A 189,498-nucleotide genomic window follows, 5' to 3' on the forward strand; every position below is an offset into this window, starting at 1 on the left:
CAAAATAAAAACACAAGTCTTTTGACTTGTGTTTTTTCGTGTTTCTTTTTACAATTCATAGTAATTTAAAAAATCTTTACTTAAAGAATCGTCCTTTTGATTAAAGACAGGGAAATGTGGCTAGGATAGTGAATAAGCAAAAGAGTTGCAAATTTTTTTAATACGTATATAATTAAAGTCAAAGATAGTCAAAGTCAATAAAGGTGGCGGATAAATGAGAAATATATCTGATATCATTGAGAAATATCTAAAGCAAGTTATTGACTTAAGCAATAATAATGCGATTGAAATCAAGAGGAATGAGGTCGCTGATCGATTCGATTGTGTGCCGTCTCAAATCAACTATGTAATCAATACCCGTTTTACGTTAGAAAGAGGATTCGTAGTAGAAAGTAAACGAGGTGGAGGAGGTTACATTCGCATTATAAAAGTCAAACTGCATGATGATATAGACATTATTGATCAAATGCTTCATATGATTGATCATAGCGTTGCACAAGGAAATGCAGAAAGCATGATTATACGTTTAATAGAAGAGGGTATTATAACAAATCGTGAAGCTAAACTTATGTTAAGCGTACTAGATCGTTCTGTATTATTAATGGATGTTCCTTCTCGAGATGAACTTAGGGCTCGAATATTATGCGCAATGTTAAGAACACTGAAATATAAATAAATATAACTTTTGTTAAGAATGATAGCTAAGATAATGCAGTTTAATATTGTAGGGATTTTGAAAGATGACATGTGCTTTTACTAAATGGATTAAGGAAAGAGAACAATCTAGTAATGTATGAAAAGTATCATGAGATAGATCGTTCCTGTTGTAAAGGTGGGGGATAGCGATGACTTGTCAAAACTGTAATATAAGACCAGCAACTTTACATTATACAAAAGTAATCAACGGAAAAAAGGCGGAAGTTCATCTTTGCGAGCAATGTGCAGAACAAAGTGGCTATACGTCTTTCTTTCAATCACCGCAGTCTAATTTTTCATTCCATGACCTATTAGCCGGATTATTGCATAGTGAACCGGCAATGTTTGAAGAAGGGCAAGATGCATTTTCAAATACAAATATATCAAGATGTCCGAATTGTAAGATGACATATGAACAATTTACAAAAGTGGGACGCTTTGGATGTGCTTCTTGTTACGATACATTTAAGGGGCATTTAAAACCGTTGTTAAAACGTCTTCACGGTGGGCATACGGATCATTGTGGAAAAATTCCTGAACTTATAGAAGGAAATATCTACTTAAAGAAAGAATTAGATGAACTAAAACTCAATCTGAAACAATATGTACAGAAAGAGGAATTTGAGAAAGCGGCTGAAGTACGAGATAAAATTCGAGGTCTTGTAAATCAGCTTAGTGAGCATAGAGAGGGGGAATAGTTCTATGTCACTGGACAGAATCATGAATGAAGCGATTAGTCCATGGATGAAGGGAGATGGCCCTGATTCTGATATTGTTTTAAGTAGTCGAATTCGTTTGGCTCGTAATTTTAAAAAATATCAATTCTCTACTATGCAAAACGAGGAAGAAGCTAAGCAGATTCATGAGTTATTTAAGAAGAAGTTTATAAAAAAAACTGTAGAACCTTTTGGGGAGTTTGAACTATTAAAAATGAATGAATTAAATCCTCTTCAAAGGAGAGTTTTAGTTGAGAAGCATTTAATTAGTCCAAATCTTGCAGGAACAGAATACGGAGCATGCCTACTATCAGAAAGTGAACATATAAGTATCATGCTTAATGAAGAGGATCATGTTAGGATTCAGTGCCTATTTTCAGGTTTACAGTTATCAGAGGCGCTTCAAAGTGCCAATCAAATAGATAATTGGATCGAGGAGCAGGTTGAATATGCTTTTGATGAATCGCTTGGATATATTACGAGTTGCCCCACTAACGTCGGTACAGGATTAAGGGCTTCGGTAATGATTCATTTGCCGGGACTGGTTTTAACGAAAAGAATTAACCGTATTATACAAGTAATTCAAAAATTAGGGTTAGTAGTAAGAGGAATATACGGTGAAGGTAGCGAAGCGTTAGGTAATATATTTCAAGTGTCAAATCAAATGACACTAGGGAAATCAGAAGAAGATATTATTGCAGATTTAAAGAGTGTCATTCAACAAATCATCCATCAAGAAAAAACGGCTAGAGAATTAATTGTACAAAATTCAAGCATTGAGCTTGAAGATAAAGTATATCGTTCTTACGGAATACTAGCTAACAGTCGTTTAATTCAATCTGCAGAAGCAGCCACTTGCTTATCAGATGTACGGCTTGGTATTGACTTAGGATATATACAAGGTATATCGAGAAATATTTTAACTGAGTTAATGGTTCTTACTCAGCCAGGCATTTTGCAACAATATGCAGGAGGACCTTTAGGACCAGAAGAAAGAGATTATCGAAGAGCAACCTTAATCCGTGAGCGATTACGAATTGAACAAAATTAAGCGCAAGTAGGAGGCGATTTCTATGATGTTTGGAAGATTTACAGAACGAGCACAGAAAGTATTAGCTTTATCTCAAGAGGAAGCAATTCGCATTGGGCATAATAATATTGGAACAGAACATATTTTACTTGGGCTTGTACGCGAAGGTGAAGGAATTGCAGCAAAAGCGTTAATTGCTCTTGGATTAAGTCCAGAGAAAGTTCAAAAAGAGGTAGAAGCATTAATTGGACGTGGAACAGAAGCTTCTCAAACAGTACATTACACACCTCGTGCTAAAAAAGTTATTGAGTTGTCTATGGACGAAGCTCGTAAGCTAGGCCATTCCTACGTTGGAACAGAACATATTTTACTTGGTTTAATCCGTGAAGGTGAAGGTGTAGCAGCACGCGTTTTAAATAATTTAGGTGTAAGCCTAAATAAAGCAAGACAACAAGTGTTACAACTCCTTGGAAGTAATGAAGCTAGTTCAGGTCACCAGGGTGGTTCATCAACAAATGCGAATACACCTACACTTGACAGTCTAGCACGTGATTTAACAGTTGTTGCACGTGAAAATCGTTTAGATCCTGTTATTGGACGTAGTAAAGAAATTCAACGTGTAATTGAAGTGTTAAGCCGTAGAACAAAAAACAATCCAGTATTAATTGGAGAACCTGGTGTAGGTAAGACAGCAATTGCGGAAGGATTAGCACAGCAAATTGTAAATAATGAAGTTCCTGAAACTTTAAGAGATAAGCGTGTTATGACATTAGATATGGGTACAGTTGTTGCTGGAACAAAATATCGTGGTGAATTTGAGGATCGTTTAAAGAAAGTGATGGATGAGATTCGCCAAGCTGGTAACATCATTCTATTTATTGATGAGCTTCATACGTTAATTGGTGCAGGCGGGGCGGAAGGTGCAATTGATGCATCGAATATTTTAAAACCATCTTTAGCACGTGGTGAATTACAATGTATTGGTGCAACAACTTTAGACGAATATCGTAAATATATTGAAAAGGATGCGGCATTAGAAAGACGTTTCCAACCAATTCATGTTGATGAACCAAACTTAGAAGAATCAGTTCAAATTTTAAAAGGTTTACGTGACCGTTATGAGGCGCATCACCGCGTATCTATTACAGATGATGCAATCGATGCGGCTGTAAAACTTTCAGATCGTTACATTACAGACCGTTTTTTACCTGATAAAGCAATCGATTTAATTGATGAGGCTGCATCAAAAGTGCGCTTACGTTCTTATACAACACCGCCAAACTTAAAAGAGCTTGAAGTGAAGCTTGAGGAAATTAGAAAAGAAAAAGATGCAGCTGTACAAAGCCAAGAATTTGAAAAAGCTGCTTCCTTACGTGATATGGAACAACGTTTACGTGAAAAGTTAGAAGATACAAAGCGTCAGTGGAAAGAGAAACAAGGACAAGAAAACTCAGAAGTAACAGTAGAAGATATTGCAAATGTCGTTTCCACATGGACACGTATTCCAGTTTCTAAACTTGCACAAACAGAGACAGATAAATTATTAAACTTGGAATCAATTTTACATGATCGTTTAATTGGGCAGGATGAAGCAGTTGTAGCTGTGGCAAAAGCTGTTCGTCGTGCGAGAGCGGGATTAAAAGATCCGAAACGTCCAATTGGCTCATTTATTTTCCTAGGACCTACTGGTGTAGGTAAAACAGAACTAGCAAGGGCATTAGCAGAATCTATGTTCGGTGATGAGGATGCAATGATTCGCATCGATATGTCTGAGTACATGGAAAAGCATTCTACTTCTCGTTTAGTTGGATCTCCTCCAGGATATGTTGGATATGAAGAAGGTGGACAATTAACAGAGAAAGTTCGTCGTAAGCCATATTCAGTTGTCTTATTAGATGAAGTAGAGAAAGCTCATCCTGATGTGTTTAATATTTTACTACAAGTATTAGAAGATGGCCGTTTAACAGATTCTAAAGGACGTACAGTTGATTTCCGTAATACAATTGTTATTATGACGTCTAATGTTGGTGCAGACGCATTAAAACGTAATAAACATCTTGGATTTAACGTACAAGATGAGAGCCGTGATTATTCAGATATGAAAGGTAAAGTAATGGATGAATTGAAAAAAGCATTTCGTCCAGAATTCTTAAACCGTATTGATGAAATTATCGTGTTCCATATGCTTGAGAAAAAACATATTCAAGAAATTGTAACTCTTATGGTGAATCAGTTAGTGAAACGCTTAAAAGAACAAGAGATTGAATTGCACTTAACAGAAGGAGCAATTTCAGCAATTGCTGATAAAGGATTTGATCGAGAGTACGGTGCTCGTCCGCTTCGTAGAGCAATTCAAAAACATGTAGAAGATAGACTATCAGAAGAACTGTTAAAAGGTGCTATTGAGAAAGGACAAAAAGTTATCTTTGATATAGAAGGAGAATCATTTGTCATTCATAGTGCGGAAAAGGTAAAATAAGTATAGACAAACAAAGAGGGCTACGCGATAGCCCTCTTTCTTGTACGAGAAGGATAAACGTTTGTAGATGAAAGTGAAGTGAACTATAAAAGATATGGCTAAAAAGAAAACAAAATTTACATGTCAAGAATGTGGTTATCAGTCGCCAAAATATATGGGGAAATGTCCTGGATGTGGTCAATGGAATACGCTTGTTGAAGAGATGGAACCAGTTGTATCATCAAGACGCCTTAATTATGCCAATGCAATTCAATCAGAAGTAACAAAACCAAGACGCTTAACAGAGGTAGAAACAAAGTCTGAGGCGCGTATTGAAACGAAATTTCAAGAGTTTAACCGTGTACTTGGTGGCGGGATTGTAGATGGATCTTTAGTACTTATTGGTGGAGACCCTGGGATTGGGAAATCAACATTGTTATTACAAATTTCATCGCAATTAGCAGATTCTTTATATGATGTACTATACATATCAGGTGAGGAGTCAGCAAAGCAGATCAAACTGCGTGCAGATCGTTTGCATGTAAAGGGTAGTAATCTATTTGTTGTAGCAGAGACTGATTTACAGAGAATTGCAGCGCACATTGAAGAGATGAATCCAGCTTTTGTTGTTATTGACTCCATTCAGACGATACATTTACCTGAAGTGACGTCAGCCCCAGGGAGTGTAACGCAAGTACGTGAATGTACAGCGGAATTAATGAAACTTGCAAAGACGAAAGGGATTCCTATTTTTATCGTCGGACATGTGACAAAAGAAGGGGCAATTGCAGGACCACGTATGCTAGAACATATGGTTGATGCAGTTCTTTACTTTGAAGGAGATCGTCACCATACATATCGTATTTTGCGAGCTGTGAAGAACCGTTTTGGTTCCACAAATGAAATGGGTATCTTTGAAATGAAGGAACTAGGTCTTGCAGAAGTACTAAATCCTTCTGAAATTTTCCTTGAGGAACGTCCGGTTGGAGTTGCAGGATCCACAGTGGTTGCTTCAATGGAAGGAACAAGGCCGGTTTTAGTAGAAATACAAGCATTAATCTCCCCTACTAGTTTTGGAAATCCTCGAAGAATGGCGACGGGAATTGATCATAACCGCGTTTCACTTATTATGGCAGTGCTAGAAAAAAGAACAGGTTTATTGTTGCAAAATCAAGACGCATATTTAAAAGTTGCGGGTGGCTTGAAATTAGATGAACCAGCAATCGATTTAGCTGTCGCCTTAAGTATTGCTTCAAGTTTCAGAGATAAAGCTACTGCACCAGCCGATGCGGTAATAGGAGAAGTAGGCCTAACTGGAGAAATAAGAAGAGTATCAAGAATTGAACAACGTGTACAAGAAGCAGCGAAATTAGGATTTCAACGTGCTATTATTCCTAGAAAAAATTTGGGAGGATGGACAATTCCAGATGGGATTGAGGTAGTAGGTGTTTCTAATTTAGGAGAAGCGCTTCGTTTGACATTAGGAGGCTAGGCTATGGAGGAAAACAAGCAACGTGTCAAAAGTATGATTAATATTCTACAGCTTGTTGCCCCAGGAACACCACTACGCGAAGGGATAGATAACGTACTTCGTGCGCAAACTGGAGGGCTAATTGTTCTTGGGTATAATGAGCAGATTAAAAGTATTGTTGATGGAGGATTTCACATTAATTGTGCATTCTCACCGGCTAGTTTATATGAATTAGCAAAAATGGATGGGGCACTTATTTTAAATGAAACTGGGAGCAAAATTTTAATTGCAAATGCACAATTAGTTCCAGATCCATCCATTGATTCTATTGAAACAGGTATGCGTCACCGAACGGCAGAGCGTGTAGCAAAGCAGACGGCTAGCCTTGTTGTGGCTATTTCACAAAGACGTAACGTAATTACACTATATCAAGGGAACTTACGTTATACACTAAAAGATATAGGTGTAATTTTAACAAAGGCAAACCAAGCTATTCAAACGTTAGAAAAATATAAAGCTGTATGGAATGATGGGATTACGAATTTGGGCATTCTAGAATTTGAAGAGGTCGTTACAATGTCCGAGGTAGTTCACGTTTTACATAGTGTTGAAATGGTACTGCGTATTAAAAATGAAATAGTGAGCTACATTCATGAGTTAGGAACGGAAGGAAGGTTAATTCGTTTACAACTTACAGAATTACTAGCCGACTTAGAAGCAGAGGCAGCGTTATTAATTAAGGATTATTATCAAGAAAAAACGCAGGATCACCATCAAATTTTGAAAAAGTTACAAGATCTTGCAAATACACAGCTTTTAGAGGATAGCGATTTAGTTAAATTGCTCGGCTATCCAGGGCAAATGAGCTTAGAAGAAAGCGTGACACCGAGGGGATACCGAATCGCAAGCAAAATTTCTCGTGTTCCACCACTTATCATTGAAAATTTAATTAATCGATTTAAAACATTGCAAGGTGTTTGTCGTGCAACTATTAATGAATTGGATGATGTGGAAGGAATTGGGGAAGTTAGGGCGAAGAAAATACGAGAGGGCCTAAAAAGAATTCAAGAGCATCTCTATATGAGTAGACACAATTAAGAATATTACATTGATTCCATAATATAACGACACTAGAACATTTTTGTTATATGATATGGTATATTGGTAAATAAAACTATTTACAAAAAAACACGTCCGCTTTTGCATTCGGCGTTTTGATTAGCAAAACAATGGTTAATAATGAGTAGGAGGTGGTTGGATGTTAAAAAGGATCGTACAGCTCTTCTTTTTAGTGATCGGGGGAGCGTTAGGGATTTTTCTAATCCCAAAAGTTATTAATGTATTGGACGTTGGTGCTGTTCCTTTGCTTGAGGGATCGTACGTTCGTGCAATTATTGGTGCAATTATTTTATTTTTAACAACATTTTGGCTTGTGGATTATATTGTTCAACTTATTAAACATATCGAAGAAGCCCTTGTAAAGGCACCGGTAGCGGATGTTTTATTTGGTACATTAGGGTTGATCTCTGGTCTTATTGTTGCATATTTAATTTTGATACCAATTCGTGAATTCACGATTCCAGTCATTAGTACAGTATTACAAGTGTTCTTTACTCTTTTACTTGGTTATTTAGGATTCCAAGTAGGATTTAAAAAGAGAAATGAATTGCTAGGATTATTTACATTACCCCAGCGTGGAGGTAAGAAGAAAAACAATAGCGAGAACGAAGAGGTAGAGGTAGAAAAATCTACAACTCATTGGAAAATTCTCGATACAAGCGTAATTATTGATGGACGTATTGCGGATATTTGCCAAACGAAGTTTTTAGAAGGAACAATTGTGATTCCACAATTCGTATTAGAAGAGCTTCAGCATATTGCCGATTCTTCTGATGCTTTAAAGCGTAATCGTGGTCGCAGAGGATTAGATATTTTAAATCGTATTCAAAAAGAGCTACCAATTCCGGTGGAAATTTATGAAGGCGATTTTGAGGATATCCAAGAGGTGGATAGCAAGCTTGTAAAGTTAGCTAAAATCACTGGTGGAACTGTTGTAACAAATGATTTCAACTTAAACAAAGTTTCTGAATTACAAGGAGTAACAGTATTAAACATTAACGATTTAGCAAATGCAATTAAACCAGTCGTACTCCCTGGCGAAGAATTAAGTGTTTATGTTGTGAAAGATGGTAAAGAACAAAATCAAGGTGTGGCATATTTAGATGATGGCACGATGATTGTAGTAGAAGACGGTAGAGAATATGTCGGTTCGCAACTTAATGTACTAGTTACAAGTGTGTTGCAAACATCGGCTGGTCGTATGATTTTCGCAAAACGTAAATTATTAGAAAAAGCATTATAAGTAGAGGATTATTAATATGTATACGTTAATTATTCCAGCAGCGGGTCAAGGGAAACGGATGGGTGCTGGCAAAAACAAGTTGTTCTTACTTATAAATGGAGTACCTATCATTGTGCATACATTACGTGCTTTTGAAAAAGATAAAGCATGTAAACGTATTATCATGGCAATTAACGAAGAGGAACGCCCTTATTTTGAGGAGTTAATGCAGAAGTACCCGGTTGAAAAGCAGGTGCAATTTATTCAAGGCGGGGCCGAAAGACAAGATAGTGTGTATAATGCGCTTCAGTATGTGAGTGGTGTTGAATATGTTCTCGTACACGATGGTGCGCGCCCGTTCGTAACGAATAAGATGATGCAAGATGTATTAACTGCAGCAGAGAAATATGGTGCTTCCATTTGTGCGGTGCCAGTGAAGGATACCATTAAGAAAGTAGAACAGGGTGTTGTTGTTGAAACGGTAGAACGTTCTCAGCTTAAAGCGGTTCAAACACCGCAAGGATTTTCTGTTCCTCTTTTATTAGAAGCTCATAGAAGTGCAAAGCAAAGTTATTTTCTTGGTACAGATGACGCAAGTCTCGTAGAACGTGTAGGGAAGAAAGTAGGCGTAGTAGAGGGGAGTTACTATAATATTAAAGTGACGACTCCAGAGGACTTACTAATTGCTGAAAGTTTCCTTCATGTTCAGAAGAAATAGAAGTGATGGTATTATAGTAAAGAAAAGCTCGGCAGTTGCCGGGCTTTTCTTTATAGAGATAGCAATATAATATAGAATTCATAAAGTAGTTTAGATTGAGGAGGATGTAAAGAATGTTTCGAATTGGACAAGGTTTTGATGTACATGAATTTGCGGAAGGTAGACCGTTAATTATCGGTGGAATTACAATTCCTCATGAAAAAGGATTAATCGGTCACTCGGATGCAGATGTATTGTTACATACGATTGCTGACGCATGTCTAGGAGCAATTGCAGCAGGAGATATTGGAAAACATTTTCCCGATACAGATCCTGCCTTCAAAGATGCGGATTCAGCTGTATTGTTACAAAAGGTTTGGGAATTTGTGCGTGAACAAGGTTATGAGCTAGGGAACCTAGATTGTACAATTATTGCCCAAAAGCCAAAAATGGCACCGCATATTGAAAGCATGCGTAAACGCATTAGTGAACTATTAGAAACGTCTATTGATAATATTAATGTAAAGGCAACAACAACAGAAAAATTAGGATTTACAGGTAGAGAAGAAGGGATTGCTTCTCAAGCGGTTGTTTTATTACAGAAAAAATAGTGGTTTTTAATTCGTAAGATGGATAATCACGTTTTTTTGGTGTACAATTATAGAATGTGTTGACATTAAGATTGGAAGGTGTACCAACTATGGAAAAGCAAGTGAGAGTGCGCTATGCGCCAAGTCCAACAGGACACTTACATATCGGAAATGCGCGTACGGCATTATTTAATTATTTATTTGCTCGTCATCAAGATGGTAAGTTTATTATTCGTATTGAAGATACTGATGTGAAACGTAATGTTGCTGGTGGAGAAGAAAGCCAATTAAAATACTTGAAATGGCTCGGTATGGACTGGGATGAAGGTGTTGATGTTGGTGGTGAATTTGGACCATATCGTCAAACAGAGCGTTTAGATATTTATAAAAAATTATATAAAGATTTATTAGAGCGTGATTTAGCTTACAAATGTTATATGACAGAAGAAGAGCTAGAAGCAGAGCGTGAAGGTCAAATCGCTCGTGGTGAAACACCGCGTTATGCAGGAAACCACCGTGATTTAACTGAGGAGCAAATTAAAGGATTTGAGGCTGAAGGCCGTATTCCAAGTATTCGCTTCCGTGTGCCGGCTGATAGCGACTACACGTTTAAAGATCTCGTAAAAGATGAAGTTGCATTCCATTCAAATGATTTTGGTGATTTCGTTATCGTGAAAAAAGATGGAATTCCAACTTATAACTTTGCGGTAGCGGTAGATGATCATTTAATGGAGATTACACACGTACTTCGTGGTGATGATCATATTTCAAACACGCCAAAACAAATGATGATTTACGAAGCTTTCGGTTGGGATATCCCGAAGTTCGGTCATATGACTTTAATTGTAAACGAAAGCCGTAAAAAGCTAAGTAAGCGTGACGAATCTATTATTCAATTTATTGAGCAATATAAAGAGCTTGGATATCTTCCAGAAGCAATCTTTAACTTTATTGCATTACTAGGCTGGTCACCAGTAGGTGAAGAAGAAGTCTTCTCTCAAGATGAGTTCATCAAAATGTTTGATGCAGCTCGTTTATCAAAATCACCTGCATTATTTGATTCCCAAAAACTAAAATGGATGAACAACCAATATATGAAAAAACAAGATTTAGATACGGTTGTTGAACTAAGCTTACCGCATTTAGTGAAAGCGGGTCGCGTAGGTGAAAACTTAAGTGAACAAGAACAAGCGTGGGTTCGTGATGTAATTGCTTTATATCATGACCAAATGAGCTTTGGAGCTGAAATTGTAGAGCTTTCTGAAATGTTCTTTAAAGATCATGTTGATCATGAAGAAGAGGGACAAGAAGTATTGAAAGGTGAACAAGTACCTGAAGTACTTCGTGCATTTGCCGATCAATTAGAAGCTTTAGAAGCAATGGAGCCAGCGGCAGTTAAGGCGGCTATTAAAGCAGTTCAAAAAGAAACAGGACATAAAGGTAAAAACCTATTTATGCCAATCCGTGTTGCTACTACTGGACAAACACATGGTCCAGAGCTTCCTAACGCTATTGCTCTTCTTGGAAAAGAAAAAGTTTTAAATCGTATTCAAAAAGTAATTGGTTAACATTTTCTAGGTTTAGCAATATAATAAGTATATCTAAAATCTAATAAGGAAAAGCGACGAGAAGGAGAAGTAGAAAATCAGGCTTTTTACAGAGAGAACCACCCTTAGGCTGGAAGTGGTTTATAAGCGGATTTTTGAAATGCCCCTTCGAGTCTTCTGTTGAACAGCGAAGTATTTCGTGGAACGTCTTAGGGCGCAAAGTAAACAGAAGCGGTGTAAACCGTTATCATGGATGAGTTTGAGGCTTCTTTAGCCTAAACAGAGTGGAACCGCGCTTATAAGGCGTCTCTGTCTATATGACAGAGGCGTCTTTTTTTTATACCATGTAAATGGTGTGAGTATAAGTTTTATCCCCTTGTATAAAGATTTAGGGGGAAGTGGGGAGTTAGTTCACTCGAAAAAAGCAGCCCATAAAGGGGAGGGAACATCGATGTTTAAGAGGCTTCGGGAAGATATTGAAGTCGTTTTTGAACAGGATCCAGCGGCAAGAAGTTATTTCGAAGTCATTTTAACTTACTCTGGATTACATGCAGTTTGGGCCCATCGAATTGCACATGCTTTTTATAAAAGGAATTTTTTCTTTATGGCACGTTGGATTTCGCAAGTTAGCCGTTTTTTTACTGGCATTGAGATTCATCCAGGAGCAACTATTGGTCGTCGTTTTTTCATTGATCATGGAATGGGGGTTGTAATTGGAGAAACGTGTGAAATTGGCGAAAACGTAACAATTTATCAAGGTGTCACATTAGGTGGTACAGGTAAAGAAAAAGGAAAGAGGCACCCTACAATTCAGGATAATGTATTAATTGCAACAGGTGCTAAAGTACTAGGTTCTATTACTATTGGAGAGAATTCTAAAATTGGAGCAGGATCTGTCGTGTTAAAGGAAGTTCCTGCGCATTCTACAGTTGTAGGTATACCTGGCCGAGTCGTTATTCAAAATGGAGTAAAAATTGGTCAAGAATTAAATCATTCTGATCTTCCGGATCCGATTTTTGATAAATTAAAGGTTATGGAAGTAGAACTTGATAAATTGAGAAAGCAACTTGAAGTAAAGGTAGGAAGGAAGGATAAAAATGACTATTCACATTTATAATACGTTAACGCGTCAAAAAGAAGAGTTTATGCCATTAGAAGAAAATAAGGTAAAGATGTATGTGTGCGGACCTACAGTGTATAACTACATTCACATTGGGAATGCAAGACCACCTATGGTGTTTGATACAGTACGTCGTTACTTAGAATATAAAGGATATGATGTGCAGTATGTATCTAACTTTACTGACGTGGATGATAAATTAATTAAGGCGGCAAACGAATTAGGTGAAGATGTGCCAACAATTGCAGATCGTTTTGTTGAAGCTTACTTTGAAGATGTAACGGCACTAGGTTGCAAACATGCAACGGTTCATCCACGTGTAACGGAAAATATGGATATCATTATTGAATTTATTCAAGAACTTGTGAATAAAGGGTATGCATATGAATCAGAAGGTGATGTGTACTTTAAAACGAAAGAATTCGAAGGTTACGGTAAATTATCACATCAACCGATTGCAGACTTACGTCACGGTGCACGTATTGAAGTAGGAGAAAAGAAACAAGACCCTCTTGATTTTGCTTTATGGAAAGCTGCGAAAGAAGGAGAAATCTTCTGGGAAAGCCCTTGGGGGAAAGGACGCCCAGGGTGGCATATTGAATGCTCAGCAATGGCGCGTAAATATTTAGGGGATACAATTGATATTCATGCTGGTGGTCAAGATTTAGCATTTCCTCATCATGAAAATGAAATTGCGCAGTCTGAGGCGTTGACAGGAAAAACATTTGCACGTTATTGGATGCATAACGGATATATTAATATTAATAACGAGAAGATGTCTAAGTCGCTTGGAAACTTCATTTTAGTTCACGATATCATTAAACAATATGATCCACAGTTAATCAGGTTCTTTATGCTATCGGTACATTACCGTCACCCAATTAACTTTAGCGAGGATTTATTGCAAAGTACTAATAATGGACTAGAAAGAATTAAAACAGCTTACGGTAACTTAAAGCATCGTATGGAAAGTAGTACGGATTTAACGGACCATAATGAAAAATGGTTAGCTGAAATGGAAAAGTTCCAGGTTGCATTCGAAGAAGCGATGGATGATGATTTCAATACGGCTAATGCGATTACTGAATTATATAACGTAGCAAATCACGCAAATCAATATTTGTTAGAAGAACATACTTCTAAAGTTGTAATTGAAGCGTATGTAAAACAACTTGAAACATTATTTAGTATTTTAGGATTAGAATTAGCACAAGAAGAGTTGCTTGATGAAGAAATTGAAGCACTAATCCAAAAGCGTATTGAAGCTCGTCAAAATCGTGACTTCGCACTATCTGATCAAATTCGTGATGATTTAAAAGGACGTAATATTATTTTAGAAGATACCGCTCAAGGTACAAGATGGAAAAGAGGATAAGAATGATTGATGCAAAGCAATTGAACAGCTTAGCTTTAGCATATATGGGTGATGCGGTATATGAGCAATATATCCGCTATCACCTCCTTCAAAAGGGGACAGTTCGCCCTAATCAATTACATCGCTTAGGGACGGGCTTTGTTTCGGCAAAAGCACAGGCGAAAGTTGTTTATCATTTATTAGAAACGGCATTTTTGACAGAAGAGGAAGAGGCGGTATTAAGAAGAGGGCGTAATGCGAATTCGGGTACTGTTCCAAAAAATACAGATGTACAAACATATCGACACAGTACAGCCTTTGAAGCACTAATCGGTTATCATCACTTGTTGAATAATCGTGAAAGATTGGACGAGATTGTATATAAGGCGATTGACGTTTTGGAAGAAAAGGAAGGGAGCACATCATCATGAGTAGTGAATATATTATCGGACGTAACCCTGTAATTGAAGCTTTAAGAGCGGGGAGAGATATTAATAAAATTTTGGTAGCGGAAGGTGCTGCCAAAGGACAAGTGCAAATTGTACTAGCATTAGCAAAAGAGAATAAGGTTATTTTGCAACACGCACCAAAGAAGAAATTAGATCAATTGGTTGAGGGTAATCATCAAGGTGTAATTGCTCAAGTAGCTGCATATCAATATGCTGAGTTAGAGGATTTGTTTAAATTAGCAGAAAAACGCAATGAAGATCCGTTCTTCTTGATTTTAGATGAAATTGAAGACCCGCATAACTTAGGCTCTATTATGCGTACTGCGGATGCAACAGGGGCTCATGGGGTTATTATTCCAAAAAGAAGAGCTGTGGGGCTTACAGCGTCAGTTGCGAAAGCGTCGACTGGGGCAATTGAATATATTCCTGTTGCACGTGTAACAAATTTATCGCGTACAATTGATGAATTAAAAGAACGTGGACTTTGGATTGCTGGTACAGATGCCAAAGGGAAAACAGATTACCGTAATTTAGATGGTAATATGCCAATCGGACTAGTAATTGGTAGTGAAGGAAAAGGTATGAGTCGTATTATTGGTGAAAAGTGTGATTTCCTAATTACTTTACCGATGGTCGGTAAAGTTACATCCTTAAATGCTTCAGTAGCCGCAAGTTTGTTAATGTATGAGGTATATCGTAAACGTCACGAAATTGGTAAATAAAAAATGAACGATATTTTAATCGTTGACGGTTACAACATTATCGGGGCTTGGGGAGACTTGAAGAAACTGCGGGATGTAGATTTACAGTCATCAAGAGACGCACTTATTGATAAGATGGCGGATTATCAAGGGTATACAGGCACAAAGGTAATGATTGTCTTTGATGCCTATACAGTCTATGGTATTGAAAAAAAGATGAAACAATCACGGGTGGAAGTAATATTCACGAGAAAAAATCAAACTGCAGATGAAAAGATAGAACAACTTGCGATTGAGCTTAGAAATATAAATACACAAATATACGTTGCAACTTCGGATTATACGGAGCAATGGATTATATTTGCGCAAGGTGCACTTCGAAAATCTGCGCGTGAATTAGAGTTAGAAGTGCAAGCGATGGAACAACAAGTAAGAAGGTGTACAAAAGACACGAAAGAAAAGCAACCCGCCATGCGAAAGATATTTAGTGAAGATATTACAGAAAAATTAGAAAAATTAAGAAGAGGAGAGCGTTGAAGCATTGACGCTCTTTATCTTTTTACTGTATAATATTGCTAAATATATAGCGGTCGGAGGGATCAGGGTGGAAGCAGGCTTCGTAAGTGTAGGCGACGTTACATTTCGTGATTTAGAGGATGAGGCAATCGTTGAGTTAGTTCGAAAAGGTAATACTGACGCTCTAGAATATTTAATTCACAAATATAAGAACTTTGTTCGCGCGAAATCAAGATCTTATTTCTTAGTTGGTGCCGATCGAGAAGATATTGTTCAAGAAGGCATGATTGGATTGTTTAAAGCTATTCGTGATTATAAAGGGGACAAGCTGTCTTCGTTCAAAGCATTTGCTGAACTGTGTATCACTCGACAAATTATTACCGCTATTAAAACAGCAACAAGGCAAAAACATATTCCGTTAAATTCGTATGTGTCTTTAGATAAGCCAATTTACGATGAGGAATCTGATCGAACATTATTAGATGTTATTTCGGAATCGAAAGTAACTGATCCAGAAGAGATGATTATAAGTCAGGAAGAATATACAGACATAGAATCTAAAATATCTGAATTATTAAGCGATTTAGAAAGAAAAGTGCTCTCTTTATACTTAGATGGTCGTTCCTATCAAGAAATTTCAGAACAGTTAAACAGGCACGTGAAATCTATTGATAACGCATTGCAGCGTGTAAAAAGGAAATTAGAAAGATATATGGAGATGAGAGAGAGCACAACTTTAAATTCATAGCAAGTGCCGCAGGTGTAAAATAATTCACCTGTTTTCTTTTTGTTAAGAGAGTGAAAGTCATGACATTGACATTGTCTTTTGTTGTATGATACATTTTTAGGGACAATGTTACAAGGTTGGTGTAACTAATGAGGAAAAAAGTTGTACTCTCATGTGAAGAGTGTAAAAATCGAAACTACTCTACGATGAAAGATACGAGCTCAGTAGAGCGACTTGAGATAAAGAAGTTTTGTAAAACATGCAATAAGCATACAGTTCACAAAGAAACAAAATAAATAATTGAAATAATAAACTGGAGGTCCCGTAGATGCGTTTAACGAACTTTTTCGGCGATGTAGGTCGCGAAATGAAAAAAGTAAGTTGGCCTAAAAAAGATGAATTACTCCGATCAACAACGACTGTTATCGCGACAGTTGTGTTCTTTGCGATTTTCTTCGCAGTGGTTGATATGGGCATTTCTTCTTTAATTCGGTTAATTCTTGGTTAATTCTTGAATAAGAAGCACTTATCCATGATATAATGTTATTTATAAGAACTGTGTAAAAGCCCGGTGAACGGGTTTTTTCATTTGCGCAAAAAAATGTACGTCAGGGAGGGAAGGACGCTCGTCCTAAATGAATGGAAAAAAGTTGGTATGTTGTCCATACTTATTCTGGATATGAAAATAAAGTAAAAGCAAACCTAGAGAAACGTGTAGAATCAATGGGTATGCAAGATAAAATTTTCCGTGTTGTTGTCCCGGAAGAAGTAGAAGTAGAAATGAAAAATGGTAAAGAAAAAATAACGAAAAGAAAAGTGTTCCCAGGTTACGTATTAGTAGAACTAATCATGACTGATGATTCTTGGTATGTTGTTCGTAATACGCCAGGTGTAACAGGCTTTGTCGGTTCTTCTGGTTCAGGATCTAAACCATCGCCTCTATTAGAAGAGGAAGTTGTTACCATCATGAAGCATATGGGAATGGACAATGAAGTGGTTGATTTCGAATTTGAACTTCATGAAACAGTGCGTGTAAATGAGGGGCCATTCGCGGATTATACAGGTGCGATTGAAGAAATTGATGTGGAAAAGAAAAAAGTTAGCGTGCTTGTAGACATGTTCGGTCGCGAGACTCCGGTTGAACTTGATTTCCATCAAATTGAAAAATTATAAAATGAAACTTGAAATGAATTGTAAAAAGTGATAATATCTTTTAAGTCAGTACGTCTTCGGTAACGGAGACGTTTTTTGAAAAAGATTTTATCATTATGATAAAATATGAAGTGGGAGGGCAAATCACTGCCCAATTGACCACATCACGGACTTAAGGAGGTGTGTCTCGTGGCTAAAAAGGTAATTAAAATGGTAAAACTTCAGATTCCTGCAGGTAAAGCTAATCCAGCTCCGCCGGTTGGTCCAGCATTAGGACAAGCAGGTGTTAACATCATGGGCTTCTGTAAAGAGTTTAACGCTCGTACAGCTGATCAAGCTGGTCTTATCATCCCTGTTGAAATTACGGTATTTGAGGACCGTTCATTCACTTTCATTACTAAAACTCCTCCTGCTGCTGTTCTTCTTAAGAAAGTAGCTGGTATTGAGTCTGGTTCTGGTGAACCAAACCGTAATAAAGTGGCAACTGTTAAGCGTGATAAAGTACGCGAAATCGCTGAAACTAAAATGCCTGACCTAAACGCTGCTAGCGTAGAAGCTGCAATGCGTATGGTTGAAGGTACTGCGCGCAGTATGGGCATCGTTATCGAAGACTAATTCGATTTGTTTTTTGTAAAAAAGGTTGCGGGTCTGGAATTCCAATTCGCAACCTTTATTATCGTAAATGATCATCATTTTTAAATAAATGGATGGGCGCACATCCTCGGGGGTTCCCGGAATGAAGGCGTAAACGTGGGAGGTTATTCCGCTAAAACCACATTCAAGGAGGAAACAAACATGGCTAAAAGAGGTAAAAAGTACGTTGAAGCTGCGAAGCTTGTTGATCGTGCATCTGCTTACTCTGCAACAGAAGCAGTAGAATTAGTAAAGAAAACAAACACAGCTAAATTTGATGCAACTGTAGAAGCTGCATTCCGTTTAGGTGTTGACCCTAAGAAAGCTGACCAACAAATTCGTGGTGCAGTTGTTCTTCCACACGGTACTGGTAAAGTGCAACGTGTATTAGTATTTGCTAAAGGCGAAAAAGCAAAAGAAGCTGAAGCTGCTGGCGCTGAATTCGTAGGCGATGCTGATTACATCGGTAAAATCCAAAAAGGTTGGTTTGATTTCGATGTAGTAGTAGCAACTCCTGACATGATGGGTGAAGTTGGTAAACTTGGTCGTGTATTAGGACCTAAAGGTTTAATGCCAAACCCTAAAACTGGAACAGTTACTTTCGATGTAACTAAAGCTGTTAACGAAATCAAAGCTGGTAAAGTTGAATACCGCGTTGATAAAGCTGGTAACATCCACGTTCCAATCGGTAAAGTATCTTTCGAAGATGCTAAATTAGTAGAAAACTTCAAAACAATTGCTGACACGCTACAAAAAGCTAAGCCAGCTGCTGCAAAAGGTACTTACATGAAGAACGCAACTGTTGCTTCTACAATGGGACCTGGCGTACGCGTAGACGTTTCTACACTTGCGTAAAAATTGGAAGTTGACTTCATAAAGAAGTTTTAATATAATCATTTATGTTGTGAATTTTAATAGTGTACCGTAGACAGTAGGAGTCGATTCGACTTAATTTCCTACCTAGGTGTTAATATACGAAGCGGAATCTTTTTTCTGTGACTATATGCCTCCATGTCTACAAGTTGGGCATGGAGGTTTTTAGTGCACTTTCGGTACATCTTCTATATAATCTACAGGAGGTGTAATAACATGAGCAAAGTAATCGAAACTAAACAACAAGTTGTAACTGAAATCGCTGAAAAACTTCGCGCGAGTAAATCTACAATTGTTGTTGACTACCGTGGTTTAACAGTTTCTGAAGCAACAGAATTACGTAAAAACTTACGTGAAGCTGGCGTTGAGTTCAAAGTTTACAAAAACTCTTTAACTCGTCGTGCTGCAGAGTCTGCTGAAATGGCTGAGTTAAACGAATTCTTAACAGGACCAAACGCAATCGCGTTCAGTAACGAGGATGTAGTTGCTCCTGCGAAAGTATTAAACGACTTCGCTAAAAATCATGAAGCTTTAGAAATTAAAGCGGGCGTAATCGAAGGTAAACTTGTAACACTTGATGAGGTTAAAGCTATCGCTACTCTTCCATCACGTGAAGGCTTACTTTCTATGCTTCTTAGCGTTCTTCAAGCTCCAATCCGTAACCTTGCACTTGCTACTAAAGCAGTTGCAGATCAAAAGGAAGAGCAAGGCGCTTAATTTTTTAAAAGATAATTACTTGTTATCTATAAAACAATACAAACCTATTTAAGGGAGGATATTTACAATGACTAAAGAACAAATCATTGAAGCAGTTAAATCTATGACTGTATTAGAACTTAACGACTTAGTAAAAGCTATCGAGGAAGAATTCGGCGTAACTGCTGCTGCTCCTGTAGCTGTAGCTGGTGGCGCTGGTGAAGCTGCTGCTGAGCAAACTGAATTTGACGTAGTACTTGCAAGTGCTGGCGCTCAAAAAATCAAAGTTATCAAAGCTGTACGTGAAATCACTGGTCTTGGCTTAAAAGAAGCTAAAGAATTAGTTGACAACACTCCAAAAGCAATCAAAGAAGGCGTTACTAAAGAGGAAGCTGAAGAAATGAAAGCTAAACTTGAAGAAGTTGGCGCTGCTGTAGAAGTTAAGTAATTAACTTTTGGTGCTTTAAAAAAAGCTCGCTCTTATGCGAGCTTTTTTTTTAACTGTAAAGAAAAGAGGTGGCCATATGGCAGACCATTATTTTTCTAACGACCCTTCTAGTAAAAGTGATCGAAAACGATGGGAAGTTACACTTCGTGAATCTCGATTTACTTTTTTATCTGACCATGGGGTGTTCTCGAAAAACGAAGTGGACTTTGGTTCTCGTCTTTTAATTGAAGCGTTTCAAATGCCAGATGTTAAAGGTAATGTGTTAGACGTAGGATGTGGGTACGGTCCAATCGGTTTGTCGTTAGCGAAAGAGTTTCAAAAACGTGAAATTCACATGGTGGATGTGAATGAAAGGGCCTTGGGACTTGCAAAAGAAAATGCCGCTAATAACAGAATTGAAAATATACGTATTTTGCAAAGTAGTGTCTATGAAAATGTAGATGGCAAGTATGCTGTTATTCTATCTAATCCTCCAATTCGTGCTGGTAAAGATATCGTGCATGAGATTTTAGAAAAGGCTGTGGAGTATTTAGTTTCAGGTGGAGAATTGTGGATTGTTATTCAAAAGAAACAAGGTGCGCCATCTGCGATGAAAAAACTAGAAGAAGTATTTTCTGAAGTTGAAGTTGTAGAAAAGAAAAAAGGATATTATATCATAAAATCAAAAAAGCGTTGACGGTTATTTTTGGCTATGTTAACATTATACAATGCCAATATATGATTTTCTGCGTTGAGAAAGATGTATATTTTTGCTTCTCTTGGAAAAGATAGTAAAATCAGCAGATTATGAAACAGAATGATGGTTTTCTTATAGAAGCCATTTTTCTTTTTTGAGCAGGTAGAAAGACTCAACGTATCTATCTTTAAGAGAAAAAAACTACGCTAATAGCAGTAGTTGTATTTATTTGTGATTTTGCACAAATTTTTTTGTGCATTTATAATACTCATGATTTGAGGGGTGAAGCAGTTGACAGGTCAACTAGTTCAATACGGACGCCACCGCCAACGAAGAAGTTATGCCCGTATTAGTGAAGTATTAGAGTTACCAAATCTTATCGAAATTCAAACCTCTTCTTATCAGTGGTTTCTTGATGAGGGTTTGCGAGAAATGTTCCAAGACATTTCTCCGATCGAAGACTTTACGGGAAATCTATCGCTTGAATTTATCGACTACAGCTTGGGTGAACCTAAATACTCTGTAGAAGAATGCAAAGAGCGTGATGTGACGTATGCAGCACCACTTCGTGTAAAAGTGCGTCTAATCAACAAGGAAACTGGTGAAGTAAAAGAACAAGATGTGTTCATGGGAGATTTCCCACTCATGACAGAGACTGGAACATTCGTAATTAACGGTGCAGAACGTGTTATCGTTTCCCAGTTAGTTCGCTCTCCAAGCGTATACTATAGTGGCAAAGTGGATAAAAACGGAAAACGTGGTTTTACTGCTACTGTAATTCCAAACCGCGGAGCTTGGTTAGAGTATGAAACAGATGCTAAGGATGTTGTATATGTGCGTATTGACCGTACGCGTAAACTTCCTGTAACTGTTTTGTTACGCGCATTAGGGTTTGGCTCTGATCAAGAAATCACCGAGCTTTTAGGTGATAACGAATACTTAAGCAATACGTTAGAAAAAGACAACACAGATAGCACAGAGAAAGCATTGCTTGAAATTTATGAGCGTCTACGCCCTGGTGAACCACCAACAGTAGAAAATGCAAAGAGCTTACTTGTGTCTCGTTTCTTTGATCCGAAGCGCTACGATTTAGCAAATGTAGGTCGCTATAAGATCAACAAAAAGCTACACATTAAAAACAGATTGTTTAACCAACGTTTAGCTGAAACACTGGTGGATCCAGAAACTGGTGAAATTTTAGCGGCAGAAGGAACAGTCTTAGATCGTCGTACACTGGATCGCATTCTACCTTACTTAGAGAAAAACATTGGATTCAAAACAGCGAAACCAATGGGTGGAGTGGTAGCAGGCGATGTTGAGCTGCAATCTATTAAGATTTATGCTCCAGAATCAGAAGGCGAACGATCTATAAACGTAATTGGGAATGCAAATATTACTCGTGATATAAAACACATCACACCAGGTGATATTCTTGCTTCTATTAGCTACTTCTTTAACTTGCTATATAAAGTAGGGGATACAGATGATATTGACCACTTAGGGAATCGTCGTCTGCGTTCTGTAGGAGAGTTACTACAAAACCAATTCCGTATCGGTCTTTCTCGTATGGAACGTGTTGTTCGTGAGAGAATGTCGATTCAAGATACAAATGCAATTACACCACAAGCGTTAATTAACATTCGCCCGGTTATTGCATCTATTAAAGAGTTCTTCGGAAGTTCTCAGTTATCTCAGTTCATGGATCAAACAAACCCATTAGCAGAGTTAACTCACAAACGAAGACTATCTGCATTAGGACCCGGTGGTTTAACGCGTGAGCGCGCAGGCTTTGAAGTACGTGACGTTCACTACTCTCACTATGGTCGTATGTGTCCAATTGAAACGCCAGAGGGACCAAACATCGGTTTGATTAACTCATTATCTTCGTTTGCGAAAGTAAATGAGTTTGGTTTCATTGAAACGCCATACCGTCGTGTTGACCCAGAAACTGGTCTTGTAACAGGGCAGGTTGATTATTTAACAGCAGATGAAGAAGATAACTATGTTGTAGCCCAAGCGAATATGAAATTATCTGAAGTAGGGGAATTCCTTGATGAAGATATCGTAGCTCGTTTCCGTGGTGAAAACATTGTCACAAATAAAGAACGCATCGACTACATGGATGTATCTCCAAAACAAGTAGTGTCGGCAGCGACAGCTTGTATTCCGTTCTTAGAAAACGATGACTCTAACCGCGCACTTATGGGAGCGAACATGCAACGTCAGGCGGTTCCGTTAATAAATCCGGAATCTCCGATTGTAGGTACAGGTATGGAGTACGTATCAGCAAAAGACTCAGGTGCTGCAGTAATCTGTAAACAGCCTGGTGTTGTTGAGCGCGTAGAAGCACGTGAAGTTTGGGTACGTCGCTATGTAGACGTTGATGGTCAAACAGTAAAAGGCGACTTAGATCGCTACAAAATGCAAAAATTCATTCGTTCTAACCAAGGAACTTGCTACAACCAACGTCCAATCGTAAGTGTTGGAGACCAAGTTGTAAAAGGTGAAATCCTTGCGGATGGTCCTTCTATGGAACTAGGTGAACTGGCGCTTGGACGTAACGTGCTTGTTGGCTTTATGACATGGGACGGTTATAACTATGAGGATGCGATCATCATGAGTGAGCGCCTTGTAAAAGATGATGTGTACACTTCTATCCATATTGAAGAATATGAATCAGAAGCTCGTGATACGAAGCTTGGACCAGAAGAAATTACACGTGATATCCCGAATGTTGGAGAAGATGCACTTCGTAATCTTGACGAGCGCGGTATTATTCGCGTCGGTGCTGAAGTAAAAGATGGAGATCTACTTGTTGGTAAAGTAACGCCAAAAGGTGTAACAGAATTAACGGCAGAAGAACGTCTATTACATGCAATCTTCGGTGAAAAAGCACGTGAAGTACGTGATACATCACTACGTGTACCACACGGTGGTGGCGGTATTATCTTAGACGTAAAAGTGTTTAACCGTGAAGATGGCGATGAATTGCCACCAGGCGTGAATCAACTTGTACGTGCATATATCGTTCAAAAGCGTAAAATTTCTGAAGGTGACAAAATGGCCGGTCGTCATGGTAACAAAGGTGTTATCTCCCGTATTTTACCGGAAGAAGATATGCCTTACTTACCAGATGGTACGCCAATCGATATCATGTTAAACCCATTAGGGGTACCATCTCGTATGAATATCGGTCAGGTATTAGAGCTTCATCTTGGTATGGCAGCAAGATACCTTGGTATTCACATTGCAACACCGGTATTCGATGGTGCTCGTGAGGAAGATGTATGGGGCACAATTGAAGAAGCTGGTATGGCAAATGACGCGAAAACAATCCTGTATGACGGACGTACTGGTGAGCCATTCGATAACCGTGTATCTGTTGGTGTCATGTATATGATCAAACTTGCGCACATGGTTGACGATAAACTTCATGCTCGTTCTACTGGACCATACTCACTTGTAACGCAGCAACCTCTTGGAGGTAAAGCTCAGTTCGGTGGACAGCGTTTCGGTGAGATGGAGGTTTGGGCACTTGAAGCTTATGGTGCTGCTTATACTCTTCAAGAAATCTTAACAGTGAAGTCTGATGATGTTATTGGACGTGTTAAGACGTATGAAGCAATTGTTAAAGGTGAAAATGTTCCAGAACCAGGCGTTCCTGAATCATTCAAAGTATTGATTAAAGAACTGCAAAGTTTAGGTATGGACGTTAAAATGATGTCTATCAACGATACAGAAATTGAAATGCGTGATACGGAAGATGACGATGATCATCAATCAGCAGATAAATTGAATGTTGAAGTTGAGACAACTAAGGAATAATTGGGATAACCTGTAGACTAAAAGGGAGGTAGGCCCCTTGATAGATGTAAATAACTTTGAATATATGAAGATTGGACTTGCTTCACCTGACAAGATTCGTTCTTGGTCATACGGTGAAGTTAAGAAACCAGAAACAATTAACTATCGTACGTTAAAGCCTGAAAAAGATGGCTTGTTCTGTGAGCGTATTTTCGGACCACAAAAGGACTGGGAATGTCATTGCGGGAAATATAAACGTGTACGTTATAAAGGTGTAGTTTGTGATCGATGTGGCGTTGAAGTAACGCGTGCAAAAGTTCGTCGTGAACGTATGGGTCATATCGAATTAGCTGCTCCTGTATCTCATATTTGGTATTTCAAAGGTATCCCGAGCCGCATGGGACTTGTCTTAGACATGTCCCCTCGCGCGCTTGAAGAAGTAATTTATTTCGCTTCTTATGTTGTAACAGAAAGTGGAGATACACCACTTGATAAGAAGCAATTACTTTCTGAAAAAGAATACCGTGCATATCGTGATCGATATGGCAGTACATTCCATGCTGCTATGGGTGCAGAAGCGATTAAAAAATTACTGCAAGACATCGATTTAGATAAAGAAGTAGACTTCTTAAAAGAAGAATTAAAAACAGCACAAGGACAACGCCGTACTCGTGCTATTAAACGTCTAGAAGTATTAGAAGCATTCCGTAACTCTGGAAATCACCCATCTTGGATGATCTTAGAGGTTCTTCCAGTTATCCCACCAGAACTACGCCCGATGGTACAGTTAGATGGTGGACGTTTTGCTACTTCTGACTTAAACGACTTATATCGTCGTGTAATTAACCGTAACAACCGTTTAAAACGTCTATTGGACTTAGGTGCACCAAGCATCATCGTTCAAAACGAAAAACGTATGTTACAAGAAGCTGTAGACGCATTAATCGATAATGGTCGCCGTGGCCGTCCAGTTACTGGACCAGGTAACCGTCCATTAAAATCACTATCTCACATGCTTAAAGGTAAACAAGGACGTTTCCGTCAAAACTTATTAGGTAAACGTGTTGACTACTCTGGCCGTTCTGTAATCGTTGTAGGACCGAACTTAAAGATGTACCAATGTGGATTACCGAAAGAAATGGCACTGGAATTGTTTAAACCTTTCGTTATGAAAGAGTTAGTTGGAAAAGGATTAGCACACAACATTAAGAGTGCTAAACGTAAAATCGAGCGTGTACACCCTGAAGTTTGGGACGTTTTAGAATCTGTGATCAAAGAGCATCCAGTACTTCTAAACCGCGCACCAACACTTCACCGTCTTGGTATCCAGGCGTTTGAACCTACACTAGTAGAAGGTCGTGCAATCCGTCTTCACCCACTTGTATGTACTGCATACAACGCGGACTTTGACGGTGACCAAATGGCGGTTCACGTTCCGTTATCATCAGAGGCACAAGCAGAAGCTCGTATTCTTATGTTAGCGGCACAAAACATCTTGAATCCAAAAGACGGAAAACCAGTTGTTACTCCATCTCAGGATATGGTATTAGGTAACTATTACTTAACACTTGAGCGCGAGGGTGCAATCGGTGAAGGTATGGTCTTCAAAGATGCAAACGAAGCAATACTTGCATACCAAAATGGATATGTACATCTGCACACACGTGTTGCAGTTGCTGCGAGTTCGGTAAATAATGTAACATTTACTGAAGAGCAAAAGAGTAAGCTTCTATTAACAACAGTTGGTAAATTAATATTTAACGAAATCTTACCAGAGTCGTTCCCTTATATTAATGAACCAACAAACTCAAACCTTGAAAAAGAAACACCAGCGGAATATTTCGTTGAAAAAGGTGCGAACATTAAAGAAATTATTGCTAGTCGCGAAGAAGTGGCGCCATTTAGCAAGAAAATCCTTGGTAACATTATTGCGGAAGTATTCAAACGTTTCCAAATTACGGAAACATCTCGCATGCTTGACCGTATGAAAAACTTAGGATTTAAATACTCTACAAAAGCTGGTATTACAGTTGGGGTATCAGACATTCTTGTATTAGGCGAAAAAAATGAAATTCTCCATGAAGCACAAGCAAAAGTAGATAATGTAATTAAACAATTCCGTCGCGGTTTAATCACGGAAGAAGAACGTTACGATCGCGTTATCTCTATTTGGAGTAATGCAAAAGATGTTATCCAAGGAAAACTGATGAAATCCTTGAATAAACGCAACCCAATCTTCATGATGAGTGATTCCGGTGCCCGTGGTAATGCATCGAACTTTACTCAGCTTGCTGGTATGCGTGGTCTGATGGCCAATCCATCTGGTCGTATCATTGAGCTTCCGATCAAATCAAGTTTCCGTGAAGGTTTAACAGTACTTGAATACTTCATCTCTACGCATGGTGCGCGTAAAGGTCTTGCCGATACAGCACTTAAAACTGCCGATTCTGGTTACTTAACACGTCGTCTTGTAGACGTTGCACAAGATGTAATTGTTCGTCAAGATGATTGTGGAACAGATCGTGGTTTACTAATTGGTGCGATTAAAGAGGGTAATGAAGTTATTGAGTCACTATATGATCGTCTTGTTGGACGTTTTGCGAGAAAAACTGTAAAACATCCTGAAACAGGTGAAGTATTAATTGCTGAAAATCAATTAATTACTGAAGACATTGCTCATATCGTTGAAAAGTCGGGTGTTGAAACTGTAAACATTCGTTCAGCGTTTACGTGTAATACTCGCCATGGTGTATGTAAGAAGTGTTACGGTCGTAACTTAGCAACTGGTACAGACGTAGAAGTAGGAGAAGCGGTAGGTATTATCGCAGCTCAATCTATCGGTGAGCCAGGTACACAGTTAACGATGCGTACGTTCCATACAGGTGGGGTTGCCGGAGATGACATCACACAAGGTTTACCTCGTATCCAAGAGATCTTCGAAGCTCGTAATCCGAAGGGTCAGGCAGTTATCAGTGAAATTGACGGTGTTATCGCAGCGATCAACGATGTTAAAGATCGCCAAGAAGTAGTTGTACAGGGTGAAGTTGAAGCTCGTACGTATGCTATTCCTTACGGTGCTCGTCTGAAAGTAACTCTAGGACAGCCAATTAGCCACGGTAAAGAGTTAACAGAAGGTTCTATTGATCCGAAGGAATTACTAAAAGTAACGGACATTACAGCAGTTCAAGAATACTTATTACGTGAAGTTCAAAAAGTATACCGTATGCAAGGGGTAGAAATTGGTGACAAACACGTAGAAGTAATGGTACGTCAAATGCTACGTAAAGTTCGTGTAAGTGATGCGGGTGAAACAGATGTATTGCCAGGAACGTTACTAGATATCCATCAGTTTACTGATGCGAATGCGAAGGTGTTACTGAAAGGTAAACAACCAGCAACGGCTAGACCGGTTCTACTTGGTATTACAAAAGCTTCACTTGAGACAGATTCGTTCTTATCTGCGGCGTCATTCCAAGAAACAACTCGTGTTCTAACAGATGCAGCAATTAAGGGTAAACGCGATGAGCTTCTAGGATTGAAAGAGAATGTTATTATCGGTAAGCTTGTTCCTGCTGGAACAGGTATGAATCGTTATCGCAAAGTGGATCTTGTAAAAACAACACAAGATAACATGAATGTAGAAAACGATGAAGTTTATGTGGAACAGTAAAATTTTCCGTCGTAAATTTTGTATAAAAACAGCTAATCCTAGTTGACATTGTATGAGACAAAATGTTACTATAATCAAGGTTGCTCCTGAACGATGCTTTGGAGGATATTTATATGTCTTATCAAAAAGTGTCAAATGCTGAAAATGTAGTTGTTGGTCATAAACGAACATTGGAAGCAATCAAAAATGGTATAGTTAAAGAAGTTGTTATTGCGGAAGATGCTGATGTGCGGTTAACCCATGTTATCATTCGTACTGCCTTGCAACATAACATACCCATAACAAAAGTTGAATCAGTTCGTAAGCTTGGAAAAGTTTCGGGGATTCAAGTGGGAGCTTCAGCAATAGGAATAATAAGTTAAAACTGTTTTTGTGAGGAGAGAGCATTTGCTCTTCCTTGCAAAAACTTTGTTTTCAACTAATAATGAACCACCTGGATATGTGGTCATACAAACATGCGAAGGGAGGATAATCAAATGCCTACTATTAACCAATTAGTGAGAAATGGTCGTACTGATAAAGTATGGAAGTCTAAATCACCTGCGTTAAACAAAGGTTTTAATTCTTTAAAGAAAAAATCAACTGATATCTCTGCACCTCAAAAACGTGGTGTGTGTACTCGTGTTGGTACAATGACTCCGAAGAAACCTAACTCAGCGTTACGTAAATACGCTCGTGTACGTTTAACAAATGGTATTGAAGTTACAGCTTACATCCCAGGTATCGGTCATAACCTACAAGAGCATAGCGTAGTATTAATTCGCGGTGGTCGAGTAAAGGATTTACCAGGGGTACGTTACCACATCGTTCGTGGTGCGCTTGATACAGCTGGTGTTGACAAACGTATGCAAGGACGTTCTAAATATGGTACTAAGCGACCAAAACCTGCTAAAAAATAATAAATTTATAATGAAAGGAGGAACTCAATATGCCTCGTAAAGGACCTGTTGCGAAACGTGACGTGTTACCAGATCCAATGTACAATTCTAAGCTTGTAACACGCCTAATCAACAAAATGATGGTTGACGGTAAAAAAGGTAAATCTCAAACAATTCTTTATAACGCTTTCGAGATCGTTCGTGAACGTTCAGATAAAGAACCAATGGAAGTATTCGAGCAAGCTCTTAAGAACATCATGCCTGTTCTTGAAGTACGCGCTCGTCGTGTTGGTGGTGCTAACTACCAAGTTCCAGTTGAGGTTCGTCCAGAACGCCGTACAACTTTAGGTCTTCGCTGGTTAGTAAACTATGCTCGTCTTCGTGGTGAAAAAACTATGGAAGAGCGTCTAGCTTACGAAATCTTAGATGCATCTAACAACGCTGGTGCAGCTGTTAAGAAACGTGAAGATACTCATAAAATGGCAGAAGCTAACAAAGCATTTGCTCATTACCGTTGGTAGGATTCAACGTAAAATAAATGTAAGCATAAACCGCTTTATTTGTCGCTTATGGAAGTGTGGAGAGGGAGAATGCCTCTCCCTTTCGTTGGGCGCTCGTTTTACATAATGAGGGTACTGGACACTGGCATATGTAACAATATAAAGTGGCTTTTTTGCTACTTAAAATAAAATAATCCAATCCATATATGGAAGGAGCAAGACACCAAATGACTAGAGAGTTCTCTTTAGAAAACACTCGTAATATTGGTATCATGGCTCACATCGATGCTGGTAAAACAACAGCAACTGAGCGTATTCTGTATTATACAGGACGTATTCATAAAATCGGTGAAACTCATGAAGGTGCATCTCAGATGGACTGGATGGAGCAAGAGCAAGAACGTGGTATCACAATTACTTCTGCTGCAACTACAGCACAATGGAAAGGTCACCGTGTAAATATCATTGACACTCCAGGACACGTAGATTTCACAGTAGAAGTAGAACGTTCTTTACGCGTACTTGATGGCGCAGTAGCAGTACTTGATGCACAATCTGGTGTAGAACCACAAACAGAAACTGTTTGGCGTCAGGCTACTACTTATGGTGTACCTCGTATCGTATTCGTTAACAAAATGGATAAGATTGGTGCAGATTTCTTATACTCTGTAGGAACAATCCACGATCGTTTACAAGCAAACGCACATCCAATTCAGTTACCAATCGGTGCTGAAGACGAGTTCAATGGTATTATTGACCTTGTTGAAGAGTGTGCTTACATGTACAGTAACGATTTAGGAACAGACATCGAGCGTGTTGAAATTCCTGAAGAGCACAAAGAATTAGCTGAAGAATACCGTGGGAAACTTATTGAAGCGGTAGCTGAGCTTGATGAAGAAATGATGATGAAGTACCTAGAAGGTGAAGAAATCACTGTAGAAGAGCTTAAAGCTGGTATCCGTAAGGCTACAACTTCTGTTGAATTCTTCCCAGTAATCTGTGGTTCTGCATTCAAAAATAAAGGTGTTCAAATTCTGTTAGACGCAGTTATTGACTACCTACCATCTCCATTAGATGTACCCGCTATTAAAGGTACTCTTCCGGATACGGAGGAAGCTATCGAGCGTAAGTCTAGCGATGAAGAACCATTCGCAGCTCTAGCATTCAAAATCATGACTGACCCTTATGTTGGTAAGTTAACGTTCTTCCGTGTGTACTCTGGTGTGTTAAACTCTGGATCATATGTGAAAAACTCAACTAAAGGTAAGCGTGAGCGTGTAGGTCGTATCCTACAAATGCACGCTAACAGCCGTGAAGAGATTTCAACAGTTTACGCTGGTGATATCGCTGCTGCTGTAGGTTTAAAAGATACTACTACTGGTGATACTCTTTGTGATGAGAAGAGTCTTGTTATCCTTGAGTCTATGGAATTCCCAGAACCAGTTATCTCTGTAGCTATCGAACCAAAATCTAAAGCTGACCAAGATAAAATGGGTACAGCATTATCTAAGCTTTCTGAAGAAGATCCAACATTCCGTGCTCACACTGACCAAGAAACTGGCCAAACAATCATCGCTGGTATGGGTGAACTTCACCTTGATATCATTGTTGACCGTATGCGCCGTGAATTCAAAGTGGAAGCAAACGTTGGTGCTCCTCAGGTAGCATACCGTGAGACTTTCCGCGCTGCTGCGAAAGTTGAAGGTAAGTTCGCTCGTCAATCTGGTGGTCGTGGACAATTCGGTCACGTTTGGATTGAGTTTGAACCTAATGAAGAAGGTAAAGGATTCGAATTCCAAAACAAGGTTGTCGGTGGTGTAGTTCCACGTGAATACATCCCAGCTGTTGGAGCGGGTCTTGAAGACGCACTTAAAAATGGTGTACTAGCTGGTTATCCACTAGTTGATATTAAAGCTGCGTTAGTTGACGGATCTTACCATGATGTCGATTCATCTGAGATGGCGTTCAAAATCGCTGCATCTATGGCGCTTAAAGCTGCGGTTTCTAAATGTAGCCCAGTAATTCTTGAGCCAATGATGAAAGTTGAAGTTGTAATTCCTGAAGAGTACATGGGTGACATTATGGGCGACGTAACATCTCGTCGTGGACGTGTAGAAGGTATGGAAGCTCGCGGTAACGCACAAGTTGTTCGCGCTATGGTTCCACTTTCTGAAATGTTCGGTTATGCAACAGCATTACGTTCTAACACTCAAGGACGCGGAACATTCTCAATGACATTTGATCATTATGAAGAAGTACCGAAGTCTGTTTCTGAAGAAATTATTAAAAAAAATAAAGGTGAATAATTGATTTTTATCGATTGTTCAAGTATAACTACTTATGTAAGCTTAGAAAGTGAGACGCAAGTTTCACTTTCTAGTCTAAATATAAAATAACCTATATAAACTAAGGAGGAATTTAGAATGGCTAAAGCTAAATTCGAACGTTCTAAACCCCATGTTAACATCGGTACAATCGGCCACGTTGACCATGGTAAAACTACATTAACTGCTGCGATCACTACAGTTCTTGCAAAAGCTGGTGGTGCTGAAGCACGCGGATACGATCAAATCGACGCTGCTCCAGAAGAAAGAGAGCGCGGAATCACAATCTCAACTGCACACGTTGAGTACGAAACTGAAACTCGTCACTATGCACACGTTGACTGCCCAGGTCATGCTGACTATGTTAAAAACATGATCACTGGTGCTGCTCAAATGGACGGCGGTATCTTAGTAGTATCTGCTGCTGATGGTCCAATGCCTCAAACACGTGAGCACATCCTTCTTTCTCGTCAAGTAGGTGTTCCTTACATCGTTGTATTCTTAAACAAATGCGACATGGTAGATGACGAAGAATTATTAGAATTAGTAGAAATGGAAGTTCGCGACCTATTATCTGAATACGGATTCCCAGGCGACGATATTCCTGTAATTAAAGGTTCTGCTCTTAAAGCTCTTCAAGGAGAAGCTGAGTGGGAAGAAAAAATCATCGAATTAATGACTGAAGTTGATGCTTACATCCCAACTCCAGAACGTGAAACTGACAAACCATTCTTAATGCCTATCGAGGATGTATTCTCTATCACAGGTCGTGGTACAGTTGCAACTGGTCGTGTTGAGCGTGGAATCGTTAAAGTTGGTGACGTAGTAGAAATCATCGGTCTTGCTGAAGAGAATGCTACTACAACTGTAACTGGTGTAGAAATGTTCCGTAAGCTTCTTGACCAAGCTCAAGCTGGAGACAACATCGGTGCTCTACTTCGTGGGGTTGCTCGTGAAGACATCCAACGTGGACAAGTTCTTGCTAAAACTGGCTCTGTAAAAGCACACGCTAAATTCAAAGCTGAGGTTTTCGTATTATCTAAAGAAGAAGGTGGACGTCATACTCCATTCTTCGCTAACTACCGTCCGCAGTTCTACTTCCGTACAACTGACGTAACTGGTATCATCCAATTACCAGAAGGTACTGAAATGGTAATGCCTGGTGACAACATCGAAATGACTATCGAACTTATCGCTCCAATCGCTATCGAAGAGGGAACTAAATTCTCTATTCGTGAAGGTGGACGTACAGTAGGTTACGGTGTAGTTGCTACAATCGTTGCTGAGTAGTCTTTAATTAGATTATTAAAAACTCAAGGGATTCTCCCTTGAGTTTTTTTATTGCTTATTACTATAGAAGAAAGAGATGTATTTTCTATTTTTGGATGAGTTTCTTCTATAGTATATAAAACGAAAACAACACCCAAAAACTGTAAGGTGAATAAGAGTAGATGAAAACTTGATATTCTTTAAAGTGCCATGTATAATAGCAAAAGTAGAGAAAAGCAGATGCGAACAAAAAGATGCTTGCATCTAGACGAATAACATTGTATAATAGACAATGTTGGTCTTTGACTGCGATGAAGTGGAAGGTTGCTGACACACCCGGCCGCTTTGCCATGGCATGGTGTGGGGAAATTTCCATGGAGAAGGTCTATTTTAGAAATAGGCGAACGAAGGAGGGAAAATAATGGCAAAAGAAAAAATTCGTATCCGTTTAAAAGCTTATGATCACCGTATTCTTGATCAATCAGCTGAGAAAATTGTAGAAACAGCTAAGCGTTCTGGGGCAACAGTTTCTGGTCCGATCCCATTACCAACTGAGAAGACTATTTACACAATTCTTCGTGCTGTTCATAAGTACAAAGATTCTCGTGAACAATTCGAAATGCGCACACACAAACGTCTAATCGACATCGTGAGTCCTACTCCGCAAACAGTAGATTCATTAATGCGTTTAGATTTACCATCTGGTGTAGATATCGAAATCAAACTATAATTCATATAACTTAAAAATGTAGGAGGTGTAACTCATGACCAAAGGAATCTTAGGAAGAAAGATCGGTATGACTCAAGTATTTGCTGAGAACGGTGAGTTAATCCCAGTAACGGTAATCGCTGCTAATCCAAACGTTGTTCTTCAAAAGAAAACAACTGAAACTGATGGCTACAACGCAATTCAGTTAGGATTTGAAGATAAACGTGAAAAGTTAACTAACAAACCTGAACAAGGCCACACTGCTAAAGCATCTACAACTCCTAAGCGCTTCATTCGCGAAATCCGCGATGCAGACGTGGACGGATTAGAGGTTGGTCAAGAGGTAAAAGTTGAAGTTTTCGCTGCAGGTGAAATCGTTGACGTAACAGGAATTTCTAAAGGTAAAGGTTTCCAAGGTGTTATTAAACGCCACGGACAATCTCGCGGACCTATGTCTCATGGTTCTCGCTATCACCGTCGTCCAGGTTCAATGGGGCCAGTTGCTCCGAACCGTGTATTCAAAGGCAAAAAACTTGCTGGACGTATGGGTGGAGACCAAGTTACTATCCAAAACTTAGAAATCGTTCAAGTTGACACTGAGCGCAACTTATTACTAGTAAAAGGTAACGTTCCAGGTGCTAAGAAATCTCTTGTAGTTGTTCAAGGCGCTGTGAAGGTTAGCAAATAATTCACAATAGGAAGGAGGAATTCCAATGCCAAAAGTTACTGTATATAACCAAACTGGTTCACAGGTTGGTGAAATCGAATTAGCTGAAGCTATTTTCGGTATCGAACCAAATGAAGCTGTACTATTTGAAGCTGTAATGATGCAACGTGCATCTTTACGTCAAGGTACACATAAAGTAAAAACTCGCTCTGAAGTTCGTGGTGGTGGTCGTAAACCATGGCGTCAAAAAGGAACTGGACGTGCTCGTCAAGGTTCTATCCGCTCTCCTCAATGGCGTGGTGGTGGTACGGTATTCGGACCTACACCAAGAAGCTATGCGTACAAACTTCCTAAGAAAGTTCGTCGTTTAGCAATCAAATCTGCATTAGCTACTAAAGTAGTTGAGAACAACATTGTAGTTCTTGAGGACCTAGTGTTAAATGCACCAAAAACAAAAGACATGGTAGCAGTACTTAAAGGATTAACTGTTGAGAAGAAAGCTCTTATCGTAACTGCTGATGCAAACGAATCTGTAGAGTTATCTGCTCGCAATATCCCTGGAGTAACAGTAATCACTGCTGATGGCGTAAACGTGCTTGATGTGCTTCATCATGATAAGCTAATCATGACAAAAGCGGCAGTGGAAAAAGTAGAGGAGGTGCTTGCATAATGAGAGATCCTCGTGATATCATTAAGCGCCCAGTTATCACTGAACGTTCTATGGAAATGATGGCTGAAAAAAAATACACGTTCGACGTGGACGTTAAATCTAATAAAACAGAGGTTAAAGACGCTATAGAAGCGATCTTTGGTGTTAATGTAGACAAAGTAAATATCATGAACTACAAGCCGAAAGCAAAACGTGTTGGTCGTCACGCTGGTTTTACTAGCCGTCGTCGTAAAGCAATCGTTAAGCTAACTGCTGACAGCAAAGAAATCGAAATCTTCCAAGGCGTTTAATTCTTACTAAAGAAGGAGGGAAATTGAGATGGGAATTAAAAAGTATAATCCAACTACTAACGGTCGTCGTAACATGACTACGAATGATTTCGCTGAAATCACGACCGACAGACCGGAAAAGTCTTTACTTGCTCCTTTAAGCAAAAAGGCTGGTCGTAATAACCAAGGTAAAATTACTGTACGTCATCAAGGTGGCGGACATAAGCGTCAATACCGTATCATCGACTTTAAGCGTAACAAAGATGGAATTCCAGGACGCGTTGCTACGATCGAATATGATCCAAACCGCTCTGCGAATATCGCATTAATTAACTACGTTGACGGTGAAAAACGTTACATTCTTGCTCCTAAAACTTTAGAAGTGGGTATGGAAGTTATGTCTGGTCCTGAATCTGACATTAAAATCGGTAACGCATTACCATTAATCAACATTCCAGTAGGTACTGTTGTTCATAACATCGAGCTTAAGCCTGGTCGTGGCGGACAATTAGTTCGTTCTGCTGGTACATCTGCTCAAGTACTTGGTAAAGAAGGAAAATACGTACTTGTACGTTTAACTTCTGGTGAAGTACGTTTAGTATTATCTGCTTGTCGCGCTTCAATCGGTCAAGTTGGTAACGAACAACACGAACTTATCAAAATCGGTAAAGCAGGTCGCTCTCGCTGGTTAGGTAAGCGCCCAACAGTTCGTGGTTCTGTAATGAACCCGGTTGATCACCCACACGGTGGTGGTGAAGGTCGCTCTCCAATCGGACGTAAGTCTCCAATGTCTCCATGGGGTAAACCAACTCTTGGATTCAAGACTCGTAAGAAAAACAAAGCGTCTGATAAATTTATCGTTCGTCGTCGTAAAAAATAATGGGATTGTAGTACGGTTCGCTTCAAGAACCGTACGCCAATCACGAAGGGAGGCACCAAAATGGCTCGTAGCTTAAAAAAAGGACCATTTGTCGATGATCACTTAATGAACAAAATGGAAAAATTAGTTGCATCTGAGCAAAAACAAGTTGTTAAAACTTGGTCTCGCCGTTCAACAATCTTCCCTCAGTTCATCGGACATACAATTGCTGTATATGATGGTCGTAAACACGTACCTGTGTACATCACTGAGGATATGGTTGGCCATAAGTTAGGTGAATTCGCACCAACTCGTACGTATAAAGGTCACCTTGCTGACGATAAGAAAACTAGAAGATAATGAGAGGAGGCACTTCAATGCAAGCTAAAGCAGTAGTGAGAACAGTTCGTATTGCTCCTCGTAAGGTTCGTTTAGTAGTAGACTTAATCCGAGGTAAGCAAGTGGGTGAAGCGATTGCTATCCTTAACCACACACCAAAAACTGCTTCTCCAGTTGTAGAAAAAGTTTTAAAATCTGCAATCGCAAATGCAGAGCACAATTATGAGATGGATATTAACAACCTAGTTGTTGAAAAAGTCTTCGTTGACGAAGGTCCAACGTTGAAACGTTTCCGTCCACGTGCAATGGGTCGTGCAAGCCAAATTAACAAACGCACAAGCCACATCACAGTTGTGGTATCAGAAAAGAAGGAGGGATAATCGATGGGTCAGAAGGTTAATCCAATTGGTCTTCGTGTCGGTATTATCCGCGACTGGGAATCTCGTTGGTTCGCTGAGAAAGATTATGCTACGTTATTACATGAAGACATCAAAATCCGTGAGTACATTACTGTACGCTTAAAAGATTCTGCTGTTGCTAAAGTAGAAATCGAACGTGCAGCAAATCGTGTAAATGTTACAATTCACACTGCAAAACCTGGTATGGTAATTGGTAAAGGTGGTACTGAAGTTGAAGCACTTCGTAAAGCTCTTAACCAATTAACAGGCAAGCGTGTACACATTAACATTTTAGAAGTTAAGAGAGCTGATCTTAACGCTAAATTAGTAGGCGAAAACATCGCTCGTCAATTAGAAAACCGTGTATCATTCCGTCGTGCACAAAAGCAAGTTATTCAACGTGCTATGCGTGCAGGAGCAAAAGGTATTAAAACACAGGTTTCTGGTCGTCTTGGCGGAGCTGATATCGCTCGTGCAGAATCTTACAGTGAAGGAACTGTTCCACTTCATACACTTCGCGCTGATATTGACTATGCAGCAGTTGAAGCTGATACAACATACGGTAAATTAGGCGTAAAAGTATGGATCTACCGTGGAGAAGTCCTTCCTACAAAAAAGAAAGCTTCTGAGGAAGGAGGAAAATAATATGTTAATGCCTAAACGCGTAAAATATCGTAGAGAGCATCGTGGTAAAATGCGTGGTCGTGCAAAAGGTGGAACTGAAATCGCTTTTGGTGAATTTGGTTTACAAGCACTAGCTGCTTCATGGATTACAAACCGTCAAATCGAAGCTGCTCGTCGTGCAATGACTCGTCACATGAAACGTGGCGGTAAAGTATGGATTAAAATTTTCCCTTCTAAACCTTACACTGCAAAACCTCTAGAAGTACGTATGGGTTCCGGTAAAGGGGCACCAGAAGGCTGGGTAGCAGTAGTAAAACCTGGGAAAATTATGTTTGAAATTGCGGGTGTATCTGAAGAGGTAGCACGCGAAGCATTACGTCTTGCAGCTCACAAGTTACCTGTGAAATGTAAATTCGTAAAACGTGAAGAAAATGGTGGTGAATCTAATGAAAACTAATGATATTCGTGAATTAACCACTGCCGAAATCGAAACAAAAGTTAAAGCTTTAAAGGAAGAGTTGTTTAATCTTCGCTTCCAACTTGCTACAGGACAATTAGAGAACCCAACTCGCATCCGTGAAGTACGTAAAGCGATTGCTCGTATGAAAACTGTAGTTTGTGAAAGAGAGATCGGAATTAATCGATAAATTGAGGGGAGGTTTGCATAGTGAGCGAACGTAACCAACGCAAAGTTTATACTGGTCGTGTTGTTTCTGACAAAATGGACAAAACGATTACAGTTTTAGTTGAAACTTACAAAACTCATTCCTTATACGGAAAACGTGTTAAGTATTCTAAAAAGTATAAAGCCCATGATGAGCAAAACCAAGCGAAACTTGGCGATATCGTTAAAATCATGGAAACTCGCCCGCTTTCTGCTACTAAGCGTTTCCGTTTAGTTGAAATCGTTGAAGAAGCGGTTGTTATCTAAATAGACGAATCGGAATTTTTAGTCCGAAGGGAGGTTTCATAACATGATCCAACAAGAATCTCGTTTGAAAGTTGCTGACAACTCTGGTGCACGTGAACTTTTAACAATTAAAGTATTAGGCGGCTCTGGTCGTAAATATGCTTATATTGGTGATATTATCGTTGCTACGGTAAAACAAGCAACACCAGGTGGCGTTGTTAAAAAAGGTGACGTTGTTAAGGCAGTAGTGGTACGTACGAAGAGCGGAGCTCGTCGTCCGGACGGTTCTTACATTAAATTTGATGAAAACGCAGCGGTTATCATCAAAGACGATAAGAGCCCACGTGGTACTCGTATCTTCGGACCAGTAGCTCGTGAATTACGTGATAGCAACTTCATGAAGATCGTTTCTTTAGCTCCAGAAGTTCTATAATTTAAGGTATTGCCTTGCTAAGGAGGTGCAGAATTAAGATGCATGTAAAAAAAGGTGATAAAGTTCAGGTAATCACTGGTAAAGACAAAGGAAAACAAGGTGTTATCCTTGTGGCTTTCCCAAAGCAAAACCGTGTTATCGTTGAGGGTGTTAACATCGTTAAAAAACACTCTAAGCCATCTCAATTAAATCCACAAGGTGGAATTATTACGAAAGAAGCACCTATTCACGTTTCTAATGTTATGGTATTAGATCCGAAAACAGGCGAACCTACTCGCGTAGGCTTCAAAGTAGAAGATGGTAAAAAAGTGCGTATTGCAAAAAAATCTGGTGAATTATTAGATAAATAATTTTCTTAAGAAAGGAGGTCACTTCATTGAATCGCCTTAAAGAGAAGTTCCAAAAGGAAATTACTCCTGCTCTAATGAGCAAGTTTAACTATAAATCTGTGATGGAAGTACCGAAAATCGAAAAGATCGTAATCAACACTGGTGTTGGTGACGCGGTATCTAACTCAAAAGCTTTAGACAATGCAGTAGAAGAATTAACTCAAATCGCAGGTCAAAAACCTGTTGTAACTCGCGCTAAAAAATCAATCGCTGGTTTCCGTCTTCGTGAAGGTATGCCAATCGGTGCGAAAGTAACTTTACGCGGTCAGCAAATGTATGAGTTCTTCGACAAATTAGTATCAGTTTCTTTACCACGTGTACGTGATTTCCGTGGTGTTTCTAAGAAATCATTTGATGGTCGTGGGAACTACACATTAGGTGTTAAAGAGCAACTAATTTTCCCTGAGATTGATTATGATAAAGTAAGCAAAGTCCGAGGTATGGACATCGTAATCGTTACTACAGCGAAAACTGATGAAGAAGCTCGTGAACTTTTAACACAATTCGGTATGCCATTCCAAAAATAATGGAAGCCAACGCTAAGTAGAGGAGGCGAAAACGTGGCTAAAAAATCTATGATCGCGAAACAAAAGCGTACTCCTAAGTTTAAAGTACAAGAGTATACACGTTGCGAACGCTGCGGTCGTCCGCATTCTGTATACCGCAAATTTAAGCTTTGCCGTATTTGTTTCCGTGAACTTGCATATAAAGGTCAAATTCCTGGTGTTAAAAAAGCTAGTTGGTAAAACCCACAAATGGGAAGGAGGTAAAACACATGGTGATGACAGATCCAATTGCAGACATGCTTACTCGCATCCGTAATGCGAATATGGTACGTCATGAGAAATTAGAGGTTCCTGCTTCTAAAATCAAAAAAGAGATCGCTGATCTTTTAAAGCGTGAAGGTTTCATTCGTGATGTAGAATACATCGGGGATAACAAACAAGGTATCCTTCGTATTTTCCTGAAATATGGTGCAAACAATGAACGTGTAATCACTGGATTAAAGCGTATCAGTAAACCTGGCTTACGCGTTTACGCAAAAGCTGATGAAGTACCTCGTGTACTTAACGGATTAGGTATCGCTCTTGTTTCTACATCTAAGGGAGTAATGACAGACAAAGATGCTCGTCAATTACAAACTGGTGGAGAAGTAGTAGCATACGTTTGGTAATATATATTTAAAACGAACGGAGGTGTGACCACATGTCTCGTATTGGTAAAAAGATTCTTGAAATCCCTGCAGGTGTTACTATTACAGTTGCAGAAGACAATACTGTAACAGTAAAAGGCCCTAAAGGTGAATTAACTCGTACTTTCAAAACTGATATGTCTATCAAAATTGAAGAAAATACACTAACAGTTGAGCGTCCATCTGAACAGAAGGAACACCGTGCATTACACGGTACAACTCGTGCTTTAATCGGAAACATGGTTGAAGGTGTAACTACAGGTTTTGCACGCGGACTTGAATTAGTCGGTGTTGGTTACCGTGCTCAAAAACAAGGTGATAAACTTGTTTTAAGCGTAGGTTATTCTCATCCAGTAGAAATGACTCCAGAAGCAGGACTTGAAGTTGAAGTACCTGTACCAACTAAAATCGTAATTAAAGGTATCGACAAGCAACGTGTTGGCGAATTTGCTGCTAACATCCGTGCTGTACGTGCTCCTGAGCCATATAAAGGTAAAGGTATTCGTTACGAAGGCGAAGTTGTTCGTCGTAAAGAAGGTAAAACTGCTAAGTAAACCCGTTAGGTGAAAGAAAGGAGTGACAAGAATGATCACTAAAGCTGCTAAAAATGCGACTCGTAAGAAAAGACATGCACGTGTACGTGCTAAACTTACTGGTACTGCAGAACGTCCACGTTTAAACGTGTACCGTTCTAACCAACATATTTACGCTCAAGTTATTGATGATGTAAATGGTGTAACATTAGTAAGTGCATCTACTCTTGATAAAGACCTTGCTCTTAACGGTACTAGCAATACTGAAGCTGCTACGAAAGTTGGAGAATCAGTTGCTAAGCGTGCTGTAGAGAAAGGCGTTAAAGAAGTAGTATTTGATCGCGGTGGTTACTTATACCATGGCCGTGTTAAAGCTCTAGCTGAAGCTGCTCGTGAGGCTGGATTACAATTTTAATGGTCAAAGGAGGGAAAATTGATGCAACGCATTGACCCAAGTAAATTAGAACTTGAAGAACGTGTAGTTACGATAAATCGTGTCGCGAAAGTTGTTAAGGGTGGTCGTCGTTTCCGCTTTGCTGCACTAGTTGTAGTTGGCGATAAAAACGGTCATGTTGGATTCGGTACTGGTAAAGCACAAGAGGTACCAGACGCAATCCGTAAAGCTATCGAAGACGCTAAGAAAAACCTAATCGCTGTACCATTAGTTGGTACAACAATTCCACATACAATCAACGGTCATTTTGGAGCTGGTGAAGTATTCTTAAAACCTGCTGCTGAGGGTACTGGTGTTATTGCTGGTGGACCTGTTCGTGCGGTACTAGAATTAGCTGGTGTACAAGATATTCTTTCGAAATCTCTTGGTACTAACACACCAATCAACATGATTCGCGCTACTGTGAACGGATTAAGCGAACTTAAGCGCGCTGAAGATGTTGCAAAATTACGCGGTAAATCTGTAGAAGAGCTACTAGGTTAAGGAGGGAAAACAAATGGCGAAAAAGTTAGAAATTACCCTCACTCGTAGTGTAATTGGTCGTCCACAAGATCAACGTGCGACGGTAGAAGCTTTAGGTCTTAAAAAGTTGAATTCAACTGTAGTTAAGGAAGAAACTCCTGCTATTCTTGGTATGATCAACAAAGTTTCTCACCTTATCTCTGTAAAAGAAGCTTAAGGATAACTCATTAATATAAGGAGGTGCCTGGGAATGAAACTTCATGAATTAAAACCTGCAGAAGGTTCTCGTAAAGTACGTAACCGTGTCGGTCGTGGTATCGGTTCTGGTAACGGTAAAACTGCTGGTAGAGGTCATAAAGGACAAAACGCACGTTCTGGCGGCGGTGTTCGTCTTGGCTTCGAAGGTGGTCAAACTCCACTATTCCGTCGTTTACCAAAACGCGGCTTCACAAACATTAACCGTAAAGAGTTTACTATTGTAAACTTATCAACGTTAAATCGTTTTGAAGATGGTACAGAAGTAACACCTGAATTATTGCTGGAAACTGGCGTTATCAGCAAGTTAAACGACGGTGTTAAAATTCTTGCAAGCGGAGCAGTAGAGAAAAAATTAACTGTTAAAGCGCACAAGTTCTCTTCAAGTGCTAAAGAAGCAATTGAAGCAGCTGGCGGATCAGTTGAGGTGATCTAATGTTTCGTACAATCTCCAACTTTATGCGCGTTGCTGAGATAAGACGTAAAATATTATTCACTTTAGCGATGTTAGTCGTATTCAGGATTGGCACGTTTATCCCAGTGCCATTTACAAATGGAGACGTACTGAAAGCACAAGATCAATTAAATGCCTTAGGTATCCTAAATACATTTGGCGGTGGCGCCTTGAAGAACTTCTCCATCTTCGCGATGGGAATCATGCCGTATATTACAGCATCCATCATCGTGCAATTATTGCAGATGGATGTTGTTCCTAAATTTTCGGAATGGTCGAAGCAAGGCGAAATGGGCCGTCGTAAACTAACGCAATTCACGCGTTACTTTACAATTGTTCTTGCGTTTATTCAGGGGTTTGGTATGTCAATCGGTTTTAACGGTATGGTAGGTGGGCAATTAATTTTGAATCCAGGTTGGAGCACTTATTTATACATTGCTACGGTACTGACTGCTGGTACTGCATTTTTAATGTGGTTAGGTGAACAGATTACATCTAAAGGTGTAGGTAATGGTATTTCCATTCTTATCTTTGGTGGTATTGCCGCAGCGATCCCAAGTGTTATATCTCAAGTGTATCAACAACAGTTTCAAAATATCGGAGATCAATTGTTCATGAGTATCGTTAAAGTTGCATTGATTTTACTAGCTGTGCTAGCAGTTATTGTTGGTGTTATTTTCATTCAACAGGCTGTTAGAAAGATCCCAATTCAATACGCGAAGCGTGTAACAGGAGGGAATGGGAATCATGCTGGAGCACAAAACACTCATTTACCACTTAAGGTAAATAGTGCGGGTGTTATTCCAGTCATTTTTGCTGTTTCATTCTTAATTACGCCTCCAACTATTGCACAGTTCTTCCCGAAACATGATGTATCGCAGTGGATTATTGCAAACTTTAACTATTCTCACCCAGTGGGAATGATCATATATGTTGCGCTCATTGTAGCCTTCACATACTTCTATGCATTTGTTCAGGTTAATCCAGAGCAAATGTCAGAGAATCTAAACAAGCAAGGTGGATATGTTCCAGGTATTCGTCCGGGTAAGAATACAGAACAATATCTAACAAAAATCTTGTATCGTTTGACCTTTGTGGGATCAATTTTCCTAGCAGCGATTGCAATCTTACCAGTTATCTTTACGAAATTGGGAAATCTTCCTCCATCTGCACAGATTGGTGGAACGAGTATGTTAATCGTTGTCGGCGTTGCTTTAGAAACAATGAAGCAGCTAGAAAGCCAATTGGTAAAACGCCATTACAAAGGGTTTATCAAGCAGTGAGTAAGTGGGAAGAACTGTCTTCCCTACATGCTCATGTACTGAGGGGGAACAAGGATGAACTTGATTTTAATGGGGCTTCCTGGTGCTGGTAAAGGTACACAAGCCGAACAGATTGTTGCCAAGTATAACATCCCTCACATCTCAACAGGAGATATGTTCCGTGCAGCTATGAAGGCTGAAACTGAACTTGGTTTACAAGCAAAATCTTTTATTGATAAAGGTGCGCTTGTTCCAGATGAAGTTACAATTGGAATTGTTCGTGAACGTTTAAGCCAAGAAGACTGTATTAAAGGCTTCTTATTAGATGGTTTCCCACGAACTGTTGCACAAGCATCAGCTCTTGAAGAGATTATGAAAGATCTTGGCAAAAAAATCGACTATGTTTTAAACATTAATGTGGATTCAGGATTGTTATTAACACGCCTTACAGGCCGTCGCATTTGTAAAGAATGCGGTGCAACTTACCACTTAGAATTCAATCCGCCAGCAAAAGCTGATGTGTGCGATAAATGTGGTGGCGAATTATATCAACGCTCTGATGACAATGAAGAAACTGTAGCAAATCGTTTAGATGTAAATATTAAGCAAACAAAACCTTTGCTTGATTTCTACGAGGAGCTTGGCTACTTACAAAGCATTAATGGTGAGCAAGATATCAATAAAGTATTTGCTGATATCGATGTTCTCATCGGAGGCTTAGCGTAATGATCATCTGCAAAACTCCTCGCGAGATAGAAATCATGCGAGAAGCTGGCAGGATCGTTGCTTTAACTCATCAAGAGTTGAAACAACATATTACTCCAGGAATTACAACGAAAGAGCTCGATCAAATAGCGGAAAAGACGATTCGAAAATATGGTGCTACGCCATCTTTTAAAGGATACAACGGATTTCCGGGGAGCATTTGTGCTTCTGTAAATGAAGAGCTTGTACACGGGATTCCAGGGAAGCGTAAGCTCGAAGAGGGCGATATCATCAGTATCGATATTGGTGCGAAATACAATGGGTACCATGGAGATTCTGCATGGACGTATCCAGTTGGAAACATTTCTGAATCTGTTCAAAAGCTACTTGATGTCACAGAAAAATCGTTGTATCTTGGTCTAGAACAAGTAAAACCAGACGAAAGATTATCAAATATCTCGCATGCGGTTCAAACACATGCTGAAGAGAATGGGTTCTCGATCGTTAGGGAGTATGTTGGTCACGGAATCGGGCAAGACTTACATGAGGACCCTCAAATCCCGCACTATGGTCCACCAAATAGAGGCCCTAGATTAAAGCCGGGAATGGTCATCTGTGTTGAGCCGATGGTGAATCAAGGAAGACGATATGTAAAAACACTATCTGATGACTGGACAGTGGTAACGGTAGATGGTAAATGGTGTGCCCATTTTGAGCACACGATTGCTCTTACAGAAGCAGGATACGAAATCCTTACCACTTTATAAGTAGCTGGCTCTCCGGGATTTCAGAGCAGTGTAAAATGTTACTGATTTGAAGAAGGGAGAACTATTGAATGGCTAAAGATGATGTAATTGAAGTCGAAGGTACCGTTCTTGAAACGTTGCCAAATGCTATGTTCAAAGTAGAATTAGAGAATGGGCATGTCGTATTGGCTCACGTTTCTGGTAAAATCCGTATGAACTTCATTCGTATTTTACCAGGAGACAAAGTTACGGTAGAATTATCTCCGTACGATTTAAATCGTGGTCGTATTACGTACCGTTTTAAATAATATAGCACTCCGTAATCTTTAAGGAGGTTCGAGACATGAAAGTAAGACCGTCAGTTAAACCAATCTGCGAAAAATGTAAAGTTATTCGTAGACGTGGAAAAGTAATGGTTATTTGTGAAAACCCTAAACATAAACAAAAACAAGGTTAATCAGAAGGAGGTGCATTCAGAATGGCACGTATCGCAGGTGTAGATATTCCTCGTGACAAGCGCGTTGTTATTTCTTTAACTTACGTATTCGGCATTGGTCGCACAACTGCTGAAAAAATTATTACAGAAGCTGGTATTTCTTCGGAAACACGAGTTCGTGATTTATCGGAAGATGAATTAGGACGTATCCGTGATATCATCGATCGTATTAAAGTTGAGGGAGACCTTCGTCGTGAAGTATCTCTTAACATTAAACGTCTAATGGAGATCGGTTCTTACCGTGGTCTTCGTCACCGTCGTGGTTTACCAGTTCGTGGTCAAAACTCTAAAAACAATGCTCGTACACGTAAAGGTCCACGTCGTACAGTAGCAAATAAAAAGAAATAATAAGTAAAGGAGGTTGAACTAACAATGGCACGTAAAACAAACACTCGTAAAAAACGTGTGAAAAAGAATATTGAAGCTGGTATAGCTCATATTCGTTCTACTTTCAACAACACAATCGTAACACTTACAGATACTCATGGTAACGCACTTTCTTGGTCTAGTGCTGGTGCACTTGGTTTCCGTGGATCTCGTAAATCTACTCCATTCGCTGCGCAAATGGCTGCTGAAGCTGCTTCTAAAGTTGCAATGGAGCATGGTTTAAAAACTTTAGAGGTTACTGTTAAAGGTCCTGGTGCTGGTCGTGAAGCTGCAATTCGTGCTCTTCAAGCGGCAGGTCTAGAAGTAACAGCAATTAGAGATGTTACTCCAGTTCCTCATAATGGATGTCGTCCACCAAAACGTCGTCGTGTGTAATTTTTCTGTATAGAATTTTCCCTTTTGTCTATAATGGATATGATGCATTATCGAGAAATTTCGTACAGAAACATCGCTTGTTGTGCACAATCGGGAACTGCCTAAGGGGGACTTTCGGTTAAACAGAGGTTCTTCCTTTGTTTAACCGGGGTTTCGACGTTTTGAAGGAGGGTTTAGTTAATGATTGAAATCGAAAAACCGAAAATCGAAACGGTTGAACTTAACGAAGATGCTAAGTATGGCAAATTCGTGATTGAACCGCTTGAGCGTGGATATGGTACTACTTTGGGTAACTCCTTACGTCGTATTCTTTTATCCTCACTCCCTGGTGCCGCTGTAACTGCTATCCAAATCGATGGCGTTTTACACGAATTTTCAACAGTTGAGGGCGTAGTAGAAGACGTTACGACGATGATCTTAAACTTGAAAAAGTTAGCTCTTAAAATCTACTCTGAAGAAGAGAAGACGTTGGAAATCGATGTACAGGGCGAAGGTATTGTCACAGCTGCTGATATTACTCACGATAGTGATGTTGAAATCTTAAATCCAGATTTACACATTGCGACGTTAGCAAAAAATGCGCATTTCCGCATGCGTTTAACTGCAAAGCGTGGCCGTGGGTATACGCCAGCTGATGCAAATAAAAGCGAAGATCAACCAATAGGAGTAATTCCTATTGATTCTATTTATACTCCAGTATCACGTGTGACTTACCAAGTGGAAAAGACACGTGTCGGACAAGTGGCTAATTATGATAAGCTTACGCTTGATGTATGGACGGATGGAAGCATCGGGCCAAAAGAAGCTATCTCTTTAGGTGCCAAAATCTTAACTGAGCATTTAAATATCTTTGTTGGTTTAACTGACGAAGCACAAAATGCTGAGATTATGGTCGAGAAGGAAGAAGATCAAAAAGAAAAAGTTCTTGAGATGACTATCGAAGAACTAGATCTTTCTGTTCGTTCTTATAATTGCCTAAAACGTGCAGGAATTAATACTGTACAAGAGCTTGCGAACAAAACAGAAGAAGATATGATGAAAGTTCGTAACTTAGGACGTAAATCCTTAGAAGAAGTTAAACATAAACTTGAGGAATTAGGTTTAGGTTTACGTAAAGACGACTGAGGATTTAAACCCATCAACAAAGGAGGGAACTACGAATGGCATACAGAAAATTAGGCCGTACAAGTGCGCAACGTAAAGCTATGTTACGTGATTTAGCTACTGATTTAATTATCAACGAGCGCATCCAAACGACAGAAACTCGTGCAAAAGAACTTCGTTCTGTAGTGGAAAAAATGATCACTTTAGGTAAACGCGGAGATCTTCATGCTCGTCGTCAAGCAGCAGCTTTCATCCGTAATGAGGTTGCTAACGCTGAGACTGGTCAAGATGCACTTCAAAAATTATTCGCTGATGTAGCTCCACGCTATGCTGAGCGCCAAGGCGGATACACTCGTATTGCAAAAATTGGTCCACGTCGCGGAGACGCAGCACCAATGGTAATTATCGAGTTAGTATAATGATGATTAAAAGGGCAGGACAGTTCTTTTCAAGTAACTGGTCATGGCCCTTTTTTTTTAAGTATAAAAATAGGCTAACTTGACGAAAGAAAGGGTGCCTTGTATTGAAAAAAGAGAAACTTCGGACAGAAAATATATCATTTCAATATCCTGGGGCAGCCTCTTATGCATTAAAAGATGTTTCGTTTTCCTTATATGAAGGAGAATGGGTATCTGTTATTGGACAAAATGGTTCAGGGAAGTCTACACTTGCAAAATTATTGAATGGCTTATTTTTACCGGAATCAGGGAAAATTACTTTAAATGATACAATGATTTTATCAGAGGAAACAGTATGGGATGTTCGAAAGCAAATTGGCATGGTATTTCAAAATCCAGATAATCAATTTGTTGGAACGACAGTACAAGATGACGTTGTATTCGGCCTAGAGAACATCGGAATGCCAAGGGAGCAGATGATAGAAAGACTAGAACAAGCTCTGCAACTTGTCCGTATGGAAGATTTTTTAAATGAAGAACCCCATTCATTATCTGGTGGACAAAAGCAGCGAGTCGCAATAGCAGGTGTTCTAGCACTTCAACCATCTATTTTAATACTAGATGAAGCAACTTCAATGTTAGACCCTCAGGGGAGACGTGAAGTAGTAGAAACGGTCAGACAACTTGTTGATCAAAAGGGTATTACGGTATTATCGATTACGCACGATTTAGAAGAAGCGGCACAGTCAGACCGTATTATTATTTTGAACAAGGGAGAAATATTAGAGGAAGGTACTCCAGAGCAAATTTTCAAATCCTCTCATATGCTCCAAGAGATTGGATTAGATGTACCTTTTTCGGTGAAAATAGCAGAATTATTAAAAAGAAATGAAATTCACTTGCAAAATACGCATCTTACAATGGAAAGCTTGGTGAACGAACTTTGGAGATTACATTCCAAAAAGTAGAACATCGTTATCAATATAAAACTCCATTTGAAAGACGCGCACTTTATGATGTAGACGTGTCGTTTCCAAGTGGGGGCTATTATGCCATTATCGGTCATACTGGTTCAGGTAAGTCGACGATGATTCAACATTTAAATGGTTTATTGCAGCCGACAAATGGTACGGTTCAAATTGGTGAACATTTAATTTCAGCAGGGAAGAAAGAGAAAAAGCTTAAGCCGCTACGAAAAAAAGTAGGGGTTGTCTTTCAGTTTCCAGAACATCAACTATTTGAAGAAACAGTTGAAAAGGACATTTGTTTTGGACCGACTAATTTTGGTGTATCTGAAGAAGAGGCAAAACAAAAGGCGAAAGATGCGATCCAGCTTGTTGGATTGGACATAGAGTTATTAGCACGTTCTCCGTTTGAATTAAGCGGTGGGCAAATGAGGCGTGTTGCAATAGCAGGCGTACTTGCGATGGAACCCGAAGTGCTTGTATTAGATGAACCTACAGCAGGGCTTGATCCAAAAGGACAGCACGAGCTCATGGAGATGTTTTACAATTTGCATAAGGAACAGGGGCTTACAGTCATTCTTGTTACCCATAATATGGAGGATGCCGCTAAGTATGCAGATCAAATAGTGGTCATGCATAAAGGAACGGTCTTTTTGCAAGGAAGAGCAGAGGAAGTATTTTCATATGCTGATGAATTAGAACAAATCGGTGTGGATCTTCCAATGTCTTTAAAGTATAAACGTGCAATTGAAGAGAAGTTTGGTATTTCAATTTCGAAGGCTACCTTATCTTTAGAGGATCTTACTCATGAAGTTGTACAGGTGTTACGAAAAGGTGGTCATGAATCATGCAGCAGTTGATTATTGGGAGATATATTCCAGGTCAGTCACTCATTCATCAACTTGATCCTCGTACGAAGCTGTTGATTGTCTTTTTATATGTATTTGTTGTTTTCTTAGCAAATAATGCGATTTCATATGGATTTTTATTTTTATATGCACTCATTGCTTTATTTTTTGCAAAAGTGCCGATTCGTTATATACTTTCGGGCTTAAAACCAATTCTGTGGATTTTTCTTTTTACATTTTTCCTGCATATTTTTACAAATAAAGAAGGGGAAGTACTATTCCAGCTTGGTTGGTTTTCGATACATGAAAAAGGATTAGAGCAAGGGATATACATTTCTATACGATTCTTCGTTATTATTTTGATGACGACATTATTAACGTTAACGACGACACCTATTGAAATTACAGATGGGTTGGAGACGTTATTAAAGCCGTTCAAGCGTATAAAAGTTCCTGTTCATGAAATCGCATTAATGATGTCAATTTCACTACGTTTTATCCCGACATTAATGGATGAAACGAGTAAAATTATGAAAGCACAAGCGTCACGTGGCATTGATTTCGCCGGGGGACCGATAAAAGATAGGATGAAAGCTATTATCTCACTACTCGTTCCATTATTTATCAGTGCTTTTAAGCGTGCAGAGGACTTGGCGATTGCGATGGAATCTCGTGGATATAAAAGTGGCGAAGGACGTACTAAATTTAGGCAACTACGCTGGAAAATAAGTGATACAGTAACAATTGTAAGCTTACTTTGTTTAGCTTGTATTTTGGCATGGGTGCGGTCGTAATGGAGAATAGAGAAATGGAAAGAATAAAATGTACAGTTGCATATGATGGCATTCATTTTTGTGGTTACCAAATTCAACCACAGCATCGGACTGTTCAACAAGAAATAGAGAAAGCATTGCAGAAGTTGCATAAAGGAGAACTTGTTCGTGTGCAGGCATCAGGCAGAACGGATTCTACCGTTCACGCCAAAGGACAAGTGATACACTTTGATACACCTTTGTCTCTTGAAGAGTGGCAATGGAGTAATGCTTTAAATACAATGTTGCCGGATGATATTATTATCAGGCAGGTAGAGAAGAAAACAGAAGAATTTCATGCACGTTACGGTGTCGAGAAAAAAGAATATCGCTATCGTGTATTATTATCAAAGACTGCGGATGTATTCCGTAGAAATTACGTATATCAATATCCATATCCGCTCGAAATAAACTCTATAAGAAAAGCGATTCCTTATTTTATTGGAACGCATGACTTTACTTCTTTTTGTTCGGCAAAAACTGACAAAAAAGATAAAGTGCGAACAATTTATGAAATTGAATTAATTGAGCAAGACGATGAATTAATTTTTCGCTTTGTAGGTAATGGATTTTTATATAATATGGTCAGAATTATTGTTGGTACGTTACTTAGCGTAGGTCAAGGAAAGCTTGATCCGGATAGTATTCCAGAGATTTTAGCGAAACAAAATCGCCAGTTTGCTGGAAAGATGGCTCCAGGTCATGGACTTTACTTATGGCAGGTAAACTATAACAACTAATCCTGGTGTAACATTTGCTTGACATTAGAAACTCAAAAGTATATCATAACATATGGTATTGTTTCTAAAACCACGATTAGCCCCGGAAGGAAATCGTGTTTAAGATAAACAATAGATTTTTTCTATGGAAAAGATAACGAGGAGGGAAACACATGCGTACGACTTTTATGGCAAAAGCTAACGAAGTTGAGCGTAAATGGTATGTGGTTGATGCTGAAGGTCAAACTTTAGGTCGCCTATCTACTGAAGTAGCATCCATTTTACGTGGTAAACACAAACCAACATTTACACCACACGTTGACACGGGTGATCATGTAATTATTATTAACGCTGAGAAAATTCATTTAACAGGTAATAAATTAAACGATAAAATTTACTACCGTCACACTAACCACCCAGGTGGACTTAAGCAAAGAACAGCTCTAGAAATGCGTACAAACTACCCTGTACAAATGTTAGAGCTTGCAATTAAAGGCATGCTTCCAAAAGGACGTTTAGGACGTCAAGTGTCTAAGAAATTAAACGTGTATGCTGGAGCAGAGCATCCACACCAAGCACAACAACCAGAAGTTTACGAACTTCGCGGATAATTAATTAAAGGAGGGCTTACTTTGGCACAGGTTCAATACTATGGCACTGGACGTCGTAAGAGTTCAGTAGCGCGCGTACGCCTAGTTCCAGGCGAAGGACGCGTTATTATTAACGGTCGTGATTTTGAAAACTATATCCCATTTGCTGCATTACGTGAAGTAGTGAAACAACCTCTAGTTGCAACAGAAACTTTAGGTAACTACAATGTACTTGTAAACGTAAATGGTGGTGGATACACTGGTCAAGCTGGTGCTATTCGTCACGGTATTTCTCGCGCTTTATTAAAAGCTGATCCAGAATACCGTCTAACATTAAAACGTGCGGGTCTATTAACTCGTGACGCACGTATGAAAGAGCGTAAAAAATACGGTCTTAAAGGCGCACGTCGTGCACCTCAGTTCTCAAAACGTTAATTTTTGCGAACTACAAACCCCAACCATTTTGGTTGGGGTTTTTTTATGTTTAATTCTTCTTTTGTAATTTTTTTAGCTTGGAATATTTTAGTGCTACCGTCCTACGTATGCTTCTTCTTTAGAAGTTTAGACTAATACGTATTAGGGAGGTTTATAAGTACTATGAATGTCATTATCAGCTTACAAGAAAAACAAAAAGAAAAGCAGTTAAAATACGAGCGGAAGATGCTGCGAGAATTATCATTAAAAACATTGCGTTTAAATATTCGTGATGCCTTTCAGATGCAAGAACTTCATCGTCAGTATGAAGATTATTGCATTGAACTAGGGATAGAATCTTATTTATTAGGAGCGAGATACAGTAAATTTGGTTATCATGGCGAATCATTCTTTGATGTGAAATATAGGGCTTTAGAAGAAGAACAACAATTAACTGAAACGTTATTTCAATTTTTAACGAGTATGACTATACGTGAAATTAAGTTGCAAGACGAGGAATTGCTTTTTGAATCTTGCCAGCAGTTTATCGGTTTGTGGTGGCAGGAAGGCTATGAAAAAGGCGAAAGAAGATATCGATTAAAGCTACACTAAGACAAGCATAAACTTTCCTCTTGTCCCATATAAGTAATTAGAGGGACTAGCTGGAGGAGGAAAGGTATGAAGAGAATTCGAATTATCTCTTTTGCGCTCGCTGCGGTTATTTTGTTTTTTTTAGTTAAACAAGAATTTCAAATTACAAAATCGTGGCGAGCTTGGAATTTACCCTTATCAGGGAAAGTGATTGTACTAGATGCTGGGCATGGTGGGCCAGACGGAGGGGCTGTTGGTGGAAAGGATATTGTAGAAAAAGATATTACACTTGAGATTACAAAAAAGGTACAAGATTATTTACAAGAACAAGGTGCTTTAGTTATTTTAACGCGTGAAGGAGATTATGATTTAGCTAATAAAGATACAAAGTCATATAGTAGACGTAAAGCAGAGGATTTAAAAAAGCGTGTTGAGATCATTAATAAGCCTGATGTAGACTTTTTTGCGAGTATTCATTTAAATGCCCTAACTAGTAGTGGATCTAAGGGCGCACAAACGTTCTACTATCGTTCTTCGATTGAAAATGAACGGGCTGCGAAATTTATACAAGCTGAATTGAGAACAAGCTTAGAAAATACGAATCGTTCTGCTAAAACAATTCCTCACGTGTATTTATTGAAGTATGCCAAAACACCAGGTGCTTTAATTGAGGCTGGCTTTTTATCGAATGTGAATGAAAGATATATGTTAAATTCGGAGAAATACCAACAAAAAGTAGCTGCTGCAATATATCGTGGTATATTAAGGTATTTTACAGAAAAAGGAAATCCTCCAGAATAAGGAGGATTTTTTCAAGTTTCTCTCGTTAACGAAGTTTTCCGAAAATATGTTATACTGGAAATGTAAACGCATTTATTTCAAAAATAAAGAGAGATAAATTTAATTAACAATACGTTATTTTTCATACAGGGGGCTGGGCTAATTATGGTAACAAAAGAGCAGGTAGTGGAAGCATTGGAAGGGATTGTAGATCCGTTTATACATAAAACGTTAAAAGAAACAAATGCAATTAAAGAGGTGACAGTCAAGCCTGAGAAGGAACATGTAAGTGTTAAAATTGCAATTGTAAAGACGGGTACAGCGGAACAAATGCAGTTGCAGTCTGGAATTGTAAAGTTAGTAAAAGAACTTGGAGCAACAACAGTTGGACTTCGTTTTGCAGAATTTACAGAAGAGGAATTAGCTCAGTTTGCACCACCGCAAGAGGAAGAGAAAAGTGAATCCTTATTATCACCGAACTCAAATACAACATTTTTAGCAGTGGCAAGTGGAAAAGGTGGAGTAGGGAAATCAACTGTTTCTGTTAACCTTGCAATTGCTTTAGCTCGTTTAGGCAAAAAGGTTGGTATCATCGACGCGGATATTTACGGTTTTAGTGTACCGGATATGATGGGTATAGAAAAACGTCCAATCGTAAGAGGTGATAAGATAATACCAGTGGAGCGTCTAGGCGTGAAAGTAATCTCAATGGGATTCTTTGTAGAAGATAACGCACCTGTTATTTGGAGAGGACCAATGCTTGGGAAAATGTTAAATCACTTTTTCACAGAAGTAGAGTGGGGTGATTTAGATTACTTAGTATTGGACCTACCACCAGGTACGGGTGATGTTGCTTTAGATGTACATTCGATGTTGCCGGCTTGTAAAGAGATTATTGTAACAACGCCGCATCCAACAGCGGCATTTGTAGCAGCGCGCGCTGGAGCCATGGCTTTACGTACAGAACATAGTATTCTTGGTGTTGTTGAAAATATGGCGTATTTTGAAAGTAAAGCAACTGGTGAAAAAGAGTATGTGTTTGGAAGAGGTGGAGGAGATAAATTGGCTACGGAACTCCAAACGGATATACTTGGCCGAATTCCACTTCAACAACCTGATTGGAATAAAGAGGACTTTGCGCCTTCAGTATATGAAGATACACATACAACTGGTCTCATTTATCGTACGATAGCTGAGACAGTTATTGATAAAACAGCTGTCGCGCAAAACTAAAGTAGTAATGAGTGGACAATATATACATTGTCCACTCATTGCTATAATTTTTATTATTGTTCTTTGTTCCCATCTTGAGAACCGCCTTCACCACCTGCGCCTTTCTTATCAGACCCACCTTTTTCGGCTTTTTGTACACCTTTACTAATGATGTCAATCATCTTAGCTTGGAAGAGAGGACTTTCGGCAGTTTCAGTTAGTACTTGCTGTAAATATTGACGATATTCTTTACTCTTCATTGTTTGTAACATAATTTTCTCTACTTCAGGATTTTTCATAATCTCTATAACACCTGATTGGTATTCAGGATCTTTTAGTAAAGTTTTCATTAAGTTTGTTTGTTCTTTTCCCATACTTTTAGCAAATTTCGATGAGAACTCAGGGTCTTTAAAGAGCTTTTCCCAGAATTGTTGCCCTTTTTCAGATACCAGTGCATCTTCAATCGTTTTCTTTACTACTGTTTCATCTAGTATGAGTGCTTGTTTCATTTTTTCATCAGTTAATACATCTTGGATTGCTTTTTTTCCTTGATCGGTTTTTAAAATATCAACAATCATTTTTTTTGTTTGATCATAATCAAGTTCGGATTTTGCTTCTTTTTCTTGTGCACATGCCGCTAGTGCTATAAATAGAAAAGAAGAAATCAAAACGAGCAGCATCCGTTTCATAAGTTGGAGCTCCTTTCAGCAAAGTTCTCTTTTTTTAATATAAATCTCTTTAAGGAATTTATACATTAACATGGCTAGCTTTTTGAAATTGTCATTGTTACAATTTAATTAGAAATATAAGAATAATGGGGGATGTGTTGTGAATAGCCGCAAGTGGGTACGACTATTTTTTACGACGTTGTTTCTTGGTGGGATTAGCACAGTCTTTATTGGTTTTGTTTTAGAGTGGGACAAGTACGCTGAATTTTTTCAAAATTTCGACGGAAAAGAGATTTTAGCAATTTCCTTTTGGTTGATGGGCGTAGGATTTATTTTTAGTGTTATAAGTCAAATGGGGTTCTTTGCGTATTTAACGATCCATCGTTTTGGATTAGGGATGTTTCGGTCATCTTCTTTATGGAATACAGTGCAACTGTTCTTTATTGCGTTCGTATTATTTGATTTCGTTTATTTAAGGTCAGTACTTGTTGCAAATGGGGAAGTTTCATTAGGGAATAACATACTTGTTGCTGGGATGTTATTTGTGTTTGGGGCAATTGTCGCTTATATAAAGAGTAAAGAAACGAATAAAAAAGCATTTGTTCCCGCTCTGTTCTTTATGGTTGTTGTAACAATTCTTGAATGGGTACCAGCGCTCCGGATTAATGATACAGATTGGTTATATTTAATGGTGATACCACTTTTATTATGTAATTCATATCAGTTACTTGTATTGCATCGCTTAATTGGACAAAAGAGTAAGTCAGCTTAATGAGGAGAGTGGATTTTTAATTATCCAGATTCTTATCGTCTGTAAATGCTAGGATAAAAAAGCTCTGCTATCTTAACAAAAGATAGCAGAGCTTTTTATGTGTGAAGAACCGTGTAGAAAGGAACTACTTAATATCTTCACTTTTTGTACTTGTGTTGGAAATAAGTTGTGATACAGATGTTTGTTCATATCCGTCGCTCTTTAATTTTTGTAAGAGTAATGGTAAAGCCTTATTTGTTTGAAGGGCAGAATCAGAAGCATGTAATAAGACGATATCTCCACCCTTTAAATTGCTAGAGACTGTGGAAATGATTTTATTTACGCCGGGATTTTTCCAGTCATTTGAATTGTTACTCCAATGAACGATGGTGTATCCGAGTGATTCCGCTATTTTAAGAGTTGTTTTGTTAAAATCGCCACTAGGTGGACGTAATAGCTTGACTTGTTTTACGCCAAGTTTCGTAAAAACATCTTGTGCCCGCAAAAGATCTCGTCGTATTTCATTTGCTTCTAGTGAAGTGTAGGATGTGTAATTATAGCCCATACTACCAATCTCATGTCCATCTTTCATGATGCGTTCGACAATATCAGGGTGTCTTTCAGCCCATGCAGCAGAGAGAAAGAAGGTTGCATTCTTAATTTCTCTTTCTTTGAGTGTATTAAGGATTGGAATAGCTTTTTTGTCCCCCCAACTAATGTCAAACGTGAATGCAACTTGTTTTTTTGCAGTGTCCCCTTTGTAAATCACTTTAGGGCCAGTAGCAGTTGAAAAAGCAGATTCATGTGAATATGTTTTTAAAAAGAGTAGCCATGCTGTAAATAAGGAAAGTACGATTATTAAGCTAATGTGTTTAAATGTTCTTTTACTCGTAATAAAAAAGAAAAACATAATATTACGCCCCTTTGTCCAATCCTTTTCAGTTACATATATGCTTTAAATTAAAAAAAGAGAACAAGGGATTAATATCGTAAGTGGTGGATATAATGAGTGATAGAATTTTGTTTTTTGATGATACATTATTGATAATTGAAAATGAGTGGGGCGTTTATCGGTACACGTAAGGAGTTATTGGGGTGATAATTTGCTTGGGATTATGTTGACGAAGGAAGAGAAAAAAGAAATGGAATACATACTGAAGAGAGAGTTAGAGGAACTTTTATTTGATTTTGAAGATGAGCGTATACATAGCGTTGTAAAAAAGGCGATGGAAGAAAGGTATAAAATCATTTTTTGTTTATTTCGGAGAGTTGCTAATAGGGAAGAATGTATTCGTTATGTAAGAAAAAGAATTTTTTATTAAAAAGTATTGACGTTAATAATGAGTATATGATAAATTAATAAACGTCGCTGATGCAGAAACGCAGAAAACGGCGAAAAAGAAATTGAAAAACTTAGTTGACATCGAAAAATGAAGATGTTAATATAAGGAAGTCGCAAATGAGCGACCAAGTAGTTCTTTGAAAACTGAACGAAACAAACAACGTGAACGTCAATTTTTATTTTTAGATGCTAGACAAACTAACTTTATTGGAGAGTTTGATCCTGGCTCAGGATGAACGCTGGCGGCGTGCCTAATACATGCAAGTCGAGCGAATGGATTAAGAGCTTGCTCTTATGAAGTTAGCGGCGGACGGGTGAGTAACACGTGGGTAACCTACCCATAAGACTGGGATAACTCCGGGAAACCGGGGCTAATACCGGATAATATTTTGAACTGCATAGTTCAAAATTGAAAGGCGGCTTCGGCTGTCACTTATGGATGGACCCGCGTCGCATTAGCTAGTTGGTGAGGTAACGGCTCACCAAGGCGACGATGCGTAGCCGACCTGAGAGGGTGATCGGCCACACTGGGACTGAGACACGGCCCAGACTCCTACGGGAGGCAGCAGTAGGGAATCTTCCGCAATGGACGAAAGTCTGACGGAGCAACGCCGCGTGAGTGATGAAGGCTTTCGGGTCGTAAAACTCTGTTGTTAGGGAAGAACAAGTGCTAGTTGAATAAGCTGGCACCTTGACGGTACCTAACCAGAAAGCCACGGCTAACTACGTGCCAGCAGCCGCGGTAATACGTAGGTGGCAAGCGTTATCCGGAATTATTGGGCGTAAAGCGCGCGCAGGTGGTTTCTTAAGTCTGATGTGAAAGCCCACGGCTCAACCGTGGAGGGTCATTGGAAACTGGGAGACTTGAGTGCAGAAGAGGAAAGTGGAATTCCATGTGTAGCGGTGAAATGCGTAGAGATATGGAGGAACACCAGTGGCGAAGGCGACTTTCTGGTCTGTAACTGACACTGAGGCGCGAAAGCGTGGGGAGCAAACAGGATTAGATACCCTGGTAGTCCACGCCGTAAACGATGAGTGCTAAGTGTTAGAGGGTTTCCGCCCTTTAGTGCTGAAGTTAACGCATTAAGCACTCCGCCTGGGGAGTACGGCCGCAAGGCTGAAACTCAAAGGAATTGACGGGGGCCCGCACAAGCGGTGGAGCATGTGGTTTAATTCGAAGCAACGCGAAGAACCTTACCAGGTCTTGACATCCTCTGAAAACTCTAGAGATAGAGCTTCTCCTTCGGGAGCAGAGTGACAGGTGGTGCATGGTTGTCGTCAGCTCGTGTCGTGAGATGTTGGGTTAAGTCCCGCAACGAGCGCAACCCTTGATCTTAGTTGCCATCATTAAGTTGGGCACTCTAAGGTGACTGCCGGTGACAAACCGGAGGAAGGTGGGGATGACGTCAAATCATCATGCCCCTTATGACCTGGGCTACACACGTGCTACAATGGACGGTACAAAGAGCTGCAAGACCGCGAGGTGGAGCTAATCTCATAAAACCGTTCTCAGTTCGGATTGTAGGCTGCAACTCGCCTACATGAAGCTGGAATCGCTAGTAATCGCGGATCAGCATGCCGCGGTGAATACGTTCCCGGGCCTTGTACACACCGCCCGTCACACCACGAGAGTTTGTAACACCCGAAGTCGGTGGGGTAACCTTTATGGAGCCAGCCGCCTAAGGTGGGACAGATGATTGGGGTGAAGTCGTAACAAGGTAGCCGTATCGGAAGGTGCGGCTGGATCACCTCCTTTCTATGGAGAATTGATGAACGCAGTTCATCAATAAACGTTGACTTGTTTTGTTTCGTTCAGTTTTGAGAGAACTATCTCTCAAGTTTAAATGTATGTTCTTTGAAAACTAGATAACAGTGTAGCTCATATTTTTTTAATTTTAGTTTGGTTAAGTTAGAAAGGGCGCACGGTGGATGCCTTGACACTAGGAGTCGATGAAGGACGGGACTAACGCCGATATGCTTCGGGGAGCTGTAAGTAAGCTTTGATCCGAAGATTTCCGAATGGGGAAACCCACTATACGTAATGGTATGGTATCCTTACCTGAATACATAGGGTATGGAAGACAGACCCAGGGAACTGAAACATCTAAGTACCTGGAGGAAGAGAAAGCAAATGCGATTTCCTGAGTAGCGGCGAGCGAAACGGAATCTAGCCCAAACCAAGAGGCTTGCCTCTTGGGGTTGTAGGACATTCTATACGGAGTTACAAAGGAACGAGGTAGACGAAGCGACCTGGAAAGGTCCGTCACAGAGGGTAATAACCCCGTAGTCGAAACTTCGTTCTCTCTTGAATGTATCCTGAGTACGGCGGAACACGTGAAATTCCGTCGGAATCTGGGAGGACCATCTCCCAAGGCTAAATACTCCCTAGTGATCGATAGTGAACCAGTACCGTGAGGGAAAGGTGAAAAGCACCCCGGAAGGGGAGTGAAAGAGATCCTGAAACCGTGTGCCTACAAATAGTCAGAGCCCGTTAATGGGTGATGGCGTGCCTTTTGTAGAATGAACCGGCGAGTTACGATCCCGTGCGAGGTTAAGCTGAAGAGGCGGAGCCGCAGCGAAAGCGAGTCTGAATAGGGCGTTTAGTACGTGGTCGTAGACCCGAAACCAGGTGATCTACCCATGTCCAGGGTGAAGTTCAGGTAACACTGAATGGAGGCCCGAACCCACGCACGTTGAAAAGTGCGGGGATGAGGTGTGGGTAGCGGAGAAATTCCAATCGAACCTGGAGATAGCTGGTTCTCCCCGAAATAGCTTTAGGGCTAGCCTTAAGTGTAAGAGTCTTGGAGGTAGAGCACTGATTGAACTAGGGGTCCTCATCGGATTACCGAATTCAGTCAAACTCCGAATGCCAATGACTTATCCTTAGGAGTCAGACTGCGAGTGATAAGATCCGTAGTCAAGAGGGAAACAGCCCAGATCGCCAGCTAAGGTCCCAAAGTGTGTATTAAGTGGAAAAGGATGTGGAGTTGCTTAGACAACTAGGATGTTGGCTCAGAAGCAGCCACCATTTAAAGAGTGCGTAATAGCTCACTAGTCGAGTGACTCTGCGCCGAAAATGTACCGGGGCTAAATACACCACCGAAGCTGCGAATTGATACCAATGGTATCAGTGGTAGGGGAGCGTTCTAAGTGCAGTGAAGTCAGACCGGAAGGACTGGTGGAGCGCTTAGAAGTGAGAATGCCGGTATGAGTAGCGAAAGACGGGTGAGAATCCCGTCCACCGAATGCCTAAGGTTTCCTGAGGAAGGCTCGTCCGCTCAGGGTTAGTCAGGACCTAAGCCGAGGCCGACAGGCGTAGGCGATGGACAACAGGTTGATATTCCTGTACCACCTCTTTATCGTTTGAGCAATGGAGGGACGCAGAAGGATAGAAGAAGCGTGCGATTGGTTGTGCACGTCCAAGCAGTTAGGCTGATAAGTAGGCAAATCCGCTTATCGTGAAGGCTGAGCTGTGATGGGGAAGCTCCTTATGGAGCGAAGTCTTTGATTCCCCGCTGCCAAGAAAAGCTTCTAGCGAGATAAAAGGTGCCTGTACCGCAAACCGACACAGGTAGGCGAGGAGAGAATCCTAAGGTGTGCGAGAGAACTCTGGTTAAGGAACTCGGCAAAATGACCCCGTAACTTCGGGAGAAGGGGTGCTTTCTTAACGGAAAGCCGCAGTGAATAGGCCCAAGCGACTGTTTAGCAAAAACACAGGTCTCTGCGAAGCCGTAAGGCGAAGTATAGGGGCTGACACCTGCCCGGTGCTGGAAGGTTAAGGAGAGGGGTTAGCGTAAGCGAAGCTCTGAACTGAAGCCCCAGTAAACGGCGGCCGTAACTATAACGGTCCTAAGGTAGCGAAATTCCTTGTCGGGTAAGTTCCGACCCGCACGAAAGGTGTAACGATTTGGGCACTGTCTCAACCAGAGACTCGGTGAAATTATAGTACCTGTGAAGATGCAGGTTACCCGCGACAGGACGGAAAGACCCCGTGGAGCTTTACTGTAGCCTGATATTGAATTTTGGTACAGTTTGTACAGGATAGGCGGGAGCCATTGAAACCGGAGCGCTAGCTTCGGTGGAGGCGCTGGTGGGATACCGCCCTGACTGTATTGAAATTCTAACCTACGGGTCTTATCGACCCGGGAGACAGTGTCAGGTGGGCAGTTTGACTGGGGCGGTCGCCTCCTAAAGTGTAACGGAGGCGCCCAAAGGTTCCCTCAGAATGGTTGGAAATCATTCGTAGAGTGCAAAGGCATAAGGGAGCTTGACTGCGAGACCTACAAGTCGAGCAGGGACGAAAGTCGGGCTTAGTGATCCGGTGGTTCCGCATGGAAGGGCCATCGCTCAACGGATAAAAGCTACCCCGGGGATAACAGGCTTATCTCCCCCAAGAGTCCACATCGACGGGGAGGTTTGGCACCTCGATGTCGGCTCATCGCATCCTGGGGCTGTAGTCGGTCCCAAGGGTTGGGCTGTTCGCCCATTAAAGCGGTACGCGAGCTGGGTTCAGAACGTCGTGAGACAGTTCGGTCCCTATCCGTCGTGGGCGCAGGAAATTTGAGAGGAGCTGTCCTTAGTACGAGAGGACCGGGATGGACGCACCGCTGGTGTACCAGTTGTTCTGCCAAGGGCATAGCTGGGTAGCTATGTGCGGAAGGGATAAGTGCTGAAAGCATCTAAGCATGAAGCCCCCCTCAAGATGAGATTTCCCATAGCGTCAGCTAGTAAGATCCCTGAAAGATGATCAGGTTGATAGGTTCGAGGTGGAAGCATGGTGACATGTGGAGCTGACGAATACTAATAGATCGAGGACTTAACCATATAATATGAAGCTAATGTTATCTAGTTTTGAAGGAATATATATTTAAAATTCCTTTTGACATTCTCAAAAGAATGTGTATAATGATAAAAGTCTGGTAATGATGGCAGAGAGGTCACACCCGTTCCCATACCGAACACGGAAGTTAAGCTCTCTAGCGCCGATGGTAGTTGGGACCTTGTCCCTGTGAGAGTAGGACGTTGCCAGGCTTATATTATTCCGCAGTAGCTCAGCGGTAGAGCTATCGGCTGTTAACCGATCGGTCGTAGGTTCGATTCCTACCTGCGGAGCCATTATGCTTCCATAGCTCAGCTGGTAGAGTACTTCCATGGTAAGGAAGAGGTCACCGGTTCAAGCCCGGTTGGAAGCTTGGGAAAAGTTTTGTTTTTTTTTTGGCCCGTTGGTCAAGTGGTTAAGACACCGCCCTTTCACGGCGGTAACACGGGTTCGAATCCCGTACGGGTCACCACTTTTGGAGGATTAGCTCAGCTGGGAGAGCACCTGCCTTACAAGCAGGGGGTCGGCGGTTCGATCCCGTCATCCTCCACCATATATTTTTAAATGTCGGAGGGGTAGCGAAGTGGCTAAACGCGGCGGACTGTAAATCCGCTCCTTTGGGTTCGGCAGTTCGAATCTGCCCCCCTCCACCATTTTCTTTAAAATAACCTGAGAGGGTTTATTTTTTTGAAAAGATAACCATACTAGTAAATATTAATGGGCTATAGCCAAGCGGTAAGGCAACGGACTTTGACTCCGTCATGCGCTGGTTCGAATCCAGCTAGCCCAGCCATTTACGAGCCATTAGCTCAGTTGGTAGAGCATCTGACTTTTAATCAGAGGGTCGAAGGTTCGAATCCTTCATGGCTCACCATTTTCGCGGAAGTAGTTCAGTGGTAGAATACAACCTTGCCAAGGTTGGGGTCGCGGGTTCGAATCCCGTCTTCCGCTTAATTACTAAGGGGCCTTAGCTCAGCTGGGAGAGCGCCTGCCTTGCACGCAGGAGGTCAGCGGTTCGATCCCGCTAGGCTCCATATAAATAGGAAAAGCTTACATCAAATGATGTAAGCTTTTTTTGTGTTTAAATTCCACTCAAAAAGGAAACTTTTCCGTATATCGTTTAAAATGAAAAAAAGGGATTGAATAAGGGGGGATAATTATGAAAGTTGTCATTGCATCGGATTCATATAAAGAAAGCCTGAAAGCTATAGAGGTATGTGAAGCTATTGAAAGGGGCTTTGCAGCAGTTTTTCCTAAAGCAGAGTACGTTAAAGTACCAATTGGAGATGGAGGCGAAGGAACGGTTGAATCTCTTGTTGGTGCTACAATGGGGGAAATTATATCACTTAATGTGACAGGGCCGCTTGGGGAGAGTGTGCAAGCCTATTATGGTATGTCTAAGGATAAGGAGACAGCATTTATTGAAATGGCGGCAGCATCAGGATTACAACACGTTCCAATTGAAAAGAGAAACCCACTTATTACAACGACAAAAGGGACAGGTGAACTGATATTACATGCATTAGATCAAGGAGCTAAACACATTATTTTAGGGCTTGGAGGAAGTGCTACAAATGATGGTGGGGCAGGTATGTTGTCTGCTTTAGGCGTAGAGTTTATTAATAGGAAAGGTGAAGTAATTGAGCCCTCTGGAGGAACATTACATTTGATTACTGCTCTTAACCTTTCTCGTATGGATACACGTTTGAAGGATATAAAGCTAGAAGCAGCATGTGATGTCGACAATCCATTAGTTGGACCAAAGGGAGCGTCTTTTGTATTTGGGAGACAAAAGGGTGCGAATGTAGAGATGATGAAAGAGCTAGACGGGAATTTAAAACATTATGCTAATATACTTAAACAGTACGTATCTTTTGATGTGTCCCTAATACCTGGTGCAGGGGCAGCTGGAGGAATGGGAGCCGCTGTCGTTGCAGTACTAAAGGGACAGCTAAGAAAAGGGATTGAAATTGTATTAGATTATACAAATTTTGATAAGTGTATAGAGGGTGCAGATCTTATTGTAACTGGTGAGGGAAGGATAGATGAACAAACAGCTTATGGAAAAGCTCCTGTTGGTGTCGCGAAGCGGGCGAAATGCCGTCATATTCCTGTAATTGCTATTGGTGGATCTGTATCTCCGAACTATACAATTGTTTATGAAAAGGGAATTGATGCAGTATTTAGTATTACAGCAAGTCCAATGACATTAGAAGAGGCATATAAAAGGGCAGAAGAGAATATAGAAATGACAGCGAGAAATATTGCAGCAGTGTGGAAACTAGCATCAAAAAATCGCTTCCAAATGTAGAAGTGTTTTTTTATCCAGTTATTTGAGGGTATCTTGTGTAATCCTAGGTGGTGATGGAGAAAGGCACGGATAAAAATATTAGCTGATAGAAAAGTTAGTTGGTTCATTAAGTTAACTTTATACATAGAATAGTTTAAAAATCGGGAGTCCAACGTAAATATAAGTGAATAAAATGTATATCCATGCAGAAAAATGTCGAGTTGAGTCAGACTATATAAAAGATTTAAAATATTTAGTGAAGGCATAAAAGGGGGATACTATCTATGAAAAAAGAAATCTCAGTTATTGGAGTTCCAATGGATTTAGGACAGATGCGTCGCGGGGTTGATATGGGACCAAGCGCGATCCGTTATGCAGGGGTAGTTGAAAGAATTGAACAAATTGGATATGACGTAAAAGATATGGGAGATATATGTATAGAGAGAGAAAAAGAAGTAGATGAAAATACAAAGTTACGAAACCTTACTCAAGTTGCAACTGTATGTAATGAACTAGCGACTAAGGTTGATCATATTATAGAAGAAGGTCGTTTTCCACTTGTATTAGGCGGTGATCATAGTATTGCTATCGGTACGCTAGCTGGTGTGGCGAAACATTATAAAAATTTAGGTGTTATTTGGTATGATGCACACGGTGATTTAAATACAGAAGAAACATCACCATCTGGAAATATTCACGGTATGTCACTTGCTGCAAGTTTAGGTTATGGACATTCTTCACTTGTAGATTTATACGGGGCATACCCGAAAGTAAAAAAAGAGAACGTTGTAATTATAGGTGCACGTGCATTAGATGAAGGAGAAAAGGACTTTATTCGTGAAGAAGGCATTAAAGTATTCTCAATGCATGAAATTGATCGTATGGGTATGACGGCTGTTATGGAAGAAACAATTGCATATTTATCTCATACTGACGGTGTTCATTTATCATTAGATTTAGATGGGCTTGATCCTCATGACGCACCAGGAGTTGGAACACCTGTAATTGGTGGTCTATCTTATCGTGAAAGCCACTTAGCGATGGAGATGTTAGCAGAAGCTGATATTGTTACATCTGCTGAATTTGTTGAAGTAAATACGATTTTAGATGAGAGAAACAGAACAGCAACAACAGCGGTTGCTTTAATGGGTTCTTTGTTCGGTGAAAAACTAAAATAAATGTAAGAAAAGCAACTGAGAAGTTGCTTTTTTTATTTGAAAATAGGCGTATAATAATGACTTATATTATACTGTAGGATAAGAAAGTTTGACATCTTACCAATTTAAGCTAAAGGGGGGCGTTTGTAATTGTCGTTTGGTTCATGTATGGTATAATTAACTAGTTGTTGGAAATACATACAGATAGAGCATAAAATAATATTTCAATATATGGATAGAATTGCTCGTAAGTAGGAGGAAGGGTTAGCATGCCTTTTGAAGATACGACCATTTTGAAATATCTTAGTACGGCATTAGATATTGCTGTTGTATGGTTTATTATATATAAGCTAATTCTTATAATTCGGGGCACGAAGGCTGTGCAACTTTTAAAAGGTATTACAGTTATTATTGTCGTCCGGATGATTAGTATTTTACTTGAATTGCATACGCTATATTGGCTAACGGAACAAGTATTAACGTGGGGATTTTTAGCCGTTATTATTATCTTCCAGCCAGAATTGAGAAGAGCACTTGAGCAGCTAGGACGGGGTAGCTTATTTTCGCGTGTGGGAAATCAGGGGGAAGATGAACCTGAAATTGTTGCAACAGCGATAGCTAAAGCAACGGAATATATGGGAAAACGTAGAATTGGTGCACTAATTACTTTGTCAAAAGAGACTGGGATGGATGATTATGTAGAAACGGGTATTCCGCTAAATGCAAATGTATCATCGGAATTACTCATTAATATTTTTATCCCTAATACCCCTCTTCATGATGGAGCAGTAATTATGCAGGGAAGTACAATTAAAGCAGCAGCATGTTACCTTCCGTTATCAGAAAGCCCATTTATTTCTAAGGAGTTAGGAACTAGGCATCGCGCTGCAATGGGAGTTAGTGAAGTCACTGATAGTATTACAGTAGTTGTGTCGGAAGAAACAGGCCAAATTTCTTTAACGAAAAACGGTGAGTTACATCGTGATTTGAAGACAGAACAGCTGAAGGACATGTTGTTAGCAGAATTTAGTGGGAATGAAAAAACGACTTCTTCGTCTTTATGGAATTGGAGGAGAAAGCGTCATGGATAAGTTAATGGAGAATCATTGGTTTTTAAAAGGAATCTCATTACTATTGGCGTGTATGCTTTTCATGTCAGCAACTTTAACTGAAAAAAATACGACATCGAGTATATTACCTTTCGTAAATGAAACGAAAGAAACATTAACTGATTATCCTATTACCCTGAAGTATGATGAAGAGAAATATATTGTAAGTGGTATTCCATCAGGTGGAGTTAAGGTGAAGTTGGAAGGTCCAAAATCAGCAGTTGCTACAGCAAAAGCAAAAAAACAATTTGATATATCAGTTGATTTGCGAGATAGTCAAAAAGGAACCTATGAAGTTTCTTTAAAAGCGAACGGGCTTCCAGATGATGTGAAGGGGACAGTTCAGCCAGCAACAATTAAAGTCACTCTTCATGAAAAAGCGAAAAAGTATGTTCATGTAGATTTAAAATTATCAAATGAAGACCAGATGCCACCAGGTGCTACCATTGAGAAATCAAGTATTAAGCCTGACACTGTTGAAGTAGTTGGAACAAAAGAAGAAATAGAAAGTATTTCATCTGCTAAGGCATATATAGATTTAAAAGGTGTTAATAAAACAGTTACAAAAACAGCAGACGTTACATTATACAATAAAGAAGGAAAACGTTTAAATGTAAAAACAAGTCCATCTAAAATAAGTGTAACGGTGAATGTAGCGACACAAGCTACAGCAAATAATGTCGAAAAAACAGTTCCTTTAACATATTCGAAAAAAGGGAATTTACCAGAAGGTTTAGCTGTTACAAATATTAGTGTTGAACCAAAAGAAGTAACGATAGCAGGTCCAAAAGACATTTTGGATAATATACAATCTATAGAGGGGGTCGAGGTAGATTTTAGTCAATTGACGGATTCTACAACATTCGATGCCTCTGTTTTATTGCCAAAAGGTGTAACAAGTGCAAAACCAAATCAAGTGAAGGTTTCCGTAGGGGTACAAAAGGTAAAACAAACGAAAAGTAAAACTATTGATGGTATCCCGATTCAAAAAAGTGGAATTCCGAATGATGTTACTGCGCAGCTACTTTCGCCACAAGATGGAAAGATAAGCGTTGATATTTCAGGAGAAGCAAGTATAGTAGATAAAATAACAGCTGCTCAAATAACAGCGGCGATTAATCTGCAAAATGTATCTCCGGGGACGAAAGATGTTTCTATTCAAGTGAGTGGTCCTGGTAATATTTCGATAGAAGCAAAACAAAAAAGTGCTAAAGTCACAATTGTGAAGAAAGAAAAGCCGGATAAAGAAGTACAGGGTAATATTGAACAACCAGATTCAAAAAACAATCAAGAAAATCAAACTGAAAAACCAAAAAATCCTGAGCCAGATCCAGAAAAGGATCAGGAAAAAGATAAAGACAAAGACAAAGAAAAAGACAAAGAAAATGGCCAAGAAACGAGCCAAGAACCAACAGTAGATAATCAAAAAGAGCACGAAAAAGGAGCGAATAATAATGGGTAAATATTTTGGTACAGACGGAGTACGCGGGGTTGCAAATAAGGAATTAACACCTGAATTAGCTTTTAAAATAGGACGTTTTGGCGGCTATGTATTAACAAAAGATACAGATCGTCCAAAAGTAATTATTGGCCGTGATACACGTGTATCTGGACATATGCTAGAAGGAGCTTTGGTAGCAGGCCTATTATCAACTGGAGCGGAAGTAATGCGCCTTGGTGTTATTTCTACACCAGGTGTGGCTTATTTAACAAAAGCTTTAGGGGCGCAAGCAGGTGTTATGATCTCTGCATCTCATAACCCAGTACAAGATAATGGAATTAAGTTCTTCGGTTCAGATGGATTTAAATTAACAGATGAGCAAGAAGCAGAAATTGAAGCGTTATTAGACAAAGAAGTTGATGAGCTACCACGTCCAACAGGTACTAACCTTGGACAAGTGAGTGATTACTTTGAAGGTGGACAAAAATATTTACAATACATTAAACAAACTGTAGAGGAAGATTTCTCTGGTTTACATATTGCTTTAGATTGTGCACATGGTGCTACATCTTCTTTAGCTCCATATTTATTTGCAGATTTAGAAGCTGATATTTCAACAATGGGAACTTCACCGAACGGTATGAATATTAACGCTGGAGTAGGTTCTACGCATCCAGAAGTGTTAGCTGAATTAGTAAAAGAAAAAGGTGCTGACATTGGTCTTGCTTTTGATGGTGACGGAGACCGTTTAATCGCAGTAGACGAAAAAGGAAACATCGTTGATGGCGATCAAATTATGTTTATTTGCGCGAAGTATATGAAAGAAACTGGTCAATTGAAACATAATACAGTTGTTTCAACAGTTATGAGTAACTTAGGTTTCTACAAAGCGCTTGAAGCAAACAATATTACAAGTGATAAAACAGCAGTTGGTGATCGCTACGTAATGGAAGAGATGAAACGTGGTGGATATAACCTGGGCGGAGAACAATCGGGTCATATTATCTTACTTGATTACATTACAACTGGTGATGGAATGTTAAGTGCACTTCAACTTGTAAATATCATGAAAATGACGAAAAAACCATTATCTGAGCTTGCAGGCGAGATGACAAAATTCCCACAATTACTAGTAAATGTCCGTGTAACAGATAAGAAACTAGCACTAGAAAATGAGAAAATTAAAGAAATTATTCGTGTTGTAGAGGAAGAAATGAACGGAGACGGTCGTATTCTTGTTCGTCCATCTGGAACAGAACCACTTATTCGTGTAATGGCAGAAGCACCGACACAAGAAATTTGTGATGGGTATGTACATCGTATTGTAGAAGTTGTGAAAGCTGAAGTTGGCGTTGAATAATTAGCCGATTTTATTTAAAAGGAGCACAAAAAGTGCTCCTTTTTCATATGTTTTATAGACAATGAAAAAAATTTCATTGACGATTTATATTGTTTGTTATACGATGGTCTTGTTCTTTTTCTCACAGGAAATATTGTAAATTATAAAAGCGCCAGAACTACAAGTAGTGTAGTTGACGAGGTGGAGTTTATCGAGATTTCGGCGGATGACTCCCGGTTGTTCATCACAACCGCAATCTTTTACTTAAAACATTAAGGTGACTTAGTGGACAAAGGTGAAAGTGTGATGAGAGAAGAGGAACGGATGAATACTAGCTGTATAAGTATATACGGACTTTAACCCAATCGAGAGGAAGGTGAAAGCCGTTACAAGCTTACAGGGCTAGCAATATGTAATCCGTTTTTTAGTATAAATAAAAATGGTATCGGACTATGTCGTTACATGTTCGCAGAGCAGTGTAAGCATTTGTAACGGCGACTAAACATGTGTGGAATCGTAGGATTTATTGGAGAGCAAGATGCAAAGGGAATTTTATTAAAAGGTTTAGAAAAGCTAGAATATCGCGGATATGATTCAGCAGGTATTGCAGTACAAGCAGAGAACGGTGTTATTGTATACAAAGAAAAAGGCCGTATTGCAAAACTTCGCGAAGTCGTAGAAGAGAATGTAGCAGCAAGTGTTGGAATCGGTCATACACGCTGGGCTACACACGGTGTTCCAAGCAAATTAAACGCGCATCCGCATCAAAGTACATCAAAACGCTTTACACTAGTTCATAACGGTGTAATTGAAAACTATGAATTAGTGAAAAAAGAATATTTACAAGATGTAACGTTCGTAAGTGAAACAGATACAGAAATTATCGTGCAGCTTATGGAACAGCAAGTAAGTACAGGACTAAGTGTAGAAGATGCGTTCCGAAAAACGTTATCTCTTTTACATGGTTCTTACGCAATCGGACTACTTGATGCTGAAAATCCAAACATGATTTATGTTGCTAAAAACAAAAGCCCGCTATTAGTAGGTGCTGGTGATAACTTTAATGTTATTGCAAGCGACGCTATGGCGATGTTACAAGTTACAGATCAATTTATCGAGTTAATGGATAAAGAAATGGTAATCGTAACAAAAGAAAGCATTACAATTAAAAACTTACAAGGTGAAACGATTGAACGTGCACCGTTTACAGCGGAATTAGACGCAAGTGATATTGAAAAAGGAACGTATCCTCATTTCATGCTAAAAGAAATCGACGAGCAACCACTTGTAATCCGTAATATTATTCAAAAGTACCAAGATGAAAATGGCGAAATTGAATTAGATCAAGATATCCGTAACGCAATTTTAGATAGCGATCGCATTTACATCATTGCATGTGGAACAAGTTACCATGCAGGTCTTGTTGGAAAACAATTTATTGAGAAGTTTGCGAAAGTACCAGTTGAAGTACATGTAGCAAGTGAATTCTCTTACAACATGCCATTATTAACAGAAAGACCATTCTTCATTTACATTTCACAAAGTGGTGAAACAGCTGATAGCCGTGCAGTACTTGTGCAAACAAATGAAATGGGTCATAAAGCATTAACGATTACAAATGTACCTGGTTCTACGCTTTCTCGTGAAGCTGATTATACACTTCCGTTATATGCGGGACCAGAAATCGCAGTTGCATCGACGAAAGCATACACAGCACAGCTTGCAGTACTTTCAATCTTAGCGGCTGACATTGCAAAAGCAAAAGGTGAAGTTCTTGATTTCGATTTAACACACGAATTAGGACTTGTAGCAAATGCAATGGTAGTACTTTGTGATCAAAAAGAAGAAATGGACGCATTAGCAAAACAATTTTTAGCAACAACGCGTAACTGCTTCTTCATCGGACGTAGCGTAGACTTCTTCGTAGGTTTAGAAGGTGCGTTAAAACTAAAAGAAATCTCTTACATCCAAGCAGAAGGATTTGCTGGAGGAGAATTAAAACACGGTACAATTGCCTTAATCGAAAACGGTACACCAGTTATCGCACTTGCTACACAAGAGCACGTAAACCTTGGAATTCGTGGTAACGTGAAAGAAGTAGTAGCACGCGGGGCTAACCCATGTATCATCTCAATGAAAGGCTTAGAAATGGAAGGAGACAGCTTCGTATTACCAGCTGTACACGAGGCACTAGCACCGCTAGTAGCAGTTATTCCATTCCAACTTATCTCATACTACGCAGCGCTTCACCGCGAATGTGACGTTGATAAGCCACGTAACTTAGCTAAATCTGTTACTGTTGAGTAGAGGTTGGTAGATTTGAAACAAATTTGTGAAGCTTCACCCCTTTGGATATTTTTATCTAAAGGGGTGTTTTTGTGTCCAAAAGAAAAAGAACATCTAAAATCGATAAGTGGATTAAAGAGGGGCGAGGAACTAGCTGTGGGGATGGACAGAATCCCCACTGATTAAAGTTTCACTTTATCGGATTTGGAACGGAACTACTTTTGATTATCTGAATTTTCTGTCGTTTTTTGTATTGGGTTTGTTCGTAGAGAATAACATTTTTAATATAGGAGCATCTATGCCTACCTTTATCTCCATGATTATATGGTTATTTGATCCTGTGATCGCTCTCCTTATAAATCAAACAGTGTAAACTGATAGTTTTGTAAATGTAATTATTTGCTAGTATATTGTAAATATTCTCTAAAAATAATTTATTTATAGTAAGATATTATTGAGCTAAAAAATACCGGTATTTTTAGCTTAAATATACAATAGAATGGGTGGGAGTAATTTGAAAAAGAAAAGAAAGAATGCCGTAATAGGGGGAGTTTTATCAGTTACTATATTGTCTTCAGCGCTTTTACCAAGCACGTCAGCATTTGCAGCAACTGAAACAGCACCAAATCTTAACAAAACAACAGTTCCAGTAACACAGGCAGCTACAACTGTTGATGGGGATGTTTCTGCACAAGGATGGAAAACAAAATTAGCTGCACAAGCCATTCGAAAAGGTGGTTGGTTAGTATCAAAACTTGCTGGTAAGATTTCACCTAAGGCTGAACAAGTATTATCAAAAAACATAAATAAAATTGCTGATTGGATTGAAACAGCAGGTGACGTTCAGGAGTGGACCTTAGCTACATTTTTAGTATCTTTAGGAATCCCTCCAGCAGATGCAGCAGCAATTGCATATTGGATTGTATTATTCTTTGATCTTTAATAAAATATAAATGCAAAAAAAGGTTCAGTATTTACTGAACCTTTTTTATAAAAATATATAGAAAATAGGGTGATATCATGAAAATTTTTTAGCAACACTATTAATATTATTAATAGTGTTAGCGATAATGTATTTAATTCTTGATAGGAGTCGTTCAAAACAACCTGAGAATAAGGAAAATTATTTCTTGACTATACTGTCTGCTTTTATAGGAGCATCGATATTTGTATGTATTACTATTATTCCATCTGTTGCACTTTTTTTTATTTGTTTAGGTATAGAAAACTTCTTTCCCCATTTACTGAAATCTGATAGTTTTTATGATCTTATGCTGTTAGCTATTTTATCTATGGGAATAACCTTTATTTTTGAAGTCTTTTTTAAGGGCTTTTTTACTGGATTTTCTAGATATTTTAAATTACCTAAAATTATAAATGTTTTAGGAGCTATATTTATATATACGATTATTTTTTATTTTGTAACTGAAAAGTTCATTGAAAGCTTACATTTAACGATTGTGGGTGCTCTAATACTATCAATCATTATGGTGTTAATAGATTCATTATTAAACAAATTTATAAAAATGAAAAAAAGTTTAGGGGTTTAATTTATGAAAAAATTTTTTTGTACTTTACTTATCCTTATTTTTGTAATTCTTTCTCCTTTACATAGCTTAGCGGCCAATAGTAAAGAAGTTAATTATCTAATAACATTTAATAACAAAATACATAAAGAACTCATACAAAAATATGGAGGAACTATCGAAGAAACATATTTAGATATTATAGCCAATGTAAGGATTCCTCAAAATAAAGTAAACGAACTAAAACAACACCCAGAAGTACAAAGTATAGAAAAAAATCAAGATGTCAAAGCATTAGAACAAAAAAAGATTGGGGGATCGATTTTTTAAATATCCCGATGGTTAAAAAACAAAACAATAATTTAACTGGAAAAAATATATCTATTGCAATATTAGATACTGGGGTAGACATGAACCATGAAGATTTAAATCTTAGAAGAAGTTTCACCTTTATTAAAGGAACAAATGGATATAGTGATGAAAGTGGACATGGAACACATATTGCAGGGATTATAGGAGCAAGAGATAATCAAATTGGTGTGTTGGGAGTTGCTCCCGCTGCTCAAATATATTCATTAAAGGTATTAGACTCAAAAGAGAATGGAAAATACAGTAGTATCATTCAAGCGATTGAGTGGTGTATACAAAACAATATAAGAATCATTAATATGAGTTTTGGAGGATATCAAAAATCAGATGCTTTGGAGATTGCTATAAATAAAGCACATGAAAAAAATATTATTTTAGTTTCCTCGGCGGGTAATACTGGATTCTTTGATGAAGATACTATTACTTATCCAGCAAAATATAATAATGTGATTTCCGTAGGAGCAATAAATAGTCAACAGGAAAGGTGGTTTGCATCTAGCTTAGGAAAGAAGCTAGATATAATGGCACCAGGTGAAAATATTTTAAGTACTGCTCCAGGACAAAAATATGAAATGAAAAGTGGGACATCTATGGCAGCGGCCTATGTTACAGGGTGTATAGCTTTATTGTTAGAAAAAAAACCTACAATGACAAATACAGAACTTGAGACTATTTTAAAGAAGACCGCTAATCCAATTGGTATTCCCTTTGAATATGGAAATGGTATTTTAAATTTAGAGAAAGCAATGAATTAAAGTTATAACAAATCCTTCATATTATAGGACAAAAGCCTGATTGGTTTAACTAATAATCAGTGGGGGATGGACAGAACCCACTGATTAAATTTTTGCTTTATCGGATTTCGAATAGAACCACTTTTATTTATCTGAATTTTTCGTTATTATTTTGAGTATCCGTGAACAATTTCCTTTATTACGACAAGAGGAGACGATAGATTAATGGACATTACGAGGGGGTATATGGATGAAAGTGAATGAAAAAACATATCTAAGTATAGAAGAGATTATGTCATTACCAACCTTATCAGGCACAAACATAAGTGATGATGGCAAAAACGTAGCATTTGTAAAGAAGACGGCTGATTGGAAAGACAATACATATAGGAATCATGTATGGATATATGAAAAAGATAAGAAGCAGAGTTACCTATTAACAACTGGGGATATAGATAGTATACACCCATTATGGTCCCCAGATTCTAGGGATATCGCATACCTTAGCCCAGTTGGTGACGGAGATAATAAGAAAAATCAAATCTTTGTTAAGTCAATAGATGGTTATAGTGAGTTACAAATTACTGATGAGAAAGAAGGGGTCAGTACATTCAAATGGGAGCCTACTGGTAAAGGTTTTTATTATGTTGCACAGTCAAAAGAATGTGAGGAAATAAAGAAACGTAAGGAACTATATGGGGATTTCCAACATATAGGTAAGGAACATCAGAATAATTGTTTATATTACATTGAAATAGAAAAAGTGATACAAAATGATAAAGAGGAACGCGAGATTAGCGGTGTTTATCAATTAACTGATGGTAAGGATTTTCATATCCATGAATTTGATATTTCAAATGATGGGAAAAAGGCTGTATTTATGGCTACACCAAGCTCAAATATGGGAGATTATACGAATGGTGATCTATACATATTAGATGTTGAAGCTGGGGAACTACAAAAAATGAATATGGATAAGTTGTTAGGAGGGAGCGTCTGCTTTTCCCCTGAGGGCAGCAAAATATGTTACTCGGTAAGCATAAGAGAGAAGGATTACTATAGAAATCATATACAAGAAAGTACATTAGAGATATATGATATGAATACTGGAGAGGTAATTCAGCCTCTAACAAACTTTGATAGTACGGTTATGCCATTACAGTGGACAGATAAGGGGATTTTAATTAAATGGCAGGATAAAACTAACTATCGTATTGGATTGCTATGTGAGGATGGCACTGTGGAAATGTTAAGTGACAAAGTAGATGGCTTTATAATGGATGCTTCTATAACAAGGGATGGAAATCATATATCCTATAGTAAGGCTATAACAAATGAAACCTTTGAAATCTATTTAGACGATAAAAAAATAACGGATGAAAATAGCTTTTTTAAAGGGAAGCTGAAAAGTAACAGGGAAATAATCTCATGGCAAAGTAGTGATGGTCTTGAAATAGAGGGTGTTTTATCAACCCCAGTAGATTTTGATGCCAACAAGAAATATCCTTTATTAGTAGTAATCCATGGTGGACCAGCTTGGGCATCTTTTCCGATATTCTCAGACTGTTTTAATGAGAAATATCCGATTGAGCAGTTTATCGAAAAAGGCTTTATAGTTTTAGAGCCAAACTATAGAGGAAGTTCTGGCTATGGTAATGAGTTCTTAAAAGCCAACTATAGAAAACAGGGAATTGCTGACTACGAGGATGTTATATCTGGAGTGGATGAACTAGTTGAGCAAGGGATTGTAGATAAAGATAGAGTAGGAGTTATGGGATGGAGTAACGGAGGATATATATCAGCCTTCTGTTCTACGTTTAGTAATAGATTTAAAGCTATTTCAGTTGGGGGCGGAATTACTAACTGGAGTACCCATTATGTAAATACAGATATCCCTTACTTTATTAGAATGCATTTAGGAAATACTCCATGGAATGATCCAGAGATATATACGAAAACATCACCAATGACGTATATTAAATCAGCCTGTACGCCTACCTTAATCCAACATGGCGAAAAGGATGCAAGGATTCCAACTTCCAATGCATATGAGCTATATCAAGGGTTAAGGGATATGGAAGTGGATGCAGAATTAATTATATTTAAAGGAATGGCATATAGTTCTGATCAGCCAGGAATTAATGTGGCTATTATGAAGCAGAATTTGATGTGGTTTTCACACTATATTCTTGGAGAAAGTATGAAAGGTTTTAGGGTTTTATAATGGCTTGTTTTAGTCTTTAAGCTTTTTAGCTGTCTGAAATAAAGTCGTACACATTTATCCGGTTATATATGATTGAGTTTAACATTTCGGATAAGGCAAACTGTGAAATATTTTGGTGTAAATGAGAAAAGAGCCTGAATGTAGGCTCTTTCCTTATTTATATTTAAAAGATGAACTATTCTTATGCAGTTTTACTTAATTTATATGCTTCATGGTTATTTTTTTTGAAAAGTTTTGGGAAAACATAACCATCTAATCCAATACGTCCAGCATTATGTCCTGCAACTAAAATGAACATAGTTAAAATAAGCAGGTTTGGGTTTACACTAACAGTTCCGCTTAATAAAAATGAAAGGTTCATTATGATGCCGAAAAATGCAGCTGTTTTTGTTAATCCACCTAAAATCAAACCTAGCCCTACTAAAATTTCTCCCCATTGAACTAAAAAGCTAAATAGGTCTGCGTTTGGAAGAACAAAATGTTGAAGAAAATCTGCCCACCAACCTTGTACTGCAGGGTGGTCACCTGATGCTTGAGCGATAGCTCCTTTTAGAAAACCACTTGCATCAAAAGACTGTCCAAAAACTTTTCCTATTCCAGCAGCGAGCCATGCATATCCTATGTAAAGTCGTAAAAATAATAATATGAAAGTAGCGCGTTTATCAGTTCTTAAAAAATTGATAACCATTGAAATCCCTCCAATGTATTGTATTTACATGTTTATTATATATCCATTGTGAATAAATTCACAATGGAGGAAATGTGAACAAAGATAGGTTAGGAGTAATTGTTTTATTTTTTGTAACATTTCATCTATTTTGGTAGACTAATAATGGAGATATATCAAAAGGAGGCAAAGAATAGATATGTGGATGAACTTGTAATGATTAGAAATTAGATAGATGAATTTTTCTCTCGTAAGTGAGGGTTTATTTAGCTACCTATAAATCATTCAAGGAATGCATATTTGTTTTGTACATCCCTTTTGTAAGGGTAGATGCCTATGTGGGGAAATTTATATCTCTTATATAAAATATGCGTCCTTTAACTTTGGAGGAGTATATGATGAATCAATTAAAAAATAAAGTAGCAGTTGTTACAGGTGTAAGTCGTCTAGACGGTATAGGAGCAGCTATTTGCACGGAGTTAGCAGAGGCTGGATACGATATATTTTTTACGTATTGGACAGAATACGATAAAGAGATGCCTTGGGACGTTGATAAAAATGAACAAATACAATTAAAAGAAAAGTTGATACAAAACGGTGTCAAAGTATCGAGCATGGAGTTAGATCTAACTCAGAATGATGCATCAAATCAGCTTATAAATAAAGTTACTGAACAATTAGGGTACCCTCATATATTAATTAATAATGCAGCATATTCTACAAATAATAATTTCTCTAATTTGACTGCTGAAGAACTAGATAAGCACTACATGGTAAATGTTCGTGCGACTACATTGTTAAGCAGTCAATTTGCCCAAGGTTTTGATAAGAAATCTGGTGGTAGAATTGTGAATATGACGTCGGGACAATTTAAAGGACCTATGGCAGGAGAATTAGCGTATGCAACAACGAAGGGAGCAATTGACGCTCTTACTAGTACGTTGTCAGCGGAAGTGGCCCATTTAGGGATAACAGTGAATGCAATTAATCCAGGTCCAACTAGTACAGGATGGATGACTGAGGAGATAAAGCAAGGATTAAGACCGATGTTTCCTTTCGGCAGAATTGGTGAGCCAAAGGATGCAGCAAGACTTATTAAGTTTTTAGTGAGCGAAGAAGCCGAATGGATTACAGGGCAAGTTATTCATTCAGAAGGTGGATTTAAGAGATAATTTTATAATTAAAAAGAAGGTATCTCATTTCAATGAGATACCTTCTTTTTAATCTTTCTTCAATCTTCGTGCAACACCATTCCCTAAAGACTGTAATCCTTGAACGAGGATAATCAAAATAAAGACTGTTGCATACATTACTTCAGGTTCGTAGCGTAAATGTCCGAATCGATATGCTAAATCACCAAGACCACCAGCACCTACAAGTCCAGCCATTGCTGTTGCACCGATTAAGCCGATCGTTGCGATTGTTAATCCAAGTACGAGAGACGGGCGAGCTTCTTTAACCATAACGTGCCAAATGATTTTTAAAGTAGAGACTCCCATTGCTTGATATGCTTCAATGACACCGCGATCCACTTCTAATAAAGCAGTTTCCATTAAACGGGCAATGTAAGGGGCTGTGAAGACCACCAGTGGTACGATAACACCTTGCACGCCAATGGACGTTCCCATTAGAAACTTTGTAAAAGGTAAAATGAAGAATAATAGAATGATAAACGGAAGAGAACGAATGATATTAATAACTGTATTAAGAATAGGATAGATAATTTTATTTTCTCGCTGTCCACCAGGTCTCGTTAAAACAAGTGTGACACCGAGTGGTAATGCAATAAGAATAGAGATAAGTAGTGAAATAGATGTCATTTGAAATGTTTGAATTGTTGCTTCCCATATTACGTTACCCCATTCATCCAAAAAGGACTTGTTTCCCATAATCTGTTCTACCTCCTTCTACGATGATCCCTTGTTCTTGTAAAAATGATAAGGCACGGTGTACTTCACTTTTTTCACCTTGCATATGAACGATCAGTTTTCCATATGCCTCATGTTTTAACTGCGTAATATTGCCTGATAAAATATTCGGATATACGTGGAAACGTTTTGTAGCGATAGCTAACGCTGGTTCTCCTGAAGCGGTTCCTATAAATGAAAGTGTTACGATTTCCCCGGTGCTTTGTAGTTCTTTCTGTACATCTTCTGGAATTTTAGCTGCAAACGCGCTATTTACAAATTTCTTCGTTGTTACATGTTGTGGGTTTGTGAAAATATCTTTTACGGTTCCACTTTCGACTACCGCCCCATGTTCCATTACAGCAACTTGGTCACAAATACGCTGGATGACATTCATTTCGTGTGTAATTAGCAAAATCGTAATTCCGATTTCTTCGTTGATCTTTAATAATAAATCAAGAATAGAATCGGTCGTTTCCGGATCTAATGCGCTCGTTGCTTCATCACTTAATAAAACTTCAGGCTCATGAGATAGTGCGCGAGCGATCGCTACACGTTGTTTTTGACCACCAGATAATTCACTTGGATAGGCATCTTTTTTATTTAAGAGATCAACAATGCGTAAATACTTTTCTACCCTTTTTTCAATTTCATTTTTGGGAAGACCAGATAGACGTAAGGGTAGTGCGATATTTTCATAAACGGTAACGGTTTTAAGTAAATTGAATCCTTGAAAAATCATGCCGATCTTTTTTCTCGCCTTTGCGAGTTCTTTTGTCGATAAGGTTGTTAACTCTTGTTCATTTACAATGATATCTCCTGTCGTTGGTTTTTCTAATAAATTTACACAACGAATTAATGTACTTTTACCAGCGCCACTATATCCGATGATTCCAAATACTTCGCCCTTTTTTACTTTAAGGGAAGTTGATTTAAGAGCCTCAACATTCCCTTTTTTTGTTGTAAATACTTTGGAGACGTTTTTTAATTCAATCATTATAGTCAGCTCCTACCAAGACGGTAAAACAGAACCATCGAATTTTTTCTCAATGAAATCTTTTACTTCTTTAGATTGATAAGCTTTCTTTAATTTATTAACAACAGCATCATCTTTATTTTCAGTACGAACAACGACCCAATTCACATATGGTGAATCTTTTCCTTCGCGGAAAATAGAATCTTTCGCTGGGCTTAATTTTGCACCTAATGCAAAGTTTGTATTAATTGCAGCTGCCTTTACTTCACTTAGTTGTGTTGGTAATTGAGATGCCTCTAATTCAACAATCTTTAAATTTTTCGGGTTTTCAATTACATCTTTTGCAGTCGCTTTTTCTGTAGCTTTTGGATCAACCTTTAAAACACCTGCTTTTTCAAATAGCTTTAAAGCACGAAGCTCATTTGTTGGATCATTTGGGACAGCGATTGCATCGCCCTCTTTTAATTCTTTTACATCTTTTAAGCTTTTAGAATATACACCCATAGGGAATGTTACTGTGGAAAATACTTCAGTTAATTTCATGTTGCGTTCAGCTTTAAATACGTCTAAGTAAGATTTAGTTTGATAGCTATTTACATCGAGGCTTTTTTCATCTAAAGATACGTTTGGCGCTACATAATCATTAAATACCTTTACATCAATTTCGAGACCATCTTTTGCTGCCACTTCTTTTACCTTTTCAAAAATTTGTTCATGCGGTCCGCCTGTTACGCCGACAGTAATCTTTTTCTTATCTAATGCTTTTACCTCTTTATCAGAATTAGCACCACATGCACCTAACAATAATACCGCTCCACTTACAATACTTAATAACACCTTTTTCATCTATAATTCCCCCTTAATATACGTTCCAAAATAAAAAGCACCTCTCAAAAATAAGAGAGGTGCCGAATAGACGAAATAGGTTCCTCTCTTATCTTCCAAAACGAAAATCGTTCTGCAGGAATTAGCACCTTAGCTTATACGTTATAAGCTCGGTTGCCGGGCATCATCGGGCCAGTCCCTCCGCCACTCTTGATAAGAGTATGTGTATGTAGTTTTTTAATATGGTACTAATAGTAAATCTTACAAAAAGAATTGTCAATATTATTTTCAGAATATATTTTATTTTAAGGTAATCGAAACGTTCCCTTTTTTATGTCCCTTTTCCACATACATATGAGCTTCAGCAATTTCTTCTAATCGGTAAGTTCTATCAATAACGGGCTTTAGTTTTTCCGTTTCGACTAGTTTTTTTAATAGAATCATATCCTCTTTACTTACCTTGGCCATCATTCCATTAACAGATACATATTTTCCATTGGGTGTTAATGTATTTGTACAAAGGGATTTTTTATACTTCCCAACTGCATCAAATATAATATCGTAGCATTTGCCTTGCTTAGTAAAATCTTCTTTCGTATAATCAATTACTTTATCAGCTCCTAAAGATTGCACGAGTTCAAAATTTGAATTACTACAAACAGCCGTAACGGTCGTGCCGAAATATTTAGCAAGTTGTACAGCAGCTGTTCCTACTGATCCGGAGGCACCATATATGAGCACTTGTTGCCCTTTTTTTATACGGCCCTTTCTCAGGAAATGTAATGCTGAAGTTCCACCAAAAGGAATAACTGCCGCTTCTTCATACGTCACATTGGTAGGTTTTAATGTTATTAATCCACTTTCATGTACGCATGTGTACTCGGCATAATCACCGAGGTTTAGTTCTGTTAATGCAAAAATTGGATCACCTTTTTAAAATTGAGTTACATCTGTTCCTACTTCCTCGATTTCACCGGATAACTCTACGCCGAGTACAGGTTTTCTCGGTTTTCTGAAACCTAATATGATCCGCATAGGAATCCAAAATAAGAGGGGGCTATTAAAGCCGCGTATTCTACAATCTCCAGTCGTTACACTTGTTGCGTGAATTTTAATTAATACTTCGTTCTTTTTAGGTGTAGGTTTCTCTATATTTTGAAGATGAAGAACGTTAGGTGGTCCATACTGTGTGCAAATGATCGCCTTCATAATGACCTCCTGAAATGAGTTGTTGTTATTTACATCATATTTAAAACTCTCATCAAACATGTCGCTATATAGCGAATAAAGATTAAAAATTATATAGATTTCGTAGGAAAAGAGGTGATATTATTTTGAGAAAGGGGGCGACATTATGAAAAAAACTATTTTTATTTCAAGTTTAGTGCTTGCAATCAGTCTGGGGGTAGGGTGTAGCAATGAGAAAACAACAAAGACTGATGAACCGAAAAAAGAAGCCATGCAAAAAGAAAAGGAATTAGCAGCGAAGGATGTTTTCAAGAAAACGAACGAAGCTTTTAAAAATGAAGAAAATGTAACGATGACATATGATGTAGGGATAAAAGCTGAGGGAACAGAGATGGATATATTAAAGGCTAAGATGCAATTAGAGCCAAAGACAAAGAATTCTCGTTCTGAAATGAATATTTCTGGTACAGATGTTGTAGTGTATACAGTGGATGGTAAAGTTGCTGGTGAGGTGAAAAACCCTAATACAGGAGAAGTTATAACCGTACCAGAGGAGCAATTAAACGCTGGTGGAATGAAAGCGACTCAAGATATTATAGATAAGTTAGAAGTACCAGCAGTAGTTTTAGATAAAATGAAGATGGAGAAAAGCGGAGATAAATATAAACTGAAATTTACATTAAAAGGGCAAGAAACAGAAAGTATGTTAACTAGCATGGATGAAACGCAGAAGAAAATGCTACAAGCACAAAACGCAAAGATAGAAGAAGTGGATGCAGAATATATCATTACAAAAGATTTTAAATATGAATCAGCGAAGATAGATATGATTATGAGTAGTAATGGTAAGGATAAGGCACACATTATTACGAATGCAAAATATACATCGTACGAAAAGTTTGACCCAATACAATTGCCGGCAGCAAAGTAACAGTTTTGATCAGGGGGGGCCTAAAATAAGGTGCCCTCTCTTTTTTATACTTTCTTCTTGGGAAAATAGGTACAATATGAAGAGGGAAAACTGTGGAAGAGGAGAGTGTCATTTGAAAAAAAGAAAGATAGTGGTGGTCATTGTAGCTTATACAGTGTTGCTTGCGACATCTATAAATACATATAAAGAGCAACTAGAGCATCCTATTATGAGCGATGTAGGAAAGTTGCTTCCAACGAAAATTAAACGTGTTGAAAATGCTGAGGATGAACGTTCATTAAAACAGTTAGTGCAAGATGCAAATGTTTCTGGAGAGAAAATTTCTATTGCAGGTATGCAACATAGCCAAGGCGGACAGACGTATTATCCGAACGGTACGATGCTTGATATGAAAGGATATAATGAAATATTAGAATTCGATCCGGAGAAGAAGAGGATTAGGGTGCAAAGCGGTGTCACATGGAATGACATTCAAAAGAAAATCAATCCATATGGTCTTGCAGTTCAAGTGATGCAATCTCAAAATATTTTTACTGTTGGTGGTTCATTAAGTGTAAATGTACATGGGCGTGATATTCGTCATGAAGCATTGATTGATACAGTAGAGTCGTTCAGATTGTTAATGGCAGATGGTACGGTGCGTAATGTAAATAGAGAAGAAAATGCTGACTTGTTTCCATATGTAATTGGGGGATATGGATTGTTTGGTGTAATTTTAGATGTGACGCTACAGTTAACAAACGATGAATTGTATGAAACGCACACGAAGGTACTAGATTATAAAGAATACTCTTCATACTTTAAGAATAAAGTGCGAAGGGACGAGAATATACGTATGCATTTAGCACGTATTTCTGTTGCCCCAAATTCATTTTTAAAAGAAATGTATGTGACAGATTATGTACTGGCAGAAGATCAACAGAAGCTGGGAGAGTACAGCAAATTAAAAGAAGAAAATATTATAGCTGCGCCGAAATTCTTACTTGGGTTATCACGTTATAGTGACTGGGGAAAGGGCGCATTTTGGGATATACAAAGAAGTTATTTTGAACGTACAGATGGTAAGTACGAAACTCGAAATAACGTAATGAGATCTGATAGTGCTTTTATGGAATACGATAATCCAAACTTGACCGAAGTTTTACAAGAGTACTTTGTACCGATAGATGGTTTTGCAGAGTATATAGATGATTTGCGAAGCGTTTTAAATGAAGAGGAATTAAACCTTCTTAACATTACAATCCGCTATGTAGAAAAGAATGAGAATGCGGTGCTATCTTATGCGAAAGATGATATGTTTGCGCTTGTGCTTCTAATTAATCAAGGGCGTTCTGAAGATGAAATAAAGAAAACAAAAGTGGTCATTCAAAAGATGATTGATGTTACGTTAAAGCATAATGGAAGTTATTATTTACCGTATTATTCTTATCCGGAAAAGGAGCAACTAAAGAAAGCGTATCCTCGCATAGAAGAATTCCTTCAGAAGAAGAAGGAAGTAGACCCAGAGGAAAGGTTTGTGAATTTATTTTATAAGGAGTATAGCAAATGACATATAGAAGATTTGTAGCCTCACAAAGCATTATTATGATGGCAGGTAGTATGGTATTTCCTTTTTATATACTATTGCTTCGAAATGTAGGAAATAGTTTCTCGCAATTTGGCTGGGCGTACGGCTTATTTGCCTTAACTTCAGCTCTAGTATATCCGTTAGTTGGAAGAATCTCTGATAGGGTAGGTGATAGAAAGTTATTAATTATATACGCATGGTCCATGGCTATATTAATGCTTTTTTTCCCTATTGCAACAGAAGTTTGGCATGTATACATTCTCCAAATTTTAATGGGTATTTTAGGTGCTGTGCAGCGTAATACGGAGAAGACATCGTTAGCACGAAAGGTAGCGCATAAGGAAGCTGGTTACGAAATTGGAAAATACCATGTATGGACATCAATTGGGGGCGGAGTAGCTATAATTGCAACTGGTTACCTAGTGGATTTCTTTACGATAGGGACTATTTTTTACATTGCTTCGGTTTTATATGTAGTTAGTGGATTTGTATTAAGCCGCGGTGATAAGTAATTAAAAGTATTTCCATTCCCATTTTTACCTGATTACCCTTTATTTGTTATACTTATGGAGAAGACAAAAGAAAAGGGGACATTGCCTTTGATGAAATTTATAGTTTTAGCTATTCTCACTTTGTTTTTGATTCCATGGACTAGAAGCGGTAATAAAATTCGCGCGGTGGATAAAGGAGGAAATGAGAAAGTTGTAAAGGGTAAGAAATCATCTATTTTAGTTATTCCTGTTTTATTTTGGATAGGTATTGTAATCTATGAATATTTCTGGCTAATTGATGATCGAGCAGATTCTATTCTTACTCATTATTCTGTTGCAGTAGCGATTTTAATTGGTCTTGTTTTATTCTCACAAGAGCAGGTAGGGAAATTAGAAGGTACGCTAAAAGGACTTCTAATGTTCGTTTTACTCGCAAGTTACGGCTATTTTGGTTATTTGCACGATATAGTAATCTCGCAAAAGAAATATGATTCGGTCGTGAAGGTAGAGAAAGATATTTCAGAGCCATTTACTGAAAATGACCAACCGTTTACAGTTCCGCCTAAAACAGCGGAGAATAAAATGAAAAAGGTATTTGGTGATATTCCGAAAGTGGCTTATTTTGAGCTAGGGGAATTAACGCCACAAATGGTAAATGGTGAAGCCTTGTATGTAGCACCGATAGAAGTTTCGGGATTTTTTAAAGCACGTAAAGCGGAAACAATTCCAGGTTACGTAACAATGTCAGGTACAAATCCTGATGCGGAAGCGAAATTACATCTTGGATATAAAATGAAGTATGTACCAAGCATGTTTTTCGGTAATAAATTAGAACGTGTCGTTCGAAAAGCAGAGCCAGATTTAGTTTTTAAAGGGAAACCAAAATTTGAAGTTGATGATAAAGGAAAACCGTATTATACAATGACATACGGTGAGTTTATTTCAGGAAGATCAGGGTTTGAAGTAGAAGGCGTTGTCGTTGTTGATGCACAAACAGGTGATGTGAAACGATATGATAAAGGGAATGCACCTAAATTCGTTGATGGTGTATTAAATCATGAAACAGCATCTACGTTAAATACGTACTTCGGAAAATATATTCACGGATTTTGGAATACGAAATTCTCACAAACTGACATGAAGATGCCGACTGAGTGGGGGACGAAGGAAGGCGTTACGCCAATCTTCGGGAAGGATGGTAAATTGTATTACTTTACAGACTTTACCTCTCCGAAAGAAGGAGTAGATTCTGCTCTCGGTTACTCATTAGTTGATGCACGTACAGGAAAGTTGTATTACTATAACGGAAAAGAAGTGAAGGGAATTATGGACGGTTCGGCTGCTACAGAAGTAGTGGATAATTCCTTTAAGCGAGAGAAATGGCATGGAACAATGCCGGTTATTTATAACGTATACGGTAAACCTTCGTGGATTGTACCGGTTATTGATGACGGGGGATTAGTACGTGCTCATACTGTTATATATGCTTCTAATGCAAAAATATTTGCGACAGGTTCGACGCAAAAAGAAGCACTTGAGAATTATAAAAATGCGCTGAGCGGAAGTGGTGACTCATTTAGACCGACTTCAAATGGGAAAGAAGCGCAAAAAGAAGGTATTGTACAACGTGTGTATAAAGAAAAATCAGGTGAAAATACGATTGTATACGTACTATTAGAAAATGAGCAAAAAGTATTTATGGTACCTGCGAAGAAATTCCCATATGCAATGTTTACAGAAGTAGGGGATCCAATTCAAATCACATATTTAGACACAGGAGAAATGATGGCATCTGTATCTAAATTTACAAATAGTAATTTGAAAAAGTAAAGCGATAGAGATTCTATCGCTTTTTTTACATTATTAAACAGGAAAATACGGTATACTTGACGTATATTTATGTTGTAACTATAATTGTTACGATTGAGTATTTATATGAAAGGGTGAATGGAAAAAGTGAATGGAGTTAATCACGAAGTATATAAACCTGTAAAGACAAACAGGTTATGGATGATTCTTGTATTAGGGACACTTACGGCAATTGGGCCATTATCTATTGATATGTATTTGCCTTCTTTACCAAAGTTAACGGATGATTTACAAACGGGTGCATCCCTCGCACAGCTTACATTAACTGCTTGTCTGCTTGGGCTTTCAGTAGGGCAGTTATTTATTGGTTCAATTAGTGACATTTACGGAAGACGCAAACCTCTTATTATCGCTCTTATTATTTATGTTGCTTCTTCTTTACTTTGTGCTGTTGCACCATCTATTTGGAGTTTAGTGCTTTTACGTTTCTTACAAGGTGCTTCAGGATCTGCTGGTATCGTTATATCACGTGCAATGGTACGTGATATGTATTCAGGTTCTGAAATGACGAAGTTTTTCTCATTACTTATGTTAGTAAACGGGGCAGCACCTATTTTGGCACCGATTATTGGAGGGCAATTATTACAGTTTACATCATGGCGCGGCGTTTTTATCGTTCTTGGAGTAATTAGTGTATTCATGCTAATATCATCTACTTTCGTATTACGTGAAACATTACCTCCTGAAGAAAGAGAGACAGGTGGATTATCAGGAACGCTGGCAACATACGGAAAGCTTTTGAAAGATCGTTTATTTATGGGATATGCATTGTCGCAAGGATTAGTAACAGCTGCAATGTTTGCTTATATTTCTGGTTCACCGTTCGTGTTGCAAAATATATACGGGGCATCACCACAACAGTTTAGTTTGTTCTTTGCAATTAACGGTATTGGTATTATTATTGCTAGCCAAGTTACTGGCCGCTTAGCAGGGAAAGTTAATGAGAAAACTTTATTTGTTGCTGGTATTATTATTGCAGCTATTGGTGGTCTATCTTTATTACTGACAATCTTACTAGGAATAGGTTTAATTGGCGTTTTATGCTCGTTATTCCTTGTTGTATCAAGTGTTGGGGTTGTATCAACAACCGGCTTCTCGTTAGCGATGAGAAATCAAAAACAAGCAGCAGGAACGGCATCGGCTTTATTAGGTTTATTACAGTTCATTTCAGGAGCACTTGTTGCACCATTAGTAGGTATTGGCGGAAGCAATACCGCATTACCGATGGGGGTTGTGATAGCGCTTTGTGAAATTGGTGCTGTATTATGTTATCTATTTATGGCCAGAAGAAGTGAGAAGCAGTTTGAACTGCAACAAAATAAAAAGTTAGAAGCTTAATAAAAAAGAGCTGATTCAAACATTTCTTTGAATCAGCTCTTTTTTTCGTTTCTTTGAAATAACTCATACATATTATTCATGATCGCATCATATAAGAAAGCAAGTTTATCCCATACCCAGCGGTTACTGTCGACCTCTTTCTCCCCGCAATCAATAATATCAGTATGATCTGTAATTCTATATGCCCTCTCAACGATAATAGGAGCAATCTTCGGTATGCGTGGAATTTCTTTTAAGACATCTGCAAAATTTCCAATGTAGACATGACCGATAATCTCGATTGTTAAAGATTTATCGGATATATTTAGCACAGTATGAAATTGATTTATATGTTGTTTCTTTAAATATTGGGCCAGCTTAAATGGAGCATGCTTCTTCTTTAATACGCGGCGAAGGCTCTCTGTATTTTCAATATGAAGTGACTTTTCGCGAATAAGGACGCGAATATCTTCGCCCATAAAGGGTATTGTATTGTACATTGATGATTCTCCTTACAAACTGAACTACGCTTACTTTATGCATATGTAAGTCTAGCATGGTTTGTTCTCTATGTGTGCTTACAGTTTTGTAAGGTGATGTAGTAAAGTGATGCAAAAGTTATTTGCATAAAGTGACGATACTGTGACAAAAATGTTGGTATGTATATTAAGATATCGTCTTAAGTGTAAAAAGTGGGGCGTTCTCGGTATAATAACAAGTGGAGATAAAAGAAACTATAATTAGTAGTAGCTGTAGATAAAAGGAGAATTCGAGATGAAGAAGGTTTTGGGTATTGCTGTAATGGGAAGTATGATCCTTCTAGCAGGATGTAATGGAAATAAAGAACCGAAAGAACCGAAAGAAAAGGTAGAGCAATCCACTGAGCAAACAGAAGAAATGAAAGAATACAGCGCAGTACATGAAAAATATGATGCGAAAATAAATAAAGAAATTAATAAGGCGTTACAGTTATTTGAAGTGGCAAAAGAAAAGGGCGGTAAGGAAATAACGAATGCTACATATAAAGAAGATGTGCAAAAGGTAACAACGAGCATGTTAGAAGATATTGATAATATACGTAAAGAAATTCGTGTTCCAAAGTCGAAAGAGCAAGAACATGAGGTATATGTTGGTTTCTTGAATGAATCGGAACAAGCGATGAAAAAATTACAGAAGTTAGCTAAAGAAGAAGATTCATCATTAATTCGTGATATAGAAATTAATTTTGCAACAGCATCGACATACTATAAACGTTTTCAAACAGAAGCGAAAAAATAACCTTGCGTGTGCAAGGTTATTTTTTCTTTTTACCATCTCCGTCTTCATCCTCGGATACTAATATCTTCTGTTCTTCGTGAAATTCTGAAATTGTTTGTCCAGTAATATTATCGAATGGAGTGTAAAAAGAAGTGATGCTTTTCTTTTTAATGAAGAGTTTATCCCGCATTAACGGGCAGTAAGACCCCCACCTCAAAGTTCAGTGAAAGCAAAGAAGTTAGGTAGGGGATCAACTGCCCGTAAAAGCCCGATTGGTGAGGGCTGATAATCAGTGGGGGATGAACAAAACACCCACTGATTAAAGTTTCACTTTATAGAAGCCGATGATGACAAGTACAAGTATTACGATTGTTAATGGTAATCCTATAGTAGCAAGAAGTAAGGGATCTATCTTATAACGCCTTTAATACAATTTCTTTTTATTATAAGCGAAAGATTGTAATTTCAATAACTAATATAACAGAAAACTGATTTTTCTAAATATATCCAAATTGATTGACTTTTCATTTTTTCAGAATTATAATTCGAAATATACAATTTGAACCAAATAATAATATAGCAATTTACTTATCCAGAGAGGTAGAGGGACTGGCCCTATGACACCTCAGCAGCGGGTTCTGTAACAGGAACACCGTGCTAATTCCAGCAAGCAAGTCTTGAAAGATAAGTGATGGGCCTTCGTTTATTAAGCCTTGATCTTATTTTTTAAGATCAAGGCTTTTTGTGTTTTAAGAAGTAGAGAAGGAGTAATGGCAACAAATATGTCAATAAAACAAAGTAAATTCATTTGTTTAGGGGGTTATTGAAGTGTATGTTATTAAAAAACTATCGGTTATGGTATTCATGCTATGGGTCATTACGACAGTAACATTTTTAATTATGCATATTATTCCAGGTGATCCGTTTTCATCAGATGCGAAAATCTTTCCTGAAGAAGTAATACAAAACATGAGAGCGAAGTATCACCTTGATGAACCGTTATGGAATCAGTATGTTGCTTATTTGGATGGGGTAGTTCATTTTGATTTTGGCGAATCTGTTCAATCGACAGGTCAAGGTGTATCGGAAATTATAACAACTGGTTTTGGACCATCGGCAATTATTGGTTTACAAGCACTTGTTATTTCATTGTTAGTCGGAATTGCCGCAGGTACATTTGCCGCGCTATATCATGGGAAAGTGATTGATTATAGTGTGAGCTTGCTTGCGATTCTCGGTATTTCTATTCCTAGTTTTATTTTAGCACCACTATTTATACAAGTATTCGCCATACAATTTGAATTACTACCAGTGGCGTCTTGGGGAACATTTGAGCATACTGTATTACCCTCCTTCGCATTAGCGTTAGGACCAATCGCAGTTATTACAAGATTTGTTCGCTCTAATATGATTGAAGTGTTGCAGAGTGATTATATTAAGCTAGCGAGAGCGAAAGGTATACCAATTAAGAAAATCATTATAAGACATGCTCTTCGAAATGCGATTGTTCCGGTACTTACATTTGTTGGCCCATTAATGGCTGGACTTTTAACAGGGACTTTCGTTATTGAAAAAATCTTTTCAATTCCTGGTTTAGGAAAATATTTTGTAGACAGTATTTTCAACCGAGATTATCCGGTGATTATGGGAACAACCATTTTCTATAGTGCGCTATTAATTGTATGTATTTTTATTACAGATATCATTCATCGTATTGTTGATCCGCGCATTCGTTCTATTACGTAAGGAGGGTGATGTTTAAATGGGGGCTTATGAAATTAATGACCAGTTATTAACGAATGAAGAGAAAAAAGAATTAACGATAAATAAAGATCAGCAAACGATTAGCCGGAAAAAGGAAGTGTTTCGCAAGTTTATATCAAACCCTATAGCAGTTTTAGGGGCAGTGACGTTATTACTAATTATTGTTTTCTCGCTTATTGGCGAAAGTTTAACGCCATTTACTGCGAGTGAACAAGTAAAAGAAGCAACTAATTTACCGCCTAGTAGTGAGCATTGGTTCGGAACAGACGATTTAGGGAGAGATATTTGGGCGCGTACTTGGGCTGGTGGGAAAATTTCATTAACAGTTGGATTGGTAGCAGCAGCTCTTGATATAGGGCTTGGTGTACTTATCGGTGGCTTTAGTGGATATGTGAGAGGACGTAATCGTCTTGGAACGTTAATTGATGAGTGGATTATAAGAGGGATTGAAGTATTATACGGTATCCCATATTTACTGATTGTTATTTTACTATTAATCATTATGAAACCAGGACTTTTTACAATTATTATAGCTCTTGCGTTAACGGGATGGATTGGCATGGCACGTCTCATTCGGGCGCAAGTACTTTCATTGAAACAAAGAGAATTTGTTATTGCAGCAGAGCGATTAGGTACACCTCATATGAAAATTATATACGGACATTTAATTCCAAACTTAACAGGGATTATTATCGTAAATTTATCATTTACAATTCCAGCAGCTATTTTCTCAGAATCATTTTTAAGTTTTATCGGACTTGGAGTACAATCACCAGCAGCGAGCTGGGGCACGATGACAAACGATGCACTCGGGACATTACTAAGCGGAGAGTGGTGGCAACTTTTCTTCCCGGCAATCATGATTGCACTCATCATGTTCGCATTTAATGCGATTGGTGATGGTTTGCAAGATGCGATTGATCCGAAAATCGTAAAACGTAATCGAAAGGAGAAAAAACATGGCACGAATCTTATCTTTAGAAGACGTAACGTTGGCCGTTGAAAAAGAGAATAGTAAGCAAGCAATTGTGAAGCATGTTTCCTTTTCTATTAACGAAGGTGAAATAGTTGCACTTGTCGGAGAAAGTGGTTCAGGGAAAAGTGTTACAGCACAATCAATTATCGGCTTAAATCAAGAATCGATTCATATTGATGATGGAAATATATCTTTCCAATCAAAGGAATTAACGGATTTACAAGAATCAGAATGGAATCAAATTCGCGGGAAAGATATTTCCTTTATCTTTCAAGACCCGCTTTCATCTTTAAATCCGACGATGAAGGTTGGAAGACAAATTACAGAAGTAATTGTGCAGCATGAAAAGAAATCGAAAAAAGAGGCAAAAGAAATTGCAATTAACTTACTAAATGATTTAGGGATACATGAAGCAGAGAAACGCTTTGAACAATACCCGTATCAGTTGAGCGGAGGTATGAGGCAGCGTATTTGTTTAGCAATTGCATTTGCTTGTCACCCGAAGCTCGTTATTGCAGATGAACCTACAACAGCATTAGATGTAACGATTCAAAAGCAAATTATGGAGTTGTTAAAAGAAAGAAAGGAAAAACAAAATACGAGTATTTTATTAATTACACATGATTTGGCACTTGTACGTGAAGTAGCTGACCGAGTAGTAGTTATGTACGGGGGACGTGTTGTTGAAAAAGGAACGATTCAAGAAGTAATTGGCTCACCTAAGCACCCTTACACAAAAAGTTTATTGCAAGCAATTCCGAATATGGATGATTCAGAAAAGGTACTTAGAGCAATTGAGGGAACAACACCTTCAATTGAAACGTTAAATAGTTTTGGATGCCCGTTTGTGAATCGTTGTCCTGTAGCGATAAAAGAATGTATTCATCGCTTCCCAGAGAGAACAACATATTCTGAGGAGCATAGTTCACATTGCTGGCAGCATATTCTGGAGCATAATAAAGCGAAATCAAAAGAGAGGGTGAATGCCTCATGACGACAGATTTAATTACTGTAAAGCAAGTAACGAAAACGTATGGAAGTAAAAATAAAGAAATCGCAGCGTTAAAAGGTATATCACTTTCTATCCCAAAAGGAACAACGCTTGGCATTATTGGAGAAAGTGGTTCTGGAAAGACAACACTTGGTAAGCTCATAGCTGGGATCGAGCGTCCAACGTCTGGTGAAATTGATTATAACGGTCAAGTTGTTCACAAGCTGAAGTCAGCTCATAAGCGGGATTTCTTACAGAAAGTACAGTTCATTTTTCAAGATTCCACAGCTGCATTAAATCCGCGCTGGAAAGTACGCGATATTGTAACAGAAGGCTATATTTCATTCGGTTTAGGCGATAAAGGATTGAAAGATAAGGTCGCAGGTGATGCACTAGAGCGTGTTGGATTAGATAGACGATATATTGATCGCTATCCACACGAATTTAGCGGAGGACAACGTCAACGTATTGCCATTGCAAGAGCGCTATTATGTGAGCCAGAAGTATTAATCCTTGATGAACCAATTTCAGCATTAGATGTTTCACTGCAAATCCAAATTGTACATTTACTGCAAAAGATTCAAAAGGAACAAGGCTATACATATTTATTTATCGCACATGATTTACCGATGGTTCACTATTTATGTGAAAAAGTGGCTGTCTTATACAAAGGAGAACTTGTTGAATTTGGATATACGGACGAAGTATTCCGTAATCCACAACATTCTTATACAAAAACATTATTAGCATCAACACCAAAAATTTCAGGTTAAAGGAGAATGTAGGATGAAGAAGTTTTTATTATTTGTCATTATGACTGTTTTAGCAATAACTTCTGTTGCTTGTGGTAAGAAAGAGACGCAAAAGGCGAGTGCTGGTAAGGGAGAAGGGGATCGATTAGTAACGAATATTAGCAGTGATCCGTATACGCTTGATTCTGCCATTGCGACAGATAGCACGTCAGGTTATGTAATTGGACATTTATTCTCAAGCTTATATACGCAAGATAGTGATGGGAAATATCAAAATGAATTGGCAGAGAAAGAAGAAGTAAATGCAGATGGAACTGAATATACAATCCATTTAAAGAAAGATATTAAATGGTCAGATGGTTCTCCTATTACAGCAAATGATTTTGAATTTGCATGGAAGCGATTATTAAATCCGAAAACGGGTTCTATGAATGGGACAGAAATGTACTTTATTAAAGGAGCAGAGGCATATAATACTGGAAAAGGTGAAGAAGGACAAGTTGGTATTCAAGTCGTTGATCCTCAAACATTAAAGGTAACACTTGAGCACCCAGTTGCTTCTATTAAACAAAAATTAGCAAGTTCATTATTTATTCCATTATCTAAAAAATCAATTGATGATAATAATAAATTAAAAACAGATCCAAAAGAGTTAATTACGAACGGACCATTCACGTTAAAGGAATGGAAGCATAACCAAGCTATTACAGTACAAAAAAATAAAGAATACTATGATAAAAAGGTAACATTAAAAGAAATTGAGTTTCGTATTATTCCAGATTCTAAAACAGCGTACCAATTGTACAAGTCAAAAGAATTAGATTTGCTAAGTAGCTTACCACAAGAGATGATTGAAAAAGAAAAAGGAAACAAAGAATATAAGCGTGTTGCAGGATTCTCATCTTATATTTATTCGTTTAACGTAGAAAAAGAGCCGTTTACAAATGCAAAGGTACGTAAAGCATTTTCATTAGCGGTTGATCGTAAGTTTATCGTTGAAAAACTGTATAAAAATAATGCACAAGAAGCATATGCTTTTGTTCCAGAAGGAGCAAAAACACAAGGTGGTCGTGATTTCCGTAAAGAAAAAGGTGATTACGTAAAATTCGATTCAGCAGAAGCGAAAAAATTATTAGAAGAGGGCATGAAAGAGCAAGGTTGGTCTACATTACCTGAAGTAACATTAAAATTCACTACAGATACACAACATAAAAAAGTAGCAGAAGCAATGCAAGAAATGTTTAAGAAAAATCTTGGTGTAGATATTAAATTAGAAAATAAAGAGTGGAAGAGTTACATCGACACATATAAGCAAAGTGATTTCCAATTAGCTTATATGGGATGGGGCGGCTCTCTATTGGATCCGATTACTAAACTAGATTTATATGCAGGTGATGGTCCAAACAACTATGCAAAATGGCATAATAAAGAATTTGATGCTTTAGTAAAAGAAGCAGAAGTTGAACAAAACGAAGATAAGCGTTTTGACTTATTGCATAAAGCAGAAGATATTATGTTTGATGATACACCATTAATCCCAATTATTTTCCCAAGCTCTTCGTATTTACAAAAATCATCAGTATCTGGCGTTCAATTCATTATTGGTTCTAGTCCAGAACTAAGATACGTAAAAATTAAAAAATAAAGAAGTAGGCAATCGCCTACTTCTTTATTTTATTTCTCTTTTATATTCTTTTTTCGTTCCATCAGAGAATATAACTTCTAAAGCGAATTTTTGGTAATCTTTATCAAGTTTGAACACGTTTACTACTTGATCAATTACTTCTTGGTCAGGAGTATCTTTATCAAATTTTAATTCTTGTAGAAGTGGGCTTAATTTTGTAATAGCCTCGTCGCCTGTTAATTTTACATCTGCTTTATGGTCTTCAACTTTTGCTTCCATTTTTTTATCGGCTGCTACATTTTTATAATCAGCTTCGTAGTCTTTCTTCGTATCTTGATAGTCTGCTTTTAAATCAAATTCATTAAAGTTTAGTTTTAAATCTGCAGGAGCCTCATTTTTTGCTTCTTCAGTCGTTTTCTTATTAGAAGTTGTATCTTCTTTTGCAGGAGCTTTACATCCTGTTAATGCAGGTACTAGCATAAGAGCTAATAAAATTGATAGTAAAATTCTCATTATAAATTCCTCCTTATGTAAATTTGTTCTATACAAGTTTTTCCCAAAATCATGTAATTATGTATGTGTTGAAAATAAATTATTTTCTCGCAGCTTCAAGGGTAAACGCGCAATTTAAATCAAAAATGATTTGTATGTATATGGTAAATTGAAGTTATAAGGAGGTACTGAAATGCATGAAGAATATAAAGAGATGATAAAAAAAGCAATCGAATATATAGAGAATCATTTACATGAAGAGCTTACAACAGAAAGAGTGGCATTTCATGGTGCAGTATCGATGTACCATTTTCATCGTATTTTTCAAAGTTATATTGGGATGAGTGTAACGGATTATGTTCGTAAGAGAAGATTAACTCATGCTGCACAGGCTTTAGTATCGACTGAAAGAGCTGTTATTGATATTGCAGTGCAATATGGCTTTTCCTCACAAGAAGCATTTACTAGAGCTTTTAAAAGAATGTTTCAATTACCACCAAAAAAATATCGAAAGTATTTCCAGTCATTTTATATAGAAAGAGAGGGCGTTTCAATGGAAAAAGGTATACCGAAAGGATGGATATTAAGTGGAAGTCATCCTGCTGAATATGAGATGGGTTTAGATTACGAAGTTGTTCATCAAGGAAAAGTATCTGCATATATAAAAGGAAAAGAGAACGTTACACACGGAGGGTTTTCAACATTAATGCAAATGTTCCGAGCAGATAAATATGTAGGTAAGAGATTACGTTTAACCGCATTTATTAAGAGTGAGAATGTAAGAGACTGGGCGGGATTATGGATGCGAGTAGATGGAAAAGATACAGAGCCTATTGCTATGGATAACATGCAAAATCGTCCAATTAAAAATACGAATAACTGGCAATCATACTCGGTTGTACTAGATATAAAAGAAGAAGCGCTTGGTATTGCATTTGGTGTTTTATTATCAGGAGAAGGCTGTGTCTGGCTAGATAGTATTCGTTTTGATGAAGTTGATGAAAAAATTCCATCAACAGATCTAGCAGAAAACTTTTATGAGACACTTTTAGAAGAGCCGGTGAATCTGCAATTTGAAGAGATAGAACAGTAAAAAGTAAGGAGAAAAGGTATGCTCAAATATGTAAAACTAATAAGTATTAGTTTAGTAGTATCGTCTTGTATTATGGGAATTAACTATTTAATTAGCTATCTTTGGTCAGGGCATATACCTTCTTTGACGTGGAGAACATATTTGATGTTTGTGTTTATATTTATGATGAGTTTTGGTTCAATACAAAAAGAGAGCTATGAAGAGAGTTGATAATCGTCCTTTTATTCTTCTTAGTATTAATACATATGTATTTATCACTGCATTGGAAAAACAGGTTTGCCGTTTGGGATTATTTCCCGCAACATATGCAGCAAATGGTTATTATACAATAATATTCGGCGGAGTTAGTTTGGAGAAAAACATTATTTCATTATTACTTGTTATACTAGTTACACAATTGGTAGCGGGAATCACTATAGGTATAAAAGGGATAGTAAAGAGGAGAAGTTCTGTAGTTAAAGAAGCATAAAGTAAAAAAAGGTATCCTTCGTGGGATACCTTTTTTACTAGTGTTTATTATTTTGCAACTTCTGTCCACTTGTAGTTAAATTCACCGCCGAAGTCAGTTGTTACAAGTCCTTTAATGAAAGAGCGTTGTAAGTAAGAGCGACCTTGTTGGTATAAAGGAGCGACAGCACCATCTTGTAATAAGATTTTTTCAGCTTGCTTCATTGCTTCCCAGCGACCTTTTTCATCACCAGCTAAATCAGTTTTTACTTTACGAATAAGCTCGTCGTACTCTTTGTTAGAGTATTTATCGAAGTTATAAGCACTATCTGTTGTGAATAGATCTAAGAATGTAATAGGATCCGCGAAGTCAGGGCCCCAGCCATCGATTCCAATTTCGTAATCACCACTTAATAGTAGTTTTAACTGTTGTTTACGTGGTTGAGGTTTTAAATTCACTGTTAATCCATCTAGATTCTTTTCTAATTCACCTTTTAAATATTCACCAGTTTTCTTAGCTAAAGCATTATCACTTGTTAATAGTTCAATTGTTACTTTGTCAGTACCAAGTTCTTGTTTCGCTTTTTTCCAGTTTTCTTTTGCAGATTTCACATCATCTTTGACTAGATTTCCATTCTCTTTACGGAAGTCATTACCGTCTGGACTTTTTGCGAATTTCGCAGGAACCATTCCTTCTGCTGGGATTGCACCGTTATTTAAAATTGTTTCTACGTACGCTTTTTTATTCATTGCTTCGTTAATAGCGAGGCGTGCATGTTGATTTTTTAATACTGCATTTTTCTGATTTAGTCGTAAGAATTGGATACCGACTTCAGCGCGTTCCTTGAAGTTGGAATCGTTCTTATACTTATCAACAAACTCCGCAGTTAAAGCAACACGATCAATTTGTCCTGAATCATATAAGTTAACTTCTGTAGATTTATCTTTAACGACATTGAAGTTGATTTCTTCTAGTTTTACAGTTTTAGCATCCCAATAGTTAGGGTTCTTCTTCAATTGGAAGCTTTGTTCATGTTTCCAGTTATCTAATGTGAAAGCCCCGTTGTAAATTAAATGATTCGTTTCTAAACCATATTTATCACCTTGAGATTTTAAATACTCTTCATTAATTGGTAAGAATGTTGAAAATGTTGTTAAGCTTAAGAAGTAGGGAACAGGTCGGTCCAGTTGTACTTCTAAAGTTTTATCATCAAGAGCTTTAACACCTAATTGATCGATTGCTGCTTCTTTTTGGTTTATTTGTTTCGCATTTTTTATATCAAAGAATAAGAATGCATATTCAGCAGCTGTTTCAGGGTTTACGGCACGTTGCCAAGCGAAGACAAAGTCTTTTGCTGTAACAGGAGTACCGTTTGACCATTTCGAATCACGAAGATGGAATGTATATTTTGTTTTGTCTGGACTAATGTCAACTGACTCAGCGACACCAGGGATTGGTTTATTATCTTCTCCCATTGCATACAAACCTTCAAAAACATTTCTCATTACATTCATGGATTCTCCATCCGTCGCTTTTGCAACATCCATTGTTGGAATTTCTGAAGCAAATGATAAGTTAATCGCTTGTTTATCAGGTGCTTTATCGTTCGCTTTTGCTCCGCCTGCATTATCTTTATTTCCCCCGCAAGCAGTTAGTAGTAGACTTGCCCCTAAAACAGATGCAACAACAGGTACAACTTTTTTCTTCATTGTTCTTTCCTCCCTAAATGTGTTGTTCGTAACGTCATAATGTCCATGTCTTGAAGTGTAGCTATAGAAGAAGAGAAAACCTATTATAAATATGTGTATATAGGTAATCGGGTGTTCTATATGTATATACATGTTGAACTATAATCTATCGTTATATGTTTCAACTTAGTAGACATTACATTTTGATGGTAAAATATTTTGTTTCTTTGATTATTTAGAATATTAACACTGAAAAGAACTATATGTCAATAATAAAAAGTGGAGTGTTAATTTCTTGGAATAATATATTAAAAAAGCAGATTTCCTCATATTAGGGAATCTGCTTTTAATATATTTTGCTAAAAAAACAATGGGTGTGGGTGGGAACACAATGATCTAAGTTGCATTTTATCCCGCATTAACGGGCAGTAAGATCCTCACCTCAAAATTCAGTGAAAGCAAAGAATTTAGGGGGGATCAACTGCCCGTAAAAGCCCGATTGGTGAGGGCTGATTAAAGTTTCACTTTATTTTTCAATTTTTGCCCATTTGAAGTTTAATTGACCAGCAAAGTCTACTTGCACAATGCCTTTTACAAAGGATCGCTCTAAATAAGATTCGCCTTTTTGGTAAAGAGGAGCGATAACAGAGTCTTTAAACAATATTTTTTCTGATGCTAGTAACGCTTCCCAGCGAGCTTTTTCATCACCAGCCAAGGTAGTTTTAACTTTTTCAATTGTGTCATCAAACTCTTTATTAGAGTAATGATCTAAATTGTAAGGGTTATTCGTCGTAAATAGTTCAAGGAATGTAATTGGATCAGCAAAGTCAGGGCTCCAACCGTCAATTCCAATCTCGTAGTCACCTTTTAATAAGAGTGAAACTTGTTGTTTACGTGGTTGCGGTTTTATATTTACCGTTAAGCCATCTAAATTCTTTTCTAGTTGTCCTTTTAGGAACTCACCAGTTTTCTTCTCAAGGTCACCATCACTTGTTAATAATTCTAATGTTATCTTTTCAGAACCAAGTTCTTTTTTTGCTTTCTTCCATAATTCTTGTGCAGATGTTGTATCAACTTTTGTTAAATCGCCGTTTGCAGTACGGAAGTCTTTTCCATCAGGCCCTTTTGCAAAGTTTTTCGGCACGAGACTAAAGGTTGGTGTAGAGCCATCATTTAATAACGTATTTACAAAAGATTTTCGATCAATTGTTTGATCGATTGCTTGGCGTGCAGAAACGTTTTGAAGTACTTTGTTTTGCTGATTCATACGTAAAAACTGTACCCCTACGTTCGGACGTTCTTTAAAGTTAGCATCCTTTTTATATTTATCAACGAAGTCAGATGTTAGTTTTATACGGTCTAATTGTTTGGATTCGAATAAATTTACTTCTGTTGATTTCTCTTTCACAACGTTGAAATTGATTTCTTCGAGTTTGACATTATCTTTATCCCAATAGGTAGGGTTTTTCTTAAATTTAAAGCTTTGTTCATGCTTCCAATCACTTAGTGTAAAAGCTCCGTTGTACAAGATTTTGTTATCTTCTAAAGCGTACTTATCACCTTGTGCTTTAAAGAATTCCTCGTTGATTGGTAGAAATGTTGGGAACGCCGTTAAGCTAATAAAATACGGAACAGGGCGCTCTAATTCTACTTCAAACGTATGGTCATCAACTGCTTTTATACCAAGTTGATCGGATGGGAGTTCTTTGCTATTAATTTTTTTAGCGTTTTTAATATCCAGGAATAAAAAAGCATATTCAGAAGCTGTTGCTGGATCGACAGCTCTTTGCCAAGCAAAGACAAAATCTTTCGCTGTTACAGGTGTGCCGTTCGACCATTTTGAATCTCGTAAATGGAATGTGTATTTCGTTTTATCAGCACTTACTTCATGAGATTTCGCAACGCCAGGAACAGGTTTATTACCTTCACCAAGATTGTATAAACCTTCAAATACGTTTCTCATTACTTGACCAGAATCAGTATCTGTAGCACGAGCCGTATCCATTGTTCGAATCTCAGTAGGTGAAGATAAGTTTAAAACTTGCTTACTAGGTGCCTCATCTTTTGCATTTGCTCCGCTCGCTTCGTTTTTATAACTACCGCAACCAGATAATAAAATACTTACTCCTACAACTGATGCAATACCGGGTACAAACTTCTTTTTCATTTGATTTTCCTTCTAAATAGTTAATAAGATTGGATGATGATGAGGGAAATGAAAAACAAAAAATCCCTCTTTTCGTATTGAGAAAGAGGGATTTTTACGTACAAGTTATGCACCCGTATATAAACGAAGTCCCTCATTCTATCTTTCAAGCACAAAGCTTGCAGGAAGTGGCACAGTATTCAAAATGAACCTGCTGCCGAGGTTTCAAAGGGCCAGTCCCTCCACCTCTCTTGATACAATGAGTAAACAAATAAATTTTATTGATTTTTGCGTTTCTTTGATAATTCAAAATCTTACACCTTAGATAATGAAGTGTCAATCAAATGGAATGTAGTTTAAATTTTCAGTTTTATTAAAAATAAAAAAACCACTGCATATGGCAGTGGTTTCCCTACTAGAAGTTAAAGTTATCTGGATCTGGACCAACGCGATGATTTTCATTTAAAGCTTGAATTGCTTTCATATCATCCGAGCTTAATTCAAAGTCAAAGATGTTTGCATTTTCAATAATGCGGTGCTCTTTAATAGACTTAGGGATTGTTACAACTTCATTTTGTAGATCCCAACGTAAAATAACTTGTGCAGTCGATTTATTATATTTCGTAGCGATTTCTTGTAATGTTGGGTGATTAAGTAGCTGCCCCTGCATTAATGGTGACCAAGCTTCAAGCTGGATGTTATGTTCTTTACAGAAGGCATGTAATTCTTCTTGTGCTAAACGTGGGTGGTATTCCACTTGGTTAACCATTGGTTTAATTTCTGCAATTTCAAATACGTCTTGCAAATGGTGAATATGGAAATTACTCACACCGATAGCACGAACACGACCATCTTTATAAAGCTGCTCTAAAGCTTTCCATGATTCAGTGTATTTTCCTTTTACAGGCCAATGTACTAAATATAGATCTAAATATTCTAGACCTAATTTTTCTAATGTAGTTTCAAATGCTTGTAGTGTTGACTCGTAACCTTGATCACTATTCCACACTTTTGAAGTGATGAATAACTCTTCACGAGGAATACCAGATTCTTGAATTGCCTGTCCAACGCCTTCTTCGTTTTTATATATCGCAGCAGTATCGATACTACGGTATCCATTTTTTATAGCTGCTTTTACAGAATCAATTACTTCTGTACCATCTTCAACTTTAAAAACACCCAAGCCGAACCAAGGCATTTTCACGCCGTTATGTAATGTTGTATAGTCGTTTAAACTTGTTAAAGTCATATTAATTCCCCCTAGCTTTTTTATTGGTCGCTTCAACTGCTTGTTGAATGACTTCTGAAAAATTATTTTCATATAGAACTTTTAAGCCTTCAGCCGTTGAACCTCCTGGTGTTGTTACTTGTTCGCGGAGCATAGCTGGATCCTGATTTTGCTGGAGCATAGCGGCAGAGCCAGCAATCATTTGAATGACAAGGTGTTTTGCTGTTTCCTCATCAATACCATAGCTTTTCGTTGCTTCAATTAAACCTTCAGCAAAGTGATAGAGAAAAGCGGGTGCACTACCAGTAACTGCGGTAAGTTGGTGAACTTCCTCTTCGGTACAAAACTGTGAGGTACCGATACCTTTTAAAAGAAGTTGTAACGTTTCTTGATGTGTTTCATCTACAGAATGTCCCGTCGTATATAAGGAGATAGACTTGCCAATTCCAGCAGCTGTATTTGGCATAATCCAAGCAACAGGTGTCCCTTGGGGAAGTCTTTCTTCTAGATAAGATGGTCCGATTCCGGCAGCAACTGTCACGACAAATTGATTAGTTAGAAGAGGGGATAGATCCGCTAATAGCTGTTCATGTGCGACAGGCGGCATTGCTAAAACGATTGTATCTACAGATTTAATATGCTGTTTCCAATCTGTTGTAATCGATAGATCATATTGAGTTTGTAATTGCGTTAGTTTTTCTATGTTACTTCGGTTGGAAACAATAATTTCTTCGATGTATTCTTTACTTGTTGTAAGTAGTCCAGCAAATATAGCTTCTGCCATACGACCGGCACCAATAAATAAAATTCGATGTTTATTAGGCATATCCTTTATTCCTTTCTGATGAGAATATGTTATAAAAAACGATACCATTTTTAAGAGAATTTTGTAAAAAGAAACGGCTTATCGTAAGTGGAATAGATGAGTGGCGAGTTTTACAGGAGAAAATTTATAGTAAGTATAAGAGTTATTTCTTATACTGTTGATAGGGAGTTTATTACATATCTGGGGAGAGATAAATATGGTTAGAAGTCCACTTTTTTTACTCATTTCTAGTATTATTTGCATATTAGTTGGATTCTATATCCGATCAAGTTATATTGAAATTTTCGCATCGGTTATGGGGATTATTAATGTTTGGTTACTTGCAAGGGAAAAGGTATCAAACTTTTTATTTGGGATGATTACAGTTGCGGTATTTTTGTATATTTTCACTACACAAGGCTTATACGCAATGGCAGTATTAGCAGCCTTCCAATTTATATTTAATGTGTACGGTTGGTATTACTGGATTGCGCGTAGTGGGGAGGAGAAGGTAAAACCGACAGTTCGCTTAGATTTGAAAGGATGGATTATTTATATACTTTTTATTTTAGTTGCTTGGATTGGTTGGGGATATTATCAAGTCCGTTATTTAGAATCGACAAGTCCATATTTAGATGCTTTAAACGCTGTATTAGGATTAGTAGCTCAATTTATGCTGAGCCGAAAAATCTTAGAAAATTGGCATTTATGGATTTTGTATAACATATTTAGCATTGTGATTTATATTTCAACGGGCTTATACGTCATGTTAGTATTAGCTATTATTAATCTATTTTTATGTATCGATGGCTTGCTAGAATGGAAGAAAAACCATAAAGAGCGAGAATGTGTAAATAATTATATTTAGAAAATAATTGTAATCAAAAACCCCCCTGAAGCATATACGTTTCAGGGGGGTTAAATATAGTGTGAATTTATGCTTTTGTCATACCAAGCAATACAGCGCCGCCGATAATTAAAACACTACCTAGAGCAATAAAGATTAATTGACGTTTTGTTTTCTTTTCACCTAAGAAGACAATCGCACCGAATGTTGAGATAACGATTCCAGTTTGAGATAATGGGAAGCTTGTCGCTACTCCGACACGTGGTAATGAAAGAAGTAAGAATAAGTTTCCTGTTCCCCAAAGTAAACCAGATACAGCATTACGAATTGCATATTTGTTAAATGGTTTATGTTTAGACGTCAGTACAACCGCACCAACGAACATACCAACTGCCTGTGGTAAAATAGCAGACCAACCATCGATATTATACCAACGAATAATAATTACATATACAAGATAGCCGAAAGTAGAAACAATTAAAGTAAGAAGTCCCTTTTTCAATTGTCCTGGTGGCTGTGCATTTTCTTTATCATCTAGTGATGTGAATACTACACCAATTACGATTAATAGGATTGCAATCGTTCCCAGAACAATCGTTGTAGTAGTAGTCCACTCACGAAAAGCGATAACTCCAAAGATAGAAGTTGCAACAAGTTGCATACCAGTAGAAATAGTTACAGTAGTTGAAACACCTAGTTTTTCAACTGTTTTTAATTGGTTTACTTGTCCTAAAGCCCAGAATAAACCTGAAATAAAGCCAACAATCAAGACTGTCATTGTTAAAGTTGGTTGAGTAAATACATACATAGTTGTTGCGAAGAATAGAGCACCGATTGTCATACCTACCGTTTGGCTATATGCACCACCGCCCATTTTTACGCTTACTAATAAGATGTTTCCCCATGCGATTGCAGGAAGAAGCGCTAATAAAATGTCCATTACAAGACTCCCTTCGGTTTTCTATACCAATATAATTACATATCGTTCTAACGATCGGTAATGCCCCACTAATAGAGTAGAAGATTACCGATCGCTAAAACAGGATGAAGAATTTACGATATAAATGCGTTTTCATTTCTTCATTTTTTGAAACACTTTCATATAATAACAGGAAATTACCTATTTTAGAAAGTGAATTCAAATAAAATGTATATTTAAATAAGAGTAAAAATTCAGTTATAAATCAAATCATTTTATTTTCCGGGAAATAAAAAGCAACTTTTGTCGAAAGTTGCTTTAAGAAGTAGTAATTCTTCTATTAATGAGTTGAATGCATAGTAAGAATAGAAGGGACATACTAATCGTTATGATTACAAGTGTCCAAGCTAGTTGCATATTACTCGCATCAATAGCCATATAAATCGCCGTTGGAATCGTCTGAGTTTTGCCAGGTATATTTCCTGCAAACATTAAAGTTGCACCAAATTCACCGAGTGCGCGAACAAAGCTTAAAATCATACCGCTAAGTAGTGCGGGGAATGCAAGTGGGAGTGTAACATGTAGAAAAACTTGATATTCACTTGCACCAAGATCGCGCGCGCCATCTTCAATTTGTATATTTGCGATAGAAAATCCTGTTTTTGCTGATTGGTACATGAGCGGAAATGCAACGACTGTAGAAGCAATGATAGCAGCAGTAGATGTAAACATAATGGACTGCTGAAATAATGATTCAATCCACTTTCCAATGGGACTGTTATTTCCAAAAATGATAATTAGAAAAAAGCCGATAACAGTTGGTGGAAGCACCATTGGTAATAAGAAAATAGTTTCTAGTAGTACTTTATATCGCCACGAGGAGCGCGCTAATGCTCGTCCAATAATCGTTCCTAAGATCGTAACGATTATTGTGGCGCACGCAGCTACCCGCAAGGATAGAAAGACAGGTGACAAAATTGCATCAAAGCTCATAGCGATTATGGCAGGATTGTAAATCCATATTTCTTAAAGATAGATTGTGCATCTTTTGATTGTAAATACTCATAGAATGAAGTCGCCTCTTTCTTATGCTTAGATTCCTTTATAACACCTAAAGGATAGTGGATTGGCTCATGAGAATTAGCTGCTACCGCTTCTACAATTTTTACCTTGTCTGAAACGAGAGCGTCTGTTTTATATACAATACCAGCATCAACATTACCTGTTTCTACATATGTTAACACTTGGCGAACATCTTTTGTAAATACGATTTTATTTTGAACGTCATTCCAAAGATTTTCATATGTGAGAGAAGCTTTTGCATATTTTCCTGCAGGTACAGATTCGGGTGTACCAAGTGCGATCTTCTTGATTTTCTCATCCTTTAAATCTTGAAGTTTTGTAAGAGCACTATCTTTTGGAACGACTAGAACCAGTTCATTTCCAAGAAGGTTTTTCCCTTCTTTTTCATTAATAAATCCTTTTTTAACAAGAGTTTGGAATTTATCCTCTGCTGCAGAGAAGAATAAATCAGCAGGCGCACCTTGTTCGATTTGTTGTTGAAGTGCACCAGAAGCACCGAAGTTAAAAGAAAGTTGAATAGTTGGTTCTTTCTCTTTATATTGCTTTTCAATTTCTTTTAATGCATCTTGTAAACTTGCAGCAGCTGATATAGTCAGCTCCACTGATTCTCCCTCTTTAGCAGCTGACTTTTCTTCACTTGAACAAGCTACACTGAATATAAGAAGAAAAGAAAGTATAAGTACCCCAATGGATCGTAAAGTAAATTTGTTCATAAAAAATCTCCCTTCGTTTACTAAGTTAATTATAACTAAATATAAATAATTATAACTAGTTATAATTGAATATAATTTGAACGATATAGTTGTTTTTAAAAACTAGGAGAAATATTCTTTTCTTTGTTACAATGAAGGAAGAAAGTGAGGAATCGTCTATGGATCATCATTCCTACACAACGGAAGAAGTAGCAAAGCAATTAAAAGTATCAAAATTAACTGTATATGACCTAATTAAAAAAGGAGAACTTCCATCTTATAGGGTTGGTAGACAAATGCGCATTGATGCAGCTGATTTAGAACAATATATAAAGCAAATGAAAACAGGGAAGGTACAATTTACTCCTGTAAAGAAGGACGAAATTAGTAGTTCGAATACACGCATCATTAGTGGTCAAGAACTAACGTTAGATATGTTGGCAAAGCATATAGAAAATCGATTGCCAAATTCTAATATATTGAGAGCGTATCAAGGTAGTTTAACGAGTTTAGTGAAGATGTACCAAGGAGAAGGAAGCGTCGTTAGTTTACACTTATTTGATGGTGAAACGGGTACATATAATGTTCCTTACGTAAAACGTATTTTAGTCGGACAACCATATATTATGATGAATTTATTAGCAAGAAATGTTGGGTTTTATGTGCAAAAAGGGAATCCACAAAATATAAAAACATGGGCTGATTTAGCTCAGTCATCTATACGATTTGTAAATCGAGAAAAAGGTTCTGGTATTAGGGTGTTAGTGGATGAGCAATTGCGAATTCGAAAATTAAGTAAAGAAGATATTAACGGGTATGAATGGGAAGAATCGAATCACCTTGGTGTTGCCTCGCAAGTCGCGAATGGAAAAGCTGATGTTGGGGTAGGATCAGAAAAGGTTTCGCAAATTGTGAACGTAGACTTTATTCCAATAATGAAAGAACAGTATGATTTAGTACTTCTGAAGAATAAAGAAAATGATGAACTTATTGAGGTTATAAAAGGAATTTTGCAATCTGAAGAGTTTCACAATGAATTAAAAGCAATTGGTGGATATGATATAAGTAAAACAGGCCAAATTATATATGAAACAAACTAAAAAGCTGCTTGTCTATAAGACGAGCAGCCTTTTCTATATAAAGGGGGTTGGGAAAACCAATTGTTAAACGAGACTTTGAGCAAGTGCATAAATGAATGCAGTAAGAAGAGTAGCTCCACTTGCAAGTCCGATAAAGTGAAACTTTAATCAGTGAGGGCGGGGTATCCCTCGCTGATTATTAGCCCTCACCAATCGGGCTTTTACGGGCAGTTGATCCCAAACCTAACTTCTTTGATTTCGCTGAATTTTGAAGTGGGAGTCTTACTGCCCGTTAATGCGGGATAAAGTCTGATTTGTTGAAAGTAATGTTGTTCATTATAATCTCTCCTTATTTGTTTAATGTAGTTGCAACAGCTTTTGCATCGACAAGTGCGGATAGCACCATGCCCATTGTATTGGAAAATTTGTTTGATTTCATTTTGTTCATCATGCGTATCCGCTCCTTTTCGAATTGTTGTTGCCCTGCTTTCTGTCTTAATTATATGAAATATGGCTGCCTGCAACTATCGAATTAGCTTACGGGAGGATTACACTTTTGTAAGAAAAAAAGACATTCATGTAAGAATGTCCTTCAAAGCATATTGATATGATGGTGCTCTTTAATTGTTTTTAAAAAGCTGCGCATCGAATTGGTCATGTAACTATCTTTACGGCGTATGAAAACAGTTGAAATACTGCCGTATTTCTCCGGAATTGGATGGCAGTGGACTTTACCTGCTGTAGAAAGGTGCTGCACCGCAGACTGGGGGACGAGTGTAATCCCAAGACCGAGCGCTACGCTATTTAATATAGTTTCTAATATGTTAAACTCCATAATTCTTTTTGGTAGCAAACCTTCATCTTTAAGCCATCGTTCAAGCTTGGAACGGTATCCACATCCTTGATTAAAAACGAGTAGGGGCGTCGTAGTAAATTCTTCTATATGAAAAGCTTTATTTTGTGTAACAAGCATTAATTTCTCAGTACTAACATCGTATTGTTCAATTAGTGGATGTTTAATAGGACCTGATATAAAAGCGCCATCTAATTGATGATCAAGTACTTCTCTAATAAGTTCTTCCGTTAGACCGGCTTTTAATGATAAATCGACATTTGGATAGCTTTTATAGTAAGAAGACAAGATGGTAGGTAATGTACTGACTGTTTCGACTGTACCAATTTTTAATATGCCAGATGGTGTTTCACTATCTAAAAACACTTGTTTTAGCTCTTCAACATCTTGCAAAATTTTATGAACGTAAACGAGCATCTTTCTTCCTTCAGCTGTTAAAGTCATGCCTCGCTTATGACGGTAAAAGAGAGGTGTTTTCAGCTCGTTTTCTAATTGTTTAATACGTGCGGTTACATTTGATTGTACGTAATTTAATTCCTTTGCTGCGCCGCTTACACTACCGCGGTCGGCAACGCTCTGGAAGATTTGTAAGTCTCGTAATTCCATTTTATGCTCCTCCTTGATGTTAACTATCATTATAAATGATAGTTAACATCATTTTGAATCATTTTACGTGATATATTTTTTCTTTTACAATTCTCTTTGTGCAAATAGAAAGAAGCGGGGGATTGTGGTGAGAAAAGGTCAAATGATAATAGGTGCTTTGGCATGTTTAATTGCAAGTATGTCATGGGGAGCGATGTTTCCGGTTGCTGATCATGCTCTAGAATACATAGATCCATTTTATTTTTCGTTTATTCGTTATGGAGCGGTAGCAATTGTATTGATTGCATTATTGCTAATGAAAGAAGGAAAGAAGGCATTTCGCTTAGAAGGAAGAGGAAAGTTACTCGTCTTTTTTGGAACAATGGCGTTTACTGTATATAATGTATTAATTTTTCTAGGACAAATGTTAATGGGAAAATCAGGTGTGATGGTAGCTTCTATTATGGAGGCGCTTATGCCGATGATTTCAATTTGTATTTTATGGGGATATAAAAATATAAAGCCGAAGAAGTATATGATAACGAGCATGATTATCGCGTTTGTAGGGGCTATATTTGTTATTACGAAAGGTGATATGAGTTTCTTTTTAACATTGAAAGATAACATGTTTTCGCTAGCATTTATATTTGTTGGTGTTGTAGGATGGGTAATTTATACGATGGGTGGTCAAACGTGTAGCGATTGGTCAACATTACGCTATTCTACTTTGACGTGTGTATTGGGTACAACTGTCACAGGGATTATAACTGTAGTCATTACAGTGCTTGGATATGTGTCTGTTCCAAGTATGGAAACGATTTCTATTGTGAAGTATGATTTGTTATTTATGATGACATTACCAGGTATCGTAGCACTACTTGCTTGGAACTACGGTGTGAAAATCTTATCATCCATTAATGGTATTTTATTTATTAACTTTGTGCCAATTACTACGTTAGTTATTATGATGATACAAGGGTATAAAATAACGACATTTGATATTGTAGGAACATTATTTGTTATTGCAGCGCTTATTCGTAATAATGTTTGTCAGAGAAAAGAAGAAAATATAAATAAACAAATTTTGCAAGAAAAGCAATTGCGTCAAGCTGTTTAATAGGCAACTGGAGGATTTTATATGTTAGAAAGTTTATTGTTTTTCTTTGCTGCTGGAGTTGCCTGCGAGCTTGCAGCAATTAATCGAAACGGTCGTAAAAATATTAAACAACAAGCTGAACTGATACAACTTTTAAAAGACTTGAAGGAAAGAAAAAATTTAAAAGACGACCGGGCATAGACGGTCGTCTTTTCTATTATTATTTATATAAAGGGGAAAGGGGACACAAAGTTATATAAGCGTAGCAGCGTAAATGAAAGCAGTAAGAAGAATCGAGCCGCTAGCTAGTCCTAAAAAATCTAATTTATTAAAAGTCATGTTATTCATTATAAATTCTCCTTACTTGTTTAATGTAGAAGCAACAGCTTTTGCATCGATAAGAGCGGAAAATACTATGCACATTGTATTTAAGAAATTGTTCGTTTTCATTTTGTTCATCATATAGATCCGCTCCTTTTCAAATGGTTGTTGTTACTTTCTGACTTAATTGTATAAGATAGTGGAGGGAGCCACTATCGAATTAGCTTACAAGAAAATTACACTTTTGTAAGAATTGAAATTTAACAATAAATACTTATTTTTATTACCAACTCCTAAAACTTAGTGTTATAATCGTTGTAAGAAAATGATTATACTTCGGATATTCAGAAAGGAACGAAACAAATGTATAAACCAATTACATTTTCGTTGAAATATATATTTAAAATGGCTGGGAAGGTAGAAGTACAAGGGAGAGAGAAATTACCGGAAGATGGCCCTTACGTTGTTGCGTGTACACATACAAGTTTTATGGATGTTTTAATGTTAGCGGCAGGAATGTACCCAACCCAAATTCATTACATGGCAAAAAAAGAATTGTTTGAAGGGAAATTTAAAAATTGGTTTTTTAAAAATGTAAATGCATTCCCTGTAGACCGTGCGAATCCAGGGCCAAGCACATTAAAAATTCCATCACGTTTATTAAAAGAAGGAAAAGTAGTAGGGATTTTCCCGAGTGGGACGAGGTCATCAGAAGACGTTTCACTAAAAGCTGGGGCTGTTACGATTGCAATGCGTTCTAACGTTCCGTTAATACCGGCAGCTTATGTTGGTCCATCAAGTATAAAAGAATTGATAAAAGGAAAAAAAGCGCGATTAGTTTTTGGAGACCCAATTCAAATCGATGCTGAAGAACAAATAGATCGAAAAACGGCTATGAAAATGATGACAGATGAATTAAATGCAAAGTTTGAAGAACTAAAGGAAGTTTTGCAGCCAAATCAAAAATAAGAAAAGACGATCGTGCATAGACGGTCGTCTTTTCTATTATTAGTTGAACCAATCGGGATTTTACAGGCAGTTGATCTCCCGCCTAACTTCCTCGCATTCGCCGAATTCTGAGGTGGGAGTCTTACTGCCCGTTAAAGCGGGATAAAGGGGAAAGGGGACACGAAGTTATAGTGTAGCAGCGTAAATGAAAGTAGTAAGAAGAACCGTGCCGCTAGCTAGTCCTAAAAAATCTAATTTATTAAAAGTGATGTTGTTCATAATGCATTCTCCTTACTTGTTTAATGTAGAAGCAACAGCTTTTGCATCGATAAGAGCGGAAAATATCAAGCTCATTGTATTTAAGAAATTGTTCGTTTTCATTTTGTTCATCATATAGATCCGCTCCTTTTCAAATGGTTGTTGCCCTGTTTCTGACTTAATTATATGAAATGTTGCGGAGAGTCACTATCGAATTAGCTTACAGGAAAATTACACTTTTGTAAGAAAAACGAATGAAAGTGTCATGATGAGAAGATTTGACATATGTTCATGTGATTCATTAAGTTAAAAGTAGAGGTGAGTGTATGGCTAATATTAAAGATATTGCAAAGATGGCTGGGGTTTCAGTTACGACTGTTTCGAGGGTATTAAATGATCATCCATATGTAAGTGAAGAAAAAAGGAAAGTTGTTTTAGAAATAGTTGAGAAATTGAATTACTCGCAAAATGCAAATGCTGTTCATTTATCAAAAGGGAAGACGAATATTGTTGGCGTGATTTTACCTTATATTAATCATCCGTCTTTTGATGCGATGGTGGGTGGAATGATGGAAGTTGCGTTAGCTCATAATTACAGGGTGCTTCTTTGTCAAACGAACTACAATAAAAAAGAAGAAATGAAAAGTTTACATATGTTGAAAACAAAGCAACTAGACGGTCTTATCATTTGTTCTCGTGCTAATGAGTGGGAAACTATAGAGCCTTATGCAGCGTATGGGGCGGTTATTGCTTGTGAGGATAATGATATTGAAAGCATATCGAGTGTATATACAGATCATTTTAATGCCTTTCAATTAGGGATGAGTTACCTTATTGAAAAAGGTTATAAGAAGATTGGATATTGTACGGGAAGAAAGTTAGGGCCAAGTAGTAAGAAACGTTTTGATGCTTATAAACAACAGCTACAATTAATAGATGAAGAAGTGATGGAAGATCGGATTTTCACAGAATGCTTTACGTTAGAAGATGGTGTAAGAGTTGCACATCAATTCAAGGAGATGGAGAATCCTCCTGAAGCATTAATAGTGGCAGGAGATGAGGTCGCTATTGGGATCATGACAGAAGTTGAAAAATTAGGTATTAAAGTTCCGGAGGATTTAGCGATTATTGGTTTTGATAACCAACCGATTTCTCAAGTTTTACAACTGACAACCATTGACCAAAATTTAAAGGGAATAGGTAAGACGGCTTTTGAAATGTTTTATAGGCAAGTAAGTGATGAGAGTTCTAAACAAGAAAAGATGGAAATTCCGTATAAACTTGTAGAACGCTCGACGGTTTAGTATTTATCCGTTATGTGTATAATCACATAACGGATTATTTTTTGAAATGTCTTTGACAGGAAACGCGTTTCATACTTTATAAAAGAGTTACACCGGTCTGTAATAATCCATGGATTCTTTTCAAGTGTTAAAACAATGAATAGAATTTGGAGGAATATGCATGAATGAACTTTTATTAAGTATGAAAAAATATGTAGAGGATGACGAAAAGATTTTAGCGTTTGTCGTAGGGATATTTGAAAAGGATGACTTTACTTTATGTTATCAACATGGGATTTTTGTTGCCACTACTAGACGTCTTCTATTTTACGGGAAATTTTCGTGCTATCCTGCGATATTTGAAGAGTATTCGTATTTGCATATAGATGACATAGATTTCCGTCCATATTTCGAATGTACTTGTAATCGTGAAACCATTAGAGCTAAGTATATTCAGAGTGGGAATGTGGAGCGCTTTGTCCGTACAGTTAGAGCGAATATGAATAATTAATCACCCCTTTGTTTAAACATAATATCTTGGTCTTTGTGAGGGGAAATGCGGAATAAAAACAACTTCTAAACCTCTAGGAGATAGTGATACAATGTCAAATGGGGGGAGGTATGAACTATGGTTAATCAACGTATAAAGGAAATAACACTAATTACAATTGGTTCATTATTATTCGCAATTGGTATTAATTACTTTGCAATTCCAAACCGTTTATCAGAGGGTGGAATTATTGGTTTAACGGTTGTTACGTACTATTTATTTGATTGGTCACCAGGAATTGTGAATTTTGGTTTGAATGCAATTTTATTAGCTGTAGGTTATAAATTTTTTGATAAGAAAACGATGGTTTACACAATTATAGGTATTGTGGAAACCTCTTTGTTTTTATATGTTACAGAACATATCGAATATCAAGTAAATAGTGATACGTTACTAGCAGCTTTATTTGCTGGTGTATTTGTAGGTATCGGATTAGGCTGTATGTTCAAAGCTGGAGGTACATCAGGAGGATCGGCAATTTTAGCTCGACTAGCAAATCAATATTTAGGTTGGAGCGTTGGTAAAGGCGTACTTATTATTGATATCGTTGTAATTGCGGGTTCTGTATTTATAATAGGACAAGAAAAGGCAATGTATACACTTGTAGCTGTATTTGTCGGAGCGAAAGTAATTGATTTCATCGTGGAAGGTATGGATACAAAAACAGCTGTTACAATCATTTCAAATCAACCGGATTTAATACGTGAAACTATTACAAAAAACATGACACGCGGTGTCACTGTATTAGAAGGACGCGGCGGATATACTGGTAAAAATAAAGAAGTTTTATATATCGTTATTAATAAACAAGAGCTTGTTAAGTTAAAGCAAGTTATTAGTAGAGTGGATGAAGATGCCTTCGTTGTCATTCACGATGTGCGTGATGTACTTGGCGGTGGCTTTAAAGCAAGCTAAAAGGTGAACGAGAAAATTCGTTCATCTTTTTTTTTATTCTTACAAAAATGTAAGGGTAATGTAATGGGATTGAATGGTAGATTAAATTCCTGCTCTTTAGAATGGATGTATAAGTATCCTGCAGAGGAGGAAGATCAGTATTATGAAGAAAAAAATAATTACTACTGTAATAGCTATGGTAGTGATAGTAGTAGTATTACTACCTACGAAACTTGGACCAGTTATTGATAAATATAATCCGCTTTATACGACGAAAGAATACTATACAATTGTGGATGCGATTGGTCAGCATGTCGGTGATGAATGGTATGAATATGAATTTATTGCATTTGATGAACGTGGAAGAGAACAAAAAATAAAGAAGACTGTTAAGCATATGTTAAAGAGAGATGAAGCATTAAAGGTGTACGCAAAAGGACGCTACGGCGAGGCAATTGAAGAAATTGAAGCTGTAAATATTCCTATTAAGGCGAAGAGTAAACTTTTAACGATGAGATAGCGAATTATACCCCCGCCTATTTTTTGTCGAAAATAAAAATACTAGGTAGGGGTATTTTAGGTTCGTGAAAAAGCCTTAGTCCATATGGACTAAGGCTTTTCTTATTATATAAAGGGAAAGGGGGTACATTGTAGTAGCATGAGTGAAAGGTATAAGAAGAGTCGGCTACTAGCAATGTAATTTGGTTATGTGAGTGTTCTTCTTATTTGGCTTACTTTCTAACTTTATTGTACGAAATATAGGTAAGGGAAACTATCGAATTACATTACACATAGCTTACAAACATGTAAGCCTTCTGTAATGTAATTCGATGGTTAAAATATAGTAAATTTCATATAGTGTAACTAGAAAGTCTCACTGTATCACTTTCTGTTTGTAATGTTAATGAAGAATGAAAAACCAACTAATTTTTAATAGCCCTCATCTCTATTTAGATGAGGCTCTTTTTCAAACCTTACAACATTGTAAGGTTTACGTAAGTTAATTCGATAGTAATTTTGTCATATTTTTTGCATAATAGATACAAATAGATAAAAAATAATTAGGGATATATTAAGAAGGGAGAAAACTGGGATGCGTAAAGAAGAAGTAGTGAAGTTTCCAATTAAAGATTTCTGTAGCTACTTTACTGTTGCCGTAGTATGTATTGGATTATTTGATATAATAACAAATTTAATTGTTAACTAATATAGATGATAAAACAAGAAGGAAGACCCTTTCTTGTTTTTTTTATGGGGGCATAAAGATGAAATGGATTGATAGTCATATACATGTTGATCAATATGAGAATGAAGAGAAAAGTAGATTATTTATAGATGTGGAAAACAGTAAAGAGATACAAGGTCTTATTGCAGTATCTATGAATTATCAATCATGTCTAGAAACTTTATCTTTAGCAAAGCGATATCCTTTTGTACATCCAGCAATAGGTTTTCATCCGGAGCAGCCGATTCATAAAGAGGAATGTGAGCAAATTTATAAATTAATTGAAGATCATGTAGATGAAATTGTTGCGATTGGTGAAGTGGGACTCCCATATTATTTAAGGAAAGAAGATGAAAATATTGCTATTGATCCATACATAGCGGTGTTAAAAAAGTTTGTGGAACTAGCTAGTAAATACGATTTACCAATTATATTGCATGCGGTTTATGAAGATACTGACACTGTATGTGATTTACTTGAAGAATATAAAGTTTCGCGTGCACACTTTCATTGGTTTAAAGGAAGTGAAGAGACAATGAAACGGATGATGAGGAACGGTTATTATATTTCTATCACACCGGATGTTTTACATAAGGAGAAAATTAGAAAAATCGTTTCGTATTATCCGCTTGAATATATGATGGTAGAAACAGATGGGCCGTGGGAATTTCAGAAGGATACGATGACACATCCTTATATGATAAAAGATGTATTACAAGAAATTAGTATAATAAAAAAAATATCAGTAGAGACAGTTACTGAGCAAATATATGCGAATACGGTGCGATTTTATGACTCTAATTTTTTCGCACGTCTTAATAATAAAAGAAAGACAATTATAATGAACCCAATTATAAGGAAGAACCCATATTGTTTTATATAATCAATTATGTCATTCGCACTTGTTGGTTTTTCAACGTGAATGCCGTCTTTATTAGTAGTAATATGAATATCTTTCATTTTTACTTCATTCGTTTCTTTTTGTAAATCAATCCACTCTATGTTTGGAATACTTTCTAGTTCTTTTAATACTTCTTTTAATGGTTCAACGCCCAAGTAAGGATGATAAAATGCACCGATAATTCCATCAGATAGTTTAGTGATAGATAAAGCACGTTCTTTCATTTTTGCTATAGCTTGTGGCTTACCTTCTTCAATAAAGCCAACAGTTTCAGGAATTAATTTCATCCCATGTAAAAATGACGGTGTACTTATATAAGCCGGTGAGTGCATTGATTTCCAAGTTGTATCGTTTAGTTGTATTTGTCCTACATAAGTTGAAAAATATTGTGATAGTATTTCATATCCTGTTTGAGACATTGTATAGTGCGGAGCTTCAAAGACAACTGGATATAATTTAGCTTCTACAAGCTCTGTAATCCCTTTTTCAATATGATCTTTAATATATTTTTCTTCGAAGGCTTTCCCGTTTTTTACGTATTTATTATAGTCTTCTGTAGACTGAAAATCTTTTTTGTTTTTGATTTTTCATGGTTTGGTTGGCGAATTGGTTGATCTGTTTTTACATCCCAAAATTCAAAGCCTTCGCCAGTTTCACTATCATAAAACTGATGTGTGTAACCATGCATAACGATAGAGCCACCATTATCTTGCATAAAGTGTAAAACATCGATTAATTCAGAGTTATCCTTTAAATGTACTGTTTTTCCTGTGTCTGGATCTTTGTAAACAGGGATAACGGTAATCATATAAGGGAGCTTTTTCTCTTTTAGTAATTCAGCGATTTCTTTTAATTGCTTTACATCTACAGCTGGATGAACGTCTTCAAGGCGTAAATAAGCTGAAGTTTTATTTGTTTCAGGTTTTTGTCCGAAATAAGAAAATAACATTTCACCGACGTAATGAGACATCCAATCGAAAAGGTTTGGGGTTGCAACATAATAGGATGTTCCTTGCTGAATGATTAACGGATGAGTTCCATCAGCACTCAAGGCGTAAGCAAGAGTTTTTCCTTTTGTTTCAATTTTCTTCATTAAGCGTTCTTCATGTAATTCATTTTTTAACTGGTTAGTCGGATATTCTATAGTGTGAATTCGTATATCGGTTTCTTTCGAGGTAATGAAAGAAAAACGATTAGATAATTGTTCAACATTTTGTCCTAAAACTAATATGGGACCTGAGAAGTTTTCTAGAAATTGTTTTGCTGCAATAGAAAAATCTTCTTTTTTCTCTCCGATATAAACAATATGTGTATAAGAAGATGATTCAGTACGTTCCTTTACTTCCTTTAAGCTTTTTACTGTTATATCTTTTGTAAAGTGCCCTAACTGAGTATTAAGGATTTGTACATTGTTTGTAATTTTGTTGTCTTCTGTACTATACAAAACGAGTACTTTTGATTTTGATGATGTTTGTGCAGAGGTATGTATAGGAATGAGTAGTAAAATGCTGAAAAAGATTAGTAGAGTTCTTTTCATTTATTTATTCTCCTATTATATATATAGAATTCAATTTACAATTATATACAAAAAAAAGTTATAGTCCATGTAAGTTACATTTTTGCACGTATTTACCATATGTTTTTTCGCAAAATCGGTCTAAAGCATGATGATAATATGTATAGTAATTTGCTATGATTGAAAGGTAAGAGAATGATAGAGTGTTGGTAATTGTAAAAGGAAGGCTGAAAGGGGACAAATTTCAGCGGAGAAAGAGGTAGAGGTAGTGAAGAAATTCTTTGTAGGATTTTTAGTTGTTCTTGGAGTGTATTTATATTTCCAAGGAAAGTCTGAAGGAATGGGTAAGCTAATGAATGAAACAAGCTATGTTGATTCAGAAGAAGCAAAACAGATGAAACAAATCATTATAGAGGAAGCAAAGAAAGTAAACCTTCCGGAATGGATACCTCTTACAATTGCCGAACATGAAAGTAGGTTAAATCCAAGAAGTGTTGGAGATAACGGAACTTCATTCGGATTGTTTCAATTACACCGCGGTGGTGGGCTTGCGCCAGATCATTTAACTGATGAAGAGCTGAAAGATCCACGTACAAATGCGCAAATTGCAATGCCGCATTTAATGAAAGGTTATAAGCGCGGGGTGCAAAAAGGTTTGACTGATTTTGCATTACTGAAATATATAGCGAATACATCTGGATGGCCAGGGAATTTAGGACCAGAGTGGACGGATAACAATATGAAGTATAACATCGGATTAGAGGATGTATACTATCGAAATAAAGGTGTAATCAAAGAGTAGGTTTTCTATACCTACTCTGTTTTTTTATGAATAATTTCATCCTTTTCTTGCGTGAAATACTGCGCTAGTTGTATTTTCACATCTTCTAGTTTTGTAGAAACTTGCGGTATTTTATATCCTACATACAACGGTGAAACGACAAACCTAGGAACAACTTTACAAATGATTTTCCTGTTTAAGTAATAGAAGAATAAGTTATAACTACTACATCCTTTATGGAAATCTGTCAGTATGTAACGTACAGTTTGCTGAATATAATTGGCCATTTCATCTATAAATGCAATATCTTCAATGATGATATTAAATTCAGTAAAGCCGATAATAGGACGCTCTGAAATATTGAGTTCAATGCGTTCATTTTTTTGAACAATTACCCCTTGGAAATTTGCTTCCTCAATATTTTCAAGATAGTCTACATGTTTCATTCCGATAATTTGCATATGTGCATGATGCAAACTTCCGCCTGAAAATGGACCATGATTTTTGTATAAAATCACAGAAGTGAATTCTTCATTTTCCTGTAAGTTTAACCAATGGAGAATAGAGAAGCGAATTAGTTTTCTCATATGTTCTTCTGTATATGTTGCGATATGGTCTTCGCAATTATCTGTTTCGATTAGCACGGTTTGAAAGGTATCCTTTAATGTAGGAAATTTATTTTTTAACCAAATAATAGAGCCCTCAGTTGCTAAAATATCCGTTAAATTTTCTCTGTCACAAAAAGGACATGCAGCGCTTCTGTTCCGAATGCTTTCTGGTTTTTGTTTACCGATATCGTTTAAAAAATATAGTTGTTGTGTATCCATTTGTATATGCCCCTTTAAAATATATGTAAAAATCCCGCTTAATACATTCGGGAAAAGGAGAAGGAAATCCTTTAAAGGGAATAGGGAAAAATAAAAGACAAGATATCCTCATTGCAATAGGGTACCTTGTCTTTTATTTTTTCTTTAATAGTGTGTATGGATAATACAGAGCATTTTCATTTTGTTTCTTTTTTCTATTTTTTATTGTGTATAAGGCAATTGCTGTACTTGCGATTACAATAATGGCTTTCTTCATATTCATATACCCCTTTTTATTGTTGGTTTAATTCTTGGCTAACTGCTTTCGCATCAACTAAAGCATGTAAGATCATTTTTACCATGTTCATCATAGTTCTTTCCTCCCTTTTATAGTTCGTTTAGTTCTTTTACAACTGCTTGTCCGTTCACTAATACCTCAAAGATTGCTTTTACGATTTCTTTCATCATGATTGTTTCCTCCTTGTTTTTGTCTCTCTTGTTTATATCTTTATTGTATAGGGAGGCATCTTTTCGTACTATCGCTTTCCATTACGTGAACATAACAGTTTTGTAAGATTTGATGTCACTTATTGAAATGTTTAGTCTATCTTCATTATTTTCAGAAAAATGACTATTCAAACATAAATCGGGGAAGTATAATAAAGAAGTAAGTATTAAATTCCGTACGAAAGGAGTGAATGAGATGAAATGTTCTTTAGCTACGCGCGCAAAATTTTTAGATTATATCTATATTTGTCGTGCGATTTTTCATGATGCAGTTGTTAACGGGATACGTATGCCCTTTTTTAACAATTGCATAGTAGCTATTGAACGATAGAAGTCTCTTCACCCATTTTTGATAAACGTGTGAAAAGGGAGCTATTTGGCTTCCTTTTTCTATGACAAAAACCATGGGGAATGTTTCTTTCCCATGGTTTTTTATATTGAAAGGAGTACGGAAAATGACAATTTGTAGTGTAAATAATGTAAAGAAATCTTTTGGTGGAAACATCATATTTGAAAATATATCGCTTGAAATAAAGAATGGAGAACGTATTGGATTAGTTGGTCGTAACGGTAGTGGGAAGACAACTATCTTTCAGCTTTTAACAGGAATTGAGGGTTTGGATGCAGGGGCTATTCATGTGAAGAAAGGTACGCGCATTGGTCATGTAGCACAAATTCCAAAATTTAATAATGAAATGAATGTATATGATGTATTAAGCTCCGCTTTTAAAAAGGAAAAAGAGTTGGAGATAGAAATGCATGCTTTAGAAAAAAATATGGCGGAAGAACAGGAATCATCTGCTTTACAAAAATTGATGGAGAGATACGGAGTAATTCAAGAAAGGTACGCGTTTCTCGGTGGTTATGAAATAGAAGCGAATATTATGAAGGTAGCAAATGGTCTACAGGTGACGGAACTATTTCGAAGGTCATTTATGGAGATAAGTGGTGGAGAACAAACAAAAGTAAGCCTTGCGTATATGCTATTGCAGAAACCAGATCTACTTTTGTTAGATGAACCAACAAATCATTTGGACTTATTTGCAGTCGAGTGGTTAGAGCAATTTCTAAAAGAATATACAGGAACAGTTATGGTCATTTCGCATGATCGCTATTTCCTTGATGAAGTTGTAACGAAAATTTTTGATTTAGAAGATGGAGAAATTCACGTATATCATACGAACTATTCACAGTTTGTTGAGGAAAAGGAAGAAAGGCTGCTTCAAGAATTTCAAGCGTATCAAGAACAGCAAAAGAAAATAAAGAAAATGAAAGAAGCAATTAAGCGCTTGCGAGAATGGGCAAATCAAGCGAATCCGCCGAATGAAGGATTGCATAAGAGAGCCAGAAATATGGAACGTGCATTAGAGCGCATAGAGAAACTAAAGAGACCCATTTTGGATAGAAAACAGATGGGACTTCAGTTTGAAGGGCAAGAGAGAAGCGGGAAAGATGTTGTTGTAATGAAAGAAGTGAGTAAAGGATTTGATGAACGATCTTTATTCGAGAAAGTAAATTTGCATATTCGTTTTCAGGAGCGCGCAGCTATCGTTGGACGTAATGGTACAGGAAAGACTACGTTATTAAAACTATTACTAAAAGAAATGCAGCAAGATGCTGGAGAAATTCGGATTGGTAGTAGTGTGAAAATCGGTTATTTATCGCAACATGCGTACGGGAATATGAAGAACAATGTATTGGAAGCTTTCAGAGATTGCGTGGCTGTAACAGAGGGGGAAGCAAGACATATATTAGCTCGTTTCTTATTTTATGGTCCAGCTGTTTTTAAGAAAGTAACACAACTTAGCGGTGGGGAAAAAATGAGGTTAAGGCTCGCGCAACTTATGTATCAAGATGTTAACTTTCTTATTTTAGATGAACCGACGAATCATCTTGATATTGAATCAAGGGAAGTTTTAGAGGAGGCCCTTGAACAATATAATGGGACGATTTTAGCTGTTTCACATGATCGTTATTTCTTAAATAAATTGTTTGAAAAGACATATTGGATTGATGAGCACAAATTATTTGAGTTTGCAGGGAACTATGCATGGGCTCGTCAAAAGTGGGAAGAAAGAATTGAGAAACAAGTAGTAAAACAGAAGCAGCAACAGCAAGGGAATAAAGCGTTAGAAGTAATGCCTATAAAAAAGAAGAAGTCTAGGGATTTAGAGGCAGTTGAAAATGAGTTAATGCATATAGAAGAAGATATATATGCACTCGAATGTAAAATGGAACATGTAGTTGATGTTGAAATGCTTGAACAATTATATGAAGAAAAAACGAAAAAAGAGTTTTTACGAGCGGAGTTATATAATGAGTTAGAGAATATTGTGGAGTAAAAAGTAGAAAGCTAATTCCTTTCAGTTTTGCTGAAGGGATTAGCTTTCTTTTTTATCCCGCTATTTGCAGGGCAGTAAGACTCCCACCTCAAAATTAGGTTGGAGCAAAGAAGTTAGGTGGGAGCCCTGCTGCCCGTAAACACCCGATTGGTGAGGGTTAATAATCGGCGGGGGATGAACAAAACCCCCACCGATTAAAGTTTAACTTTATAATAATATTTTACGTAAGGGATAAATAAAAAATGTGTTTCACGTGAAACAGTAATTTTGATAAATTTATGTTACGCAATTTTCATCCAGCAAAAATTCCATATCGAAATTGAAGAACTGGTAAAGAGAAAAATAAATGTTATCAAAAGCTTTTTCAATAATAGTAATTACAGAAGTGTAGGCTAATTATTTCCCGAGACATAAGTATGCGTGATAGAGACTCATGGTTGAAAGTAAAAAAAGAAAGCAGAGTTACAGCTTTACGCGCTGAACTCTGCTTTCTTTTTGTGTGGTATCTTCCCTTGTTGAAATTATAATAGCGATCCCGAGCATAATAAAAAAAGCTAAAAAGAGGACGAACTTTGGGAAGAAAGGGAATAGTAATAACGCCCCGACTATTATGATTGTTAATAATACATAGTGCAGGACATATTGGAATAGGTTGTCCATATTTTCGCCCCCTTCTTGGTAGTTAATTGTTATTATTCTATGCGGGGCTATTAGGTAATAGAAGGTGTTTTTTATTTTTTGAAAGACATCAATTAGCAAGGATTGACATAACTAGTGAAAAGGAATAATCTTGAAATTAATTCACACTATTTTTATAGGTAAAGTAAAGATAGTTGCAGAATTGGCGTTATGTTACCACTTAATAAAAAAACAGGAAAGTAAGGGTGAGAATTATGCGAAAGGTTTTTAAAGGGTTACTTTTTACGTTTCTTAGTACATCGCTTTTATTAGCAGGATGTGCTCAAGAAGAGACAAGTACAAATGAAGCAACAAAGATGCCGAAAGTAAAAGATGAGTTTATTAAAGCGAGTGACAAAGCAAAAAGTCCAGCAAAGGCAAAAGAAAGAAAGGATACCTTTGTAGTGGGAATGCCGAGCCCTGGCGGGATATTCCTTCCGCATTTTATGGAAAATGGGTGGGACGGTAATATAACACAAGCTATCTTTGCTCCTCTCGTTGGATTGGATAAGGAGGGGAAACCAATTCCAATTCTAGCGAAGAAATGGGATATTTCGGAGGATCAGCTTACATATACGTTTCATTTGAAAGATGATTTAAAGTTTAGTGATAGTTCACCGTTAACAGCGGATGACGTAGCATTTACATTAACTGTACTACATGATCCAACTTATAGTGGTGCAACGGACATAAGCCAAACAGCAATAAAGGGTGGGCAAGCATATAAAGAAGGAAAGGCTACATCTATTGAGGGGATTCAAGTCATCGATCCGAAAACAATTACGATTACAACTGAAAAGGTAAATGCCCAAACATTATCGTTAATTGGTGGAGAAGTTATATCAAAAGCTTATTACGGTAAAGAATATAAGCAAGGGAATTTAGAGTATTTAAAAGAGTTATATGGAAAACCGATGGGAGCAGGAGCTTATAAACTAGATAAATATATTCCAGGTCAAGAAGTTCGCTTTGTAGCAAATGAAAATTATTTTGAAGGTAAACCGAAGATTGAGCACTTTATTTATAAAATCACAAAAGGTGATACGAAGCTGCAACAATTTCAAGCGGGCGAAGTAGATTATGATGGCTTCACGACAAATGCGGAGACGATTGAACAATTAAAAGAGTTAGGCTTTGCTAATGTTAATGTGTATACGGGAAGTTCGTACGGTTACATTAAAATGAATTATAAGAAGTCATACTTTAAAGATAAACGTGTACGCCAAGCGTTTATTTATGGATTAGAGCGTCAAAAGGTCATTGATACATATTTCCAAGGATACGCTTCACTCGTTAATGTACCAATTACACCAGTTTCGTGGGCGTATACAGAAGAAGGAATCAATAAATACGAATATAATTTAGAAAAGGCGAAGAAATTGCTCGATGAAGCTGGGTGGAAAGCTGGATCAGATGGTATTCGTGAAAAAGATGGCCAAAAATTGAAGGTAAGTTATTTTGCTTCTTCTGCAAGTAAAATCAATGATGTGATGATCCCCGTTATGAAGGAGGATTATAAAAAGATTGGGGTAGATTTCAATCCTGAATACATGGACTTTAATACGATGATTTCCAAGGTAATTAAAGGAGATTATGATTTAGCGATGGTCTCCACACCGATGATTGATGATCCGAGCGGAACAATTGAGGAGTTTGTTTCGACAAGTAAGCGTAATTATGATGGATATCATAATCCGAAAGTAGATGAATTAGCTAAGCAGGCATTAGAAACATTGGATATTGAAAAACGAAAAGAAATCTATAAAAAACTATATCAAGAGTTAAGTGAAGATCCACCTGTTATTTTCTTAAACAATAGTAAAGTCGTGTCTGCACATAATGCACGAATTCAAGGATTACAAGAAGATAATTATAATGGTATTTTGTTAAGTTTACCTAAATTGAATATTGCTCAATAATTTTCGGGGAATTATCGAAATATTTATATAGAAATAATTGACAAAATATACTGAAAGATATAAGCTAATAACCATAAAGTCTACCGGAAAGGTCGGAATAAGATTGTTACCCCTCAAAAACAACTATTTTTTTATAACTAAAACCGACTTTTCCGATTGGCTATAAAATGTTGCTGTGGGAGGCATACATTAGGCAAGCAGTTCATAAGGTGTAATTATTAAAAAAAAGTTAGGGTGGGGACAATGAAGAAAAAGACAAAAAAATGGGCTGGTGTATTTTCGGTATTACTGAGTAGTTCGCTTGTGTTATCTGCTTGTGGGGGACAGGAGGATACGGCTTCTACAGAACCAGTAAAACAGCAAGATTTAAAAAATATAAAAGTTGAAAATATTGCTGCGACAGATAAGACGAAAATACCAGATAAAGCGAAGAATAGAAAAGATACGTTAGTAGTTGGTATTAGTAAACCGGGCGGCGTATTTTTACCATATTTCCAACAAAATGGTTGGGATGGAAACGTCACTTCAGTTATTTTTGCATCTCTTGTATCTACAGATAAACAAGGAAAACCAACTCCAGAATTAGCTGAGAAGTGGGATATTTCCTCTGATCAGTTAACATATACATTCCATTTACGTAAAGATTTGAAATTTAGCGATGGTTCACCATTAACAGCAGATGATGTAGCGTTCACATTGACGCTTTTACATGATAAGGCATATGAGGGTGACAAAGACATTTCTCAATATGCTGTTAAAGGTGGTAAAGAATATAAAGAAGGAAAAGCAACTTCAATTGAAGGTATTCAAGTTGTTGATCCGCAGACAATTAAAATTACAACTGAAAAAGTTAATTCACAGGCACTAACAGCCTTAGGTGGAGAGGTATTATCAAAAGCTTATTATGGAAAAGATTATAAACAAAATACAAGCTTAGATTACTTAAAAGCGTTATATGAAAAACCGATAGCTGCGGGTCCATATAAATTTGAAAAGTATATCCCAGGGCAAGAAGTGCGATTTGTAGCAAATGAAAATTATTATGCGGGTAAACCAAAAATTCCAAACTTCATTTATAAAATTACTTCTGGTGATACGAAGCTTCAATTATTCCAAACAGGTGAGGTTGACTACACTGGCCTAGGTACTGGTGACGAAGTTCTTGAACAGGCTAAGGCTTTAGAATTTGCAAATATCCAAATCGAAACAGCAGCGTCATTTAGCTATATTTATATGAATAATAATAAGCCGTACTTAAAGGATAAAAAGGTTCGACAAGCACTTATTTACGGATTAGATCGTAAAAAATATGTTGATACAGCATTGAAAGGATACGGTACGGTAGCTAATGTACCAATTCATCCAACTTCTTGGGCTTATACGGAAGAAGGAGTTAATAAATATGAATACGACAAAGAAAAAGCGAAAAAATTATTAGATGAAGCAGGATGGAAAGTTGGTTCGGATGGAATTCGTGAAAAAGATGGTCAAAAATTAAAGCTTTCTTATTTCGGCCCAAGTTCGGCTAAAGATAGCGATTTATTAATTCCGATTGCAAAAGAGAATTATAAAGAAATAGGTGTAGAATTTAACCCTGAATTTATGGACTTTAATACTATGCTTTCGAAGGTAAACAAAGGTGATTATGATTTAGCTTCTGTTTCGACACCAATTACAAGTGATCCGAGTGAAACAGCTGGTGAATATTTGTCGGGTGTCAATGAGAAGAGTCTTGGTTATAAAAATGCAAAAGTAGATGAGTTAATTCAAAAGGGTATTGAAACGGTAGATATTGAAAAACGTAAACCAATCTATAAAGAACTGTATAAAGAATTAAGTGATGATCCACCAGTAATTCTATTAAACTATCGTAGAACAATTACTGGTTATAACGGGAATATAAAAGGAATTGACCCTGAAAAATACAATAGTATTAGTGCAAACTTACCAGCTCTATCTATCGAAAAATAACGAGAAGAATGTATAAGTAGAAGACATTTTTTCATTCGGCAAGTAGTGTGCCGCTTTGAAAAAATGTTCTTCTATTTTAAGCATAAGATTGGAGAGAAAAAGGGTGAAAACATATATCATTCGTAGGCTGTTACAAATGATTCCTACACTGTTGGGGACATCGATTATTATCTTCTTCCTGTTCGCACTTCTTCCAGGAGATTATATTGATTCAAACCCGAAGATTACACCGGAAAGAGCAGCTGAACTTAGGGAATTGTATGGATTGAATAAACCAATTGTTGAGCGATATTTTCACTGGCTAGGTAATGCATTGCAGGGGGACTTTGGTTTTTCTCTTCAATATCAAGAATCTGTAACGTCATTATTAAATAAATTTATATGGAATTCGTTTATTGTTGCGATTATTGCATTGTTCTTTATTTGGCTAATTGCACTTATTATCGGTGTGTTTTCAGCGACAAAGCAACATTCTTTATTCGATAAGCTTGTAACAATTGGTGTATTTGCAGCGATGTCATTTCCTTCATTCTTTATCGGTTTGTTTTTAATTAAAGTGTTTGCGGTTGACTTTAAGCTGTTACCGATAGGCGGGATGATTGATGTTGGGAGTAATTCAACTGGGCTTGCTTACGGAATAGAAGTTGCAAAGCATATGGTTTTACCCGTATTTATTTTAACTCTTCTTGGAGTTGGCTCATTAACTCGTTATTTTAGAACGAGTATGTTAGAGGTTGTACGGCAAGATTACATTCGAACGGCTAGAGCAAAAGGTTTAAAGGAGAAGACCGTTATTTATAAACATGCATTAAAAAATGCAATTTTGCCGGCTATTACATTGCTTGCATTTGAATTACCAGGGTTGTTTTCAGGGGCAATTATTATAGAACAAATTTTCAACTGGCCAGGTATCGGTAATATTCAATTAGAAGCATTAAATTTTCGTGATTATACGGTATTAATGGCATTTACGATGTTTCTTTCGTGTTTGACAATTGTTTCAAACTTTTTAGCGGATATTGTATATGCAGTTGTTGATCCACGTATTCGGTTGAAGTAAGGGGGGGAAAGAGATGGAAACTGTTACAGCAACTACGGAAAAAAAAGAAAAAAAGAAAAGAAGGAATGAATCATCGCCGTGGAGGCAAGCTTTTAAAAGGATAAAGAAAAATAAAATGGCACTTATAGGATTTTACGCATTAGTTTTTATGTTTTTATTTTGTTTTATTGGTCCATTCTTTTCACCGTATGCATCAGGAAAAATACAAGTTACGCTAATTAACAAACCACCTAGTTTTTCTCATTGGCTTGGCACAGATCAATTAGGAAGAGACATTTTAACGAGGCTTATGCAAGCAGGACGGATTTCATTAACAATTGGCTTAGCCTCAATGGTGTTATCCGTTATACTAGGTGCTTTATTAGGAGCGATTGCAGGTTTCTACCGTGGTATCGTCGATAATATTATAATGCGTCTTGCGGATATTTTAATGTCGATGCCAGGATTACCGTTACTTATTATAATGGGAGCTATTTTATCAGAATGGAAAGTACCATCTGATTATCGTCTTTATGTCATTATGATCATTTTAAGTTTAGTAGGTTGGCCAGGACTTGCACGCCTCGTACGAGGTCAAATTTTATCGCTGCGAGAACAATCGTTTATGCAAGCTGCTGATGTACTCGGGATAAACGATTACCGGAAAATTGTATATCATTTAATCCCAAATGTTCTGCCGATATTAATTGTTGTATCCACATTAGGTGTTGCAGGTTCTATTTTAGGAGAGTCTGCACTAAGTTACCTAGGACTTGGCGTTGTCCCGCCTACACCATCGTGGGGAAATATGATTAGTGCAGCAAACTCATTAATCGATTTCCAAAAGCGTCCGTGGTTATGGATCCCGCCTGGTTTTGCAATCTTTATAACAGTTGTATCAATTAATATACTTGGCGATGCACTTCGTGATGCATTAGATCCAAAGATGAAGCGGTAGGTGAGAAAGCATGAGTAGAGCGGTAGTAGAGCTAAAGGATTTACAAACACACTTTCAGACGGAAGAAGGTACAGTAAAGGCTGTCAATCATGTTAGCTTTTCAGTTCGAGAAGGTGAAACAGTTTGTGTAGTAGGCGAATCAGGTTGCGGGAAAAGTGTAACGGCTTTATCTATTATGGGACTTATTGCTGAATCTGGCGGCATCGTTGGTGGTGATATTCTTTATGAAGGAAAAAGTCTTTTAGGAATGAAAGAGAAAGAACTTCGTAGTTTAAGAGGAAATGATATCGCCATGATTTTCCAGGAACCGATGACATCGCTTAATCCGGTCTTTACTGTTGGAGAGCAAATTGTTGAGACGTTAAGAGAGCATGAACTACTTAGCAAAAACGAAGCATACAAAAAAGCAATTGAATTAATTCGTAAAGTTGGTATTGCTCGTGCTGATGAAATTGTCCATTCTTATCCGCACGAATTAAGCGGTGGTATGTTACAACGTATTATGATTGCTATTGCACTTAGTTGTAATCCAAAGTTATTAATTGCAGATGAACCGACAACAGCTCTAGACGTTACGATTCAAGCGCAAATATTAGACTTACTAAGACAAGTAAAAGAGGAATTTAAAACGTCCATTTTATTAATTACACATGATCTAGGTGTTGTAGCAGAAATGGCCGATTATGTTGTCGTTATGTATGGCGGGAAAGTTATTGAAGAGGCACCGGTACTAGAAATATTTCAAAATCCGAAACATCCATATACGCAAGGGTTGCTAAAATCAAAACCAGTAATGGGGAAACGAACAGATAAACTTTATTCTATTCCAGGGCAAGTTCCAAATTTAGTTGGCTTAGATGAGTTTTGCTACTTTAGTGGCCGCTGTGAACATTGCATGGAAATATGCAAAAATGAAGCGCCAAATCTTAATGTGCATGACGAGGATCATAAAGTAGCTTGTTGGTTATATGAGGAGCGTGCTGGGCAATGAGTGAACCATTATTAGAAGTGAAGAACTTAAAAACGTATTTTCCGATTAAGGGCGGCGTATTTAGTAGAACGATTGGACATGTGAAAGCGGTAGATGGGGTAAGCTTTACAATTGATAAAGGAGAAGTGTTTGGTCTTGTAGGAGAGTCTGGAAGTGGGAAAACGACGATAGGAAAAACAATTCTCCGTCTCGTTCAAAAAACAGAAGGTGAAGTGAAATTTAAAGGTCAAGATGTTCATGCTTTATCAAAAGAAGAGCTGAGAAAGCATCGTCCTAATATGCAGCTCGTTTTTCAAGATCCATTTAGCTCATTAAATCCAAGAATGAGAATTGGAGAAGCGCTTGGTGAGCCAATGTTGGCTCACGGACTAGCGACGAAAGAAAATGTCCGTGAAAAGGTGATAGAAGTATTGGAGTTATGTGGTTTAGCGCCGTATCATATTGACAGGTACCCTCATGAGTTTTCCGGTGGGCAACGTCAACGTATCGTTATTGCAAGGGCAATGGTATTAGATCCAGAATTTATTGTAGCTGATGAGCCTGTTGCGGCATTAGATGTATCTATTCAAGCGCAAATCATTAATTTGTTTAGTGAATTACAGGAGAAAAAGGGATTATCCTATTTATTCATTTCACATGATTTAAGTGTTGTGGAGCACTTATGTACGAAAATTGGAATTATGTATTTAGGAACTATTGTGGAAACAGCATCACGTGATGAGTTATTTGCGAATCCGCTTCATCCATATACAAAAGCATTGTTATCAGCAGTGCCAATACCGGATCCAACGGTTAAGCGAGAACGGATTATTTTAGAAGGGGATATTCCAAGTCCTGCAAATCCACCATCAGGTTGCCGTTTTCATACACGTTGCCCCGTTGCTACAGATATTTGTAAAACGAATGTACCAGAATTCCGTAATGTGGGTGAAGATCATTTTGTTGCTTGTCATCATGTGTAAAAGAAAAGGACTCTTTCTGGTCTTATCCCTGTCAAGTAGACAATATTAAAAAGACTAAGCAGCCATCGAGATTCGATATTCTATCGGAGCTCGGTGGTTGAGTCGTTTTTGGAACCGTTTATAGTTATAAAAATAAATATACTCTTCAATTGCTTGTATTAAATCTGCTTCTGTTTTAAAATGATTCAAATACAACATTTCCGATTTAAAATGGGAGAAAAATGACTCAATACAGGCATTATCATGGCAGTTTCCTTTGCGAGAGTGGCTGCCAATGATACCTAAACCTAAAAGTCGTTTGTTGTAGGCGTGAGATGTGTACTGGAATCCCTGATCTGAATGGAGAATGGTTCCACGCACATCTCTTTTTTGTGCCAACATTTCAATTGTATCTAATACAAGTTCATTATCGTTGCGCTTGGATATTTTCCAAGAAACAACTTCGTTATTATAAATATCTTGTACAACAGAAAGATACCGAAATCCCTCTTGGAATCGTAGGTAAGTAATATCTGTAACAAGCGCTTCATTTTGTTGGCGATCTTTGAATTCACGGTTTAAAACATTCGGAAAAACATTGGAATAGTTCCCTTTAAAGAAGCGACGCTTCTTTCGAATAATAGATTGAATGTTGAGCTCGCTCATTAAGCGATATACTTTTTTGTGATTTATAAAGTATCCCTCTTCCTGTAAAGCGATTTTCATACGTGGATAACCATATTCCTTGTGCCTTACATGAATAGATTGTATTACTTTTTTTAATCGTTTCTCGGATTCTAGTCGTATGTTTTTCATACTTTTTGTATGAATCCACTTATAGTAACTTGAACGATGTACACCCGCAAATTTCGTAAGCCATATAACTGGATATTTCCCCTTTAATGATTCAATGATATGATATCTCACCGTATATTTTAGTGCACCTCCATTTACAGATTCGGATACTGCTTTTTTAAATATTCAACCTGTGCCTTATAGTAGTCACGTTCCTCTTCAATCGTCTTAAAATGAACGCGTTTGCCTTTTAGAGGATTTGATATACCTTTCATTCCACCATTTTTTCCACGAGTATCTGTAATTTCACCAGATTCTTTATATTTTTTCACCCAATTTTTTAGTTGTGTAGAGCTTCTAATCTGATATTTTTCTTTTATCATATTATAACTTCCTTCTCCGTTTAAATAACTTTGAACAGCCGTTAACTTTAATTCTTCTGAATATGTAATAAATGTTGAACCTTTTTTAGTCATGAAAAATCCCCTCCAAGTAATAGTGTAACATCCATGTATGTATGTACATGGTCTTTTTACACCGTCTACTTAAAGGGGATAATATCATTCAAAATGTGAAAGAGTCCTTTTTTTACCCCGCATTAACTGCCCGTAAAAGCCCGATTGGTTCAACTAATAATCAGAGGAACCCCGCCTCTGATTAAAGTTTCACTTTATTTACTAGATGAAGTTTGTTTCAATACAAATTGCTCGATTGCATGAGCAACACCATGTTCATTGTTTGTTAATGTTACAACGTCACATAGTTTTTTGACATCTTCTTCGGCATTTCCCATTGCAACTGATAAGCCAGCTACTTGTAACATTGGCACATCATTAAAGTTATCGCCGATTGCAACAGTATCTTCAATTGGTATATTGAAATAAGCTGCCATTTCTTGCAAACCATTGCCTTTATGGCCATGCTTATCCATAATTTCTACATTAGTAGGAGCTGATGCCGTAACTGAAATATCCGTATCTTCTTGTAAAGTTTGCAATAGCTGCGAACGATGAGCAGCATTAAATGTCAAAATAAAGAATTTAGATATTTCTAATTCTGGATTATTTACGACATCTTCGATTTTTTGGAAATCAGTAATTAAGTTTGATTTCTTTTGTTTTTCTGTAATTCTTTCAAGTTCCTCAAGTGTAACATCTAGTGTATGCTTATTTTCTTCGAATGCCTGCATAACTTGATTTTGCCATGTATAAGGAGAGTAAACCCCTTTATTTGTGTACAACTTATATGGAAAACCTTCAGATTCTAGTAATTTTGCAAGCTTGTATACTTTATCATTTTGTAAACAACGCGAGTTAATTACTTTTCCGTCTACATAAACAATTGCCCCATTGCTTGCTCCAACTGGAAGAGATAGTTTATATTCTTCCAATAATTTCAAAGCATCCTCTTTCGCGCGGCCAGAACAAATCATTACAATATGACCAGCCTCTTTTGCGGTTTGGATAGCTTGTAAGTTCTCTTTGGAGATTTCAAGATTAGATGATAGTAGTGTACCATCCATATCTAGTGCGATTAATTTCAAAATGACCACCTCTTTGTTTCCATTATACATAGTTATATAGAGGAAACATATAAACTTATCTTGGAAAGATAGTATTTTATCCCGCATTAATTTCTAGTAAAAGTGCGATTGGTGAGGGGAATAATTAGTAGGGAATGGAACTCTCGTTGATTAAAGTTTCACTTTGGTTTTTAACAAAATAGAGATGAATAATATTATATTTCGCTTTATGACCTTAATGTTACACTAGTGTTACAAATATGATTGTAGTAGAAAACGCATTAAAACAAGGTTTTTGAGTGTTAATTTAAAAAAACGTAAAAAAAGTGTAATAAAATTTACGTAATTATATTGCAACGTAATAATAGTTATGTTACATTAGTGTTACAAACGTTACGTAATTAATTTCAATGTAACGTTAACATGAAAACTATGAACTAATCATTTCTTAGTAATTACATATAGATAACTTATAAAAAAGGAGAATGAATGATATGAACAACGAGCAAGTATTACAAGTAACAAAAGGTGACTTCTTAGGATCAGCAAGCGGAGCAGTAGTATTAACAGCATTAATCGTATTTCTATCAAGCGTATTAGTATAATAGAAGTTTTGTAACAAAAATAAGAGAAGGGAGAATGAAAATTATGAACAACGAGCAAGTATTACAAGTAACAAAAGGTGACTTCGTAGGATCAGCAAGTGGAGCGGTAGTATTAACAGCATTAATCGTATTTCTATCAAGCGTATTAGTATAATAGAAGTTTTGTAACAAAAGATAAATGAAGGGAGAATGAAAGATATGAAAGAGCAAGTATTACAAGTAACAAAAGGTGACTTCGTAGGATCAGCAAGTGGAGCAGTAGTATTAACAGCATTAATCGTATTTCTATCAAGCGTATTAGTATAATAGAAGTTTTGTAACAAAAGATAAATGAAGGGAGAATGAAAGATATGAAAGAGCAAGTATTACAAGTAACAAAAGGTGATTTCTTAGGATCAGCAAGCGGAGCAGTAGTATTAACAGCATTAATCGTATTTCTATCAAGCGTATTAGTATAATAAAAGTTTTAAATTGTACAAAATGAAAGGAGAATGAGGAATATGAACAGTGAACAAGTGTTACAAGTAACAAAAACAGATTTATTAGGATCATTAGGCGGAGCGGTAATATTAACATCATTTATTCTATTCCTTGCAAATATATTAGTATGAAAAATATAAATACAATCATTCAAAAAAAATAAAGACTCTAACGTATTAGTAAGTAGTTAATATGTTGGAGTCTTTTTTGTTTTCCTCTCATATATACCTTCAAGTATTAATATTTTCCCCTTACTTTAAAGAGAAAAAAGTCGAATTTTATATGTAAGAAAAAAAGAGGAATTTGACAGAAAAGATAGAAAATTTTAAAGGTCGGAAATTGTTAGCTTGCTAACTAATTTCTATTAATTGATGTTGGAAGCGATTTCGGTTGGTTTTAAGTATGGACCATTTAATCTATTTACAGGGGGATGAAGATATTATGAAACAAAAATCTATGGATACGCTAGCTGCACAAATGGAGGACTTTTTTCCGGTACGTGATGTAGATCATTTGGAATTTTACGTAGGGAATGCAAAGCAATCAAGTTATTATCTTGCGAGAGCGTTTGGATTCAAAATTGTAGCTTATTCTGGATTAGAAACAGGAAACCGTGAAAAGGTATCTTATGTTCTTGTGCAAAAAAATATGCGTTTTGTTGTGTCGGGAGCTTTAAGTAGTGATAGTCGTATTGCAGAGTTTGTAAAGACTCATGGTGATGGAGTGAAAGATGTGGCTTTACTTGTTGATGATGTTGATAAAGCATACTCTGAAGCTGTAAAACGTGGCGCTGTTGCGATTGCTCCTCCTGAAGAGTTAACAGATGAGGAAGGTACCTTGAAGAAAGCGGTTATTGGTACGTATGGTGATACAATTCATACGCTTGTAGAGCGTAAAAATTATAAAGGAACATTCATGCCAGGATTTCAAAAGGTAGAGTTCAATATTCCATTTGAAGAATCCGGTTTAATTGCTGTAGACCATGTAGTTGGTAACGTTGAGAAAATGGAAGAGTGGGTTAGTTATTATGAGAATGTTATGGGCTTTAAACAAATGATCCATTTCGACGATGACGATATTAGCACAGAGTATTCGGCATTAATGTCAAAAGTTATGACGAATGGAAGTCGTATTAAGTTTCCAATTAATGAACCAGCAGACGGAAAAAGAAAGTCACAAATTCAAGAATATCTAGAGTTCTATAACGGAGCGGGTGTACAGCATCTTGCTTTATTAACAAGTGATATTGTAAAAACAATTGAAGTGCTTCGTGCAAATGGCGTGGAGTTTTTAGATACGCCAGATACGTATTACGATGAGTTAACTGCACGTGTTGGGAAAATTGATGAAGAAATTGATAGATTAAAAGAATTGAAGATTCTAGTAGACCGTGACGAAGAAGGTTATTTATTACAAATCTTTACGAAACCAATTGTAGATCGTCCAACTCTATTTATTGAAATCATCCAACGTAAAGGTTCTCGTGGATTTGGCGAAGGGAACTTTAAAGCTTTATTCGAATCAATTGAAAGAGAACAAGAGCGTCGCGGAAATTTATAAAATTTGTATCCACCAGCAAGAGTTCCTTTGTTGGTGGAAATTTCATTTTCATAGGGAGGAATCACGATGAAATTTGTTACATTTCGTCTCCCATCGAAAGAAATGCGAGCTGGATGGCTTGAAGGTGACAAAGTAATCGATATGAATCTTGCGAGTGATGGACAATTACCTTCTTCTATGTTCGCCTTTTTAGAGAAAGCAGATGAGTATGTAGAAGTATTGCGTAATATTAAGAATCCTGAAAAGGGTATATATTCCTTAGAGGAAGTTCAATTAGCAGCGGCAATTCCTAATCCGAGTAGCATTCGAGATTTTTATGCATTTGAGCAGCATGTAAAAACAGCTCGCGGGAGAAGAGGGCTAGATGTTGTGCCTGAATGGTATGATATCCCGGTTTTTTATTTTACGAACCACCGTGCTGTTATTGGACCAGATGATTTTGTTATTGGTCCGAAGAAGTCTAAAAAGCTTGATTATGAGTTAGAGATTGCTTGCGTAATTGGGAAAGAGGGACGAAACATTTCTCGTGAACAAGCAGAGGAATATATTTTTGGTTACTGCATTATGAACGACTGGAGTGCAAGGGACTTACAAGCAACAGAAATGAAAGTGGGACTCGGTCCAGCGAAAGGAAAAGATTTTGCAACTTCATTAGGAGCGTATCTCGTTACGAAAGAGGAATTAGACGTTTATCGTAACGGTGATCGTTATGATTTAGAGATGACTGCTCATGTAAATGGAAAGATATTATCAAAGGGAAACTTCCAAGATATTTACTATACATTTGCTGAAATGATTGAACGTGCTTCGGAAGACGTTACGTTATATCCAGGAGATGTGATTGGTTCTGGGACAGTAGGAACAGGATGTATTTTAGAACTTGGTACAGAAGAGTGGCTACAAGATGGAGATGTTGTAGAGCTGTCGATTACTGGTTTAGGTACGTTACGTAATACGGTCAAAAAAGACATGAAAGCAGGTGATGGGCATGTTTTATCGTCACATGGGGGAGCTACCTCATAAACGACATGTACAATTTCGTAAAAAAGATGGATCGCTTTATCGTGAGCAGGTAATGGGGACAAAAGGTTTCTCTGGTACCCAGTCTATTTTGTATCATCATTATATGCCAACAGAAGTAGGGCACGCGGCATTATCGCATTCTTGTCAGTTACAGTATGAAGAGGATGCCCTTCTTGCTCATCGCCACTTCCGTACGAAAGAAAATAAAAAAACTGGTGATGCAGTAAGCGGAAGAAACTTTATGCTTGGGAATGAGGATTTATTAATTGGAGTAGTGAGTCCAACAGAAAAAATGGATTATTTTTACCGTAATGGTGATGGCGATGAAATGTTATTTGTTCATTATGGAACAGGAAAAATTGAAACGATGTTTGGAACGATTCACTATAGAAAAGGTGATTATGTAACAATTCCAATTGGAACGATTTATCGTGTTATTCCAGATGAGGGAGAGACTAAGTTTCTTGTTGTAGAGGCAAATAGCCAAATTACAACACCAAGTCGCTATCGCAATGAATATGGGCAATTGTTAGAACATAGTCCGTTTTGTGAAAGAGATATGCGTGGACCGGAGAAATTGGAGACATATGATGAAAAAGGTGAGTTTGTCGTAATGACAAAGTCGAGAGGTTATATGCACAAGCATGTGTTAGGGCACCATCCGTTAGATGTTGTTGGGTGGGATGGTTATTTATATCCGTGGGTCTTTAATGTGGAGGATTTTGAACCAATTACAGGTCGTATTCATCAGCCACCACCAGTACATCAAACATTCGAAGGGCATAATTTCGTCATTTGCTCTTTCGTACCGCGTTTATACGATTATCATCCAGAATCTATTCCGGCACCATATTATCATAGTAATGTGAATAGTGATGAAGTACTGTACTATGTAGAAGGTAACTTTATGAGCCGAAAAGGTGTAGAAGAAGGTTCTATTACGCTTCATCCAAGCGGGATCCCGCATGGGCCACATCCAGGGAAAACAGAAGCGAGTATAGGGAAGAAAGAGACACTTGAACTGGCCGTTATGATAGATACATTCCGTCCGCTTCGTATTGTAAAACAAGCACATGAGACGGAAGATGAAAAATATATGTATAGCTGGATTGAAGAGGGTTCATATACTGTGAAATAAGTAAAAAGAGGCATGCTCACTACGGGAGCATGCCTCTTTTATGGAATCGACATGTATAATAATACCAAAAAAAGTTATGAAAATATATATAGATATGATTGTCTGAATCTTTTTATCGAAAGGATGATAAGAGTATAGTATGCATCTCGATAGTTTTCTGTTTATTTCGACAAAAGTATTGACTAAAAAACATACCGTGGGTAAAATGAAAAAAAGTAAATTAAATTTTCAGAAAACTAAAAACATGGAGGAGCACAGTATGAAGCAAATTTTTCAAAAGAAGCCGATTTCAACGTTACTGCAAGAAAGTAAACAAAAGACATTATCGAGAACGTTAGGGGCACTTGATTTAACAATGCTTGGAATCGGAGCAATTGTTGGAACTGGTATTTTTGTTCTTACTGGCGTTGTAGCAGCGAAACATTCTGGACCAGCTATTATATTATCATTTGCTATAGCTGCATTAGCTTGTGCCTTTGCTGCATTTTGTTACGCTGAATTTGCTTCTTCAGTTCCTGTCTCAGGGAGTGTTTACACGTACACGTATGCGACGATGGGAGAAGTATTTGCATTCTTAATTGGATGGGATTTAATGCTCGAGTATTTATTAGCCACATCTGCTGTAGCCAATGGATGGTCAGCGTATTTGCAATCGTTATTAAAGGGATTTGGGATTCATATTCCCACCATTCTCTCCTCGGCCCCTGGTGCTGGAAAGGGTGGAATAATTGATTTACCTGCAGTTTTAATTATTCTAGTTATGACGGTCCTTTTATCTAGAGGTGTTCGTGAAAGTGCACGTGTAAATAATATAATGGTATTTATTAAACTAGCAGTTGTTCTCATTTTTATCTTCGCCGGATTTAATTATGTAAAACCTGAAAATTGGACACCTTTTATGCCATTTGGGTTAGATGGTGTAATGGCTGGAGCAGCTACAGTTTTCTTCGCATTCATTGGATTTGATGCTGTATCAACAGCCGCAGAAGAAGTGAAGCGCCCACAACGCGATTTGCCGATTGGAATTATTGCATCGTTACTAGTTTGTACGGTTCTTTACATTGTTGTTTCACTTATTTTGACAGGGATTGTTCCATACGGTCAGTTGAATATATCAGATCCAGTTGCTTTCGCACTTCAATTTATTGGACAAGATAGTTTGGCGGGAGTGATATCAGTAGGAGCAATTACAGGAATTACAACTGTAATGCTAGTTATGATGTATGGGCAAGTTCGTGTTTCATATGCAATGAGCAGAGATGGATTGTTACCGAAGCGTCTTGCTAAAGTTCATCCGAAATTTAAAACACCATTTTTAAATACATGGACAACAGGTATTATTGCAGCACTTATTTCAGGATTAATAGATTTAAATGTTTTAGCACATCTTGTAAATATGGGAACTTTGTCAGCATTTGCACTTGTAGCTGTTGCTGTCATTGTGATGAGACGAACTCATCCTGATTTACCAAGGGCGTTTAAGGCGCCGCTCGTACCATTTTTACCAGCATTAACAGTTATCTTTTGCTTATATTTGATGCTTCAATTATCAGCGACAGCTTGGATTAGTTTTGGTGTTTGGATGGTTATCGGTATAGTAGTTTATTTCGCCTATAGTAGAAAGCGTAGTGTTTTAAATAATAGTAAAAAAGAAGAAGATGTAGCAAATTTATAAGTGGAAAAATCCATTCTAATTCTGTTAGGATGGATTTTTTATTTTGAAAATTTACATTTTTCTGAATTTGTTATAAGATAATTGTTGGCGAACTAAAGGGGTGAAAATGTGAAAAATACATGGCGTGAGCTAAGAGAGATGGATCGTAACGTATGGATTCGATTTATCGGTGAGACATTGAACGGAATTGCGATGATGATGTTAATGCCTTTTTTTGCACTATATTTAAAAGATAAGGTAGATTCTTTATTACAAGTTGGAATCATTATGGCGCTTTCTCCAATAGCTGCAAGTTTTGGTTCGCTTATAGGCGGAAGAATAGCTGATATATATGGAAGAAAGCCAATTATGATATTTTCAATGGCGAGTAATGCATTACTAATGCTCGGTTTTTTATTTATAGAAGGGTTTATTCCATATGCCATTTTATCTATTTTTTTAGGGTTAAGTAATTCGCTATTTCACCCAGCGGCATCAGCGATGGTTGCAGATGTGACGGCGCCAGAAAAAAGAACAGAGGCATATGGTTTATTGCGAATGGGACACAATATTGGTGCTGCAATTGGACCGATAATGGGAGCATCAGTAGTTGTTTTATCAAAGAACCTCGTGTTTATTATTGCTTCATCCGCTATGTTGTTTTATGCGCTACTAGTGTTAGTACTTATTAAAGAAACAATGCCAAAAATTACGGATATGACGGAAAAAAATAAAGAGAAGGAATCCGGAGCAGTTTGGAAAATTTTAATGAGAGATAAGGCGTTAATGATTTATTTGTTAGCGGGGATCATTATTTCTATGGGGTTTTCTCAAACAGAAGGCATGTTACCGCTTCACTTTGATAACGAAATGAAGGATATTTTTGGAGTCAACAATCCATACCCATATTTAATGGCATTAAATGGTCTATTAGTTGTTTTATTTCAATTTCAAATTTCAAAATGGGCGACAGATAAACCTGTTGGAAAGACGATGTTATACGGTGCGTGTTTGTTCGGAATTGGTTTGTTTTTTATAGGATGGTTACCGAAGTGGTTTGGAGAATATGATACAAATGCTACAATTATTTTAATGACGTTAATGTTTGTTTATGCCATATATACGTTAGGCGAGATGATTATGTCGCCTGTACAGATGACGTTTGTAGCGAATTTGGCCCCTGAGCATTTGAGAGGAACCTATATGGGGGCGGCGAGTTTGCAGTGGATTACAGGAAGTGCATTCGGTCCACTTCTTGGTGGTTTTCTATTGGATCGTTTGCTTGGTCACTACTTATTTACAATTTTAAGTGTAGGGTGTGTAGTTGCAGGCTTTGTATATGTTTCTTTAGATCGTCTTGTTGAGCAGAGGCAAAAAGATACGCCTACAAAACAGTCTTCTTAATAAAATGAAACTTTAATCAATGTTTTTTCACCCTCCACAAATGGTAGGGTAATATAGATGACATACACACAAAGTGGATTTTTACATATTTTAGGTACATAACTAGATTAGATAGCAATTTTTCTCTAAAGTTTAATTTTGTTTAGGTGTGTAGAAATTAAAGAAAAAAGTGTAGAAAACCAATAAGTGGTGTCTTTTAATTATTTGTGGAAGTTACATTTTATTTCAAATAGGAACTACCTATTTTTATAAAAAGTGCTAAAATAGAAAAATGAAAACAATTGGTTAGGGTGATTTCAGTGACAAAAATTAAATTAGGTTTATTATACGGTGGAAAATCAGCTGAGCATCAAGTTTCGTTACAAACGGCTCTTGCTGCTATTAAAGCATTAAATCAAGATAAATTCGAGATTCATCCAATTTATATTACAGAACAAGGCCAATGGATGCGTGGAGAGCGTATTGAAGGCGAAGTAACAAATGTTGAGGCATTACAAATGAGTGGGGAAGAGAATACAATCTCTCCTGTATCATTAAGTACAGAAATTATCCCAACTGCAACTTCTAAACAAGAAGATGCAATTGATGTTATTTTCCCATTATTACATGGACCGAATGGTGAAGATGGAACAGTACAAGGGTTATTAGAATTACTAAACATTCCATATGTAGGTAACGGTGTATTAGCATCATCTGCTGGTATGGATAAAGTTGTTATGAAAAATATCTTTGCAGAAGCTGGATTGAAACAAGCGAAATATGCATCTTTCATTCGTAGCGCATGGGAAAAAGATCGTGAAACAGCGTATGAAAAAGTAGAAGAAGTATTAGGATATCCTTGCTTCGTAAAACCAGCAAACCTTGGTTCAAGTGTTGGTATTAATAAGTGTAATGATCGTGAAGAGCTTGAGAATGCATTCGAAGAGGCATTCCAATTTGACCGTAAAATTATTGTAGAAGAAAATATTGTAGGTCGTGAAGTAGAAGTTGGTGTATTAGGTAATGATGAGCCGAAATGTTCAGTTGTAGGTGAAATTGTACCGAAAAAAGATTTTTATGATTACAAATCGAAATACATCGATGGTGATACAGCGTTAATTATTCCAGCTGAAATGACAGAGGAAGAGTCTAATGTAATTAAGCGAGATGCAATTATCGCATTCCAATCATTAGATGGTTCGGGCTTAACACGAGCTGATTTCTTCTTAACGAAAGATGGAGAAGTATATATTAACGAAGTAAACACAATGCCAGGATTCACGCCGTTTAGTATGTTCCCTCTATTATGGCAACATACAGGGTTACCGTATCCGGAATTAATTGAAGAGCTAATTCGCTTAGCGATTGAGCGTCACGAAGAAAAACAAAAAATTAAATATACAATCTAACAAAAAAGGAGGAAGCACTATTCGAAGGAATAGTGCTTCCTCTATGTAAGGAGTGTTTTCATGATAAATCGAACGTTAAAACAAGTAGAGCAGATGATAAATGGTACTGGATTAGCAGAGCGGTATGAGGGAATTACTATACAAGGAGTGTCTATTGATACGAGGAAAATTGAAAAAGGAAATTTATATGTTCCAATTCAAGGTGAACGTTTCGATGGACATGCTTTTGTAGACAAAGCTGTTGAAAATGGGGCGATTGCTACATTATGGATGAAAGATGTAGAAAACCCACCTGAAAATCTTCCGGTTATTTTTGTAGAAGATACACTAGCAGCATTGCAAATGTTAGCGAAAAACTATCGTGATCAATTGGATGTAAAAGTTGTTGGTGTAACGGGTAGTAATGGTAAAACATCTACGAAAGATATTGTAACAAGTATTCTTGCGACTAAATTTAAAGTTCAAAAAACAGAAGGTAATTTCAACAACCACATCGGTTTACCTCTTACTATTTTAAATTTAGAGGAAAATACAGAAGTAGCTGTATTAGAAATGGGCATGTCAAGCCGAGGAGAAATTGAATTTCTATCTAAGTTAGCTCGTCCTAATGCAGCTATTATCACGAACATTGGTGAGGCACACTTAATGGATTTAGGCTCTCGTGAGGCGATTGCTGAAGCGAAGTTAGAAATTGTTACAGGTTTACAAAAGGGTGGCGTGTTCGTATATAATGGAGATGAGCCGCTATTAACGAATCGTGTTCCAGAAATGAATTTAGCAGCTGAAACAGTTACATTTGGTGATGCGAGAGCAAATGATTACTATCCAACTACTGTAACATTGCAGGCTACTGGGACACACTTTAAGATGAACAGGGATGAAACTTTGTCATTCTATTTGCCAGTACTAGGAAAGCATAATGTATATAATACGCTTGCTTCAATGGCAATTGCAAAACATTTTGGTGTAACGTGGGAAGAAATGAAAAAAGGTTTAGTAACACTTCAAATGACAGGTATGCGTATGGAAATTGTAAAAACAGATAGTGGTTTAACAATTATCAATGATGCTTATAATGCTAGTCCAACAGCTATGGAAGCTGCGTTCCACCTAATGAATGGTTTAGATGGATTTGCTAAAAAAATTGTTGTACTTGGTGATATGTTAGAACTTGGAAATCAAGAAGTGCAATTTCATTATGAAGTAGGTAAATTAATTGATCCAGCAAAGATCTCATATGTATTCACATATGGTAGATTAGGGGCTCAAATTGCTGAAGGTGCAAAAATTAATTTCCCTAAAGACCGTGTAAAAGCGTATGATAGTAAAGAAGAGTTAATAAAAGAGTTGCAAGCAGTAGTTGATGCAAAAGATGTTGTGCTAGTAAAAGCGTCTCGCGGTATGAAATTAGAAGAAGTAATTACGATGTTGAAATAATTGGTGTATATAAATAGGGATGATAGCCACGAAAATAGTGGAAACTTATAATAAGCGCTTACAGTAAATGATAAAAAAATAAAAGTAAAGAAAAAAGCTCTGAATATGAAATAAGGTAACAGTTGGGGTTTGCTTTTTACACCTACAAAACTTATAATTGATAAAGTGTAATAACGTTTAGAAGTATTTTCGTGAAGAATATACGCCCGGTTATACGTCAGTATTCAGGAAAAGGGCTTTTCCGCAAGTTCGGAAAACGCCTTTTTTTAAATGATAAGTATAGGATAGAAAAGGAGAAGTAACATTGACAACATTTCGAGAATTAGGATTAAGTGAGTCTTTACTACAATCTGTTGAAAGTATGGGTTTTGAAGAGGCTACGCCGATTCAAGCTGAAACAATTCCACATGCATTGCAAGGTAAGGATATTATTGGGCAAGCGCAAACAGGTACAGGGAAAACAGCAGCATTCGGATTACCACTATTAGATAAAGTGGATACAAATAAAGATGCAGTTCAAGGTATTGTTATCGCGCCAACGCGCGAATTAGCAATTCAAGTTGGAGAAGAGCTATACAAACTTGGTAAACATAAACGTGTTCGTATTCTACCAATTTATGGTGGTCAAGATATTAACCGCCAAATTCGTGCTCTAAAAAAACACCCACACATTATTGTTGGTACGCCGGGTCGTATTTTAGATCATATTAACCGTAAAACACTTCGCCTGCAAAACGTAGAGACAGTTGTTCTTGACGAAGCAGATGAAATGTTAAACATGGGCTTCATTGAAGATATTGAAGCGATTTTAACAGATGTACCAGAAACACATCAAACATTATTATTCTCAGCGACAATGCCAGACCCAATCCGTCGCATTGCTGAGCGTTTCATGACTGAGCCTCAACATATTAAAGTAAAAGCAAAAGAAGTAACAATGCCAAACATTCAGCAGTTCTATTTAGAAGTGCAAGAAAAGAAAAAGTTTGACGTGTTAACACGCTTACTAGATATTCAATCTCCAGAGCTTGCAATCATATTCGGTCGTACAAAGCGTCGTGTTGATGAATTATCAGAAGCATTAAATTTACGTGGTTATGCAGCAGAAGGTATTCATGGTGACTTAACACAAGCAAAACGTATGTCTGTATTACGTAAATTTAAAGAAGGTGCTATCGAAGTTCTTGTTGCAACAGACGTTGCTGCACGTGGTCTTGATATTTCAGGCGTAACACACGTATACAACTTCGATATCCCGCAAGATCCAGAATCATACGTTCACCGTATCGGTCGTACTGGCCGTGCCGGTAAAAAAGGTATTGCAATGTTATTTGTAACACCACGTGAATCAGGACAATTAAAAAATATCGAGCGTACAACAAAACGTAAGGTTGATCGTATGGAAGCACCGACACTTGACGAGGCATTAGAAGGTCAACAACGTTTAATCGCTGAAAAACTTCAAAGCACAATTGAAAGTGATAACTTATCATACTACAAGCGTATTGCAGAAGAAATGTTAGAAGAGAATGACTCTGTAACAGTAGTAGCTGCTGCTTTAAAAATGATGACAAAAGAGCCGGATACAACTCCGATCGCTTTAACATCAGAACCACCAGTTGTTTCAAGAGGTGGCGGTGGCGGTTCTAAAAAACGCGGTGGTAACGGAAGTGGATACCGTGATGGTAACCGTAATCGTAGTCGTGATGGACGCGGCGGTGGCGATGGTCGTAACCGTGATCGCAATCGTGATGGACGTGGAAGCGGAAGTGGCGATGGTCGTAACCGTGATCGTAATCGTGATGGCGGTAGCCGTGATGCTGGTAGCCGTGATGGCAACCGTGGTCGTAAAGGTGAAGGTCGCCCTGGATCTTCAAATGGACGCGGCGAAAGAAAACATCATAGCCGTCCACAAGCTTAATAAAAAAGAGAATGCCCTTTGCCGGCATTCTCTTTTTTTATTTCTATAATTGTGCATACTACATAGTAACTCGTATAGGAATGAGGTGCTATATGCTTGTAAGACTTGGGTATGTTGCGATGAGTGTACATTTGAAGAATGCTTCTCCATCTCAAACGATGACGTATGCACAGTTTCAGCGGATTGATGATCGAGAGGCTGCGATTCGTAAACTTGAAAGAATCGCTAATTCGAATTTGGAAAATTGCTTACGGTTATTAAAACATAATAAAGGGCATGATATATCTTTCTTTCGACTTAGTTCCAAGCTTATTCCTTTAGCGAATCATGAGGAGTTGTTAGATTGGAACTATATTCGTCCGTTAAAAGAAAATCTGAAAGAATTAGGTGAATATGCAATTCGTATGAATATGCGAATTGACTTCCATCCAGATCACTTTGTTGTACTAAATTCACCTGAGGAGAGTATTTTCAAACAATCTGTAAAGACATTGCAGATGCACAAAAAATTGTTAAAGGGTATGGGAATTGAACATAAGCAACGATGTGTATTACATGTGGGAGGAGGTTATAAAGATAAGGAGCTTGCATTAGAACGCTTTATAGAAAATTGGTCAACTGTTCCAAGAGGTATTCAAGAGATGATTATATTAGAAAATGATGACACGACCTTTTCTTTAGAAGAAACATTGTATTTAGGTGAGAAATTAGACATTCCAGTCGTGTTTGATTTGCACCATCATATGATGAATAATGACCAGGAAGATTGGCATGAAGATTGGGCGCGTGTTGTACATACGTGGGAATCGTCTTTGTTACCGGTTAAAATGCACATCTCCAGTCCTAGAGATGGAAAAAACCCGAGAGCACATGCAGATTTTATTGATGTAGATACTTTCTTATCTTTTTTGAAAAAGATAAAGGGGAGTGTTCCGCGAATTGATTGTATGATTGAGGCGAAGAAAAAGGACGAGTCTTTATTTCAACTAATGAGAGAGTTAAGTAAACAAACAGATGTGGAAATTATCGATGGTGCGAGCTTCTATATTAAATAAGCTCTGCGCCATCGTTTTTTTTTGTCCCGCTATTTGTGGGCAGTAAGACTCCCGCCTCAAAATTCGGCGAATTGCGAGGGAGTTAGGTGGGAGTCGGGCTGCCCGTAAAAGCCCGATTGGTGCGGGCTAATAATCAGTGGGGGATGGAACCCCCCACTGATTAAAGTTTCACTTTATTAAAAAAGGGGTGCACATGCCGCCGATGATCAGTCCTGTTAAATGGCTTATAGGATTGGCAGAGGGATTAAAGAAAGTAAATAGTAGTAATATAAGTATCATTATTGAAAAAATAGCGATGTCTCTTGGTTTTGAAGAACAATATCGACTATACAATAAAAATAATTGGGCGCCTAGTAATCCGAAAATACCACCAGATGCTCCGGCGTGAATATATTCAAGAGGCATAATAATATAAGAAGAAATATTCCCGAGAATGCCAGAAAGGAAAAAAATAATGATGAAAGAAAAGTGTCCTAGTTGTTTTTCGATGGAAGAACCAAATACGAATAAACAAATACTATTAGAAAGGAAATGTTGTAAGTCTACGTGTACAAGTAAGGAAGTTATGACACGCCACCATTCTCCTTTAGCGATATATTCATTGTAGGCTGCCAGGTGAAAGAGGGAAAAGTCGCTCAATATAATCATGACTAATTGTATAAGAAGTAAAGAAATGATAATCGGTTGTAAGGAAATGCGAGTGGATGGTATTAGCATGTTGTTAGTATCACTCCTTTTGCATCAGAAAGATTCTCTGTTATTCTTACAATATGAATGAAGAAAGCTAAATAGAAGAAGGGGATTTTGAAATGATTGTAGGGATTGGAATCGATATTATCGAGTTAAATCGAATTGAAAAAATGCTAGATGGAAAGCTTAAATTTATGGAACGTATTTTAACTGAAAGAGAACGTGGTGTTGCCGAGGGGCTGAAAGGAAGTCGTCTTACAGAATTTGTAGCTGGAAGATTTGCAGCAAAAGAGGCGTATTCTAAAGCGGTAGGGACCGGTATTGGGAAAGAAGTGAGTTTTTTAGATATTGAAGTAAGGAATGATGATAGAGGTAAGCCGATTATCATTACAAATACAGAGCATATTGTTCATTTATCAATTAGTCATAGTAAAGAATTTGCCGTTGCTCAAGTTGTTTTGGAAAGCTCGTCACGCTAGTCTGCATATTTTATATCTTTGTCTCATATATTTGAGGTAGCGATAAGGAAGGCATATCTTCCATTCATTTATAGGGGCAAAGGGGCTGAAGTGATGAAAAGGCGTCTGTTTTTAGTTCTTGTCGGTTTATTGACCGTTTTTGTGTTGGCGGGTTGTATGGAAAAGAAACAGGAAGATGTTGTGAGAGATTTAGAAACGAAAGTTAAAAGTATGAAGAGTTATCAAGCTGAAGCGAAATTATCTATTAAAACAGGAAATGAACCTCAAGAGTACAATGTAGAAATTTGGCATAAAGAACCTTCGTATTATCGTGTGAATTTGCAGAATGCGAAAAAGGATCAGAGTCAAATTATTTTAAGGAATGATGAAGGTGTATTTGTATTAACACCGGCACTTAATAAGAGTTTCCGTTTTCAAAGTGATTGGCCGCAAAATAGTAGCCAGGCTTATTTATATGAATCACTTGTAAGAGATATTTTGCAAGATAAGAAAAATCTCTCTTTCGAGAAAACAGATAAGTATTATGTGTTTAAAACAAAAACAAATTATCAACATCAAAATATGTTGCCGAAACAAGAAATTAAGCTGAATAAAAGTGATTTAACACCAGTTTCTGTGAAACTGATGGATAATGATCAAAATGTCCTTGTAAAAGTAGATTTCACTAAAGTAAAGTTTGATGCAAAGTTTGATAAAGGTGCATTTGATACGAAACAAAATATGTCTAGAGCACAAGTGGATGTTCAGACGGCAGCGAAAGAAGACAAACCGTTTGCTATTTTGTATCCACGTGATACACCGCAAGGTATGACTTTGAAAGAGGAAGAAGAGTTGAAGACAGACAGTGGCAAGCGTGCAATACTCACATACACTGGAAGTAAGAAATCCTTTACTTTAATACAAGAAAAGTCAAAAGTTGCAGAGGCCTCATCGGCGGTAAGTGTAAGTGGAGAGCCGGTTGATCTTGGTTTCACGATTGGTGCATTGACGAAAGACTCTGTAACGTGGTCACATAACGGAGTAGAATATATGCTCGTGTCTAAAGGTTTAGAGACGAATGAGTTGTTGATGGTTGCTCGTTCGGTTACAGCGAAGCAGGTGAAGTAAACTTCTTAGACGTGGTGATATATGTGCACCACGTCTTTTCTTAGTTTGAAGGTGGATTTCATAAAAGAAGCATATAAAAGAATAAGCTTCGCATATCGTGTATAAGGAAGTGTATTTATGGAAGAAGCACCGTTTTACCGTGACACGTGGGTGGAAGTGGATTTAGATGCGATCTATAACAATGTTACACATATTAAAGAGTACATTCCAAGTGATGTAGAGATTTTTGCTGTAGTTAAAGCGAATGCATATGGGCACGATTATGTACCGGTGGCTAAAACTGCATTAGAAGCAGGAGCAACAAGATTAGCAGTTGCTTTTTTAGATGAAGCTTTAGTGCTTCGGAGGGCTGGTATTACTGCACCGATTTTAGTATTAGGTCCTTCCCCACCCCGTGATGTAAATGTAGCTGCTGAAAATGATGTAGCATTAACTGTTTTTCAAAAAGAATGGGTGGAAGAAGCGATAAAGCTCTGGGATGGTTCATCAATAATGAAATTCCATATTAATTTTGATAGTGGTATGGGGAGAATCGGAATACGTGAACGAAAAGAATTAAAAGGGTTCTTAAAGAGTTTAGAAGGTGCGCCATTTTTAGAGTTAGAAGGAGTATATACGCATTTTGCAACAGCGGATGAGGTTGAGACTTCTTACTTTGATAAGCAATATAATACATTTTTGCAGCAGTTACGTTGGTTGAAAGAATTTGGAGTGAATCCTAAATTTGTCCATACGGCCAATAGTGCCGCAACGTTAAGGTTTCAAGGGATTACATTTAATGCGGTGCGAATTGGTATTGCGATGTATGGATTATCCCCATCTGTAGAAATACGTCCTTTTTTACCATTTAAATTGGAACCGGCGTTGTCACTTCACACGAAAGTTGCTCATATTAAGCAAGTGATTAAAGGAGATGGGATTAGTTATAATGTCACATACCGAACGAGAACTGAAGAATGGATTGCGACAGTTGCAATTGGATATGGAGATGGCTGGCTTAGAAGATTGCAAGGGTTTAAGGTACTTGTAAACGGTGAAAGAGTACCGATTGTAGGGCGAGTGACAATGGATCAATTCATGATACATCTTCCTTGTGAAGTGCCACTTGGTACGAAAGTTACACTCATTGGGAGACAAGGTGATGAGTATATTAGTGCTACCGAGGTTGCTGAATATTCCGGGACTATTAATTATGAAATTATCGCAACGATAAGCTTCCGTGTACCGAGAATATTTATACGACACGGTAAAGTTGTAGAAGTAATCAATTATTTGAACGATATATAGAAGAAGGTATTATTACTCAGCATCTCGTCATTTGGAGGAGTTTCACTAATAAAGAATAGGTTCTTTTTCGCTGGGGAGCTTCTTTTTATACTTGTTATTAATATAAGTAGCAATGAAATATTACTGAAGGATTGCTTTATTTCTTGTTTGAAAGAGATAAAAAGTAAAAGAAGATGAATGTTTTATTTATGAATTGGAAAACATAAGCAAGGAATAAGGAAGTCTTTGCAACAGGCTCCATACAATGGTATTATTACAATAGGTGTCATATATATATTTGGGTGTGTAGTTGACGGTGGAGGTGTATTTTTGTGTCCGAATCAAGTGTAACTACTGAAATCGTGGTTCGGTTGCCAAAGCAAATGGTAACGGAATTGGACGGAATTGGAAAACAAGAGAATAAGAATCGCCATGAACTAATTTGCCAGGCAACACAACTGTTATTGCGTCAACATAAGACGAAGAAACGCTACCAACATGAATCAATGCGACGTGGGTACATTGAAATGGGAAAAATTAATCTTGGTATTGCATCTGAAGCTTTCTTAGCAGAGTATGAAGCAGCTCATACAGTAGAACGCTTAGTTAGCGGGGGGTAATATTTTGATTGTAAAACGCGGCGACGTGTATTTTGCAGACCTTTCCCCAGTTGTTGGTTCTGAGCAAGGAGGCGTTCGTCCGGTTCTTGTCATTCAAAATGACATCGGAAATCGTTTTAGTCCGACTGTGATTGTAGCGGCTATTACTGCACAGATTCAAAAAGCGAAATTACCCACTCATGTGGAAATTGATGCGAAAAAGTACGGTTTTGAGAGGGATTCTGTTATTTTACTTGAGCAGATTCGAACAATCGATAAGCAACGCTTAACGGACAAAATCACTCATTTGGATGAAGTGATGATGAGTCGTGTAGATGAAGCGTTACAAATTAGTTTAGGACTAATAGATTTTTAAATCGGCAGTTTAAGTTGCTCTCTTTACAGGGCAACTTTTTTTTATTATAGAGGAGGTTACGGTTGGATATGGAAATGGTAGATAATCGACAAGGGTTAATGAAAATGTTAGTGAAAGAATTAGGCTTTACAGAAAAGCAAGTTCGTCATGTTATTCAATTAACAGAAGAAGGTAACACAGTTCCATTTATCGCTCGTTACCGAAAAGAATGGACAGGGTCTCTTGATGAGGTGCAAATTCGTGCAATCTTAGAAAGATGGCAATATATGATGCAACTAGAAGATAGGAAAGAAGAGGTTCTTCGTCTTATTGGTGAAAAGGGTAAACTAACCGAAGAGTTGCGTCGTCATATTGTTGCTGCAACAAAACTTCAAGAAGTAGAAGACTTATATCGTCCATATAAAGAAAAAAGAAGAACGAAAGCTACAATTGCTAAAGAAAAGGGATTAGAACCGTTAGCTGAGTGGCTATTATTATATAAAAAAGAAAATCCAGCAGAGAAGGCTATGGAATTTGTTAATGCAGAAAAGGAAGTGGCGTCTGCAGAAGATGCGTTGCAAGGTGCGCAAGATATTATTGCGGAACTTGTTTCGGATAATGCGGCATATCGTAGTTGGATTCGCAATACTACTTTCCGAAAAGGGATTATGTCTTCATCTGTAAAAGATAAAGAAAAAGATGAAAAGAATATATATGAAATGTATTATGGCTATGAAGAACCGTTGCAAAAAGTAGTGCCGCATCGTGTACTAGCTATGAATCGTGGTGAAAAGGAAGACGTATTAAGAATTTCTGTTATCACGCCAATTGAAGAAATTCTTCAGTTTTTACATAAAAAAATGATTCTTGATGAAGCTTCTAAAAGTGCGCATTATGTACAATTAGCGATGGAAGATGGATATAAGCGATTAATTCAACCTTCAATAGAAAGAGAAATTCGTAAAGAATTAATGGAAACGGCCGAAGAACAAGCGATTCATATTTTCTCTGAGAATTTACGTAATTTATTATTACAACCTCCGATGAAAGGGAAAGTTGTGTTAGCGGTAGATCCAGCATATAGAACCGGTTGTAAATTAGCTGTAGTAGATGATACAGGAAAAGTTCTTCACATAGATGTTATTTATCCGCATCCGCCTGCTCGTAAATATGAGGATGCAAAAACGAAAATCATTTCAATTATAGATAAATATGAAGTTGAAATGATAGCGATTGGAAATGGTACAGCTTCGAGGGAAACGGAAGAATTTATAGTAGATGTATTACAAAATGTAGAGCGAGATGTATTTTACATTATTGTAAATGAAGCGGGTGCTAGTGTGTACTCAGCATCTGATGTAGCTCGCGAGGAGTTTCCAAATTTACAGGTTGAAGAAAGAAGTGCTGTTTCAATTGGGAGACGTCTACAAGATCCACTTGCAGAACTTGTGAAAATTGACCCTAAATCTGTTGGGGTGGGACAATATCAACATGATGTATCTCAAAAGAGATTAAATGAATCATTAACATTTGTAGTAGAGACAGCAGTTAACCGAGTTGGTGTTAATGTAAATACAGCTTCAGTTGCATTGTTGCAATATGTTTCGGGATTATCAAAAACAGTTGCGAAAAACATTGTAGCTAAGCGTGAGGAAGATGGGAAATTCACGAAGCGTACTGAATTAAAGAAAATCCCACGTTTAGGTGCAAAAACATATGAACAATGTATCGGGTTTTTACGTATATTAGAAGGAGCGAATCCGTTAGATCGCACAGGGATTCATCCAGAACAATATAAAAATGTTGAATTGCTATTGAAGAGCTTAGGGTTATCAAAGAATGATGTGGGGAAACCAAACTTGCAAAAGAGTTTCGAAGGAGTAGATATTTCTAAATTATCTCAAGAGACGGAGATTGGTGAGCCGACATTAGTTGATATTATGGATGCTTTAATTAGCCCGGAGCGAGATATGAGGGATGAGTTGCCAAAGCCACTTTTGAAAAAGGGGATTTTAAAATTAGAAGATTTAAAGCGTGGTATGGAATTAGAGGGAACGATCCGCAATGTTGTTGATTTCGGTGCCTTTGTTGATATTGGTGTGAAGCAAGATGGTTTAGTACATATTTCTAAACTAAGCAAACAATTTGTAAAGCATCCATTAGATATTGTATCCGTGGGACAAATTGTAAAGGTATGGGTAGATGATATTGATACGAAAAAAGGTCGTGTTGCATTATCAATGTTACCGATTGAATAGTAAGAAAAGAGAGCAGATGAAACTGCTCTCTTTTTATGAACTGGAAAGTTTAATTGATTATGAGCTTTGATGTATTTTACTATAATAAAACCAGCATTCATTTAGTAACTTGATTTGATACCGGTTTTTCTCGAAATATGCACGTTGCATTTGTTTCTTTAGCCACGTGGGCATAGGAATCCCTCCTTGTTTAATCCTGCTCTCAAAAAAAGTAGCTCCTTTTAGTTAAAGTAACTTTGATGAGAGGTTGGTGAGTGGATTTCTAGCAATGCTGCATTTTTAGAAATCACGCTTCTTGAATGAGGATGGGTATATGTACTATTTACTATATGTATAAGAAGGGAGAAAAGTGTGGAAATATTTTTTAGTTTAGGAGGAATGAGAATGGATGAGCAAGAAATTCAGCGGTTAGTGGAAGAGGTATCGTTACAATGCTTTGGAATGCCGTTTTTACATAAAGCGATGTTTAATAGTAGGTTACGTACAACTGGTGGGCGCTATCTATTGAAGAATCATAATATAGAATTGAATTATCGATATTACGAAGTATATGGAAAAGAAGAGTTAGTCGGGATTGTTAAACATGAACTTTGTCATTATCACTTACATATCACAGGAAAAGGGTATAAGCATCGAGATAGAGATTTTCGGGAGTTATTAAAGAAAGTAGGTGCACCACGTTTTTGTAAACGAATGATTAGTGAGGAGGAAACAAGAGTTTCTATGTATGAATGTATGGGGTGTTCTTTTCAATATGTAAGAAGACGTCAAATAAATACACAAAGATATGTATGTGGAAAGTGTAAAGGACAACTAAAACTGGTAGTGAAAACATCTTGACAGTGAAAACGCAATCCAGTATATTATAAACATGTCACGTTTGCGCAAGATGTTGTGAAAAAACTTCTTGACTTACGATGAGAAGTTTTATAAGATACAAATTGTCTTCATTATTCCGCAGTAGCTCAGTGGTAGAGCTATCGGCTGTTAACCGATCGGTCGTAGGTTCGAGTCCTACCTGCGGAGCCATACAGAGAAGTACCCAAGTGGCTCAAGGGGCTCCCCTGCTAAGGGAGTAGATCGCTAACGCGGTGCGAGGGTTCGAATCCCTTCTTCTCTGCCATACATATTGGCCCGTTGGTCAAGTGGTTAAGACACCGCCCTTTCACGGCGGTAACACGGGTTCGAATCCCGTACGGGTCACCACTTCGGAGGATTAGCTCAGCTGGGAGAGCACCTGCCTTACAAGCAGGGGGTCGGCGGTTCGATCCCGTCATCCTCCACCATATAAATTATATAAATAATATTATCGCGGGGTGGAGCAGTACGGTAGCTCGTCGGGCTCATAACCCGAAGGTCGCAGGTTCAAATCCTGTCCCCGCAACCAAATGGTCCCGTGGTGTAGTGGTTAACATGCCTGCCTGTCACGCAGGAGATCGCCGGTTCGACCCCGGTCGGGACCGCCATTTTAACTTCTGCTATATAGCAGTTGTTTTTTATTGGACATTATGGTAAAATAACATTTGTCTTTGAAAAGAAGATAACTATTTCGGTGGGCTATAGCCAAGCGGTAAGGCAACGGACTTTGACTCCGTCATGCGCTGGTTCGAATCCAGCTAGCCCAGCCATTTACGAGCCATTAGCTCAGTTGGTAGAGCATCTGACTTTTAATCAGAGGGTCGAAGGTTCGAATCCTTCATGGCTCACTTTTGTTTTTTCCGCGCGGTCGTGGCGGAACGGCAGACGCGCTAGGTTGAGGGCCTAGTGGGGGAAACCCCGTGGAGGTTCAAGTCCTCTCGGCCGCATCAAAAAATCTTTTAAAAAGTACTTGCATTTGAAAATGTAGTATGGTAAGATAATTGAGTCGCCAAAATACAACGACGAAAAAACATCATGAATAAGCGCCCGTAGCTCAATTGGATAGAGCGTTTGACTACGGATCAAGAGGTTAGGGGTTCGACTCCTCTCGGGCGCGCCATAACGGGAAGTGGCTCAGCTTGGTAGAGCACCTGGTTTGGGACCAGGGGGTCGCAGGTTCAAATCCTGTCTTCCCGACCACGCGGGTGTAGTTTAGTGGTAAAACAAGAGCCTTCCAAGCTCTGGTCGAGAGTTCGATTCTCTTCACCCGCTTTTAGTTCTTTGAAAACTGAACGAAACAAACAACGTGAACGTCAATTTTTATTTTTAGATGCTAGACAAACTAACTTTATTGGAGAGTTTGATCCTGGCTCAGGATGAACGCTGGCGGCGTGCCTAATACATGCAAGTCGAGCGAATGGATTAAGAGCTTGCTCTTATGAAGTTAGCGGCGGACGGGTGAGTAACACGTGGGTAACCTACCCATAAGACTGGGATAACTCCGGGAAACCGGGGCTAATACCGGATAATATTTTGAACTGCATAGTTCAAAATTGAAAGGCGGCTTCGGCTGTCACTTATGGATGGACCCGCGTCGCATTAGCTAGTTGGTGAGGTAACGGCTCACCAAGGCGACGATGCGTAGCCGACCTGAGAGGGTGATCGGCCACACTGGGACTGAGACACGGCCCAGACTCCTACGGGAGGCAGCAGTAGGGAATCTTCCGCAATGGACGAAAGTCTGACGGAGCAACGCCGCGTGAGTGATGAAGGCTTTCGGGTCGTAAAACTCTGTTGTTAGGGAAGAACAAGTGCTAGTTGAATAAGCTGGCACCTTGACGGTACCTAACCAGAAAGCCACGGCTAACTACGTGCCAGCAGCCGCGGTAATACGTAGGTGGCAAGCGTTATCCGGAATTATTGGGCGTAAAGCGCGCGCAGGTGGTTTCTTAAGTCTGATGTGAAAGCCCACGGCTCAACCGTGGAGGGTCATTGGAAACTGGGAGACTTGAGTGCAGAAGAGGAAAGTGGAATTCCATGTGTAGCGGTGAAATGCGTAGAGATATGGAGGAACACCAGTGGCGAAGGCGACTTTCTGGTCTGTAACTGACACTGAGGCGCGAAAGCGTGGGGAGCAAACAGGATTAGATACCCTGGTAGTCCACGCCGTAAACGATGAGTGCTAAGTGTTAGAGGGTTTCCGCCCTTTAGTGCTGAAGTTAACGCATTAAGCACTCCGCCTGGGGAGTACGGCCGCAAGGCTGAAACTCAAAGGAATTGACGGGGGCCCGCACAAGCGGTGGAGCATGTGGTTTAATTCGAAGCAACGCGAAGAACCTTACCAGGTCTTGACATCCTCTGAAAACTCTAGAGATAGAGCTTCTCCTTCGGGAGCAGAGTGACAGGTGGTGCATGGTTGTCGTCAGCTCGTGTCGTGAGATGTTGGGTTAAGTCCCGCAACGAGCGCAACCCTCGATCTTAGTTGCCATCATTAAGTTGGGCACTCTAAGGTGACTGCCGGTGACAAACCGGAGGAAGGTGGGGATGACGTCAAATCATCATGCCCCTTATGACCTGGGCTACACACGTGCTACAATGGACGGTACAAAGAGCTGCAAGACCGCGAGGTGGAGCTAATCTCATAAAACCGTTCTCAGTTCGGATTGTAGGCTGCAACTCGCCTACATGAAGCTGGAATCGCTAGTAATCGCGGATCAGCATGCCGCGGTGAATACGTTCCCGGGCCTTGTACACACCGCCCGTCACACCACGAGAGTTTGTAACACCCGAAGTCGGTGGGGTAACCTTTATGGAGCCAGCCGCCTAAGGTGGGACAGATGATTGGGGTGAAGTCGTAACAAGGTAGCCGTATCGGAAGGTGCGGCTGGATCACCTCCTTTCTATGGAGAATTGATGAACGCAGTTCATCAATAAACGTTGACTTGTTTTGTTTCGTTCAGTTTTGAGAGAACTATCTCTCAAGTTTAAATGTATGTTCTTTGAAAACTAGATAACAGTGTAGCTCATATTTTTTTAATTTTAGTTTGGTTAAGTTAGAAAGGGCGCACGGTGGATGCCTTGACACTAGGAGTCGATGAAGGACGGGACTAACGCCGATATGCTTCGGGGAGCTGTAAGTAAGCTTTGATCCGAAGATTTCCGAATGGGGAAACCCACTATACGTAATGGTATGGTATCCTTACCTGAATACATAGGGTATGGAAGACAGACCCAGGGAACTGAAACATCTAAGTACCTGGAGGAAGAGAAAGCAAATGCGATTTCCTGAGTAGCGGCGAGCGAAACGGAATCTAGCCCAAACCAAGAGGCTTGCCTCTTGGGGTTGTAGGACATTCTATACGGAGTTACAAAGGAACGAGGTAGACGAAGCGACCTGGAAAGGTCCGTCACAGAGGGTAATAACCCCGTAGTCGAAACTTCGTTCTCTCTTGAATGTATCCTGAGTACGGCGGAACACGTGAAATTCCGTCGGAATCTGGGAGGACCATCTCCCAAGGCTAAATACTCCCTAGTGATCGATAGTGAACCAGTACCGTGAGGGAAAGGTGAAAAGCACCCCGGAAGGGGAGTGAAAGAGATCCTGAAACCGTGTGCCTACAAATAGTCAGAGCCCGTTAATGGGTGATGGCGTGCCTTTTGTAGAATGAACCGGCGAGTTACGATCCCGTGCGAGGTTAAGCTGAAGAGGCGGAGCCGCAGCGAAAGCGAGTCTGAATAGGGCGTTTAGTACGTGGTCGTAGACCCGAAACCAGGTGATCTACCCATGTCCAGGGTGAAGTTCAGGTAACACTGAATGGAGGCCCGAACCCACGCACGTTGAAAAGTGCGGGGATGAGGTGTGGGTAGCGGAGAAATTCCAATCGAACCTGGAGATAGCTGGTTCTCCCCGAAATAGCTTTAGGGCTAGCCTTAAGTGTAAGAGTCTTGGAGGTAGAGCACTGATTGAACTAGGGGTCCTCATCGGATTACCGAATTCAGTCAAACTCCGAATGCCAATGACTTATCCTTAGGAGTCAGACTGCGAGTGATAAGATCCGTAGTCAAGAGGGAAACAGCCCAGATCGCCAGCTAAGGTCCCAAAGTGTGTATTAAGTGGAAAAGGATGTGGAGTTGCTTAGACAACTAGGATGTTGGCTCAGAAGCAGCCACCATTTAAAGAGTGCGTAATAGCTCACTAGTCGAGTGACTCTGCGCCGAAAATGTACCGGGGCTAAATACACCACCGAAGCTGCGAATTGATACCAATGGTATCAGTGGTAGGGGAGCGTTCTAAGTGCAGTGAAGTCAGACCGGAAGGACTGGTGGAGCGCTTAGAAGTGAGAATGCCGGTATGAGTAGCGAAAGACGGGTGAGAATCCCGTCCACCGAATGCCTAAGGTTTCCTGAGGAAGGCTCGTCCGCTCAGGGTTAGTCAGGACCTAAGCCGAGGCCGACAGGCGTAGGCGATGGACAACAGGTTGATATTCCTGTACCACCTCTTTATCGTTTGAGCAATGGAGGGACGCAGAAGGATAGAAGAAGCGTGCGATTGGTTGTGCACGTCCAAGCAGTTAGGCTGATAAGTAGGCAAATCCGCTTATCGTGAAGGCTGAGCTGTGATGGGGAAGCTCCTTATGGAGCGAAGTCTTTGATTCCCCGCTGCCAAGAAAAGCTTCTAGCGAGATAAAAGGTGCCTGTACCGCAAACCGACACAGGTAGGCGAGGAGAGAATCCTAAGGTGTGCGAGAGAACTCTGGTTAAGGAACTCGGCAAAATGACCCCGTAACTTCGGGAGAAGGGGTGCTTTCTTAACGGAAAGCCGCAGTGAATAGGCCCAAGCGACTGTTTAGCAAAAACACAGGTCTCTGCGAAGCCGTAAGGCGAAGTATAGGGGCTGACACCTGCCCGGTGCTGGAAGGTTAAGGAGAGGGGTTAGCGTAAGCGAAGCTCTGAACTGAAGCCCCAGTAAACGGCGGCCGTAACTATAACGGTCCTAAGGTAGCGAAATTCCTTGTCGGGTAAGTTCCGACCCGCACGAAAGGTGTAACGATTTGGGCACTGTCTCAACCAGAGACTCGGTGAAATTATAGTACCTGTGAAGATGCAGGTTACCCGCGACAGGACGGAAAGACCCCGTGGAGCTTTACTGTAGCCTGATATTGAATTTTGGTACAGTTTGTACAGGATAGGCGGGAGCCATTGAAACCGGAGCGCTAGCTTCGGTGGAGGCGCTGGTGGGATACCGCCCTGACTGTATTGAAATTCTAACCTACGGGTCTCATCGACCCGGGAGACAGTGTCAGGTGGGCAGTTTGACTGGGGCGGTCGCCTCCTAAAGTGTAACGGAGGCGCCCAAAGGTTCCCTCAGAATGGTTGGAAATCATTCGTAGAGTGCAAAGGCATAAGGGAGCTTGACTGCGAGACCTACAAGTCGAGCAGGGACGAAAGTCGGGCTTAGTGATCCGGTGGTTCCGCATGGAAGGGCCATCGCTCAACGGATAAAAGCTACCCCGGGGATAACAGGCTTATCTCCCCCAAGAGTCCACATCGACGGGGAGGTTTGGCACCTCGATGTCGGCTCATCGCATCCTGGGGCTGTAGTCGGTCCCAAGGGTTGGGCTGTTCGCCCATTAAAGCGGTACGCGAGCTGGGTTCAGAACGTCGTGAGACAGTTCGGTCCCTATCCGTCGTGGGCGCAGGAAATTTGAGAGGAGCTGTCCTTAGTACGAGAGGACCGGGATGGACGCACCGCTGGTGTACCAGTTGTTCTGCCAAGGGCATAGCTGGGTAGCTATGTGCGGAAGGGATAAGTGCTGAAAGCATCTAAGCATGAAGCCCCCCTCAAGATGAGATTTCCCATAGCGTAAGCTAGTAAGATCCCTGAAAGATGATCAGGTTGATAGGTTCGAGGTGGAAGCATGGTGACATGTGGAGCTGACGAATACTAATAGATCGAGGACTTAACCATATAATATGAAGCAATGTTATCTAGTTTTGAAAGAATATAAAAAACTTGTTGACTTTCAAAAGTTAATGAGTTATAATAATTCTTGTCTTAAATGAATATAGTCTGGTAATGATGGCAGAGAGGCCACACCCGTTCCCATACCGAACACGGAAGTTAAGCTCTCTAGCGCCGATGGTAGTTGGGACCTTGTCCCTGTGAGAGTAGGACGTTGCCAGGCTATTTATATCATCGCGGGGTGGAGCAGTACGGTAGCTCGTCGGGCTCATAACCCGAAGGTCGCAGGTTCAAATCCTGTCCCCGCAACCAAATGGTCCCGTGGTGTAGTGGTTAACATGCCTGCCTGTCACGCAGGAGATCGCCGGTTCGACCCCGGTCGGGACCGCCATTTTATATAAAGAAAAGAACGAAACAAGTTGTTTCGTATTTTTTTATTTGTTTTAACAAAAAACTAATAAAGACAGTCAAACTATCCTTAGGAAAACTCCTAAGGACTTTTTTATATATTTAAAACCTGTATAATAAAGAGCAGAGAACATTGTGAGTAAAGTAGGTGAAGTCTGTGAGTAAATATGAAATAACAACAAAATCTTCCGAAGAAACCCAGCGATTATCAGAAAAATTAGGGAGACTTGTAAAGGAAAAAGATGTAATTATTTTAGAGGGTGATCTTGGAGCTGGCAAGACGACTTTTACAAAAGGACTAGCAAAAGGTCTTGGAGTGAAAAGAGTCGTAAATAGTCCTACCTTCAATATTATTAAAGAATATAAAGGAAGATTACCGCTATATCATATGGATGTGTATCGTTTAGCGGAAAGTGAAGAAGATTTAGGATTTGATGAGTATTTCTATGGTGAAGGGATTACAGTAGTAGAATGGGCTCATTTAATAGAAGCATATTTACCGAATGAGAAGTTGCAAATTAGTTTATTCCATGCTGGAGATGATACAAGAAAAATTGTACTCGAGCCAATTGGAGATCGCTATATTAGATTATGTGAGGAGCTATTACAAGATGAAAGTACTAGCAATTGATACTTCAAATTACGTAATGGGTGTATCCCTTATTGAGGAAGGGAACGTGATTGGGGAAATCATTACAAATTTAACAAAAAACCATTCTGTACGTCTTATGCCAGCTGTAGAGAAACTGTTAAAAGAATGCGGTGTAAAACCGAAAGAATTGACTAAAATTGTTGTAGCAGCTGGACCGGGATCATATACAGGTGTTCGTATAGGTGTGACAGCGGCAAAAACATTAGCTTGGTCACTTCAAATACCAATTGTAGGTGTATCAAGTTTGGAAGTGGTGGCTGCAAATGGTACTAATTTTAATGGACTAATTTGTCCTTTATTTGATGGCCGACGTGGTCAAATTTACACGGGGTTATATACATATGAAGGAGAGCGTATAACTTCAATAGAAGAAGACCGAATTATTCTTATTGTTGACTGGTTGCAAATGTTAAAAGATAAAGAACAGCCTGTTTTATTTATTGGTAACGATGTTAAATTGCATAAAGAAACAATTGTAGAATATTTAGGTGATCAAGCTGTATTTGCTCCGTTCACTAAGAATAACCCGAGACCAAGTGAATTAGCATGTTTAGGATTACAAAAAGAAGAACAAGACGTGCATACGTTTGTTCCTAGCTATCTTCGTTTAGCTGAAGCTGAAACAAAATGGTTAGAAAGTCAAAAACAATAGGGGCCTACAGAAGATGGATATGATATTTAGAAAGATGGCACTCGATGATATTGCTCAAATTGTAGCTATTGAAGAAGCATCTTTTTCAACCCCATGGACTGCAGATGCCTTTCACCGTGAATTAGAGGTGAATGAACATGCACATTATGTCGTGCTAGAAAAAGATGGTCTCGTAATTGGATATTGTGGATTGTGGATAATTATTGATGAATCACATGTAACAAATATAGCTATCCTGCCGGAATACAGAGGTCAAAAGCTAGGGGATGCCTTATTAAAAGAAGTCATTTCCGAAGCGAAAGGTTTAGGAGTAAAAACAATGACACTTGAAGTACGCATGTCAAATGAAGTAGCAAAGCAGTTATACAGAAAATACGGATTTCAAAATGGTGGGATTCGTAAACGATACTATGCAGACAATCAGGAAGATGGTCTTGTAATGTGGGTGAATATATAATGGAAAAAAATACGATTATACTTGGTATTGAAACAAGCTGTGATGAAACAGCTGTAGCAGTTGTTAAAAATGGAACGGAAATCATTGCGAATGTCGTTGCATCGCAAATTGAAAGTCATAAGCGTTTTGGCGGAGTAGTACCAGAGATTGCATCCCGTCATCATGTAGAAGAAATCACAGTTGTGTTAGAAGAAGCTTTAAAAGAAGCGAATATCACTTTTGAGGATATTGATGCAATTGCTGTAACAGAAGGCCCAGGTTTAGTCGGAGCACTTTTAATAGGTGTAAATGCAGCGAAAGCTGTGGCTTTTGCTCATGATATCCCTCTAGTTGGTGTTCATCATATTGCTGGTCATATTTATGCGAATCGTTTAGTAAAAGAAGTACAATTCCCGTTACTATCGCTTGTTGTATCCGGTGGACATACGGAGCTTGTTTATATGAAAGAACATGGTTCATTTGAAGTGATTGGTGAAACGCGAGATGATGCGGCAGGAGAAGCTTACGATAAAGTAGCTCGTACATTATCAATGCCTTATCCAGGTGGTCCTCATATTGATCGCCTTGCGCATGAAGGAAAACCAACAATTGATTTGCCTCGTGCGTGGCTAGAACCTGATTCGTATGATTTCAGCTTTAGTGGATTGAAATCAGCAGTTATCAACACTGTGCATAACGCAAAACAGCGCGGTATAGAAATTGCACCAGAAGATTTAGCAGCAAGTTTCCAAGAAAGTGTAATAGATGTACTTGTAACGAAAGCGTCTCGTGCAGCAGATGCTTATAATGTAAAACAAGTGCTTCTTGCTGGTGGAGTAGCTGCTAATAAAGGGCTTCGTGCACGTTTAGCAGCAGAATTTGCACAAAAAGAAAATATAGAGCTAATTATTCCTCCTCTATCTTTATGCACAGATAATGCAGCGATGATTGCGGCTGCAGGTACAATTGCATACGAACAAGGAAAACGCGCTACATTAGCTTTAAATGCAAATCCAGGATTAGATATTGAAGCATAGTTATACACAAAATTAACCACAGCTTGTGGATAAAACCCAAATTATCTGTTGATAATTTGGGTTTTTTTGTGTACATAAAATGTGCATAACTTTTTATCTAGTTGTGGATAATGTGGAAAAGTTATTTGGAAGTTTATATTATAAAGGTGGATATGTGTATAACCTTGTGGATAACATAGAGGAAGTCTGACCTTTGAAGAAATTCTTTTTTGGGAAATAAAAAACAAAGAGATGTCCAAAAAACATTTTGAAACATCCTCCTCTTATTATATAAGGTGCTACTATTGTCAATCCTTGTCGAATGGTTTGTATAATTTCATTTATTATGGTATTGATTCCAAAAAAGAAAATAAAAAGGAGGTCATCTCGTCAAAAAGCCCGACTTATGAGACATCCTCCTCTTTTAAATTCTCTTATATATGCAGTTCTTCCCATTCTGCCATACAAGCTTCAAGCTGTTCTTGCAGTGTTTGTTTTTTAGTTGTAATTTCACTAGCCTTTTCATAATCTGCATATATTTCTGGTAAGCAAAGTTGGTCTTCTAACGTAGCAATTTCTTCTTCTAAGCCTACGATATTTTGTTCCAGTTCTTCAATTTTTCGAGTACGTTGACGCTCTAACTGTTTACGTTCTTTTTCTTCGAGATAATTTAATTTTTCTTGTGCCACCACTTTTTGAACAGGTACTTCATCTTCTTGCTCTAGTTCCGCACGTTCAATCATTTCATTTTTCTTTTCAACGTAATAATCGTAATCACCTAAATATTCTTGTGCACCTTCTGTTGATAACTCAACAACGGTTGTCGTTACGCGATTAATAAAGTAGCGGTCATGAGAGACGAATAGAAGAGTACCTGGGTAATCAATTAAAGCATTCTCCAAAATCTCTTTACTATTTAAATCAAGATGGTTTGTTGGCTCATCGAGAATTAATAAATTGGATTTTTGCATCATAAGTTTTGCAAGAGCTAGTCGAGCCTTTTGTCCACCACTAAGAGAAGATACTGGTTTGAGTACATCATCCCCTGTGAATAAAAAGTTGCCTAGTATAGTGCGAATTTCTTTTTCAGGTTGCAGGGGATATTCATCCCATAATTCATTTAAAACTCGCTTCGAAGATGTTAAGTTGGCTTGTTCTTGATCATAATAACCAACAGATACACTTGAGCCGAAAGCAACGTTTCCATGTAATAGCTGTAACTTATTCACAATGGATTTTAATAATGTAGATTTTCCAATTCCGTTTGGCCCAACTAAGGCAACACTGTCACCGCGAGTTAAGCGCATATTTACATGTTCAATAATCGGTTCCTGATAATAGCCAATAGTTGCATCTTTCACTTGTAAAACATCATTTCCACTTTGTTTTTCAATATCGAAGTGGAAGGAAGCTGATTTAGAATCGCCTAATGGTCTAGTTAATACTTCCATTCTGTCTAATTGTTTACGGCGACTTTGAGCGCGTTTTGTCGTAGATGCACGAGCTATATTTTTTTGTACAAAGTCTTCCAGTTTAGAAATTTCATCTTGTTGTTTTTCATAACGCTTCATTTCTTGCTCGTATAGAGCTGATTTTGAGTCTAAATATTTACTGTAGTTACCAACAAATCGTCGGCTTTCCTTATTAGAAATTTCGTATACTTGTGTAACAAGTTTATCTAAGAAATAACGGTCATGGGAAACGATTAAAATCGCGCCAGGATAGCCTTGTAAATATTGTTCAAGCCATGTTAGTGTCTCAATATCCAAATGGTTTGTAGGTTCGTCTAAAATAAGTAAGTCTGGTCTAGTTAATAATAATTTCCCGAGAGCTAATCGAGTCTTTTGTCCACCACTTAATGTGGAAATTTTCGTCTGATGCGTTTCAACTGGGAAGCCAAGACCGCTTAAAATTGAGCGTATATCCGCTTCGTACTGATAGCCGCCTTGATCTTTATAATCTAATTGTAATTGGTCATAATCAGCTAATAATTTCTCATATATAGCCGCATTTGAAAAGTTTTCTTCTTTTCCCATCTCTTGCTCTAGTCTTCGAAGTTTTGTCTCCATCTGCTGCAAGTGTGTAAAGACGGTTAACATTTCATCCCAAATTGTTAAAGACGTTTCGAGTCCAGTATTTTGAGCTAAATACCCCATTGAGACATCTTTCGGTTTTATAATTTCACCACCATCATGAGATAACTCGCCAGCTATTATTTTTAATAATGTAGATTTTCCAGCTCCATTTCGTCCGACTAATGCGATACGATCTTTTGTTTGTACTTCCAATTTTATGTTTGCAAGAATCGTTTCTGCACCGTATAATTTCGAAAGCCCATTCACTTGTAATAATATCAATGTTTTCACCTCAAATAATTTCTTAACTTTGCCATGTTTATATTTCTCAATCATACTAAAAATAGTGTATAGTTTAAAATAAAGAGAGAATACTTCTTCTCTTTATTATACAAGGAAATTCATGAGTACTAAACTTCTGTATTTGATTCAAGTATAAGAATAAAGATAGGAAGAGAGGAGAGGTTATATGGATCAGCAAAAAATTCCACAGGCCACTGCCAAACGATTGCCTCTATACTATCGATTTATCCAAAACTTATCTCTTTCTGGTAAGCAACGTGTTTCATCAGCCGAATTGAGTGAAGCGGTAAAGGTTGATTCCGCAACTATTCGAAGAGATTTTTCGTATTTTGGAGCGTTAGGGAAAAAAGGATATGGATATAACGTAAATTATTTATTATCATTTTTCCGTGAAACACTCGACCAAGATGATATAACACGCGTGGCACTTATTGGAGTAGGTAATTTAGGGACCGCTTTCTTACATTATAATTTCACGAAAAACAATAATACAAAAATTGAAATGGCGTTTGATGTTAGTGAAGAGAAAGTTGGAACAGAAATCGGAGGCATTCCTGTATATCATTTGGATGAACTAGAAGAACGTTTATCAACTGATATACAAGTGGCAATATTAACGGTACCCGCTACAGTAGCGCAATCTGTGGCAGATAGATTGGCAGAAACGAACGTGCATGGTATTTTAAATTTCACACCAGCACGCTTAAATGTGTCAGAGAATATAAGAATTCATCACATTGATTTAGCTGTAGAGTTACAAACACTTGTTTACTTTTTGAAAAATTATCCACAATAAAACGCAGAGGAGATGACCTCTGCGTTTTATTATTGTTTTTTCTTTGTGAATTTAACTAAGATAAGGCGAAGTGCCAAATTAAAATCAATTGTTGCCATAACTGCAAATAGTATTGTCCACATATTCCAGATTGTATCTGTTACGTTCGTAATGGCGAAGCGTGTAAAGATACATCCAAGAAGAAAGTATAATGCAGCCATGAACAATGGTGAGTTTCTCATACTAAAAATCCTCCGATAAAGCCTTGCATTTTTTCAGCTTCTTTAATCATTTCTTGAATTTGCTCATTGCTTACTACAACTTGAGCAACTGCAACTAATGTATTCATAGCAACATGAGCTGCAATAGGAACGATAATGCGTTTCGTTTTTACGTATAAAAAGGCGAATACGAGCCCCATAGAAGTGTATACCAATAAGTGAGTAAAATCAAAATGAATCGCCGCGAATACAAGTGAACTAATGATAGCGGCAATAAAGAAGTTAAACTTCTTATAAAGTGTACCGAATAAAATTTTTCTAAATACGATTTCTTCCAAAATAGGTCCTATTATAGATATGACAATAAGGAACCAAGGTGTCGTTCTTGCGATGTCCATAAGTCTTGCTGTATTTTCGGATCCAGGTGTAATCCCTAATAAACGCATTTCAATCATACCGGCAATGCTTTGTGAGAACAGCGCTAAGAAGAAACCAATAAAAATCCACCCAATTGTAGCTGGAACAGTAGAGCGCATTTTATCTAAATGCCTGTCACGAATGTCTGTTCTGAGTAACCAAAGTACAACGCATAATGCAATGAAAAAGCTAATGATAGCCCAATGACCAGTTATGAGCTGAAGTTTTTCATCTCTAGTAAATCCCCTATTATCGTATAGTCCAGTTTTCAGGAGAAGCGGTAACCCGGCAATGCCTGATAACTGCATTAAAATGTATGTAACGATAATCCACCAATATTGTTTCTTCAAATGGTTTAACCATCCTTTCTAACGCTAGTGTATGAGATAAGGTAGGATAACATGTAAATATGCTACCTACGATATAAACTTTCATTTGAATTATATTTTTTTTGTAAATAAGTATTTGAAAATAAAATAGGAGACAGGAAAAAGTTGTACGTTTAGCGAAAACAACTTAGGGTGTCTTTCATATTGTAACATACAAGAAGTGGGAACAACGATTCATATAGTAAAGGCAGTAGAAGAAGTAATGATATCTAGGAAAGTGCATAAAGTAATTTGCGAAAAAATTATGATTTTTTTACTTGCAAAAGAAATTGAGATTATTTATTATTATAAGTGTGTTAGCACTCGTGTGACTTGAGTGCTAATAAATAAAATTTACATAACAAAATGAGGAGGTTATTGTTCATGCTAAAGCCATTAGGTGATCGCGTTGTAATTGAACTTGTTCAAGCAGAAGAAAAAACAGCAAGTGGTATTGTATTACCAGAAACTGCAAAAGAAAAACCACAAGAGGGTAAAGTTATTGCAGTAGGTACAGGCCGAGTGCTTGAAAATGGTGAGCGTGTTGCTTTAGAGGTAGCAGCAGGTGATCTTATCATCTTCTCAAAATATGCAGGTACTGAAGTGAAATACGAAGGTACAGACTACTTGATTTTACGTGAAAGTGACATTTTAGCAATTATCGGTTAATTATATACATTTTAAAAATCCAAGGGGGTCAATTATTATGGCAAAAGATATTAAATTTAGTGAAGAAGCACGTCGTTCGATGCTTCGCGGTGTCGACACTCTTGCAAACGCAGTAAAAGTAACGCTTGGACCAAAAGGTCGTAACGTTGTACTTGAGAAAAAATTCGGTTCACCACTTATTACAAATGATGGTGTAACAATCGCAAAAGAAATCGAATTAGAAGATGCATTCGAAAACATGGGTGCGAAATTAGTAGCAGAAGTTGCTAGCAAAACAAACGATGTAGCTGGTGACGGAACGACAACTGCAACTGTATTAGCGCAAGCTATGATTCGTGAAGGTCTTAAAAACGTAACAGCTGGTGCAAACCCAATGGGTCTTCGTAAAGGTATCGAAAAAGCTGTTACTGCTGCAATTGAAGAATTAAAAGCGATTTCTAAACCAATCGAAGGTAAATCTTCTATCGCACAAGTAGCTGCTATTTCTTCGGCTGACGAAGAAGTAGGTCAATTAATCGCTGAAGCAATGGAGCGCGTTGGTAACGACGGCGTTATTACTTTAGAAGAATCTAAAGGATTCACAACAGAATTAGACGTAGTAGAAGGTATGCAATTTGATCGTGGATATGCATCTCCTTACATGATTACTGATTCTGACAAAATGGAAGCAGTTCTTGATAACCCATACATTTTAATTACTGACAAAAAGATTTCTAACATTCAAGAAATCTTACCAGTATTAGAGCAAGTGGTACAACAAGGTAAACCACTTCTTATCATTGCTGAAGATGTAGAAGGCGAAGCGTTAGCTACATTAGTAGTGAACAAACTTCGTGGTACATTCAATGTAGTTGCTGTTAAAGCTCCTGGATTTGGTGACCGTCGTAAAGCAATGCTAGAAGATATCGCAATCTTAACTGGTGGCGAAGTAATCACTGAAGAATTAGGACGTGACTTAAAATCTGCTACAGTTGAATCTTTAGGACGTGCTGGTAAAATTGTTGTAACGAAAGAAAACACAACTGTAGTTGAAGGTATTGGAAATTCACAACAAATCGAAGCTCGCATCGGTCAAATCCGCGCGCAATTAGAAGAAACTACTTCTGAATTCGATCGTGAAAAATTACAAGAGCGTCTTGCTAAACTTGCGGGCGGTGTAGCAGTAATTAAAGTAGGTGCAGCAACTGAAACTGAGTTAAAAGAGCGCAAACTTCGCATTGAAGATGCACTTAACTCAACTCGTGCAGCAGTAGAAGAAGGTATCGTTGCAGGTGGTGGTACTTCACTTATGAACGTATACACAAAAGTAGCTTCTATCGTAGCTGAAGGCGACGAAGCAACAGGTATCAACATCGTACTTCGTGCACTAGAAGAGCCAGTTCGTCAAATCGCAATCAACGCTGGTCTAGAAGGATCTGTAGTTGTAGAGCGTCTAAAAGGCGAAAAAGTAGGCGTTGGTTTCAACGCAGCTACTGGCGAATGGGTTAACATGCTTGAGTCTGGTATCGTAGATCCAGCTAAAGTAACTCGTTCTGCACTTCAAAACGCAGCATCTGTTGCAGCTATGTTCTTAACAACTGAAGCTGTAGTTGCTGACAAGCCAGAACCAAATGCACCAGCAATGCCTGACATGGGCGGCATGGGCATGGGTGGTATGGGCGGAATGATGTAATTCCGTTCTCCCGAAAAACATCCACTTCTATATAGAAGTGGATGTTTTTTTATGTTTTTGAGCGCAGGAAAATAATTTCTGTAGAATTTTGTCGCTTTCTCTCTTGACCATACCGATACTTCATTGTTAGAATCTAGGAAGATAATATAAAACAATCCTTCATATATCCTCGATGATATGGTTTGAGAGTCTCTACCGGGTTACCGTAAACAACCTGACTATGAAGGCAGTGCGTCTTATATTTATAAAGAGCGGAAGATTATCTTTCTTTATAAAGCCAGACCCCTGCCTTTTCTTTGTCATGAGACTAGAGGCGGAGGACTGGCTTTTTTTATTATATTAGTAATGCTTTTCGCCAAATTGGTGAAAATATTTATATACGAGAACTAACGTTGGGGTGATTATTTTGAAGAAGCAGCATGATACAATTATCGTTTTAGATTTTGGGAGTCAGTACAATCAGTTAATAGCACGTCGAATTCGTGAGTTCGGTGTATACAGTGAACTTCATCCACATACAATTACTGCAGAAGAAATTAAAGCAATGAATCCAAAAGGGATTATTTTCTCTGGTGGACCAAATAGTGTATACGGTGAAGGCGCATTACATTGTGATGAAAAAATCTTTGAACTAGGATTACCGATCTTCGGTATTTGTTACGGTATGCAGCTTATGACACAACACTTCGGTGGTAAAGTAGAACGTGCCAACCACCGTGAGTATGGAAAAGCTGTTCTTAAAGTAGAGAACGAATCAAAATTATATGCGAACCTTCCAGAAGAGCAAGTTGTATGGATGAGCCATGGTGACTTAGTAACTGGTTTACCTGAAGGATTCGTAGTAGATGCAACAAGTGAGTCTTGTCCAATTGCTGGTATGAGCAATGAAGCGGAAAACTTATACGGTGTACAATTCCACCCAGAAGTACGTCACTCTGAGCACGGTAACGATTTAATTAAAAACTTCGTATTCGGCGTATGTGGTTGTTCTGAAGGATGGAACATGGAGAACTTTATCGAAGTAGAATTAGAGAAGATCCGTGAAACTGTTGGAGACAAAAAAGTATTATGCGCACTTAGTGGCGGTGTAGACTCTTCTGTTGTAGCAGTATTAATTCATAAAGCGATTGGTGACCAATTAACATGTATTTTCGTGGACCACGGTTTACTTCGTAAAGATGAAGCAGAAGGTGTTATGAAAACATTTAGCGAAGGCTTCCATATGAACGTTATTAAAGTGGATGCACAAGAGCGCTTCATGAACAAGTTAAAAGGTGTAGAAGATCCAGAGCAAAAACGTAAAATCATCGGTAATGAATTCATTTACGTATTTGATGATGAAGCTTCTAAATTACAAGGAATGGACTTCCTAGCGCAAGGTACACTTTACACGGACATCGTTGAAAGTGGTACAGCAACTGCACAAACAATTAAATCTCACCATAACGTTGGTGGACTTCCAGAAGACATGCAGTTCAAATTAATTGAGCCTTTAAACACTTTATTTAAAGACGAAGTACGTGTATTAGGATCAGAATTAGGAATTCCTGATGAAATCGTATGGCGTCAACCGTTCCCAGGTCCAGGACTTGGTATTCGTGTATTAGGTGAAATTACAGAAGAGAAATTAGAAATCGTTCGTGAATCAGATGCGATTTTACGTGAAGAAATTATAAAAGCAGGATTAGACCGCGAAGTTTGGCAATACTTCACTGCGCTTCCTGGTATGCGTAGCGTAGGTGTTATGGGTGACGAGCGTACTTACGATTACACAGTAGGTATCCGTGCAGTAACATCTATCGATGGTATGACAGCTGACTGGGCACGTATCCCTTGGGACGTATTAGAGAAAATCTCTGTACGTATCGTAAACGAAGTAAAACACGTTAACCGTATCGTGTATGATATAACGAGTAAGCCACCAGCAACTATTGAGTGGGAATAGTATTGTAATAAAAAAGGTCCATCTATCATTTATGTATAGATGGATCTTTTTGTTTTTACCCTTAATACGAACGAAAATATAAAAGTTTATAAAAATGTTCGTTTTTAAATTGACAAAACCACCTTCTCGAGTTAATATGAGTATGTAATTCAAACGAAAACTGAATATTATGCCGTCGTATAATATCGGGGATATGGCCCGAAAGTTTCTACCTAGCTACCGTAAATGGCTTGACTACGAGGCGTTTTGATAAAGATGAGGGGAAACTTGTCTTTATTCATAGAACGCTTCCATGTATATGCAATGGAAGCCTTTTTTATTTTTATAGATAAAAGAGGGCTAGGGTGAAATACGGCGAGTAATCATATAACGGGGGAAACGTAAGATGAAACGCTATTTTCAGTTTGATGAACTCGGCACAAATTATAAAACAGAGTTCATAGCAGGTTTAACGACATTTCTATCTATGGCTTACGTACTATTTGTCAATCCTGCTACGCTGTCACTTGGAAATGTTAAAGGATTACCGGCAGGTACAGGAATGGATCCAGGTGCAGTATTCGTTGCTACAGCATTAGCAGCGGCGATTGGTTCGTTAATCATGGGGATATTTGCGAAGTATCCGATTGCTTTAGCGCCAGGTATGGGAATAAATGCGTTCTTTGCTTATACAGCGGTGTTAACGATGGGAATTCCGTGGCAAACGGCAATTGCTGGAACATTAATGTCAGGTATTATCTTTATTATTCTTACTGCTTCAGGTATTCGGGAAAAAATCATTAATGCAATTCCAGTAGAGTTAAAGTTTGCAGTAGCGGCGGGTATTGGATTATTCATTGCCTTCCTTGGATTCCAAAACGCTGGAATTATCGTAAAGAATGATGCTGTTCTTGTTGGGTTGGGGGACTTAACAAAGGGCACAACGTTATTAGCAATCTTCGGAGTTGTTACTACAATCATTTTCATGATTAAAAAAATAAATGGTGCAGTTTTCTACGGTATGATCCTTACGGCGATCTTAGGAGTAGCGACTGGATTAATTGATACACCAAAAGCTGTAGTGGGAGCAATACCGAGTCTAGAACCAACGTTCGGGGTAGCATTAACTCACTTTGGAGACATTTTCACTGTTGAAATGGCGATTGTTATTATAACGTTCTTCTTTATCGATTTCTTTGATACAGCAGGTACGCTTGTAGCGGTTGCGAATCAAGCGGGATTAATGAAGAACAATAAATTACCACGTGCAGGTAAAGCGTTATTTGCAGATGCGATTGCAACTGTAATTGGTGCGATTTTAGGTACATCAACAACAACGTCTTACATTGAATCGTCTGCGGGGGTAGCAGCAGGAGGACGTTCTGGATTTACAGCGGTTGTAACAGCAGGGTTCTTCTTACTGGCACTATTCTTCTCACCACTATTAAGTGTTGTGACACCAGCTGTAACAGCGCCAGCATTAATTATTGTAGGAATCTTGATGGTTTCATCTTTAGGAGAAATTGATTGGAAGAAATTCGAGATTGCAGTGCCAGCGTTCTTTACTATCATTTCAATGCCACTTACGTATAGTATCGCAACAGGAATTGCAATCGGGTTTATCTTCTATCCAATTACAATGGTTGTGAGTGGTCGTCGTAAAGAGATTCATCCAATTATGTATGTTATGGGAGTTTTATTCGTACTATATTTCATCTACGTTCGTAAATAAAAGGGGTTTTTTGAAAGGTCTAGACTTGAGGGGAGTCTAGACCTTTTTTGCGTCTTCAGAAAATCTTAAGGATTTCCGAGCGTTTTTCTTCAGAAGTTTTCTTATAATAGAAGTTAGGGATTAAAAAAGTGATGGGGGAGATAGTATGGCCGGGGAAACAATACTTGTCGTAGATGATGAAAAAGAAATTAGGAACCTTATTACAATTTATTTAAAGAACGAAGGATATAAAGTACTGCAAGCAGGGGACGGAGAAGAAGGGTTACGTATATTAGAAGAAAATGAAGTGCACTTAGTCGTATTAGATATTATGATGCCGAAAGTAGATGGTATTCATATGTGTATGAAAGTAAGGGAAGCGAAGGAAATGCCGATTATTATGCTTTCGGCAAAAACGCAAGATATGGATAAAATTTTAGGATTAACAACAGGTGCAGATGATTATGTAGCAAAACCGTTTAATCCGTTAGAGTTAATCGCAAGAATTAAATCGCAGCTACGTCGTTATATGAAAATGAATGGCTTTGCTATTCAAAATGAGGACGAGTTAGAAATTGGAGAGATGAAAATAAACATCTCCACTCATACAGTCATTGTGGATGGAGAAGAAGTGAAACTCACCCCAAGGGAATTTTCAATTTTAGAATTACTAGTCCGTAATCCGGGGATGGTCTTTAGTGCGGAACAAATTTATGAAAAGGTTTGGAACGAAAGATCTTTCCAGTCGGATAACACGGTAATGGTTCATATTCGGAAAGTGCGTGAAAAGATTGAGGAGAATCCAAGGAAGCCAATATATATAAAAACAGTATGGGGAGTGGGGTATAAGATTGAAAAAGATATTTAATCCATTTACTTATGTTAGGAAAATTCGAGAATTAATTGGAAAGATAGTGAAGAGTGTGAAACGGAGTATACGAATTCAACTTATTACTGCGTTTACTGCTTGTGCGTTGTTAGGGATTTTGTCAGCGAAGGCAGCAGCACCGTTTTTTGAGAATGCGAATCGAGAGGCGACGATCGATTATCGGGTTGGTATGGAACAAATTAATCAACACGCTCAAAGCGTCGCAAATAGTTCAGTTCATGAAAATAAATTAGAAGCTATATCAACTATGATTGAAATAGAGAATCAAAATTTAGAACAAAACTCTAGAGCTTTAAAAGTATTGGTCACTGACGAGAGCGGTAAAGTTTTATATAAAACGAAGCAGGCGCAAGAAGAGCAAATTGATTTGCATAATACAATTCGTAATGCAGCATCATTTGCAATCAATTATTCAAACGGGCAAGATGCATTTGAAAATACAAGAAAAGAATTTATAGCTTTTGCACCTATTACAATAGAAGATAAGAATTTATACATGTTTGTTAGTGGGATTCCGGGAGGTGCAGTGAGATATGATACGCAAGAAGGGCCGTTTCCATTTTTCATAGGTGTACTCGTATTCATTTTCTCTTTCTTCTATATAACAAAGAGAAAGATGAAGCAAATTGAAGCGATGGCACAAGGTGTAAAGGAAATAGAAAAAGGCAACTTAGCGTATCGTATTGAGAAGAAAGGTGAGGACGAGATTGCGTCTTTAACTGAGAATATTAATAATATGGCAGAAGAGCTGATGAATAATATAGAAAAGGAACGTAAATTAGAGAAGCAAAAGAACGAGCTTATTACGAATGTATCTCACGATTTGCGTACACCACTGACTTCTATTATGGGTTACTTGCGATTACTTCGAGATTCTAAATATGAAAGTAAAGAACAACATGATGAGTATACGAGAATTGCTTTTGCGAAGTCGGAGCAGTTAAAGAATTTAATAGAAGATTTATTTGAGTATACGAAGTTAACAAATGAGCAAGTTATATTGGAAAAACAAGAGGTTTGTATAAATGAGTTATTGGAGCAATTAATAGAAGAGTTAGTACCGCAAGCAGAAGAGCATGGCCTTATGTTTGTTAAGAAGTTTCCTGAGGAACGTGCATATGCGATGATTGATTCGGAAAAGATGGTCCGTGTATTCGACAACTTACTAATGAATGCAATTAAGTATAGTAAAGATGACGGAGAGATAAAAGTTTCTCTTCAAAGGCAGCGCAGGAATATACAAATTGTTATTGCGAATCATAGTGAAGAGTTTACGAGAGAAGAGTTAGGGAACTTGTTTGAACGGTTTTATAAGAAAGATCAATCTAGAAGTAGAGTAACAGAAGGTTCGGGGCTCGGATTAGCTATTGCGAAAAGTATTGTTGAGTTGCAAGGTGGTAGTATTCAAGCTGAGTATGAGGACGGGATCGTTCAGTTCATCGTTTCATTACCAATTATAGAAAAATAATAAATGAATAGAATGTTATAGGATAAAAAGGCTTATTTTAAAAGGAATAAGCCTTTTTATATTTTTTTAGAAAAACATATTGACGATTAGAGTTTAGAGGTGTAATATAAAACAAGTCGCCGATAGCAACAACGCAGAAAGCGACAAACGAAATAAAAAACTTAGTTGACATTAACTAACGAAGATGTTAACATAAGGGAGTCGCAAATGAGCGACAAACAAGTTCTTTGAAAACTGAACGAAACAAACAACGTGAACGTCAATTTTTATTTTTAGATGCTAGACAAACTAACTTTATTGGAGAGTTTGATCCTGGCTCAGGATGAACGCTGGCGGCGTGCCTAATACATGCAAGTCGAGCGAATGGATTAAGAGCTTGCTCTTATGAAGTTAGCGGCGGACGGGTGAGTAACACGTGGGTAACCTACCCGTAAGACTGGGATAACTCCGGGAAACCGGGGCTAATACCGGATAATATTTTGAACTGCATAGTTCGAAATTGAAAGGCGGCTTCGGCTGTCACTTATGGATGGACCCGCGTCGCATTAGCTAGTTGGTGAGGTAACGGCTCACCAAGGCAACGATGCGTAGCCGACCTGAGAGGGTGATCGGCCACACTGGGACTGAGACACGGCCCAGACTCCTACGGGAGGCAGCAGTAGGGAATCTTCCGCAATGGACGAAAGTCTGACGGAGCAACGCCGCGTGAGTGATGAAGGCTTTCGGGTCGTAAAACTCTGTTGTTAGGGAAGAACAAGTGCTAGTTGAATAAGCTGGCACCTTGACGGTACCTAACCAGAAAGCCACGGCTAACTACGTGCCAGCAGCCGCGGTAATACGTAGGTGGCAAGCGTTATCCGGAATTATTGGGCGTAAAGCGCGCGCAGGTGGTTTCTTAAGTCTGATGTGAAAGCCCACGGCTCAACCGTGGAGGGTCATTGGAAACTGGGAGACTTGAGTGCAGAAGAGGAAAGTGGAATTCCATGTGTAGCGGTGAAATGCGTAGAGATATGGAGGAACACCAGTGGCGAAGGCGACTTTCTGGTCTGTAACTGACACTGAGGCGCGAAAGCGTGGGGAGCAAACAGGATTAGATACCCTGGTAGTCCACGCCGTAAACGATGAGTGCTAAGTGTTAGAGGGTTTCCGCCCTTTAGTGCTGAAGTTAACGCATTAAGCACTCCGCCTGGGGAGTACGGCCGCAAGGCTGAAACTCAAAGGAATTGACGGGGGCCCGCACAAGCGGTGGAGCATGTGGTTTAATTCGAAGCAACGCGAAGAACCTTACCAGGTCTTGACATCCTCTGAAAACTCTAGAGATAGAGCTTCTCCTTCGGGAGCAGAGTGACAGGTGGTGCATGGTTGTCGTCAGCTCGTGTCGTGAGATGTTGGGTTAAGTCCCGCAACGAGCGCAACCCTTGATCTTAGTTGCCATCATTAAGTTGGGCACTCTAAGGTGACTGCCGGTGACAAACCGGAGGAAGGTGGGGATGACGTCAAATCATCATGCCCCTTATGACCTGGGCTACACACGTGCTACAATGGACGGTACAAAGAGCTGCAAGACCGCGAGGTGGAGCTAATCTCATAAAACCGTTCTCAGTTCGGATTGTAGGCTGCAACTCGCCTACATGAAGCTGGAATCGCTAGTAATCGCGGATCAGCATGCCGCGGTGAATACGTTCCCGGGCCTTGTACACACCGCCCGTCACACCACGAGAGTTTGTAACACCCGAAGTCGGTGGGGTAACCTTTATGGAGCCAGCCGCCTAAGGTGGGACAGATGATTGGGGTGAAGTCGTAACAAGGTAGCCGTATCGGAAGGTGCGGCTGGATCACCTCCTTTCTATGGAGAATTGATGAACGCAGTTCATCAATAAACGTTGACTTGTTTTGTTTCGTTCAGTTTTGAGAGAACTATCTCTCAAGTTTAAATGTATGTTCTTTGAAAACTAGATAACAGTGTAGCTCATATTTTTTTAATTTTAGTTTGGTTAAGTTAGAAAGGGCGCACGGTGGATGCCTTGACACTAGGAGTCGATGAAGGACGGGACTAACGCCGATATGCTTCGGGGAGCTGTAAGTAAGCTTTGATCCGAAGATTTCCGAATGGGGAAACCCACTATACGTAATGGTATGGTATCCTTACCTGAATACATAGGGTATGGAAGACAGACCCAGGGAACTGAAACATCTAAGTACCTGGAGGAAGAGAAAGCAAATGCGATTTCCTGAGTAGCGGCGAGCGAAACGGAATCTAGCCCAAACCAAGAGGCTTGCCTCTTGGGGTTGTAGGACATTCTATACGGAGTTACAAAGGAACGAGGTAGACGAAGCGACCTGGAAAGGTCCGTCACAGAGGGTAATAACCCCGTAGTCGAAACTTCGTTCTCTCTTGAATGTATCCTGAGTACGGCGGAACACGTGAAATTCCGTCGGAATCTGGGAGGACCATCTCCCAAGGCTAAATACTCCCTAGTGATCGATAGTGAACCAGTACCGTGAGGGAAAGGTGAAAAGCACCCCGGAAGGGGAGTGAAAGAGATCCTGAAACCGTGTGCCTACAAATAGTCAGAGCCCGTTAATGGGTGATGGCGTGCCTTTTGTAGAATGAACCGGCGAGTTACGATCCCGTGCGAGGTTAAGCTGAAGAGGCGGAGCCGCAGCGAAAGCGAGTCTGAATAGGGCGTTTAGTACGTGGTCGTAGACCCGAAACCAGGTGATCTACCCATGTCCAGGGTGAAGTTCAGGTAACACTGAATGGAGGCCCGAACCCACGCACGTTGAAAAGTGCGGGGATGAGGTGTGGGTAGCGGAGAAATTCCAATCGAACCTGGAGATAGCTGGTTCTCCCCGAAATAGCTTTAGGGCTAGCCTTAAGTGTAAGAGTCTTGGAGGTAGAGCACTGATTGAACTAGGGGTCCTCATCGGATTACCGAATTCAGTCAAACTCCGAATGCCAATGACTTATCCTTAGGAGTCAGACTGCGAGTGATAAGATCCGTAGTCAAGAGGGAAACAGCCCAGATCGCCAGCTAAGGTCCCAAAGTGTGTATTAAGTGGAAAAGGATGTGGAGTTGCTTAGACAACTAGGATGTTGGCTCAGAAGCAGCCACCATTTAAAGAGTGCGTAATAGCTCACTAGTCGAGTGACTCTGCGCCGAAAATGTACCGGGGCTAAATACACCACCGAAGCTGCGAATTGATACCAATGGTATCAGTGGTAGGGGAGCGTTCTAAGTGCAGTGAAGTCAGACCGGAAGGACTGGTGGAGCGCTTAGAAGTGAGAATGCCGGTATGAGTAGCGAAAGACGGGTGAGAATCCCGTCCACCGAATGCCTAAGGTTTCCTGAGGAAGGCTCGTCCGCTCAGGGTTAGTCAGGACCTAAGCCGAGGCCGACAGGCGTAGGCGATGGACAACAGGTTGATATTCCTGTACCACCTCTTTATCGTTTGAGCAATGGAGGGACGCAGAAGGATAGAAGAAGCGTGCGATTGGTTGTGCACGTCCAAGCAGTTAGGCTGATAAGTAGGCAAATCCGCTTATCGTGAAGGCTGAGCTGTGATGGGGAAGCTCCTTATGGAGCGAAGTCTTTGATTCCCCGCTGCCAAGAAAAGCTTCTAGCGAGATAAAAGGTGCCTGTACCGCAAACCGACACAGGTAGGCGAGGAGAGAATCCTAAGGTGTGCGAGAGAACTCTGGTTAAGGAACTCGGCAAAATGACCCCGTAACTTCGGGAGAAGGGGTGCTTTCTTAACGGAAAGCCGCAGTGAATAGGCCCAAGCGACTGTTTAGCAAAAACACAGGTCTCTGCGAAGCCGTAAGGCGAAGTATAGGGGCTGACACCTGCCCGGTGCTGGAAGGTTAAGGAGAGGGGTTAGCGTAAGCGAAGCTCTGAACTGAAGCCCCAGTAAACGGCGGCCGTAACTATAACGGTCCTAAGGTAGCGAAATTCCTTGTCGGGTAAGTTCCGACCCGCACGAAAGGTGTAACGATTTGGGCACTGTCTCAACCAGAGACTCGGTGAAATTATAGTACCTGTGAAGATGCAGGTTACCCGCGACAGGACGGAAAGACCCCGTGGAGCTTTACTGTAGCCTGATATTGAATTTTGGTACAGTTTGTACAGGATAGGCGGGAGCCATTGAAACCGGAGCGCTAGCTTCGGTGGAGGCGCTGGTGGGATACCGCCCTGACTGTATTGAAATTCTAACCTACGGGTCTCATCGACCCGGGAGACAGTGTCAGGTGGGCAGTTTGACTGGGGCGGTCGCCTCCTAAAGTGTAACGGAGGCGCCCAAAGGTTCCCTCAGAATGGTTGGAAATCATTCGTAGAGTGCAAAGGCATAAGGGAGCTTGACTGCGAGACCTACAAGTCGAGCAGGGACGAAAGTCGGGCTTAGTGATCCGGTGGTTCCGCATGGAAGGGCCATCGCTCAACGGATAAAAGCTACCCCGGGGATAACAGGCTTATCTCCCCCAAGAGTCCACATCGACGGGGAGGTTTGGCACCTCGATGTCGGCTCATCGCATCCTGGGGCTGTAGTCGGTCCCAAGGGTTGGGCTGTTCGCCCATTAAAGCGGTACGCGAGCTGGGTTCAGAACGTCGTGAGACAGTTCGGTCCCTATCCGTCGTGGGCGCAGGAAATTTGAGAGGAGCTGTCCTTAGTACGAGAGGACCGGGATGGACGCACCGCTGGTGTACCAGTTGTTCTGCCAAGGGCATAGCTGGGTAGCTATGTGCGGAAGGGATAAGTGCTGAAAGCATCTAAGCATGAAGCCCCCCTCAAGATGAGATTTCCCATAGCGTAAGCTAGTAAGATCCCTGAAAGATGATCAGGTTGATAGGTTCGAGGTGGAAGCATGGTGACATGTGGAGCTGACGAATACTAATAGATCGAGGACTTAACCATATAATATGAAGCAAATGTTATCTAGTTTTGAAGGAATATACCTTCATAGTTTGGTGATGATGGCAGAGAGGTCACACCCGTTCCCATACCGAACACGGAAGTTAAGCTCTCTAGCGCCGATGGTAGTTGGGACCTTGTCCCTGTGAGAGTAGGACGTCGCCAAGCAAGATAAAAACACAAGTCTTTTGACTTGTGTTTTTTTGTATATTTGTTTCGTTAGAAACAAGGGTGGAAATATTGCTAAATCATACCAGATGGGAAATTATTTACGGAATCATGATAAAGGCGAAGTATTTTCGCTATTTTTATTAAGCGCTCATTAAACTATATGTATTTCGTAATAGGATCATTATTGGTCATATTTTCAATATAAGAGGGGAACCTCTCTTCTTTTATAATTAATTTCTAAAAAACTTGGCGCATAATTGAAGCTTCTATACTCTAAATGATTTAATGGTTTATGAATTATATAGCTATTTCCCCTTAAAATCCTGTATACAATATCCCTTAACTAATAAACATTAGAGGTGTTTCTGCCGGTAAATATTTCTTTTTCATGATTGGACATCTAAATCTTCTTCATTAATATACTTTTGAAAATAACTCCGTTCATAATTTCAATAATATAGATTTGTGTAATTGCTTCCTTTGAGTTTGCAGTTTGCTCAATCTATTAAACAAGCCCGTCTATATAATTGCATTTTATATAGACGGGCTTGTTTAATTTTTTATTCTTATAATAGTAGCGTTTTGAGGAATGTTTTTTGTTATTAAGTATAGGGAAGTAGTACATAATCTATGAAAATGATACAGGTGCTTTCAATTATTATGAGAACAGCTATATTATGGCTAAATATGTAGTGAGATATAGGCATGTTGAGCAAGGGGCTCATTTACAATTGAAGTGTATATATGGGTATGAAATCTTCTTTGATTGGTAGTCGTAACTTCTTGAGGCATAAATTTTTGAATTCCGTAACGTCAGTGCTACAATGATTGAAAAATAAATGTTAATGAGGTGTTCATATGAAAATTGAAGTTTGGTCTGATTTTGTATGCCCGTTTTGCTATATTGGGAAGCGTAGATTAGAAATGGCTTTAGAGCAATTTCCACATAAGAAAGATGTTGAAGTTGAGTTTAAAAGTTTTGAATTAGATCAAAATGCTCCGATCTACTCTGGAACGAGTATTAATGAAGTGCTTGCATCGAAGTATGGAATTAGTGTTGAAGAAGCTGATCGTAATAATATACAACTAGGCAATCATGCAGCTAGTATGGGTTTGAGTTTCAATTTTGAAGAGATGAAGCCAACAAATACTTTTGATGCACATCGTTTGGCGAAATTCGCAAAGGATCAGGGGAAGGAAAAGGAGATTACAGAAAATCTACTTTTTGCATATTTCACTGAATCGAGAAACTTAAGTGATGTGGAAACACTAGCTAATATTGCTGAAGCTTCCGGTCTAGATAGGGAAGAGGCTTTAAATGTTATTCATAATAAAAATTCTTATGCCAATGAGGTTAGGATTGATGAATCAATTGCTCAACAATATAAAATTACAGGGGTACCTTATTTTATTGTTAATCAAAAGTATGCTATTTCAGGTGCACAACCACTTGAAACCTTTGTTGGTGCACTTCAACAGGTGTGGGAAGAAGAGAACCCTAAGTCTGAACTTCAAGATCTTTCAATAAATAGTACAACAGATGATTATTGTGCAGATGGTAGCTGCTCGATACCTTCAAAGGAATAATATTTAATTCTTTCTTTCTATTATGGTGTGCATAATGTAATGAGGGGATAAATTTAAAATGTCATATGTATATTAATGACATCTAAATACGAATAACCTACAGTGACTTTTATAGGTTATTCGTATTTAGTTTATTTTGGGGAGTTACATTCAAGTGTATTATTATTGTGCTAACGGCTTGTTGGTATAGTTAATTCATATTTTTATAAAAAACTTATTTAAAACTATTGACGATTAATATACATGGGTGTAATATAGAACAAGTCGCCGATAGCAACAACGCAGAAAGCGACAAAAGAAATAAAAAAACTTGGTTGACATTGAAATATGAAAATGTTAACATAAGGGAGTCGCAAATGAGCGGCAAACAAGTTCTTTGAAAACTGAACGAAACAAACAACGTGAACGTCAATTTTTATTTTTAGATGCTAGACAAACTAACTTTATTGGAGAGTTTGATCCTGGCTCAGGATGAACGCTGGCGGCGTGCCTAATACATGCAAGTCGAGCGAATGGATTAAGAGCTTGCTCTTATGAAGTTAGCGGCGGACGGGTGAGTAACACGTGGGTAACCTACCCATAAGACTGGGATAACTCCGGGAAACCGGGGCTAATACCGGATAATATTTTGAACTGCATAGTTCGAAATTGAAAGGCGGCTTCGGCTGTCACTTATGGATGGACCCGCGTCGCATTAGCTAGTTGGTGAGGTAACGGCTCACCAAGGCGACGATGCGTAGCCGACCTGAGAGGGTGATCGGCCACACTGGGACTGAGACACGGCCCAGACTCCTACGGGAGGCAGCAGTAGGGAATCTTCCGCAATGGACGAAAGTCTGACGGAGCAACGCCGCGTGAGTGATGAAGGCTTTCGGGTCGTAAAACTCTGTTGTTAGGGAAGAACAAGTGCTAGTTGAATAAGCTGGCACCTTGACGGTACCTAACCAGAAAGCCACGGCTAACTACGTGCCAGCAGCCGCGGTAATACGTAGGTGGCAAGCGTTATCCGGAATTATTGGGCGTAAAGCGCGCGCAGGTGGTTTCTTAAGTCTGATGTGAAAGCCCACGGCTCAACCGTGGAGGGTCATTGGAAACTGGGAGACTTGAGTGCAGAAGAGGAAAGTGGAATTCCATGTGTAGCGGTGAAATGCGTAGAGATATGGAGGAACACCAGTGGCGAAGGCGACTTTCTGGTCTGTAACTGACACTGAGGCGCGAAAGCGTGGGGAGCAAACAGGATTAGATACCCTGGTAGTCCACGCCGTAAACGATGAGTGCTAAGTGTTAGAGGGTTTCCGCCCTTTAGTGCTGAAGTTAACGCATTAAGCACTCCGCCTGGGGAGTACGGCCGCAAGGCTGAAACTCAAAGGAATTGACGGGGGCCCGCACAAGCGGTGGAGCATGTGGTTTAATTCGAAGCAACGCGAAGAACCTTACCAGGTCTTGACATCCTCTGAAAACTCTAGAGATAGAGCTTCTCCTTCGGGAGCAGAGTGACAGGTGGTGCATGGTTGTCGTCAGCTCGTGTCGTGAGATGTTGGGTTAAGTCCCGCAACGAGCGCAACCCTTGATCTTAGTTGCCATCATTAAGTTGGGCACTCTAAGGTGACTGCCGGTGACAAACCGGAGGAAGGTGGGGATGACGTCAAATCATCATGCCCCTTATGACCTGGGCTACACACGTGCTACAATGGACGGTACAAAGAGCTGCAAGACCGCGAGGTGGAGCTAATCTCATAAAACCGTTCTCAGTTCGGATTGTAGGCTGCAACTCGCCTACATGAAGCTGGAATCGCTAGTAATCGCGGATCAGCATGCCGCGGTGAATACGTTCCCGGGCCTTGTACACACCGCCCGTCACACCACGAGAGTTTGTAACACCCGAAGTCGGTGGGGTAACCTTTATGGAGCCAGCCGCCTAAGGTGGGACAGATGATTGGGGTGAAGTCGTAACAAGGTAGCCGTATCGGAAGGTGCGGCTGGATCACCTCCTTTCTATGGAGAATTGATGAACGCAGTTCATCAATAAACGTTGACTTGTTTTGTTTCGTTCAGTTTTGAGAGAACTATCTCTCAAGTTTAAATGTATGTTCTTTGAAAACTAGATAACAGTGTAGCTCATATTTTTTTAATTTTAGTTTGGTTAAGTTAGAAAGGGCGCACGGTGGATGCCTTGACACTAGGAGTCGATGAAGGACGGGACTAACGCCGATATGCTTCGGGGAGCTGTAAGTAAGCTTTGATCCGAAGATTTCCGAATGGGGAAACCCACTATACGTAATGGTATGGTATCCTTACCTGAATACATAGGGTATGGAAGACAGACCCAGGGAACTGAAACATCTAAGTACCTGGAGGAAGAGAAAGCAAATGCGATTTCCTGAGTAGCGGCGAGCGAAACGGAATCTAGCCCAAACCAAGAGGCTTGCCTCTTGGGGTTGTAGGACATTCTATACGGAGTTACAAAGGAACGAGGTAGACGAAGCGACCTGGAAAGGTCCGTCACAGAGGGTAATAACCCCGTAGTCGAAACTTCGTTCTCTCTTGAATGTATCCTGAGTACGGCGGAACACGTGAAATTCCGTCGGAATCTGGGAGGACCATCTCCCAAGGCTAAATACTCCCTAGTGATCGATAGTGAACCAGTACCGTGAGGGAAAGGTGAAAAGCACCCCGGAAGGGGAGTGAAAGAGATCCTGAAACCGTGTGCCTACAAATAGTCAGAGCCCGTTAATGGGTGATGGCGTGCCTTTTGTAGAATGAACCGGCGAGTTACGATCCCGTGCGAGGTTAAGCTGAAGAGGCGGAGCCGCAGCGAAAGCGAGTCTGAATAGGGCGTTTAGTACGTGGTCGTAGACCCGAAACCAGGTGATCTACCCATGTCCAGGGTGAAGTTCAGGTAACACTGAATGGAGGCCCGAACCCACGCACGTTGAAAAGTGCGGGGATGAGGTGTGGGTAGCGGAGAAATTCCAATCGAACCTGGAGATAGCTGGTTCTCCCCGAAATAGCTTTAGGGCTAGCCTTAAGTGTAAGAGTCTTGGAGGTAGAGCACTGATTGAACTAGGGGTCCTCATCGGATTACCGAATTCAGTCAAACTCCGAATGCCAATGACTTATCCTTAGGAGTCAGACTGCGAGTGATAAGATCCGTAGTCAAGAGGGAAACAGCCCAGATCGCCAGCTAAGGTCCCAAAGTGTGTATTAAGTGGAAAAGGATGTGGAGTTGCTTAGACAACTAGGATGTTGGCTCAGAAGCAGCCACCATTTAAAGAGTGCGTAATAGCTCACTAGTCGAGTGACTCTGCGCCGAAAATGTACCGGGGCTAAATACACCACCGAAGCTGCGAATTGATACCAATGGTATCAGTGGTAGGGGAGCGTTCTAAGTGCAGTGAAGTCAGACCGGAAGGACTGGTGGAGCGCTTAGAAGTGAGAATGCCGGTATGAGTAGCGAAAGACGGGTGAGAATCCCGTCCACCGAATGCCTAAGGTTTCCTGAGGAAGGCTCGTCCGCTCAGGGTTAGTCAGGACCTAAGCCGAGGCCGACAGGCGTAGGCGATGGACAACAGGTTGATATTCCTGTACCACCTCTTTATCGTTTGAGCAATGGAGGGACGCAGAAGGATAGAAGAAGCGTGCGATTGGTTGTGCACGTCCAAGCAGTTAGGCTGATAAGTAGGCAAATCCGCTTATCGTGAAGGCTGAGCTGTGATGGGGAAGCTCCTTATGGAGCGAAGTCTTTGATTCCCCGCTGCCAAGAAAAGCTTCTAGCGAGATAAAAGGTGCCTGTACCGCAAACCGACACAGGTAGGCGAGGAGAGAATCCTAAGGTGTGCGAGAGAACTCTGGTTAAGGAACTCGGCAAAATGACCCCGTAACTTCGGGAGAAGGGGTGCTTTCTTAACGGAAAGCCGCAGTGAATAGGCCCAAGCGACTGTTTAGCAAAAACACAGGTCTCTGCGAAGCCGTAAGGCGAAGTATAGGGGCTGACACCTGCCCGGTGCTGGAAGGTTAAGGAGAGGGGTTAGCGTAAGCGAAGCTCTGAACTGAAGCCCCAGTAAACGGCGGCCGTAACTATAACGGTCCTAAGGTAGCGAAATTCCTTGTCGGGTAAGTTCCGACCCGCACGAAAGGTGTAACGATTTGGGCACTGTCTCAACCAGAGACTCGGTGAAATTATAGTACCTGTGAAGATGCAGGTTACCCGCGACAGGACGGAAAGACCCCGTGGAGCTTTACTGTAGCCTGATATTGAATTTTGGTACAGTTTGTACAGGATAGGCGGGAGCCATTGAAACCGGAGCGCTAGCTTCGGTGGAGGCGCTGGTGGGATACCGCCCTGACTGTATTGAAATTCTAACCTACGGGTCTCATCGACCCGGGAGACAGTGTCAGGTGGGCAGTTTGACTGGGGCGGTCGCCTCCTAAAGTGTAACGGAGGCGCCCAAAGGTTCCCTCAGAATGGTTGGAAATCATTCGTAGAGTGCAAAGGCATAAGGGAGCTTGACTGCGAGACCTACAAGTCGAGCAGGGACGAAAGTCGGGCTTAGTGATCCGGTGGTTCCGCATGGAAGGGCCATCGCTCAACGGATAAAAGCTACCCCGGGGATAACAGGCTTATCTCCCCCAAGAGTCCACATCGACGGGGAGGTTTGGCACCTCGATGTCGGCTCATCGCATCCTGGGGCTGTAGTCGGTCCCAAGGGTTGGGCTGTTCGCCCATTAAAGCGGTACGCGAGCTGGGTTCAGAACGTCGTGAGACAGTTCGGTCCCTATCCGTCGTGGGCGCAGGAAATTTGAGAGGAGCTGTCCTTAGTACGAGAGGACCGGGATGGACGCACCGCTGGTGTACCAGTTGTTCTGCCAAGGGCATAGCTGGGTAGCTATGTGCGGAAGGGATAAGTGCTGAAAGCATCTAAGCATGAAGCCCCCCTCAAGATGAGATTTCCCATAGCGTAAGCTAGTAAGATCCCTGAAAGATGATCAGGTTGATAGGTTCGAGGTGGAAGCATGGTGACATGTGGAGCTGACGAATACTAATAGATCGAGGACTTAACCATATAATATGAAGCAAATGTTATCTAGTTTTGAAGGAATATACCTTCATCAGTTTGGTGATGATGGCAGAGAGGTCACACCCGTTCCCATACCGAACACGGAAGTTAAGCTCTCTAGCGCCGATGGTAGTTGGGACCTTGTCCCTGTGAGAGTAGGACG

General features: G+C 38.5%; 180 protein-coding genes, 23 tRNA genes, 12 rRNA genes, 4 pseudogenes, 5 riboswitches and 2 other annotated features. Of the genes and pseudogenes, 186 read left to right on the forward strand and 33 right to left on the reverse strand.

Going from position 1 to position 189,498, the window contains the following annotated elements; translation table 11 throughout:
* Positions 1-214 precede the first annotated feature (214 nt).
* From ctsR to JFU23_RS16410, 70 genes are all read left to right on the forward strand, one after another.
* Positions 215-676 carry a transcriptional regulator CtsR gene (gene ctsR, locus JFU23_RS16065; RefSeq protein WP_002029353.1) on the forward strand — a complete coding sequence of 154 codons (462 nt, stop codon included), beginning with the start codon at positions 215-217 and terminating at the stop codon, positions 674-676.
* Between the two features lie 169 nt (positions 677-845).
* On the forward strand, positions 846-1,394 hold the full coding sequence (mcsA, locus tag JFU23_RS16070) for a protein-arginine kinase activator protein McsA (RefSeq protein WP_085308579.1): 549 nt from the start codon (positions 846-848) through the stop codon (positions 1,392-1,394).
* A gap of 4 nt (positions 1,395-1,398) precedes the next feature.
* On the forward strand, positions 1,399-2,463 hold the full coding sequence (gene mcsB / locus JFU23_RS16075) for a protein-arginine kinase McsB (protein ID WP_002167152.1): 1,065 nt from the start codon (positions 1,399-1,401) through the stop codon (positions 2,461-2,463).
* A 22-nt stretch (positions 2,464-2,485) separates the two neighbouring features.
* Positions 2,486-4,921 (forward strand): ATP-dependent protease ATP-binding subunit ClpC, encoded by a 2,436-nt coding sequence (gene clpC, locus JFU23_RS16080; RefSeq protein WP_002009819.1) that lies wholly within the window; start codon positions 2,486-2,488, stop codon positions 4,919-4,921.
* A gap of 94 nt (positions 4,922-5,015) precedes the next feature.
* Positions 5,016-6,392 (forward strand): DNA repair protein RadA, encoded by a 1,377-nt coding sequence (gene radA, locus JFU23_RS16085; RefSeq protein ID WP_002169331.1) that lies wholly within the window; start codon positions 5,016-5,018, stop codon positions 6,390-6,392.
* Positions 6,393-6,395: 3 nt separating this feature from the next.
* Positions 6,396-7,469 carry a DNA integrity scanning diadenylate cyclase DisA gene (gene disA / locus JFU23_RS16090; protein ID WP_000392162.1) on the forward strand — a complete coding sequence of 358 codons (1,074 nt, stop codon included), beginning with the start codon at positions 6,396-6,398 and terminating at the stop codon, positions 7,467-7,469.
* Positions 7,470-7,629: 160 nt separating this feature from the next.
* Positions 7,630-8,733 (forward strand): PIN/TRAM domain-containing protein, encoded by a 1,104-nt coding sequence (locus tag JFU23_RS16095; protein ID WP_002063406.1) that lies wholly within the window; start codon positions 7,630-7,632, stop codon positions 8,731-8,733.
* A gap of 16 nt (positions 8,734-8,749) precedes the next feature.
* Positions 8,750-9,430, forward strand: coding sequence for a 2-C-methyl-D-erythritol 4-phosphate cytidylyltransferase (gene ispD, locus JFU23_RS16100; RefSeq protein WP_201032301.1), 681 nt, complete (start codon positions 8,750-8,752; stop codon positions 9,428-9,430).
* Positions 9,431-9,543: 113 nt separating this feature from the next.
* Positions 9,544-10,020, forward strand: a complete 477-nt coding sequence (gene ispF, locus JFU23_RS16105; protein WP_000488386.1) for a 2-C-methyl-D-erythritol 2,4-cyclodiphosphate synthase — start codon at positions 9,544-9,546, stop codon at positions 10,018-10,020.
* Between the two features lie 89 nt (positions 10,021-10,109).
* Positions 10,110-11,567 (forward strand): glutamate--tRNA ligase, encoded by a 1,458-nt coding sequence (gltX, locus tag JFU23_RS16110; RefSeq protein WP_002091496.1) that lies wholly within the window; start codon positions 10,110-10,112, stop codon positions 11,565-11,567.
* Positions 11,568-11,614: 47 nt separating this feature from the next.
* Positions 11,615-11,860 (forward strand) — a binding site (T-box leader).
* 137 nt (positions 11,861-11,997) lie between these two features.
* A complete protein-coding gene (gene cysE / locus JFU23_RS16115; RefSeq protein WP_002091498.1) occupies positions 11,998-12,663 on the forward strand; it encodes a serine O-acetyltransferase in 666 nt (221 codons plus the stop codon).
* Positions 12,644-14,041, forward strand: a complete 1,398-nt coding sequence (gene cysS / locus JFU23_RS16120) for a cysteine--tRNA ligase (protein ID WP_002091500.1) — start codon at positions 12,644-12,646, stop codon at positions 14,039-14,041. The genes cysE and cysS overlap by 20 nt, the downstream gene beginning before the upstream one ends.
* 2 nt (positions 14,042-14,043) lie before the next feature.
* Positions 14,044-14,451, forward strand: a complete 408-nt coding sequence (locus JFU23_RS16125; protein ID WP_002009804.1) for a Mini-ribonuclease 3 — start codon at positions 14,044-14,046, stop codon at positions 14,449-14,451.
* A complete protein-coding gene (rlmB, locus tag JFU23_RS16130; protein WP_002091503.1) occupies positions 14,448-15,191 on the forward strand; it encodes a 23S rRNA (guanosine(2251)-2'-O)-methyltransferase RlmB in 744 nt (247 codons plus the stop codon). The genes JFU23_RS16125 and rlmB overlap by 4 nt, the downstream gene beginning before the upstream one ends.
* Before the next feature lie 3 nt (positions 15,192-15,194).
* Positions 15,195-15,707 carry an NYN domain-containing protein gene (locus JFU23_RS16135; RefSeq protein WP_002009801.1) on the forward strand — a complete coding sequence of 171 codons (513 nt, stop codon included), beginning with the start codon at positions 15,195-15,197 and terminating at the stop codon, positions 15,705-15,707.
* 67 nt (positions 15,708-15,774) lie between these two features.
* Positions 15,775-16,434 (forward strand): RNA polymerase factor sigma-70, encoded by a 660-nt coding sequence (locus JFU23_RS16140; protein WP_002009799.1) that lies wholly within the window; start codon positions 15,775-15,777, stop codon positions 16,432-16,434.
* 128 nt (positions 16,435-16,562) lie between these two features.
* On the forward strand, positions 16,563-16,709 hold the full coding sequence (gene rpmG, locus JFU23_RS16145; protein WP_012260172.1) for a 50S ribosomal protein L33: 147 nt from the start codon (positions 16,563-16,565) through the stop codon (positions 16,707-16,709).
* A gap of 32 nt (positions 16,710-16,741) precedes the next feature.
* On the forward strand, positions 16,742-16,921 hold the full coding sequence (secE, locus tag JFU23_RS16150) for a preprotein translocase subunit SecE (protein ID WP_002009797.1): 180 nt from the start codon (positions 16,742-16,744) through the stop codon (positions 16,919-16,921).
* Between the two features lie 131 nt (positions 16,922-17,052).
* Entirely contained in the window at positions 17,053-17,586 is a 534-nt protein-coding gene (gene nusG / locus JFU23_RS16155) for a transcription termination/antitermination protein NusG (RefSeq protein ID WP_002009795.1), read from the forward strand.
* Between the two features lie 168 nt (positions 17,587-17,754).
* Positions 17,755-18,180, forward strand: a complete 426-nt coding sequence (gene rplK / locus JFU23_RS16160; protein ID WP_001085872.1) for a 50S ribosomal protein L11 — start codon at positions 17,755-17,757, stop codon at positions 18,178-18,180.
* A gap of 180 nt (positions 18,181-18,360) precedes the next feature.
* On the forward strand, positions 18,361-19,053 hold the full coding sequence (rplA, locus tag JFU23_RS16165) for a 50S ribosomal protein L1 (protein ID WP_002009792.1): 693 nt from the start codon (positions 18,361-18,363) through the stop codon (positions 19,051-19,053).
* A gap of 49 nt (positions 19,054-19,102) precedes the next feature.
* Positions 19,103-19,248, forward strand: a sequence feature (ribosomal protein L10 leader region).
* A 39-nt stretch (positions 19,249-19,287) separates the two neighbouring features.
* Positions 19,288-19,788, forward strand: a complete 501-nt coding sequence (rplJ, locus tag JFU23_RS16170) for a 50S ribosomal protein L10 (RefSeq protein WP_002009790.1) — start codon at positions 19,288-19,290, stop codon at positions 19,786-19,788.
* A gap of 67 nt (positions 19,789-19,855) precedes the next feature.
* A complete protein-coding gene (gene rplL / locus JFU23_RS16175; RefSeq protein ID WP_002009788.1) occupies positions 19,856-20,215 on the forward strand; it encodes a 50S ribosomal protein L7/L12 in 360 nt (119 codons plus the stop codon).
* A 76-nt stretch (positions 20,216-20,291) separates the two neighbouring features.
* Positions 20,292-20,891, forward strand: a complete 600-nt coding sequence (locus JFU23_RS16180; RefSeq protein ID WP_201032303.1) for a class I SAM-dependent methyltransferase — start codon at positions 20,292-20,294, stop codon at positions 20,889-20,891.
* A gap of 291 nt (positions 20,892-21,182) precedes the next feature.
* Positions 21,183-24,716 carry a DNA-directed RNA polymerase subunit beta gene (gene rpoB / locus JFU23_RS16185; RefSeq protein ID WP_002113316.1) on the forward strand — a complete coding sequence of 1,178 codons (3,534 nt, stop codon included), beginning with the start codon at positions 21,183-21,185 and terminating at the stop codon, positions 24,714-24,716.
* A 37-nt stretch (positions 24,717-24,753) separates the two neighbouring features.
* On the forward strand, positions 24,754-28,365 hold the full coding sequence (rpoC, locus tag JFU23_RS16190) for a DNA-directed RNA polymerase subunit beta' (protein ID WP_002063415.1): 3,612 nt from the start codon (positions 24,754-24,756) through the stop codon (positions 28,363-28,365).
* 113 nt (positions 28,366-28,478) lie between these two features.
* The gene (locus tag JFU23_RS16195) at positions 28,479-28,727 is read left to right on the forward strand and encodes a 50S ribosomal protein L7ae-like protein (RefSeq protein WP_000121833.1); all 249 of its coding nucleotides are present in this window, start codon (positions 28,479-28,481) and stop codon (positions 28,725-28,727) included.
* Positions 28,728-28,841: 114 nt separating this feature from the next.
* Positions 28,842-29,264, forward strand: a complete 423-nt coding sequence (gene rpsL / locus JFU23_RS16200) for a 30S ribosomal protein S12 (protein WP_001142341.1) — start codon at positions 28,842-28,844, stop codon at positions 29,262-29,264.
* A gap of 29 nt (positions 29,265-29,293) precedes the next feature.
* Positions 29,294-29,764, forward strand: coding sequence for a 30S ribosomal protein S7 (gene rpsG, locus JFU23_RS16205; RefSeq protein WP_002063416.1), 471 nt, complete (start codon positions 29,294-29,296; stop codon positions 29,762-29,764).
* Between the two features lie 206 nt (positions 29,765-29,970).
* Positions 29,971-32,049, forward strand: a complete 2,079-nt coding sequence (gene fusA / locus JFU23_RS16210) for an elongation factor G (RefSeq protein WP_002139943.1) — start codon at positions 29,971-29,973, stop codon at positions 32,047-32,049.
* A gap of 117 nt (positions 32,050-32,166) precedes the next feature.
* Complete coding sequence (gene tuf / locus JFU23_RS16215; protein ID WP_002009778.1) at positions 32,167-33,357, forward strand: elongation factor Tu; 1,191 nt, start codon at positions 32,167-32,169, stop codon at positions 33,355-33,357.
* Between the two features lie 400 nt (positions 33,358-33,757).
* Positions 33,758-34,066, forward strand: coding sequence for a 30S ribosomal protein S10 (gene rpsJ, locus JFU23_RS16220; protein ID WP_001040595.1), 309 nt, complete (start codon positions 33,758-33,760; stop codon positions 34,064-34,066).
* A gap of 34 nt (positions 34,067-34,100) precedes the next feature.
* Entirely contained in the window at positions 34,101-34,733 is a 633-nt protein-coding gene (gene rplC / locus JFU23_RS16225) for a 50S ribosomal protein L3 (RefSeq protein ID WP_000160209.1), read from the forward strand.
* Between the two features lie 25 nt (positions 34,734-34,758).
* Entirely contained in the window at positions 34,759-35,382 is a 624-nt protein-coding gene (rplD, locus tag JFU23_RS16230; protein ID WP_001127261.1) for a 50S ribosomal protein L4, read from the forward strand.
* Positions 35,382-35,672 (forward strand): 50S ribosomal protein L23, encoded by a 291-nt coding sequence (rplW, locus tag JFU23_RS16235; protein ID WP_001205557.1) that lies wholly within the window; start codon positions 35,382-35,384, stop codon positions 35,670-35,672. Before rplD ends, rplW begins: the two co-directional genes overlap by 1 nt.
* A 28-nt stretch (positions 35,673-35,700) precedes the next feature.
* On the forward strand, positions 35,701-36,531 hold the full coding sequence (gene rplB / locus JFU23_RS16240) for a 50S ribosomal protein L2 (RefSeq protein ID WP_002063418.1): 831 nt from the start codon (positions 35,701-35,703) through the stop codon (positions 36,529-36,531).
* A 60-nt stretch (positions 36,532-36,591) separates the two neighbouring features.
* Positions 36,592-36,870: a 30S ribosomal protein S19 gene (gene rpsS / locus JFU23_RS16245; protein ID WP_000124452.1), complete on the forward strand. Its 279-nt coding sequence runs from the start codon at positions 36,592-36,594 to the stop codon at positions 36,868-36,870.
* A 17-nt stretch (positions 36,871-36,887) separates the two neighbouring features.
* A complete protein-coding gene (rplV, locus tag JFU23_RS16250) occupies positions 36,888-37,229 on the forward strand; it encodes a 50S ribosomal protein L22 (protein WP_002009773.1) in 342 nt (113 codons plus the stop codon).
* 3 nt (positions 37,230-37,232) lie between these two features.
* Positions 37,233-37,892, forward strand: coding sequence for a 30S ribosomal protein S3 (gene rpsC / locus JFU23_RS16255; protein ID WP_002009771.1), 660 nt, complete (start codon positions 37,233-37,235; stop codon positions 37,890-37,892).
* Position 37,893: 1 nt separating this feature from the next.
* Entirely contained in the window at positions 37,894-38,328 is a 435-nt protein-coding gene (rplP, locus tag JFU23_RS16260) for a 50S ribosomal protein L16 (protein WP_002063419.1), read from the forward strand.
* The gene (rpmC, locus tag JFU23_RS16265; protein ID WP_002091523.1) at positions 38,318-38,518 is read left to right on the forward strand and encodes a 50S ribosomal protein L29; all 201 of its coding nucleotides are present in this window, start codon (positions 38,318-38,320) and stop codon (positions 38,516-38,518) included. The genes rplP and rpmC overlap by 11 nt, the downstream gene beginning before the upstream one ends.
* A 20-nt stretch (positions 38,519-38,538) precedes the next feature.
* On the forward strand, positions 38,539-38,802 hold the full coding sequence (rpsQ, locus tag JFU23_RS16270; protein WP_002091526.1) for a 30S ribosomal protein S17: 264 nt from the start codon (positions 38,539-38,541) through the stop codon (positions 38,800-38,802).
* A 43-nt stretch (positions 38,803-38,845) separates the two neighbouring features.
* Positions 38,846-39,214, forward strand: a complete 369-nt coding sequence (rplN, locus tag JFU23_RS16275) for a 50S ribosomal protein L14 (RefSeq protein ID WP_002063420.1) — start codon at positions 38,846-38,848, stop codon at positions 39,212-39,214.
* 38 nt (positions 39,215-39,252) lie between these two features.
* Positions 39,253-39,564: a 50S ribosomal protein L24 gene (gene rplX / locus JFU23_RS16280; RefSeq protein ID WP_000558201.1), complete on the forward strand. Its 312-nt coding sequence runs from the start codon at positions 39,253-39,255 to the stop codon at positions 39,562-39,564.
* 26 nt (positions 39,565-39,590) lie between these two features.
* The gene (rplE, locus tag JFU23_RS16285) at positions 39,591-40,130 is read left to right on the forward strand and encodes a 50S ribosomal protein L5 (protein ID WP_002091528.1); all 540 of its coding nucleotides are present in this window, start codon (positions 39,591-39,593) and stop codon (positions 40,128-40,130) included.
* Between the two features lie 33 nt (positions 40,131-40,163).
* Positions 40,164-40,349, forward strand: a complete 186-nt coding sequence (gene rpsN, locus JFU23_RS16290) for a 30S ribosomal protein S14 (protein WP_001085700.1) — start codon at positions 40,164-40,166, stop codon at positions 40,347-40,349.
* 29 nt (positions 40,350-40,378) lie between these two features.
* Positions 40,379-40,777, forward strand: coding sequence for a 30S ribosomal protein S8 (gene rpsH, locus JFU23_RS16295; protein ID WP_002091529.1), 399 nt, complete (start codon positions 40,379-40,381; stop codon positions 40,775-40,777).
* Positions 40,778-40,809: 32 nt separating this feature from the next.
* Complete coding sequence (gene rplF / locus JFU23_RS16300) at positions 40,810-41,349, forward strand: 50S ribosomal protein L6 (RefSeq protein ID WP_002063425.1); 540 nt, start codon at positions 40,810-40,812, stop codon at positions 41,347-41,349.
* A 31-nt stretch (positions 41,350-41,380) separates the two neighbouring features.
* Positions 41,381-41,743, forward strand: coding sequence for a 50S ribosomal protein L18 (gene rplR, locus JFU23_RS16305; RefSeq protein WP_002009761.1), 363 nt, complete (start codon positions 41,381-41,383; stop codon positions 41,741-41,743).
* Positions 41,744-41,764: 21 nt separating this feature from the next.
* Positions 41,765-42,265 carry a 30S ribosomal protein S5 gene (gene rpsE, locus JFU23_RS16310; RefSeq protein ID WP_002063426.1) on the forward strand — a complete coding sequence of 167 codons (501 nt, stop codon included), beginning with the start codon at positions 41,765-41,767 and terminating at the stop codon, positions 42,263-42,265.
* Between the two features lie 13 nt (positions 42,266-42,278).
* Positions 42,279-42,461 carry a 50S ribosomal protein L30 gene (gene rpmD / locus JFU23_RS16315; RefSeq protein WP_002009757.1) on the forward strand — a complete coding sequence of 61 codons (183 nt, stop codon included), beginning with the start codon at positions 42,279-42,281 and terminating at the stop codon, positions 42,459-42,461.
* Between the two features lie 33 nt (positions 42,462-42,494).
* Positions 42,495-42,935, forward strand: coding sequence for a 50S ribosomal protein L15 (gene rplO / locus JFU23_RS16320; protein ID WP_002009754.1), 441 nt, complete (start codon positions 42,495-42,497; stop codon positions 42,933-42,935).
* The gene (gene secY, locus JFU23_RS16325) at positions 42,935-44,236 is read left to right on the forward strand and encodes a preprotein translocase subunit SecY (RefSeq protein ID WP_002091534.1); all 1,302 of its coding nucleotides are present in this window, start codon (positions 42,935-42,937) and stop codon (positions 44,234-44,236) included. Before rplO ends, secY begins: the two co-directional genes overlap by 1 nt.
* Before the next feature lie 54 nt (positions 44,237-44,290).
* Positions 44,291-44,941: an adenylate kinase gene (locus JFU23_RS16330; RefSeq protein ID WP_002063428.1), complete on the forward strand. Its 651-nt coding sequence runs from the start codon at positions 44,291-44,293 to the stop codon at positions 44,939-44,941.
* Positions 44,941-45,687, forward strand: coding sequence for a type I methionyl aminopeptidase (gene map, locus JFU23_RS16335; protein WP_016094046.1), 747 nt, complete (start codon positions 44,941-44,943; stop codon positions 45,685-45,687). Before JFU23_RS16330 ends, map begins: the two co-directional genes overlap by 1 nt.
* 68 nt (positions 45,688-45,755) lie before the next feature.
* Positions 45,756-45,974 (forward strand): translation initiation factor IF-1, encoded by a 219-nt coding sequence (infA, locus tag JFU23_RS16340; protein WP_001029884.1) that lies wholly within the window; start codon positions 45,756-45,758, stop codon positions 45,972-45,974.
* Between the two features lie 35 nt (positions 45,975-46,009).
* Positions 46,010-46,123, forward strand: coding sequence for a 50S ribosomal protein L36 (gene rpmJ, locus JFU23_RS16345; RefSeq protein ID WP_000868344.1), 114 nt, complete (start codon positions 46,010-46,012; stop codon positions 46,121-46,123).
* Positions 46,124-46,144: 21 nt separating this feature from the next.
* Entirely contained in the window at positions 46,145-46,510 is a 366-nt protein-coding gene (rpsM, locus tag JFU23_RS16350) for a 30S ribosomal protein S13 (protein ID WP_002063431.1), read from the forward strand.
* A gap of 24 nt (positions 46,511-46,534) precedes the next feature.
* Complete coding sequence (rpsK, locus tag JFU23_RS16355; RefSeq protein ID WP_002009745.1) at positions 46,535-46,924, forward strand: 30S ribosomal protein S11; 390 nt, start codon at positions 46,535-46,537, stop codon at positions 46,922-46,924.
* A 180-nt stretch (positions 46,925-47,104) separates the two neighbouring features.
* Positions 47,105-48,049, forward strand: a complete 945-nt coding sequence (locus tag JFU23_RS16360; RefSeq protein WP_002009743.1) for a DNA-directed RNA polymerase subunit alpha — start codon at positions 47,105-47,107, stop codon at positions 48,047-48,049.
* Between the two features lie 35 nt (positions 48,050-48,084).
* Positions 48,085-48,447, forward strand: a complete 363-nt coding sequence (gene rplQ / locus JFU23_RS16365; protein ID WP_000331490.1) for a 50S ribosomal protein L17 — start codon at positions 48,085-48,087, stop codon at positions 48,445-48,447.
* A gap of 104 nt (positions 48,448-48,551) precedes the next feature.
* Positions 48,552-49,394 carry an energy-coupling factor ABC transporter ATP-binding protein gene (locus JFU23_RS16370; RefSeq protein ID WP_002009740.1) on the forward strand — a complete coding sequence of 281 codons (843 nt, stop codon included), beginning with the start codon at positions 48,552-48,554 and terminating at the stop codon, positions 49,392-49,394.
* Positions 49,370-50,251: an energy-coupling factor ABC transporter ATP-binding protein gene (locus JFU23_RS16375; RefSeq protein ID WP_002124690.1), complete on the forward strand. Its 882-nt coding sequence runs from the start codon at positions 49,370-49,372 to the stop codon at positions 50,249-50,251. Before JFU23_RS16370 ends, JFU23_RS16375 begins: the two co-directional genes overlap by 25 nt.
* Positions 50,239-51,033 (forward strand): energy-coupling factor transporter transmembrane component T family protein, encoded by a 795-nt coding sequence (locus JFU23_RS16380; RefSeq protein ID WP_201032304.1) that lies wholly within the window; start codon positions 50,239-50,241, stop codon positions 51,031-51,033. The genes JFU23_RS16375 and JFU23_RS16380 overlap by 13 nt, the downstream gene beginning before the upstream one ends.
* 14 nt (positions 51,034-51,047) lie before the next feature.
* Positions 51,048-51,791 (forward strand): tRNA pseudouridine(38-40) synthase TruA, encoded by a 744-nt coding sequence (gene truA / locus JFU23_RS16385; protein WP_002124694.1) that lies wholly within the window; start codon positions 51,048-51,050, stop codon positions 51,789-51,791.
* Between the two features lie 152 nt (positions 51,792-51,943).
* Entirely contained in the window at positions 51,944-52,381 is a 438-nt protein-coding gene (gene rplM / locus JFU23_RS16390) for a 50S ribosomal protein L13 (RefSeq protein WP_002029337.1), read from the forward strand.
* Between the two features lie 21 nt (positions 52,382-52,402).
* Positions 52,403-52,795 (forward strand): 30S ribosomal protein S9, encoded by a 393-nt coding sequence (gene rpsI, locus JFU23_RS16395; RefSeq protein WP_002009728.1) that lies wholly within the window; start codon positions 52,403-52,405, stop codon positions 52,793-52,795.
* A 162-nt stretch (positions 52,796-52,957) separates the two neighbouring features.
* Positions 52,958-53,386 carry a DUF2521 family protein gene (locus JFU23_RS16400; protein ID WP_085308596.1) on the forward strand — a complete coding sequence of 143 codons (429 nt, stop codon included), beginning with the start codon at positions 52,958-52,960 and terminating at the stop codon, positions 53,384-53,386.
* A gap of 66 nt (positions 53,387-53,452) precedes the next feature.
* Positions 53,453-54,166 (forward strand): N-acetylmuramoyl-L-alanine amidase CwlD, encoded by a 714-nt coding sequence (gene cwlD / locus JFU23_RS16405; protein WP_085308598.1) that lies wholly within the window; start codon positions 53,453-53,455, stop codon positions 54,164-54,166.
* Positions 54,167-54,310: 144 nt separating this feature from the next.
* Positions 54,311-55,378 carry an Mrp/NBP35 family ATP-binding protein gene (locus JFU23_RS16410; protein ID WP_002029334.1) on the forward strand — a complete coding sequence of 356 codons (1,068 nt, stop codon included), beginning with the start codon at positions 54,311-54,313 and terminating at the stop codon, positions 55,376-55,378.
* A gap of 53 nt (positions 55,379-55,431) precedes the next feature.
* On the opposite strand, the gene gerD is transcribed toward JFU23_RS16410, so the two are convergent.
* Positions 55,432-56,046 (reverse strand): spore germination lipoprotein GerD, encoded by a 615-nt coding sequence (gene gerD / locus JFU23_RS16415; RefSeq protein WP_002009716.1) that lies wholly within the window; start codon positions 56,044-56,046, stop codon positions 55,432-55,434.
* A gap of 139 nt (positions 56,047-56,185) precedes the next feature.
* Here gerD and kbaA point away from each other — a divergent pair, with 139 nt between their 5' ends.
* Complete coding sequence (kbaA, locus tag JFU23_RS16420; protein WP_201032306.1) at positions 56,186-56,797, forward strand: KinB signaling pathway activation protein KbaA; 612 nt, start codon at positions 56,186-56,188, stop codon at positions 56,795-56,797.
* 124 nt (positions 56,798-56,921) lie between these two features.
* Here kbaA and pdaB read toward each other — a convergent pair whose 3' ends face one another.
* Positions 56,922-57,686, reverse strand: a complete 765-nt coding sequence (gene pdaB, locus JFU23_RS16425; protein ID WP_002091556.1) for a polysaccharide deacetylase family sporulation protein PdaB — start codon at positions 57,684-57,686, stop codon at positions 56,922-56,924.
* A 193-nt stretch (positions 57,687-57,879) separates the two neighbouring features.
* Between pdaB and JFU23_RS16430 the strand changes: the two genes are divergently transcribed.
* From JFU23_RS16430 to JFU23_RS16550, 25 genes and pseudogenes are all read left to right on the forward strand, one after another.
* Positions 57,880-58,098, forward strand: coding sequence for a hypothetical protein (locus tag JFU23_RS16430; RefSeq protein ID WP_002139933.1), 219 nt, complete (start codon positions 57,880-57,882; stop codon positions 58,096-58,098).
* A gap of 224 nt (positions 58,099-58,322) precedes the next feature.
* Positions 58,323-59,874 (forward strand): 16S ribosomal RNA (locus tag JFU23_RS16435).
* A 146-nt stretch (positions 59,875-60,020) separates the two neighbouring features.
* Positions 60,021-62,942 (forward strand): 23S ribosomal RNA (locus JFU23_RS16440).
* Between the two features lie 91 nt (positions 62,943-63,033).
* Positions 63,034-63,149: ribosomal RNA gene (gene rrf / locus JFU23_RS16445) — 5S ribosomal RNA — on the forward strand.
* Between the two features lie 9 nt (positions 63,150-63,158).
* A tRNA-Asn gene (locus JFU23_RS16450) sits at positions 63,159-63,233 on the forward strand.
* A gap of 4 nt (positions 63,234-63,237) precedes the next feature.
* Positions 63,238-63,310: transfer RNA gene (locus tag JFU23_RS16455), tRNA-Thr, on the forward strand.
* Between the two features lie 24 nt (positions 63,311-63,334).
* Positions 63,335-63,409, forward strand: a tRNA-Glu gene (locus JFU23_RS16460).
* 5 nt (positions 63,410-63,414) lie between these two features.
* Positions 63,415-63,490 (forward strand) — tRNA-Val (locus JFU23_RS16465).
* A 16-nt stretch (positions 63,491-63,506) separates the two neighbouring features.
* Positions 63,507-63,590 (forward strand) — tRNA-Tyr (locus JFU23_RS16470).
* A 65-nt stretch (positions 63,591-63,655) separates the two neighbouring features.
* Positions 63,656-63,730, forward strand: a tRNA-Gln gene (locus JFU23_RS16475).
* A 5-nt stretch (positions 63,731-63,735) separates the two neighbouring features.
* Positions 63,736-63,811, forward strand: a tRNA-Lys gene (locus tag JFU23_RS16480).
* A gap of 5 nt (positions 63,812-63,816) precedes the next feature.
* Positions 63,817-63,888 (forward strand) — tRNA-Gly (locus JFU23_RS16485).
* 10 nt (positions 63,889-63,898) lie between these two features.
* A tRNA-Ala gene (locus JFU23_RS16490) sits at positions 63,899-63,971 on the forward strand.
* A gap of 125 nt (positions 63,972-64,096) precedes the next feature.
* Entirely contained in the window at positions 64,097-65,248 is a 1,152-nt protein-coding gene (locus JFU23_RS16495) for a glycerate kinase (RefSeq protein WP_201032307.1), read from the forward strand.
* 263 nt (positions 65,249-65,511) lie between these two features.
* The gene (rocF, locus tag JFU23_RS16500; protein WP_002029355.1) at positions 65,512-66,405 is read left to right on the forward strand and encodes an arginase; all 894 of its coding nucleotides are present in this window, start codon (positions 65,512-65,514) and stop codon (positions 66,403-66,405) included.
* 248 nt (positions 66,406-66,653) lie between these two features.
* Positions 66,654-67,475 carry a diadenylate cyclase CdaA gene (gene cdaA, locus JFU23_RS16505; protein ID WP_002091475.1) on the forward strand — a complete coding sequence of 274 codons (822 nt, stop codon included), beginning with the start codon at positions 66,654-66,656 and terminating at the stop codon, positions 67,473-67,475.
* Positions 67,468-68,955, forward strand: a complete 1,488-nt coding sequence (locus JFU23_RS16510; RefSeq protein WP_201032309.1) for a CdaR family protein — start codon at positions 67,468-67,470, stop codon at positions 68,953-68,955. Before cdaA ends, JFU23_RS16510 begins: the two co-directional genes overlap by 8 nt.
* Entirely contained in the window at positions 68,948-70,294 is a 1,347-nt protein-coding gene (gene glmM / locus JFU23_RS16515; protein ID WP_002139928.1) for a phosphoglucosamine mutase, read from the forward strand. Before JFU23_RS16510 ends, glmM begins: the two co-directional genes overlap by 8 nt.
* Positions 70,295-70,579: 285 nt before the next feature.
* Positions 70,580-70,765 (forward strand): annotated as a pseudogene (locus tag JFU23_RS16520) (hypothetical protein).
* Between the two features lie 12 nt (positions 70,766-70,777).
* Positions 70,778-72,580 (forward strand): glutamine--fructose-6-phosphate transaminase (isomerizing), encoded by a 1,803-nt coding sequence (gene glmS, locus JFU23_RS16525; protein WP_201032310.1) that lies wholly within the window; start codon positions 70,778-70,780, stop codon positions 72,578-72,580.
* Positions 72,581-73,073: 493 nt separating this feature from the next.
* Positions 73,074-73,502 carry a hypothetical protein gene (locus JFU23_RS16530; RefSeq protein ID WP_201032311.1) on the forward strand — a complete coding sequence of 143 codons (429 nt, stop codon included), beginning with the start codon at positions 73,074-73,076 and terminating at the stop codon, positions 73,500-73,502.
* A 115-nt stretch (positions 73,503-73,617) separates the two neighbouring features.
* Positions 73,618-74,109 (forward strand): hypothetical protein, encoded by a 492-nt coding sequence (locus JFU23_RS16535; protein WP_207200013.1) that lies wholly within the window; start codon positions 73,618-73,620, stop codon positions 74,107-74,109.
* Positions 74,110-74,112: 3 nt separating this feature from the next.
* Entirely contained in the window at positions 74,113-74,415 is a 303-nt protein-coding gene (locus JFU23_RS16540) for a hypothetical protein (protein ID WP_201032314.1), read from the forward strand.
* Positions 74,416-74,423: 8 nt separating this feature from the next.
* Complete coding sequence (locus JFU23_RS16545; RefSeq protein WP_201032315.1) at positions 74,424-75,209, forward strand: S8 family peptidase; 786 nt, start codon at positions 74,424-74,426, stop codon at positions 75,207-75,209.
* 229 nt (positions 75,210-75,438) lie between these two features.
* Positions 75,439-77,412 carry a S9 family peptidase gene (locus JFU23_RS16550; RefSeq protein WP_201032317.1) on the forward strand — a complete coding sequence of 658 codons (1,974 nt, stop codon included), beginning with the start codon at positions 75,439-75,441 and terminating at the stop codon, positions 77,410-77,412.
* A 181-nt stretch (positions 77,413-77,593) separates the two neighbouring features.
* On the opposite strand, the gene JFU23_RS16555 is transcribed toward JFU23_RS16550, so the two are convergent.
* The gene (locus JFU23_RS16555) at positions 77,594-78,100 is read right to left on the reverse strand and encodes a DoxX family membrane protein (RefSeq protein WP_137057089.1); all 507 of its coding nucleotides are present in this window, start codon (positions 78,098-78,100) and stop codon (positions 77,594-77,596) included.
* A gap of 374 nt (positions 78,101-78,474) precedes the next feature.
* Between JFU23_RS16555 and JFU23_RS16560 the strand changes: the two genes are divergently transcribed.
* On the forward strand, positions 78,475-79,251 hold the full coding sequence (locus JFU23_RS16560) for an SDR family oxidoreductase (protein WP_201032318.1): 777 nt from the start codon (positions 78,475-78,477) through the stop codon (positions 79,249-79,251).
* Between the two features lie 48 nt (positions 79,252-79,299).
* On the opposite strand, the gene JFU23_RS16565 is transcribed toward JFU23_RS16560, so the two are convergent.
* The 4 genes and pseudogenes from JFU23_RS16565 to JFU23_RS16580 all read right to left on the reverse strand — a co-directional run bounded on the left by JFU23_RS16565 (position 79,300) and on the right by JFU23_RS16580 (position 82,996).
* Positions 79,300-79,968, reverse strand: a complete 669-nt coding sequence (locus tag JFU23_RS16565; RefSeq protein ID WP_002124718.1) for a methionine ABC transporter permease — start codon at positions 79,966-79,968, stop codon at positions 79,300-79,302.
* Positions 79,943-80,983: a methionine ABC transporter ATP-binding protein gene (locus JFU23_RS16570; protein WP_201032325.1), complete on the reverse strand. Its 1,041-nt coding sequence runs from the start codon at positions 80,981-80,983 to the stop codon at positions 79,943-79,945. Before JFU23_RS16570 ends, JFU23_RS16565 begins: the two co-directional genes overlap by 26 nt.
* A 12-nt stretch (positions 80,984-80,995) precedes the next feature.
* Positions 80,996-81,808 (reverse strand): MetQ/NlpA family ABC transporter substrate-binding protein, encoded by an 813-nt coding sequence (locus JFU23_RS16575; RefSeq protein WP_201032326.1) that lies wholly within the window; start codon positions 81,806-81,808, stop codon positions 80,996-80,998.
* 85 nt (positions 81,809-81,893) lie between these two features.
* Positions 81,894-82,007, reverse strand: a riboswitch (SAM riboswitch).
* Positions 82,008-82,087: 80 nt separating this feature from the next.
* Positions 82,088-82,996, reverse strand: a pseudogene (locus tag JFU23_RS16580) (NAD(P)-dependent alcohol dehydrogenase).
* Positions 82,997-83,141: 145 nt separating this feature from the next.
* Here JFU23_RS16580 and JFU23_RS16585 point away from each other — a divergent pair.
* The 5 genes from JFU23_RS16585 (at position 83,142) to JFU23_RS16605 (ending at position 89,171) form a co-directional block, all read left to right on the forward strand.
* Positions 83,142-83,906: a DUF6612 family protein gene (locus JFU23_RS16585; protein WP_201032327.1), complete on the forward strand. Its 765-nt coding sequence runs from the start codon at positions 83,142-83,144 to the stop codon at positions 83,904-83,906.
* 112 nt (positions 83,907-84,018) lie between these two features.
* Complete coding sequence (locus JFU23_RS16590; RefSeq protein WP_085308617.1) at positions 84,019-85,455, forward strand: FAD-binding oxidoreductase; 1,437 nt, start codon at positions 84,019-84,021, stop codon at positions 85,453-85,455.
* Positions 85,452-85,985: an MFS transporter gene (locus JFU23_RS16595; protein ID WP_002091456.1), complete on the forward strand. Its 534-nt coding sequence runs from the start codon at positions 85,452-85,454 to the stop codon at positions 85,983-85,985. The genes JFU23_RS16590 and JFU23_RS16595 overlap by 4 nt, the downstream gene beginning before the upstream one ends.
* 90 nt (positions 85,986-86,075) lie before the next feature.
* Positions 86,076-87,794, forward strand: a complete 1,719-nt coding sequence (locus tag JFU23_RS16600; protein WP_201032352.1) for a DUF3981 domain-containing protein — start codon at positions 86,076-86,078, stop codon at positions 87,792-87,794.
* 117 nt (positions 87,795-87,911) lie between these two features.
* Complete coding sequence (locus tag JFU23_RS16605) at positions 87,912-89,171, forward strand: multidrug effflux MFS transporter (RefSeq protein WP_201032328.1); 1,260 nt, start codon at positions 87,912-87,914, stop codon at positions 89,169-89,171.
* A 32-nt stretch (positions 89,172-89,203) separates the two neighbouring features.
* Here JFU23_RS16605 and JFU23_RS16610 read toward each other — a convergent pair whose 3' ends face one another.
* Positions 89,204-89,650: a hypothetical protein gene (locus tag JFU23_RS16610; RefSeq protein WP_002167144.1), complete on the reverse strand. Its 447-nt coding sequence runs from the start codon at positions 89,648-89,650 to the stop codon at positions 89,204-89,206.
* Between the two features lie 274 nt (positions 89,651-89,924).
* Here JFU23_RS16610 and JFU23_RS16615 point away from each other — a divergent pair, with 274 nt between their 5' ends.
* Positions 89,925-90,428, forward strand: a complete 504-nt coding sequence (locus JFU23_RS16615; RefSeq protein WP_201032329.1) for a hypothetical protein — start codon at positions 89,925-89,927, stop codon at positions 90,426-90,428.
* A 16-nt stretch (positions 90,429-90,444) separates the two neighbouring features.
* Here JFU23_RS16615 and JFU23_RS16620 read toward each other — a convergent pair whose 3' ends face one another.
* Positions 90,445-90,597 (reverse strand): DUF3951 domain-containing protein, encoded by a 153-nt coding sequence (locus tag JFU23_RS16620; RefSeq protein ID WP_002009827.1) that lies wholly within the window; start codon positions 90,595-90,597, stop codon positions 90,445-90,447.
* Between the two features lie 395 nt (positions 90,598-90,992).
* A riboswitch (SAM riboswitch) is annotated at positions 90,993-91,098 on the forward strand.
* A gap of 137 nt (positions 91,099-91,235) precedes the next feature.
* On the opposite strand from JFU23_RS16620, the gene JFU23_RS16625 reads away from it, so the two are divergent.
* The 5 genes from JFU23_RS16625 to JFU23_RS16645 are packed head-to-tail and all read left to right on the forward strand — an operon-like array spanning position 91,236 to position 96,535.
* On the forward strand, positions 91,236-92,153 hold the full coding sequence (locus tag JFU23_RS16625) for an ABC transporter permease (protein WP_201032330.1): 918 nt from the start codon (positions 91,236-91,238) through the stop codon (positions 92,151-92,153).
* Between the two features lie 16 nt (positions 92,154-92,169).
* Positions 92,170-93,174 (forward strand): ABC transporter permease, encoded by a 1,005-nt coding sequence (locus JFU23_RS16630; RefSeq protein WP_201032331.1) that lies wholly within the window; start codon positions 92,170-92,172, stop codon positions 93,172-93,174.
* Complete coding sequence (locus tag JFU23_RS16635; protein ID WP_201032332.1) at positions 93,131-94,141, forward strand: ABC transporter ATP-binding protein; 1,011 nt, start codon at positions 93,131-93,133, stop codon at positions 94,139-94,141. Before JFU23_RS16630 ends, JFU23_RS16635 begins: the two co-directional genes overlap by 44 nt.
* Positions 94,138-94,911 carry an ABC transporter ATP-binding protein gene (locus JFU23_RS16640; protein ID WP_002091442.1) on the forward strand — a complete coding sequence of 258 codons (774 nt, stop codon included), beginning with the start codon at positions 94,138-94,140 and terminating at the stop codon, positions 94,909-94,911. Before JFU23_RS16635 ends, JFU23_RS16640 begins: the two co-directional genes overlap by 4 nt.
* A gap of 13 nt (positions 94,912-94,924) precedes the next feature.
* Positions 94,925-96,535, forward strand: coding sequence for a peptide ABC transporter substrate-binding protein (locus JFU23_RS16645; RefSeq protein ID WP_201032333.1), 1,611 nt, complete (start codon positions 94,925-94,927; stop codon positions 96,533-96,535).
* Between the two features lie 24 nt (positions 96,536-96,559).
* Here JFU23_RS16645 and JFU23_RS16650 read toward each other — a convergent pair whose 3' ends face one another.
* Positions 96,560-97,027, reverse strand: a complete 468-nt coding sequence (locus JFU23_RS16650; RefSeq protein WP_201032334.1) for a YusW family protein — start codon at positions 97,025-97,027, stop codon at positions 96,560-96,562.
* Positions 97,028-97,199: 172 nt separating this feature from the next.
* On the opposite strand from JFU23_RS16650, the gene JFU23_RS16655 reads away from it, so the two are divergent.
* Genes JFU23_RS16655 through JFU23_RS16665 form a run of 3 tightly spaced genes read left to right on the forward strand, consistent with a single transcriptional unit; the run spans position 97,200 to position 98,568 of the window.
* On the forward strand, positions 97,200-98,099 hold the full coding sequence (locus JFU23_RS16655; RefSeq protein WP_201032335.1) for a helix-turn-helix transcriptional regulator: 900 nt from the start codon (positions 97,200-97,202) through the stop codon (positions 98,097-98,099).
* Positions 98,100-98,117: 18 nt separating this feature from the next.
* Positions 98,118-98,309 (forward strand): hypothetical protein, encoded by a 192-nt coding sequence (locus JFU23_RS16660; RefSeq protein ID WP_201032336.1) that lies wholly within the window; start codon positions 98,118-98,120, stop codon positions 98,307-98,309.
* On the forward strand, positions 98,296-98,568 hold the full coding sequence (locus JFU23_RS16665) for a hypothetical protein (protein WP_201032337.1): 273 nt from the start codon (positions 98,296-98,298) through the stop codon (positions 98,566-98,568). Before JFU23_RS16660 ends, JFU23_RS16665 begins: the two co-directional genes overlap by 14 nt.
* A 47-nt stretch (positions 98,569-98,615) precedes the next feature.
* Here JFU23_RS16665 and JFU23_RS16670 read toward each other — a convergent pair whose 3' ends face one another.
* The 4 genes from JFU23_RS16670 to proC all read right to left on the reverse strand — a co-directional run bounded on the left by JFU23_RS16670 (position 98,616) and on the right by proC (position 104,435).
* Positions 98,616-100,256 carry a peptide ABC transporter substrate-binding protein gene (locus JFU23_RS16670; RefSeq protein WP_201032338.1) on the reverse strand — a complete coding sequence of 547 codons (1,641 nt, stop codon included), beginning with the start codon at positions 100,254-100,256 and terminating at the stop codon, positions 98,616-98,618.
* A 505-nt stretch (positions 100,257-100,761) separates the two neighbouring features.
* Positions 100,762-102,402, reverse strand: coding sequence for a peptide ABC transporter substrate-binding protein (locus JFU23_RS16675; protein WP_201032339.1), 1,641 nt, complete (start codon positions 102,400-102,402; stop codon positions 100,762-100,764).
* A gap of 135 nt (positions 102,403-102,537) precedes the next feature.
* A riboswitch (SAM riboswitch) is annotated at positions 102,538-102,642 on the reverse strand.
* Between the two features lie 154 nt (positions 102,643-102,796).
* Positions 102,797-103,630, reverse strand: coding sequence for an aldo/keto reductase (locus JFU23_RS16680; RefSeq protein ID WP_002063472.1), 834 nt, complete (start codon positions 103,628-103,630; stop codon positions 102,797-102,799).
* A 1-nt stretch (position 103,631) separates the two neighbouring features.
* On the reverse strand, positions 103,632-104,435 hold the full coding sequence (gene proC, locus JFU23_RS16685) for a pyrroline-5-carboxylate reductase (protein ID WP_002091431.1): 804 nt from the start codon (positions 104,433-104,435) through the stop codon (positions 103,632-103,634).
* A 196-nt stretch (positions 104,436-104,631) separates the two neighbouring features.
* Between proC and pnuC the strand changes: the two genes are divergently transcribed.
* Complete coding sequence (gene pnuC, locus JFU23_RS16690) at positions 104,632-105,282, forward strand: nicotinamide riboside transporter PnuC (protein ID WP_201032340.1); 651 nt, start codon at positions 104,632-104,634, stop codon at positions 105,280-105,282.
* Positions 105,283-105,349: 67 nt separating this feature from the next.
* On the opposite strand, the gene JFU23_RS16695 is transcribed toward pnuC, so the two are convergent.
* From JFU23_RS16695 to modA, 3 genes are all read right to left on the reverse strand, one after another.
* Positions 105,350-106,201, reverse strand: a complete 852-nt coding sequence (locus JFU23_RS16695; RefSeq protein WP_002140141.1) for a GRP family sugar transporter — start codon at positions 106,199-106,201, stop codon at positions 105,350-105,352.
* Positions 106,202-106,498: 297 nt separating this feature from the next.
* On the reverse strand, positions 106,499-107,173 hold the full coding sequence (gene modB, locus JFU23_RS16700; RefSeq protein ID WP_201032341.1) for a molybdate ABC transporter permease subunit: 675 nt from the start codon (positions 107,171-107,173) through the stop codon (positions 106,499-106,501).
* A gap of 5 nt (positions 107,174-107,178) precedes the next feature.
* Positions 107,179-107,976, reverse strand: coding sequence for a molybdate ABC transporter substrate-binding protein (modA, locus tag JFU23_RS16705; RefSeq protein ID WP_002029395.1), 798 nt, complete (start codon positions 107,974-107,976; stop codon positions 107,179-107,181).
* Between the two features lie 131 nt (positions 107,977-108,107).
* On the opposite strand from modA, the gene JFU23_RS16710 reads away from it, so the two are divergent.
* Positions 108,108-109,055, forward strand: coding sequence for a substrate-binding domain-containing protein (locus JFU23_RS16710; protein WP_201032353.1), 948 nt, complete (start codon positions 108,108-108,110; stop codon positions 109,053-109,055).
* A 63-nt stretch (positions 109,056-109,118) separates the two neighbouring features.
* On the opposite strand, the pseudogene JFU23_RS16715 reads toward JFU23_RS16710, so the two are convergent.
* Together JFU23_RS16715 and JFU23_RS16720 are read right to left on the reverse strand one after the other, a co-directional pair.
* Positions 109,119-109,199: pseudogene (locus JFU23_RS16715) on the reverse strand (DUF3948 family protein); the annotation flags it as partial.
* 427 nt (positions 109,200-109,626) lie between these two features.
* The gene (locus JFU23_RS16720) at positions 109,627-110,493 is read right to left on the reverse strand and encodes a LysR family transcriptional regulator (protein WP_201032342.1); all 867 of its coding nucleotides are present in this window, start codon (positions 110,491-110,493) and stop codon (positions 109,627-109,629) included.
* Between the two features lie 127 nt (positions 110,494-110,620).
* Between JFU23_RS16720 and JFU23_RS16725 the strand changes: the two genes are divergently transcribed.
* Together JFU23_RS16725 and JFU23_RS16730 are read left to right on the forward strand one after the other, a co-directional pair.
* Positions 110,621-111,589, forward strand: a complete 969-nt coding sequence (locus JFU23_RS16725; RefSeq protein WP_201032343.1) for a DMT family transporter — start codon at positions 110,621-110,623, stop codon at positions 111,587-111,589.
* Between the two features lie 21 nt (positions 111,590-111,610).
* Positions 111,611-111,769: a YrzO family protein gene (locus JFU23_RS16730; RefSeq protein WP_002029389.1), complete on the forward strand. Its 159-nt coding sequence runs from the start codon at positions 111,611-111,613 to the stop codon at positions 111,767-111,769.
* Positions 111,770-111,820: 51 nt separating this feature from the next.
* Here the strand turns inward: JFU23_RS16730 and JFU23_RS16735 are convergent, their stop codons facing one another.
* Positions 111,821-111,916 (reverse strand): DUF3948 family protein, encoded by a 96-nt coding sequence (locus tag JFU23_RS16735; protein WP_002124767.1) that lies wholly within the window; start codon positions 111,914-111,916, stop codon positions 111,821-111,823.
* Between the two features lie 336 nt (positions 111,917-112,252).
* Here JFU23_RS16735 and JFU23_RS16740 point away from each other — a divergent pair, with 336 nt between their 5' ends.
* On the forward strand, positions 112,253-112,858 hold the full coding sequence (locus JFU23_RS16740) for a lysophospholipid acyltransferase family protein (RefSeq protein ID WP_002091412.1): 606 nt from the start codon (positions 112,253-112,255) through the stop codon (positions 112,856-112,858).
* A 165-nt stretch (positions 112,859-113,023) separates the two neighbouring features.
* Here JFU23_RS16740 and JFU23_RS16745 read toward each other — a convergent pair whose 3' ends face one another.
* Positions 113,024-113,116, reverse strand: a complete 93-nt coding sequence (locus tag JFU23_RS16745) for a DUF3948 family protein (protein ID WP_113710253.1) — start codon at positions 113,114-113,116, stop codon at positions 113,024-113,026.
* A 305-nt stretch (positions 113,117-113,421) separates the two neighbouring features.
* On the opposite strand from JFU23_RS16745, the gene JFU23_RS16750 reads away from it, so the two are divergent.
* The 5 genes from JFU23_RS16750 to JFU23_RS16770 all read left to right on the forward strand — a co-directional run bounded on the left by JFU23_RS16750 (position 113,422) and on the right by JFU23_RS16770 (position 117,930).
* Positions 113,422-114,399 (forward strand): LacI family DNA-binding transcriptional regulator, encoded by a 978-nt coding sequence (locus JFU23_RS16750; RefSeq protein ID WP_085308652.1) that lies wholly within the window; start codon positions 113,422-113,424, stop codon positions 114,397-114,399.
* 160 nt (positions 114,400-114,559) lie between these two features.
* Complete coding sequence (locus tag JFU23_RS16755) at positions 114,560-114,889, forward strand: PH domain-containing protein (RefSeq protein ID WP_002091410.1); 330 nt, start codon at positions 114,560-114,562, stop codon at positions 114,887-114,889.
* Between the two features lie 117 nt (positions 114,890-115,006).
* Entirely contained in the window at positions 115,007-115,843 is an 837-nt protein-coding gene (locus tag JFU23_RS16760; RefSeq protein WP_002009911.1) for a YitT family protein, read from the forward strand.
* Positions 115,844-115,985: 142 nt separating this feature from the next.
* Positions 115,986-116,342: a YxeA family protein gene (locus JFU23_RS16765; RefSeq protein ID WP_201032344.1), complete on the forward strand. Its 357-nt coding sequence runs from the start codon at positions 115,986-115,988 to the stop codon at positions 116,340-116,342.
* A 745-nt stretch (positions 116,343-117,087) separates the two neighbouring features.
* A complete protein-coding gene (locus tag JFU23_RS16770) occupies positions 117,088-117,930 on the forward strand; it encodes a TatD family hydrolase (protein ID WP_242483521.1) in 843 nt (280 codons plus the stop codon).
* Here the strand turns inward: JFU23_RS16770 and JFU23_RS16775 are convergent.
* Positions 117,837-119,485 (reverse strand): annotated as a pseudogene (locus JFU23_RS16775) (DUF2334 domain-containing protein). The gene JFU23_RS16770 and the pseudogene JFU23_RS16775 sit on opposite strands and share 94 nt — an antisense overlap.
* 247 nt (positions 119,486-119,732) lie before the next feature.
* Here JFU23_RS16775 and JFU23_RS16780 point away from each other — a divergent pair.
* Positions 119,733-120,266, forward strand: coding sequence for a transglycosylase SLT domain-containing protein (locus tag JFU23_RS16780; RefSeq protein ID WP_000713256.1), 534 nt, complete (start codon positions 119,733-119,735; stop codon positions 120,264-120,266).
* 11 nt (positions 120,267-120,277) lie between these two features.
* Here JFU23_RS16780 and JFU23_RS16785 read toward each other — a convergent pair whose 3' ends face one another.
* Together JFU23_RS16785 and JFU23_RS16790 are read right to left on the reverse strand one after the other, a co-directional pair.
* On the reverse strand, positions 120,278-121,072 hold the full coding sequence (locus tag JFU23_RS16785; protein ID WP_201032345.1) for a DUF4931 domain-containing protein: 795 nt from the start codon (positions 121,070-121,072) through the stop codon (positions 120,278-120,280).
* A 133-nt stretch (positions 121,073-121,205) separates the two neighbouring features.
* Positions 121,206-121,334: a hypothetical protein gene (locus tag JFU23_RS16790; RefSeq protein ID WP_002029408.1), complete on the reverse strand. Its 129-nt coding sequence runs from the start codon at positions 121,332-121,334 to the stop codon at positions 121,206-121,208.
* 420 nt (positions 121,335-121,754) lie between these two features.
* Here JFU23_RS16790 and JFU23_RS31075 point away from each other — a divergent pair, with 420 nt between their 5' ends.
* Both JFU23_RS31075 and abc-f read left to right on the forward strand, forming a co-directional pair.
* Positions 121,755-121,889 (forward strand): RAxF-45 family protein, encoded by a 135-nt coding sequence (locus JFU23_RS31075; RefSeq protein WP_000650295.1) that lies wholly within the window; start codon positions 121,755-121,757, stop codon positions 121,887-121,889.
* A gap of 124 nt (positions 121,890-122,013) precedes the next feature.
* Positions 122,014-123,900, forward strand: a complete 1,887-nt coding sequence (gene abc-f / locus JFU23_RS16795; RefSeq protein WP_201032346.1) for a ribosomal protection-like ABC-F family protein — start codon at positions 122,014-122,016, stop codon at positions 123,898-123,900.
* Between the two features lie 462 nt (positions 123,901-124,362).
* On the opposite strand, the gene JFU23_RS16800 is transcribed toward abc-f, so the two are convergent.
* On the reverse strand, positions 124,363-124,560 hold the full coding sequence (locus JFU23_RS16800; protein ID WP_002115459.1) for a hypothetical protein: 198 nt from the start codon (positions 124,558-124,560) through the stop codon (positions 124,363-124,365).
* Positions 124,561-124,793: 233 nt separating this feature from the next.
* Here JFU23_RS16800 and JFU23_RS16805 point away from each other — a divergent pair, with 233 nt between their 5' ends.
* The 6 genes from JFU23_RS16805 to JFU23_RS16830 all read left to right on the forward strand — a co-directional run bounded on the left by JFU23_RS16805 (position 124,794) and on the right by JFU23_RS16830 (position 132,418).
* Positions 124,794-126,497 (forward strand): ABC transporter substrate-binding protein, encoded by a 1,704-nt coding sequence (locus JFU23_RS16805; protein WP_201032347.1) that lies wholly within the window; start codon positions 124,794-124,796, stop codon positions 126,495-126,497.
* Between the two features lie 243 nt (positions 126,498-126,740).
* Positions 126,741-128,468, forward strand: a complete 1,728-nt coding sequence (locus tag JFU23_RS16810) for an ABC transporter substrate-binding protein (protein WP_201032348.1) — start codon at positions 126,741-126,743, stop codon at positions 128,466-128,468.
* A 103-nt stretch (positions 128,469-128,571) separates the two neighbouring features.
* The gene (locus JFU23_RS16815) at positions 128,572-129,528 is read left to right on the forward strand and encodes an ABC transporter permease (protein ID WP_002091399.1); all 957 of its coding nucleotides are present in this window, start codon (positions 128,572-128,574) and stop codon (positions 129,526-129,528) included.
* 13 nt (positions 129,529-129,541) lie between these two features.
* The gene (gene opp4C / locus JFU23_RS16820; protein WP_000451066.1) at positions 129,542-130,465 is read left to right on the forward strand and encodes an oligopeptide ABC transporter permease; all 924 of its coding nucleotides are present in this window, start codon (positions 129,542-129,544) and stop codon (positions 130,463-130,465) included.
* 10 nt (positions 130,466-130,475) lie between these two features.
* Positions 130,476-131,456, forward strand: coding sequence for an ABC transporter ATP-binding protein (locus tag JFU23_RS16825; protein ID WP_002091396.1), 981 nt, complete (start codon positions 130,476-130,478; stop codon positions 131,454-131,456).
* Positions 131,453-132,418, forward strand: a complete 966-nt coding sequence (locus JFU23_RS16830; protein ID WP_061689741.1) for an ABC transporter ATP-binding protein — start codon at positions 131,453-131,455, stop codon at positions 132,416-132,418. The genes JFU23_RS16825 and JFU23_RS16830 overlap by 4 nt, the downstream gene beginning before the upstream one ends.
* Before the next feature lie 54 nt (positions 132,419-132,472).
* On the opposite strand, the gene JFU23_RS16835 is transcribed toward JFU23_RS16830, so the two are convergent.
* The 3 genes from JFU23_RS16835 to JFU23_RS16845 all read right to left on the reverse strand — a co-directional run bounded on the left by JFU23_RS16835 (position 132,473) and on the right by JFU23_RS16845 (position 134,735).
* Positions 132,473-133,324 carry an IS3 family transposase gene (locus JFU23_RS16835; protein ID WP_172805416.1) on the reverse strand — a complete coding sequence of 284 codons (852 nt, stop codon included), beginning with the start codon at positions 133,322-133,324 and terminating at the stop codon, positions 132,473-132,475.
* 23 nt (positions 133,325-133,347) lie between these two features.
* Positions 133,348-133,668 (reverse strand): helix-turn-helix domain-containing protein, encoded by a 321-nt coding sequence (locus JFU23_RS16840; RefSeq protein ID WP_201031485.1) that lies wholly within the window; start codon positions 133,666-133,668, stop codon positions 133,348-133,350.
* A 194-nt stretch (positions 133,669-133,862) separates the two neighbouring features.
* Positions 133,863-134,735 (reverse strand): Cof-type HAD-IIB family hydrolase, encoded by an 873-nt coding sequence (locus tag JFU23_RS16845; RefSeq protein WP_201032349.1) that lies wholly within the window; start codon positions 134,733-134,735, stop codon positions 133,863-133,865.
* 464 nt (positions 134,736-135,199) lie between these two features.
* Between JFU23_RS16845 and JFU23_RS16850 the strand changes: the two genes are divergently transcribed.
* From JFU23_RS16850 to uvsE, 14 genes are all read left to right on the forward strand, one after another.
* On the forward strand, positions 135,200-135,319 hold the full coding sequence (locus tag JFU23_RS16850) for a DUF3948 family protein (protein WP_207193020.1): 120 nt from the start codon (positions 135,200-135,202) through the stop codon (positions 135,317-135,319).
* A gap of 43 nt (positions 135,320-135,362) precedes the next feature.
* The gene (locus tag JFU23_RS16855; protein WP_001058534.1) at positions 135,363-135,473 is read left to right on the forward strand and encodes a DUF3948 family protein; all 111 of its coding nucleotides are present in this window, start codon (positions 135,363-135,365) and stop codon (positions 135,471-135,473) included.
* A gap of 35 nt (positions 135,474-135,508) precedes the next feature.
* Complete coding sequence (locus JFU23_RS16860; protein WP_000654250.1) at positions 135,509-135,625, forward strand: DUF3948 family protein; 117 nt, start codon at positions 135,509-135,511, stop codon at positions 135,623-135,625.
* 35 nt (positions 135,626-135,660) lie between these two features.
* Positions 135,661-135,777: a DUF3948 family protein gene (locus JFU23_RS16865; RefSeq protein WP_002029425.1), complete on the forward strand. Its 117-nt coding sequence runs from the start codon at positions 135,661-135,663 to the stop codon at positions 135,775-135,777.
* A gap of 42 nt (positions 135,778-135,819) precedes the next feature.
* Entirely contained in the window at positions 135,820-135,930 is a 111-nt protein-coding gene (locus JFU23_RS16870) for a DUF3948 family protein (protein ID WP_001083697.1), read from the forward strand.
* A gap of 310 nt (positions 135,931-136,240) precedes the next feature.
* On the forward strand, positions 136,241-137,359 hold the full coding sequence (gene hppD, locus JFU23_RS16875; protein WP_002140158.1) for a 4-hydroxyphenylpyruvate dioxygenase: 1,119 nt from the start codon (positions 136,241-136,243) through the stop codon (positions 137,357-137,359).
* 66 nt (positions 137,360-137,425) lie between these two features.
* Positions 137,426-138,382 (forward strand): fumarylacetoacetate hydrolase family protein, encoded by a 957-nt coding sequence (locus JFU23_RS16880; protein WP_002191747.1) that lies wholly within the window; start codon positions 137,426-137,428, stop codon positions 138,380-138,382.
* Positions 138,348-139,520: a homogentisate 1,2-dioxygenase gene (locus JFU23_RS16885; RefSeq protein ID WP_002140161.1), complete on the forward strand. Its 1,173-nt coding sequence runs from the start codon at positions 138,348-138,350 to the stop codon at positions 139,518-139,520. Before JFU23_RS16880 ends, JFU23_RS16885 begins: the two co-directional genes overlap by 35 nt.
* A gap of 259 nt (positions 139,521-139,779) precedes the next feature.
* Positions 139,780-141,195, forward strand: coding sequence for a branched-chain amino acid transporter BcaP (bcaP, locus tag JFU23_RS16890; protein WP_061675818.1), 1,416 nt, complete (start codon positions 139,780-139,782; stop codon positions 141,193-141,195).
* A gap of 108 nt (positions 141,196-141,303) precedes the next feature.
* A complete protein-coding gene (locus tag JFU23_RS16895) occupies positions 141,304-142,578 on the forward strand; it encodes an MDR family MFS transporter (protein ID WP_002124811.1) in 1,275 nt (424 codons plus the stop codon).
* Between the two features lie 299 nt (positions 142,579-142,877).
* Positions 142,878-143,966 carry a D-alanine--D-alanine ligase gene (locus tag JFU23_RS16900; RefSeq protein WP_002009961.1) on the forward strand — a complete coding sequence of 363 codons (1,089 nt, stop codon included), beginning with the start codon at positions 142,878-142,880 and terminating at the stop codon, positions 143,964-143,966.
* Between the two features lie 60 nt (positions 143,967-144,026).
* Entirely contained in the window at positions 144,027-145,403 is a 1,377-nt protein-coding gene (gene murF, locus JFU23_RS16905) for a UDP-N-acetylmuramoyl-tripeptide--D-alanyl-D-alanine ligase (RefSeq protein ID WP_085308680.1), read from the forward strand.
* 304 nt (positions 145,404-145,707) lie between these two features.
* Positions 145,708-147,324: a degradosome RNA helicase CshA gene (gene cshA / locus JFU23_RS16910; protein ID WP_085308682.1), complete on the forward strand. Its 1,617-nt coding sequence runs from the start codon at positions 145,708-145,710 to the stop codon at positions 147,322-147,324.
* Positions 147,325-147,416: 92 nt separating this feature from the next.
* Complete coding sequence (gene uvsE, locus JFU23_RS16915; protein ID WP_002029436.1) at positions 147,417-148,379, forward strand: UV DNA damage repair endonuclease UvsE; 963 nt, start codon at positions 147,417-147,419, stop codon at positions 148,377-148,379.
* A 168-nt stretch (positions 148,380-148,547) separates the two neighbouring features.
* Here the strand turns inward: uvsE and JFU23_RS16920 are convergent, their stop codons facing one another.
* Positions 148,548-149,096 carry a rhomboid family intramembrane serine protease gene (locus JFU23_RS16920; RefSeq protein ID WP_003186998.1) on the reverse strand — a complete coding sequence of 183 codons (549 nt, stop codon included), beginning with the start codon at positions 149,094-149,096 and terminating at the stop codon, positions 148,548-148,550.
* A 92-nt stretch (positions 149,097-149,188) separates the two neighbouring features.
* Here JFU23_RS16920 and acpS point away from each other — a divergent pair, with 92 nt between their 5' ends.
* The 6 genes from acpS (at position 149,189) to JFU23_RS16950 (ending at position 155,133) form a co-directional block, all read left to right on the forward strand.
* Positions 149,189-149,548, forward strand: a complete 360-nt coding sequence (gene acpS, locus JFU23_RS16925) for a holo-ACP synthase (RefSeq protein WP_002009969.1) — start codon at positions 149,189-149,191, stop codon at positions 149,546-149,548.
* 156 nt (positions 149,549-149,704) lie between these two features.
* Positions 149,705-150,655 (forward strand): LolA family protein, encoded by a 951-nt coding sequence (locus tag JFU23_RS16930; protein WP_002124820.1) that lies wholly within the window; start codon positions 149,705-149,707, stop codon positions 150,653-150,655.
* Between the two features lie 117 nt (positions 150,656-150,772).
* On the forward strand, positions 150,773-151,942 hold the full coding sequence (alr, locus tag JFU23_RS16935; RefSeq protein ID WP_002124821.1) for an alanine racemase: 1,170 nt from the start codon (positions 150,773-150,775) through the stop codon (positions 151,940-151,942).
* 311 nt (positions 151,943-152,253) lie between these two features.
* Positions 152,254-152,541, forward strand: coding sequence for an antitoxin EndoAI (locus tag JFU23_RS16940; protein ID WP_000004570.1), 288 nt, complete (start codon positions 152,254-152,256; stop codon positions 152,539-152,541).
* A gap of 4 nt (positions 152,542-152,545) precedes the next feature.
* Positions 152,546-152,896: a type II toxin-antitoxin system endoribonuclease NdoA gene (gene ndoA, locus JFU23_RS16945; protein ID WP_000635965.1), complete on the forward strand. Its 351-nt coding sequence runs from the start codon at positions 152,546-152,548 to the stop codon at positions 152,894-152,896.
* A 68-nt stretch (positions 152,897-152,964) separates the two neighbouring features.
* Positions 152,965-155,133: a Tex family protein gene (locus JFU23_RS16950; RefSeq protein ID WP_002124824.1), complete on the forward strand. Its 2,169-nt coding sequence runs from the start codon at positions 152,965-152,967 to the stop codon at positions 155,131-155,133.
* 57 nt (positions 155,134-155,190) lie between these two features.
* Here the strand turns inward: JFU23_RS16950 and cmpA are convergent, their stop codons facing one another.
* Positions 155,191-155,307 (reverse strand): cortex morphogenetic protein CmpA, encoded by a 117-nt coding sequence (cmpA, locus tag JFU23_RS16955; protein ID WP_001143642.1) that lies wholly within the window; start codon positions 155,305-155,307, stop codon positions 155,191-155,193.
* A 210-nt stretch (positions 155,308-155,517) separates the two neighbouring features.
* Between cmpA and JFU23_RS16960 the strand changes: the two genes are divergently transcribed.
* From JFU23_RS16960 to tsaD, 22 genes are all read left to right on the forward strand, one after another.
* Positions 155,518-155,973 carry a SprT family protein gene (locus JFU23_RS16960; RefSeq protein ID WP_016095131.1) on the forward strand — a complete coding sequence of 152 codons (456 nt, stop codon included), beginning with the start codon at positions 155,518-155,520 and terminating at the stop codon, positions 155,971-155,973.
* 114 nt (positions 155,974-156,087) lie between these two features.
* Positions 156,088-156,162: transfer RNA gene (locus JFU23_RS16965), tRNA-Asn, on the forward strand.
* Positions 156,163-156,165: 3 nt separating this feature from the next.
* Positions 156,166-156,256, forward strand: a tRNA-Ser gene (locus JFU23_RS16970).
* An 8-nt stretch (positions 156,257-156,264) separates the two neighbouring features.
* Positions 156,265-156,339: transfer RNA gene (locus tag JFU23_RS16975), tRNA-Glu, on the forward strand.
* 4 nt (positions 156,340-156,343) lie between these two features.
* Positions 156,344-156,419: transfer RNA gene (locus tag JFU23_RS16980), tRNA-Val, on the forward strand.
* Positions 156,420-156,443: 24 nt separating this feature from the next.
* Positions 156,444-156,520, forward strand: a tRNA-Met gene (locus JFU23_RS16985).
* Between the two features lie 3 nt (positions 156,521-156,523).
* A tRNA-Asp gene (locus JFU23_RS16990) sits at positions 156,524-156,599 on the forward strand.
* Positions 156,600-156,686: 87 nt separating this feature from the next.
* Positions 156,687-156,761 (forward strand) — tRNA-Gln (locus tag JFU23_RS16995).
* 5 nt (positions 156,762-156,766) lie between these two features.
* Positions 156,767-156,839, forward strand: a tRNA-Lys gene (locus JFU23_RS17000).
* 16 nt (positions 156,840-156,855) lie between these two features.
* Positions 156,856-156,938 (forward strand) — tRNA-Leu (locus JFU23_RS17005).
* Between the two features lie 96 nt (positions 156,939-157,034).
* Positions 157,035-157,111: transfer RNA gene (locus JFU23_RS17010), tRNA-Arg, on the forward strand.
* Positions 157,112-157,114: 3 nt separating this feature from the next.
* Positions 157,115-157,191, forward strand: a tRNA-Pro gene (locus JFU23_RS17015).
* A gap of 1 nt (position 157,192) precedes the next feature.
* Positions 157,193-157,263, forward strand: a tRNA-Gly gene (locus JFU23_RS17020).
* A gap of 76 nt (positions 157,264-157,339) precedes the next feature.
* A 16S ribosomal RNA gene (locus tag JFU23_RS17025) occupies positions 157,340-158,891 on the forward strand.
* A gap of 146 nt (positions 158,892-159,037) precedes the next feature.
* A 23S ribosomal RNA gene (locus JFU23_RS17030) occupies positions 159,038-161,959 on the forward strand.
* Between the two features lie 101 nt (positions 161,960-162,060).
* Positions 162,061-162,176: ribosomal RNA gene (gene rrf / locus JFU23_RS17035) — 5S ribosomal RNA — on the forward strand.
* 12 nt (positions 162,177-162,188) lie between these two features.
* Positions 162,189-162,265: transfer RNA gene (locus JFU23_RS17040), tRNA-Met, on the forward strand.
* A gap of 3 nt (positions 162,266-162,268) precedes the next feature.
* Positions 162,269-162,344 (forward strand) — tRNA-Asp (locus JFU23_RS17045).
* Positions 162,345-162,518: 174 nt separating this feature from the next.
* Positions 162,519-162,992, forward strand: coding sequence for a tRNA (adenosine(37)-N6)-threonylcarbamoyltransferase complex ATPase subunit type 1 TsaE (tsaE, locus tag JFU23_RS17050; protein WP_002009995.1), 474 nt, complete (start codon positions 162,519-162,521; stop codon positions 162,990-162,992).
* Positions 162,973-163,665: a tRNA (adenosine(37)-N6)-threonylcarbamoyltransferase complex dimerization subunit type 1 TsaB gene (tsaB, locus tag JFU23_RS17055; RefSeq protein ID WP_002091610.1), complete on the forward strand. Its 693-nt coding sequence runs from the start codon at positions 162,973-162,975 to the stop codon at positions 163,663-163,665. The genes tsaE and tsaB overlap by 20 nt, the downstream gene beginning before the upstream one ends.
* Before the next feature lie 13 nt (positions 163,666-163,678).
* Positions 163,679-164,122: a ribosomal protein S18-alanine N-acetyltransferase gene (rimI, locus tag JFU23_RS17060; RefSeq protein ID WP_002063534.1), complete on the forward strand. Its 444-nt coding sequence runs from the start codon at positions 163,679-163,681 to the stop codon at positions 164,120-164,122.
* The gene (gene tsaD / locus JFU23_RS17065; RefSeq protein ID WP_002009991.1) at positions 164,122-165,138 is read left to right on the forward strand and encodes a tRNA (adenosine(37)-N6)-threonylcarbamoyltransferase complex transferase subunit TsaD; all 1,017 of its coding nucleotides are present in this window, start codon (positions 164,122-164,124) and stop codon (positions 165,136-165,138) included. The genes rimI and tsaD overlap by 1 nt, the downstream gene beginning before the upstream one ends.
* A gap of 413 nt (positions 165,139-165,551) precedes the next feature.
* On the opposite strand, the gene JFU23_RS17070 is transcribed toward tsaD, so the two are convergent.
* Positions 165,552-167,474 (reverse strand): ABC-F family ATP-binding cassette domain-containing protein, encoded by a 1,923-nt coding sequence (locus JFU23_RS17070; protein WP_098169066.1) that lies wholly within the window; start codon positions 167,472-167,474, stop codon positions 165,552-165,554.
* Positions 167,475-167,661: 187 nt separating this feature from the next.
* Here JFU23_RS17070 and JFU23_RS17075 point away from each other — a divergent pair, with 187 nt between their 5' ends.
* A complete protein-coding gene (locus JFU23_RS17075) occupies positions 167,662-168,291 on the forward strand; it encodes a redox-sensing transcriptional repressor Rex (RefSeq protein WP_000372704.1) in 630 nt (209 codons plus the stop codon).
* A gap of 29 nt (positions 168,292-168,320) precedes the next feature.
* Here the strand turns inward: JFU23_RS17075 and JFU23_RS17080 are convergent, their stop codons facing one another.
* The gene (locus JFU23_RS17080; RefSeq protein ID WP_001246201.1) at positions 168,321-168,512 is read right to left on the reverse strand and encodes a YdiK family protein; all 192 of its coding nucleotides are present in this window, start codon (positions 168,510-168,512) and stop codon (positions 168,321-168,323) included.
* Entirely contained in the window at positions 168,509-169,258 is a 750-nt protein-coding gene (locus tag JFU23_RS17085; RefSeq protein ID WP_044440795.1) for a CPBP family intramembrane glutamic endopeptidase, read from the reverse strand. The genes JFU23_RS17080 and JFU23_RS17085 overlap by 4 nt, the downstream gene beginning before the upstream one ends.
* 402 nt (positions 169,259-169,660) lie before the next feature.
* Between JFU23_RS17085 and groES the strand changes: the two genes are divergently transcribed.
* From groES to rrf (JFU23_RS17150), 13 genes are all read left to right on the forward strand, one after another.
* A complete protein-coding gene (gene groES / locus JFU23_RS17090) occupies positions 169,661-169,945 on the forward strand; it encodes a co-chaperone GroES (RefSeq protein WP_002009985.1) in 285 nt (94 codons plus the stop codon).
* 37 nt (positions 169,946-169,982) lie between these two features.
* Positions 169,983-171,617: a chaperonin GroEL gene (groL, locus tag JFU23_RS17095; protein ID WP_002029451.1), complete on the forward strand. Its 1,635-nt coding sequence runs from the start codon at positions 169,983-169,985 to the stop codon at positions 171,615-171,617.
* 139 nt (positions 171,618-171,756) lie between these two features.
* Positions 171,757-171,858: riboswitch (purine riboswitch) on the forward strand.
* 165 nt (positions 171,859-172,023) lie between these two features.
* Positions 172,024-173,562, forward strand: a complete 1,539-nt coding sequence (gene guaA / locus JFU23_RS17100; RefSeq protein ID WP_122974556.1) for a glutamine-hydrolyzing GMP synthase — start codon at positions 172,024-172,026, stop codon at positions 173,560-173,562.
* 155 nt (positions 173,563-173,717) lie between these two features.
* Positions 173,718-173,819, forward strand: a riboswitch (purine riboswitch).
* A gap of 128 nt (positions 173,820-173,947) precedes the next feature.
* Positions 173,948-175,273: an NCS2 family permease gene (locus tag JFU23_RS17105; RefSeq protein ID WP_002091603.1), complete on the forward strand. Its 1,326-nt coding sequence runs from the start codon at positions 173,948-173,950 to the stop codon at positions 175,271-175,273.
* A 145-nt stretch (positions 175,274-175,418) separates the two neighbouring features.
* Positions 175,419-176,120, forward strand: coding sequence for a response regulator transcription factor (locus JFU23_RS17110; RefSeq protein WP_002029454.1), 702 nt, complete (start codon positions 175,419-175,421; stop codon positions 176,118-176,120).
* Positions 176,104-177,609: a sensor histidine kinase gene (locus JFU23_RS17115; protein ID WP_201032350.1), complete on the forward strand. Its 1,506-nt coding sequence runs from the start codon at positions 176,104-176,106 to the stop codon at positions 177,607-177,609. The genes JFU23_RS17110 and JFU23_RS17115 overlap by 17 nt, the downstream gene beginning before the upstream one ends.
* Positions 177,610-177,903: 294 nt before the next feature.
* A 16S ribosomal RNA gene (locus tag JFU23_RS17120) occupies positions 177,904-179,455 on the forward strand.
* Positions 179,456-179,601: 146 nt separating this feature from the next.
* Positions 179,602-182,523: ribosomal RNA gene (locus tag JFU23_RS17125) — 23S ribosomal RNA — on the forward strand.
* A gap of 49 nt (positions 182,524-182,572) precedes the next feature.
* Positions 182,573-182,688, forward strand: a 5S ribosomal RNA gene (gene rrf, locus JFU23_RS17130).
* An 861-nt stretch (positions 182,689-183,549) separates the two neighbouring features.
* The gene (locus JFU23_RS17135) at positions 183,550-184,278 is read left to right on the forward strand and encodes a DsbA family oxidoreductase (RefSeq protein ID WP_201032351.1); all 729 of its coding nucleotides are present in this window, start codon (positions 183,550-183,552) and stop codon (positions 184,276-184,278) included.
* A gap of 443 nt (positions 184,279-184,721) precedes the next feature.
* A 16S ribosomal RNA gene (locus tag JFU23_RS17140) occupies positions 184,722-186,273 on the forward strand.
* Between the two features lie 146 nt (positions 186,274-186,419).
* Positions 186,420-189,341, forward strand: a 23S ribosomal RNA gene (locus JFU23_RS17145).
* 50 nt (positions 189,342-189,391) lie between these two features.
* Positions 189,392-189,498: ribosomal RNA gene (rrf, locus tag JFU23_RS17150) — 5S ribosomal RNA — on the forward strand; the annotation flags it as partial.

Source organism: Bacillus sp. TH50, from assembly GCF_016650565.1.
Lineage (GTDB): Bacteria > Bacillota > Bacilli > Bacillales > Bacillaceae_G > Bacillus_A > Bacillus_A mycoides.

Excerpts from the sequence above, each read along its gene's own strand:
- ctsR (WP_002029353.1), top strand. The coding sequence starts at position 215 with ATGAGAAATATATCTGATATCATTGAGAAATATCTAAAGCAAGTTATT.
- mcsA (WP_085308579.1), top strand. The coding sequence starts at position 846 with ATGACTTGTCAAAACTGTAATATAAGACCAGCAACTTTACATTATACA.
- mcsB (WP_002167152.1), top strand. The coding sequence starts at position 1,399 with ATGTCACTGGACAGAATCATGAATGAAGCGATTAGTCCATGGATGAAG.
- clpC (WP_002009819.1), top strand. The coding sequence starts at position 2,486 with ATGATGTTTGGAAGATTTACAGAACGAGCACAGAAAGTATTAGCTTTA.
- radA (WP_002169331.1), top strand. The coding sequence starts at position 5,016 with ATGGCTAAAAAGAAAACAAAATTTACATGTCAAGAATGTGGTTATCAG.
- disA (WP_000392162.1), top strand. The coding sequence starts at position 6,396 with ATGGAGGAAAACAAGCAACGTGTCAAAAGTATGATTAATATTCTACAG.
- JFU23_RS16095 (WP_002063406.1), top strand. The coding sequence starts at position 7,630 with ATGTTAAAAAGGATCGTACAGCTCTTCTTTTTAGTGATCGGGGGAGCG.
- ispD (WP_201032301.1), top strand. The coding sequence starts at position 8,750 with ATGTATACGTTAATTATTCCAGCAGCGGGTCAAGGGAAACGGATGGGT.
- ispF (WP_000488386.1), top strand. The coding sequence starts at position 9,544 with ATGTTTCGAATTGGACAAGGTTTTGATGTACATGAATTTGCGGAAGGT.
- gltX (WP_002091496.1), top strand. The coding sequence starts at position 10,110 with ATGGAAAAGCAAGTGAGAGTGCGCTATGCGCCAAGTCCAACAGGACAC.
- cysE (WP_002091498.1), top strand. The coding sequence starts at position 11,998 with ATGTTTAAGAGGCTTCGGGAAGATATTGAAGTCGTTTTTGAACAGGAT.
- cysS (WP_002091500.1), top strand. The coding sequence starts at position 12,644 with ATGACTATTCACATTTATAATACGTTAACGCGTCAAAAAGAAGAGTTT.
- JFU23_RS16125 (WP_002009804.1), top strand. The coding sequence starts at position 14,044 with ATGATTGATGCAAAGCAATTGAACAGCTTAGCTTTAGCATATATGGGT.
- rlmB (WP_002091503.1), top strand. The coding sequence starts at position 14,448 with ATGAGTAGTGAATATATTATCGGACGTAACCCTGTAATTGAAGCTTTA.
- JFU23_RS16135 (WP_002009801.1), top strand. The coding sequence starts at position 15,195 with ATGAACGATATTTTAATCGTTGACGGTTACAACATTATCGGGGCTTGG.
- rpmG (WP_012260172.1), top strand. The coding sequence starts at position 16,563 with ATGAGGAAAAAAGTTGTACTCTCATGTGAAGAGTGTAAAAATCGAAAC.
- secE (WP_002009797.1), top strand. The coding sequence starts at position 16,742 with ATGCGTTTAACGAACTTTTTCGGCGATGTAGGTCGCGAAATGAAAAAA.
- nusG (WP_002009795.1), top strand. The coding sequence starts at position 17,053 with ATGGAAAAAAGTTGGTATGTTGTCCATACTTATTCTGGATATGAAAAT.
- rplA (WP_002009792.1), top strand. The coding sequence starts at position 18,361 with ATGGCTAAAAGAGGTAAAAAGTACGTTGAAGCTGCGAAGCTTGTTGAT.
- rplJ (WP_002009790.1), top strand. The coding sequence starts at position 19,288 with ATGAGCAAAGTAATCGAAACTAAACAACAAGTTGTAACTGAAATCGCT.
- rplL (WP_002009788.1), top strand. The coding sequence starts at position 19,856 with ATGACTAAAGAACAAATCATTGAAGCAGTTAAATCTATGACTGTATTA.
- JFU23_RS16180 (WP_201032303.1), top strand. The coding sequence starts at position 20,292 with ATGGCAGACCATTATTTTTCTAACGACCCTTCTAGTAAAAGTGATCGA.
- JFU23_RS16195 (WP_000121833.1), top strand. The coding sequence starts at position 28,479 with ATGTCTTATCAAAAAGTGTCAAATGCTGAAAATGTAGTTGTTGGTCAT.
- rpsL (WP_001142341.1), top strand. The coding sequence starts at position 28,842 with ATGCCTACTATTAACCAATTAGTGAGAAATGGTCGTACTGATAAAGTA.
- rpsG (WP_002063416.1), top strand. The coding sequence starts at position 29,294 with ATGCCTCGTAAAGGACCTGTTGCGAAACGTGACGTGTTACCAGATCCA.
- fusA (WP_002139943.1), top strand. The coding sequence starts at position 29,971 with ATGACTAGAGAGTTCTCTTTAGAAAACACTCGTAATATTGGTATCATG.
- tuf (WP_002009778.1), top strand. The coding sequence starts at position 32,167 with ATGGCTAAAGCTAAATTCGAACGTTCTAAACCCCATGTTAACATCGGT.
- rpsJ (WP_001040595.1), top strand. The coding sequence starts at position 33,758 with ATGGCAAAAGAAAAAATTCGTATCCGTTTAAAAGCTTATGATCACCGT.
- rplC (WP_000160209.1), top strand. The coding sequence starts at position 34,101 with ATGACCAAAGGAATCTTAGGAAGAAAGATCGGTATGACTCAAGTATTT.
- rplD (WP_001127261.1), top strand. The coding sequence starts at position 34,759 with ATGCCAAAAGTTACTGTATATAACCAAACTGGTTCACAGGTTGGTGAA.
- rplW (WP_001205557.1), top strand. The coding sequence starts at position 35,382 with ATGAGAGATCCTCGTGATATCATTAAGCGCCCAGTTATCACTGAACGT.
- rplB (WP_002063418.1), top strand. The coding sequence starts at position 35,701 with ATGGGAATTAAAAAGTATAATCCAACTACTAACGGTCGTCGTAACATG.
- rpsS (WP_000124452.1), top strand. The coding sequence starts at position 36,592 with ATGGCTCGTAGCTTAAAAAAAGGACCATTTGTCGATGATCACTTAATG.
- rplV (WP_002009773.1), top strand. The coding sequence starts at position 36,888 with ATGCAAGCTAAAGCAGTAGTGAGAACAGTTCGTATTGCTCCTCGTAAG.
- rpsC (WP_002009771.1), top strand. The coding sequence starts at position 37,233 with ATGGGTCAGAAGGTTAATCCAATTGGTCTTCGTGTCGGTATTATCCGC.
- rplP (WP_002063419.1), top strand. The coding sequence starts at position 37,894 with ATGTTAATGCCTAAACGCGTAAAATATCGTAGAGAGCATCGTGGTAAA.
- rpmC (WP_002091523.1), top strand. The coding sequence starts at position 38,318 with ATGAAAACTAATGATATTCGTGAATTAACCACTGCCGAAATCGAAACA.
- rplN (WP_002063420.1), top strand. The coding sequence starts at position 38,846 with ATGATCCAACAAGAATCTCGTTTGAAAGTTGCTGACAACTCTGGTGCA.
- rplX (WP_000558201.1), top strand. The coding sequence starts at position 39,253 with ATGCATGTAAAAAAAGGTGATAAAGTTCAGGTAATCACTGGTAAAGAC.
- rpsH (WP_002091529.1), top strand. The coding sequence starts at position 40,379 with ATGGTGATGACAGATCCAATTGCAGACATGCTTACTCGCATCCGTAAT.
- rplF (WP_002063425.1), top strand. The coding sequence starts at position 40,810 with ATGTCTCGTATTGGTAAAAAGATTCTTGAAATCCCTGCAGGTGTTACT.
- rplR (WP_002009761.1), top strand. The coding sequence starts at position 41,381 with ATGATCACTAAAGCTGCTAAAAATGCGACTCGTAAGAAAAGACATGCA.
- rpsE (WP_002063426.1), top strand. The coding sequence starts at position 41,765 with ATGCAACGCATTGACCCAAGTAAATTAGAACTTGAAGAACGTGTAGTT.
- rpmD (WP_002009757.1), top strand. The coding sequence starts at position 42,279 with ATGGCGAAAAAGTTAGAAATTACCCTCACTCGTAGTGTAATTGGTCGT.
- rplO (WP_002009754.1), top strand. The coding sequence starts at position 42,495 with ATGAAACTTCATGAATTAAAACCTGCAGAAGGTTCTCGTAAAGTACGT.
- secY (WP_002091534.1), top strand. The coding sequence starts at position 42,935 with ATGTTTCGTACAATCTCCAACTTTATGCGCGTTGCTGAGATAAGACGT.
- JFU23_RS16330 (WP_002063428.1), top strand. The coding sequence starts at position 44,291 with ATGAACTTGATTTTAATGGGGCTTCCTGGTGCTGGTAAAGGTACACAA.
- map (WP_016094046.1), top strand. The coding sequence starts at position 44,941 with ATGATCATCTGCAAAACTCCTCGCGAGATAGAAATCATGCGAGAAGCT.
- infA (WP_001029884.1), top strand. The coding sequence starts at position 45,756 with ATGGCTAAAGATGATGTAATTGAAGTCGAAGGTACCGTTCTTGAAACG.
- rpmJ (WP_000868344.1), top strand. The coding sequence starts at position 46,010 with ATGAAAGTAAGACCGTCAGTTAAACCAATCTGCGAAAAATGTAAAGTT.
- rpsM (WP_002063431.1), top strand. The coding sequence starts at position 46,145 with ATGGCACGTATCGCAGGTGTAGATATTCCTCGTGACAAGCGCGTTGTT.
- rpsK (WP_002009745.1), top strand. The coding sequence starts at position 46,535 with ATGGCACGTAAAACAAACACTCGTAAAAAACGTGTGAAAAAGAATATT.
- JFU23_RS16360 (WP_002009743.1), top strand. The coding sequence starts at position 47,105 with ATGATTGAAATCGAAAAACCGAAAATCGAAACGGTTGAACTTAACGAA.
- rplQ (WP_000331490.1), top strand. The coding sequence starts at position 48,085 with ATGGCATACAGAAAATTAGGCCGTACAAGTGCGCAACGTAAAGCTATG.
- JFU23_RS16380 (WP_201032304.1), top strand. The coding sequence starts at position 50,239 with ATGCAGCAGTTGATTATTGGGAGATATATTCCAGGTCAGTCACTCATT.
- truA (WP_002124694.1), top strand. The coding sequence starts at position 51,048 with ATGGAAAGAATAAAATGTACAGTTGCATATGATGGCATTCATTTTTGT.
- rplM (WP_002029337.1), top strand. The coding sequence starts at position 51,944 with ATGCGTACGACTTTTATGGCAAAAGCTAACGAAGTTGAGCGTAAATGG.
- JFU23_RS16400 (WP_085308596.1), top strand. The coding sequence starts at position 52,958 with ATGAATGTCATTATCAGCTTACAAGAAAAACAAAAAGAAAAGCAGTTA.
- cwlD (WP_085308598.1), top strand. The coding sequence starts at position 53,453 with ATGAAGAGAATTCGAATTATCTCTTTTGCGCTCGCTGCGGTTATTTTG.
- JFU23_RS16410 (WP_002029334.1), top strand. The coding sequence starts at position 54,311 with ATGGTAACAAAAGAGCAGGTAGTGGAAGCATTGGAAGGGATTGTAGAT.
- gerD (WP_002009716.1), bottom strand. The coding sequence starts at position 56,046 with ATGAAACGGATGCTGCTCGTTTTGATTTCTTCTTTTCTATTTATAGCA.
- pdaB (WP_002091556.1), bottom strand. The coding sequence starts at position 57,686 with ATGTTTTTCTTTTTTATTACGAGTAAAAGAACATTTAAACACATTAGC.
- JFU23_RS16495 (WP_201032307.1), top strand. The coding sequence starts at position 64,097 with ATGAAAGTTGTCATTGCATCGGATTCATATAAAGAAAGCCTGAAAGCT.
- rocF (WP_002029355.1), top strand. The coding sequence starts at position 65,512 with ATGAAAAAAGAAATCTCAGTTATTGGAGTTCCAATGGATTTAGGACAG.
- cdaA (WP_002091475.1), top strand. The coding sequence starts at position 66,654 with ATGCCTTTTGAAGATACGACCATTTTGAAATATCTTAGTACGGCATTA.
- JFU23_RS16510 (WP_201032309.1), top strand. The coding sequence starts at position 67,468 with ATGGATAAGTTAATGGAGAATCATTGGTTTTTAAAAGGAATCTCATTA.
- glmM (WP_002139928.1), top strand. The coding sequence starts at position 68,948 with ATGGGTAAATATTTTGGTACAGACGGAGTACGCGGGGTTGCAAATAAG.
- glmS (WP_201032310.1), top strand. The coding sequence starts at position 70,778 with ATGTGTGGAATCGTAGGATTTATTGGAGAGCAAGATGCAAAGGGAATT.
- JFU23_RS16540 (WP_201032314.1), top strand. The coding sequence starts at position 74,113 with ATGAAAAAATTTTTTTGTACTTTACTTATCCTTATTTTTGTAATTCTT.
- JFU23_RS16545 (WP_201032315.1), top strand. The coding sequence starts at position 74,424 with ATGGTTAAAAAACAAAACAATAATTTAACTGGAAAAAATATATCTATT.
- JFU23_RS16550 (WP_201032317.1), top strand. The coding sequence starts at position 75,439 with ATGAAAGTGAATGAAAAAACATATCTAAGTATAGAAGAGATTATGTCA.
- JFU23_RS16555 (WP_137057089.1), bottom strand. The coding sequence starts at position 78,100 with ATGGTTATCAATTTTTTAAGAACTGATAAACGCGCTACTTTCATATTA.
- JFU23_RS16560 (WP_201032318.1), top strand. The coding sequence starts at position 78,475 with ATGATGAATCAATTAAAAAATAAAGTAGCAGTTGTTACAGGTGTAAGT.
- JFU23_RS16565 (WP_002124718.1), bottom strand. The coding sequence starts at position 79,968 with ATGGGAAACAAGTCCTTTTTGGATGAATGGGGTAACGTAATATGGGAA.
- JFU23_RS16570 (WP_201032325.1), bottom strand. The coding sequence starts at position 80,983 with ATGATTGAATTAAAAAACGTCTCCAAAGTATTTACAACAAAAAAAGGG.
- JFU23_RS16575 (WP_201032326.1), bottom strand. The coding sequence starts at position 81,808 with ATGAAAAAGGTGTTATTAAGTATTGTAAGTGGAGCGGTATTATTGTTA.
- JFU23_RS16585 (WP_201032327.1), top strand. The coding sequence starts at position 83,142 with ATGAAAAAAACTATTTTTATTTCAAGTTTAGTGCTTGCAATCAGTCTG.
- JFU23_RS16595 (WP_002091456.1), top strand. The coding sequence starts at position 85,452 with ATGACATATAGAAGATTTGTAGCCTCACAAAGCATTATTATGATGGCA.
- JFU23_RS16600 (WP_201032352.1), top strand. The coding sequence starts at position 86,076 with ATGAAATTTATAGTTTTAGCTATTCTCACTTTGTTTTTGATTCCATGG.
- JFU23_RS16605 (WP_201032328.1), top strand. The coding sequence starts at position 87,912 with ATGGAAAAAGTGAATGGAGTTAATCACGAAGTATATAAACCTGTAAAG.
- JFU23_RS16610 (WP_002167144.1), bottom strand. The coding sequence starts at position 89,650 with ATGTACAATACAATACCCTTTATGGGCGAAGATATTCGCGTCCTTATT.
- JFU23_RS16615 (WP_201032329.1), top strand. The coding sequence starts at position 89,925 with ATGAAGAAGGTTTTGGGTATTGCTGTAATGGGAAGTATGATCCTTCTA.
- JFU23_RS16620 (WP_002009827.1), bottom strand. The coding sequence starts at position 90,597 with ATGCGGGATAAACTCTTCATTAAAAAGAAAAGCATCACTTCTTTTTAC.
- JFU23_RS16630 (WP_201032331.1), top strand. The coding sequence starts at position 92,170 with ATGGGGGCTTATGAAATTAATGACCAGTTATTAACGAATGAAGAGAAA.
- JFU23_RS16635 (WP_201032332.1), top strand. The coding sequence starts at position 93,131 with ATGGCACGAATCTTATCTTTAGAAGACGTAACGTTGGCCGTTGAAAAA.
- JFU23_RS16640 (WP_002091442.1), top strand. The coding sequence starts at position 94,138 with ATGACGACAGATTTAATTACTGTAAAGCAAGTAACGAAAACGTATGGA.
- JFU23_RS16645 (WP_201032333.1), top strand. The coding sequence starts at position 94,925 with ATGAAGAAGTTTTTATTATTTGTCATTATGACTGTTTTAGCAATAACT.
- JFU23_RS16650 (WP_201032334.1), bottom strand. The coding sequence starts at position 97,027 with ATGAGAATTTTACTATCAATTTTATTAGCTCTTATGCTAGTACCTGCA.
- JFU23_RS16655 (WP_201032335.1), top strand. The coding sequence starts at position 97,200 with ATGCATGAAGAATATAAAGAGATGATAAAAAAAGCAATCGAATATATA.
- JFU23_RS16660 (WP_201032336.1), top strand. The coding sequence starts at position 98,118 with ATGCTCAAATATGTAAAACTAATAAGTATTAGTTTAGTAGTATCGTCT.
- JFU23_RS16665 (WP_201032337.1), top strand. The coding sequence starts at position 98,296 with ATGAAGAGAGTTGATAATCGTCCTTTTATTCTTCTTAGTATTAATACA.
- JFU23_RS16670 (WP_201032338.1), bottom strand. The coding sequence starts at position 100,256 with ATGAAGAAAAAAGTTGTACCTGTTGTTGCATCTGTTTTAGGGGCAAGT.
- JFU23_RS16675 (WP_201032339.1), bottom strand. The coding sequence starts at position 102,402 with ATGAAAAAGAAGTTTGTACCCGGTATTGCATCAGTTGTAGGAGTAAGT.
- JFU23_RS16680 (WP_002063472.1), bottom strand. The coding sequence starts at position 103,630 with ATGACTTTAACAAGTTTAAACGACTATACAACATTACATAACGGCGTG.
- proC (WP_002091431.1), bottom strand. The coding sequence starts at position 104,435 with ATGCCTAATAAACATCGAATTTTATTTATTGGTGCCGGTCGTATGGCA.
- pnuC (WP_201032340.1), top strand. The coding sequence starts at position 104,632 with ATGGTTAGAAGTCCACTTTTTTTACTCATTTCTAGTATTATTTGCATA.
- JFU23_RS16695 (WP_002140141.1), bottom strand. The coding sequence starts at position 106,201 with ATGGACATTTTATTAGCGCTTCTTCCTGCAATCGCATGGGGAAACATC.
- modB (WP_201032341.1), bottom strand. The coding sequence starts at position 107,173 with ATGAGCTTTGATGCAATTTTGTCACCTGTCTTTCTATCCTTGCGGGTA.
- modA (WP_002029395.1), bottom strand. The coding sequence starts at position 107,976 with ATGAACAAATTTACTTTACGATCCATTGGGGTACTTATACTTTCTTTT.
- JFU23_RS16710 (WP_201032353.1), top strand. The coding sequence starts at position 108,108 with ATGAAGGAAGAAAGTGAGGAATCGTCTATGGATCATCATTCCTACACA.
- JFU23_RS16720 (WP_201032342.1), bottom strand. The coding sequence starts at position 110,493 with ATGGAATTACGAGACTTACAAATCTTCCAGAGCGTTGCCGACCGCGGT.
- JFU23_RS16730 (WP_002029389.1), top strand. The coding sequence starts at position 111,611 with ATGTTAGAAAGTTTATTGTTTTTCTTTGCTGCTGGAGTTGCCTGCGAG.
- JFU23_RS16735 (WP_002124767.1), bottom strand. The coding sequence starts at position 111,916 with ATGAATAACATGACTTTTAATAAATTAGATTTTTTAGGACTAGCTAGC.
- JFU23_RS16740 (WP_002091412.1), top strand. The coding sequence starts at position 112,253 with ATGTATAAACCAATTACATTTTCGTTGAAATATATATTTAAAATGGCT.
- JFU23_RS16745 (WP_113710253.1), bottom strand. The coding sequence starts at position 113,116 with ATGAACAACATCACTTTTAATAAATTAGATTTTTTAGGACTAGCTAGC.
- JFU23_RS16750 (WP_085308652.1), top strand. The coding sequence starts at position 113,422 with ATGGCTAATATTAAAGATATTGCAAAGATGGCTGGGGTTTCAGTTACG.
- JFU23_RS16755 (WP_002091410.1), top strand. The coding sequence starts at position 114,560 with ATGAATGAACTTTTATTAAGTATGAAAAAATATGTAGAGGATGACGAA.
- JFU23_RS16760 (WP_002009911.1), top strand. The coding sequence starts at position 115,007 with ATGGTTAATCAACGTATAAAGGAAATAACACTAATTACAATTGGTTCA.
- JFU23_RS16765 (WP_201032344.1), top strand. The coding sequence starts at position 115,986 with ATGAAGAAAAAAATAATTACTACTGTAATAGCTATGGTAGTGATAGTA.
- JFU23_RS16770 (WP_242483521.1), top strand. The coding sequence starts at position 117,088 with ATGAAATGGATTGATAGTCATATACATGTTGATCAATATGAGAATGAA.
- JFU23_RS16785 (WP_201032345.1), bottom strand. The coding sequence starts at position 121,072 with ATGGATACACAACAACTATATTTTTTAAACGATATCGGTAAACAAAAA.
- JFU23_RS16790 (WP_002029408.1), bottom strand. The coding sequence starts at position 121,334 with ATGAATATGAAGAAAGCCATTATTGTAATCGCAAGTACAGCAATTGCC.
- JFU23_RS31075 (WP_000650295.1), top strand. The coding sequence starts at position 121,755 with ATGAAATGTTCTTTAGCTACGCGCGCAAAATTTTTAGATTATATCTAT.
- abc-f (WP_201032346.1), top strand. The coding sequence starts at position 122,014 with ATGACAATTTGTAGTGTAAATAATGTAAAGAAATCTTTTGGTGGAAAC.
- JFU23_RS16800 (WP_002115459.1), bottom strand. The coding sequence starts at position 124,560 with ATGGACAACCTATTCCAATATGTCCTGCACTATGTATTATTAACAATC.
- JFU23_RS16805 (WP_201032347.1), top strand. The coding sequence starts at position 124,794 with ATGCGAAAGGTTTTTAAAGGGTTACTTTTTACGTTTCTTAGTACATCG.
- JFU23_RS16810 (WP_201032348.1), top strand. The coding sequence starts at position 126,741 with ATGAAGAAAAAGACAAAAAAATGGGCTGGTGTATTTTCGGTATTACTG.
- opp4C (WP_000451066.1), top strand. The coding sequence starts at position 129,542 with ATGGAAACTGTTACAGCAACTACGGAAAAAAAAGAAAAAAAGAAAAGA.
- JFU23_RS16825 (WP_002091396.1), top strand. The coding sequence starts at position 130,476 with ATGAGTAGAGCGGTAGTAGAGCTAAAGGATTTACAAACACACTTTCAG.
- JFU23_RS16830 (WP_061689741.1), top strand. The coding sequence starts at position 131,453 with ATGAGTGAACCATTATTAGAAGTGAAGAACTTAAAAACGTATTTTCCG.
- JFU23_RS16840 (WP_201031485.1), bottom strand. The coding sequence starts at position 133,668 with ATGACTAAAAAAGGTTCAACATTTATTACATATTCAGAAGAATTAAAG.
- JFU23_RS16850 (WP_207193020.1), top strand. The coding sequence starts at position 135,200 with ATGAATGATATGAACAACGAGCAAGTATTACAAGTAACAAAAGGTGAC.
- JFU23_RS16855 (WP_001058534.1), top strand. The coding sequence starts at position 135,363 with ATGAACAACGAGCAAGTATTACAAGTAACAAAAGGTGACTTCGTAGGA.
- JFU23_RS16860 (WP_000654250.1), top strand. The coding sequence starts at position 135,509 with ATGAAAGATATGAAAGAGCAAGTATTACAAGTAACAAAAGGTGACTTC.
- JFU23_RS16865 (WP_002029425.1), top strand. The coding sequence starts at position 135,661 with ATGAAAGATATGAAAGAGCAAGTATTACAAGTAACAAAAGGTGATTTC.
- JFU23_RS16870 (WP_001083697.1), top strand. The coding sequence starts at position 135,820 with ATGAACAGTGAACAAGTGTTACAAGTAACAAAAACAGATTTATTAGGA.
- hppD (WP_002140158.1), top strand. The coding sequence starts at position 136,241 with ATGAAACAAAAATCTATGGATACGCTAGCTGCACAAATGGAGGACTTT.
- JFU23_RS16880 (WP_002191747.1), top strand. The coding sequence starts at position 137,426 with ATGAAATTTGTTACATTTCGTCTCCCATCGAAAGAAATGCGAGCTGGA.
- JFU23_RS16885 (WP_002140161.1), top strand. The coding sequence starts at position 138,348 with ATGTTTTATCGTCACATGGGGGAGCTACCTCATAAACGACATGTACAA.
- bcaP (WP_061675818.1), top strand. The coding sequence starts at position 139,780 with ATGAAGCAAATTTTTCAAAAGAAGCCGATTTCAACGTTACTGCAAGAA.
- murF (WP_085308680.1), top strand. The coding sequence starts at position 144,027 with ATGATAAATCGAACGTTAAAACAAGTAGAGCAGATGATAAATGGTACT.
- uvsE (WP_002029436.1), top strand. The coding sequence starts at position 147,417 with ATGCTTGTAAGACTTGGGTATGTTGCGATGAGTGTACATTTGAAGAAT.
- JFU23_RS16920 (WP_003186998.1), bottom strand. The coding sequence starts at position 149,096 with ATGCTAATACCATCCACTCGCATTTCCTTACAACCGATTATCATTTCT.
- acpS (WP_002009969.1), top strand. The coding sequence starts at position 149,189 with ATGATTGTAGGGATTGGAATCGATATTATCGAGTTAAATCGAATTGAA.
- JFU23_RS16930 (WP_002124820.1), top strand. The coding sequence starts at position 149,705 with ATGGAAAAGAAACAGGAAGATGTTGTGAGAGATTTAGAAACGAAAGTT.
- alr (WP_002124821.1), top strand. The coding sequence starts at position 150,773 with ATGGAAGAAGCACCGTTTTACCGTGACACGTGGGTGGAAGTGGATTTA.
- JFU23_RS16950 (WP_002124824.1), top strand. The coding sequence starts at position 152,965 with ATGGAAATGGTAGATAATCGACAAGGGTTAATGAAAATGTTAGTGAAA.
- cmpA (WP_001143642.1), bottom strand. The coding sequence starts at position 155,307 with ATGCCCACGTGGCTAAAGAAACAAATGCAACGTGCATATTTCGAGAAA.
- JFU23_RS16960 (WP_016095131.1), top strand. The coding sequence starts at position 155,518 with ATGGATGAGCAAGAAATTCAGCGGTTAGTGGAAGAGGTATCGTTACAA.
- tsaB (WP_002091610.1), top strand. The coding sequence starts at position 162,973 with ATGAAAGTACTAGCAATTGATACTTCAAATTACGTAATGGGTGTATCC.
- rimI (WP_002063534.1), top strand. The coding sequence starts at position 163,679 with ATGGATATGATATTTAGAAAGATGGCACTCGATGATATTGCTCAAATT.
- tsaD (WP_002009991.1), top strand. The coding sequence starts at position 164,122 with ATGGAAAAAAATACGATTATACTTGGTATTGAAACAAGCTGTGATGAA.
- JFU23_RS17075 (WP_000372704.1), top strand. The coding sequence starts at position 167,662 with ATGGATCAGCAAAAAATTCCACAGGCCACTGCCAAACGATTGCCTCTA.
- JFU23_RS17080 (WP_001246201.1), bottom strand. The coding sequence starts at position 168,512 with ATGAGAAACTCACCATTGTTCATGGCTGCATTATACTTTCTTCTTGGA.
- groES (WP_002009985.1), top strand. The coding sequence starts at position 169,661 with ATGCTAAAGCCATTAGGTGATCGCGTTGTAATTGAACTTGTTCAAGCA.
- groL (WP_002029451.1), top strand. The coding sequence starts at position 169,983 with ATGGCAAAAGATATTAAATTTAGTGAAGAAGCACGTCGTTCGATGCTT.
- JFU23_RS17105 (WP_002091603.1), top strand. The coding sequence starts at position 173,948 with ATGAAACGCTATTTTCAGTTTGATGAACTCGGCACAAATTATAAAACA.
- JFU23_RS17110 (WP_002029454.1), top strand. The coding sequence starts at position 175,419 with ATGGCCGGGGAAACAATACTTGTCGTAGATGATGAAAAAGAAATTAGG.
- JFU23_RS17135 (WP_201032351.1), top strand. The coding sequence starts at position 183,550 with ATGAAAATTGAAGTTTGGTCTGATTTTGTATGCCCGTTTTGCTATATT.